This is a genomic window from Mesorhizobium australicum, from assembly GCF_900177325.1.
Classification (GTDB): domain Bacteria; phylum Pseudomonadota; class Alphaproteobacteria; order Rhizobiales; family Rhizobiaceae; genus Mesorhizobium_A; species Mesorhizobium_A australicum_A.
On sequence record NZ_FXBL01000004.1, the window covers coordinates 3058093 to 3284409 of the forward strand.

General features: G+C 64.5%; 215 protein-coding genes, 7 tRNA genes, 2 pseudogenes and 1 riboswitch (2 of these 225 cut by a window edge). Of the genes and pseudogenes, 96 read left to right on the forward strand and 128 right to left on the reverse strand.

All coding sequences use genetic code 11. The features are described from left to right. Together B9Z03_RS17565 and B9Z03_RS17570 are read left to right on the forward strand one after the other, a co-directional pair. Window positions 1-374, forward strand: the final stretch of a protein-coding gene (locus B9Z03_RS17565) for an MFS transporter (protein WP_139832304.1). It extends 1198 nt beyond the left edge of the window; the window shows 374 of its 1572 coding nt (coding positions 1199-1572); its start codon lies off the left edge, out of view; its stop codon occupies window positions 372-374. 16 nt (window positions 375-390) lie between these two features. Continuing rightward, window positions 391-1455: an HlyD family secretion protein gene (locus B9Z03_RS17570; protein ID WP_085465396.1), complete on the forward strand. Its 1065-nt coding sequence runs from the start codon at window positions 391-393 to the stop codon at window positions 1453-1455. A gap of 30 nt (window positions 1456-1485) precedes the next feature. On the opposite strand, the gene B9Z03_RS17575 is transcribed toward B9Z03_RS17570, so the two are convergent. After that, window positions 1486-2175 (reverse strand): alpha/beta hydrolase, encoded by a 690-nt coding sequence (locus tag B9Z03_RS17575; RefSeq protein ID WP_139832305.1) that lies wholly within the window; start codon window positions 2173-2175, stop codon window positions 1486-1488. A gap of 184 nt (window positions 2176-2359) precedes the next feature. On the opposite strand from B9Z03_RS17575, the gene B9Z03_RS17580 reads away from it, so the two are divergent. Further along, entirely contained in the window at window positions 2360-3508 is a 1149-nt protein-coding gene (locus B9Z03_RS17580; RefSeq protein ID WP_085467722.1) for an OpgC family protein, read from the forward strand. 21 nt (window positions 3509-3529) lie between these two features. Here B9Z03_RS17580 and B9Z03_RS17585 read toward each other — a convergent pair whose 3' ends face one another. Beyond that, entirely contained in the window at window positions 3530-3781 is a 252-nt protein-coding gene (locus B9Z03_RS17585; protein WP_176247550.1) for a hypothetical protein, read from the reverse strand. Window positions 3782-4031: 250 nt separating this feature from the next. Here B9Z03_RS17585 and ssb point away from each other — a divergent pair, with 250 nt between their 5' ends. Continuing rightward, window positions 4032-4538, forward strand: coding sequence for a single-stranded DNA-binding protein (gene ssb, locus B9Z03_RS17590; RefSeq protein ID WP_085465399.1), 507 nt, complete (start codon window positions 4032-4034; stop codon window positions 4536-4538). Window positions 4539-4554: 16 nt separating this feature from the next. After that, on the forward strand, window positions 4555-5058 hold the full coding sequence (locus B9Z03_RS17595) for a GyrI-like domain-containing protein (RefSeq protein ID WP_085465400.1): 504 nt from the start codon (window positions 4555-4557) through the stop codon (window positions 5056-5058). A gap of 50 nt (window positions 5059-5108) precedes the next feature. Here the strand turns inward: B9Z03_RS17595 and B9Z03_RS17600 are convergent, their stop codons facing one another. From B9Z03_RS17600 to B9Z03_RS17610, 3 genes are all read right to left on the reverse strand, one after another. Further along, window positions 5109-5330 (reverse strand): hypothetical protein, encoded by a 222-nt coding sequence (locus B9Z03_RS17600; RefSeq protein WP_085465401.1) that lies wholly within the window; start codon window positions 5328-5330, stop codon window positions 5109-5111. 99 nt (window positions 5331-5429) lie between these two features. Beyond that, complete coding sequence (locus B9Z03_RS17605; protein WP_085465402.1) at window positions 5430-6059, reverse strand: MarC family protein; 630 nt, start codon at window positions 6057-6059, stop codon at window positions 5430-5432. 24 nt (window positions 6060-6083) lie between these two features. Continuing rightward, the gene (locus tag B9Z03_RS17610) at window positions 6084-7067 is read right to left on the reverse strand and encodes a CPBP family intramembrane glutamic endopeptidase (RefSeq protein ID WP_085465403.1); all 984 of its coding nucleotides are present in this window, start codon (window positions 7065-7067) and stop codon (window positions 6084-6086) included. 250 nt (window positions 7068-7317) lie between these two features. Between B9Z03_RS17610 and gyrA the strand changes: the two genes are divergently transcribed. Beyond that, complete coding sequence (gene gyrA, locus B9Z03_RS17615) at window positions 7318-10089, forward strand: DNA gyrase subunit A (RefSeq protein WP_085465404.1); 2772 nt, start codon at window positions 7318-7320, stop codon at window positions 10087-10089. Between the two features lie 250 nt (window positions 10090-10339). Here the strand turns inward: gyrA and B9Z03_RS29460 are convergent, their stop codons facing one another. Continuing rightward, window positions 10340-10585, reverse strand: coding sequence for a hypothetical protein (locus B9Z03_RS29460; RefSeq protein WP_139832307.1), 246 nt, complete (start codon window positions 10583-10585; stop codon window positions 10340-10342). Between the two features lie 68 nt (window positions 10586-10653). Between B9Z03_RS29460 and coaD the strand changes: the two genes are divergently transcribed. The 7 genes from coaD to tgt all read left to right on the forward strand — a co-directional run bounded on the left by coaD (window position 10654) and on the right by tgt (window position 15531). After that, window positions 10654-11154, forward strand: coding sequence for a pantetheine-phosphate adenylyltransferase (gene coaD / locus B9Z03_RS17620; protein ID WP_085465405.1), 501 nt, complete (start codon window positions 10654-10656; stop codon window positions 11152-11154). A gap of 18 nt (window positions 11155-11172) precedes the next feature. Beyond that, entirely contained in the window at window positions 11173-11751 is a 579-nt protein-coding gene (locus B9Z03_RS17625; RefSeq protein WP_085465406.1) for a peptidylprolyl isomerase, read from the forward strand. 121 nt (window positions 11752-11872) lie between these two features. Next, the gene (locus B9Z03_RS17630; RefSeq protein WP_085465407.1) at window positions 11873-12349 is read left to right on the forward strand and encodes a peptidylprolyl isomerase; all 477 of its coding nucleotides are present in this window, start codon (window positions 11873-11875) and stop codon (window positions 12347-12349) included. Between the two features lie 2 nt (window positions 12350-12351). Continuing rightward, the gene (locus tag B9Z03_RS17635) at window positions 12352-12741 is read left to right on the forward strand and encodes a hypothetical protein (protein WP_085465408.1); all 390 of its coding nucleotides are present in this window, start codon (window positions 12352-12354) and stop codon (window positions 12739-12741) included. Continuing rightward, window positions 12738-13817 carry a tRNA preQ1(34) S-adenosylmethionine ribosyltransferase-isomerase QueA gene (queA, locus tag B9Z03_RS17640; protein ID WP_085465409.1) on the forward strand — a complete coding sequence of 360 codons (1080 nt, stop codon included), beginning with the start codon at window positions 12738-12740 and terminating at the stop codon, window positions 13815-13817. Before B9Z03_RS17635 ends, queA begins: the two co-directional genes overlap by 4 nt. 2 nt (window positions 13818-13819) lie before the next feature. Continuing rightward, complete coding sequence (locus tag B9Z03_RS17645) at window positions 13820-14395, forward strand: histidine phosphatase family protein (RefSeq protein WP_085465410.1); 576 nt, start codon at window positions 13820-13822, stop codon at window positions 14393-14395. Continuing rightward, window positions 14392-15531, forward strand: coding sequence for a tRNA guanosine(34) transglycosylase Tgt (gene tgt, locus B9Z03_RS17650; RefSeq protein ID WP_085465411.1), 1140 nt, complete (start codon window positions 14392-14394; stop codon window positions 15529-15531). The genes B9Z03_RS17645 and tgt overlap by 4 nt, the downstream gene beginning before the upstream one ends. Here the strand turns inward: tgt and B9Z03_RS17655 are convergent. After that, a complete protein-coding gene (locus B9Z03_RS17655; protein WP_085465412.1) occupies window positions 15521-15934 on the reverse strand; it encodes a DUF4864 domain-containing protein in 414 nt (137 codons plus the stop codon). The genes tgt and B9Z03_RS17655 overlap by 11 nt on opposite strands. A 165-nt stretch (window positions 15935-16099) precedes the next feature. Between B9Z03_RS17655 and B9Z03_RS17660 the strand changes: the two genes are divergently transcribed. The 8 genes from B9Z03_RS17660 to glpK all read left to right on the forward strand — a co-directional run bounded on the left by B9Z03_RS17660 (window position 16100) and on the right by glpK (window position 24379). Beyond that, window positions 16100-16336, forward strand: a complete 237-nt coding sequence (locus tag B9Z03_RS17660; protein ID WP_085465413.1) for an Lrp/AsnC ligand binding domain-containing protein — start codon at window positions 16100-16102, stop codon at window positions 16334-16336. A 171-nt stretch (window positions 16337-16507) separates the two neighbouring features. After that, window positions 16508-17920, forward strand: a complete 1413-nt coding sequence (locus tag B9Z03_RS17665) for a circularly permuted type 2 ATP-grasp protein (protein ID WP_085465414.1) — start codon at window positions 16508-16510, stop codon at window positions 17918-17920. Window positions 17921-17980: 60 nt separating this feature from the next. Beyond that, entirely contained in the window at window positions 17981-18922 is a 942-nt protein-coding gene (locus tag B9Z03_RS17670; RefSeq protein WP_085465415.1) for an alpha-E domain-containing protein, read from the forward strand. 4 nt (window positions 18923-18926) lie between these two features. Continuing rightward, the gene (locus B9Z03_RS17675; protein WP_085465416.1) at window positions 18927-19715 is read left to right on the forward strand and encodes a transglutaminase family protein; all 789 of its coding nucleotides are present in this window, start codon (window positions 18927-18929) and stop codon (window positions 19713-19715) included. A gap of 30 nt (window positions 19716-19745) precedes the next feature. Next, entirely contained in the window at window positions 19746-20480 is a 735-nt protein-coding gene (locus B9Z03_RS17680) for a proteasome-type protease (RefSeq protein WP_085465417.1), read from the forward strand. A gap of 4 nt (window positions 20481-20484) precedes the next feature. Further along, the gene (locus B9Z03_RS17685; protein ID WP_085465418.1) at window positions 20485-21900 is read left to right on the forward strand and encodes a pyridoxal phosphate-dependent decarboxylase family protein; all 1416 of its coding nucleotides are present in this window, start codon (window positions 20485-20487) and stop codon (window positions 21898-21900) included. Between the two features lie 59 nt (window positions 21901-21959). Then, entirely contained in the window at window positions 21960-22724 is a 765-nt protein-coding gene (locus B9Z03_RS17690) for a DeoR/GlpR family DNA-binding transcription regulator (RefSeq protein ID WP_085465419.1), read from the forward strand. 164 nt (window positions 22725-22888) lie between these two features. Continuing rightward, window positions 22889-24379 (forward strand): glycerol kinase GlpK, encoded by a 1491-nt coding sequence (gene glpK, locus B9Z03_RS17695; RefSeq protein ID WP_085467723.1) that lies wholly within the window; start codon window positions 22889-22891, stop codon window positions 24377-24379. 60 nt (window positions 24380-24439) lie between these two features. On the opposite strand, the gene B9Z03_RS17700 is transcribed toward glpK, so the two are convergent. Next, window positions 24440-24976, reverse strand: a complete 537-nt coding sequence (locus B9Z03_RS17700) for a BA14K family protein (protein ID WP_244561773.1) — start codon at window positions 24974-24976, stop codon at window positions 24440-24442. 231 nt (window positions 24977-25207) lie between these two features. Continuing rightward, a complete protein-coding gene (locus B9Z03_RS17705) occupies window positions 25208-25666 on the reverse strand; it encodes a hypothetical protein (RefSeq protein ID WP_139832308.1) in 459 nt (152 codons plus the stop codon). Window positions 25667-25829: 163 nt separating this feature from the next. Between B9Z03_RS17705 and B9Z03_RS17710 the strand changes: the two genes are divergently transcribed. Then, window positions 25830-25905 (forward strand) — tRNA-Lys (locus B9Z03_RS17710). Window positions 25906-26215: 310 nt separating this feature from the next. On the opposite strand, the gene B9Z03_RS17715 is transcribed toward B9Z03_RS17710, so the two are convergent. After that, the gene (locus B9Z03_RS17715; RefSeq protein WP_244561918.1) at window positions 26216-27274 is read right to left on the reverse strand and encodes an acyltransferase family protein; all 1059 of its coding nucleotides are present in this window, start codon (window positions 27272-27274) and stop codon (window positions 26216-26218) included. Window positions 27275-27732: 458 nt separating this feature from the next. Between B9Z03_RS17715 and B9Z03_RS17720 the strand changes: the two are divergent. The 4 genes and pseudogenes from B9Z03_RS17720 (at window position 27733) to B9Z03_RS17735 (ending at window position 31617) form a co-directional block, all read left to right on the forward strand. Then, window positions 27733-28499 (forward strand): annotated as a pseudogene (locus B9Z03_RS17720) (IS5 family transposase). A gap of 180 nt (window positions 28500-28679) precedes the next feature. Beyond that, window positions 28680-29423 (forward strand): class I SAM-dependent methyltransferase, encoded by a 744-nt coding sequence (locus B9Z03_RS17725; RefSeq protein WP_085465422.1) that lies wholly within the window; start codon window positions 28680-28682, stop codon window positions 29421-29423. 8 nt (window positions 29424-29431) lie between these two features. Then, the gene (locus B9Z03_RS17730) at window positions 29432-30553 is read left to right on the forward strand and encodes a glycosyltransferase family 61 protein (RefSeq protein ID WP_085465423.1); all 1122 of its coding nucleotides are present in this window, start codon (window positions 29432-29434) and stop codon (window positions 30551-30553) included. Between the two features lie 317 nt (window positions 30554-30870). Beyond that, entirely contained in the window at window positions 30871-31617 is a 747-nt protein-coding gene (locus B9Z03_RS17735) for a cytochrome c biogenesis CcdA family protein (protein WP_085465424.1), read from the forward strand. Here the strand turns inward: B9Z03_RS17735 and B9Z03_RS17740 are convergent. Together B9Z03_RS17740 and B9Z03_RS17745 are read right to left on the reverse strand one after the other, a co-directional pair. Further along, a complete protein-coding gene (locus tag B9Z03_RS17740; RefSeq protein ID WP_085465425.1) occupies window positions 31572-32531 on the reverse strand; it encodes a DMT family transporter in 960 nt (319 codons plus the stop codon). The genes B9Z03_RS17735 and B9Z03_RS17740 overlap by 46 nt on opposite strands. Before the next feature lie 168 nt (window positions 32532-32699). Beyond that, a complete protein-coding gene (locus B9Z03_RS17745) occupies window positions 32700-33557 on the reverse strand; it encodes a right-handed parallel beta-helix repeat-containing protein (RefSeq protein ID WP_085465426.1) in 858 nt (285 codons plus the stop codon). Between the two features lie 177 nt (window positions 33558-33734). Between B9Z03_RS17745 and glmU the strand changes: the two genes are divergently transcribed. From glmU to B9Z03_RS17760, 3 genes are all read left to right on the forward strand, one after another. Further along, window positions 33735-35093, forward strand: a complete 1359-nt coding sequence (glmU, locus tag B9Z03_RS17750) for a bifunctional UDP-N-acetylglucosamine diphosphorylase/glucosamine-1-phosphate N-acetyltransferase GlmU (RefSeq protein ID WP_085465427.1) — start codon at window positions 33735-33737, stop codon at window positions 35091-35093. Between the two features lie 153 nt (window positions 35094-35246). Continuing rightward, window positions 35247-37070 carry a glutamine--fructose-6-phosphate transaminase (isomerizing) gene (gene glmS / locus B9Z03_RS17755; protein WP_085465428.1) on the forward strand — a complete coding sequence of 608 codons (1824 nt, stop codon included), beginning with the start codon at window positions 35247-35249 and terminating at the stop codon, window positions 37068-37070. A gap of 75 nt (window positions 37071-37145) precedes the next feature. Next, complete coding sequence (locus B9Z03_RS17760; protein WP_085465429.1) at window positions 37146-37811, forward strand: DUF502 domain-containing protein; 666 nt, start codon at window positions 37146-37148, stop codon at window positions 37809-37811. A gap of 181 nt (window positions 37812-37992) precedes the next feature. Here the strand turns inward: B9Z03_RS17760 and recG are convergent, their stop codons facing one another. After that, entirely contained in the window at window positions 37993-40101 is a 2109-nt protein-coding gene (gene recG, locus B9Z03_RS17765) for an ATP-dependent DNA helicase RecG (RefSeq protein ID WP_085465430.1), read from the reverse strand. A gap of 304 nt (window positions 40102-40405) precedes the next feature. On the opposite strand from recG, the gene B9Z03_RS17770 reads away from it, so the two are divergent. After that, window positions 40406-40693, forward strand: a complete 288-nt coding sequence (locus B9Z03_RS17770; RefSeq protein ID WP_085465431.1) for an FAD assembly factor SdhE — start codon at window positions 40406-40408, stop codon at window positions 40691-40693. A 3-nt stretch (window positions 40694-40696) separates the two neighbouring features. Beyond that, on the forward strand, window positions 40697-44188 hold the full coding sequence (gene mfd / locus B9Z03_RS17775; RefSeq protein WP_085465432.1) for a transcription-repair coupling factor: 3492 nt from the start codon (window positions 40697-40699) through the stop codon (window positions 44186-44188). A 37-nt stretch (window positions 44189-44225) separates the two neighbouring features. On the opposite strand, the gene B9Z03_RS17780 is transcribed toward mfd, so the two are convergent. The 3 genes from B9Z03_RS17780 to B9Z03_RS17790 form a co-directional block, all read right to left on the reverse strand. Then, a complete protein-coding gene (locus B9Z03_RS17780; RefSeq protein WP_139832310.1) occupies window positions 44226-45386 on the reverse strand; it encodes a trypsin-like peptidase domain-containing protein in 1161 nt (386 codons plus the stop codon). Between the two features lie 244 nt (window positions 45387-45630). Then, window positions 45631-46308, reverse strand: coding sequence for a DsbA family oxidoreductase (locus B9Z03_RS17785; RefSeq protein ID WP_085465433.1), 678 nt, complete (start codon window positions 46306-46308; stop codon window positions 45631-45633). Between the two features lie 18 nt (window positions 46309-46326). Beyond that, the gene (locus B9Z03_RS17790) at window positions 46327-48120 is read right to left on the reverse strand and encodes an extracellular solute-binding protein (RefSeq protein ID WP_085465434.1); all 1794 of its coding nucleotides are present in this window, start codon (window positions 48118-48120) and stop codon (window positions 46327-46329) included. Between the two features lie 239 nt (window positions 48121-48359). Here B9Z03_RS17790 and B9Z03_RS17795 point away from each other — a divergent pair, with 239 nt between their 5' ends. Next, window positions 48360-48998 carry an invasion associated locus B family protein gene (locus B9Z03_RS17795; protein WP_085465435.1) on the forward strand — a complete coding sequence of 213 codons (639 nt, stop codon included), beginning with the start codon at window positions 48360-48362 and terminating at the stop codon, window positions 48996-48998. A gap of 248 nt (window positions 48999-49246) precedes the next feature. Here B9Z03_RS17795 and hspQ read toward each other — a convergent pair whose 3' ends face one another. Then, a complete protein-coding gene (gene hspQ, locus B9Z03_RS17800; RefSeq protein ID WP_139832311.1) occupies window positions 49247-49579 on the reverse strand; it encodes a heat shock protein HspQ in 333 nt (110 codons plus the stop codon). Between the two features lie 97 nt (window positions 49580-49676). On the opposite strand from hspQ, the gene B9Z03_RS17805 reads away from it, so the two are divergent. Further along, entirely contained in the window at window positions 49677-50642 is a 966-nt protein-coding gene (locus tag B9Z03_RS17805; protein WP_085465436.1) for an AEC family transporter, read from the forward strand. Here B9Z03_RS17805 and B9Z03_RS17810 read toward each other — a convergent pair. Next, complete coding sequence (locus B9Z03_RS17810; RefSeq protein WP_085467727.1) at window positions 50613-51824, reverse strand: UbiH/UbiF family hydroxylase; 1212 nt, start codon at window positions 51822-51824, stop codon at window positions 50613-50615. The genes B9Z03_RS17805 and B9Z03_RS17810 overlap by 30 nt on opposite strands. 270 nt (window positions 51825-52094) lie before the next feature. Here B9Z03_RS17810 and pcsA point away from each other — a divergent pair, with 270 nt between their 5' ends. The 6 genes from pcsA to B9Z03_RS17840 all read left to right on the forward strand — a co-directional run bounded on the left by pcsA (window position 52095) and on the right by B9Z03_RS17840 (window position 58706). Beyond that, the gene (gene pcsA, locus B9Z03_RS17815) at window positions 52095-52820 is read left to right on the forward strand and encodes a phosphatidylcholine synthase (protein ID WP_210191377.1); all 726 of its coding nucleotides are present in this window, start codon (window positions 52095-52097) and stop codon (window positions 52818-52820) included. A 3-nt stretch (window positions 52821-52823) separates the two neighbouring features. Next, window positions 52824-53801 (forward strand): quinone oxidoreductase family protein, encoded by a 978-nt coding sequence (locus tag B9Z03_RS17820; RefSeq protein WP_085465438.1) that lies wholly within the window; start codon window positions 52824-52826, stop codon window positions 53799-53801. 122 nt (window positions 53802-53923) lie between these two features. After that, complete coding sequence (locus B9Z03_RS17825; RefSeq protein WP_085465439.1) at window positions 53924-55489, forward strand: ABC transporter ATP-binding protein; 1566 nt, start codon at window positions 53924-53926, stop codon at window positions 55487-55489. Beyond that, complete coding sequence (locus B9Z03_RS17830; protein ID WP_139832312.1) at window positions 55489-56598, forward strand: ABC transporter permease; 1110 nt, start codon at window positions 55489-55491, stop codon at window positions 56596-56598. Before B9Z03_RS17825 ends, B9Z03_RS17830 begins: the two co-directional genes overlap by 1 nt. Next, entirely contained in the window at window positions 56591-57577 is a 987-nt protein-coding gene (locus B9Z03_RS17835) for an ABC transporter permease (protein WP_085465440.1), read from the forward strand. Before B9Z03_RS17830 ends, B9Z03_RS17835 begins: the two co-directional genes overlap by 8 nt. Before the next feature lie 52 nt (window positions 57578-57629). Then, on the forward strand, window positions 57630-58706 hold the full coding sequence (locus B9Z03_RS17840) for a BMP family ABC transporter substrate-binding protein (RefSeq protein ID WP_085465441.1): 1077 nt from the start codon (window positions 57630-57632) through the stop codon (window positions 58704-58706). Between the two features lie 68 nt (window positions 58707-58774). Here B9Z03_RS17840 and B9Z03_RS17845 read toward each other — a convergent pair whose 3' ends face one another. Continuing rightward, window positions 58775-59887 carry an acyltransferase family protein gene (locus tag B9Z03_RS17845; RefSeq protein ID WP_085465442.1) on the reverse strand — a complete coding sequence of 371 codons (1113 nt, stop codon included), beginning with the start codon at window positions 59885-59887 and terminating at the stop codon, window positions 58775-58777. Between the two features lie 172 nt (window positions 59888-60059). Here B9Z03_RS17845 and B9Z03_RS17850 point away from each other — a divergent pair, with 172 nt between their 5' ends. Genes B9Z03_RS17850 through B9Z03_RS17860 form a run of 3 tightly spaced genes read left to right on the forward strand, consistent with a single transcriptional unit; the run spans window position 60060 to window position 62522 of the window. Continuing rightward, the gene (locus tag B9Z03_RS17850; protein WP_085465443.1) at window positions 60060-60701 is read left to right on the forward strand and encodes a glutathione S-transferase family protein; all 642 of its coding nucleotides are present in this window, start codon (window positions 60060-60062) and stop codon (window positions 60699-60701) included. Window positions 60702-60753: 52 nt separating this feature from the next. Beyond that, window positions 60754-61668, forward strand: a complete 915-nt coding sequence (locus B9Z03_RS17855) for a diacylglycerol/lipid kinase family protein (protein WP_085465444.1) — start codon at window positions 60754-60756, stop codon at window positions 61666-61668. Continuing rightward, window positions 61665-62522 carry an inositol monophosphatase family protein gene (locus B9Z03_RS17860; protein ID WP_085465445.1) on the forward strand — a complete coding sequence of 286 codons (858 nt, stop codon included), beginning with the start codon at window positions 61665-61667 and terminating at the stop codon, window positions 62520-62522. The genes B9Z03_RS17855 and B9Z03_RS17860 overlap by 4 nt, the downstream gene beginning before the upstream one ends. A 2-nt stretch (window positions 62523-62524) precedes the next feature. Here the strand turns inward: B9Z03_RS17860 and rimO are convergent, their stop codons facing one another. The 13 genes from rimO to B9Z03_RS17925 all read right to left on the reverse strand — a co-directional run bounded on the left by rimO (window position 62525) and on the right by B9Z03_RS17925 (window position 72473). Then, window positions 62525-63838, reverse strand: coding sequence for a 30S ribosomal protein S12 methylthiotransferase RimO (rimO, locus tag B9Z03_RS17865; protein WP_085465446.1), 1314 nt, complete (start codon window positions 63836-63838; stop codon window positions 62525-62527). A 76-nt stretch (window positions 63839-63914) separates the two neighbouring features. Further along, window positions 63915-64463: a DUF924 family protein gene (locus B9Z03_RS17870; protein WP_085465447.1), complete on the reverse strand. Its 549-nt coding sequence runs from the start codon at window positions 64461-64463 to the stop codon at window positions 63915-63917. Beyond that, on the reverse strand, window positions 64460-66319 hold the full coding sequence (locus tag B9Z03_RS17875) for a monovalent cation:proton antiporter-2 (CPA2) family protein (protein WP_085465448.1): 1860 nt from the start codon (window positions 66317-66319) through the stop codon (window positions 64460-64462). Before B9Z03_RS17875 ends, B9Z03_RS17870 begins: the two co-directional genes overlap by 4 nt. A gap of 152 nt (window positions 66320-66471) precedes the next feature. Beyond that, window positions 66472-66547: transfer RNA gene (locus B9Z03_RS17880), tRNA-Phe, on the reverse strand. 159 nt (window positions 66548-66706) lie between these two features. After that, window positions 66707-66913: a DNA gyrase inhibitor YacG gene (gene yacG, locus B9Z03_RS17885; RefSeq protein WP_085465449.1), complete on the reverse strand. Its 207-nt coding sequence runs from the start codon at window positions 66911-66913 to the stop codon at window positions 66707-66709. A 43-nt stretch (window positions 66914-66956) separates the two neighbouring features. Continuing rightward, window positions 66957-67589: a Maf-like protein gene (locus B9Z03_RS17890; RefSeq protein ID WP_085465450.1), complete on the reverse strand. Its 633-nt coding sequence runs from the start codon at window positions 67587-67589 to the stop codon at window positions 66957-66959. Between the two features lie 59 nt (window positions 67590-67648). Continuing rightward, a complete protein-coding gene (gene infA, locus B9Z03_RS17895) occupies window positions 67649-67867 on the reverse strand; it encodes a translation initiation factor IF-1 (RefSeq protein WP_085465451.1) in 219 nt (72 codons plus the stop codon). 108 nt (window positions 67868-67975) lie between these two features. Then, window positions 67976-68428 carry an arsenate-mycothiol transferase ArsC gene (locus B9Z03_RS17900; RefSeq protein ID WP_085465452.1) on the reverse strand — a complete coding sequence of 151 codons (453 nt, stop codon included), beginning with the start codon at window positions 68426-68428 and terminating at the stop codon, window positions 67976-67978. Between the two features lie 60 nt (window positions 68429-68488). Continuing rightward, entirely contained in the window at window positions 68489-68971 is a 483-nt protein-coding gene (locus B9Z03_RS17905; protein ID WP_085465453.1) for a UPF0262 family protein, read from the reverse strand. 8 nt (window positions 68972-68979) lie between these two features. After that, window positions 68980-70272 (reverse strand): histidinol dehydrogenase, encoded by a 1293-nt coding sequence (gene hisD, locus B9Z03_RS17910; protein ID WP_085465454.1) that lies wholly within the window; start codon window positions 70270-70272, stop codon window positions 68980-68982. A gap of 6 nt (window positions 70273-70278) precedes the next feature. Continuing rightward, complete coding sequence (locus B9Z03_RS17915; protein WP_085465455.1) at window positions 70279-70713, reverse strand: DUF2948 family protein; 435 nt, start codon at window positions 70711-70713, stop codon at window positions 70279-70281. Between the two features lie 95 nt (window positions 70714-70808). Continuing rightward, window positions 70809-72098, reverse strand: coding sequence for a UDP-N-acetylglucosamine 1-carboxyvinyltransferase (gene murA, locus B9Z03_RS17920; protein ID WP_085465456.1), 1290 nt, complete (start codon window positions 72096-72098; stop codon window positions 70809-70811). 183 nt (window positions 72099-72281) lie between these two features. Beyond that, window positions 72282-72473 (reverse strand): hypothetical protein, encoded by a 192-nt coding sequence (locus B9Z03_RS17925; RefSeq protein ID WP_085467729.1) that lies wholly within the window; start codon window positions 72471-72473, stop codon window positions 72282-72284. Window positions 72474-72604: 131 nt separating this feature from the next. Between B9Z03_RS17925 and B9Z03_RS17930 the strand changes: the two genes are divergently transcribed. Next, window positions 72605-72679: transfer RNA gene (locus B9Z03_RS17930), tRNA-Thr, on the forward strand. Window positions 72680-72797: 118 nt separating this feature from the next. On the opposite strand, the gene B9Z03_RS17935 is transcribed toward B9Z03_RS17930, so the two are convergent. The 5 genes from B9Z03_RS17935 to B9Z03_RS29470 all read right to left on the reverse strand — a co-directional run bounded on the left by B9Z03_RS17935 (window position 72798) and on the right by B9Z03_RS29470 (window position 76036). Further along, on the reverse strand, window positions 72798-74201 hold the full coding sequence (locus B9Z03_RS17935; RefSeq protein ID WP_085465457.1) for a hypothetical protein: 1404 nt from the start codon (window positions 74199-74201) through the stop codon (window positions 72798-72800). Window positions 74202-74420: 219 nt separating this feature from the next. Then, window positions 74421-74510: transfer RNA gene (locus tag B9Z03_RS17940), tRNA-Ser, on the reverse strand. A 264-nt stretch (window positions 74511-74774) separates the two neighbouring features. Next, complete coding sequence (locus B9Z03_RS30660) at window positions 74775-75032, reverse strand: YodC family protein (RefSeq protein WP_085465458.1); 258 nt, start codon at window positions 75030-75032, stop codon at window positions 74775-74777. A 68-nt stretch (window positions 75033-75100) separates the two neighbouring features. Then, entirely contained in the window at window positions 75101-75526 is a 426-nt protein-coding gene (locus B9Z03_RS17950) for a hypothetical protein (protein WP_085465459.1), read from the reverse strand. Between the two features lie 12 nt (window positions 75527-75538). After that, window positions 75539-76036, reverse strand: coding sequence for a hypothetical protein (locus tag B9Z03_RS29470; RefSeq protein WP_139832314.1), 498 nt, complete (start codon window positions 76034-76036; stop codon window positions 75539-75541). Between the two features lie 239 nt (window positions 76037-76275). Between B9Z03_RS29470 and B9Z03_RS17955 the strand changes: the two genes are divergently transcribed. The 7 genes from B9Z03_RS17955 to B9Z03_RS17985 all read left to right on the forward strand — a co-directional run bounded on the left by B9Z03_RS17955 (window position 76276) and on the right by B9Z03_RS17985 (window position 83772). Continuing rightward, the gene (locus tag B9Z03_RS17955) at window positions 76276-77487 is read left to right on the forward strand and encodes a septal ring lytic transglycosylase RlpA family protein (RefSeq protein WP_085465460.1); all 1212 of its coding nucleotides are present in this window, start codon (window positions 76276-76278) and stop codon (window positions 77485-77487) included. A 136-nt stretch (window positions 77488-77623) separates the two neighbouring features. Next, window positions 77624-78754, forward strand: coding sequence for a D-alanyl-D-alanine carboxypeptidase family protein (locus B9Z03_RS17960; RefSeq protein WP_085467730.1), 1131 nt, complete (start codon window positions 77624-77626; stop codon window positions 78752-78754). Window positions 78755-78821: 67 nt separating this feature from the next. Beyond that, entirely contained in the window at window positions 78822-79496 is a 675-nt protein-coding gene (gene tmk / locus B9Z03_RS17965) for a dTMP kinase (RefSeq protein WP_085465461.1), read from the forward strand. Beyond that, entirely contained in the window at window positions 79493-80545 is a 1053-nt protein-coding gene (locus B9Z03_RS17970) for a DNA polymerase III subunit delta' (protein ID WP_085465462.1), read from the forward strand. The genes tmk and B9Z03_RS17970 overlap by 4 nt, the downstream gene beginning before the upstream one ends. Before the next feature lie 73 nt (window positions 80546-80618). Then, window positions 80619-82163: a methionine--tRNA ligase gene (gene metG / locus B9Z03_RS17975; protein WP_085465463.1), complete on the forward strand. Its 1545-nt coding sequence runs from the start codon at window positions 80619-80621 to the stop codon at window positions 82161-82163. A 4-nt stretch (window positions 82164-82167) separates the two neighbouring features. Further along, the gene (locus B9Z03_RS17980; RefSeq protein ID WP_085465464.1) at window positions 82168-82956 is read left to right on the forward strand and encodes a TatD family hydrolase; all 789 of its coding nucleotides are present in this window, start codon (window positions 82168-82170) and stop codon (window positions 82954-82956) included. A gap of 3 nt (window positions 82957-82959) precedes the next feature. Next, the gene (locus tag B9Z03_RS17985; RefSeq protein WP_085465465.1) at window positions 82960-83772 is read left to right on the forward strand and encodes an MBL fold metallo-hydrolase; all 813 of its coding nucleotides are present in this window, start codon (window positions 82960-82962) and stop codon (window positions 83770-83772) included. Window positions 83773-84010: 238 nt separating this feature from the next. Here B9Z03_RS17985 and B9Z03_RS17990 read toward each other — a convergent pair whose 3' ends face one another. Together B9Z03_RS17990 and B9Z03_RS17995 are read right to left on the reverse strand one after the other, a co-directional pair. Continuing rightward, a complete protein-coding gene (locus B9Z03_RS17990; protein WP_085465466.1) occupies window positions 84011-84403 on the reverse strand; it encodes a GFA family protein in 393 nt (130 codons plus the stop codon). A 223-nt stretch (window positions 84404-84626) separates the two neighbouring features. Then, window positions 84627-85364 carry a cation efflux transmembrane domain-containing protein gene (locus tag B9Z03_RS17995; RefSeq protein ID WP_085465467.1) on the reverse strand — a complete coding sequence of 246 codons (738 nt, stop codon included), beginning with the start codon at window positions 85362-85364 and terminating at the stop codon, window positions 84627-84629. A gap of 65 nt (window positions 85365-85429) precedes the next feature. Here B9Z03_RS17995 and B9Z03_RS18000 point away from each other — a divergent pair, with 65 nt between their 5' ends. Further along, window positions 85430-85828, forward strand: coding sequence for a MerR family transcriptional regulator (locus tag B9Z03_RS18000; RefSeq protein ID WP_085465468.1), 399 nt, complete (start codon window positions 85430-85432; stop codon window positions 85826-85828). Between the two features lie 146 nt (window positions 85829-85974). After that, window positions 85975-86721: a sulfite exporter TauE/SafE family protein gene (locus tag B9Z03_RS18005; RefSeq protein ID WP_085465469.1), complete on the forward strand. Its 747-nt coding sequence runs from the start codon at window positions 85975-85977 to the stop codon at window positions 86719-86721. Between the two features lie 14 nt (window positions 86722-86735). Here the strand turns inward: B9Z03_RS18005 and B9Z03_RS18010 are convergent, their stop codons facing one another. The 3 genes from B9Z03_RS18010 to B9Z03_RS18020 all read right to left on the reverse strand — a co-directional run bounded on the left by B9Z03_RS18010 (window position 86736) and on the right by B9Z03_RS18020 (window position 90100). Beyond that, window positions 86736-87827, reverse strand: coding sequence for an FAD-binding oxidoreductase (locus B9Z03_RS18010; RefSeq protein WP_085465470.1), 1092 nt, complete (start codon window positions 87825-87827; stop codon window positions 86736-86738). 16 nt (window positions 87828-87843) lie between these two features. After that, window positions 87844-89091, reverse strand: coding sequence for an aromatic ring-hydroxylating oxygenase subunit alpha (locus B9Z03_RS18015; RefSeq protein WP_085465471.1), 1248 nt, complete (start codon window positions 89089-89091; stop codon window positions 87844-87846). A 114-nt stretch (window positions 89092-89205) separates the two neighbouring features. Further along, a riboswitch (cobalamin riboswitch) is annotated at window positions 89206-89410 on the reverse strand. A gap of 81 nt (window positions 89411-89491) precedes the next feature. Beyond that, on the reverse strand, window positions 89492-90100 hold the full coding sequence (locus B9Z03_RS18020) for a DUF922 domain-containing protein (protein ID WP_176247553.1): 609 nt from the start codon (window positions 90098-90100) through the stop codon (window positions 89492-89494). A 67-nt stretch (window positions 90101-90167) separates the two neighbouring features. Between B9Z03_RS18020 and mazG the strand changes: the two genes are divergently transcribed. Continuing rightward, on the forward strand, window positions 90168-90992 hold the full coding sequence (gene mazG / locus B9Z03_RS18025) for a nucleoside triphosphate pyrophosphohydrolase (protein WP_085465473.1): 825 nt from the start codon (window positions 90168-90170) through the stop codon (window positions 90990-90992). A 16-nt stretch (window positions 90993-91008) separates the two neighbouring features. On the opposite strand, the gene hflX is transcribed toward mazG, so the two are convergent. The 9 genes from hflX to dusB form a co-directional block, all read right to left on the reverse strand. Beyond that, complete coding sequence (gene hflX, locus B9Z03_RS18030) at window positions 91009-92391, reverse strand: GTPase HflX (RefSeq protein ID WP_244561774.1); 1383 nt, start codon at window positions 92389-92391, stop codon at window positions 91009-91011. After that, window positions 92392-92631: an RNA chaperone Hfq gene (gene hfq, locus B9Z03_RS18035; protein ID WP_085465474.1), complete on the reverse strand. Its 240-nt coding sequence runs from the start codon at window positions 92629-92631 to the stop codon at window positions 92392-92394. Between the two features lie 154 nt (window positions 92632-92785). After that, a complete protein-coding gene (locus tag B9Z03_RS18040) occupies window positions 92786-93646 on the reverse strand; it encodes a D-amino-acid transaminase (protein WP_085465475.1) in 861 nt (286 codons plus the stop codon). A gap of 42 nt (window positions 93647-93688) precedes the next feature. Further along, a complete protein-coding gene (gene trkA, locus B9Z03_RS18045) occupies window positions 93689-95065 on the reverse strand; it encodes a Trk system potassium transporter TrkA (protein WP_085465476.1) in 1377 nt (458 codons plus the stop codon). A gap of 3 nt (window positions 95066-95068) precedes the next feature. Beyond that, window positions 95069-96430, reverse strand: coding sequence for a nitrogen assimilation response regulator NtrX (locus tag B9Z03_RS18050; RefSeq protein WP_085465477.1), 1362 nt, complete (start codon window positions 96428-96430; stop codon window positions 95069-95071). Continuing rightward, window positions 96420-98726, reverse strand: a complete 2307-nt coding sequence (locus B9Z03_RS18055; protein ID WP_085465478.1) for a sensor histidine kinase NtrY-like — start codon at window positions 98724-98726, stop codon at window positions 96420-96422. The genes B9Z03_RS18050 and B9Z03_RS18055 overlap by 11 nt, the downstream gene beginning before the upstream one ends. 87 nt (window positions 98727-98813) lie before the next feature. Further along, a complete protein-coding gene (gene ntrC / locus B9Z03_RS18060) occupies window positions 98814-100274 on the reverse strand; it encodes a nitrogen regulation protein NR(I) (RefSeq protein WP_085465479.1) in 1461 nt (486 codons plus the stop codon). Then, window positions 100271-101416, reverse strand: coding sequence for a two-component system sensor histidine kinase NtrB (locus B9Z03_RS18065; protein WP_085465480.1), 1146 nt, complete (start codon window positions 101414-101416; stop codon window positions 100271-100273). The genes ntrC and B9Z03_RS18065 overlap by 4 nt, the downstream gene beginning before the upstream one ends. Beyond that, on the reverse strand, window positions 101413-102429 hold the full coding sequence (gene dusB, locus B9Z03_RS18070; protein ID WP_085465481.1) for a tRNA dihydrouridine synthase DusB: 1017 nt from the start codon (window positions 102427-102429) through the stop codon (window positions 101413-101415). The genes B9Z03_RS18065 and dusB overlap by 4 nt, the downstream gene beginning before the upstream one ends. 176 nt (window positions 102430-102605) lie before the next feature. On the opposite strand from dusB, the gene B9Z03_RS18075 reads away from it, so the two are divergent. Together B9Z03_RS18075 and B9Z03_RS18080 are read left to right on the forward strand one after the other, a co-directional pair. Next, complete coding sequence (locus tag B9Z03_RS18075; RefSeq protein WP_085465482.1) at window positions 102606-103805, forward strand: bifunctional 2-C-methyl-D-erythritol 4-phosphate cytidylyltransferase/2-C-methyl-D-erythritol 2,4-cyclodiphosphate synthase; 1200 nt, start codon at window positions 102606-102608, stop codon at window positions 103803-103805. Continuing rightward, complete coding sequence (locus B9Z03_RS18080; protein ID WP_085465483.1) at window positions 103802-104290, forward strand: CinA family protein; 489 nt, start codon at window positions 103802-103804, stop codon at window positions 104288-104290. Before B9Z03_RS18075 ends, B9Z03_RS18080 begins: the two co-directional genes overlap by 4 nt. Before the next feature lie 2 nt (window positions 104291-104292). Here B9Z03_RS18080 and B9Z03_RS18085 read toward each other — a convergent pair whose 3' ends face one another. The 3 genes from B9Z03_RS18085 to lipA are packed head-to-tail and all read right to left on the reverse strand — an operon-like array spanning window position 104293 to window position 106129. Beyond that, window positions 104293-104625 (reverse strand): hypothetical protein, encoded by a 333-nt coding sequence (locus tag B9Z03_RS18085; RefSeq protein WP_139832316.1) that lies wholly within the window; start codon window positions 104623-104625, stop codon window positions 104293-104295. Between the two features lie 46 nt (window positions 104626-104671). After that, the gene (locus B9Z03_RS18090) at window positions 104672-105154 is read right to left on the reverse strand and encodes a type II toxin-antitoxin system RatA family toxin (RefSeq protein ID WP_085465485.1); all 483 of its coding nucleotides are present in this window, start codon (window positions 105152-105154) and stop codon (window positions 104672-104674) included. Window positions 105155-105166: 12 nt separating this feature from the next. Continuing rightward, entirely contained in the window at window positions 105167-106129 is a 963-nt protein-coding gene (gene lipA, locus B9Z03_RS18095; protein ID WP_085465486.1) for a lipoyl synthase, read from the reverse strand. Between the two features lie 209 nt (window positions 106130-106338). Between lipA and B9Z03_RS18100 the strand changes: the two genes are divergently transcribed. Beyond that, the gene (locus B9Z03_RS18100) at window positions 106339-107307 is read left to right on the forward strand and encodes a right-handed parallel beta-helix repeat-containing protein (protein WP_085465487.1); all 969 of its coding nucleotides are present in this window, start codon (window positions 106339-106341) and stop codon (window positions 107305-107307) included. Window positions 107308-107373: 66 nt separating this feature from the next. Here B9Z03_RS18100 and B9Z03_RS18105 read toward each other — a convergent pair whose 3' ends face one another. The 18 genes from B9Z03_RS18105 to cckA form a co-directional block, all read right to left on the reverse strand. Beyond that, window positions 107374-107625 carry a GlsB/YeaQ/YmgE family stress response membrane protein gene (locus B9Z03_RS18105; protein WP_085465488.1) on the reverse strand — a complete coding sequence of 84 codons (252 nt, stop codon included), beginning with the start codon at window positions 107623-107625 and terminating at the stop codon, window positions 107374-107376. An 88-nt stretch (window positions 107626-107713) separates the two neighbouring features. Next, window positions 107714-107992, reverse strand: coding sequence for a GlsB/YeaQ/YmgE family stress response membrane protein (locus B9Z03_RS18110; RefSeq protein WP_085465489.1), 279 nt, complete (start codon window positions 107990-107992; stop codon window positions 107714-107716). 40 nt (window positions 107993-108032) lie between these two features. Further along, window positions 108033-109475, reverse strand: coding sequence for a dihydrolipoyl dehydrogenase (gene lpdA / locus B9Z03_RS18115; protein ID WP_085465490.1), 1443 nt, complete (start codon window positions 109473-109475; stop codon window positions 108033-108035). Window positions 109476-109484: 9 nt separating this feature from the next. Continuing rightward, window positions 109485-110123: an SGNH/GDSL hydrolase family protein gene (locus tag B9Z03_RS18120; RefSeq protein ID WP_085465491.1), complete on the reverse strand. Its 639-nt coding sequence runs from the start codon at window positions 110121-110123 to the stop codon at window positions 109485-109487. Continuing rightward, window positions 110120-110542 carry a hypothetical protein gene (locus tag B9Z03_RS18125; RefSeq protein WP_176247554.1) on the reverse strand — a complete coding sequence of 141 codons (423 nt, stop codon included), beginning with the start codon at window positions 110540-110542 and terminating at the stop codon, window positions 110120-110122. The genes B9Z03_RS18120 and B9Z03_RS18125 overlap by 4 nt, the downstream gene beginning before the upstream one ends. A gap of 22 nt (window positions 110543-110564) precedes the next feature. Further along, a complete protein-coding gene (locus tag B9Z03_RS18130) occupies window positions 110565-111956 on the reverse strand; it encodes a pyruvate dehydrogenase complex dihydrolipoamide acetyltransferase (protein WP_085465493.1) in 1392 nt (463 codons plus the stop codon). After that, complete coding sequence (locus tag B9Z03_RS18135; RefSeq protein ID WP_085465494.1) at window positions 111957-112571, reverse strand: Uma2 family endonuclease; 615 nt, start codon at window positions 112569-112571, stop codon at window positions 111957-111959. Continuing rightward, complete coding sequence (locus tag B9Z03_RS18140; RefSeq protein WP_139832317.1) at window positions 112564-113001, reverse strand: hypothetical protein; 438 nt, start codon at window positions 112999-113001, stop codon at window positions 112564-112566. Before B9Z03_RS18140 ends, B9Z03_RS18135 begins: the two co-directional genes overlap by 8 nt. Before the next feature lie 10 nt (window positions 113002-113011). Then, window positions 113012-114436 (reverse strand): pyruvate dehydrogenase complex E1 component subunit beta, encoded by a 1425-nt coding sequence (locus tag B9Z03_RS18145; RefSeq protein ID WP_085465496.1) that lies wholly within the window; start codon window positions 114434-114436, stop codon window positions 113012-113014. A gap of 16 nt (window positions 114437-114452) precedes the next feature. After that, window positions 114453-114752, reverse strand: coding sequence for a hypothetical protein (locus tag B9Z03_RS29475; RefSeq protein ID WP_139832318.1), 300 nt, complete (start codon window positions 114750-114752; stop codon window positions 114453-114455). Window positions 114753-114766: 14 nt separating this feature from the next. Next, entirely contained in the window at window positions 114767-115816 is a 1050-nt protein-coding gene (pdhA, locus tag B9Z03_RS18150) for a pyruvate dehydrogenase (acetyl-transferring) E1 component subunit alpha (RefSeq protein ID WP_085465497.1), read from the reverse strand. A gap of 174 nt (window positions 115817-115990) precedes the next feature. Further along, window positions 115991-116317, reverse strand: a complete 327-nt coding sequence (locus tag B9Z03_RS18155) for an FtsB family cell division protein (protein WP_085465498.1) — start codon at window positions 116315-116317, stop codon at window positions 115991-115993. Window positions 116318-116400: 83 nt separating this feature from the next. Further along, on the reverse strand, window positions 116401-117096 hold the full coding sequence (urtE, locus tag B9Z03_RS18160) for an urea ABC transporter ATP-binding subunit UrtE (protein ID WP_085467732.1): 696 nt from the start codon (window positions 117094-117096) through the stop codon (window positions 116401-116403). Window positions 117097-117291: 195 nt separating this feature from the next. Continuing rightward, window positions 117292-118038 (reverse strand): urea ABC transporter ATP-binding protein UrtD, encoded by a 747-nt coding sequence (gene urtD / locus B9Z03_RS18170; protein ID WP_085465500.1) that lies wholly within the window; start codon window positions 118036-118038, stop codon window positions 117292-117294. A gap of 5 nt (window positions 118039-118043) precedes the next feature. Next, the gene (gene urtC / locus B9Z03_RS18175; RefSeq protein WP_432417040.1) at window positions 118044-119261 is read right to left on the reverse strand and encodes an urea ABC transporter permease subunit UrtC; all 1218 of its coding nucleotides are present in this window, start codon (window positions 119259-119261) and stop codon (window positions 118044-118046) included. After that, window positions 119261-120877, reverse strand: coding sequence for an urea ABC transporter permease subunit UrtB (gene urtB, locus B9Z03_RS18180; RefSeq protein ID WP_085465502.1), 1617 nt, complete (start codon window positions 120875-120877; stop codon window positions 119261-119263). Before urtB ends, urtC begins: the two co-directional genes overlap by 1 nt. Window positions 120878-120965: 88 nt before the next feature. Beyond that, window positions 120966-122210: an urea ABC transporter substrate-binding protein gene (gene urtA, locus B9Z03_RS18185; RefSeq protein WP_432417041.1), complete on the reverse strand. Its 1245-nt coding sequence runs from the start codon at window positions 122208-122210 to the stop codon at window positions 120966-120968. A gap of 315 nt (window positions 122211-122525) precedes the next feature. Continuing rightward, window positions 122526-125120, reverse strand: a complete 2595-nt coding sequence (gene cckA / locus B9Z03_RS18190) for a cell cycle histidine kinase CckA (protein ID WP_085465503.1) — start codon at window positions 125118-125120, stop codon at window positions 122526-122528. A gap of 182 nt (window positions 125121-125302) precedes the next feature. On the opposite strand from cckA, the gene B9Z03_RS18195 reads away from it, so the two are divergent. Further along, entirely contained in the window at window positions 125303-126088 is a 786-nt protein-coding gene (locus tag B9Z03_RS18195) for a flagellar biosynthetic protein FliO (RefSeq protein ID WP_139832319.1), read from the forward strand. Window positions 126089-126127: 39 nt separating this feature from the next. On the opposite strand, the gene dksA is transcribed toward B9Z03_RS18195, so the two are convergent. Further along, window positions 126128-126544 carry an RNA polymerase-binding protein DksA gene (gene dksA / locus B9Z03_RS18200; protein WP_085465504.1) on the reverse strand — a complete coding sequence of 139 codons (417 nt, stop codon included), beginning with the start codon at window positions 126542-126544 and terminating at the stop codon, window positions 126128-126130. A gap of 303 nt (window positions 126545-126847) precedes the next feature. Between dksA and B9Z03_RS18205 the strand changes: the two genes are divergently transcribed. The 4 genes from B9Z03_RS18205 (at window position 126848) to B9Z03_RS18220 (ending at window position 130625) form a co-directional block, all read left to right on the forward strand. After that, complete coding sequence (locus B9Z03_RS18205; RefSeq protein ID WP_085465505.1) at window positions 126848-127348, forward strand: SixA phosphatase family protein; 501 nt, start codon at window positions 126848-126850, stop codon at window positions 127346-127348. Window positions 127349-127438: 90 nt separating this feature from the next. Further along, complete coding sequence (locus tag B9Z03_RS18210; RefSeq protein ID WP_085465506.1) at window positions 127439-128893, forward strand: YcjX family GTP-binding protein; 1455 nt, start codon at window positions 127439-127441, stop codon at window positions 128891-128893. Beyond that, window positions 128890-129963: a YcjF family protein gene (locus B9Z03_RS18215; RefSeq protein WP_085465507.1), complete on the forward strand. Its 1074-nt coding sequence runs from the start codon at window positions 128890-128892 to the stop codon at window positions 129961-129963. The genes B9Z03_RS18210 and B9Z03_RS18215 overlap by 4 nt, the downstream gene beginning before the upstream one ends. 116 nt (window positions 129964-130079) lie before the next feature. Next, window positions 130080-130625, forward strand: coding sequence for a hypothetical protein (locus B9Z03_RS18220; RefSeq protein WP_085465508.1), 546 nt, complete (start codon window positions 130080-130082; stop codon window positions 130623-130625). Here B9Z03_RS18220 and folK read toward each other — a convergent pair whose 3' ends face one another. Genes folK through folP form a run of 3 tightly spaced genes read right to left on the reverse strand, consistent with a single transcriptional unit; the run spans window position 130626 to window position 132332 of the window. Then, window positions 130626-131141 carry a 2-amino-4-hydroxy-6-hydroxymethyldihydropteridine diphosphokinase gene (folK, locus tag B9Z03_RS18225; RefSeq protein WP_085465509.1) on the reverse strand — a complete coding sequence of 172 codons (516 nt, stop codon included), beginning with the start codon at window positions 131139-131141 and terminating at the stop codon, window positions 130626-130628. Beyond that, the gene (gene folB / locus B9Z03_RS18230) at window positions 131125-131487 is read right to left on the reverse strand and encodes a dihydroneopterin aldolase (protein WP_085465510.1); all 363 of its coding nucleotides are present in this window, start codon (window positions 131485-131487) and stop codon (window positions 131125-131127) included. The genes folK and folB overlap by 17 nt, the downstream gene beginning before the upstream one ends. Beyond that, window positions 131484-132332: a dihydropteroate synthase gene (gene folP, locus B9Z03_RS18235; protein WP_085465511.1), complete on the reverse strand. Its 849-nt coding sequence runs from the start codon at window positions 132330-132332 to the stop codon at window positions 131484-131486. Before folP ends, folB begins: the two co-directional genes overlap by 4 nt. A 133-nt stretch (window positions 132333-132465) precedes the next feature. Here folP and B9Z03_RS18240 point away from each other — a divergent pair, with 133 nt between their 5' ends. Both B9Z03_RS18240 and B9Z03_RS18245 read left to right on the forward strand, forming a co-directional pair. Next, on the forward strand, window positions 132466-133092 hold the full coding sequence (locus tag B9Z03_RS18240; protein WP_085465512.1) for a DUF922 domain-containing Zn-dependent protease: 627 nt from the start codon (window positions 132466-132468) through the stop codon (window positions 133090-133092). A gap of 157 nt (window positions 133093-133249) precedes the next feature. Further along, window positions 133250-134650: an MATE family efflux transporter gene (locus B9Z03_RS18245; RefSeq protein WP_085465513.1), complete on the forward strand. Its 1401-nt coding sequence runs from the start codon at window positions 133250-133252 to the stop codon at window positions 134648-134650. A 19-nt stretch (window positions 134651-134669) separates the two neighbouring features. Here the strand turns inward: B9Z03_RS18245 and B9Z03_RS18250 are convergent, their stop codons facing one another. Continuing rightward, window positions 134670-134990 carry a 2Fe-2S iron-sulfur cluster-binding protein gene (locus B9Z03_RS18250; RefSeq protein ID WP_085465514.1) on the reverse strand — a complete coding sequence of 107 codons (321 nt, stop codon included), beginning with the start codon at window positions 134988-134990 and terminating at the stop codon, window positions 134670-134672. Between the two features lie 64 nt (window positions 134991-135054). Continuing rightward, window positions 135055-135465: an Hpt domain-containing protein gene (locus tag B9Z03_RS18255; protein ID WP_244561775.1), complete on the reverse strand. Its 411-nt coding sequence runs from the start codon at window positions 135463-135465 to the stop codon at window positions 135055-135057. A 245-nt stretch (window positions 135466-135710) separates the two neighbouring features. Between B9Z03_RS18255 and B9Z03_RS18260 the strand changes: the two genes are divergently transcribed. Further along, window positions 135711-141884, forward strand: coding sequence for an apolipoprotein A-IV repeat region-like domain-containing protein (locus B9Z03_RS18260; RefSeq protein WP_085465515.1), 6174 nt, complete (start codon window positions 135711-135713; stop codon window positions 141882-141884). A 92-nt stretch (window positions 141885-141976) separates the two neighbouring features. Here the strand turns inward: B9Z03_RS18260 and eno are convergent, their stop codons facing one another. The 5 genes from eno to B9Z03_RS18285 form a co-directional block, all read right to left on the reverse strand. Then, the gene (gene eno / locus B9Z03_RS18265) at window positions 141977-143251 is read right to left on the reverse strand and encodes a phosphopyruvate hydratase (protein WP_085465516.1); all 1275 of its coding nucleotides are present in this window, start codon (window positions 143249-143251) and stop codon (window positions 141977-141979) included. Between the two features lie 145 nt (window positions 143252-143396). Further along, on the reverse strand, window positions 143397-143762 hold the full coding sequence (locus B9Z03_RS18270; protein ID WP_085465517.1) for a PRC-barrel domain-containing protein: 366 nt from the start codon (window positions 143760-143762) through the stop codon (window positions 143397-143399). Window positions 143763-143867: 105 nt separating this feature from the next. Next, entirely contained in the window at window positions 143868-144701 is an 834-nt protein-coding gene (gene kdsA / locus B9Z03_RS18275) for a 3-deoxy-8-phosphooctulonate synthase (protein WP_085465518.1), read from the reverse strand. Continuing rightward, window positions 144701-145549, reverse strand: a complete 849-nt coding sequence (locus B9Z03_RS18280) for a VOC family protein (RefSeq protein ID WP_085465519.1) — start codon at window positions 145547-145549, stop codon at window positions 144701-144703. The genes kdsA and B9Z03_RS18280 overlap by 1 nt, the downstream gene beginning before the upstream one ends. Before the next feature lie 50 nt (window positions 145550-145599). Then, the gene (locus tag B9Z03_RS18285; protein WP_085465520.1) at window positions 145600-147402 is read right to left on the reverse strand and encodes an IlvD/Edd family dehydratase; all 1803 of its coding nucleotides are present in this window, start codon (window positions 147400-147402) and stop codon (window positions 145600-145602) included. A 168-nt stretch (window positions 147403-147570) separates the two neighbouring features. Here B9Z03_RS18285 and B9Z03_RS18290 point away from each other — a divergent pair, with 168 nt between their 5' ends. Continuing rightward, window positions 147571-148023 carry an SRPBCC family protein gene (locus B9Z03_RS18290; protein ID WP_085465521.1) on the forward strand — a complete coding sequence of 151 codons (453 nt, stop codon included), beginning with the start codon at window positions 147571-147573 and terminating at the stop codon, window positions 148021-148023. A 30-nt stretch (window positions 148024-148053) separates the two neighbouring features. Here the strand turns inward: B9Z03_RS18290 and B9Z03_RS18295 are convergent, their stop codons facing one another. The 4 genes from B9Z03_RS18295 to tpiA all read right to left on the reverse strand — a co-directional run bounded on the left by B9Z03_RS18295 (window position 148054) and on the right by tpiA (window position 152312). Then, entirely contained in the window at window positions 148054-149682 is a 1629-nt protein-coding gene (locus tag B9Z03_RS18295; protein ID WP_085465522.1) for a CTP synthase, read from the reverse strand. A 135-nt stretch (window positions 149683-149817) separates the two neighbouring features. Further along, entirely contained in the window at window positions 149818-150675 is an 858-nt protein-coding gene (locus B9Z03_RS18300) for a L,D-transpeptidase (RefSeq protein ID WP_139832321.1), read from the reverse strand. Between the two features lie 242 nt (window positions 150676-150917). After that, window positions 150918-151388: a preprotein translocase subunit SecG gene (gene secG / locus B9Z03_RS18305; RefSeq protein WP_085465523.1), complete on the reverse strand. Its 471-nt coding sequence runs from the start codon at window positions 151386-151388 to the stop codon at window positions 150918-150920. Between the two features lie 156 nt (window positions 151389-151544). Beyond that, on the reverse strand, window positions 151545-152312 hold the full coding sequence (gene tpiA, locus B9Z03_RS18310; protein ID WP_085465524.1) for a triose-phosphate isomerase: 768 nt from the start codon (window positions 152310-152312) through the stop codon (window positions 151545-151547). Between the two features lie 140 nt (window positions 152313-152452). Here tpiA and B9Z03_RS18315 point away from each other — a divergent pair, with 140 nt between their 5' ends. The 6 genes from B9Z03_RS18315 (at window position 152453) to lexA (ending at window position 158720) form a co-directional block, all read left to right on the forward strand. After that, window positions 152453-154342: a peptidylprolyl isomerase gene (locus tag B9Z03_RS18315; RefSeq protein WP_085467737.1), complete on the forward strand. Its 1890-nt coding sequence runs from the start codon at window positions 152453-152455 to the stop codon at window positions 154340-154342. Window positions 154343-154352: 10 nt separating this feature from the next. Continuing rightward, window positions 154353-155363: an anthranilate phosphoribosyltransferase gene (gene trpD / locus B9Z03_RS18320; protein WP_085465525.1), complete on the forward strand. Its 1011-nt coding sequence runs from the start codon at window positions 154353-154355 to the stop codon at window positions 155361-155363. Beyond that, the gene (trpC, locus tag B9Z03_RS18325; RefSeq protein WP_085465526.1) at window positions 155360-156172 is read left to right on the forward strand and encodes an indole-3-glycerol phosphate synthase TrpC; all 813 of its coding nucleotides are present in this window, start codon (window positions 155360-155362) and stop codon (window positions 156170-156172) included. The genes trpD and trpC overlap by 4 nt, the downstream gene beginning before the upstream one ends. A 2-nt stretch (window positions 156173-156174) precedes the next feature. After that, a complete protein-coding gene (gene moaC, locus B9Z03_RS18330; RefSeq protein WP_085465527.1) occupies window positions 156175-156669 on the forward strand; it encodes a cyclic pyranopterin monophosphate synthase MoaC in 495 nt (164 codons plus the stop codon). Between the two features lie 4 nt (window positions 156670-156673). After that, window positions 156674-157876 (forward strand): molybdopterin molybdotransferase MoeA, encoded by a 1203-nt coding sequence (locus B9Z03_RS18335; RefSeq protein WP_085465528.1) that lies wholly within the window; start codon window positions 156674-156676, stop codon window positions 157874-157876. A 130-nt stretch (window positions 157877-158006) separates the two neighbouring features. Continuing rightward, window positions 158007-158720 (forward strand): transcriptional repressor LexA, encoded by a 714-nt coding sequence (gene lexA, locus B9Z03_RS18340; RefSeq protein WP_085465529.1) that lies wholly within the window; start codon window positions 158007-158009, stop codon window positions 158718-158720. Between the two features lie 25 nt (window positions 158721-158745). Here lexA and B9Z03_RS18345 read toward each other — a convergent pair. Further along, window positions 158746-161136 (reverse strand): annotated as a pseudogene (locus B9Z03_RS18345) (ComEC/Rec2 family competence protein). A gap of 100 nt (window positions 161137-161236) precedes the next feature. Here B9Z03_RS18345 and gltX point away from each other — a divergent pair. The 3 genes from gltX to gltA all read left to right on the forward strand — a co-directional run bounded on the left by gltX (window position 161237) and on the right by gltA (window position 164801). Next, window positions 161237-162658 carry a glutamate--tRNA ligase gene (gltX, locus tag B9Z03_RS18350; protein WP_085465530.1) on the forward strand — a complete coding sequence of 474 codons (1422 nt, stop codon included), beginning with the start codon at window positions 161237-161239 and terminating at the stop codon, window positions 162656-162658. Window positions 162659-162682: 24 nt separating this feature from the next. Further along, a complete protein-coding gene (locus B9Z03_RS18355) occupies window positions 162683-163312 on the forward strand; it encodes a glutathione S-transferase family protein (protein ID WP_085465531.1) in 630 nt (209 codons plus the stop codon). Window positions 163313-163511: 199 nt separating this feature from the next. Next, window positions 163512-164801: a citrate synthase gene (gene gltA, locus B9Z03_RS18360; RefSeq protein WP_085465532.1), complete on the forward strand. Its 1290-nt coding sequence runs from the start codon at window positions 163512-163514 to the stop codon at window positions 164799-164801. 31 nt (window positions 164802-164832) lie between these two features. Here the strand turns inward: gltA and lpxB are convergent, their stop codons facing one another. The 15 genes from lpxB to B9Z03_RS18435 all read right to left on the reverse strand — a co-directional run bounded on the left by lpxB (window position 164833) and on the right by B9Z03_RS18435 (window position 179983). After that, complete coding sequence (gene lpxB, locus B9Z03_RS18365) at window positions 164833-166008, reverse strand: lipid-A-disaccharide synthase (RefSeq protein WP_085465533.1); 1176 nt, start codon at window positions 166006-166008, stop codon at window positions 164833-164835. Beyond that, window positions 166005-166901, reverse strand: coding sequence for an LpxI family protein (locus B9Z03_RS18370; RefSeq protein ID WP_085465534.1), 897 nt, complete (start codon window positions 166899-166901; stop codon window positions 166005-166007). The genes lpxB and B9Z03_RS18370 overlap by 4 nt, the downstream gene beginning before the upstream one ends. After that, on the reverse strand, window positions 166888-167721 hold the full coding sequence (gene lpxA, locus B9Z03_RS18375) for an acyl-ACP--UDP-N-acetylglucosamine O-acyltransferase (RefSeq protein WP_085465535.1): 834 nt from the start codon (window positions 167719-167721) through the stop codon (window positions 166888-166890). The genes B9Z03_RS18370 and lpxA overlap by 14 nt, the downstream gene beginning before the upstream one ends. A gap of 5 nt (window positions 167722-167726) precedes the next feature. After that, entirely contained in the window at window positions 167727-168203 is a 477-nt protein-coding gene (gene fabZ / locus B9Z03_RS18380) for a 3-hydroxyacyl-ACP dehydratase FabZ (RefSeq protein WP_085465536.1), read from the reverse strand. Beyond that, window positions 168196-169257: a UDP-3-O-(3-hydroxymyristoyl)glucosamine N-acyltransferase gene (gene lpxD, locus B9Z03_RS18385; RefSeq protein ID WP_085465537.1), complete on the reverse strand. Its 1062-nt coding sequence runs from the start codon at window positions 169255-169257 to the stop codon at window positions 168196-168198. Before lpxD ends, fabZ begins: the two co-directional genes overlap by 8 nt. Window positions 169258-169306: 49 nt before the next feature. After that, window positions 169307-171697, reverse strand: a complete 2391-nt coding sequence (gene bamA / locus B9Z03_RS18390) for an outer membrane protein assembly factor BamA (RefSeq protein ID WP_085465538.1) — start codon at window positions 171695-171697, stop codon at window positions 169307-169309. A 196-nt stretch (window positions 171698-171893) separates the two neighbouring features. Then, window positions 171894-173033, reverse strand: coding sequence for an RIP metalloprotease RseP (rseP, locus tag B9Z03_RS18395; protein ID WP_085465539.1), 1140 nt, complete (start codon window positions 173031-173033; stop codon window positions 171894-171896). An 86-nt stretch (window positions 173034-173119) separates the two neighbouring features. Then, the gene (locus B9Z03_RS18400) at window positions 173120-173935 is read right to left on the reverse strand and encodes a phosphatidate cytidylyltransferase (protein WP_085465540.1); all 816 of its coding nucleotides are present in this window, start codon (window positions 173933-173935) and stop codon (window positions 173120-173122) included. Window positions 173936-173963: 28 nt separating this feature from the next. Then, complete coding sequence (locus B9Z03_RS18405; protein WP_244561921.1) at window positions 173964-174653, reverse strand: isoprenyl transferase; 690 nt, start codon at window positions 174651-174653, stop codon at window positions 173964-173966. Window positions 174654-174726: 73 nt separating this feature from the next. After that, the gene (frr, locus tag B9Z03_RS18410) at window positions 174727-175287 is read right to left on the reverse strand and encodes a ribosome recycling factor (protein ID WP_085465541.1); all 561 of its coding nucleotides are present in this window, start codon (window positions 175285-175287) and stop codon (window positions 174727-174729) included. A gap of 42 nt (window positions 175288-175329) precedes the next feature. Next, on the reverse strand, window positions 175330-176052 hold the full coding sequence (pyrH, locus tag B9Z03_RS18415) for a UMP kinase (RefSeq protein ID WP_085465542.1): 723 nt from the start codon (window positions 176050-176052) through the stop codon (window positions 175330-175332). Between the two features lie 108 nt (window positions 176053-176160). After that, complete coding sequence (gene tsf, locus B9Z03_RS18420) at window positions 176161-177081, reverse strand: translation elongation factor Ts (RefSeq protein WP_085465543.1); 921 nt, start codon at window positions 177079-177081, stop codon at window positions 176161-176163. A gap of 99 nt (window positions 177082-177180) precedes the next feature. Further along, complete coding sequence (gene rpsB / locus B9Z03_RS18425) at window positions 177181-177948, reverse strand: 30S ribosomal protein S2 (protein WP_085465544.1); 768 nt, start codon at window positions 177946-177948, stop codon at window positions 177181-177183. A gap of 175 nt (window positions 177949-178123) precedes the next feature. Further along, window positions 178124-179113 carry a threo-3-hydroxy-L-aspartate ammonia-lyase gene (locus tag B9Z03_RS18430; RefSeq protein WP_176247555.1) on the reverse strand — a complete coding sequence of 330 codons (990 nt, stop codon included), beginning with the start codon at window positions 179111-179113 and terminating at the stop codon, window positions 178124-178126. Window positions 179114-179152: 39 nt separating this feature from the next. Further along, the gene (locus B9Z03_RS18435; RefSeq protein WP_085465545.1) at window positions 179153-179983 is read right to left on the reverse strand and encodes a cell envelope integrity EipB family protein; all 831 of its coding nucleotides are present in this window, start codon (window positions 179981-179983) and stop codon (window positions 179153-179155) included. A 148-nt stretch (window positions 179984-180131) separates the two neighbouring features. On the opposite strand from B9Z03_RS18435, the gene B9Z03_RS18440 reads away from it, so the two are divergent. The 5 genes from B9Z03_RS18440 (at window position 180132) to B9Z03_RS18460 (ending at window position 183558) form a co-directional block, all read left to right on the forward strand. Beyond that, window positions 180132-180596 carry a RidA family protein gene (locus B9Z03_RS18440; protein ID WP_085465546.1) on the forward strand — a complete coding sequence of 155 codons (465 nt, stop codon included), beginning with the start codon at window positions 180132-180134 and terminating at the stop codon, window positions 180594-180596. Between the two features lie 10 nt (window positions 180597-180606). Next, complete coding sequence (locus tag B9Z03_RS18445; RefSeq protein WP_085465547.1) at window positions 180607-181329, forward strand: glycerophosphodiester phosphodiesterase; 723 nt, start codon at window positions 180607-180609, stop codon at window positions 181327-181329. A gap of 113 nt (window positions 181330-181442) precedes the next feature. Continuing rightward, window positions 181443-182579: a GNAT family N-acetyltransferase gene (locus tag B9Z03_RS18450; RefSeq protein WP_432417042.1), complete on the forward strand. Its 1137-nt coding sequence runs from the start codon at window positions 181443-181445 to the stop codon at window positions 182577-182579. A gap of 41 nt (window positions 182580-182620) precedes the next feature. Next, entirely contained in the window at window positions 182621-183082 is a 462-nt protein-coding gene (locus tag B9Z03_RS18455; RefSeq protein WP_085465549.1) for a YbaK/EbsC family protein, read from the forward strand. Between the two features lie 44 nt (window positions 183083-183126). Beyond that, entirely contained in the window at window positions 183127-183558 is a 432-nt protein-coding gene (locus B9Z03_RS18460; RefSeq protein ID WP_085465550.1) for an HIT family protein, read from the forward strand. Here B9Z03_RS18460 and B9Z03_RS18465 read toward each other — a convergent pair. The 3 genes from B9Z03_RS18465 to B9Z03_RS18475 are packed head-to-tail and all read right to left on the reverse strand — an operon-like array spanning window position 183555 to window position 185638. Continuing rightward, window positions 183555-184487, reverse strand: a complete 933-nt coding sequence (locus tag B9Z03_RS18465; RefSeq protein ID WP_085465551.1) for a phosphatase PAP2 family protein — start codon at window positions 184485-184487, stop codon at window positions 183555-183557. The genes B9Z03_RS18460 and B9Z03_RS18465 overlap by 4 nt on opposite strands. Before the next feature lie 60 nt (window positions 184488-184547). Further along, a complete protein-coding gene (locus tag B9Z03_RS18470; protein WP_085465552.1) occupies window positions 184548-184898 on the reverse strand; it encodes an AzlD domain-containing protein in 351 nt (116 codons plus the stop codon). Further along, window positions 184895-185638, reverse strand: coding sequence for an AzlC family ABC transporter permease (locus B9Z03_RS18475; RefSeq protein ID WP_085465553.1), 744 nt, complete (start codon window positions 185636-185638; stop codon window positions 184895-184897). Before B9Z03_RS18475 ends, B9Z03_RS18470 begins: the two co-directional genes overlap by 4 nt. A 74-nt stretch (window positions 185639-185712) precedes the next feature. On the opposite strand from B9Z03_RS18475, the gene B9Z03_RS18480 reads away from it, so the two are divergent. Then, window positions 185713-186501, forward strand: a complete 789-nt coding sequence (locus B9Z03_RS18480; RefSeq protein WP_085467740.1) for a class I SAM-dependent methyltransferase — start codon at window positions 185713-185715, stop codon at window positions 186499-186501. A 71-nt stretch (window positions 186502-186572) separates the two neighbouring features. On the opposite strand, the gene clpA is transcribed toward B9Z03_RS18480, so the two are convergent. From clpA to B9Z03_RS18495, 3 genes are all read right to left on the reverse strand, one after another. Then, entirely contained in the window at window positions 186573-189038 is a 2466-nt protein-coding gene (clpA, locus tag B9Z03_RS18485) for an ATP-dependent Clp protease ATP-binding subunit ClpA (RefSeq protein WP_085465554.1), read from the reverse strand. A 56-nt stretch (window positions 189039-189094) separates the two neighbouring features. After that, entirely contained in the window at window positions 189095-189445 is a 351-nt protein-coding gene (gene clpS / locus B9Z03_RS18490; protein ID WP_139832322.1) for an ATP-dependent Clp protease adapter ClpS, read from the reverse strand. Window positions 189446-189789: 344 nt separating this feature from the next. Further along, window positions 189790-190488 carry a L,D-transpeptidase gene (locus B9Z03_RS18495; RefSeq protein ID WP_085465556.1) on the reverse strand — a complete coding sequence of 233 codons (699 nt, stop codon included), beginning with the start codon at window positions 190486-190488 and terminating at the stop codon, window positions 189790-189792. A 185-nt stretch (window positions 190489-190673) separates the two neighbouring features. Here B9Z03_RS18495 and B9Z03_RS18500 point away from each other — a divergent pair, with 185 nt between their 5' ends. Next, window positions 190674-191159: a hypothetical protein gene (locus tag B9Z03_RS18500; RefSeq protein ID WP_085465557.1), complete on the forward strand. Its 486-nt coding sequence runs from the start codon at window positions 190674-190676 to the stop codon at window positions 191157-191159. Here B9Z03_RS18500 and B9Z03_RS18505 read toward each other — a convergent pair. The 4 genes from B9Z03_RS18505 to B9Z03_RS18520 form a co-directional block, all read right to left on the reverse strand. Further along, the gene (locus B9Z03_RS18505) at window positions 191149-192321 is read right to left on the reverse strand and encodes an AI-2E family transporter (RefSeq protein ID WP_244561776.1); all 1173 of its coding nucleotides are present in this window, start codon (window positions 192319-192321) and stop codon (window positions 191149-191151) included. The two genes, B9Z03_RS18500 and B9Z03_RS18505, sit on opposite strands and share 11 nt — an antisense overlap. Window positions 192322-192522: 201 nt before the next feature. Further along, window positions 192523-193239 carry an HXXEE domain-containing protein gene (locus tag B9Z03_RS18510; RefSeq protein ID WP_244561777.1) on the reverse strand — a complete coding sequence of 239 codons (717 nt, stop codon included), beginning with the start codon at window positions 193237-193239 and terminating at the stop codon, window positions 192523-192525. A gap of 98 nt (window positions 193240-193337) precedes the next feature. Continuing rightward, window positions 193338-193411: transfer RNA gene (locus tag B9Z03_RS18515), tRNA-Gly, on the reverse strand. Between the two features lie 23 nt (window positions 193412-193434). Beyond that, window positions 193435-193519, reverse strand: a tRNA-Tyr gene (locus tag B9Z03_RS18520). 180 nt (window positions 193520-193699) lie between these two features. On the opposite strand from B9Z03_RS18520, the gene B9Z03_RS18525 reads away from it, so the two are divergent. Beyond that, entirely contained in the window at window positions 193700-194551 is an 852-nt protein-coding gene (locus B9Z03_RS18525; protein WP_085465559.1) for a TrmH family RNA methyltransferase, read from the forward strand. 7 nt (window positions 194552-194558) lie between these two features. On the opposite strand, the gene B9Z03_RS18530 is transcribed toward B9Z03_RS18525, so the two are convergent. Then, complete coding sequence (locus B9Z03_RS18530) at window positions 194559-197972, reverse strand: YhdP family protein (RefSeq protein ID WP_244561922.1); 3414 nt, start codon at window positions 197970-197972, stop codon at window positions 194559-194561. A gap of 112 nt (window positions 197973-198084) precedes the next feature. Here B9Z03_RS18530 and B9Z03_RS18535 point away from each other — a divergent pair, with 112 nt between their 5' ends. Together B9Z03_RS18535 and B9Z03_RS18540 are read left to right on the forward strand one after the other, a co-directional pair. Beyond that, window positions 198085-198564, forward strand: coding sequence for a peroxiredoxin (locus B9Z03_RS18535; protein ID WP_085467742.1), 480 nt, complete (start codon window positions 198085-198087; stop codon window positions 198562-198564). A 102-nt stretch (window positions 198565-198666) separates the two neighbouring features. Further along, window positions 198667-199908, forward strand: coding sequence for a M23 family metallopeptidase (locus B9Z03_RS18540; protein ID WP_085465561.1), 1242 nt, complete (start codon window positions 198667-198669; stop codon window positions 199906-199908). Between the two features lie 21 nt (window positions 199909-199929). Here B9Z03_RS18540 and prfB read toward each other — a convergent pair. The 3 genes from prfB to B9Z03_RS18555 all read right to left on the reverse strand — a co-directional run bounded on the left by prfB (window position 199930) and on the right by B9Z03_RS18555 (window position 205000). Next, window positions 199930-201061, reverse strand: a protein-coding gene (gene prfB, locus B9Z03_RS18545; protein WP_139832323.1) for a peptide chain release factor 2 whose coding sequence is annotated in 2 segments (ribosomal slippage) — window positions 199930-200994 and window positions 200996-201061 — 1131 coding nt in all. Because the reading frame shifts where the segments join, the coding sequence is not laid out codon by codon here. Between the two features lie 116 nt (window positions 201062-201177). Further along, complete coding sequence (locus B9Z03_RS18550) at window positions 201178-203625, reverse strand: penicillin-binding protein 1A (protein ID WP_085465563.1); 2448 nt, start codon at window positions 203623-203625, stop codon at window positions 201178-201180. Between the two features lie 199 nt (window positions 203626-203824). Beyond that, complete coding sequence (locus B9Z03_RS18555) at window positions 203825-205000, reverse strand: N-acetylmuramoyl-L-alanine amidase (protein ID WP_244561778.1); 1176 nt, start codon at window positions 204998-205000, stop codon at window positions 203825-203827. Between the two features lie 723 nt (window positions 205001-205723). Here B9Z03_RS18555 and B9Z03_RS18560 point away from each other — a divergent pair. Then, a complete protein-coding gene (locus B9Z03_RS18560; protein WP_085465564.1) occupies window positions 205724-208606 on the forward strand; it encodes an Rne/Rng family ribonuclease in 2883 nt (960 codons plus the stop codon). Window positions 208607-208699: 93 nt separating this feature from the next. Here B9Z03_RS18560 and B9Z03_RS18565 read toward each other — a convergent pair whose 3' ends face one another. Together B9Z03_RS18565 and B9Z03_RS18570 are read right to left on the reverse strand one after the other, a co-directional pair. Then, window positions 208700-209650, reverse strand: a complete 951-nt coding sequence (locus tag B9Z03_RS18565; protein ID WP_085465565.1) for a glutaminase — start codon at window positions 209648-209650, stop codon at window positions 208700-208702. Window positions 209651-209655: 5 nt separating this feature from the next. Then, window positions 209656-210804, reverse strand: coding sequence for a pyridoxal phosphate-dependent aminotransferase (locus tag B9Z03_RS18570; protein ID WP_085465566.1), 1149 nt, complete (start codon window positions 210802-210804; stop codon window positions 209656-209658). A 121-nt stretch (window positions 210805-210925) separates the two neighbouring features. Between B9Z03_RS18570 and B9Z03_RS18575 the strand changes: the two genes are divergently transcribed. The 6 genes from B9Z03_RS18575 (at window position 210926) to aat (ending at window position 216218) form a co-directional block, all read left to right on the forward strand. Then, window positions 210926-212332 (forward strand): M48 family metalloprotease, encoded by a 1407-nt coding sequence (locus tag B9Z03_RS18575; RefSeq protein ID WP_085465567.1) that lies wholly within the window; start codon window positions 210926-210928, stop codon window positions 212330-212332. 34 nt (window positions 212333-212366) lie between these two features. After that, window positions 212367-213170 (forward strand): DsbA family protein, encoded by an 804-nt coding sequence (locus tag B9Z03_RS18580; protein WP_085465568.1) that lies wholly within the window; start codon window positions 212367-212369, stop codon window positions 213168-213170. A gap of 127 nt (window positions 213171-213297) precedes the next feature. Next, window positions 213298-213735, forward strand: coding sequence for a type II 3-dehydroquinate dehydratase (gene aroQ / locus B9Z03_RS18585; RefSeq protein WP_085465569.1), 438 nt, complete (start codon window positions 213298-213300; stop codon window positions 213733-213735). 22 nt (window positions 213736-213757) lie between these two features. Further along, the gene (accB, locus tag B9Z03_RS18590; protein ID WP_085465570.1) at window positions 213758-214228 is read left to right on the forward strand and encodes an acetyl-CoA carboxylase biotin carboxyl carrier protein; all 471 of its coding nucleotides are present in this window, start codon (window positions 213758-213760) and stop codon (window positions 214226-214228) included. 19 nt (window positions 214229-214247) lie between these two features. Continuing rightward, on the forward strand, window positions 214248-215594 hold the full coding sequence (gene accC, locus B9Z03_RS18595) for an acetyl-CoA carboxylase biotin carboxylase subunit (RefSeq protein ID WP_085465571.1): 1347 nt from the start codon (window positions 214248-214250) through the stop codon (window positions 215592-215594). A gap of 12 nt (window positions 215595-215606) precedes the next feature. Then, window positions 215607-216218, forward strand: coding sequence for a leucyl/phenylalanyl-tRNA--protein transferase (aat, locus tag B9Z03_RS18600; protein ID WP_085465572.1), 612 nt, complete (start codon window positions 215607-215609; stop codon window positions 216216-216218). A 15-nt stretch (window positions 216219-216233) separates the two neighbouring features. Here the strand turns inward: aat and B9Z03_RS18605 are convergent, their stop codons facing one another. The 4 genes from B9Z03_RS18605 to B9Z03_RS18620 all read right to left on the reverse strand — a co-directional run bounded on the left by B9Z03_RS18605 (window position 216234) and on the right by B9Z03_RS18620 (window position 218502). Continuing rightward, the gene (locus B9Z03_RS18605; protein ID WP_085465573.1) at window positions 216234-216866 is read right to left on the reverse strand and encodes a LysE family translocator; all 633 of its coding nucleotides are present in this window, start codon (window positions 216864-216866) and stop codon (window positions 216234-216236) included. Between the two features lie 71 nt (window positions 216867-216937). Beyond that, window positions 216938-217417: a DUF2155 domain-containing protein gene (locus B9Z03_RS18610; RefSeq protein WP_085465574.1), complete on the reverse strand. Its 480-nt coding sequence runs from the start codon at window positions 217415-217417 to the stop codon at window positions 216938-216940. A gap of 86 nt (window positions 217418-217503) precedes the next feature. After that, on the reverse strand, window positions 217504-217902 hold the full coding sequence (locus B9Z03_RS18615) for an NADH:ubiquinone oxidoreductase subunit NDUFA12 (RefSeq protein ID WP_085465575.1): 399 nt from the start codon (window positions 217900-217902) through the stop codon (window positions 217504-217506). Window positions 217903-218007: 105 nt separating this feature from the next. Beyond that, window positions 218008-218502 carry a GNAT family N-acetyltransferase gene (locus B9Z03_RS18620; protein WP_085465576.1) on the reverse strand — a complete coding sequence of 165 codons (495 nt, stop codon included), beginning with the start codon at window positions 218500-218502 and terminating at the stop codon, window positions 218008-218010. A gap of 104 nt (window positions 218503-218606) precedes the next feature. Here B9Z03_RS18620 and B9Z03_RS18625 point away from each other — a divergent pair, with 104 nt between their 5' ends. From B9Z03_RS18625 to B9Z03_RS18640, 4 genes are all read left to right on the forward strand, one after another. Next, the gene (locus B9Z03_RS18625; RefSeq protein WP_085465577.1) at window positions 218607-219350 is read left to right on the forward strand and encodes a methyltransferase family protein; all 744 of its coding nucleotides are present in this window, start codon (window positions 218607-218609) and stop codon (window positions 219348-219350) included. A 141-nt stretch (window positions 219351-219491) separates the two neighbouring features. Continuing rightward, window positions 219492-220319, forward strand: coding sequence for a type I methionyl aminopeptidase (gene map, locus B9Z03_RS18630; protein ID WP_085465578.1), 828 nt, complete (start codon window positions 219492-219494; stop codon window positions 220317-220319). A gap of 36 nt (window positions 220320-220355) precedes the next feature. Next, complete coding sequence (gene radC, locus B9Z03_RS18635; protein ID WP_085465579.1) at window positions 220356-221120, forward strand: RadC family protein; 765 nt, start codon at window positions 220356-220358, stop codon at window positions 221118-221120. 149 nt (window positions 221121-221269) lie between these two features. Further along, window positions 221270-221992: a methyltransferase domain-containing protein gene (locus tag B9Z03_RS18640; RefSeq protein WP_085465580.1), complete on the forward strand. Its 723-nt coding sequence runs from the start codon at window positions 221270-221272 to the stop codon at window positions 221990-221992. 72 nt (window positions 221993-222064) lie between these two features. On the opposite strand, the gene tig is transcribed toward B9Z03_RS18640, so the two are convergent. From tig to B9Z03_RS18660, 4 genes are all read right to left on the reverse strand, one after another. Then, window positions 222065-223495: a trigger factor gene (gene tig / locus B9Z03_RS18645; RefSeq protein WP_085465581.1), complete on the reverse strand. Its 1431-nt coding sequence runs from the start codon at window positions 223493-223495 to the stop codon at window positions 222065-222067. Window positions 223496-223582: 87 nt separating this feature from the next. Further along, window positions 223583-223667, reverse strand: a tRNA-Leu gene (locus B9Z03_RS18650). A gap of 136 nt (window positions 223668-223803) precedes the next feature. Further along, entirely contained in the window at window positions 223804-224385 is a 582-nt protein-coding gene (locus B9Z03_RS18655) for a GDYXXLXY domain-containing protein (protein WP_085465582.1), read from the reverse strand. After that, window positions 224382-225482, reverse strand: coding sequence for a DUF2157 domain-containing protein (locus tag B9Z03_RS18660; protein WP_085465583.1), 1101 nt, complete (start codon window positions 225480-225482; stop codon window positions 224382-224384). Before B9Z03_RS18660 ends, B9Z03_RS18655 begins: the two co-directional genes overlap by 4 nt. Before the next feature lie 244 nt (window positions 225483-225726). Here B9Z03_RS18660 and B9Z03_RS18665 point away from each other — a divergent pair, with 244 nt between their 5' ends. Beyond that, entirely contained in the window at window positions 225727-225867 is a 141-nt protein-coding gene (locus tag B9Z03_RS18665) for a DUF1127 domain-containing protein (RefSeq protein ID WP_085465584.1), read from the forward strand. Window positions 225868-226037: 170 nt separating this feature from the next. Here B9Z03_RS18665 and B9Z03_RS18670 read toward each other — a convergent pair whose 3' ends face one another. Then, window positions 226038-226317, reverse strand: the 3' portion of a protein-coding gene (locus B9Z03_RS18670) for a hypothetical protein (RefSeq protein WP_244561779.1). The gene runs 329 nt beyond the window's last position; 280 of the gene's 609 nt are visible here — the last part of the coding sequence; its start codon lies off the right edge, out of view; the stop codon is at window positions 226038-226040.

Below are 226317 nucleotides of genomic sequence, written 5' to 3' on the forward strand. Positions count from 1 at the left end.
TTCTGACCACCCAAAGCCTTGGCGGACTGCTCGGTTCGGCGGTGTTCGGCACCTTCATCACGTGGCGGGAGAAACTCCATTCGCACGCGCTGGTGGAGCACCTAGCGCTCACGGACCCGATCGTCGCACAGCGCGTCGCACAGTTGAGCGGCGCCTATGCCCGATCGCTAACCGACAAAGCGTTGCTCAACCAGGAAGGCATCGCACTCCTCGGCCAGCAGGCAACGCGAGAGGCCAATGTCCTGGCCTACAACGATGCCTTCCTTCTCATTGCCGCGCTGGCTGCCTTGGCCTTTGTCTGCCTCCTCATCCATATCGCCTTCGATACAATCAGACGCTGGCAAGTCGCAGCACCCCAAACGGCCTCCAGCTGACAGAGCGTCCACCTCCATGTCAAAATTTCTAAGACCTTCCGCAACCACGCTCGCCGTTCTGCTTGGCATTCTAGGTGTCACGCTCGTGCTATACGCTTGGCGGCTGCCGCCTTTCGTGACGACTGTCGAGACCACCGACAACGCCTATGTGCGCGGGCAGGTCACGGTCATGTCTCCCCAATTGGCCGGCTATGTCTTGGAGGTGCCCGTGCGGGACTATGACCATGTCAAGGCAGGGCAGCTTCTCGTACGCCTCGACGACCGAATCTACCTTCAAAAGCTTGAGCAGGCGCGTGCGACGCTGTCTGGACAGCAAGCCTCGCTTGCGAATTCACAGCAGGCCCAGGCATCTGCCGAGGCCCGCATCCGCGCGAGTGAGGCTGCGCTCGAAGGAGCAAAAGTGGCTCTTGATATAGCGGAAAAAAACTGGGAACGGCTGGAGCCGCTGCTGAACAAGGGCGTGGTGACGGCCAGCGACGCCGATAAGAGCCGTTCTACCGTTGATCAGGCACGTGCAAACCATGCCCAGGCCGAGGCAAGCCTTGATGTCGCCAGACAAGACTTGCAGGCAACCATTGTCAGTCGACGCTCTTTAGAAGCTGCCGTGCAGGGCGCCGAGGCGGCTACGCATCTTGCCGAGATCGATCTGGAGAACACCCGTATCGTTGCGCCTCAGGACGGAACACTGGGTGAGGTGGGAGCGCGGATCGGTCAATATGTAGCCGCCGGCACTCAGCTCGTCGCGCTGGTGCCCGAGCGCAAATGGGTGGTTGCGAATTTCAAGGAGACACAACTCGCCGACATGAAGATCGGCCAGCTTGCCAAGATGACCATCGATGCGCTGCATCATGCAGAACTGACCGGCCATATCGAACAGTTCGCACCCGCCACTGGCTCTGAGTTCAGCGTGCTGAAGGCCGATAACGCCACGGGAAACTTCACCAAGGTCGCGCAACGGTTGCCGCTACGCATCACGATCGACCCGGGTCAGGCCTTGGCCGACCGGCTGGCGCCCGGCATGTCCGTTGTCGTCACCATCGATACGGCGACAAAACCTTCGATCAACATCGCTACTAAATAGGAAGCGGACACGAGCGAGACACCGGCGCAGCTACCCCCTCGTTCCCCTCGCATCCGCCGTGGCCGGCACCCCGCCTTCCACCGAGTCCAGCCAGCCGCGCGCATAGGCGATGTCGCCTTCGCCGCATTCGTGGCCGGAGCTCAGCGTGTCCTGCACGACCACCGCACCGTTGCGCTTCAACAGGTCGCCCAGCATCGCGCCGTAGGAGCCGTAGATCTGGTCGGTGGCGCCGGACAGGATCAGCACGCGCGCGGCGGTGAGGTCGGCCTTGGGGGCGGATTCGAGGACGGACATGGCGCGCATCAGCACCGCCTGGCGGATTGCGCCGGGGTGGAGCAGCATGGTCGCGGCCACCAGGTTGGCGCCGTTCGAATAGCCGAGGAACAGGGTGCGGTCCGGATCGGTGACGCCGTCGCGGCGCAGGCCGTCGAGGAAGCCGGAAAAGGTGTCGGCTTCCAGCGCCACGCTCGACTGGTCAAAGGTGATCGGGCTCAGCTTGCGGTACCAGCGGCGCTCGCCGTTCTGCAGGATACGGCCGCGGGGCGCGACGATCCGCGCTTTCGGATCGAGCATCCGCGCCAGCGGCAGGATCGCCGCCTCATCCGCGCCCGACCCGTGCAACGCCACGATCGTCCGCTCGGCTGGGTCCTGCGGCTCATAGAGCCGGTAGACATAGCTGCGGTCATACCGCAGCGGCGCATCCATCCAGTCGCCTCTCATTGTGCGCTCCGCCCAAATCGATCCGACCCCTCATTGTTATCTCCTTAAACGATAGTTGATCGAACCGACACAGTTTTTCGCCGTTTAGGGATGCCTACAAACCCGACCGGGGTCGTGGGGATTGGAAGAGCCGGGCGGCGCACAGCGCGTCGTCCAGGGCAAAAACTGGCCGGGAATCAGAGACATGCGTGCCGAGCGAGACACTCGAATCGACGTCATCAGGGCAATTGTGCTGCTGATGATCTTCATCAACCACGTTCCCGGGAACGTCTACGAAAAGTTCACGCTCAAGAATCTCGGCTTCTCCGACGCGGCCGAGGTGTTCGTGCTGATCTCGGGACTCGCGATCGGCCTTGTCTACGGGCAGAAGATGACGGGCGGGCAAGGGGTGAGGTCCGCGCTCGCCATCTGGCGCCGGGCGTGGGTGCTGTTCTACACCCATATCATGATGACGGTGGCGACGCTGACCATCTTCTGCGGCGCCGCGGTGTTCGCGCTGCGGCCCGACCTGTTGGAGATGATCAACATCGGTCCGCTGATGGAGGACCCCGCCCGCGTGGTGGTGGGCATAGGCACGCTCGGCCACCAGCTTGGCTACAACAACATCCTGCCGGTCTACATGCTGCTGCTTCTCGCCACGCCGGCGATCGTGTGGCTGCTCAACCGCAGCATGGCCGGGACGCTGGCCGCCTCGGGCGCGCTGTGGCTCGCGGCCGGCATCTTCCAGGTCGCGCCGGCGAACTATCCGCTGCCGGGAGTCTGGTTCCTCAACCCGCTGTCCTGGCAGTTTCTCTACGTCATCGGCATCGCCGGCATGATGCATGTCAGGTCCGGCGGATCTCTGCCGCAGCATCCGCTCTGGACCCGGCTGGCGCTCGCCTATCTCGTCTTCGCGTTCCTGTGGATCCACGGCCCGTTCTGGGGCCATGTGACGTGGCTCGGCCTGCCCGAAGTGCTGGGCGGGTTCAACAAGACCTTCCTGTCGCTCTTCCGCCTGCTCGACGTTTTGGCGCTCGCCTATCTCGTCGCGCGCTGGCCGGCGGTGTCGGGGCTGGCGCGAACGGCGCCCGACCATCCGCTGGCGATCCTCGGCAAGCATTCGCTGCCGGTGTTCGTCACCGGAACGATGTGCGCGATGGTGGCGCAGGTGCTGCGCCATCTGGACCAGCCCGGCCTGGGCTTCGACACGCTGCTGATCGCCACCGGCATCGCCACGCAGCTCGCTGTGGCCTATTTCCTCGAATGGAAGGCGGACATGACGCGGACGGCCGCCGCGAAGGCGCCGAAGGCAAGGGGGGCGGGAGAGGCCAAGGCGCTGCCGGTCGCGGCGTGAGCGGAAGGTGGGGCGCCGGCCTTACCGCCCGTCGCCATGGCTGCCGGAACCGACCTGCACCCAGACATAGCCCGAGACGGTGAGCTCCCACTTGCCGAACTTCTTCGTGCCCAAGGCATCGGCCGGCGGCTCCTCGGGCTCGGGTTCGGGCGCGACGATCGAATAGGTACTGTCGACGCCGGGCAGCGCGGCGTCCTTCTTCGCCTCGTCGGCGACGGCCGGCAGGCTCGCGGCTGCGAGGACAGCGAGTGTGGCGAGGAGGGCGGAGCGCATGCGAAGCATGACGCCAGCATAGCCTTTCGTCCTGCCGAAAGCCACCCGGCCGACGCCAGGACCGGCCGGCGTCGCACGCAGGAATCGCCCGCAATCGGCGCTTGCCACCGGGTCCGGAATATTATAGAACATAACAGGAACAGACAAAGATGTGGACAGCGGGAGGGTTTTCCCACGCCCCGGCGCATCGGCTGTCCTGTTCGGTTATGATACGGCTCGATTTGGTTTCGGATAAGCGCGGAGCGGTGTGATGGCGGGTAGCGTGAACAAGGTGATCCTGGTGGGCAATCTGGGGGCGGACCCGGAGATCCGCCGGCTGAACTCGGGCGACGCCGTCGTCAACCTCCGCATCGCGACGTCGGAGAGCTGGCGCGACAAGAATTCCGGCGAGCGCAAGGAAAAGACCGAGTGGCATCAGGTCGTGATCTTCAACGACCAGCTTGCCAAGGTGGCCGAGCAGTATCTGAAGAAGGGCATGAAGGTCTATATCGAGGGCCAGCTCCAGACCCGCAAATGGGAAAAGGACGGCGTCGAGCGCTACACGACCGAAGTGGTGCTGCAGAAGTTCCGCGGCGAGCTGCAGATGCTCGACTCGCGCGGCGAGGGCGGCGGTGGCGGCCAGGTGTCGTATGACCGCGGCGGCCGCTCCGGCGGCTCCGATTTCGGCCAGTCGGGACCGTCGGACTACGGTTCGCGAGGCGGCGGGGGCGGCGGACGCCCGGCATCGCGCGACCTCGACGACGACATCCCGTTCTAGGCCGCGCTGACGGCGCATGTGCGTCTGGTGCGAGGGTGCGGCCACCGGTCTCGACGGGTTCGCGATCGAGACGCGGGGGCAGGCGCGGCTCGCCGGGCGGTGGTGGCAAGGCACGCATGCCGACGCCGTCGCCGGCGGCCTGAGGGAGGTGCTGGCGGCGTTGCGCGAGCGCATCCTGGAGGAGCCGGCGTTTGCGCCTGGGCCGGTGGTCGTCGTAACGCTGGCCGGGCAGGGGGATGACGTCCGATGCTTCGCCGGCGCGCGGCTGGAAGACGGCGCATCACTGCCGGACGGGCTGGAGGAGTTCCTTGTTCCCGCTTGCGACTACGCCAGCGCCCTGCACCGTGCGACCGAGGGCGAGGTCATCGACCGTTATGCGGCGATGTTGGACTGGATGCGGGCGGAGCGACTTTCCCGCGATTGCTCGCAGATTCAGCACCGTGAGGAATATCCGCTGCATGCCGACTTCGCTCGGCCCGAGGCGGTCAGGTTGATGGTGCCGATCGTCCACAAGTCTTGACTGCCCGGACAGGCATGGCGGCTAGTTTTTGCCGCGCGGCAGGAGAGCAGTCAGGCGCGGCTCGGATGCAACTGCTCAACCACGACATCCAGCGTCACTGTTGCCGGGCTGATTTCGGTCGCAGCCGTATGCAGCACGTGCGTCACACGATACAGGTTCGTCAAAATCACACCTCGTTCGTCCCGCACGTCGTCGGGCGTGAACGCGATCAGTTCTCCGATCCTCGGAACCTCCGCGAAGGTTCGCACCGGCAGCCATTTCCCTTCTGCCAAGTCCTCTTCCCGACCACTGACCTTGATAGTGCAGCTAACCGACATCGCCTCGCCATCCGCTGAGTTGAGCGCAGAAAAATGCCCACGCCATGTCGAACCTCAGGCCGCCATCAGCGCCTTGATGCCGTCGGCGACGAACTGCACGGCGAGCGCGGCGAGGATGACGCCGAGCAGGCGGGTCAGGATCGAACGGCCGGTCTGGCCGAGGAAGCCGTCGATGCGCTCGGCGAGGAAGAAGACGAGCCAGGTCAGCACGATGCCGGCGAGCAGGATCAAAAGCAGCGCGACCTGGCCGTAGAGCGTCGGGAAGGAGCCCGAGAGCAGCACCGTGGCCGAGATCGCGCCAGGCCCGGCGATCAGCGGGATGGCAAGCGGGAAGGCGGCGATGTTGTGGATGTGGTCGCGCGTGATCGCGACGTCGGCGCTCTTCTCCTTGCGGTCGTTGCGGCGCTCGAAGATCATCTCGAAGGCGATGAAGAACAGGAGCAGCCCGCCCGCGACGCGGAAGGCCGGCAGCGTGATGCCGAACATGTTCAGGATGGCGGCGCCCGCCACCGCGAAGACGGCGAGCACGATGAAGCCGATCACCGAGGCGCGCAGCGCCACCTGGCTGCGCTCCGACCGGTTCATGCCGCGCGTCAGCGCCAGGAACAGCGGCGCCAGCCCCGGCGGATCGATCGTCACCAGCACCGTTACGAAGGCGTTGAACAGGCTCTCGATGGTCGGCATGGCGTCCCCCTCCGCGCCGCCATGCTACTCCACGGGCACCGGAGCGCAACCGGCATCCGGCCGCCGGCCGACCCTCAGCGGCGAGCGCTGGTGAAGGAGCAGAAACAGCACGAGCAGGCAGGACAGCACATCCATGCCGATCAGCAACGCGGCCTCGCTCCCGGTCCAGCGCGGATCCGACAGGGCGAGGTAGAGATAGAGCGCGAATTCATTGTCGTCGCCCCGCGGCGAGAAGACGAGGAAGGCGAAGATATTGTTGACGACGTGATACCCCATCGCCGCGCCGAGATTGCCTGTGGCCACGACGAGAACGGTCGCCGCGACCGCGAACAGGAAGACGGAGCCGAAGATCGCCAGCAGCATGTGCGCCTGCACCTCCGGGTCCCAATGCGCGATGGTGAAGATGAGCAGCGGGATCGCCGCCCAGACGAGCGGGCTCGCGAACCGGTTGGCGAGCAGTTGCATCAGATAGCCGCGGAATACCACTTCCTCGGCCGATGCCTGCAGCGCGATCAAACCCGCGACCGGCAGCAGGTAGACCAGCCAGTCGGCAAGCGCCAGCGACGACCGTTCGATCGGCAAGTCCTGCGAATCCGGACCGACGAGCATCGACAGGCCGAAGGCGAGGCAGCCGGCGAGAACCGCCTTCAGGCCATCCCGGACGTCGATCCGCCGGTCCGCGCCGAGGACGCTCGACAGGCGCCGACGGTGCACAATGCGCAGCACGGCCCAGACCACACCCCACAGAACGCCCAGGGTGACGAGCAGGGTCGCCGTCCCGGCGCGGCCGGCAAAGGCGGTCTGGAGGCGATCGGAGATCGATGCATACGAGATTCCGTACCAGGCACTGATGATCGCAGACGCGGCGAACATGACGACGACCGTGGTGACGACCCACAGAGCCACGATCAGCACCATACCGATGACGATGGACGGGACGCCCCATCGGCCCTCCCTCGCGAGGGCGACATATTGCCGGAAAGGCGAGGTGGTTTCGGTCGGCGGCATTCAGGCTCCGGTGCGGTTCGCGCCCTTCAGAAAGCCGAATCGCGGGCGCGAATTCAAGGCGCCGCGTGGCATGGCGACCGGTTGCCGTTGCGAAATGCGGCTCCGGAATTCGCAGCCGCTTCGTCATTCGTGCCTATCTATTTGAAAAGGCGCCATGAATAACCCACAGCGACTGAGCCGCGGGATTTGGAAAACCACCCTTCGTTCTTATATAATGGGGGCAAGATTCTGCCAGAAAGCGTGATCCCCATTGAGTGACCTGACCAAGCCGCCGCAGGGCGACCAGCCTGACGGCATCGAGCCCGTCTCCATCATCGAGGAGATGCAGCGCAGCTATCTCGACTACGCGATGAGCGTCATCGTCTCCAGAGCGCTGCCGGACGTACGCGACGGCATGAAGCCGGTGCATCGCCGTATCATCTACGCCTCGCACGAGAGCGGCTACCACTGGAACCGCAAGCACGTGAAGTCTGCCCGTCCCGTTTCGGACGTGATGGGTAAGTATCACCCGCATGGCGACTCCTCGATCTACGACGCGCTGGTGCGCATGGCGCAGGACTGGTCGCTGCGCGTGCCGCTGATCGACGGGCAGGGCAATTTCGGCTCGATCGACGGCGATCCGCCGGCGGCGATGCGCTACACAGAGGCGCGCCTGACCAAGGTCGCTCACGAGCTGATCGAGGACATCGACAAGGACACGGTCGATTTCCAGGACAACTATGACGGTTCCGATTCCGAGCCGAAGGTGTTGCCGGCGCGGTTTCCCCACCTTCTGGTCAACGGCGCGGGTGGCATCGCGGTCGGCATGGCGACCAACATCCCGCCGCACAACCTCGCCGAGATCTGCAACGGCGCCATTGCGCTGATCGACAATCCGGCGATGGAACTGCCGGATCTGATGGAGATCATCCCGGGCCCGGACTTTCCGACCGGAGGCATCATTCTTGGGCGCTCCGGCATCTATAACGCCTATTCGACCGGCCGCGGCTCGGTGCAGATGCGCGGCAGAGTGCAGATCGAGCAGCGCGCCAACGACCGCGAGGCGATCATCATTGACCAGGTTCCCTACCAGGTGAACAAGGCCTCGATGATCGAGAAGATGGCCGAACTGGTGCGCGAGAAGCGCATCGAGGGCATTTCCGACATCCGCGACGAGAGCGACCGGCAGGGCTACCGCGTGGTGATCGAGCTCAAGCGCGACGCCAACGCTGATGTCATCCTCAACCAGCTCTACCGCTACACGCCCTTGCAGACCTCGTTCGGCGTCAATGCGGTCGCACTGAACGGCGGCAAACCGGAGGTGATGACGCTCATCGACATGCTGAAGGCGTTCAATCAGTTCCGCGAGGAAGTGATCAGCCGCCGAACAAAGTTTCTGCTGCGCAAGGCGCGCGACAGGGCGCATGTCCTCGTCGGTCTCGCCATCGCGGTTGCAAACATCGACGAGGTTATCAAGCTTATCCGCACCGCGCCCGATCCGCAGACTGCGCGCGAACAGTTGATGACCCGCCGCTGGCCGGCGCGGGACGTTGAGTCGCTGATCCTCTTGATCGATGACCCGCGCCACCGCATCAACGAAGACGGCACCTATAACCTTTCCGAGGAGCAGGCACGCGCTATCCTCGAACTGAGGCTCGCGCGCCTGACCGCACTTGGCCGCGACGAGATTGCCGACGAATTGAACGGCATCGGCCTGGAGATCACTGACCTCCTCGACATCCTCTCATCCCGCGCGCGCATCCAGACCATCGTCAAGGACGAGCTGGCCGCCGTGCGCGACGAGTTCGGCACGCCGCGGCGCACCGAGATCGTCGACGGCGGCGCGGACATGGAGGACGAGGACCTCATCCAGCGCGAGGACATGGTGGTCACGGTCACGCATGAGGGCTACATCAAGCGCGTGCCGCTCTCGATCTACCGGGCGCAGGCGCGCGGCGGCAAGGGCCGCTCCGGCATGACGACCAAGGACGAGGATTTCGTCACCCGCCTGTTCGTCGCCAACACGCATACGCCGATCCTGTTCTTCTCCTCGCGCGGCATCGTCTACAAGGAGAAGGTGTGGCGCCTGCCGATCGGTACGCCGCAGTCCAAGGGCAAGTTCCTGCGCAACATGCTGCCGCTGGAAGAGGGCGACCGCATCACCGCGATCCTGCCGCTGCCGGACGAGAGCGAGTGGGACAAGCTCGACGTGATGTTCGCCACCACGCGCGGCACCGTGCGGCGCAACAAGCTCAGCGACTTCGCCGACGTGAAGCGCAACGGCAAGATCGCGATGAAGTTCGACGAAGAAGGCGACGCGATACTTGCGGTCGAAACCTGCACCGAAAACGACGACGTGCTGCTGACCGCCGATTCCGGCCAGTGCATCCGCTTCCCGGTGACTGACGTGCGCGTGTTCAAGGGACGCGATTCGACCGGTGTTCGCGGCATCGCCATGAACGAAGGCGACCGGGCGATCTCGATGACGATCCTGGAACATGTCGAGGCGCAGCCTTGGGAGCGCGCGGCCTATCTCAAGCGCTCCGTCGCCGAGCGCCGGCTTGCCTCCGCCGAGGGCGAAGGCGAGGAGGAGGTGGCGCTGACCAATGAGGAGGTCGGTGAAGGTGGTGAACTGTCCGACGACCGCTACGAGGAACTGAGGCTGCACGAACAGTTCGTGCTGACCATGACCGAATACGGTTACGGCAAGCGCTCGTCGTCCTACGACTTCCGCGTTATCGGCCGCGGCGGCAAGGGCATCCGCGCCACCGACGTGTCGAAGGTGGACGAGATCGGACGTCTTGTAGCCGCCTTCCCGGTCGCGTCATCCGACCAGATCATGCTGGTGTCGGATGGCGGCCAGGTGATCCGGGTGCCGGTCGAAGGCATCCGCTTCGCCAGCCGCGCCACCAAGGGCGTGACGGTGTTCAAGACGGCGGAAGGCGAAAAGGTCGTCTCGGTCGAGCGGATCTCGGATGCCTCGGACGACGAAGGCGAAGGCGAGGCGGAGGCACCCGCGCTGCCTGAAACACCGCCGGAGTGATCCGTCGGCTCTGGGCCGGGCGAGGTCACTGCTTCCAGCAGCCGTCATCCTCGGCCTTGTCCCGCGGATCTGCCGAAGCTCGCAAGTAGCTGATAGTTATTCCGTTTCTGTGCGCCTATGTCGATAGATCCTCGGGCCAAGCCCGAGGATGACGGCGCGAGAAGGTCTCCGATTGTACAGGTAGCCCGTGACTGTGCGATCACCTCCCGGAGGAGATCGTCTCGCGGAGGCGCTCAACTTGTGCCACGGCTCAATTCGTCAGGCCGAACGGGCGGGTGGAGCGGATGTTGCGCTCCTGGTGGGCGCGGCGGCTTTCTTCGTGGATGCCGAAGGCAGTTGCGATCAGCATGGCGATGGTCATTGCGGCGGCAAGCATCAAGATGATCATGGTGTCGTCTCCTTGACGGCAATAACGGCCGAACACCGTTTCGGTTTCATTGTCCTTGCATGCACATTGCCGTGATTGCCTTGAACTCAGCCTGAGCGCGGCGTTCATCCAACATTCACCTTTCTACCAACCTGGTGAATTGCCTTCCTTGAGCGGGATCAATAGAAGCTCTCGCCATGACCGAACGCATCGCCATCTATGCCGGCTCCTTCGACCCGCTCACCAACGGGCACCTCGACGTGCTGAAGGGCGCGCTCACGATTTCGGACAAGATCTTCGTGGCGATCGGCATCCAGGCCTCGAAGACGCCGGTGTTCAGCCTCGAGCAGCGTGTGGCGCTGATCGAGCAGGCCGCGCGCGACGAACTGGGCGAAGACGCCGCCAAGCTGGAGGTGATCTCCTTCCAGGGCCTGCTGATCGACGCTGCGCGCAAGAACGGCGCCAAGATCATGATCCGCGGCCTGCGCGACGGCACCGACCTCGACTACGAGATGCAGATGGCCGGCATGAACGAGACCATGGCGCCGGAGCTGCAGACCGTCTTCCTGCCGGCCAGCCCCTCGGTGCGTACGATTACCGCCACATTGGTCCGCCAGATCGCCTCGATGGGCGGTGACATCCGCCCCTTCGTCCCCGCGGTCGTCGCGAAAGCGCTGGCGGCCAAGTTCGGGTCCTGACCCTTCCGGAGAGTTTTCATGAACAGACGCAGCTTCATGTCGGCCGTCGCCCTCGGCGCCATCCTGCTCGGACAACCGGCGCTCGCGGCCGAGCCCGAGAACACGATGATCATTACGCTGAAGGATGGCGACGTCACGGTCGCACTTCGGCCCGATCTCGCGCCCAAGCACGTCGAGCGGATCAAGGAACTGGTGCGAGAGGGCGCCTACGACAACGTGGCGTTCCACCGTGTCATCGAAGGCTTCATGGCGCAGACCGGCGATGTTCAGTTCGGCGACATGAATGACGGCTTCAACCCCAGCCGCGCCGGCACCGGCGGATCGGACAAGCCGGACCTGCCGGCCGAATTCTCCTCGACGCCCTTCGTGCGCGGCGTGCTCGGCATGGCCCGCGCGCAGGATCCGAACTCGGCTAATTCGCAGTTCTTCATCATGTTCACCGAATACCCGTCGCTGAACGGCCAGTACACGGTGGTCGGCGAGGTGGAGAAGGGCATGGAGCTGGTCGACAAGATCAAGCGCGGCGCGGGCGGCAATGGCGAGGTCTCCGACCCCGACCGCATGATCAAGGTCCGCATCGCGGCCGACAAGAACTGAGTGAGTAGGGAGTAGTGAGTAGCAGGCGGAGGATTGGCCTGAGGCGAGCTTTACTACTCAATACTCACTAATCACTATTCGCTCGACTACCCATTTCCAGAGCATCGAAAGGACCGAACACATGGCTGAGATCAAGGATCCGGAAAACACGATCATCATGGACACGACCAAAGGACCGGTCGTGATCGAACTCTTCCCGGACGTTGCGCCGAAGCACGTCGCCCGGATCAAGGAACTCGCCCGCGAGAAGTTCTATGATGGCGTGGTGTTCCATCGCGTCATCGAGGGCTTCATGGCGCAGGGCGGCGACCCGACCGGCACCGGCATGGGCGGCTCGGACAAGCCCAACCTGCCGGCCGAATTCAGCAACGTGCCGCATGTGCGCGGCACCTGCTCGATGGCGCGCTCGCAGAACCCGAATTCGGCCAACTCGCAGTTCTTCATCTGCTTCGACGACGCCTCCTTCCTCAACCGGCAGTACACGGTGTGGGGACAGGTGATCGAGGGCATGGACAACGTCGACAAGATCAAGCGCGGCGAGCCCGTGCGCGATCCCGACTCGATCAAGACGATGCGCGTCGCCGCGGACATCGCCTGATCATGAAGCGCGCGCTCCTCGCCGCCGCTCTCGCATGCGCCGCCTGGCCTGCCCAGGCGACCGGCGAGCTGTCGTGCGGCGGCGAGGGCGTGGGCATCGACCTGCTGGTCGGCCATATGGACGTGCTGTCGATTGCACGGGCGGTGATTACCATCGGCGGCGAAAGCTGGTCGACGGCGCCCGACATCATGCCGGGCACCCCGATCACGGTAGGCCAAGGTTTTGAGGACGACCGTATGCTCGCGGTCGACTTCACCGACGAGAACGTCAACGAGATCATCGCCCGCCTGCGCGTTGTGAAGGCGGAGGAAGGCGACAGCCGCGTCGCCGGAGGCGTGTTCACCTTCAAGGGCAAGGGCGCTTTCGTCGTGGATTGCTCCGAACTCCAATGAAGGTCGACCTGTTCGATTTCGACCTGCCGGAGGACCGAATCGCGCTCCGCCCGGCGGTGCCGCGCGATTCCGCAAAACTGCTGGTCGTCAGGCCGGGCGAGGCGCTCGCGGACAGGGTCGTGCGCGACCTTCCGGGCCTGCTGCGTCCGGGCGACGCGCTGGTGTTCAACGACACGAAGGTCATTCCGGCCCAGCTGTCCGGCCTGAGGCGGCGCGGGGAGGCGAGCGCGCGCGTCGACGCCACTTTGCATATGCGCGTCGGCCCGGACGCCTGGCGCGCATTTCTCAGGCCTGCCAAGCGGGTCACGGTCGGCGACCGCATCGCCTTCGGCCATACCGAGAACATCTGCCTGATGGGCGCGCTGGACGCGACGGTGGAGGAGAAAGGCGAGGGCGGCGAGGTGCTGCTGCGCTTCGACTTCTCGGGTGCTGCGCTGGACGAGGCCCTGCACACGGTCGGACACATTCCGCTGCCGCCCTATATCGCCTCGAAGCGGCCGGAGGACGAGCGCGATCGGGCCGACTACCAGACCATCTATGCAGATGAGGAAGGGGCCGTCGCGGCGCCCACCGCAGGTCTGCACTTTACGCCGGACCTGTTCGCAGCACTCGACGCGGCGGGCATCGAGCGGCATTTCGTGACCCTGCATGTGGGGGCCGGCACCTTCCTCCCGGTGAAGGCGGACGACACGGCGGATCACAAGATGCATGCCGAGGTTGGGCGCGTCTCGACCGCGACTGCGTCGGCGCTGAACGCGGTGAAGGCGCGGGGAGGGCGTATCGTCTGCGTCGGCACGACCTCGCTGCGGCTGCTGGAGAGTGCGGCCGGCGAGGACGGAAGGCTGTCGGCCTGGACCGGCCCGACCGACATCTTCATCACCCCAGGCTACCACTTCCGCTTCGTCGACGTGCTGATGACGAACTTTCATCTGCCCCGCTCGACCCTGTTCATGCTGGTGTCGGCGTTTTCAGGGCTGGAGACGATGCGGGCGGCGTATGCGCATGCGATCGCGGGCGGGTACCGATTTTACTCATATGGGGATGCGGGGCTGCTGTTTCGAGCGGGGCTTCGCTGACCATGCTCCTGCGCTATCTTACGCATCCGCAGGTGCGGATCGATCCGGACGTTCCGGTTCCGCACTGGGGCCTGAACGAGGTGGGTGCTGCCCGCGTCGCGGCGCTTGCTGCGCGCGGCGTGCTTGGCGGCACAACGACGATCGTCTCCAGCGCCGAGCGTAAGGCGGTCGAGACGGCCGAACCGATCGCGGCATCGCTCGGGATCGGCATGGCGGTGCGCGAGGCGATGCACGAGAATGATCGTTCGGCGACCGGCTTCCTGCCGCCGCCAGAATTCGAAACGGTCGCCGACGCCTTTTTCGCCAATCCTGACGTCAGCATCAGGGGGTGGGAGCGGGCGGCGGACGCGCAGGCGCGGATCATACGCGAGACCGAGGCAGTGCTTGCGGCGCATAAGGACGGCGACGTTCTCCTCGTAGGTCACGGCGGCGTCGGCACGCTGCTGTTCTGCCATCTTGCGGTAATGCCGATCGCCCGCATACGCGACCAGCCGGCGGGCGGCGGTAACGTCTTCTCCTACGATCTCAAGGCGAGGGCGATGGTGCACGGCTGGGTCGCCATGGAGGCGGTTCGATGAGCAGCACGAGCTTCCAATTCACCCTCCACGCCACCGACGGTGCGGCGCGCACCGGCGAGATTTCGATGCCGCGCGGCACGATCGCGACGCCGGCGTTCATGCCGGTCGGCACCGGCGGAACGGTGAAAGCCGTGTACATGGACCAGGTGCGCGGGGCGGGCGCCGACATCATCCTGGGCAACACCTATCACCTCATGCTGCGGCCGGGTGCGGAGCGCGTCGCGCGGCTGGGGGGCTTGCACGAGTTCGCGCGCTGGCCGTGGCCGATCCTCACCGACAGCGGCGGCTTTCAGGTCATGTCGCTGGCGCAGCTCAGGAAGCTGACCGAGGACGGCGTGACCTTCCGCTCGCATATCGACGGCTCGTCCTGGCACATGAGCCCGGAACGGTCGATCGAGATCCAGGGGCTGCTCGATTCCGACATCCAGATGCAGCTCGACGAGTGCGTGGCGCTGCCGGCCAAGAGACAAGAGATCGAGCGGGCGATGGAATTGTCGCTGCGCTGGGCTGACCGCTGCAAGACGGCCTTCGGCGACCAGCCGGGCAAGGCGATGTTCGGCATCGTGCAGGGCGGCGACGACGCGGAACTGCGCATCCGCTCCGCGCAGGCGTTGAAGGCGCTGGAGCTGAAGGGCTATGCGGTCGGCGGGCTGGCGGTCGGCGAACCGCAGGAAGTGATGCTCACCATGCTGGAGGCGACGTGCCCGGAACTGCCGCACGAGAAGCCGCGCTATCTGATGGGCGTCGGCACGCCGGACGACATCGTCAAGTCGGTGGCGCGCGGCATCGACATGTTCGACTGTGTGATGCCGACGCGGGCAGGGCGACACGGGTTAGCCTACACGCGTCGCGGCAAGATCAACCTGCGCAATGCGCGCCATGCCGACGACCCGCGGCCACTGGATGAGGAGAGCAGCTGCCCTGCCGCGCGCGACTACAGCCGCGCCTACCTGCACCACCTGATCAAGTCGGGCGAGGCGCTGGGCGGGATGCTGCTCACCTGGAACAACATCTCCTATTATCAGGACCTGATGCGCGGCCTGCGCGGCGCGATCCGCGAAAGCCGCTTTGTCGACCATGCGGCGGCCGTGACCGAGGGGTGGGCGCGGGGGGACATCGCACCGGTCACGTGCTGAGCGCGTTGGACGCGCGCAGGCTGCATCCGGTGATCTTGTGGGTTCCATCGGCCTGCAGTTCGAGTGTGTAGACGGCTTCATATTCCTTGCCGTCAGGGCCGAGGATCAGCACTTGCTGGATGATAGAGGTCGGGCTCATTTCCTCGACCTTGCCAAAGGAATAGGTCTTCGGCCGCCGCACCGGCGGGTAGCCGTTGGTCACCATGCCCATGAAGGCCTCGACCGTCGGGAAGATACGCTTGATGTTCGGCGCAGCATAGCCGTAGGCGGCAGGCCCGTCGTTGGCGAGGAAGGCTTTCAGCTGGCCGTCGATGGCCGACTGCGCCGAGCGCACTTCGGCTTCGCCCGCGGCGGCAGGCAGGGCGGACAGGAGGCAAAGAACAGCGGCAAGGACGATGCGCATGGCAGGGCTCCCGGTCCCGGCGTTCGATCGTGGCCGGACCTTCTCCAATATACGCCGGAAATCGCGCCGCAGTTTCACAACATATGCGCAGCCATCGCCCGCTCGCCTTGAAACCGCGCATCCTTCCTGCGAGAGTCAGGCCGCGCAACAGGAGAGGCGGTCGGAATGCAGGCGTTGTTCGTGCAGATCAAATGCGATCTCGGCAAGTCCTATGAGGTCGCGGCCGCCATCGCCGACAAGGAGATCTCCTCCGAGATCTACTCCACGGCGGGCCAGTGGGACCTGCTGGTCAAGTTCTATATCGAAGACGGCATCGACATTGGCCACTTCGTCAACGAGCAGGTCCATTCCGTCGCCGGAATCAGGGACACGCTGACGATCATGACCTTTCGCGCCTTCTGAGCGGAAGCGCGTCGCCCGCTTTGCGGTCACCTCCGCGCCCAGCAAACAAGCACCGTGCCATCACGCTGGGCAAAATCCGACTTTGGCCGTGCTTTGTGCATCTGACGCGCGATTGCGCTTGCAATTCCGAAATCGGCCCGATGAAATGAGCGCACAGGGGAGTAAGGCCGATTGGTTGCGTTCGATGAAATGCGTCCCGACGGTTCGGGAGTCAGGAAACCCTATGCGGGATACGAGCAGTGGCTCCTTAAACAGGATCCGGCGCGCCTGACGGAAAAGATGGGCGACGCCGAGCGCGTCTTCCGCAAGACCGGCATCACCTTCGCCGTCTACGGACACGAGGATGCCTCCGAAAAGCTGATCCCGTTCGACATCGTCCCGCGCATCCTGTCCGGCCAGGAGTGGCGCAGACTCACGCAGGGCATCGAGCAGCGGGTCGTGGCGCTGAACGCCTTCCTCGATGACATCTACCACCGGCAGGAAATCCTGAAGGCCGGGCGCATCCCGAAGCACCTGATCGCCGGCAACGAGGCCTTCCTGCCGGAGATGATCGGCGTGCGCCCGCCGGCTGGCGTCTACACCCACATCATCGGCGTCGACATTGTGCGCACCGGCGAGAACGAGTTCTACGTGCTGGAGGACAATGCCCGCACGCCCTCGGGTGTCTCCTACATGCTGGAGAACCGCGAGACGATGATGCAGCTCTTCCCGGAGCTGTTCCAGCACGTCAAGGTGCGCCCGGTCGAGAACTACCCGCAACTCTTGCGCCAGTCGCTCGCCAACGTGAAGCCCGACGGCTGCAAGGGCACGCCGACGATTGCGGTGCTGACGCCCGGCATCTTCAACTCTGCCTATTTCGAGCACGCTTTCCTCGCCGACCAGATGGGCGTGGAGCTGGTTGAAGGTTCGGACCTGCGCGTGGTCGACGGCCATATCGCGATGCGCACGACGCAGGGCTATAAGCCGATCGACGTGCTCTACCGCCGCGTCGACGACGCCTTTCTCGACCCGATGACCTTCCGGCCGGACTCCGCTCTCGGCGTGCCGGGAATCATGGATGTCTACCGCGCCGGCAAGATCACCATCGCCAACGCGCCCGGCACCGGCATCGCCGACGACAAGGCGATCTACTCCTATATGCCGGAGATCATCGAGTTCTACACCGGCCGCAAGGCGATCCTCGGCAACATCCCGACCTGGCGCTGCTCGGAGCCGGACAGTTTGAAATATGTCCAGGAACACATCGCCGAACTGGTGATCAAGGAAGTGCACGGCTCTGGTGGCTACGGCATGCTGGTCGGCCCGACGGCCTCGAAGAAGGAGCGTGAAGCGTTCGCGGCCAAGCTGGCGGCGAAGCCGGGAAACTACATCGCGCAGCCGACTCTCGCGCTGTCGACGTGTCCGATCCTGGTCGAAGGCGGACTTGCGCCGCGGCATGTCGACCTAAGACCCTATGTACTAGTCTCCGACAAGATACAGATCGTGCCCGGAGGACTGACGCGCGTCGCTCTCAAGGAAGGCTCGCTGGTCGTCAACTCGTCACAGGGTGGGGGAACCAAAGACACTTGGGTCCTGGATGACTAGCGCCATGATAGACCGTCGCCCTCCCGACTCGCCATTCGCCACTCTCCATTCGCCGGTCAATTGATGCTCGGACGCAACGCCAACGGCCTCTACTGGATGAACCGCTACATCGAGCGGGCGGAGAACATGGCACGGCTGGTCGATGCCGGGCTTCGGCTTGCGCTGACGAGCACGGCGAGTTCGACCGACGAGTGGACCTCGGTGGTCGTCTCGGCCGGCGTCGAGTTTTCCTTTCTGCAGAAGCACACCGAGTTCACGGCGGACACCGTCGCGGACTTCCTGCTGCGCGATACGTCCAATCCGTCGAGTGTCATGTCGGCGATCGAAACGGCGCGCAACAATGGCCGCATGGTGCGTACGGCGCTGACGCGCGAAACCTGGGAAGCGATCAACGAGGCGTGGATGTCGATGAAGCGGCTGCTCAAGGCGCCGATCGACGAACGCGACCTGCCGCGCATCCTCGACCAGATCAAGCGCGAGACCGCCTTCATCCGCGGTTCGTTCTACGGCACGATGCTGCGCAACGAGATCTTCGACTTCAGCCAGATAGGTACCTTTATCGAGCGCGCCGACAACACGGCGCGCATCCTCGATGTGAAATACTATGTCCTGTTGCCGTCGGTGTCCTGGGTTGGATCTTCGCTTGACAACTACCAGTGGGAGTCGATCCTGCGCTCGGTTGCGGCGCACCGTTCCTATCGCTGGGTCTACGAGGCGGAATACAAGCCGACCAACATCGCCGACTTCCTGATCCTCAACGGGCGCATGCCGCGCTCGCTCGCCTTCTGTTACCGCAACATCGCGGAAAGCCTGAGCTTTCTGGCGACGGAATACGGCAATCGTTTCGGTTGCCACGACACCGTCGAAACCACGCTCGCCAAGTTGAGAGTCGGCTCGATCAAGGACATCTTCGACCGGGGCCTGCACGAGTTCCTGGTCGAGTTCATCGGCGACAACAACCGGCTGGGCAACCAGATCGCCGAGGAATACCGGTTCAACTGATCCCATGCGACTGAAAATCTCCCACCGGACCGAATATGGCTACGACGCGCCGCTGAGCTACGGGCTGCAGCGGCTGCGGCTCACGCCGCAGAGTGGACGCGCACAGACTGTTATCACCTGGGAGATCGCGGTCGACGGGGCGCGCGAGGAACTGCGCTACATCGACGGGTTCGGCAACGAGACGCGGCTCATCTCGATCGAGGGCGAGCCGCGCAGCGTCGCAATCACGGCGACCGGCGAGGTCGAGACCGCTGACACAGCAGGCGTTACCGGCCCGCAGCGCGGCTTCGCGCCGATGTGGCTGTTTGAGGCCGAAACGCCGCTGACCGCCTCGGGCAAGAAGATCGCAGCGCTTGCCAAGGGCTTGGGCGAGGGCGACGGGCTCGAACGGCTGCACCGCCTCAAGGATCTCGTCGCCGACCAGGTGGAATACAAGACTGGCGCAACGACCTCCGCCACGACGGCCGAGGAGGCGCTGAAGCTCGGTGCGGGCGTGTGCCAGGACCATGCGCATGTTTTCATTTCGGCCGCGCGGCTGGGCGGCTTTCCGGCACGTTACGTCAGTGGCTACCTGATGAAGGATGGCGAGCAGGCGGCGAGCCATGCCTGGGCCGAAGCGCATGTGACGGGGCTCGGCTGGGTGGGCTTCGATCCGTCGAACCGCATGTCGCCGGACGAGACCTACGTCACGCTCGCCACCGGGCGCGACTATCGCGACACCGCGCCTGTGTCGGGAATTAGGTTGGGACAGGCGCTGGAAACGCTTGCGGTTCACATTACGGTCGAGCAGTAATCCCCGACCTATCCGCTGCGGATCGATTCCATGACCTATTGCGTCGGCCTGAAGATTGATCGCGGGCTCGTGTTCATGTCTGACACGCGCACGAATGCCGGCGTCGACAACATCTCCACCTTCCGCAAGATGCATGTCTGGTCGGAGCCGGGCGAGCGGGTGATCGTGCTGCTCTCGGCCGGCAACCTCGCTACGACCCAGGCCGTGGTCAGCCTGCTCGACGAGCGCAGCAAGGCGGTAGGCGACCGGGCGCCGACATTGCTCGAAACACCGTCGATGTTCCGGACGGCGCAGATCGTCGGCAACATCGTGCGCGAGGTGATCAGCGGCACCGCGCTGGAAGGGCAGAAGGCCGAAAGCTATTTCAACGCCTCCTTCATCCTCGGCGGCCAGATAAAGGGCAGCGAGCCGCGGCTGTTCATGATCTATCCGGAAGGGAATTTCATCGAGGCCGGCGGCGACACGCCTTTCTTCCAGATCGGCGAGACCAAATACGGCAAGCCGATCATCGTGCGCGCCTACGACCCGGCGATGAGCTTCGAGGAAACGGCGAAGCTCTTGATGGTGTCTTTCGATTCGACGCTGAAGTCGAATCTGTCGGTCGGCCTGCCGCTCGACATGCTGTTCTACGAGAAGGACACGTTGCGCGTCGGCTTCCAGAAGCGGATCACCGGCGACGACCCTTACTACCGCACCGTATCCGACGGCTGGTCGAGCGCGCTGAAGGCCGCGTTCAAGAACCTACCCGACTTTCCGATGGGATGACGCCGTGAAGGACAACGAGTTTCGCGACTGGTCGTCCAAGGCCGCCGAATGGGGCGCGGACTACCGGGCGAGACTTCGCGACCTGCCGGTCCGGGCGCAGACGAAGCCGGGCGACATCGCGGCACAGCTCGAGCCGAGCCCACCGGAGGCAGGCCAGCCGATGGAGGCGATCTTCGCCGACTTCGAGCGAATCGTCGTGCCCGGCATGACGCACTGGCAGCATCCGCGCTTCTTTGCCTATTTCCCGGCCAATGCCGCACCCGCCTCGGTGGTGGCCGAATACCTCGTCACGGCGATGGCCGCGCAATGCATGCTTTGGCAGACCTCGCCGGCGGCGACCGAGATGGAGACGCGCGTGGTCGACTGGCTGCGCCAGGCACTCGGCCTGCCGAATCGATTTACCGGCGTCATCCAGGATTCGGCCTCCTCCGCCACGTTGAACGCCGTGCTGGTGATGCGCGAGCGGGCGCTGGGCTGGAAGGGCAATATCGACGGCCTGCCCGGCCAGCCGAAGCTGCGCATCTATTGCTCCGGCGAGGTGCACACCTCGATCGACCGGGCGATCTGGGTGTCGGGCATCGGCCAGGATAATCTGGTGCGGATCCCGGTGCAGGGCGAAAAGCGCTCGATGGATGTCGGCGCGCTGGATGCAGCGATCCGCAGCGATCGCGATGCCGGCTATCTTCCCGCCGGCATCATCGCTTCGGTCGGAGGCACCAGCGTCGGCGGGACCGACGATGTCGCGGGCGTGGTGGAGGTAGCGCGCCGGCACGGACTTTACGTCCATGTCGACGCGGCCTGGGCGGGCTCCGCGATGATCTGCCCGGAATTCCGGCATCTATGGGCCGGGGTCGACGGAGCCGATTCGGTCGTGTTCAATCCGCACAAATGGCTGGGCGCGCAGTTCGACTGTTCCGTCCAGTTCATCGCCAATCCCGGTGAACTGGTGCGCACGCTTGCCATCCAGCCGGAATTCCTCAAGACACACGGCGCCGACGGCATCATCAACTATTCCGAATGGTCGGTGCCGCTGGGACGCCGCTTCCGAGCACTGAAGCTGTGGTTCCTGCTGCGCGCCTACGGGCTCGAACATCTGCGCGGGATGATCCGCAACCATGTCGCCTGGTCGCGAAAGGTCGCCAGCCGGCTTGCAGCGGAGCCCGGTTTCGAGATCGTGACGCCGCCGATGCTTTCCCTGTTCAGCTTTCGTCACCTGCCGGCAGCCGGCAGCGACTCCGACGCTCACAATTACGAGCTCGTGCGCCGCATCAACGACGACGGGCGCATCTACCTCACGCAGACGCGCGTGGACGGCAAGGTCGCAATCCGCTTCCAGGCCGGTCAGTTCGACATGCGCGAGGAGGACGCGGACACGGCCTTTGAGGTCATTCGCGGGATCGCGGCTGAATTGTCCGGCTGAGGCTTTCCGAGATTTTCGTTTTCCGCTAACCTGGCGCAAAACGAAAACGGGAGGAAACCGTGCTGCTCACCCCGCGCCACTCCGAAATCATCCAGCTCGCCAAGGACAAGGGGAGGGTGCTGGTCGAGGATCTCGCGGCGCATTTCCAGGTCACGCCGCAGACGATCCGCAAGGACCTGAACGACCTCTGCGACCAGCGGCTGCTGACGCGCATCCATGGCGGGGCGCTGTTTCCGTCCGGCATCGAGAACCTGCAATATGAAGCGCGGCGCAAGATCGCCGCCGACGAGAAGGACGCGATCGGCAAGGCCGCGGCCCGGCTGATCCCCGACAATGCCTCACTCTTCGTCAACATCGGAACCACGACCGAGGCGGTGTCGAAGGCACTGCTGGACCACAAGGGCCTGATGGTGATCACCAACAACATCAATGTCGCGAACAGGATGCGGGTCTATCCGTCGATCGAGGTGGTGATCGCCGGCGGCGTGGTGCGCGGCTCCGACGGCGGTATTGTCGGCGAAGCGGCGGTGGACTTCATCCGCCAGTTCAAGGTCGACTACGCCGTCATCGGCGTCTCGGCGATCGACCATGACGGCGCGCTGCTCGACTTCGACTATCGCGAGGTGAAGGTGGCGCAGGCGATCATCGCCAATACGCGCCATGTCATCCTCGTCGCCGACCGAGCCAAGTTCGAACGCACCGCGCCGGTGCGCATCGGCCATCTCAACCAGGTCAACACCTTCATCACAGACCGCTGCGATATCCCTTCGGTTCGGCGGATCCTGGCCGAGGCAGAGGTCGAGCTGATCGAGACATCGGCATGAGTGCCGATTTCGTTTGACATTCGAATGAGGTTCGAAACATTTCCTTTTCGGCGAATAGGTCTCGCCGGAAGATGCACCTTCCACTGGGTGCGATTGCGTTGGGAGGAGAAGATGACGTTATATCCGACGCGGCCAGCGGCTGCGCAGATCACGGCGAGGCCAGCGTGAGCGGCTACGTCCTTGCGATCGACCAGGGCACGACGTCGAGCCGCGCGATCGTCTTCGACGGCGAGATCAACATCGTCGCGGTCGCGCAGAAGGAATTCGCGCAGATCTATCCGGCGTCGGGCTGGGTCGAGCACGATCCGGAGGAGATCTGGTCCACTGTCGTCGCCACCATGCGCGACGCGCTGAAGAAGGCGCAGCTGAAGGCGGTCGACATCTCGGCGATCGGCATCACCAACCAGCGCGAGACCGTGGTCGTCTGGGACAAAGCGACGGGCAAGCCGATCCACAATGCGATCGTCTGGCAGGACCGGCGCACCGCGCCGCTCTGCGCCAAGCTGAAGAAGGCGGGCCATGAACGCCGCATTTCCGCCAAGACCGGGCTGCTGCTCGACCCCTATTTCTCCGGCACCAAGATCGCCTGGATTCTCGACAAGGTGAAGGGCGCGCGGCGGCGCGCCGAAAAGGGCGAGCTTCTGGCCGGTACGATCGACACGTTCCTGATCTGGCGGCTGACCGGCGGCAAGGTCCACGCGACCGACGCGACGAATGCCTCGCGCACGCTGCTCTATAACATCTCGGCCAACGAGTGGGACGACGAGCTGCTGACATTGCTGCGGGTACCGCGCGCGCTGCTCGCAGAGGTCAGGGACTGCGCCGACGACTACGGCCGGACAGAAAAGGCGCTTTTCGGTGACGAAATCCCGATTCTCGGCGTCGCCGGCGACCAGCAGGCGGCGACGATCGGCCAGGCCTGTTTCGAGCCGGGCATGATGAAGTCGACCTACGGTACGGGCTGCTTCGCCATCCTCAACACCGGCCCGCAGATCGTCCGCTCGAAGAACCGGCTGCTGACCACGATCGCCTATCGGCTTAACGGCAAGACCACCTATGCGCTGGAAGGCTCGATCTTCATCGCGGGCGCGGCCGTGCAGTGGCTGCGCGATTCGCTGAAGGTGATCCAGAAGTCCGAACATTCCGGTATCCTTGCTGCCAAGGCGGACGACAGCCAGGAGGTTTATCTTGTCCCGGCCTTCGTTGGGCTGGGCGCGCCGCATTGGGATGCAGAAGCACGCGGCGCGATGTTCGGGCTGACGCGCAATTCCGGTCCTGCCGAGTTCGCCCGCGCCGCGCTCGAATCGGTCGCCTACCAGACATCCGACCTGCTTTCGGCAATGAAGCGCGACTGGAAGGGCGCGGCGGCGAAGACGGTGCTCAGGGTCGACGGCGGCATGGTCGCGTCGGACTGGACCATGCAGCGGCTCGCCGACATCCTCGACGCGCCGGTCGACCGGCCGAAGATACTCGAGACGACGGCGCTCGGGGCCGCGTGGCTGGCGGGATCGCGCGCGGGCGTTTGGCCGAAGGAGAAGGCGTTCGCGAAGCGCTGGGCGCTCGACCGCCGCTTCGAGCCGGCGATGGACGCCACGACCCGCAAGCGCAAGGTCGCCGGCTGGCACGACGCGGTGTCACGCACGCTCAGCCGTTAGCAAAGCAAAACCCCGCGCCTTGTGGCGCGGGGCTTTCAACATGCCGTAAACGCTCAACGATCAGCTGTAGGGCGAATAGCACTGCTGGCGCGGGCCGTGGTATGGCTGGAACGTGTTGTCCCACTCGCGATAGGACCGGTAGCGGTTGTAGCACCACTGAACGTGGGCACTGCCACCGCCGCGATAGTAGCGCGGGGGAGGCGGCGGGGCCGAGTTGATCGCATTGCCGATGATTGCACCCGCAATGAACGCGCCGGCCGGGAACCACCAGCCGTCATGGTAGCGATAACCGTGGCGCTTGTGTCGATAGCCGCGGTGGCCATTGTAATAATATCCGCCATTGTGCCAGCCATGCCGCGGTCCATTACCGCGCCAATGGCGATCACCGCGCTCGCGGCGATTGCCGCCCCAGTAGCGATCGCCGCCCGAGCGACGGCCACCCCATTCGTAGACGGACTGATTCTGCACGTTGATCAAGCCATTGTCGGCAGCAATCCGGGGTGCGGGCAACGGGACCGCGCTGGCCGGCGCGAACGACGTCACCGCTATCGCGGCGGACATGGCCGCTGCACTGAGAATGCTCGCAAGCCTTTTCATAGTAACCTCCTGGGTTCGAACGAGGATGTCCCTTTGCGCGCTCAACGCGCGTCTGTAAGCGTTGGTTCCACTGCAAATATGTCCGCGCCGGGGCAGACGGCGTCCTGGCATAAAAAGAAAGCCGGTCTGACGACCGGCTCTCAGTTGGGACGGGACGGGCCTCGGGGGTGGGGGACAGCCCGTCACGCCCCTACAACGTAATGGAAGGCATAGGGTTCCGCACGTCGCGGATTATTTCTGTCCGGCCTTGCTGTCCTTGGTCGATCCGCGGCTGCGACCCGCCACGACGCCGGCAACGGCGCCAGCGACGCTGCCAGCGATCGACGCCAAGCCGCTCGCCATACTGCTCGCTCCGGCGACCAGGGTACTTGCCGTGCCCTTGCCATTCGGAGCTTTCGCGGCGGCTCCATCGGACTTCCTGGCTGCCTTCGTCGCTGGCTTGGTTGCGACCTTGCCTGTGGATTTGGAGGCAGCCTTCGGCGATTTCGCCGGAGCGACAGGCTTGGCGGCGCTGGATGTCTTCGCCGTCTTGGGCCCGCCGGCGGCCTTGGCCTGCTTCGGCGGCGACTTCTTTCCAGGCGCGGCGGACTTGGCATCTTTCGACCGCTCGGCAATCGCGGCGCCGGCGCCCGTGCTGGCTTCGAGCGGCTTTGTCGCGGACGACTTTTTCGCTGAAATGGTCTTGCTCACGTCGTATCCCTCCGAAAGAGCTGCAATCACGATCAACGAGCGACATAACAAGAAGTTCCTACGGCCTCGGGAACCGCGGAAATGGCCCGGATTCCGGGTTGACCGCGCTGGGCGCCATCCCTATGTTCCGCCGCACTTTCGAGGGGGCGTCGTGCCACCCGACGGGCGCGTAGCTCAGCTGGTAGAGCAACGGACTTTTAATCTGTAGGTCATGGGTTCGAGTCCCATCGCGCTCACCATTTAAGTGCTTGGAATTGCTGCGCTTCTCTTTTCATGGTGTAGATGAGACCGATTGCGGGACTTATGGTCCAGCTGAATTCGGCCAGGCGCAAATTGGGACCGAAGCACGAACCCCTGGACTCTTCTCTGCGCTGAAAGGAAGTCGGAGGCTCACGTCAGGAGCGATGCATATACTGTCGCGACAGCAGTTGGTGAGAATCCGCTCGGGCGGTCGGCGTGGCAGGGGGCAACGCCATGCGATTTAAGAACTACGACAAATCATGCCCGGCGGCGGACGGATCGATTACAAGTATCCGGCATTTTGACCGTTCAAGATGCCTGAGCTTTTGCGATTATCCAGCGCCGGCACGGCATCTCTATAGTCCGCCACAACACCCATGAACTCAAGTAGACAAGAGTCAGGACGACAATTGTTGCCGGTACAGCGCCCATGGCATCAGACCATCTATGCGTGAAGGCGTAGCGGATAATGATCTGGTGAACCATGTAGGTTGAGAAACTGATCTCGCCGAGAAGAACCAGTCCGCGCCATGCAAGCAGTCGCGATACAGGCCCATCGCTCTGAGCAAAGATAAAGATCGCAAAGGCAAAAACCAGGAGACCACCCGATTGGTTGTACCAGACGCCAAGGCTCTGATGAACGTTCGACGTGATGAACCCCTGAACGGTTATGGTGGTGAGACCGTAGAGAAGCATGAGTGCTATCGCTGTGGCCTCTAAAGCCATGGCTGGCCCCTTGATTCGGAGACCGGCGTTAAACAGCCGCCCGGCGAACACCCCGACAGCAAACTCGACAACGCGTACAGCCGGATGCTGCATAATCGCATGGACATACGAAAACTCGAAGAGCGTTGCCTTGGCGATCGGGAAGCTAAAAATGATAAACGCCGCGATCGCGATCAGGACAACTAGCCATGCCCACAATCGCTTTGTTCGAGCGAGAAAAGGAAACAGAAGGTAAAACCAAAGTTCATCCGAAATGCTCCACGACGGTGCATTCCAGGAGAATACCAGGCCACTGATCGGTAGCCATGCATGGAGCAATAGAAGATTCAGCATCGCCGTCATAGCATGCATCGGGCTAAGTAAAAGTTGAGGCTGCAGTATTATGGCAACGAGCAAGAACGTCACGAGATGAATTGGCCACAATCGTGCGAATCTAGCGACGTAGAACGCCTTCACCGAATGGCGCGAGAAGTCTCGATACTGATATGTCAGGATGAACCCTGACAGCACAAAGAAGAAACTCACCCCTAGACCGTAACGGCTGTCTCCGGGGGTGCCTACAATGGTCGGCAAAATATGGCCCGCGACGATAACCGCCGCCGCGAAAAAGCGAAGCGAAGTCAACGGATATAGATGCGGCACCTTATGCAACTGAATACCCCCAAGCAACCACGGTTATATCGCACGACCCAACATCGATTTCAAAAGATAAGCAACGCACCAGTTCACAAGGCGGGAAATCTTGTCCCTCGCCACGCCACCTCTCGATAAATCATAGCAAAACGCAGATGACTGTTTTTTATCATATGTGATGAGGGCTTTGATCTCCGGGTCCTGAATTCGCGCACCAACGCAATGCTTCAAATAGCTGTATTTCTGAAGTGGCGTCTGGCACGTAAGAGGAAGTGCGCGGTTCTTGCAAGATACGCGCGAGAAATTTGCCGCGCGATAAGGATGGAGCCGATCGCCTCCTCGGCGCTGACCGGTCGGCTCATCTCTTATGTTTGCACAAGGGCAACCTCGACCTCTAGAGTCTGTACTCAATAAGGCTTGAGTTGCTGAGCGAAGCTTGATTCAAGGTTATCGAAAGGAGCCTTGAAATGGCGCGCTATGATCTGAGCGAGGCGGAGTGGCGGATTGTGGGGCCGCTGCTTCCGGCGGTAGGCAAAGGGGCTCGCCGTGCAGACGACCGTCGGGTCGTGAATGGCATTTTCTACGTGCTGAGGACAGGTTCGCCCTGGCGAGACCTGCCGGAAAGATACGGCCCATACACGACGGTCTACAACCGCTTCAATCGATGGGCGAAGAAGGGCGTCTGGCTGAGGATGTTTGAAGCCTTGGCCGAGCGATCTCCGCAGTCGCTTCAGTTGATCGACAGCTCGATCGTCCGCGCGCACCAGCATGCCGCGGGCGGAAAAAAGGGGGGCCGGATCACGCCATTGGCCGTTCTCGTGGCGGACTGAGCACCAAGATCCACGCGGTGGTCGATCAGGACGGCCTGCCGGTGCGCTTGCTGATCACGCCCGGCCAAGCTTCAGACAAGACCGCTTTCCCGGACCTCTTGGCAGGTCTTCCGGCCGCTACCGTCGTGGTCGCCGACCGCGGCTACGACAGCCGAGCGATCGTCGAGATGGTCGTCACACGCGGCGGAACGGCGCATATCCCGACACAAAGTCAGGTGAAGCTGAAACGATCGGTCGATCCCCAACTCTACCGGCAGCGGAACCTGATCGAGCGCTACTTCTGCAGTCTCAAACAATTCCGTCGCATCGCAACCCGCTTCGACAAGCTGGCACGCAACTTCCTCGCCGCCGTCGCACTCGCATCAGCGCGGCTGTGGATACGCGCTATTGAGTCCACGCCCTAGTGGGGCGGGCTCAATGTAAGACCCACGGGTACTAGGCTTTCGTGGCGGATGCATAGCGGTCGCGCTCGAATTCGCTGGGAACGCGGATGGCGCCTCTTAACTCGCTGTGTGCCAACTGGATGGATTGCAAATTTGGCCGAATCCATGCCACCCTCAAGTCCTTTATTGGCAGAGGGTGGCATGGCAGGGTACGAGCAAGTAACGGATCATAAAGGCGCACCATACCACGCGGTGCTTCGCTCATTGCATGCGACGCTAAACCCCAGGACCTACCTGGAAATCGGCACTCTGAACGGCGCCACTCTGAAGCTGTCGACCGCGAAATCGATCGCAATCGACCCTAAGTTCCAGGTCGACGGAAACTGTCTCGTTGGCAAGCCCGCTTGTCACTTTTTCCAGATGACGAGCGACCAGTTTTTCCGCGATCACTCACCGTCCGCATTGCTGGGATCAGAAATTGACCTTGCCTTCCTCGATGGGATGCATCTGTTCGAGTATCTGTTGAGAGATTTCATCAACACGGAACGCCATTGCCGCCCGAATTCAATCATTGCCATGCACGATTGCATTCCGACCGATAGCCACGTGGCAAGGCGCAGCGGTGGGGATCAGCGGTATTCCGAAACTTCGCCGCATCCCGAATGGTGGGCTGGCGACGTTTGGAAGGTTCTTCTGGCTCTCAGGGAGTTTAGGCCAGAGCTGACTATCGTCTCGGTCGACGCCCCACCCACCGGCTTAGTGCTGGTATCAAACCTGTCCCCAACTTCCACTGTGCTTTCGGACTCCTACTTTGAAATAGTCCGCAAATATATAGACATGGAAATATCTGACATAGGGCTTGAAAAATATTTCGCCGAAATTAACATGACGCCGACCGCGAAATTGAGCGATCTTTCAGGTATCTCTAAGTATTTCTGGCTGTAAACTCAAATATGAACCTAAGCAGCTCTGATGACTTACAAGGCGGATCAGAAACAAAGATCCTTCCTCCGGAGTCGTACCATATCAGAGACAAGTATTTTGTATTCCCAAACGCATCGAAGAATTTAGTTCCGGTCGGAATACGCGAGTATGATACAGTCTCTTGCCGATTTTCAGCGTTCGAATTCGATCAAGTTACTCTGTGCGGATTTAGGCTGTATTCGTTAGGCGGGAAATGGTTCAACGATCGAAGCCTTGTCGACGCAGCGGGGGCTAACAAGGAGTACGCCTATAAACTTCCTCTCGGTTTCGACGAGAACATCCCGTTCAACCAGCGCGGAGATGTCGATATCGACATGAGTCGAGTTGTTGATATCGACGGCAAAGATTGCGCGCTTCTTTGCTATGACGAGCCGGCGAATTTCGGGGCGTTCCTGTATCGCGGGATACCGAAGCTCTTGCTGCTGGCAAAGGAACGCAAGATCAAAAGCGTTATGACCTACGCCGCGCCGAAGTGGGCGAAAAGCATACTGAACTTCATCGACCCTGAAATCGAAATCGTTCATCATAACCCGCGCCTCGTCTATGCCGTCCATGATGCGCTAATCCCGGCCCTGGCGTCACCGGAGCAGTATCAACGGCCGGAAACGATCGATGCCTTCCGAGAGATGCTGGACAAATCGCCAAAGGATGTTTCGCCCCGCATGGCCGGCGCAGAAAAAATCTACATTTCGCGTCGTTCCATGTCGATCGACAGACCGGGCTTCCGAGTACTGGAAAATGAAACGGAGCTTGTCGAGAAACTGCATCAGCACGGTTTCAAAGAATTCATACCGGAGCACTACCCGTTCCCGGAACAGATGCGTATCGTATCGCAAGCAAAGATCATCGTCTGCGTAGGCGGTTCAAACATCTACATCACTTACTTCGCCTTTATGGCGGAGTTGATCGTGGTGCTTTGCGGGACGAGGGATTTCCTGTTCGGCTTCAGCAACGTGGTCGCCAGCCAAAACGCGAATTTTTCGTTTGTGTTCGGGACGCCGACCGAGCGAGGGTCTTTGCCGAGTCATAACAACTGGATTGTGGACGTGGATACCCTTCTGGACGGGATGCGAACGCTCAACGCTCTGTAGCTATTCCGTAGACCTATTCAGGTCCCTTTCCCCTGGGACTGGTCAGCCGTCGCCACCGTCACCGCGGACAACAGAAATTTCGGACGAAACTCCTGCATGTTGCTCCGGCGCCTTTGCGCAGCGATGTCGTGGACAAAGATACTGGCTGCCGGATCTCCTCTGAGCTTTAGTTAGATACTTCTCGGATCCGATGGAGCACGTGGGCTCAGGAAACCGGTGAGTTCCAGCGTCCCTTCGCCACGCCAAGGTGAATGGCGCGTGACGGGCTGGGTCGCTATATCCGGGCCGTCATTTGCATTCGAAGGCGGGCAGGCGGCGTGGCGATCGATGTTGGATATCTGAGCGCGGTGGGGGCGGGCGCTTTGTCGTTCCTGTCGCCCTGCGTCTTGCCGCTGGTGCCGCCTTACCTGTGCTACATGGCCGGGGTGTCGGTCGAGGAATTCCGCAATCCCGACGGGACGGCCACCGCCACGGCCAACCGGACGGCGCTGCTTTCCGCTTCGCTCGCCTTCGTGCTTGGCTTCTCCACCGTGTTTGTCGCGCTGGGGGCAGGCGCCTCGTCGATCGGACAGTTGCTCAGGGTCTGGCAGCAGCCGCTCGCCATGGCGGCGGGGCTCGCCATCATCCTGATGGGGCTGAATTTCCTCGGCGTCGTGCGCATCCCCTTCCTGTCGCGCGAGGCGCGCTTCCAGGCCGGCGGACAGCCGGCGTCGATGACCGCCGCCTATGTAATGGGGCTCGCCTTCGCCTTCGGCTGGACGCCCTGCATCGGACCGGTGCTCGGGCCGATCCTCACGCTCGCCGGCGGGCGCGACACAGTGACGGACGGTGCGGTTCTGCTCGCGGCCTATTCGGCCGGGCTGGGGATTCCGTTCATCATCGCCGCTCTGTTCTCGGGTGCGTTCATGCGCTTCGCCTCCCGCTTCCGCGCGCATCTCGGCCGGGTGGAGAAGGTGATGGGGGCGCTGCTGGTCGTGGCCGGCGTGCTGTTCCTCACCGGCGGGGTCCAGAAGGCGTCCTACTGGCTGCTGGAGACGTTCCCGGCGCTCGGCACGCTCGGCTGAGCCGTTTTCGTCCGCGACGGGAAGGTCGCGAGGATCACCCCGCCCATCACCAGCGCGATGCCGGCCGCATGGAACGGCTGAAACCTCTCGCCGAAGAAGACCACGGCCATCGTTACCGCGAAAGGCGGCATCAGATACATGAAGATACCAGCAAGCGAAGCGCCCAGCGCGCGTACGCCGTACTGGAAGCCGGAAAACGCCAGCAGCGAGGCGAAGATGACGATGCCAGCGATGGAGATCCAGTCCGAGGGCTGATCCGGCATCGAGCCGCCGAGCGCGAATTCAACGGCAGCGGTCGGTGCGAGCATGAGGGTCGCAACCGCTGCGACAAGGCCGAAGAGGCCAAGATTGGAGACGCCGCGCAGATCTGGAGAGCGGTAGAGGATCGAATAGACCGCCCAGCAGAAGGCGGCGGCGACGAACAGAACGTCGCCCCAGTGGAAATCGAGACGGAGCAAGGCGGTGAGATTGCCCTTGAGCACGATGACGGCGACACCGGCAAAGGCGATCGCGGAGCCGGTCGCCTCGCGCATTCCGATCGCGCGGCCAAAGAAGGCCGCCTCGATCAGAATGATGAAGACGGACGAGCTGGTCATGATGAGCGTGCCGTTGGTCGCGGTGGTGCTGGTGAGCGCCAGGTAGACGCCGGCGCCGCACACAACCATGCCGAGGAAGGAGAGTGTCGCAACCAGCCCCGGTCGCGCCGTCAGCACCGTCCAGAGCATCCGCCGCTCCCGCAGCAGGAAGGGCGCCAGGACCAGCGCCACAAGCGCCCAACGAATAAAGGCGAGGGTGAACGGGGCCACGTCGCCGATCACCGCGCGGCCGAAGATCAGGTTGGTCGAGAACAGAAGCGGCGTCGCCAGCATCACCAGAACCGCAAGCGCGTTTGCGCGGGTCGTCTCGTCAGCCATTCGTGCGCCCGCTCCTGTCGCCTCGCATTGGAGCGGACGCGGCTGGGTGATACAGATGCGTCGAAGCCCGATTAATCTGCAAAGTTGACAACGACGGAGTCAGTCTTAGCAACGAAGAGTTGATCCAATTTCATAAAACTCAAAAATCAACGAATCGCCTGTGGCCGACTACATCACGTCATTGCGAGCGCTGACGGCGCACGAAATTATGCCGGTAGCGAATCCAAGTATGCTGTTGTCTGTACAAATGGCCGTGCCACCTTCGATTCCGATGCCGAACCCGGCACCTGTATTGATCAGCATGTTGTGGCGTATGACGGCGCGCATTTCATTACTCGGGTACCCTGACAAGGGAGGGAAAGCGTAAATCGCCAGCGTGTTGGATGATTCGCCTGTAATGTTGGTAATGGTATTATCACTGATTTCAAGCTGCCTGGCATTTTGAAATGCTATTCCGATCCCAAAGGAATTCGCATATATGCCCGAGACCATATTATCAGTGATGATATTATTCCTATTTGACGATGTACCGGTTGCAGATATACCATATATGTATTGAGAAGACGGCGTCCCTGTGTTGGTCACCCGGTTCCTGCGCAGAATTGTCGTATCAGCTTCGCTGATGGCGATTCCACGAGATAAGCTGCCATCAACCTGCATGTCCTCGATAAGGTTATTGGCTCCCCAGGCGAGGACGATTCCACTATGAAAACCCTTGATCGCCCCATTGCGAACCGAGAGGAAACTGGCGTTGCTGGACAAAATTCCGATCGTGGTTGAGCTGCTTCCGCCACCCAGCCCGCCCAGTTTGAAGCCATTGAAATCGATGGTCACATGGTTGGAGGTGACGGTGATCGCGGCGCCGCTGACGGCGTTTGTCGAAAGGTTGTTTTTCAGGCAATAGACGCCTTGGACGCTGATTGTTGTCGGCACCGCGGTGATCGCAGTGCATGCGGTGGTTTCCGCCTGTGCGCAAGATGTCACGAAGCTCGCGGCCGCGGCAACGATGGTGAAAATTACTCGCATCGGAAATTTCCCCTTGCTGGCACTCCTTACGCTAGGGAAGGGAAATTTCGTGCATTAAGCAAGTAGTCATCGCAGTTCTGCCTGCCCCTACCTGATTGAATACTTCGGTTTGGAGGCGAATGCGGGTGATGATACAGATGCGCCGAATCCCGATCAACACGCACTGCGGATCCTTTCATGAGCGATAGAAGCTGCCTGACGATCATCCTTGCCGCCGGCGAAGGCACGCGCATGAAGAGTGCCATGCCGAAGGTGCTGCACGAGATCGCCGGCCTGCCCATGGTAGCACATGTGGCGAAGGCGGCGATCGCGGCGGGGGGCACGGATGTGGCCATCGTCGTCGGGCGCGGCGGCGAGGCGGTTCGCAAGGCGGTGACGCCGTTTGCGGCGGGGGCGGAGAGTTTCGAGCAGGTGGAGCGGCTCGGCACCGCACATGCGGTGCTCGCTGCCCGCGCGGCGATCGCGCGCGGTTATGACGACGTGCTGGTGATGTTCGGCGACACGCCGCTGATCGCGGCCGCACCGCTCGCGGCCGCGCGGAAACTGGTCGCGGAGGGCAATGCGGTCGCAGTCATCGGCTTTCGCACCGATGTGCCGGCCGGTTACGGTAGGCTGATCGAGAAGGACGGCCGGCTGGTCGCGATCCGTGAAGACAAGGATTGCTCGCCAGAGGAGCGGAAGATCGGCTTCTGCAATGGCGGGCTGATGGCGATCGACGGGCGCGAGGCGCTGGCCCTGCTCGACGCGGTTGGCAACGCCAATGCCAAGGGCGAGTATTATCTGACGGACATCGTCGAGATTGCCAATGCGCGGGGGCTGAAGGTCACCGCCACCGAGGCGGACTACGAGAACCTGCTCGGCATCAACAACCGCGCCGAGCTCGCCGAGGCGGAAGCGATCTGGCAGAAGCGCGCGCGGCGCGAGACGATGCTGTCAGGCGTGACGATGATCGCGCCCGAGACGGTATTCCTGTCGCACGACACCGAGATCGGCGCGGACACGGTTATCGAACCCAACGTCGTCTTCGGACCCGGCGCAAAGATCGCATCGGGGGTCACCGTCCATGCCTTCTCGCATATCGAGGGCGCGACGGTCGCGACCGGCAGCAGTATCGGGCCGTTTGCGCGGCTGCGGCCGGGCGCGGAGTTGCAGGAAAAGGCCAGGGTCGGCAATTTCGTCGAGATCAAGAAGGCCGTGGTGGGGCCGGGCGCCAAGGTGAACCACCTGACCTATATCGGCGACGCCGAGATCGGCGCGGGCGCGAACATCGGCGCCGGCACCATCACCTGCAACTATGACGGCTACAACAAGCACCTGACGCGGATCGGGGCAGGGGCCTTCATCGGCTCGAACTCGGCGCTGGTCGCACCTGTCTCGGTCGGCGACAACGCCTATGTCGCGTCCGGCAGCGTCATCACGGAAAACGTGCCGGACGACGGCCTCGCCTTCGGCCGCGCGCGCCAGGAGACCAAGCCCGGCCGGGCGAAGGCGCTGCGCGAACGTTATGCAGCGATCAAATCCAAGTCCCGCGGGTAAGACTTCCTGAAAACTATCCTGTCATGCTCGGTACCATGGCGGCGTTCGTTCGCTGCAATGGATTGAAACCAAGTTTGACTTCCGGCCGGGCCGCGCGCTGCCTACATGAGCGACGCATTGGCGAGTTCCGGGCGAATCGAGGGGTAGGTCTCAATGTGCGGTATCGTAGGCATCGTCGGCAGCACGCCGGTCGCGCCGCTGATCGTGGAAGCGCTCAAGCGGCTGGAGTATCGCGGCTATGATTCCGCCGGGGTTGCCACCGTCGAGCACGGCAAGCTCGAACGGCGTCGCGCCGAGGGCAAGCTGGTCAACCTCGAACGCCGCCTGAAGTCAGAGCCGCTCGACGGCTTCATCGGCATCGGCCACACCCGCTGGGCGACGCATGGCGTGCCGAACGAGGTCAACGCGCATCCGCATTTCTCCAAGGACGTCGCGATCGTCCACAACGGCATCATCGAGAACTTCGCCGAGCTGAAGGCCGAACTGCAGAAGGACGGTTACGAGTTCACCTCGCAGACCGACACCGAGGTCGTCGCGCATCTGGTGTCGCGCGAGCTCGCGCGGGGCAAGGCTCCGCAGGACGCCGCCTTCGCGGCGCTGAAGCGGCTGGAGGGCGCATTTGCGCTCGCGATCATGTTCCGCGGCGACGAGGACCTGATCGTCGGCGCCCGCAACGGCCCACCGCTGGCGGTCGGGCACGGCGAGGGCGAGATGTATCTCGGCTCCGACGCGATCGCGCTCGCGCCCTTCACCAACTCGATCACCTATCTCGAGGATGGCGACTGGGTGGTGGTGCGCCGCAACGAGATGCAGATCCACGACATGTCGGGCGCGCCGGTAGAGCGCAAACGCACCCAGTCGGTGGGCACATCCTTCCTGGTGGACAAGGGCAATTTCCACCACTTCATGCAGAAGGAGATCCACGAGCAGCCGGAGGTGATCTCCCACACGCTCGCCAACTATCTCGATTTCACCACCGGCACGGCAAAGCCGATCGAGCTGCCGTTCGACTTCGCCAAGATCGACCGGCTGTCGATCTCGGCCTGCGGCACCGCCTATCTCGCCGGGCTGATCGGCAAATACTGGTTCGAGCGGCTGGCGCGGCTGCCGGTCGACATCGACGTGGCCTCGGAGTTCCGCTACCGCGAAATGCCGATCTCCCCAGATAGCGCCGCGCTGTTCATCTCTCAGTCCGGCGAGACCGCCGATACGCTGGCCTCGTTGCGCTACTGCCGCAAGGCAGGCGTGCCGATCACGGCAATCGTCAACGTGCGCGAATCGACCATCGCGCGCGAATCCGATGCGATCTTCCCGACGCTGGCTGGGCCGGAGATCGGCGTCGCCTCGACAAAAGCCTTCACGTGCCAGCTCGCGGTGCTGGCTTCGCTTGCGGTGCGGGCGGCCCGCGCGCGCGGCCATGTCGACGCGAAGCAGGAGCAGGCGCTGGTACGCCAGCTCTCCGAGACGCCGCGCATCGCCAGCCAGGTGCTGAAGCTCGCCGAACAGATTGAGAAGGTGTCGCGCCAGCTCGCCAAGGTGAAGAACGTGCTCTACCTGGGGCGCGACACCAACTATCCGCTGGCAATGGAAGGTGCACTGAAACTCAAGGAAATCAGCTACATCCATGCGGAAGGTTATGCGGCAGGCGAGCTGAAGCATGGCCCGATCGCGCTGATCGACGAGAAGATGCCGGTGATTGTCATCGCGCCGCACGACCGCATCTTCGAAAAGACGGTGTCCAACATGCAGGAGGTCGCGGCGCGCGGCGGCAAGATCATTCTGATCACCGACCAGAAGGGCGCGGCACAGACCAGCCTGCAGACGATGGAGACGATAGTGCTGCCCGACGTGCCGGAGATCATCACGCCGATCGTCTACGCGCTGCCGATCCAGATGCTGGCTTATTACACGGCGGTGTTCATGGGCACCGACGTCGACCAGCCGCGCAACCTGGCCAAGTCGGTCACGGTGGAGTGACCGCGGTCATCGGTTCATTTTCCTGCCGCAGTGCAATATGAAGGAGGCCATGAGCGCCTCCTTCCGGTCCCACCGATGACACGTCTGCGGAATTATTTCCTCGCCGGGCTCATCGTCTGCGCGCCTCTTGCTATCACGGCCTATCTGGTGTGGTCGTTCATCCACTGGGTCGACGGCTGGGTGAAGCCCTACATCCCGTTGCGCTACAATCCAGACAATTACCTGCCGTTTGCAGTGCCTGGCTTCGGCCTGATCGTCGCGCTGCTGATGATCACGCTGGTCGGCTTCCTCGCCGCCAACTTCATTGGCCGCGCCATCGTGCATTCGGGCGAGCGGGTCGTCGGGCGCATTCCGCTGGTGACCAATCTCTATGGCGGGTTGAAGAAGATCTTCTCGACCGTGCTCGCCAACCGGTCGGACCTCTTTCAGCGCGTCGGACTGGTTGAATGGCCGCGACGCGGCCTTTGGTCGATCGTGCTGATCCCGCGCCAGCAGCCGACGGAAATCAACGAAGCGCTTTCGGAAAAGGAGGGCAGGACGATCGCCGTCTTCCGTCCCATCTCGCCCAACATCACCACTGGCTACATCATGTATGTCGCCGAGAAGGACGTGATCCCGCTCAAGATGTCGATCGAGGAGGCGGCGCGGTTTTTAATTTCGGCGGGACTGGTGACGCCGGACGAGGAGGGCGGACCGCTTTCGGCTGAGAAGGCGCTGAAGAAGCCGAGGCCGGAGAAGTAAGCTTCGAACGAGCTGACTATCGGTGACAGCTGGCTTTTCGGTCGGGCGAGCTTATCGTGCAGGGCGTCATCCTCGGGCTTGTCCCGAGGATGTGCTGCCATTGCGTGAACTTCGAACAAAAAGCAAAATTCAAATCGGTAGATCCTCGGGACAAGCCCGAGGATGACGGCGCTGGAGATGTTCACCCGGCCCTGAGCAGCCGCACCGCCTCGTCGCGGCCGAACAGATAGAGCAGCAGCCGGACGGCTTCGCCGCGCTCCGAGACGAGCTCCGGGTCGCGCGACAGCAGCAGGCGCGCGTCGTCGCGGGCGACTTCGAGCAGGTCGGCGTGGAACTCGATGCGGGCCACCTGGAAGCCCGGCGTGCCGGACTGTTTGGTTCCCAGGAGATCGCCTTCGCCGCGCAGCTTCAGGTCCTCCTCGGAGATGAGGAAGCCGTCCTCGGTCTCGCGCATCACCGACAGGCGCTTGTGCGCCGTCTCGCCGAGCGGGGCCTTGTAGAGGAGGACGCAGGTCGAGGGCTTGTCGCCACGCCCGACGCGGCCACGCAGCTGGTGGAGCTGGGCGAGGCCGAAGCGCTCGGCGTGCTCGATGACGATGATCGTGGCGTCTGGCACGTCGACGCCGACCTCGATGACGGTGGTCGCCACGAGCACGCGCGTCTCGCCCGCCTTGAAGGAGCGCATCGCCTCGTCCTTCTCCGCGCCCTTCATGCGGCCGTGCACCAGGCCGACGCGCTCGCCGAACACGGGCTTCAGGGAGGCATAGCGGTCCTCGGCGGAGGTCAGCTTGATTTCGTCGGACTCTTCCACCAGCGGGCATATCCAGTAGATCTTCTGGCCCTCGGCGACCGCCGCCTGCATGCGCCCAACGAGGTCTTCGAGACGGTCGAGTGGCAGCGTCACGGTATTGATCGGCCGCCGCCCGGCGGGCTTTTCCGTCAGGCGCGACACGTCCATGTCGCCGAAGGCGGTGAGCACCAAGGTGCGCGGGATGGGCGTGGCCGTCATCACCAGCATATCGGGCGCGGTGCCCTTGGCGGTGATGGCGAGGCGCTGATGGACGCCGAAACGGTGCTGCTCGTCGACGATTGCCAGACCGAGGTCGTGATATTCGACGCCCTCCTGGAACAGCGCGTGCGTGCCGACGACGATGTGGATCGAGCCGTCCGCCAGCCCTTCCAGCACTTCCGCCCGCTCTCGGCCCTTTTCGCGGCCGGTGAGCACGGCGGCCTTGAGGCCGGCCTTCGCCGCCAGCGGCGCGATGGTCGCATGATGCTGGCGCGCCAGGATCTCGGTCGGTGCCATCAGCGCGGACTGGGCGCCGGCTTCAGCCGCGCGGGCCATGGCAAGCAGCGCCACCACGGTCTTGCCGGAGCCGACATCGCCCTGCAGCAGGCGCAGCATCCGCTCAGGCTTCTCCATGTCGGCATGGATCTCGGCGAGTGCCATCTGCTGCGAAGTGGTCAGCGAGTAGGGCAGGGCGTCGCGGATCGCCTGCTCCAGAGCGCCGTCGCCTTCAAGCGGACGGCCGGAGAGCCGCCGCGTGCGGGCCCTGACCAAGGCAAGCGACACCTGGCCGGCGAGCAGCTCGTCATAGGCGAGACGGCGCCAGGCGGCGTTTTCCGGCGACACATCGATCGGATCGGCGGGGTTGTGGATACGGCCTAGCGCGTCGGCGAAGGCGGGAAACGTGTGCGTTTTCATCACGCTCGCGTCCTGCCACTCCGGCAGGGGGGGCAGCCGCGTCAGCGCCTGAAGGATCGCCTTGCGCAACGTGCGGCCCGACAGGCCGGCCGTCAGCGGATAGACGGGCTCGACCAGCGGCAGGTCTTCGTCCTTGCCGAGCACGGCGATGTGGTCGGGATGCACCATGGTCGGGCGGCCATTGAACCACTCCATCCGGCCGGAGATGACCACCTGCTCGCCGACCGGCAGCTGCTTTTCCAGCCATTCGCGGTGGCCGCGAAAGAAGGTCAGCCCGATTTCGCCGGTGTCGTCATGCGCGAAGACCCGGTAGGGCACCGAGCGGTTGCCGCGCGGCGGCGGCTGGTGGCGGTCGACTCGCACCTCCAGCGTGACGATCGCGCCTTCCGGCGACAGCGCGATGCCCGGCCGGTTGCGCCGGTCGATCACGGAATGCGGCAGGGTGAAGACGAGATCGCCGATTCGTGCCCCGCGCCCGGTCACGTCGGCCGGCACGACATTGTCGATCAGCCTGGCCGTGCGCTCGCCGACGCCGTCGAGCGAGGTGATGGGCGCGAAGAGCGGATCGAGGAGCGAAGGGCGCATCAGCGCACCCCAATACCAGATGTCGGCGGGACGGCGCGCGCCCCTGGCCTGCCGGCCATCTCCCTCTCAAGGGAGGAGATTGGCAGCTTCGGCGACGCGCGTAATCTACCTCCTTGAGGGAGAGATTGGCAGCTTCGGCGACGTGCGTAATCTCCCCCCTTGAGGGGGAGATGGCCGGCAGGCCAGTGGGGGGTATTCGGAAGCGCTGCGTTCACGACCGGACCATAGCCCCGCAAACCTCCAGTGCAAGGCTGACATCTGCGGATCAAGGCGCTATATGCGCCGTCTCTGAAGGAATTTCCCCATGACCGGAACGACCCGCTCCAGCGCCGACCTCGATCCGCGCCGCCGCAAGGCGCTGTTCCGCTCGTGGCATCGCGGCACGCGCGAAATGGACCTCATCCTCGGTGGTTTCGCCGACGACCATATCGGCGAGCTGAGCGATGCCGAAATGGATCTCTACGAGGTGGTGCTCGACCAGCTCGACCCGCTCCTGTTCAAATGGTTCTCCGGCGAGGAGCCGGTCCCCGCCGAGCACGACACGGCCGTCTACCGAAAGATCCTCGACCACCGCCGCCACAGGCAGTTCTGACGCATGAAACTGATCGATTCATTCGGCTTCGACGGCATCGACGCCGCGCAGGCAACCATCGACGGCGTGGCCGAGGGTTTTGAACCTTTTGCCGTTGCACGTATCGCGGCGGAGGCCGGCAAGGACCGCCCGGTGATCTTCGTCGCCCGCGACGGCCAGCGCCTGCCGGGGATCGTCGAGGCGCTTGCCTTCGCCGACCCGAAGCTGCCGGTGCTCGAACTGCCGGCCTGGGATTGCCTGCCCTATGACCGCGTTTCGCCGGGTGCCGATACGGCCGCCCGCCGCCTCGATGCGCTGTCGGGCATGATCGCGCTGAAGGAGAAGCCGCACCGCGCCGTGGTGCTGACCACGGCCAACGCCATCCTGCAGCTGATCCCGCCACCCGAGATCATCGCCGCGCAGGGCTTTTCGGCGCGGCCGGGCAACCAGGTGAACATGAACACGCTGATCGCGCGGCTGGAGGGCTCCGGCTTCGACCGCGTCGGCACGGTGCGCGACGTCGGCGAGTTCGCGGTGCGCGGCGGCATCCTCGACCTCTATGCGCCGGGCACAAACGAGCCGCTGCGGCTCGACTTCTTCGGCGACACGCTGGAGTCGATCCGCGCCTTCGACCCGGCCACCCAGCTCACCACCGGTTCGCGGCCGCAGGTGTCGCTGCAGCCGATGAGCGAAGTGGCGCTGACGCCCGACACGATCAGCCGCTTCCGCCGCGGCTATATCGACACGTTCGGGGCGCCATCGCGGGATGATGCACTCTATGCCGCGGTGAGCGAAGGCCGCCGCTTCGCCGGCATGGAGCACTGGCTGCCGCTGTTCTATGAGCGCCTCGTCACGGTGTTCGACTACCTGCCCGATGCGCCGGTCGTATTCGACGCGCTGGCGCATGAGGCGATCGCGGAACGGCGGACGCAGATCGAGGACCATTACGACGCGCGCCTGCGCACGGCCGAATCGAAAAGCCTCGGCGAGGCCGTGCCCTACAAGCCGATCGCGCCGGACCGGATGTATCTGTCCGCCGACACGCTGGCGAAGGCGGGGGCAGGGCGGCTGTCGGTGGATCTGACCGCGTTCGAGGTGCCGCATGTGCCGGGCCGCAGGCTGGTGCATGCCCGGACCAAGGCAGGCCGCAGTTTCGCGCAGGAGCGGCAGGACCCGTCGCAGAACGTGTTCGACCACGCGGTGAACCACATCGCCTCGCTGCGTGCCTCGGGCCGCAAGGTCATGGTTGCCGGCTGGAGCGAGGGCTCGCTGGACCGACTGACGCAGATCCTCGACGACCACGGCCTCGGCAACATGGAGCGCGTCGCCTCGTTGGCCGGGCTGGAGGCGTTGTCGCGCGACAAGGTCGGCCTTGCCGTCCTGCCGCTGGAGCATGGATTCGAGACCGAAAAGCTGGTCGTCGTCGCCGAACAGGATCTTCTCGGCGACCGGCTGGTGCGCCGGGCGCGGAAGAAGCGCGCCGCCGACTTCATTTCGGAGGCAGGATCGCTGTCGACGGGCGACATCGTCGTCCACCAGGACCACGGCATCGGCCGCTTCATCGGCCTGAAGACGATCGAGGCAGCGGGCGCACCGCACGACTGTCTCGAGATCCATTACGCGGGCGATGGGCGGCTGTTCCTGCCGGTCGAAAACATCGAGCTTCTGTCGCGCTTCGGCTCGGACAATGCCGAGGTGGCGCTCGACCGGCTGGGCGGCGGGGCCTGGCAATCGCGCAAGGCGAAGCTGAAGAAGAAGCTGCTCGAAATGGCCGGGCAGCTCATCCGCATCGCCGCCGAGCGCAAGATGCGCGGTGCGCCGTCGCTGGTGCCGGCCGACGGGCTCTATGGCGAGTTCGCCGCCCGCTTCCCCTATGACGAGACCGATGACCAGCAGAACGCGATCGACGCGGTGCTGGACGACCTGTCGCTCGGCCGGCCGATGGACCGGCTGATCTGCGGCGACGTCGGCTTTGGAAAAACAGAAGTTGCCCTCCGCGCGGCCTTCGTAGCGGCCATGGAGGGCTTCCAGGTCGCGGTCGTGGTGCCCACCACGCTGCTCTCGCGCCAGCACTTCAAGACCTTCTCCGAGCGCTTCAAGGGTCTGCCGGTGCGTGTGCGCCAGGCGTCAAGGCTGGTGACGGCGAAGGAACTCTCGGAGACGAAGAACGGGCTTGCCGACGGCACGGTCGACATCGTCGTCGGAACGCATGCCCTGCTGGGCTCCTCGATCAAGTTCAAGAACCTCGGCCTTTTGATCATCGACGAGGAGCAGCACTTCGGCGTCAAGCACAAGGAGCGGCTGAAGGAGCTGAAGAGCGACGTGCACGTGCTGACGCTGTCGGCAACGCCTATCCCGCGCACGCTGCAACTGGCGCTCACCGGCGTGCGGGAACTCTCGCTTATCGCCACGCCGCCGGTCGACCGCATGGCGGTGCGCACCTTCATCTCGCCCTTCGATCCGCTGGTGATCCGCGAGACGTTGCTGCGCGAGCGCTATCGCGGCGGACAGAGCTTCTACGTCGTGCCGCGCATCAGCGATCTAAAGGAAATCCATGATTTCCTTCGCGAAACCGTTCCTGAACTGAAGGTCGCCACCGCCAACGGGCAGATGCCGGCCGGCGAGCTGGACGACATCATGAACGCCTTCTACGACGGCCAGTACGACGTGCTGCTCTCGACCACGATCGTCGAATCCGGCCTCGACATCCCGTCGGCCAACACGATGATCGTGCATCGCGCCGACATGTTCGGCCTGGCGCAGCTCTACCAGTTGCGCGGGCGGGTAGGGCGCTCCAAGGTCCGCGCCTATGCGTTGTTCACCCTGCCGGCGAACCGGAAGCTCACGGAGACCGCCGACCGGCGTCTGAAGGTACTGCAATCGCTGGATACGCTGGGCGCCGGCTTCCAGCTGGCCAGCCACGATCTCGACATTCGCGGCGCGGGCAACCTGCTGGGCGAGGAACAGTCGGGCCACATCAAGGAGGTCGGCTTCGAGCTCTACCAGCAGATGCTGGAGGAAGCCGTCGCCGAGGTGAAGGGCGAGCCTGAAGCGACAGACGGCACCTGGTCGCCGCAGATCACCATCGGCACCGCGGTAATGATCCCTGAAAGCTACGTCGCCGACCTGCAACTGCGTCTCGGCCTCTATCGTCGCATCGCGGATCTCGACACGCCGGAGGAGATCGACGCTTTCGGCGCCGAACTCATCGACCGCTTCGGGCCGCTGCCAGACGAGGTGCAGCACCTGTTGAAGATCGTCTACATCAAGGCGCTGTGCCGCAAGGCCAATGTCGAAAAGCTGGATGCCGGGCCGAAGGGCGTCGTCGTCCAGTTCCGCGACAAGACCTTCGCCAACCCGGCCGGGCTGGTGAAGATGATCGCGGAGCAGGGCTCGCTGGCGAAGATCCGCGGCGACCAGAGCGTGGTGTTCATCCGCGACTGGCCGACGCCGGCGAAGCGGCTGCAGGGCTCGGCGGTGGTGATCACGCAGCTGGCGCGGCTGGCCGCGGGATGAGTCGACTGGTCATATTGAGGCCGTCTGCCACCGACAATTATTTGATCCCGCTGTCGACGCCATGCTTGAGGCTAACAGGTCCAACGCGATTCTTTAGCCAGCATTCCCGCTTCTTTCGAACGTACGAAAACGCGCGGCAGAGATTATCGATCTCACATTCCAAGTAACAGGTTATGAAGTCGGTCTTCAGTCGCCGATAGTCGCTTCCAGGAATATCTTTTCCTGATCCGATGACGAAGGTCGAGAGCTTCATCTCCGCGCTCAGTTCGTCGACTACCATCGCGTAGGCGTCAGCGTTCTGAACTAAGAGCTTGGCATCATCTTTCAGAAAACAAAATCGTTCGCGCTTGTTGTAAGTGATCGCGCTACATCTACTATCGTCGACACAGGCTTGCTTGCACTGCTGAAGTCCGACGTTCCGAAGCGTTGCGTAGTCGAAGCCAACAACATCGTGTCCGTCCAATGTGCTGAACTTTCGCGAAGCGCGATACGGTTCAGGTAAAGGAACCGTCGTAGAAGTGGTGGACTCGCTACCTTTTTGCCCAGTCCCTCCTCCATAGCAAACGATCTGAAGGATGGCTGGCTGCAACCGTTCGGCTAGATCTGCAGTCGTAAGTTCGACGCTCGCCGTGGAAGCAACTTCAAACTCAATAGATCTGCTTTCGAGGAACGTCTGCAACAAGGTCGCACGGATCGCGAAGTTCACATTCTGGGGCAGCGCGCCACCACCTGCCTCGGGCCTCAGAGTGGCGGTTGTTACTCCGAGCAGCGCACCTTTGCGATCAACAATGGGTCCGCCCGAGTTACCCGGCTGAATGGGCGTCGATATCTGCAAGTAACGGGTATCGTCACCCAATCCCATTAATGAATTCACATTGCCTGTAGTAATCTTTACCGATGAAGAAAGAACAGAAGCGAGCGGATAGCCGAACGCGGCGATGTCCTCGCCCAGACGAGCGCCCGACGGCCTGATGGCAATTACAGTTGTCGATTTAGCGTTGATCCGAATCGCCGCCAGATCGTTGCCAACATCCAGTTTCACTTCGGATATGCGAGAACCATCCCCGGTGGTTATGCGTGAGCAATCTCGGATGACATGGGCATTAGTGACTGCCCAACCGTCAGAATTCACGAAGAAGGCCGTACCCGATCCAACAGGCTCTTCCGCGTGCGTAGCTATGGCCATAAACCAAAGCATAAACAAAGCTGAGCAAAGCCGTAAACACTTCGAACTTCGCAACGTACTCACCTGCCGAACGCATAACACGCACCAGTAAGCGCTACTTTTTGCAGGAATCCAACCTGTGACGAACTAGTGCGAAGGTTGAAGGGACGGTAAGCAGCATACGCTGCTGAGGATCAACTGCCTTCGGTAACCTCCCGTCGTTCGCTGGCATTCATCGTGCTACTGGCACGATGAATTCGTTTCGCGAACCGGCCGCTTATTCCGCCGCGAGCTGCCCGCTCGCCTTCATCTCCGCCACCTGCCGGATCGCGTCCGCCAGCACGGCGGTGTCCTGCGCGCCCATGACGGCGTATTTGCCCTCGAGGAGGAAGCAGGGCACGCCGGTGACGCCCATGCGCTGGGCCTGTTCGATCTCGGCCTGCACGGCGTCCTTGTCGGCGTCGGAGGCGAGCAGTGAGGTCACGAGCGCTTCGTCCATGCCGTTCTCGGCGGCGATGCGCGTGAGCTCGGCCTTGTTGCCGATATAGTCGCCCTTCTCGAAATTGGCCGCGAACAGCGCCTTCACCACACGGTTCTGCACGCCTTCGCCGGCCGAGGCCGCCCAGCGGATGACACGGTGGGCGTCGAGCGTGTTGGCGGCGATCCGGATGTCCTCGAAGTGGAAGTCGATGCCTTCCGCCGCGCCCAGCGGCACGATCCGGTCGTGGATCTGCTTCAGCTTCTCCTCGGAGCCGAACTTGGCGAGCATGTACTGCCTGCGGTCCTTGCCCTCCGGCGGGATGGTCGGGTCGAGCTGGTAGGGCCGCCAGTGCACGTCGACCTCGACGTTCGGCAGCGCGGCCACGGCCTTCTCAAGCCGCTTCTGGCCGATGTAGCACCAGGGGCAGACGACATCCGAAATGACGTCGACGCTGATCGTCTGTTTGTCGCTCATGGCCGTTCCTTTCCGGAATCAGGGTTGCCGCCACCAGGTCGTCAGCTGGTATCCGGTCAGGGGTGTCGTGTCGGGCCGGCCGATATGGTTCCAGCGCGCGACCCATTGCTCTGGCTGATGATAGAGCGGCACCACCCAGGCGCCACTCAACAAAACGCGATCATAGGCGCGCACGGCGTCCTCGAAGGCCGGCCGGTCGCGCGCATTGAGCAACGCGTCGATCATCGCATCGACCGCGGGCTCGCCCACGCCGGCATAGTTCATCGAGCCTTGCGCGTCCTTCGAGGCACTGCCCCAGCGGCCGACCTGCTCGACGCCGGGCGACAGCGACGAGGGATAATAGTTCAGGATCGCGTCGAAATCGCGCGAAATCAGCCGCTGCTGGTACTGCGCATCGTCAACCGAGCGTATGTCGAGCCGGATGCCAAGCAGCGCCAGCGTGCGCTGCCAGGCGAGGGCGACCGGCTCGCCTCCCTTGCTCTTCAGCATGATCTCGAAGGCCACCGGCTCGCCCGATGGCGACACCATCGTGGAGCCCTGGCGCTTGTAGCCTGCCGCGACGAGGATGTCGTAAGCCCTCTTCACGAAGGCCCGGTCGCGGCCGGACCCGTCGGAGACCGGCGGCTTCCAGGTGCCGGCGAGGATGTCGGGATCGACGGCGTCGGGGAAAGGAGCGAGCAGGGCCTTTTCTCCCTCGCTCGCCGGCGTGCCGAAGGAGGACAGCGAGGAGTTGTCGTAGAAACTCTTGGTACGGGTGAAGGAGTTGCCGAACAGGTTGGCGTTCACCCACTCGAAATCGAGCAGGTCTGCCAGAGCGCGCCGGAGCTGTTTGTCCTGGAGAACCGGCCGGCGCGAATTCAGCACGAAGCCGAGCATGCCCGACGGCACGCCGCTCCTGAACGTGTCCTTGATCACCTTGCCTTCGGCCACGGCCGGAAAGCCGTAGTCCTTGGCCCAGCGGCTCGAATCGGCCTCGATATGCACGTCGATCAGGCCCTTCTTGAAAGCCTCGAACATCGCATTGTCATCGCGGAAATAGTTGAGCCGGATCTCGTCGTAATTGTTGAAGCCCCGCCGCGACGGCAGGTCAGTGGCCCAGTAGTCCGGATTGCGCTTGAGCACGAGCAGCTCGCCCGGACGCACGGACGAGATCACATAGGGACCGGAGCCGATCAGCGGCTTGAGCGAGGATCTTGCGAAATTCTCGGCGTCCGTGGCGTGCTTCGGCAGGATCGGCCAGAGCGAGAGGATGAGGGGCAGTTCGCGGTCCGGCGCGACGAAGGTCAGGCGGACACCGTTCGGCGCGACCTTCTCCATCGTCGCGATCTTCTTGACCGTGGTGGCGTAGCGCGGCCAGCCTTTGTCGCGCAGCAGTTCGAGGCTGAAAATCACGTCGTCGGGCGTCACGGGCTGCCCGTCGGAGAATTTCGCCCGTTCGTCGAGCTGGAACTCGACGAAGCTCCGCGCGTCGTCGGTCTCGACGCTCTTCGCCAGGAGCGGATACATCGAGAACGGCTCGTCGGCGGAGCGCTGCATCAGCGAATCGAAGATATTGTAGCCGCGCTGCAGGTCGACGATGCCTGAGGCGCCCTGACCCTGCACGATGAAGGGGTTGAGGCTGTCGAACGTGCCCTGGAGCGCGTAATTGATCACGCCGCCCTTGGGTGCCTCGGGATTCGCATAGGGGAAGTGGTCGAAATCGGCAGGCAGAGCCGGCTGGCCGTGCATTGAGAGGCCGTGCGAGGGCTGCGCGTCCGCGGCTGGCGCCAGCGCGAGCAGTGCCGCCAGGGCGAGAGAAAGTGGTCGCAACATCCGATCAGAGCCTCCTTGGCGCCATCCGACCTTCCGAATCGCAGACCCGGTTTAACATGCGACGGCAGGCCTTAGCCAAGCTGTCGAAAGCACCGCACACCGCGTCTTTCGCGCTGGATTCCGCGGGCCATGCGGTGTAACAGGCCCGCACAAGTCATCCTGTTGCCTCAATTGGGCAACAATGAGCTTCGCAACGCTCCGCCTTGCGGGCACGATGTCGTCTGAGAGGAAACTACTTGATGAGCAGCAAAGCTACTCGCATCTCGGTCATCGCGGCTGGCCTCGTCGGCCTCGCTGCAGCGAGCGTGCCTTCGGCCTACGCGCAGCAGCAGCCCGCGGCAGCCGGCCCCGGCGGCATTCCGCGCGGCTGGTTCAAGGTCTGCGGCAAGGAGCAGGACTTCGACATCTGCAACGTGCAGAACCAGGTTCTCGCCCAGACCGGTCAGATGCTGACCGCCGTGCAGCTCGCCGAGTTCAAGGGCAAGATCAACCGCCGCGCGCTGCAGGTCTCCGTTCCGGTCGGCCGCCTGCTTCCCGCCGGCGTGACAATGCAGATCGACGGCAACAAGCCGACCAAGCTCGAATTCACCACCTGCTTCCAGGACCGCTGCGTCGCCGACGCGCCGCTCACCGACGCGATCGTCGCGGCGATGAAGAAGGGCACGGACCTGACGCTGACCACCTACAACTTCCAGAACCAGCCGAACCCGATCAAGGTATCGCTCTCCGGCTTCACCGGCGCCTATGACGGCGAGCCGCTGCAGCAGAGCGACATGGCCGAGCGCCAGAAGGCCGCCGAGGAATACATCCAGCGCAACCAGGAGAAGCTCGCCGAGCAGCTCAAGGCCGCGCAGGAAAAGGCCAAGGCCGGCAACTGAGCTATCTCAAGCGAAGTCGAATACGCGACGGGGCCTTACGGCCCCGTTTTGCTTTCTGGCCTTCCGATCATTGGCGTCATCCTCGGGCTTGTCCCGGGGATCTACGACCTTGCCAAGCAACTGAGAGCATTACCTGTTTCGGCAATGACCAGCGTCGGTGGATTCTCGGGACAAGCCCGAGAATGACGACCTGAGGCGACGCATCACATCTTCGGGCTGAAACGCCTGAGTGTCCGGTTTTGCCCCGCTCAGTGCCGCGCGGTGCGCTTGCGCTCGTAGCCGCCGCCGGGCAGGGCGTCGAACATCTCGCCCAGCTGCGCATGGCGCACGGGCTCTCCGGTGTCGTCGGGCAGCAGGTTCTGCTCCGAAACGTAGGCTACGTATTCCGTCTCGGCATTCTCGGCCAGCAGATGGTAGAACGGCTGGTCCTTGCGCGGCCTCACCTCAGCCGGGATCGCCTGGTACCATTCCTCGGTGTTGTTGAACTCCGGATCGACGTCGAAGATGACGCCGCGGAACGGAAAGATCCGGTGCCGCACCACCTGGCCGATCTGGAATTTTGCCTGACGGATCTGCGTCATCGTCTACCTCTTTGGTTCTATGTGACGCAGGAACCGCGCCGATTCAATGGCGCTGGCGCTTGACGCCCCATGACGCAGCGCGATAGCGCGGACGCCCATGTATGACGTCTTCGGCCTCGTCCTGCCGTTCTTCGGACTGATCTTCCTCGGCTTCGTGGTGGCGCGGATCACGCGCCAGCCGCTGGAAGCGCTCGGATGGATGAACACGTTCATCATCTATGTGGCATTGCCGGCACTGTTCTTCCAGCTCCTGTCCAAGACGCCGATCGAGCGGCTGACCGAGTGGAGCTATATCTTCGGCGCGGTTGCGTCGACCTACATCGTCTTCACGCTGATGTTCGGCGGTTCGTGGCTGACGGGTCGCAACATCGCCGAATCCACGATCAAGGGCCTCGCCTCCGCCTACGGCAATATCGGCTATATGGGACCGGGCCTGGCGCTGCTCGCCTTCGGCGAGGAGGCGGCGGTGCCGGTGGCGCTGATCTTCTGCTTCGAGAACATCATCCATTTCGCTATCGCGCCGATGATGATGGCGCTGTCTGGCGGCGAGAAGCGGCCGCCGCTGGCGCTGGCCGGCGACGTGATCCGCAAGATCGCGCTGCATCCCTTCATCATCGCCACCGCCGTCGGCGTCGCGGCCGCGGCGCTGCACTATCAGGCGCCGGTGCCGGTCGACCGCCTGTTCGAGACGCTGGCGCGGGCGGCCGCACCCTGCGCTCTGTTCGCAATGGGCGTGACGCTCGCACTGCGCCCGCTGAAGCGCGTGCCGAAGGAGCTCGGATTGATCGCGGCGCTGAAGCTCGTCGTTCACCCGGTGCTCTGCTATGTCGTGCTCTCGGCCGTGGGCGACTTCCAGCCGGTGTGGATCTACACCGCGGTGCTGCTCGCGGCACTTCCCACCGCCACCAACGTCTTCGTCATCGCGCAGCAATACGGCGTGTGGGTCGAGCGCGCCTCGGCCAGCATCCTGCTGACAACGCTGCTGTCGGTTGGCACGGTGACGGGCCTGCTCTACCTGATCAAGACCGGCGTGTTACCGCCGGACCTGTTTCCGCCAGCCTGAAGCGATCCGCGCGAAGCCGCTGCCGGGCTGCATGCCCTCGCGCATGACGAAGCCGCGCAGCGGCGAGACGGCCGCGAGAAGCCCAAGGCCGGCGCTGCGGGCCACCTGGGCGGGCAGGAAGTCTGACAGCAGCGTGACGTTGAGCGAATTGACCGCCGTCTGCCGCGCGATAACGTCGAGCCGCCGCGCCGAGCGGTAGGCGGAAAGCGCCCGTTCGGAGCCCGGATCGTCGCGGTGGTTCACTGCGGTATCGACAAGGTCCGCGACGTCGCGGATGCCGAGGTTCATGCCCTGCGCGCCGATGGGCGGGAACACGTGTGCGGCCTCGCCGACCAGCGCGACGCGGCTCGAAGCCATCGTGGAGGGCAGCAGCGCCGACATCGGGTAGATCTGGCGGCCGGGCTCGACCTCGACCTTGCCGAGGATCGACTCGATACGCTCCTCGATGCGATCGGACAGGCTGCGATCATCGAGCGCGGACAGCTCGGCCGCCGTCTCGGGCGAGACGATCCAGACAAGGCTGGAGCGATTGCCGGGCAGTGGGACCTGGGTGCAGGGGCCGGTCTCGGTATGGAACTCCGTCGAGACATGGCCATGGTCGCGCGAATGGCCGAAGTTGAGCACGAGGGCCGTCTGCGGATAGTCGCGCCTGGCCACCGTGATGCCCGCGGCCTCGCGCGCCGGCGACATCCGCCCGTCGGCCGCCACGGCGAGGGAGGCGGAGATGGTTTCGCCCGAAGGGAGAATGGCGGATGCCCGCTCGTCGCCAAGCCGCCACTCGCTGACGAGCGACCCGACACGGGTGATCCGAAATTCCTTCTCCACCGCCTCCTTGAGCATGCGAAGCAGGACGGTGTTGGGGATGTTGGTGCCGAACATCGCCGCGCCGATCTCGCTGGCGCGGAAGGTCACCGGCGCGCTGCGGATGAGGCGGCGGGTACCGTCGATGATCCGCATCACCTCCAGCGGCGCGGTCTCATCGCGCGAGAAGGGCGGCAGACCGAGCTTTTCGAGATATTCCAACGCCGGCAGCATCAACGCCGTGGTGCGGCGGTCGCCGGCATTGGGCTGCGGGCCGACGAGCGCGACCGACAGGCCCGCCTGCGCCAGGGCGATCGCCGCGATCGACCCGACGGGGCCTGCGCCGGCGACGAGAACATCATGCTCGTTTGATGCGGACATGGCGGTTTCCATTCCTCGCTTTCGATGAAGTCATTGACCAAGTCGGCGCATATTGCCAGCGTTCAAAGTGGCGCAGGGGAGCGGGTGGCCAAATGGCTGTGCAATCGCGCCTTACCGCTTGTGCGGCGGCAAGCCGTGCCTGTATCTTCGCGGCGAAATGGAGGGAGCGGCGGTGAGGCGCGTGGCGGGGTATCGACAGTCGGCAGGGCCAGCGGCGGACCGTCGCGGCAGCGGCCTTATCGCCACCCCCTTTTGCCGGACCTTGCCGCGGTGAAGAAGCCGACCAAAGTCACCTGGCCCCAGGCGAGGGCCTTCTCCGTTCACCTGTTCACGGCGTCGGGCTCGTTCCTGGCCTTCCTGTCGCTGGTCGCGGCGAGCGAGGAGCGCTGGACGGCGATGTTCTGGTGGCTGGGCCTTGCCCTCCTTGTCGACGGCATCGACGGACCGGTCGCCCGCAAGCTGCAGGTGAAGGAAATCCTGCCGACCTGGTCGGGTGAACTGCTGGACAACATCATCGACTACGTCACCTACGTGCTGATCCCCGCCTTCGCGCTCTACCAGCGCGGCTTCATGGGCGAGAACCTGTCCTTCCTGTCGGCCGCGATCATCGTCGTCTCGAGCGCGATCTACTACGCGGACACCGGCATGAAGACGAAGGAGAACTTTTTCAAGGGCTTCCCGGTCGTCTGGAACATGGTGGTGTTCACGCTTTTCGTCATCGAGCCGGGCGAATGGGTGTCCTTTGCCGTGGTCGTGATCGCCGGCATCCTCACTTTCGTGCCGATGAACTTTCTCCATCCGGTACGGGTCGCGCGGCTGCGCTGGCTGAACTTGCCTGTCACGCTTCTATGGTGCGGCTTCGGCGCGGTGGCGCTCGTGCAACAGATGGAAGCATTCGACTGGGTCAAGATCGGCATCGCCGTCACCGGTATCTACCTGTTCGTCATCGGCGGCATCATGCAGCTCTTTCCCACCCTGGGCGCCCGGAGGACCTGAGACATGACCAAGGCAATCCGCATCCATCAACCCGGCGGACCGGAGGTGATGCAGTGGGAAGATATTCCCGAGCCGATCGCGAAACCCAGCGAGGTCGTGATCCGGCAGACCGCCGTGGGCCTGAACTTCATCGACGTCTACTATCGCACCGGGCTTTACCCGGCGCCCGCGGGGCTGCCGCTCGTTCCCGGCAATGAGGCCGCGGGCGTGGTCACCGCGCTGGGCGAAGGCGTGACGGACCTGAAGGTGGGCGACCGTATCGCCTATGCGGGACCCATCGGCGCCTACGCTCAGGACAGAGCGATCGCCGCCGACAGGCTCGTCAAGCTTCCGGACGGCGTGAGCGATCGGCAGGCGGCCGCGATGATGCTGAAGGGCATGACTGCCTCATTCCTGCTGCGCCGCACCTTCAAGGTGAAGCCCGGCGACACGATCCTCTTCCATGCGGCTGCCGGCGGCGTCGGTCTGATCGCCGGCCAGTGGGCGAAGCATCTGGGTGCGACCGTGATCGGCACGGCGGGCTCGGCCGACAAGGTCGAGCTTGCGAAAGCGCACGGCTACGACCACGTCATCAACTACCGCGAGCGCAACTTCGTCGAGGAGGTCCGCGAGATCACCGGCGGCAGGATGTGCGACGTCGTTTACGATTCCGTCGGCGCCGATACCTATATGGGCTCGCTCGACTGCCTGAGGCCGATGGGCATGTTCGTCGCGTTCGGCCAGTCGTCCGGGCCGATACCGCCGTTCAACCTCGGCCTGCTCGCGCAGAAGGGATCGCTCTTTGCGACGCGTCCGACGTTGTTCGTCTACATCGCCAAGCGCGAGGATCTCGAAGAGATCGCGGGCTCCCTGATGGATGTTGTCGCCAGCGGCGTGGTCAAGATCGACGTCAACCAGACCTATGCGCTGTCCGACGCGGCGAAGGCCCATGCCGATCTCGAAGGGCGCCGCACGACTGGAGCCACGGTGCTCCTGCCCTGATCGATTGCCCGATTTCTGCGCAGGAATCGTTGAAGCACTTTCAACGCGCGAAACGCTTTGCGTTTGATGGTGGCCCCGCCTACCATCAGGACGGGAACATAAACGAGCTGGAAAATCAGCGCATGGGGAACGAATTGGCGGGCGGACCGGCATCTGAGCCGGAGCTCCTTCTCGACGTGAGGGGGCTCACGAAAATCTTTGGATCCCTCACCGCCTGCAACAGCGTCGATCTCCAGATCGCGAAGGGCGAGATCCACGCTCTCTTGGGCGAAAACGGCGCCGGCAAGTCGACGCTGGTGAAAATGCTGTTCGGCACCCTGGCGCCCAACTCCGGCGAGATATTCTGGAACGGCAAGTCGGTCAGGATCGGCAGCCCGGCCGAGGCGCGGCGGCTCGGCATCGGCATGGTGTTCCAGCACTTTTCGCTGTTCGAGGCGCTGACGGCGGCGGAGAACATTGCGCTCTCGCTCGACTCCTCGACGCCGATCGGCGCGATTGCGGCCAAGGCGAAGGAACTGTCGCACAGCTACGGCCTTCCGCTCGATCCGGGCTCACTCGTCGGCGACCTGTCGGTGGGAGAGCGCCAGCGCATCGAGATCATCCGCTGCCTGCTGCAGGTGCCGGACCTGATCATCCTCGACGAGCCGACCTCGGTGCTCACGCCGCAGGAAGCCGACAAGCTGTTCGAGACCCTGGAAAGGTTGCGCGGCGAAGGAAAATCGATCCTCTACATCAGCCATCGGCTGGAAGAGGTGCAGCGCATCTGCGACCGCGCGACGGTGCTGCGCCATGGCAAGGTGGTGGCGCACTGCAATCCGCGCCAGGAGACGGCCGGCTCGCTGGCGCGCATGATGGTGGGCGGCGACGTGCACGAGGTGCATCGCGAGCATCCCGACCATGTCGAGGGCGCGCCGCTGATCGAGATCCGCAACCTGTCGCAGGCGCCGAAGGGCCCGTTCTTGATGCCGCTCAGGAACATCAGCCTGACGGTCAGGGCCGGTGAAGTGGTCGGCATCGCCGGCGTTGCCGGCAACGGGCAGGGCGAGTTCTTCGACGCGGTGAGCGGTGAGGCGACACAGGGCGATGCAGCCACCGTGCGCATCCGCAGCATCGATGCTGGCACGCTGGGCATCACCGGCCGCCGGCTGCTCGGCGCTGGCTTCGTGCCGGAAGAGCGGCTTGGCCATGGCGCGGTGCCGGGCATGAAGCTTTCCGACAACATGCTGCTCGCGCGCCACAGGTCCGACGCCAAGGCCTTCCTCGGCGGCGGTCCGCTCGGCTTCATCCGCCGCGACGCGATCGAGGCGACGACCAAGCGGGTGATCGAGGAGATGGACGTGCGCAAGAGCGCGGAGGATCCGGAAGCCTCCGCATTGTCCGGCGGCAACCTGCAGAAGTTCATCATCGGCCGCGAGCTGGACCGCAAGCCGTCCGTGCTCGTCGTCAACCAACCGACGTGGGGCGTCGACGCGGGCGCGGCCGCACGCATCAGGCAGGCGCTGATCGACCTAACGCGGTCGGGCTCGGCCGTCATCGTCATCAGCCAGGACCTCGACGAGCTGTTCGAGATCGCCGACCGCATCGCCGTCATGGCGCATGGCGAGATGTCGCAGACGATCCCGATCCAGGAGGCCACGCGCGAAAAGATCGGCCTCCTGATGGGCGGCGCGGACGCGGGAGCGCACTGATGCGGCTGGAACTCATCAAGCGCCCGCAGCATTCGAAGCTGTTCAGCGCACTGTCGCCCTTCATCGCCTTCCTGCTGACGGTGATTGCCGGCGCGGTCCTGTTCGCGCTGCTGGGAAAGAGCCCGGGTGCCGCGCTCTACGCCTATTTCATCGCGCCGCTGACCGACCTCTGGTCGCTGCATGAGCTCGTCATCAAGGCAGCGCCGCTGATCCTGATCGCGGTCGGCCTGTCGGTCTGCTACCTGTCGAACAACTGGAACATCGGCGCCGAAGGGCAGTTCGTGATGGGGGCGGTGGTGGGCGCCATGCTGCCGATCCTCTATCCCGGCCTGCAGCAGTCGCCGATGGCGCTCCCGGTGATGCTGGTCATGGGCGCACTCGGGGGGGCGGCCTATGCGGCCATTCCCGCCTTCCTCAAGGCCCGCTTCAACACCAACGAGATCCTGACCAGCCTGATGCTGGTCTATGTCGCCCAGCTCTTCCTCGACTGGCTGGTGCGCGGCCCATGGCGCGATCCGGCGGCGATGAACTTTCCGCAGGCGCCGCGCTTCACCGGCTACGCCATCCTGCCGGAACTGCTGCCGGCGTCCGGCCGCGCCAATATCGGCATCCTGTTCGCGCTGATTGCAGCCGTGCTGGTCTGGATCCTCCTGACGCGTACAAAGAAGGGCTTCGAGGTGCGCGTCATCGGCATGAGCCCGCGGGCAGGGCGCTTTGCCGGCTTCTCGACAACCGGCGCGATCTTCTTCTCGTTCCTTCTCTCCGGCGCGTTGGCCGGGCTTGCCGGCATTTCCGAAGTGTCGGGCGCGATCGGACGCCTGCAGCCGTCGATCTCGCCGGGCTACGGCTTTGCGGCGATCATCGTCGCCTTCCTCGGCCGGCTCAATCCGCTCGGCATCATCGCCGCCGGCACTGTGCTGGCGTTGACCTATCTCGGCGGCGAGGTCGCGCAGATCGAGGTCGGCGTCTCCGACAAGGTCGTGCGCGCCTTCCAGGGCCTGCTCCTGTTCTTCGTGCTCGCCTGCGACACGCTCATCCACTACCGCATCCGCCTGACGCGACCCGAGAAGGCGACGGCGCCCGTGACGGAGGCCAAGGCCGATGCTTGAATCGATCCTGCTCACCATCGCGACCGCCTCGACGCCGCTGCTGATCGCCGCCATCGGCGAGCTGGTGGTCGAGCGCTCCGGCGTGCTGAACCTCGGCGTCGAGGGCATGATGCTGATGGGTGCCGTCATCGGCTTCGGCGTGGCGCTGACCACCGGCAATCCCTGGCTCGGCGTGCTGGCGGGCATCGTCGCAGGCGCGGCCTTCTCGATGCTCTTTGCCTTCCTGGCGCTGACCCTCGCCACCAACCAGGTCGCCACTGGCCTGGCGTTGACGCTGCTCGGCGTCGGTGCGTCCGGCATGATCGGCGAGGCCTTCGTCGGACAGCCCGGCGTCAAGCTGACACCAATCCACATTCCCGGCCTCACAGACCTGCCGTTCGGCCGCTTCCTGTTCGGGCAGGACCCGATGTTCTACATCTCGCTCATCCTGGTCGCGGCGGTGTCGTGGTTCCTGTTCCGTACGCGCGCGGGCCTGACGCTCCGCTCGGTCGGCGACAGCCATACCTCGGCGCATGCGCTCGGCATCAAGGTGATCCGCATCCGCTATGCGGCGGTCGCCTTTGGCGGCGCCTGCGCCGGGCTCGCCGGCGCGCAAATGTCGCTGGTCTATACGTCGCAGTGGATCGAGAACATGACGGCCGGCCGCGGCTGGATCGCGCTGGCGCTGGTGGTGTTCGCCTCGTGGCGGCCTTTCCGCGTGCTGCTCGGCGCTTACCTCTTTGGCGCAATCACCATTGCCCAGCTGCATGTGCAGGCGCTCAGCCCCAACGACATCGCCGTCGGCTCCGGCCCGTTCTGGCTGCTGAGCGAAAGCGGTCGCTGGCTGCTGTCGGTGCTGAAGACGGTCCCGGCACAGTTCCTGTCGGCGCTGCCCTATCTGGCGACGGTGGTGGTGCTTGTGCTTATCTCGCGCAACCGGCGCCTGACGCTGATCAACACGCCCGCCTGTCTCGGGCGACCCTTCGTGCCGGACCGCTGAGGTCCGGCTCAACCGAAAGCCCGGAAGGCTTGCAACCATAGAGGAAGACACCATGAGAAAACTCGTCATAGCCCTCGCGGCGTCGGCAGCCGCGATCATCGCATCGGGCAACGCCTTCGCGCAGGAGAAGACCAAGGCCTGCTTCATCTATGTCGGCCCGATCGGCGACTTCGGCTGGTCGTACCAGCATCACCAGGGCGCGCTGGAGATGCAGAAGGCGATCGGCGAGGACAAGGTCGAGATCGCCTATCTCGAAAGCGTGCCGGAAGGCGCGGACGCCGAGCGCGCCATCGAGCGCTTCGCCCGCTCCGGCTGCAAGATCATCTTCACGACCTCATTCGGCTACATGGACGCGACCAACACGGTTGCCGCCAAGTTCCCGGACGTGAAGTTCGAGCACGCGACCGGCTTCAAGCGCGACACGCCGAATGTCTCGACATACAATTCGAAGTTCCACGAGGGCCGCTACGTGCAGGGCGTGATCGCCGCCAAGCTGTCCAAGGCGGGCGTCGCCGGCTACATCGCTTCCTTCCCCATCCCCGAGGTCGTGATGGGCATCAACTCCTTCGTGCTCGGCGCGCAGTCGGTCAATCCGGACTTCAAGGTCAAGGTGGTGTGGGCCAACACGTGGTTCGATCCGGGCAAGGAAGCCGACGCCGCCAAGGCGCTGCTCGACCAGGGCGTCGACATCATCACCCAGCACACCGACTCGACCGCGCCGATGCAGGTAGCGCATGAGCGCGGCGTGAAGGCGTTCGGCCAGGCCTCGGACATGATCAAGTTCGGTCCCGAGACCCAGCTCACCTCGATCGTCGACAACTGGGGTCCTTACTACACCGAGCGGGTCAAGGCGGTGATGGACGGATCCTGGAAGCAGGTGGACGTCTGGGGCGGCATGAAGGAAGGGCACGTCGTGATGGCGCCCTACACCAACATGCCCGACGACGTGAAGAAACTGGCCGAGGAGACCGAGGCCAAGATCAAGGGCGGCTTCAACCCGTTCACCGGCCCGATCAAGAAGCAGGACGGCTCGGAATGGCTGGCCGCCGGCGCAACCGCTCCGGACGGCGAACTGCTCGGCCTGAACTTCTACGTCCAGGGCGTGGACGATCAGCTGCCGAAGCAGTAATCCGGCGAGCATCACGGAACAGGGAAGGGCGCCGTTACGGCGCCCTTTCTTTTTGGGTCCACCCTGTCCTAAGCCGGCTTGGCGTGCGCGATGTTCCTGGTGATCGACGTGATCGACAAAGCGAGCCGGGAGAGCGCCGGTCGGGCAACCCGCATCAGGGCGTGCCGCATCGGCGTTTCAATCCAGCGCCAGATGAACCAGGAGAGACCCAGCATCGCGGCAGCGACGAGTCCGGCTGCCGGCCACTTGCCTGCCAGCGGCGCGAGCGCGTCGATCGCTGTGTAGCCGATGTTCTGGTGCAGCAGATAGAGCGGATAGGTGAGGCCGCCGACCGCGAGCGATAGACGCGTCGCGCTGACCTTGGCGCGCAGCAGGATCGCGGCGACCAACAGGGCGTGCATGGCGAGATTGGCGGCGGCGAGGCCGATCATCGGGACCGATGTGCCATAATGGGCCTGCATCCACGCCTTGCCGATCGCCATCAGACTTGTTGACAGGGTGAGCGAGGCTGCCAGCAGCACCAGCGCCTCGGCGGAGCGCCCACGAGTCTGGATATAGTGGATTAGAATGCCCGAGGCGAAGAGCGGCGCGTATTCGGTGAGGAACAGCAAGCGCATCGCGTGGCTGCCGATCGAGAACTCGTTCACAGCGGAAAGCACCAGCCATACGGCGACGAGTTCGAGGCGAAGCGTCTGGAAGGCACCCGACATCAGCGCGAGCGTCACCCAGCCGTAGAAGATCAGCTCGAGCACGATGGACCAGTAGACGCCGTCGACGAACCCTTCGCCCAGCGCCGGCGCGAACATGAACAGGTTCGCGACATAGTGCCGGACCGTGACGCTGCCCCATTCCGGCTGAACGGCGAGCATCACGGCGAAGGTGATGGTCATGCAGACAAGGAATCCCGGATAGAGACGCACGAAGCGCGCGACGGCAAAGTCGAGCCAGCCGCGTCCCTCGGCCGACCAGGCGATGACATAGCCGCTGATCAGGAAGAACAGATGGACGCCGAGATAGCCATATATCGCGATTTCCGCGGCCTGCGGATAACCCTCCTGAAGAAAGCCGCCCGCGGCCGCGCCACGGAAAAGATAGTGGAACGCCACGACCGCGAGCGCCGCGACGAGGCGGAGCCAGTCCAGAGTGGCGATGCGATCGGCAGGTGACACGTTCCGGGACATACCTTTCCCAGTGCAAATGCCTTGCCAGATGGAGCTGGGTTGTCTGTCCCGCGAGAGGCAAGCCTCCGAGGAGGGAGACCGGCTCGCTGCCTGCTGCTGACAAAAGGCTGTCAGGAACCTTCGGCTAGACTGACGGTTGCGGACTGGAATCGCACAGCAAGAGGAGGCTGCCATGCTGAAATTCTACCACGCCCCATGGTCGCGATCGTCGGGGACGCTCTGGCTGCTGGAGGAACTCGGGGTCGACTATCAGATGGAGATGATCGACATCCGTGCCGAGGGCGGCGTTTCGGAAAGCTATCGGGCCGTTCAACCGAACAAGAAGGTTCCCGCCATCGTGCATCGCGGCATCGTCATCACCGAACGCGCCGCGATCGCTATCTACCTTGCGGACATGTTTCTCGAAGTCGGCCTCGCGCCGGCAGTCGGCGATCCGGCACGCGGGCCGTATCTCACGATGACGGTCTATTGCGATTCGGTGCTCGATCCTGCGATCTCGGCCCATGCTCAGGATTTCCGATATACGAGCAACCAGTTCTCGTTCGGACTGTTCGACGACATGGTGAACTATCTGGAGCGGGTCCTCTCGGAACGCAGATACGCCGCCGGGGACAGTTTCACCGCTGCCGACACGCAACTGGGATCGGCGATCGGCTACACGATGAACATGATGAACGTGCTGCCGCGGCGACCGGTCTTTGAGGACTACATGTCCAGGATCGTGGACCGGCCCGCCTACAAACGGGCGCAGGCGAAGGACATGGAGATGGCCCGGACTGTGCCGTTCTTTGCCAAGGAGTTTGCAAAAGGCTAGCGCAGACTTCCGATGAAGGGGAGCCAAATTGCTGTTCGCCCGTTGATCGGGCATGAAGGCATTGCTGCTGCACAATCCGACCGCGGGTCGTGAAGATCACGACCGGATCGAGCTCATCGCGCGGTTCGAGCAGGCGGGTTACGAGCCGCACTACTGCTCGACCAAATCGGACCGTTTCCCCGAGCTCCTGGACGAACCCTTCGACCTTCTCGCGGTCGCCGGCGGAGATGGTACGGTCAGGAAGGTCGTCACGAGGCTCACCCACCGCGCGACGCCGCTGATCGTCTTGCCACTCGGTACCGCCAACAATGTCGCGCGGTCGCTTGGCATACCTCTGGATGGCTTCGAGCTTCCACGCCCCGACGAGATCGGTGACTGCCTGGAGAGGCTCGATCTGGGTCTCGGCACCTTCGGCAAAATCACAACCGTGCTCGCCGAGGGCATCGGGATGGGCGCTCTCGCCGCCACCATGGATGAGAAGGTCGGCAAGGGCGAGAAGGGCGAGGACAAGATCGTCGCCGCGCGGAAGATCGTGGCGCGCGTCATCTCGAAGGCGAAGCCATTCAAGGCGACGCTACAGATCGACGACCGGACCGTCGAAGGGAAGTTCCTCTTCGTCGAGGCGCTGCTTCACGCATTCTGCGGCCCGGCGCTGCGACTGTGTCCGCTTGCGGATTCCGGCGACGGCCTGCTGGATATCGTCCTGCTCGAGGAGGAGCGGGGCGAGGAAATGGCGGCTTGGGTGACATCGCCGGAGAACTCCGATCCGCCCGTCCGCATCGAGCGCGGGAAGAAGGTGGTCTTTGAATGGTCGGAGAAGCCGCTGCTGCGCATCGATGACGAACGGGCGGAACTTCCGTCATCGGTGAAGTCGGTGGAGATGCGCGTTCACGGAGAGCCCCTCCAGGTGGTCATTCCCCGGAGCGAAGTTTCGGGCGAAGAGGAGAAAAGGCAGGCAGTCGGATGATCGAACTTCCAGATACGAAAGACCTGGCGGAGATCGAGCGCGTGGCGGTGGAACTCGCCAGTCTCGCCGGGGCAGAGATCACCAACGCGCTCGGCGGCATCCTGGCGGTGAAATACAAGGGAGAGACCGAAGCCGAACAAATGTGGCGCGATCCGGTGTCGGAGGTGGACCAGCGCGTGGAGGAGATGATCCGCGCGCGGCTGGCTGACAAGTTTCCCGACCACGGCATCATCGGCGAGGAGTTCGCGCCCGCCGAGGCGACAGGCAGCAGCGACTTCGTCTGGGCGGTGGACCCCGTGGACGGCACAACCAATTTCGTCAACGGCTTTCCCCTCTGCGCCGCCTCCATCGGCGTGCTGTGGAAGGGCGTTCCCGTGGTCGGTGCCGTCTGGTGCGGCACGAGCCAGGCGCTCCGGCCCGGCGTCTATCATGCCTCGGCGGGCGGTCCGCTACGGTTCGGCACGGACGAGATCGTCCCTAAGGCAAACCCCGCGGTCAGGCGAAGGCTGGCCGGCGTGCCGAGGCCAATCCCGGGACGGGGCGGTTGGGAGACGCGAAAGACCGGTTCCGCGGCGCTCGAATGCGCCTTCGTCGCCGCCGGGATCCTGGAAGCCGCCCGCTTCGAGAGCCCGAACATATGGGACGTTGCCGCTGGCCTGGCGCTGCTCGACGCCTCGGACGCGGTCGTGCTGACCGAAAAGGACGGGACGTGGGAGCCGTTCGAGACTTTCGCAGGGCACGGCGCAGCCGACCCGTTCACCGCCATGCGCACGTGGCGGCGGCCGCTCATGATCGGCCGCGTCGAAAGCGCAATGCTGACATCCGGCTTCGAGGTGCTGGCCGCGGCCGAGTAGGCTCAGACCGCCGTGCCGTAGAGGTCGTAGGCGTCGGCGCGGTCGATCTTGACGGTGAGGATGTCGCCGACGCGCATCGGGCGGCGCGACTGGATATGGACGTTGCCGTCGATCTCCGGCGCGTCGTATTTCGTCCGCCCCCTGGCGGCGAGGCCGTTCGCCTCATCGATGATGACGGGGAGCCGCTTGCCAACCTTCTTCTGGAGCTGGGAGGCGGACACTTTCTGCTGGCGCTGCATGAAGCGATGCCAGCGGGCTTCCTTGACCTCCTGCGGCACGGCGGGCAGGTCCATCGCCTCGGAGCGGGCGCCGCCGACCGGCTCGTATTTGAAGCAGCCGGCGCGGTCGATCTTCGCCTCGTCCAGCCAGTCGAGCAGGATCTCGAAATCCTCTTCCGTCTCGCCCGGGAAACCGACGATGAAGGTCGAGCGCACGGCGAGGTCCGGGCAGATGTCGCGCCAGCGGCGGATGCGCTCCAGCGTCTTCTCCTGATGCGCGGGGCGGCGCATGTTCTTCAGGACGTTGGGGGCTGCATGCTGGAAAGGGATGTCGAGATAGGGCAGCACCTTGCCTTCCGCCATCAGCGGAATGACCTCGTCGACATGCGGGTAGGGGTAGACGTAGTGCAGCCGCACCCAGATGCCCATCTCGCCGAGCTCGCGCGACAGGTCGAGGAACTTTGCCCGGACCTCGCGGTCCTTCCAGACGCTGGCCTGGTACTTGATGTCGACGCCGTAGGCGCTGGTGTCCTGCGAGATGACCAGCAGCTCCTTCACGCCGGCGTTCGCGAGCCGCTCGGCCTCGCGCAGCACGTCCGCCGCCGGCCGGGAGACGAGGTCGCCGCGCAGCGCCGGGATGATGCAGAAGGTGCAGCGGTTGTTGCAGCCTTCGGAAATCTTCAGATAGGCGTAGTGGCGCGGCGTGAGCTTGACGCCCTGCGGCGGGATGAGGTCGATATAGGGCTCGTAAGCGGCCGGCACCGCCTCGTGGACGGCCGCCATCACGCTCTCATAGGCCTGCGGTCCGGTGATCGCGAGCACGTTCGGATGCTTCTCGCGGATCAGGTCCGGCGTGGCGCCCATGCAGCCGGTGACGATCACCTTGCCGTTCTCGGACATGGCCTGGCCGATCGCCGCGAGCGACTCGTCGCGGGCTGAATCGAGGAAACCGCAGGTGTTCACGACCACCAGGTCGGCTCCGTCGTGCTTTCGGGCGATCTCGTAGCCCTCGGCGCGCAGGCGCGTGATGATACGCTCGGAATCGACGAGCGCCTTCGGGCAACCGAGACTGACGAAGCTGACGCGCGGGGCGTTCATTGGGCACGACCTGTTGGGCGGAAGTCGCGCCCTATGCCACAGCGCGCCGCAAACGACAACATCCGCAACGCCGCAGCTAGCCCGCGAAGCCGCCTTGATCGAGAAACGCCTGCTCCTGCGGCGTCGTCTCGCGTCCGAGCGAACGGTTGCGATGGGGGAAGCGGCCGAACGCCTTGATGATGTCCAGGTGGATAATGGCGTATTGCAGGGCCTCTCCGCCGAGCGGCGTGAACAGCTCGACCGATCGTTCCTGGTCGGCGAGGTCTTCCGAATGTTCGAAAGGCAGATAGATGAAAGACCGAAGCTCCTCGGCGACGCCCTTGTCATAGCCCATCGACACGGCATGCCTGGCATGATGACGCGCCAGCGGATCGGTCGCGAACATGTGCGCCGTACCGCGGAAGCAGTTGCGCGGGAACTGGTCGAGCAGGATCATCAGGGCAAGCGCGCCGTCCGGCGACGAATTCCAGTGATCGAGCTCGCGCCGGGCAGCGCGCCAGTGCTGGTCCTGATGCGCGGCGCGGAATGCATCGTCGAAGCCATCGTCCTTGCGGAACCACGCATCCGGACCCGCCTCGCGCCAGAAGCCGGTGATGATCGATATATCCTTCTCGTCGCCCGTCATCGGCTCGCTCCCTCAGTTTCAGTCGATCCGCCTCGAAGCACGTCTTCTGCTTCCTTGTTGAGCGCCTTGCCGGCGCGCTTCGGCGTGGCAACCGGCGCGGGCACGGGCTGGTTGCCTTTGAACAGGTTGCTGCCGGAATAGATGTCGCCCGCAAGCTGCATCGCGAAACGTTCCTGATCGCGGCGGCGGACCTCCTCGATCGTCTCGGCCGCGTCCGCATACGGAACGCCGATGAACTGCAACACCTCGGTGGAGAAGGTAAGGGCGGATTCGAGCGTCTCGCGCAGCTGATATTCGACACCCGCATGGACGAGCTTGAGCGCAGCACCCCGGTCGAAAGCGCGCGCAAACACGGGCACCATCGGGAAGTTCGCCTTGAGATGCTCGGCGATCAGCACGGCCGCGTCCGCCTTGTCGACGCAGATCAGCACGGCCTGCGCCTTGTCGGCGCCGGCGGCATGGAGGATGTCGAGCCGGGTGCCGTCGCCGTAATAGACCTTGAAGCCGAAGCGGCCCGCGACCTGGATCATCTCGACGTCGTTGTCGATGATCGACACGTCGGCGCCGCGCAGGATGAGCGGCTGGCTGGCGATCTGGCCGAAACGGCCAAAGCCGATGATCAATATGTTGCCGGAGAGGCCGTCGACAACCTCGATGCCTTCGAGCGACTGCTCCTCCGACGGCAGGAAGCGCGGCAGGAACATGATCATCAGCGGCGTCATCGCCATCGAGATGATGATCGTCGCCGTCAGCGCCGCGTTCATGTCCGCGTCGAAGATGCCGACGCTGGTGGCGGCCGCATAGAGCACAAAGGCGAATTCGCCGCCCTGGGCCATGTAGACGGCGCGCATCAGCGCTTCCCGGTGCGACGACCGGAGGAAGCGGGCGACCGTGTAGATGCCGATCGCCTTGAGCGCCATGTAGCCGACGACGGCGGCTGCGATGAGCTGCCATTCGCGCGTCAGCACGCCGAGGTCGAGCGACATGCCGACACCCATGAAGAATAGGCCGAGCAGGATGCCGCGGAACGGTTCGATGTCGGCCTCGAGCTGATGGCGGAAGGTCGATTCGGAGAGCAGCACGCCGGCGAGGAATGCGCCCATCGCCATAGACAGGCCACCGAGGTCCATCGCGAGCGCCGCGCCGAAGACGACCAGCAGCGCCGCGGCCGTCATCACCTCGCGGGCGTGCGCCGCGGCCAGGAGCTGGAACATCGGGTTGAGCAGGTAGCGCCCGGCGATGACAAGGCCGCCGAGCGCGGCGAGCGCGATCCCGGCGGTCGTCCACAGCGAGCCGCCTTCCTCCTGTCCCGATCCGGGAGCCAGGAACGCCACGATCGCCAGCAGAGGCACGATGGCGAGGTCTTCGAGCAGCAGGATCGAGATCATACGCTGGCCGGCCTGCGTCGCCATCTCGCCCTTTTCCTCCAGGAGTTGCATGACGATCGCGGTGGAGGTCAGCACGAAGCCCATGCCGGCGACAAAGGACTGTATGATGGGAAAGCCGATCGCCATGCCGAAGAGCATCAACAACAGCCCACACACGGCGACCTGCGCCGCCCCGAGCCCGAAGATGTCGCCGCGCAGACCCCAAAGCCGCGACGGCTGCATCTCCAGGCCGATGATGAACAGGAACATCACCACTCCGAGTTCGGCGATATGGAGGATCGCACCGGGATCGTTGAAAAGCTGCAGGCCCCACGGCCCGATCACAAGGCCGGCGGCGAGGTAGCCGAGCACCGAGCCGAGACCGAGCCGCTTGAAGATCGGCACCGCGAGCACGCCGGCGCCGAGAAGCGAGACGACAGAGACGAGCTCGCTCGCCAGCGATGCATGCTCTGCGGCTTCTCCCGCCATCCTCGTTCCCTTCGTTTCAATTCGCGTGTCGGCCACGACTGTGGCGGGGTAAACCGCCCCGGGTCAAGCCGCCCGGAGGGGCAGGGCATTCGTCCAATCCGGCAAGGTCATCGAATGCCGTCCAGACGCTTGCTTCATTTCAGAAGAATAAGTGGTGCCCAGTCGCGGATTCGAACCACGGACACGCGGATTTTCAATCCGCTGCTCTACCAACTGAGCTAACTGGGCACTGGCTTCCGCTCATGAAGGCGAACCGGAGGTCGTCCGGGCGGGGGCGTTGGCGGCCACCGGAAGCGGGCGCGTTATAGCATGGGATTCTGGCCTGTCCAGCGCTTCGCCGCACAAATCCCAAACTCCGGAAGGCGAGCCTCGACCGGTTCGCCAGGCTCATTCGCTCCCGCTGCTGCTGACGTCGTTTTCCTCGTCGTCCTTGCCCGGAATGACGTAGGAGCCGGAAAGCCAGCGATTGAGGTCGACATCCTTGCAGCGGGTGGAACAGAACGGATAGGTCTCGCGCGCCGATGGCTTGCCGCATTCGGGGCAAGGGCGGCGGGCGCGCAGCGGCGTGACATTGCTTGTGGACTGATCGGGCATCGCGACGATCCCTGGGCTTTCGGTCGGTTCCGCGCAAACGCCCTCAGGCAGCGCGGGTTCCCGACAGCCAGTTGAAGTAGACCTTGTAGCCGTCGCCGGCGAGCAGGTTCACGGTCTCGTAGAGCGGCAGGCCGACGACGTTTGTGTAGGAACCCACGAGCTTCACCACGAAAGCGCCCGCGAGCCCCTGGATCGCATAACCGCCCGCCTTGCCGCGCCACTGGCCCGAGGCGAGGTAGCTCTCCAGCTCCTCGCGCGAGAGGCGCTTGAAGCGCACGCGGCTCTCGACCAGCTTCTGGCGCACCTTGCCGGACGGCGTGATCAGGCAGACGCCGGAATAGACGCGGTGCGAGCGGCCCGAGAGCAGGCGCAGGCAGTTGGACGCCTCGTCGACCAGCTCGGCCTTGGGCAGGATGCGCCGGCCGACCGCCACCACCGTGTCGGCGGCGAGGATATAGCCGCCCTCCCACTCGCTGTCCTTCGAGAGCTTTTCCAGCGCCTTGTCGGCCTTCTCGCGCGACAGGCGCTTGGCGAGCGAACGTGGATGCTCGGCGCGCTGAGGCGTCTCGTCGACATCCGCCGGCACGATCCGGTCGGGCTCGATGCCCGCCTGCTGCAGAAGTTCGATGCGGCGCGGCGACCCGGAGGCCAGAACCAGCTTCTGGAAGACGCTCATCGCTGCTGCAGTCCCGTCGAGGTGATGTGCGCGGAAGATCTGCCGCGCGGTGCGGCCGCCTACTTGAAGCGGTAGGTGATGCGACCCTTGGTCAGGTCGTACGGCGTCATCTCGACCAGAACCTTGTCTCCGGTGAGCACGCGGATACGGTTCTTGCGCATCCGCCCCGCCGTATGCGCGATGATCTCGTGCTCGTTCTCGAGCTTGACGCGGAACATGGCATTGGGAAGCAATTCGGTCACAAGACCGGGAAATTCGAGGACTTCTTCCTTCGGCATTCGATACCTTTTTTGCACGGAAAAGAACCGGCGCTACAGATCCAGGATGAGTCTGGGGCCGGAAATCGCGCGGAACCTATATGATCTCGGGCATTTTGTGAACAGCGCTTATGTCGACGCCGCGGGGAGAGCGCGATCCGTGTCAAATCTCTCCCGGATGCGCCGGTCGAGCCGCGCGGCGACATCGCGATAGGCGTCCAGGATCTGCTCGCGCGTTCCGGTCGCCGACGTCGGATCCGGCATCGGCCAGTATTCGACGTCGACCGCCGCCGATCGTGTCAACTCCAGTGCCGCGTGATGCGCTTCCGGCGCCAACGTCACGATCAGGTCGAAATAGGCGTCCTCCAGCTCGTCGAGCTGCTGCGGCAGGCGGTTGCCGAGCGAAAGGCCCCGCTCGGCGAGCACCGCGTCGATGAAGGGATCGCGCTCGCCCGGTCGGATCCCGGCGGAGGCGATGAAGACCGAACGTGGAAGAAATGCGCGCGCGAGCTGCTCGGCGATCGGCGAACGGATCACGTTCTGCCCGCAGAGGAACAGCACGGAGCCGGGCAGACGCGTCATCGAGCCTTCCCAAGGTTTGACCGGTCGGAACGCCTGCCCGGCCGGGAGCGAAGCGAACCCTCACCCACGCCAGTGCAAGACGCAGACAAGGGTGAAGAGCCGGCGGGCGGTGTCGAAATCGACCTCGATCTTGCCTGCGAGCCGGTCCATCAGGGTCTGCGAACCCTCGTTGTGCAACCCGCGCCGGCCCATGTCGATCGCCTCGATCTGCGACGGCGAGGACGAGCGGATGGCGTCGTAGTAGCTTTCGCAGATCAGGTAGTAGTCCTTCACGATGCGCCTGAAGGGCGTCAGCGACAGGATATGCGTGACGACCGCCTCGCCGTTCTCGCGCGTGACGGCAAAGATCAGCCGCGATTCCTGCAGCGAAAGCCGGAGCCTGTAGGGGCCTTCGCCCGCATCCGAAACGGGACGGAAGGAATTCTCCTCGACAAGATCGAAGATCGCGACTGCCCGTTCATGCTCCACGTCGGGCGTCGAGCGGCCGATCGATTCGTCGAGTTCGACGTCGATCAGCCGGGCGTTGCTCTTCTCCCTCCCCATCGCGGCCCTCAGAGATTGAGCCGGATGGCGACGGAGCGGGCATGTGCGCCGAGCCCCTCCGCCTCGGCCAGCGCGATCGCCGCCGGCGCGAGCTGGCGCAACTGGTCGGGCCCCAGCTTCAGGACCGAGGTGCGCTTCATGAAATCGAGAACCGAGAGACCCGACGAGAAGCGGGCGGAGCGGGCCGTGGGAAGGACGTGATTCGACCCGCCGACATAGTCGCCAATGACCTCCGGCGTGTGGCGGCCGATGAAGATTGCGCCGGCATTGCGGACGCGTCCGGCAAATTCGTCGGCACCTTCGATCGCGAGTTCCAGATGCTCAGGCGCGATGCGGTTCGTAAGGGGGAGGGCGGTTTCGAAGTCTTTCACCAGAATGACTGCGCCGAAGTCGCGCCAGCTTGCGGCTGCGGTTTCAGCGCGCGGCAGGCGCTTGAGCTGACGCTGGACGGCGGCCTCCACCGCCCGGCCAAATGCGGCGTCGTTCGTGATCAGGATCGACTGCGCTCCGGTGTCGTGCTCGGCTTGGGCGAGCAGGTCGGCGGCGATCCATTCCGGGTCGTTGGTGGCGTCCGCAAGAACCAGAACTTCGGACGGGCCCGCAATCATATCGATGCCGACGGTGCCGAAGACCTGACGCTTCGCCGCGGCCACATAGGCATTGCCGGGGCCGACGATCTTGACGACGGGGCGGATCGTCTCGGTGCCGTAGGCAAGTGCGGCGATCGCCTGCGCGCCGCCGACGCGGTGGATTTCCGAGACGCCGGCGAGCCGCGCCGCGACCAGCACCAGCGGATTGATCAGCCCGTCCGGCGACGGAACCGTGATCACGACGCGCTCGACGCCGGCGACCTTGGCCGGCAGCGCATTCATCAGCACCGAGGACGGATAGCTCGCCGTGCCGCCCGGCACGTAGAGGCCGGCCGATTCGACCGCCGTCCAGCGCGAGCCGAGCCCGACGCCGATCGCGTCGGTGTAGAGATCGTCCTGCGGGCGCTGCCGCGCATGATGCGCGGCGATGCGGTCGCGCGCCAAGGTCAGCGCCTCGACCGTCTTCGGGTCCGCAGCTTCGAAGGCGGCGCCGATCTCGGCCTCCGTGACGGTCATTCTGCCGCCGGACGGGTCGAAACGGTCGAAACGACGCGTGTATTCGAACAGCGCCGTGTCGCCTTCGACCCTGACCGTCGCGAGAATGTTTCGCACGGCAGCGTCCACGTCCTCGGACACTTCGCGCTTGGTGGTGAGGAATGCCTTGAAACGGTCTTCGAAATCGGCCGCGGCCGCGTCGAGCGTGATTGCCATGGCCGCTCAGTTCCCGTGCTCGGGGCGGGAGGAGGCCGCCCAGGCCGCGCCCAGGTCGGTCAGGCGCGTCTCGACGCATTCGACGTCGAGCGCAATTGAACCGCCGCCGGCGAAGAGCAGTTCGATCGTGCCGGCCGGTGCGTCGTCCTCGACGAAGCCGATCGTCAAAAGCGACAGCACGTCGTCCCGCTTGCGGCGGTCAATGCCAGTGGAGCGCACCGCAAGGACGCGGTCGAAATGGAGGATGCTGCGGCGGCGCTCATTGTGTCTGCGGAAGGTTCCACCGGCCTTTTCCCAGACGAAACGGTTCATCTCGATCAGGAAACGCCTGTCCTTCGGCGACCAGTCCAGCGCACCGATCTGCATCACCGCATCCTGCACATGGGCGGAGATGATTTCCAGGCCGTCCGCGTCGAGGGCGAGGAGTTTGAGCTGTTCCATGCGGATCCGTCGCCTCTGCGGGCGTTGCCAGTCGGTTACGGCCCGTAGTTAGGCGGGTTCGTGATGCGGCGCAACAATTTACCGGAAGATGCGCCTCAGTCGGAGACGCGCTCCACCAGGGCGCCGCAGCCCGACAGTTTCTCCTCAAGCCGCTCGAAGCCGCGATCGAGGTGGTAGATGCGGTTGACCACCGTCTCGCCTTCCGCAGCGAGCCCGGCGATAACCAGCGACACAGACGCGCGCAGGTCGGTCGCCATCACCGGCGCGCCCTTGAGCTTCGAGACGCCGTCGACGACGGCGGTCTGGCCGGCGAGCGTGATGTGCGCGCCGAGCCGGGCAAGCTCCTGCACATGCATGAAGCGGTTCTCGAAGATGGTCTCCGTGATGCGCGAGCGGCCTTTCGACATGGTCATCAGGCCCATGAACTGCGCCTGGAGATCCGTCGGGAAGCCGGGGAAGGGCTCGGTCGTCACGTCGACCGGCTCGATGCCGTGGCCGTTGCGGCGCACGCGGATGCCGTGGTTGAGCGGCGTGATCTCGGCGCCGGTCTGCGCGATCACGTCGAGCGCGGACTGCAGCAGCTCCGGCCGCGCGCCTTCGAGCACCACGTCGCCGCCGGCCATCGCCACCGCCATCGCATAGGTGCCGGTCTCGATGCGGTCGGGGATGATCTTGCAGGTGGCGCCGGACAGCGTGTCGACACCTTCGATCACGATCCGCGACGTGCCAGCACCCGAAATCTTGGCGCCCATCAGCGTGAGGCATTCCGCGAGGTTGACGATCTCGGGCTCTCGCGCGGCGTTCTCCAGCACAGTCTCGCCGCGGGCGAGCGAGGCCGCCATCATCAGCACATGCGTGGCGCCGACCGAGATTTTGGGGAAGACGAAGCGGTTGCCCTTAAGGCCGTGCCTTGCGCGGGTGACGACATAGCCGTTGTCGACGTCGATCTCGGCGCCGAGCGCTGCCAGGCCTTCGAGGAACAGGTCGACCGGGCGCGTGCCGATGGCGCAGCCGCCCGGCAGTGAGACCTTGGCCTCGCCCATGCGAGCGATCAGCGGTCCGATGACCCAGAACGAGGCGCGCATCTTCGACACCAGCTCATAGGGGGCGGTGGTGTCCACGATCTCGCCGGCCGTGAAGTTGACCGTGCGCGAATAGCCTTCCTTCTGGCTGCCGCGGCGGCCGTTTACCGACACGTCGACGCCATGGTTGCCGAGAATCTTGATGAGCTGGTTGACGTCGGCGAGGTCCGGCACGTTTTCGAGCGTCAGCGTCTCGCGCGTCAAGAGCGAGGCGATCATCAGCGGGAGCGCCGCGTTCTTGGCGCCGGAGATCGGGATCACGCCCTCGAGCTTGCGGCCTCCCGTGATCCTGATTCTGTCCATGAAACGGTCTTTCGCAGAAGAGATGGCATTCGACGGGGCATTGCGCCGCGAGAGTCGCCGGAAAGAACCGTCTAGACCAAGCGACGCCCGGCATCAAGGAACGGGCATTCCGGGCGCTCCGCGCGTCCCCTTCGCGGATGGTTTCATTCGCCAGCTCAATGCGGCGAAATTCCGGTTTGCCGCTTATGCTTCGTCGTCCTCGGTGGTGCGAACAGGTGCCTGCGCCAGCGTGATGCCCTCCGCGCGCTCGTCGGCAGCACCCTCGCGACGCGCGCGGGCCTGGCTCTTGCGGCGCATCAGGTTGGCACGCAACTGCTCCGACAGCCGCGCGGCGCGCTCCTGCTTGACATTTGCCGTTTCGTTCTTCGTCGACATCAGCGAACCCGTGCGATCACCCAACCGTTGACCCGCAAAGAAACCCACAGGACTTGTCTTCTGCAATACCATCCCGACCCCGCTTGCGCATCAGGCCTTCGTGTGGCAAAAGCCGCCGCGTTCCTGGAGACGCTGCCGTAGCTCAGTGGTAGAGCACTCCCTTGGTAAGGGAGAGGTCGAGAGTTCAATCCTCTCTGGCAGCACCAGGAAAATCCGGCCCAAATTTCCCTGATCGATGTAACCCCGTCCGGCCGCCTTTCGGGCCTTGCGGCTCATATTGTCTGAGGTCGTCCAAAAGACGCCCAACATCTCCGCCGCCGATGATCAGGCGAGGATCAGCACGCAGACCACGATGGCCAAGGCCACTGCATAGGCGACCTGGACATAGGTCAGGAAGGCGCTTCCCTGGCCGGCAGGCACCATCGAGGAGCGCGTCCGGACATAGAGAAATGCCGCTCCGATTGCCATGATTCCGGCAAGCCCCACCCAATAGCGGGGGTGGGACGTGTGGAAAAACGGTTGAATCGCGACGCAGATGCTTAGCAGCTTGATCGCCAGGCTGGCGATCTGATCCTCGAAGCGACTGCGTACGATCCAGAAATTGGCCACCGTGAGCAAGGCGAGGAACGGCCAGTAGAGCAAGCCGGTCAGCAGCCCGCCGGCCGCTGCCAGCCAGGCAACTGTCGCCTCGCTCAGACCGAGCTTGCTCGAGGGAAGAAAACGTTTCTGTAGGAAATCGGCCGGATCCGAGAAATACCGGATCGCATTCACCTTGACGCGTTGGAGGAAACGGGAAACCGTCAAATCCCGCAGCGCACGCCGCGCCATCATGCGCTGGACTTCCAGTTCGCTGATCCCATGCGCGGCGCCGTAGGCACGCGAGAATTTTGCAGCGCTCACCCAGATATTATTGGAGCCTTCTTTGCGCGGACAGGGGCCCAAGCAGGCGTCAGCCGCGTTGCCAAACGTCAGCGCGAAGGCGAGCACCGGAGTGGAAGTGGAGATCACCGTGCCTCCCAAAACCCGGCTTGCCGTCACGCTCCAGGGGAGCATCGCAAGAACGAAGCAGAACGCGCCGATCACTGCGTATACCAACTGTCGCAGCAGCGTCTCTCGCCGTAACGTCAGGACGAGGAGACACACAAGGAACACGTGAACGGCAAAAGCAACGAGGATGAGGTTCCCGCGCAGATAGAAGGCCAGCACCAGCAGAAACTCGAGATAGATCCAGTCGGCGAATGCGATGCCGCCGCCGGTCCACAGCGTCCTGGTCATGCGAAGCAGGCGAGCGAAGATGATCGCCTGGACCAGTCCCGAAGGCAGGTCGCCCCATACGCTCCCTGCGAACATGTGCCAGGTGACGTCGAGACTGGGGAAGACCAGCAAGGCGACCGCGAAAGGCCGGCCGGCCTGCCGATCGACTTCTCTTAGCGTCCATACCCACAGTAGGAAGATGATGACGCTGGCATACAATCTCACGAATGCCAGGTCCGGAGTCGAATCGAGTAAATAGACGGGCGTCAGGACAATTGAGATTCCGGGCAGAAACCATCCAAAGCCAACCACTTCCACCGCCAGATTGCTGAGGCTCTGCCGACCGAGCAGAGAATCGGCAAAGCTCCTGGCCACCTGCGCATAGATAACTTCGTCGCCAGACAGCGGTACCGTGGCCATGAACAGCGTCCCGACGGCCCACAGCAGAAGGGCGCCGGCGATGATCGCCTTCATCCACCTGCCATAGGGGCCAAGGTCCCCGGGGAGAATCAGGCCATACATGGGTGCTTGAACTCGCTGAACGCGATTTGTTTGCACGCGGCACAAGACAATTACAATACGCGCGCAGTCTCACACATTATTACATGAGGCAACTTGGATGAGAGCCGTATTCGAAGCCCGAAAGTAGACTTTTCAAACTACTTCGGCGTTCAATATATCTGGATGACAGGCTGGCGGAGGGAGTGGGATTCGAACCCACGGTGAGCTTGCACCCACGCCGGTTTTCAAGACCGGTGCCTTAAACCGCTCGGCCATCCCTCCTAACGATGATTTCGTTAGCTTTTCCGGTCCATCAGCTTCCGCCAAAGAGGATTTTCGCTACCGACCGCCTTATCGCCCGCTTTTATGGCGCGTCTGACTGCTACGTCAACCTGTTCGGCAGCGGCTGCCTTCATTCCCGACATGACGTGCAGAGGCCGAGCGCCTCCGACAACCGTATACCCCGGCCGTTCGCTGGCAACCTTTGGCAGCCAACTGCCATCGATTGACGACGTGGATGGATTCTCAAGGGAGATTTTTGCCGGCTTAATCCTGTCTTCCGACCGGCGGAGCTTTATTCGGGACAAACATTTCCAAGGCTTCTATTCTGATGATCTCAGTCTTTACTTCGCCACCTGTCGCCCAAGTGCAATTCACACTGAAATTGTCGATCATCGAAGAGATTGTCATTGCGTGGCCACCGGACTTGAGCCGTACAATATCACCAGATCTGAAGTTTGCCATTTTGATCTCCGCTACGTTGGGAAGTTCATCTTTTGCACCTGTATTGAATCTGCTGCGCATTCAAACGATTGATCGGTTCTGCCTGTCGAGGCGGCCCGCCCGGCTGATGCCGGACGGACGCGTCGAACTCAGCAGTCGATGTAGAGGTGGAACGACCGATCCGCCGCGGTGCCGTTCAGCGCAAAGGTGCGCACGAACACGTTTGAGTTGTTGCCCGTCATCCGCGTTACGTTCGCGATGCCGGTGACGACCTCGGCTGCCACGCCACCAACGGTCGCCACGTAGGCGCACGCGGCGATGTTGCGATAGAAGCCCACGCGATAATAGCCGGCGCTGACGCGGATTGCGCTCGCCTCGCCCTTGCCGCGCGAAACAGAGCCGTTGGCACTGACCACCGCGAACAGTTGCGCGGTGCCGAGATTGGAGCCGCCAGCGCCCGCGGGAGCCACGGGCACCGGCGTGGTGCTGGGCGGCTGCTGTCCCTGGGCCATACTTGCACCGACGAAGGCGCTCAGAACGAGTGACGCAAAGATCGTTTTTGAAATGCTAGCCATATCCATATCTCCTCAGCAGTTCACCCACAGGTGGAACGGCAAGTCAGATCGCAATCCGTCGGTGTTATACGTCTGAATCCACACTCCGTTTACATTACCAGCACGAGACGCGACCGAGGTCAGTCCAGCTGGAGGCGTATTTGCATCGCCGATACCTATTGTCACCGTGTAGACGCACTGGCGAACATTTCGCGCAAATATCACCTCATATCCCCCGGTCTGAGGATTACTCGCAGACACCGCACCTTTGTCTCGTACGATGGTGCCATTGGAATTGATCACGGCGAAAAGTTGAGCGGAGCCGCCATTGGCGACTGCGCCCGCTCCCGCAGGAGCCACTGAGCCGTTGCCAAGGTTTTGCGCTGTCGCGCCTCCTCCGGCGCCGAGGGCCAACGCGGCCGTGATCATCAAAAGTCGTGACATCATCACCTTTTCTCCATGAAGCCCGCCGCGAGTTTCCCCAACGTAACCCTGACAGGCGACGAGTTCGATGACAATGAAGAATTTCACAGACGGGAGGATCGCCGGTCGAGCCGGAATGGCGGTTTCCGCCAGTGTCCCGCCGGCTGAATGCCCGATCGGCGGGCGGACGTCACAAATTCGCCCGCTTCGGGTCACAATCGGTTAAGACGGCGCTAAAGAGTGAGGCGTTAGAAGAAGAATTGGCAAGCTGGCAGCGGAGGTCGGCTTGCGGGATACATCAGACGCCGATCCGGCCGGATCGGGGACATGACGGGGACAGACAGAGCATGACCGACAGGAGAGGCCGGGGGGCGCTCAAATCCGGTGCAATCGTCTCGCTGCTGGCCGCTGCGACGGCCCTTGCAGGCTGCTCCTCGCACGAACCCAAGGTGTCGCTGTCGAAACGGCCGACGACCAAGGAATATTTCCCCGAAGCCGTCTACGGCAAGGCGAGCCCGCGCATGACCAGCCAGCGCAGCAATCTGCCGCGCGGTGGTGGACGCGATCAGTTGGGCAAGCCCTACCAGGTCGCCGGCAAATGGTATTATCCCAAGGAACAGCCCGGCTATTCGAAGAAGGGCAAGGCGTCGTGGTATGGCGACGCGTTCCACGGCCGTCTGACCGCCAACGGCGAAATCTACGACATGACGCACCTCTCGGCTGCGCATCCGACCATGCCGCTGCCGAGCTATGCGCGCGTGACCAACCTGAAGAACGGCAGCTCGGTGATCGTGCGCGTCAACGACCGCGGGCCGTTTGCACATGGCCGTGTCATCGACCTGTCGCGCCGCGCCGCGGAGATGCTGGATTACCAGCACAGCGGCATCGCCGACGTGAAGGTGGACTATGTCGGCCGCGCCCCGCTCGAGGGCCGGGACGACGAATATCTCATCGCCTCCTACAAGCCCGGCAACGCAGCTCCCGATCCGTCGGACGGCATGCCGACCGGCGTGATGATCGCCATGGCCGGCCCGACGCCCACGAGCGGAAATGGCGCATCGCAGGCGGTCGCAGCGGCAGCGGCCTTCCCGGGCCAGCTGACCTCTTCGGGAGCGGTCGCTCCCGCCGACGGCGTATTGGAATTCCCGGAAAACGGCCCGGTCATCATCGACCGGCCGCTGGCGCGGCTTGGCGGGCGCGACGGCTCGAAGCCTGCGGTGCTCGGCTATGCCGAAGAGCGCAGCGGCCGTGTCGCCCAACCGTTCGACGACATGGCGAAAGGCGGGCTGGCACCTGTCGAGCTTCTCTCCTCTTGGTCTGCCGGCCAGCCATCGGACAGCGAATACGTTTCCGTCGGCACGTTCGCCGACCGCGCCGAGGCCGAAAGGCTCGCCGCCGCACTCATGCCACTGGGTATCGCCTCGATCGAGCAGGGCAGGGACGGGTCGCAGACCTGGTATTCAGTCACCGCGCGTCCGAAATCGGCCAAGGCGATCGACGACCTGCTGCGCACCGCCTGGAACGAGGGCGCTTCGGACGCCTTCATCGTCCGCAACTGACCGCCGCGGCGCGCTCGTCACACATTCTTCCTTCTTTCCGGCTTTCTGCCTTCGCGCGACATCTTTAGGATCGGTGTCGGGGACAGGTGGAGGGAACGTGGTTACATACAGCTTTGCGCGCGGCCTTTCGGCGGCCATGGCCGTCGCCATTTCGCTTGGCTTTTCCGCCGGCGCCGCCGTCGCGCAGTTCGAGACGAAAGCCGCGCGCGTCTACATGATCGACGCCGAGACGGGCACGACCCTTTATGCCAAAGATCCGGACGCGGTCTTTCCGCCGGCTTCGCTCGCCAAGCTGATGACGATGGAAGTCGTCTTCGACGCACTCAAATCCGGCCGCTTCAGCCCCGAGACGACATTCCAGGTCAGCGAACATGCCTGGCGCACCGGCGGCGCGCCCTCGAGGACAGCGACGATGTTCGCGGCGGTCAAGTCCTTCGTGCCGCTGGGCGACCTGATCCAGGGCGCGACAGTGATTACCGCCAACGATGCCTGCATCGTTATGGCGGAAGGGATTTCCGGTTCGGAGGCGGGCTTCACCGAACTGATGAACGAGAGGGCGCGGCAGCTCGGGCTGGCGAAGTCCGTCTTCGTCAATCCGACCGGTCTTCCGGCAGACGGCCAGTCGGTCACCGTGCGCGACCTCGTCACGCTCGCGCGCCATATCTGGCAGGCCTATCCGGAGTTCTATCCGCTGTATGCGCAGCCCGAATACAAGTGGAACAAGATCAACCAGCAGAACCGCAACCCGTTGATCAAGCTTGGGATCGGCGCCGACGGGCTCGCCACCGGCTTCGCCGAGGGAGCGGGCTTCGGCATCGTCGCCTCGGCGGCGGGCGACGGCAAGCGGCTCTTCCTCGCCATGAGCGGCATGTCGAGCGACAAGGAGCGTGTGGACGAGTCGCGCAAGCTGATCGAATGGGGCATGCGCGCCTTCCGCAGGATCGACATCTTCGCGGCGGACGAGACAGTGGGCGAGGCAAGGACATATGGCGGCGAGAAGGCGCGCGTCAGGCTTTCCGCGCATGGCCCCGTCTCCATGCTCGTACCGGCCGAGAATCGCGACAAGGTCATCGCGCGCATCGTCTACGAAGGGCCGGTCGAAGCTCCGATCGAAGCAGGCCAGCCGGTCGGCAAGCTTAAAGTGTGGGTCGGCGACATGCTGACCCAGGAGACGCCGCTCTACGCCGCCGAATCGGTGGGCGTCGGCTCGCTGTGGCAGCGCACGCTCGACGCGCTCGAGGAGTTGGCGATCGGCTGGCTGCGCTGATGCCGGTGGACCTTTGGGGCCGGGGCGAATAAACGCTTGGGCTGTTATCCGGCACGACGGTGGATTCTTGGCGCGCGGACTTTTCGTGACATTCGAAGGCGGTGAGGGCGCCGGCAAGTCGACGCAGATCGTGCGGCTGGCCGAGGTGCTGCGCGCCGAGGGGAGGGACGTTCTGGTGACGCGCGAGCCGGGCGGCTCTCCCGGCGCGGAAGCGGTTCGCCACGTGCTGCTGTCAGGTGCGGCCGAGACCTTCGGCCCGGCGATGGAGGCGATCCTGTTCGCCGCAGCGCGCTCCGACCATGTCGAGCAGGTGATCCGACCCGCCGTCGAGAAGGGCATGATCGTGCTCTGCGACCGCTTTCTCGATTCCTCGCGGGTCTATCAGGGCGTGACGGGCAATCTCGACGCCGGCTTCATGCGCGCGCTGGAAGCGGTCGCGATCAACGGGATGATGCCCGACCTGACGGTGATCCTCGACCTCGATCCGGCGCTCGGGCTGGCGCGAGCGGCGGCGCGGCGCGGCAACGAGACGGCCGACCGGTTCGAGAAGGAGACGCTCGACATCCACGAGCGGCGCAGGCGGGGCTTCCTGGACATCGCCGCGCGCGAACCGGAACGCTGCGTCGTGGTCGACGCATCCGCGCCCGCCGATCGTGTGGCCGCCGACATTGAACGCGCAGTCCGCGCGCGCCTGATCGGAAAGGAAGCGGCGCAGGCAAGGCTGCAAGGGCAGGGCGCATGAGCGAGCGCCTCGCGCCTGAACAGGCCGACAGCCTGCCCGACGTGCCGGAACCGGCGGAGAATCCGTATCTGTTCGGCCATGCCGAGCATGCGGCTCATGTCGCCAGCGCGTACCGCACCGGCAAGCTGCATCATGCCCTACTGCTGACCGGACCGAAGGGCATCGGCAAGGCGACCTTTGCCTTCCACATCGCGCATCACCTCCTGTCGCATCCGCGCGGCGAGGATGCGCCTGAGACGTTCGGCCGGCCTGATCCGTCAAGCGCGCTCTCGCGGCAAGTGGCGAGCGGCGCGCATCCGGCGGTGCTGCATCTGACGCGGCCCTATGACGAGCGGGCGAAGAAGTTCAAGAGCGCCATCACCGTCGACGAAGTGCGCCGTGTCGGCCGCTTCCTGTCGCTGCGGGCGCATGACGACAGCTACCGTGTCGTGATCGTCGATCCGGCCGACGAGATGAACCGCAACGCGGCGAACGCGCTGCTAAAAAGCCTGGAGGAGCCGCCGGCCCGCGCCATCTTCCTGCTGGTCTCGCATTCGCCGGGAGGCCTGCTGCCGACCATTCGCTCTCGCTGCCAGGTGCTGCGGCTCGCGCCGCTGTCCGAGGCGGAGATCGGCTCGGTGCTCAATTCGTTCGGCACCGGCCTGCCGGACGCACCGGAGGCGCGCCGCGCGCTGCTCGACCGCGCCGGCGGCAGCGCCAGGCAGGCGATCCTGCTTGCCGAGCACGGCGGCTTCGACATCACCGAGGCGGCCGACCAGTTCGTCGGCAAGGCAAGGCGCGACCCGCTGGACGCCTACAAGCTGGCCGATGTCGTGACAGGCCGCGACCAGACGGTGACCTTCGAGATCCTCAACGACCATCTGCTCGAGAAGGTCGCGCGCGCGGCGGCCGACGCGGCGGCGCAAGGCGAGGGGAGGCGGGCCGCCCGCCTCGCCGAACTGTGGGACGAGGCGAACGCGACGATCCGCGAGACCGACACCTATAATCTCGACAAGCGCCAGCACGTCGTCGGGCTTCTCAACCGCATCGGCGAGGCATTGAGCCGGTAGGGCCTATCCGGGATAGCAATGCGCTGGCCTATGCGCTATCTGACCGCGCAGTGACCGAAGCCCAAGCGTCCCCATGCCAAACGAAAAATTCTATCTGACCACCCCGATCTTCTATCCGAACGGCAAGCCGCATATCGGCCACGCCTATACGGTGATCGCAACCGACGCGCTGGCGCGCTTCCAGCGCCTCGACGGCAAGGACGTGTTCTTCCTGTCGGGCACGGACGAACACGGCTTGAAGATGCAGCAGACGGCCGAAAAGGAAGGCGTGACGCCGCAGGAACTGGCCGACCGCAATTCGGCGATCTTCCGCACCATGGAAGAGACGCTCGGCGCCTCCAACGACGACTTCATCCGCACCACCGAAGAACGCCACAAGCGCGCCTGCCAGGCGATCTGGCAGCGCATGGCCGACAATGGCGACATCTATCTCGACCGCTACAGCGGCTGGTATTCGGTGCGCCAGGAAGCCTATTTCGACGAAAGCGAAACGACCGTCGGCGAGGACGGCGTGCGCCGCGAGCCGCTGGGCTCGCCGGTGGAATGGAACGAGGAAGAGACCTATTTCTTCCGCCTGTCCGCCTACCAGGACAAGTTGCTCGAACTCTACGAGAGCCAGCCCGATTTCGTCGGCCCGTCCGAGCGGCGCAACGAGGTGATGAGCTTCGTCAAGTCGGGCCTGAAGGACCTGTCGGTGTCGCGCTCGACCTTCAAATGGGGCGTGCCGGTGCCCGGCGACGACAAGCATGTGATGTATGTCTGGGTCGACGCGCTGACCAACTACATCACCGCGGCGGGCTTTCCCGACGAGAACAACCCGCGCTGGGGCTTCTGGCCGGCCGACGTGCACATCATCGGCAAGGACATCGTGCGGTTCCACGCCGTCTACTGGCCGGCCTTCCTGATGTCGGCCGGCGTGCCGCTGCCCAAGCGCGTCTATGCACACGGCTTCCTGTTCAACCGCGGCGAGAAGATGTCGAAGTCAGTGGGCAACGTGGTCGATCCGTTCTCGCTGGTCGAGCATTACGGGCTCGACCAGGTGCGCTACTTCTTCTTGCGCGAGGTGCCGTTCGGCCAGGACGGCAGCTACAGCCACGAGGCGATCGTCAACCGCACCAATGCGGACCTGGCGAACGGCATCGGCAACCTTGCCCAGCGCTCGCTGTCGATGATCGCCAAGAACTGCGGCGGCAAGGTTCCCGCACGCGACCTGACGGACGACGACCGCGCCGTACTTGCCGAGGCCGACAAGGCGCTCGTCCAGGCGCGCCGCGCCATGGGCGAACAGGCGATCCACCAGGCACTCGCCGGCGTGATCGCGGTGGTGAGCGAGGCGGACCGCTATTTCGACCGCCAGGCGCCGTGGGCGCTGCGCAAGACCGACCCGGCGCGGATGGAGACCGTGCTGTGGACGACGGCGGAAGCCGTGCGCCGCATCGCGATCATGCTGCAGCCCTTCGTGCCGGGCTCGGCGGCCAAGCTGCTCGACCTGCTGGCCGTGGCCGAAGATAAGCGCGGCTTCGCCAATGCGGGCGACGTCGACGCGCTCGTTCCGGGCACGCCGCTGCCGGCGCCGGCGGGCGTGTTTCCGCGTTACGTCGAGGCTGCGGGCAACTGATCGGATGCTGGTCGACAGCCACTGCCACCTCGATTTTCCGGACTTTGCCTCCGAGCGTGCGGACGTGATCGCCCGCGCCAAGGCCAATGGCGTGGGCGCGATGGTGACGATCTCGACGCGCGTGCGCCGCTTCGACGAGATCCGCGCCATCGCCGAAGCCTATCCCGAGGTCTGGTGCTCCGTCGGCACGCATCCGCACAATGCAGCCGAAGAGGACGGCATCTCGGCCGACGAACTGGTCGCGTTGTCGGCGCATCCGCGCTGCGTGGCGATCGGCGAGGCGGGCCTAGATTATTTCTACGACCATGCGCCGCGCGAGGCGCAGGCGAGGGGGTTCCGCACCCATATCGAGGCCGCGCGGCGCACCGGCCTGCCGCTTGTCATCCATGCACGCGACGCGGATGCCGACGTCGCCGCGATCCTGGAGGACGAGACAGGGAAGGGCGCCTTCCCTTTCCTTCTCCACTGCTTCTCCTCCGGCGCGGACCTTGCCCGCGTCGGCCTGCGCCTCGGCGGCTACATTTCCTTCTCCGGCATCCTGACCTTCCGCCGTTCGGACGAGCTGCGCGCGATCGCCCGCGAGGTGCCGCGCGACCGGCTGCTGGTCGAGACCGACGCGCCCTATCTAGCGCCGATGCCGTATCGCGGCAAGCGCAACGAGCCGGCTTACGTGCGTCACACGGCCGAGGTGCTGGCCGAGACGATCGGCGTTTCAGTGGACGAGATCGAAGACATCACGACAGACAATTTCTACCGGCTCTTCTCCAAAGCCGTCCGGCCGGCGGCGGCTTGAGCAATGGCGGACCGGCTGCGCCTCACCATCCTCGGCTGCGGCTCGTCTCCCGGCGTGCCGCGCATCACAGGCGACTGGGGCCAGTGCGATCCCGACAATCCGAAGAACCGTCGCCGTCGCGCCTCGGCGCTGGTGGAGCGCATTTCGAGCAGCGGCGTTACGCGCGTCGTCATCGACACGGGACCCGACTTCCGTGACCAGATGCTGACTGCCGGGGTCACACGTCTCGACGCCGCGATCTACACCCATCCGCATGCCGACCACATTCACGGCATCGACGACCTGCGCGGCTTCGTTATCGAGCAGCGCCGGCTGATGCAGGTCCATGCCGACGCACCCACCTCGGCGCGCCTGATGGAGGCCTTCGGCTACTGTTTCGTGACGCCGGAAGGCAGCTCCTATCCGCCGATCCTGAAGCATGTGCCGATCGAGCACGGCGTGCCGTTCGAGATCGCAGGCGAGGGCGGTCCGATCGTGTTCGAACCCCTGCCCCAGATCCACGGCGACATCATCTCGCTCGGCTTCCGCATCGGCAACCTGGCCTATTGCGCCGACGTCAGCGGCTTCACCGGCACCACGCCCGACCGGCTGAGAAATCTCGACTGCCTCGTCATCGATGCGCTGCAGTACCGGCCGCATCCGAGCCATCTGTCGCTCGAGCAGGCATTGCAATGGATCGACCGGCTCGACCCGAAGCGCGCCGTGCTGACCCACATGCACACGCCACTCGACTATGAGACCGTGCGACGCACCACGCCGGACCACGTCGAGCCGGCGTTTGATGGAATGACGATAGAGCTCGATTACGGAGCATAGCAGCGCTGCGTCCACGTAAGGCGTCGCTTTTCATATGCTGGGTGTTGCCAAGGACGATGTTCACTGCGGGCTGAGCCATTCAGGCGATTGGCCAAAGCCATTGCCCAGGACGCTAAATCACTGAGCGCGCATAGATTTCCTGGCGTTCGCGTATACGGATAAGTTCCATAATCTATCTTATGCGACCGTCTGATGTGGCGGTGAGCTGCCGTCGCGAACGTCGCGCGGCTTGGGCCGCCTACTCCTCAAACCTGCCCGTGCCATCGCGGTTGCGCTCGTATCGTCTCGCGAGGGGAAACGGCGGCAGCCAGGATTCGCGGCGGATGGTCCAGAGCTCGTAGGTCGGCTTCAACTGGTCCGGCGCGTCGAGCGATCCCACGCTCACCTCGATCTCGTCCCCGGTGCGGGCAAAGACGGACGAGCCGCAGCGCGGGCAGAAATGCCGCCCGGCATAGTCGCGCGTCTCGCCCTCGATCGTCACTGCATCCTGCGGGAAGATCGCGGACGCGTGAAACAGAGACCCGTGATGCTTGCGGCAGTCGAGGCAGTGGCACAGCCCGACGCGGTACGGGCGTCCCGACGCCACGATCCGGACATCGCCGCACAGGCAACCGCCGGTGAATCGGTCCATGCTGTGCCCCCTGTTTCAAGCAAGCGGAATGTAGATTGCATCTCTCGGCCGTCGACGGAAGCTCTCGCACCAGGCGGACGTGTCTGAACAAGCGCAGGTCAGAGCCTCAAAGCGTGTAGGCGATCTATTTTCATCGCCTTGCGCCCTGCCCTGGACGGCTGCATCAATTTGATATAACTCATTGTTTTTAATTGCAAAAATTACATTTTGCAACTTCGCCTCGTCACTCTGCCGGCGCCGGTGCGATATCTGCCCCTGCCCGATATTCCTTCCACGCCTGCCGCAGGATCTGCACCGACGACGTCAGGAAAAGGCCCGCCATGACCGCCGCGACGATCAGGTCCGGCCAAGCGCTCGCGGTGCCCCAGACGCCGAGCGCCGCAGCCATGACGATCGCATTTCCGATGGCGTCGTTGCGCGAGCACAGCCACACCGAACGCACATTCGCATCTCCGTTCCTGTAGGGCATCAGAAGGCCGACGGAAGCTAGGTTGGCGACGAGCGCCAGGAGACCGATGGCGCCCATCAGCTCGGCGCTGGGCAGTCCGAGGATCAGGGTCTGGTAGACCGTGGAGCCAAAGACCCAAAATGCCATCAGGCTGAGCGACAGCCCCTTGAACAAAGCCGCCATCGCCCTTGAGCGCATGGAAGTGCCGATCACAGCGAGACTGAGGCCGTAGGTCACCGTGTCGCCGAGAAAATCGAGCGCGTCGGCTTGCAAAGCCTGCGACCCGGCAAGCTGGCCCGCGACCATTTCGGTCAGGAACATCACGCCGTTGATGCCGATCACAGCCCATAGAACTCGCCGATAGCGCTGGCTCATGCCGTCGAAGACGGGTACACCGCCCGAACAGCAAGCGTCCTCGGCCTCGCAACGGCCTGCGCCGGGCTTCAACGGAAGCACCAGTGCCGGGGGTGCGTCGCAGCCGCCCGCTTTGTCGTTGCAACAGTGATCGGCCATGCCCTGTCTCCTTTTCTAGAGCCACCGTAGTCTCTATAGTCACTAGAGGTTCAAGAGATTTCGGCATGGATTTTTCGATCGGAGAACTGGCGCGACGCAGCAGGGTCAAGGTGCCGACGATCCGCTATTACGAGCAGATCGGGCTTCTGCCGGCTCCCCCGCGCACGCAAGGCCAGCAGCGGCGCTACGACAGCGGCCACACATCCAGGCTCAACTTCATCCGCCACGCGCGCGAACTGGGTTTCGAGATCGACGCGATTCGCGAGCTGCTGGCGATGAGCGCAGAGCCGAGCCAATCCTGCGTCGTGATCGACGATATCGCGCGGCGGCACATCGGCGAGATCGACCGCCGCATCGCACATCTGACGACGCTACGCGTGGAGCTGCAGCGGACGGTCGACGAATGCGGCCGCGGACAGGTGTGCGACTGCCGGGTAATCGAAGCCCTGGCCGAGAATCGCTAGGATTCGTTCCGCTCACGCGATGCGCTGCGCCCGCATTTGCACCACAGCATTGGAAACGCTATTTCGGCACGGGCAGATTGTGCGGAGAAACCAGCTCCTGTTCCGTCCGTCGACCTTCAACAACCACCCTCGCCTGCGATGAATTGATGGACTGGACTACAGCGGTCGTTTTGACGGGTGCCGCCGCCGCGGGCTTCGCGCAGGGCGTGTCGGGCTTCGCCTTCTCGCTGGTGTCGCTGTCGATCTGGGTCTGGGCGATATCGCCGCAGATCGCGGCACCCATGGCCGTTTTCGGCTCGTTGGCCGGCCAGTTGGTGACCCTGCCCTGGGTGTGGCGCGGCTTCGATCTCGCGCTCCTCATGCCGCTCGTCATCGGCGGCCTTATGGGTGTGCCGCTCGGCATCTTCCTGCTGCACTGGCTCGATCCGAACCTGTTCAAGCTGGCGCTGGGCATCTTCCTGCTGATCTACTGCCCGCTCGCCCTGCTGCTGCCGCACGATTTCAAGCTGCGCGCGGGCGGTCGCCTCGCCGACGGCGCGGCCGGCTTCATCGGCGGCGTCATGGGCGGACTGTCTGGCGCATCGGGCCCGATTCCTACGCTCTGGACCACGCTGCGGGGCTTCGCGAAGGAGACGCAGCGCGGCGTGCTGCAGGCGTTCAACATCGCCATGCACGTGGCGACGCTGAGCGGATACGCCCTCTCCGGCACGATCAACCAGGAGACGCTCCGGATGTTTGCCCTGATCGCCCCGGCGCTTGCGGTCCCGGCGATCCTTGGCGTGCAGGTGTTCCGACGCATGCCGACGCCGGCATTCCGCCGCCTGGTCCTTCTGCTTCTGTTCCTTTCCGGTATCGTCCTGTTCTCGGGAAGCGTCGGCGCCTTTCTGGGATAGCCGTATTCGAATCCTCAGGCTTCGATCTGGACCGCGCCCAGCGGCCGCGAGCAGCAGGCCAGGATGTAGCCGTCGGCGATCTCGTCATCGAGAATACCGCCATTGTGCTGCATGTCGACCGGACCGTCGCACTTGACCTTGCAGGTGCCGCACAGACCGAACTCGCAGGCCGCCGCGATCCTGACACCGGCCGACCTCGCCGTCTGCAGAACCGTTTGCCCGGAGAGGCACGACGCGTCGACACCGGAAAGGCTGAAGGTGATCGGCGTTGCCTCCGCAACCGGGTCATCCGCCGGTGAGGAGACGGGAGGCACATCTTCCTTCGCTGGCGCAGCGAAGCTTTCCTGGTGGTAGCGGGCCATGTCGAAGCCGGCATTGTCCAGCATCGCGCGGACGGCCTGCATGAAGGGCTCGGGGCCGCAGCAAAAGACCTCCCTCTCCCGGAAATCCGGAGAGAGCAGCGGCAGGCGCACTGCGTCGATGCGGCCCATATGGCCGAACCAGCTCTCGCGGCTCGACCGCTCCTCGATCAGGAAGCCGAGCGAGAGACCGGGCATGCGAGAGCCGAGAAGCTCGAGTTCCTTTCGGAAGATGATCTCTTCCGGCCGCCGCGCGCACGTGACGAAGGCGACGTCCGTCCAGGGCGCGCAATCGTTCAGCCAGCGCAGCATCGACATCATCGGCGTGACGCCGGAGCCCGCCGATATGAAGAGATACTTGGCCGCGGGATGGCGGTGGAGCGTGAAGTCGCCGGCAGGACCGTATGCCCTGAGCAGCGTGCCCGGCCGGACGGTGTCGAACATCCAGCGCGTGCCCAGGCTCCCCGGCTGCGCCTTGACCGTCACTGCGATCGAGAACGGCCGCGACGGGCTGGACGACAGCGTGTAGGTGCGCATCAGCGGCTCGTCACCGACCGGGAGTTCCAGCGTGATAAACTGCCCGGGCTGATACCGGAACCAGGTCTGGTTGTCCGAGCGGAACGTGAACGTCTTCACCTCCGGCGCCTCGTCCGACACGCCGATGCATTCCAGCGTCTGCAGACGGTCGTTCCAGGGCGCCATCTCGTCGAGATGGCGGTAGAGAGGCGGGGCGGCGAAGGCGTTCATGGTCCCCTCCCCGTGCTCAGGCGACGCTGCGCAGCGCCGGCTTTCCGCTGCCGGAAAGACGCGGTTCGATGAAGGCGCAGTACCACTCGACGAACTGGATCACGCCGCCTTCGTGGTCGAGCGAGTAAGGTCCCGGCTCGTAGGCAGGCGACTTGATGCCGAAGGCGTTCTCCTCGACGATCCGCCGGTCCTGGTCGTTGGTCTCGGTCCAGACATGGGTGAGTTCGGCGAGGTCGTAGTCGATGCCCTCGACCGCGTCCTTGTGGACCAGCCATTTGGTCGTCACAGCCGTCTCCGTGGCGCTGATCGGCAGCACGCGGAACGTCACGGCATGATCGCCGAGGATGTGGTTCCACGTCGTCGGATAGTGATAGAGCAGCAGCGAGCCGATGCGGTCGGTCGAGACGTCGTCGGACAGGTTCTTTCTGACCGCGCGCCGGCCGGTCATCGTGTAGCTGACGGCATCGCGCAGCAGCGGCACGCGCGTGGTGCGGTACTGACCGTCATCGGCGATGGTGAAGCGGCTGGGCAGTCCCGCCGCCTCGCAGCGCTGCCAGTGTGCGACGATCTCGGGATCGCCATCCGCGCCCTGCACGCCAGTGACCGTCGGGGCCTCAGGGAAGGTCTTGCACAGTTCCGGATGGTTGCCGGCGCAGTGATAGCACTCGCGGTTGTTTTCCCAGACGAGCTTCCAGTTGCCCTTCTCGACGATGGTGCTCTCGAACGCAACCTTCGCCTCCGTGAGACGATGCGGTCTGAAGAACGGCTCGACCATGGTGCGAAAGGGCTCGAAATCGGCCGGCTCGTCGGCGAGGCAGATGAAGATGTAGCCGCCGACCGTCTCGCAGGCGACCGGCTTCAGCGAAAACTGCGCCGGATCAAACTCCGGTCCCATCTGGCGGGCGAACAGCAGCCTGCCGTCGAGGTCGTAGGTCCACTGGTGGTAGGGACAGACGAGCCGCGCCGAAGCACCCTTGGCGCCGGCGCAGACACGACTGCCGCGATGGCGGCAGGAGTTGTGGAACGCCCTCACCTGCCCCTGCCGGTCGCGCACGATCACCACAGGATAGTCGCCGACCTGCAGAGTCACGTAATTGCCCGGCTTCGGGATCTCGCAGTCATGCGCCGCAAACAGCCAGTCGCGGTACCAGATGAGTTCCAGATCGGCCTGGAAATAGTCCGGGTCGGTGTAGAACGCCTGCTCCAAACTGTAGCCGTCGCGCCGGTTGCGCAGGCGGCGCAGCATGTCGTTGCGGATATCCATGTCCTGTCCTCGCGGTCCAAGGACTGAACTGGTGGTGATTTCAGGGAAGAGCATCCGCGCACGGCATTTGCCGGGCACGGAGATCCGCCGCTTGACCGCCCACCGCGATCAGTCGAGTTCATCATGTCCAGGGCTGGTTTCCGGGCTCCGGAGCCGTCCTGTCGGACTGTCTCGACACCTTCCCGGGTTCGGCACCCAGTGGTCTCCCGTCGAGACGTTCAGCTCCGCTACCGTTGCGGGGGCAGCGCCGGCCTTTCACCGGCTTCCCAATTCTCCGGCGCGTTCGTCGCGCGCCGGCACCTCGGACAGGATGATCTAAGCACCACTCCTCGATTCCGGGCGGCAGGAAAGCGACATCCACAGGGCAAAAGGCGACAGGCGATAGGGCGCAAAGGCCACGCTATTTCGCCGAGATCAGGGCGCGGTCATATTTGAACTGCTGGCCGCCATCGCCGAACCAGCTCGCGTCGAAGGCCGCCTGCTTGCGCTGGTGCCAGGCCTCGGACGACGTCGACTGCCGCTTTGCCTGCTCCACCATCCCGGCGCATTCCCGGCGCGCATCGCCCTTCAGGCGCAGGATGTCGCGCTCGACGCGCCGGGCATAGTCCAGCGCGATGTCGCGGTGGCGCTTCTCATGCCGCCACAGATGCGCTTCGAAAGCGGTCCACGCCTTGCGCACGGAAGCGCTCCCCTTCCCCGTCCATTTCGGGATCCGGTAGGTGAACGAGACGTGCACGTCGAGGCCGGTCACGACGCACCGGGCTCCCCTGACGCCTGCCTTGATGTCGCGCACGTCAAAGGTCATGCTGGTTGTCGCCACCTTGTGGTCGCGCTGGCCGGTAAGCCTGGGGCCTTTCCTGGCAATCTGAGCGTAAATCTCCTGTCCGGTGCGGCCGCTCACCGGGTAGTGGATGGTCTTCTCGCTATAGGTGACTTTGGCGGCCGAGTCGGACAGGCTCGGCGTCGCCAGAAGGACACCAAGGGCAAATGCTCTCAGGCTGGACTTCACGCGTCGCCGTCTCCCCGCCGACCGGGAGATCCGGGGCGCCGAACCAAGTTATTGCGCGTGTGGACAAATGCAACCGTCGAGAGATATCGCCCGCCTCATCGAGATCATGGCCGCGCTGCGCACGCCGGGCACGGGCTGCGCGTGGGACCTGGAGCAGACCTTTGCAACCATTGCGCCGTATACGGTCGAGGAGGCCTACGAAGTCTCCGACGCGATCGCGCGCAACGACCTCACCGACCTTCGCGATGAGCTCGGCGATCTGCTTCTCCAGGTGGTCTTCCATTCCCGCATCGCACAGGAGGCCGGCGAATTCGAGTTTGGCGACGTCGTCACCGCGATCACGACCAAAATGATCCGCCGCCACCCGCACGTCTTCGGCGATGCTGACGCGCGTGCCGCCGGTTCCGCCAAGGGCCAGTGGGACCGCATCAAGGCCGAGGAGAAAGCGGAGAAGCGTGCGGCGCGCATCGCCCGCGGCGAAAATCCGGAGGACCATGGGACCGGTTTCCTCGACGGGATCCCGGTCGTCCTGCCCTCGCTGACCCGCGCATTGAAGCTGCAGCAGAAGGCGGCGACGGTCGGATTCGACTGGGGCGAGGCGGCGCCCATCCTCGACAAGATCGAGGAGGAAATCGGCGAACTGCGTGCCGCGATGGCCGCCGGACGACAGAGCGAGATCGCCGACGAGTTCGGCGACATCCTCTTCGCGGTCGTCAATCTCGGCCGCCACCTCGGCGTGGATGCCGAGGCCGCGCTCGCCGGAACCAACGAGAAATTCCGCTCGCGCTTCCACTTTGTGGAGAAAGCACTTTCCGACGCAGAATCAAGCCTTAAGGACGCATCTCTTGAAGAGATGGAAGAGCTTTGGCAAAAGGCGAAGAAGACTGCATAACAGGCTGAACTGACGCCTATTTCTGCCCTACCCTGGCATTGAATTCCGCCAGCGCCGCAGGCGTTGCGCGAAGTTCGAGCGTTACCGAGCCGTCATCATTGTCTTTTCGGGACTGGACTGCGGCGTTCCGGTAGAGCCAGTCGATAGAGCCCAGCTGCTCTGGCGGGAGGACAATCGTAGCCAGCGTCAGCGCGCCCGATATCCGCGCCTCGATCAGGTCGAGCAGTTGCGAAATGCCCTCGCCGGTAACAGCGGAGATCGCGATCGGCGGCTCCTTGTCCGGCGCACTACCTTCTTCGAGGAGGCGCTGACGGGTGCCCTCTTCCAGCAGGTCGATCTTGTTCCAGACCTCGATCACACGTCGGCTGTCCGACGCGTCGACGCCGAGGTCGCCGAGAATGCGCTCCACGTCCTCCGCCTGCGCGGCCGTGTCGGGATCGGAGATGTCGCGCAGGTGCAGCACGAGATCGGCCTCCACCACCTCTTCCAGGGTGGCGCGGAAGGCCGCGACGAGATGGGTCGGCAGGTCGGAGATGAAGCCCACCGTGTCGGAGAGGATGACGATCGTGCCGTGCGGCAACCGCACCCGGCGCAGCGTCGGGTCGAGCGTGGCGAACAGCATATCCTCGGCCAGCACCCCTGCCCCGGTCAGCCGGTTGAACAGGGTGGACTTGCCGGCATTGGTGTAGCCGACGATGGCGACGATCGGATACGGCACCTTCTTGCGCTTGGCGCGGTGCAGTTCGCGCGTGCGCTTGACCGTCTCCAGCTCGCGCTTCAGCCGCAGGATCTTCTCCTGCAGGATGCGCCGGTCGGCCTCGATCTGGGTTTCGCCTGGGCCGCCGAGGAAGCCCGCGCCGCCGCGCTGGCGCTCAAGGTGTGTCCAGCTGCGGACCAGCCGGCCCTTCTGGTAGTTCAGATGCGCGAGCTCGACCTGGAGCGCGCCCTCCTTGGTGCGGGCGCGCCGGCCGAAGATCTCGAGGATGATGCCGGTGCGGTCGAGCACCTTGGCCTTCAGTTCCTTTTCTAGGTTGCGCTGCTGCACCGGCGTAAGCGGGTGGTCGACGATCACCAGCTCGGCCTTCTTCTCAGCCACGACGGCCGCGAGGTCTTCGATCTTGCCGCTACCGATCAGGGTTGCCGGTCGCGGGTCGGCGACGGTCACGATCTCAGTGTGGACGGGTTCAAGGTCGATCGCGAGCGCAAGCCCGACTGCCTCGTCGTGCCTGGCCTGTGGAGAGCGCGACAGTCTCGGGCGCGAAATCGAATCACCGCTGTCATCATTGCGCGGATGACGCGTAAGCACCGGCACCACGACCACGGCGCGGCCGGTGCTTTCGGGAACAGCCTCCGCGGGTCCGGCCTTGCGGCCCCGCGGCTTGTCGCCGGCTTCGCTCAATCAGGCGCCTTCTTCGCCGTCGAACATCTGCACCGGCTGGCTCGGCATGATCGTGGAGATCGCGTGCTTGTAGACCAGCTGCGAATGTCCGTCGCGGCGCAGCAGAACGCAGAAATTGTCGAACGATGTCACTACGCCGGTAAGCTTGACGCCGTTGATCAGGAAGATGGTCAGGGGATTTTTGCTCTTGCGAACCGAGTTGAGGAACAGGTCCTGGAGGTTCTGCGATCGTTCCGCCATTTTTCTTATCTTTCACCTTGCCCGCAAGTTCACCGACAGTAGCACCGAACAAGACCGGGATTGTCAAGCGTCGCGGACCTGAATCCGGCGCATGGCAACCCTGCGTTTCGGTGGGGAACTCGACATCGAGCCATGAGGGCTCGCGATGCGGTTATCAGGCCGGAGTCTTTTCCGCAACGTCAAAAAACGCCTGCCGCAGCGATTGGACGACCGAGCCCGGATGGCCATTGGCGATCGGAGACCCGTCGACCTCCACGACCGGCATCGCGATGGTGGTGGCGGAACTGATGAAGGCCTCGCGGGCAGCCTTTGCCTCATCAACGGAAAAGCCACGCTCCTCGATCTTCAATCCGAGCTTCGCGGCGACTTCGAACAGTGTCGTGCGCGTGATGCCGCGCAGGATACCGTGCTCCGCGGGCCTCGTGACCAGGCAACCGTCCTTGGTGATGATCCAGGCATTCGACGACCCGCCTTCCTTGACGTTGCCCTCGGCATCGACGAACCACGCTTCCTGCGCGCCCGCTTCCTTCGCAGCCTGCTTGGCGAGCACGTTGGGCAGCAGCCCGACGGACTTGATGTCGACGCGGTCCCAGCGGCTTTCCGGCAGGGTGATCACCTTGATTCCCGTCTCGGCTCGCCTCGCGGCGAGAGCCGGATCGACTTTCTTCGCGGTCACGACGACGGCCGGGACGGTCTTGTCAGGGAACACGAAGTCACGGCTGGCCACCCCTCGCGTCACCTGCACATAGACTAGGCCGTTAGTGACGCCGTTGCGGGTCACCACCTCGCGCATGACCATGACGAGGGCCGAACGGTGCATCGGCCAGCCGATCCGCAGCTCGCGCAGCGACCGGTCGAGCCGGTCGAGATGGCGCGTCATGTCCATCAGATTTCCGCGCGCGACCTCGCAGACCTCGTAGACCCCGTCTGCGAACTGATAGCCGCGATCCTCGATATGGATAGCGGCATCGCGGTGCGGAACATAGCGGCCGTTGACGTAGGCGATGCGAGGCATTGTTGCTCCTTGGAGGATTTGGAACGGTCGGCAGGCCGGACGTCAGAAGAATTCGAGGCTGACGCGGAACATCTGCTCCACCTGCCGGACCTCGTTCGCCATGGCGAAGATCACGACACGGTCCTTGGGCTTGATCCGCATCGTTCCGTCAGGCTTCAACACCTGCCCGTCGCGGTAGATTGCGCCGATGCGCATGCCCGAGGGCAGGTCCGCGTCGCGCAGCTGCGGGCCGACCAGCGGCGAGGTCTCCAGCGCCTCCGCCTCGATGATCTCAGCCGCCCCCTTCTGGACGCTGTGGACGGCCCGTATGCGGCCCCGCCGCACATGCTGCAGCACACGCGAGATCGTCACGTTGCGCGGGTTGATGTAGGCGTCGACGCCGATGGTCTTGGTCAGGTCGTGGTAGGAAGGGTTGTTGATCAGGGCGAGGTTCGACTTGCAGCCGAGCCGCTTGGCCATGACGCTCGACAGGATGTTGACCTGATCGTTGTTGGTCAGCGCCACCATCAGGTCGGCCGCCTCGATGTCGGCCTCCAGCAGCAGCTTCTGGTCAAGCGCGCTGCCATGCAGCACGACGGTCTTCCGCAACTGGTCCGCGATAGCGATCGCGCGTTCGCGCGTGTTCTCGATCAGCTTGACACGGGTGCGGATCTGCCGCTGTTCCAGCGCTCTGGCGACGTAAAGGCCGATATTGCCGCCGCCGGCGATGACGATCCGCGACGCTTCGGTCTCCTCGTGGCCGAACAGGCCGAGCGTGCGGCGCACCTGGTCCTTGGTTGTCACGACATAGGCGAGGTCGCCCGCGAGCAACTGGTCGCTGGAATGCGGCACGAAGAGCTTGCCGTTGCGGCTGACGCCAACGACGGTCGACGGCAGGTCGGGAAACAGCTCGCTCAGCTGGGCAAGCGGTGTGTTGATGACCGGGCATTCTTCCAGGCACTCGATCGCGACCATGGCCACCTTGCTGTCGGCGAAGCGCACGACATCGGTCGCCCCGGGCAGAGCGATACGGCGCAGCACCATCTCGCCCACTTCAAGCTCGGGCGAGATCACCACGTCGATCGGCAGATGTTCGCGCGAAAACAGGTCCTGGTAATGCGGTCGCAGATAGGACTGCGACCGGATGCGCGCGATCTTGGTCGGCACGTTGAACAGCGAGTGCGCGACCTTGCAGGCGATCATGTTCACTTCGTCGTAGAGCGTGACGGCGATGACCATGTCGGCCTCTACGGCACCGGCGGCCTCCAGCACGTCCGGATGCGCGCCGTGACCGACGATACCGCGCACGTCGAGCGAATCGCGGATCGCGCCGATCAACTCGGGCGAGGTGTCGATGACGGAGACGTCGTTGCGCTCCGCCGCTAGCCGTTCCGCGATGCCGTATCCTACTTGTCCAGCACCGCAGATGATAACGCGCATAGATCAGACTCCGAGCGACTTCAGCTTCCGGTGAAGCGCGGAGCGTTCCATACCAATGAACTCGGCCGTGCGCGAGATGTTGCCGCCAAAGCGGTTGATCTGCGCGATAAGATATTCCTTCTCGAAGAGCTCGCGGGCCTCGCGCAGCGGCAGCGCCATGATGTGCTGGTCTGACTGGTTCGGCGCCCTCGGCATCACGTCGCCGATCTCCGCCGGCAGAAGGTCGGCCGTGATCGGCGCGTCGGCATCGTCGCCACGCGCGAGGATCATCAGGCGCTCGACATTGTTGCGCAGCTGTCGGACGTTTCCGGGCCAGTTATGCGCCTGGAGCACGGCCATCGCATCGTCGCCCATGCGGCGCGGCTTGATGCCGGCCTGGGCGCCTACGATCTCCATGAAATGGTGCACGAGCAGCGGGATGTCCTCACGCCTCTCGGACAAGCCCGGCACCGGAACAGGCACGACGGCGAGACGGTGATAGAGGTCCTCGCGAAAACGCCCGTCGGCGATCATCGCCTCCAGATTGTAGGCGGTCGACGAGATGATGCGCACGTCGACCTTGACACGTTTCGTGCCCCCTACCCGCTCGAACTGCTGGTCGACGAGGACGCGCAGGATCTTGTTCTGCGTCTCGCGCGGCATGTCGGCCACCTCGTCGAGATAGAGAATGCCGCGATGGGCCTCCTCCAGGGCGCCGATCTTGCGCTCGACACCGTTCGCCTCGGTGCCGAACAGCTCGATCTCCATCCGCTCCGGCGTCATCGAGGCGGAGTTGACGGACACGAAAGGCGCGCCCGCGCGCGTCGAATGGGCGTGGATCGCGCGCGCGACCATCTCCTTGCCGGAACCTGAAGGTCCGATGATCATGACGCGGCTGTTGGTGGGCGCCACGCGCTCGATCGTCTGGCGAAGCTGGTTCATCGCCGTCGAGGTGCCGATTAGGTCGAAAGTATCGCCAGTGCGCCGCTTCATCTCCGAGACTTCGCGACGAAGCTTCGACGTCTCCAGCGCGCGTTCGGCGATGAGGATCAGACGGTCCGCCTTGAACGGCTTCTCGATGAAATCATAGGCGCCGCGCCGGATCGCCGACACCGCGGTCTCGATATTGCCGTGGCCCGAGATCATCACCACCGGCAGCTCGGGATGGATCGCCTTGATCTCGTCGAGCAGGGCAAGGCCGTCGAGACGCGAGCCCTGCAGCCAGATGTCGAGGAAGACGAGGCGCGGCATCCGGTCCGAGATCGACGCCAGCGCGCTGTCGGCATCGTGCGCGATGCGCGTCTCATGGCCTTCGTCGCCGAGGATGCCGGCCACGAGCTCGCGGATGTCCTGTTCATCGTCAACGATCAGGATGTCAGACGCCATTTTGCACCTTCTCCGCTTGCTGTTCGCCCTCGGTCCGTTTCACGGATCGGGAGCCGGCCTGCGCCGCGCCGACGCCCGGAAGAATCATCCGGATCAACGCACCGCGGCCGCCGTGGAAATCGGCCGGCGCGTCATGCAGTTCGAGCCGGCCACCATGGTCCTCGACGATCTTCTTGACGATAGCGAGGCCGAGGCCGGTGCCTTTTTCGCGCGTGGTCATATAGGGCTCGAGCAGCCTCTGCCTGTTCTCGCGCGGCAGGCCCTTGCCGTTGTCCATGACGTCGACGGCGATGAAGCCCTTTGCCTGGATCGCCCGTACACGAATGACGCCGGGCTCGCCTTCGGGTCGCTCGCCCGCGTCGATAGCCTCGGCGGCGTTCTTGATCACATTGCCGAGCGCCTGACCCATCAGGCGGCTGTCGAACGTGCCGACGAGCGGCTGATCTGCGAACTGACGCTCGAAGACGATGTCGGACCGGCTCACCTCGACAAGGAAGGACGCTTCGCGCAGCGCCTCGCGCAGATCCATCTGCTGCATCGCCGGCTTCGGCATGCGGGCGAAGGCGGAGAACTCGTCCACCATCCGGCCGATATCGCCGACCTGCCGGATGATCGTGTCCGTGCACTGGTCGAAGATCTCGCGATCCTCGACGATCACCTTGCCGAAGCGCCGACGGATGCGCTCGGCCGAGAGCTGAATCGGCGTCAGCGGGTTCTTGATCTCGTGCGCGATGCGGCGCGCCACGTCCGCCCAGGCGGTCGAGCGCTGCGCCTGGACGAGATCCGTGATGTCGTCGACGGTGACGACGTAGGACTTGGGGCCGTCGCGCTCCTCGCTACCTTCCACAGTGATCTGGACATTGAACGTGCGCTCCGCGCCGGCGCGATAGAACGTCACCTGTTCGCGGTAGACCGGACGCGATGAATCGCGCGCGATCTCGAAGACACGCCCGATCGCCGGCAGCACGGCAGAGATGTTCTTGCCGATCGTGCCCGCGAGCGGCAGCGCCAGCATCGTCTCCGCCGAGCGGTTGACGATCGTCACCAGGCCTTCCGAATCGACGCCGATGACGCCCGCCGTCACACCCGCCAGAACCGCTTCCGAGAAACGCCGCCGCTCGTCGATCTGATCCTTGGCGCCCAGCAGCTCGTTGCGCTGCGACTTGAGCTCGGTCAGCATCGTGTTGAAGGTCTGCGCAAGGTAGCCCACGTCGCCATCGGACGAGCGGACGGGCACCTGCACGTCGAGATTGCCGGTCGCGACCTCGTCGGCCGCGCCAATCAGCTGGCGCACCGGACGCACCAGGCGGTCCGCCACCGCGATACCGGTCCAGATCGCTGACATGACGATGACCAGCGTCAGTCCGAGATAGAGCAATGCGAAGGCGATCTGCGTCGCCGTGCGGTTTTCCTCCAGCCCGCGATAGGCACCCGCATTCGCGCGCACCAGCTGCCTGGCGCGGATGACCTCCTGGTCGACCTCGCGTACGGTGAAGAGATAGGCCTCGGGAATCTGCCTGAGCTTGATGATTGCACCGACGATGTTGCGGATACGCGGCTCGATCAGCACGGGCTGGCCGTCGGCCGCCGTCTGGACCGCCTCGATCGGCGGATCGGGAAACTCGATGTCGCTCTGTGTCGCTGCCTGCATCATGATCGATCCGTCGGACCGGATGAGCGCGGCGTGTTCGAGCGCCCTGCCCTGCGCCTGCTGGGTCAAAAGCGCCTCGAAGCGGAGACGATCGAGATTGTAGAGCGTGCGGTTGTTGTCGAGGTCGTTGGCCATCGACAGCGTCGTGCCCTGCAGGTTGCGCGCATTTTCCCGCACATAGGCATCTGCGATCGACAGCGACGAATTGATGATCGTCTTGGTGCGGATGTCGAACCAGCGGTCCAGGCCGACGTCGAGCGTGATCGAGGCGACGATCGCGACCAGGATTGCGGGCAGCGCCGCCACAAGCGCGAACATGGCGACAATGCGCACATGCAGTCGCGCGGCCGCCTTGCCGATGCGGCGCGCCATCAGGATGCGATGCGCCTCGCGGCCGATCAGCGCCAGGAGGACCAGGATGAAGGCGGCATTGACGGCGATGAGAACGAGCGTCGTCTGACGGGTCGGCTCGATCGACGTGAGGCCCATCAGGATGACGAAGGAGATCGCGGCCGACGCCAGCGAACAGACCACCGTCACGATGCCCGGCCATGCGAGCAGGCGCCGGCCATCGGCCGGTTGCGCGGCGGGGACGGCCACGGGCAGCTCTGCTCCCGATATGGCGGGGTCCACGGCTTGGTTCATGTCAGGTCGAGCAGCATGGTCTGCGTTGCAGCTATGCAACGCATTGTGGCGATTCTGCAACAATTCGATGGCAGACCGCGTTTTCCCTCAGGCCTGTCGCGATGTCCGGTACACGTTGACGCCCAGTTCGCGGATCTTCTTGCGCAACGTGTTGCGGTTGAGCCCCAGAAGCTCGGCCGCCCGGATCTGATTGCCGCGCGTCGCTGTCATCGCGGCAAGCACGAGCGGATATTCGACCTCGGCCAGGATGCGCTGATAGAGTCCCGGCGGCGGAAGATCGTCGCCGAAGCCGGTGAAATACTGCTGCAGGTAATGCTCCACGGCCTGGCTGACAGAGATGTCGTCCGGCAGGCTGGACGAACTGCCAGCCGGCTGCGGCAGTTCGCCGGTGCGCAACTCGTGCTCGATGATCTCGGCCGAGATTTCGTCCTGCGGGTAGAGCGCGGCGAGTCGGCGGATCAGGTTCTCCAGCTCGCGCACGTTGCCCGGCCACGGATAGCGCTTCATCAGCTCGATGCCGGGACTGGAGATACGCTTGGCCGCGAGCCCCTCGTTCTCCGCTTGCTTGAAGAAATGCCGCACGAGGTCGGGAATGTCTTCCGAGCGCTCTTTGAGCGCCGGCAGGCGCAGCGGCACGACGTTCAGGCGATAGAACAGGTCCTCGCGGAAAAGGCCCTGATTGATCAGGGTCCGCAGGTCCTTGTTGGTCGCGGCGACGATGCGCACGTCCGTCTTGATCGGTGTGCGGCCGCCCACGGTCGTGTATTCGCCTTGCTGCAGCACGCGCAGCAGGCGCGTCTGGGCCTCCATCGGCATGTCGCCGATCTCGTCGAGGAAGAGAGTGCCGCCCTCGGCCTGCTCGAAACGGCCGGTCGAGCGGTTCTGTGCGCCGGTGAAGGCGCCCTTCTCGTGTCCGAACAGTTCCGACTCGATCAGGTCGCGCGGGATCGCGGCCATGTTGATCGCCACGAAGGGCCCGTTGCGGCGGCGGCCGAAGTCATGCAGCGCGCGCGCCACCAGCTCCTTGCCTGTGCCCGACTCGCCCGAGATCATCACCGTCAGGTCCGTCTGCATCATGCGGGCGAGCATGCGGTAGATGTCCTGCATCGCTGCCGAGCGTCCGACCAGCGGCATCGATTCCGGCGGCTCCTCGGCGCGCTCGGTCGTCACGGCCTTCTTCGGCTCGGACAACGCACGGTTGACGATGTTAAGCAGCTCGGTGAGGTCGAAGGGCTTCGGCAGGTATTCGTAGGCCCCCTTCTCCGAGGCGCGGATCGCGGTCATGAACGTGTTCTGCGCACTCATGACGATCACCGGCAGGTCCGGCCGCGCCTTCTTGATGCGGGGCAGCATGTCGAACGCGTTCTCGTCCGGCATGACGACGTCTGTGATGACGAGGTCGCCCTCGCCCGCCTGCACCCAGCGCCACAGGGTGGCGGCGTTGGAGGTGACGCGCACGTCGTGGCCGACGCGCGAGAGCGCCTGGTTCAGGACGGTGCGGATTGCCGCATCGTCGTCGGCGATGAGGATGCTGCCGCGTGTCGTCATCCGTCGAGACCTCCGTCCGGGTCATGGCCCGCGGGATAAGTGCTTTCTCTCCAGGCAGGCATCAGGATGCGGAAGGTCGTTCCGGCGCGGGACGATTCGCATTCGATGATGCCGCCGTGCTCGCCTACGATCTTCGCCACCAGGGCGAGACCCAGGCCTGAGCCGTTCTGCTTGGTGGTGATGAACGGATCGAAGAGGATGGGGAGAATGTCTTCCGAAACGCCCGGACCATTGTCCGTTACGCAGAATTCAAGCGGCAGCGAGACGCGATCCGCGCTTCCGGGCACCGAGAGGCGCATGCCGGGCCGGAACGCCGTCGACAGCTTGATCTCGCCCTTCGGGTCAGATCCGATCGCCTCGGCGGCGTTCTTCACCAGATTGAGGAACACCTGCACGAGCTGGTCTCGATTGGCGAAGACCGGCGGCAGGCTGGGATCGTATTCCTCGACGATCTTGATGCGGCTGGCAAAACCGTTCCTGGCGATCGCCTTCACGCGGTCGAGCACGGCGTGGATGTTGACCGCCGAGCGCTCTATCGGCCGCTCGTCGGAGAAGATCTCCATCCGATCGACCAGCGAGACGATGCGGTCGGTCTCCTCGGTGATCAGCCGCGTCAGCGTCCGGTCCTCGTCCGGCACCACCGTTTCGAGAAGCTGGGCGGCGCCGCGGATTCCGGAGAGCGGGTTCTTGATCTCGTGGGCGAGCATGGCCGCGAGACCCGTGACCGAGCGCGCCGCGCCCCGATGGGTCATCTGGCGATCGATCTTTTCCGCCATCGAGCGTTCCTGGAACATGATGACGACCGAACCGGGAATCTCGACCACCGGCGCAACATAGATGTCGACGATCTTGTCGGGGCCGATGCGCGGCGAGGAAATGTCGACGCGATACTCGTTCACCGCCGCCTTGCGCTCGCGCACCTGCTCTACCAGCGTCAGCAGTGGACTGCCGAAGGGCACGAAATGGTCGAGCGTGTTACGCGATAGGATCACCGCGCTTGCCTTGAAGAAATCTTCGGCGTCGGCATTGGCGAACGAAATGCGACTGTCGGGGCCGACCATGATGACCGGGTGGCGGATCGTGTTGAGGACGATCTGGGCCGAATCCAGTTGTGACTTCCGAGACGAGGCGGGCGCGGTCATGCGGCTATCTCCATCCCGCTGGTCGCGGCTTCGGCGAGCGCCAGCCGCAGGCCCTGTTTGACGGCCGCCGGATCGGTTCCAGTCATGATCGTGGCGCGCAGCGCGTCGGGCACCTGGGGCACATGGCGGTCGAGATACCAGCCGAGATGCTTGCGCGCGTGCCGCACGCCCGTCGCGGCACCGTAGTGCGCGAGCATGTCGTCGTAATGCCCCAGAACGTAGTCGCGGAGCTCTTCAGGCGAAGCCGGCGCGGACACACTCCCATTGCCGCCTGCAATCTCTCCGGCCAGCCACGGCGCGCCATAATGGCCGCGGCCAACCATCACCGCATCGGCGCCAGATTGTTCGAGGATCGCGGCGGCATCATGCGCTGAACAGACATCACCATTGGCCACGACGGGGATGGACACCGCCTGCTTGACCGAAGCGATCGCCGACCAGTCCGCACGACCGGTATAGAACTGGCAGCGCGTTCGACCGTGAACGGTGACCATCCGCACGCCCGCCTGTTCCGCGCGTGCCGCGATCTGCGGCGCGTTGATCGTCTGGTCGTCCCAGCCGAGGCGCATCTTCACCGTCACCGGCACGGCGACGGCGGACACCACTGCCTCGATCAGCGCCAGCGCGTGGTCCGGCTCCCGCATCAATGCCGATCCGCAATAGCCGCCGGTCACCTTCTTGGCAGGGCAGCCCATGTTGATGTCGATGATGTCGGCGCCCTCGCCGGCCGCGATTCGCGCGCCCTCGGCCAGCCAGTGGGCGTCGCGGCCCGCCAGCTGCACCATGTGCGGTCCAATGCCGGTCCGGCTGATGCGCCGCGTCGATTCTTCGTTGCGCTTGGCGAGTTCGCCGCTCGCGACCATCTCGGACACGACGAGGCCGGCCCCGTGCGCATAGGCGCGTTCACGGAACGGGCGATCGGTGATACCGGACATCGGGGCGAGGAACACCCGGTTGCGGAGCCTCACGCCACCGATATCGATCGGCTCGGCGAGAGAATTTGGAAGCTGCATGCACAAAAACCGGGCAACTTTTTCGACTGCTTAGTCTCTAGACATATTCGCGGCGCGGCGCAACGGGCAAGTGCTGTGATTTGTGCATGGCAGCCCCGAAGCCCTCAGGGCTCTGGTCAAGCAGGATGGCGTGCCTTATCCGAAAGCCCGGTTCAGAAATGTGGCAACATGTCCATATGACAGAGAATTCCGAAATCGCCGTGGTCATCGTCGCCGCTGGCCGTGGCGAGCGGGCGGGCAGCCCGGAAGCGGGACCCAAGCAATATCGCACGATCGGGGGCGAACCGGTCATCCGCCACACGATTCGCCGCTTCGCCGGCCATCCGTCGATCGGCCGGATCATCGTCGCGATCCATGGCGACGACATCGGACTTTTCGAAGACGCCGCCGCGGAACACCGCGGCCGCGTCAGCGCTGTCATCGGCGGCGCAAGCCGGCAGGAATCGACGCTGCTGGCCCTGCGCAAGCTATCGGCCGATCCGCCCGGACTGGTGCTGATCCATGACGCAGTGAGGCCCTTTGCCGACGGCGAGTTGATCGACCGCGTCGTGCGCGCTGCGTCCGAAGGCCAAGGCGCCCTTCCCGCCCTCGCGGTCACCGATACGCTCAAGAAGGACATGGTGGAGGGCCTGGTCACCGTCGACCGCAACGGCCTGCACGCCGCGCAGACGCCGCAGGGATTTCCCTTTGCCCAGATCCTCGCGGCGCACGAGGCAGCACACCGGTCTGGCCGCACCGACTTCACCGACGACGCCTCCATCGCCGAGTGGGCCGGGCTGCCGGTGCGCCTCGTGCTGGGCTCTCCCGATAATTTCAAATTGACCTATCCGCGGGATCTCGCCATGGCCGACGAAAAGCTCAATCGCGACAGGCTCGCATTTCCCGATGTGCGGACGGGCAACGGCTACGACGTTCACGCCTTCGAACCGGGCGACGCGGTCTTCCTGTGCGGCGTGCGCATTGCGCATGACAGAAGGCTTTCCGGCCATTCGGATGCCGACGTGGGTCTGCACGCGCTCACCGACGCGCTGCTGGCGACCTGCGGCGCGGGTGATATCGGCACCCACTTCCCGCCGTCGGATCCGCAATGGCGAGGTGCTGCCTCGCGGATCTTCGTCGAACATGCGGCCTCGATCGTCCGCGCCAGGGGCGGCCGCATCGCCAATGCGGACATCACGCTGATCTGCGAGGCGCCGCGCGTCGGCCCGCACCGCGCCGCGATGACCGCGGAACTGTCTTCGATGCTCGGCATTTCAGCGGACAGGATCTCGATCAAGGCGACCACCAACGAGCGGCTGGGCTTCATCGGCCGCGAGGAAGGCATCGCGGCGATCGCGACCGCCAGCGTCGTCTATCCAGGGAGCCTGCCAGAATGACCGACCGCGCCGCGCTTGCCCGCACTTTCCTCGAAGCTTGCAAGGACCGCGGCATCCTCGTCGCCACGGCCGAATCCTGCACGGGCGGCGGCATCATCGCGCTGATGACGGATATGCCGGGCTCTTCCAGCATGGTGGACCGCGGCTTCGTCACCTATTCGAACGAGGCGAAGATCGACATGCTGGACGTGCGCAAGGAGACGCTCGATCGGCATGGCGCCGTGTCCGAAGAGACCGCGCGCGAAATGGCCGACGGCGCGCTGGCGCATTCGCGCGCGGGCATCACGCTCGCCGTGACAGGCATCGCCGGGCCAGACGGCGGGTCCGAGGAAAAGCCCGTCGGGCTCGTCTGGTTCGGGGTAGCCTGCAAAGGCAAGCCGACGCGAACGGAGAAGCGGATTTTCCAGAACCTAGGTCGTGACTACATCCGACGCGAGACGGTCCAGACCGCGCTCGAACTCGGGCTGGATGCCTTGGGCAACTAGGCTCAGACGACCAATTCAATCGCGAAGCGGCGCCCCTTCCCGCCGGGTGGCGGCATCATACGCGGCAAACCGCGAAACTTGCGCTCGACCATCTTGCGCAGATTGACGCTCGCATTCGACCTGGAGGCATCGACCTTGCCGATCCGGCCATGGGCGTCGACCGTGAAAACGATGCGCAGCACCTTTACTCCAGCCGTCGTGGCGGCGGCCTTGAGTTCCCGGTCGGCCTTCAAAGAGGACACGCAACGGTGGACCAGGCTCGCATAGTCGTCCAGCGCGCGCGCTGGACTCGCGAGTGCCAGAACGAAACAGAGCGCTGCTGCTGCAATCCGCATGGAACCCCTCTGACATCGCACCAATTTGCAGATGTTGGTGAGGCGGTCAAATCGCGGATGGTCGGCTCACCGCGGCGGCAGGACGGCCATAGATCTCATCGGCACGCTTTTCGAAGGCGCCGGCGAAGGTGCGGAACGCGCGATCGAACACGGCTCCCATCAGGGCGCCGAGCATGCGACTCTTGAACTCATAGTCGATGTCGAAGCCGACATCGCAGCCATCGGCGGGCGCTTGTTTGAACGTCCACAGGTTGCGCAGATATTTGAACGGGCCGTCGATGTATTTGACGTCGATGACGAGCTCGTCAGGCTTGAGAACGACCTGGCTGGTGAAGGTCTCGCGGATCGCCTTGTAGCCGACGCTCATGTCGGCGATCAGCACCGTGACGCCGTCACGCTCCTTGCGCGAGCGGACGCTGAGCGCCTCGCACATCGGCAGGAACAGCGGATACTTCTCCACGTCCGCGACGAGCGCGAACATCTGCTCGGGCGTATACGGAACGCGCCTGACCGTGTCGAACTTCGGCATTCTGTCTCGTCGTCAAGCCCTGCGGGCGAGTTGTGCGTCGCGTGCCGCGCGCAGCCGGGCGAAATCCTCTCCGGCATGATGCGAGGAACGCGTCAGCGGGCTCGCCGCCACGACAAGGAAACCCTTCGAATAAGCGACGGTCTCGTAGGAGCGGAATTCGTCCGGCGTCACGAACGCCTTCACCGGATGGTGCTTCTTCGACGGCTGGAGATACTGTCCGATCGTGATGAAGTCGACGTCCGCCGAGCGCAGGTCGTCCATCAGTTGCAGCACCTCGTTCCGCTCCTCGCCGAGCCCGACCATGATGCCGGACTTGGTGAAGATCGACGGGTCGAGTTCCTTCACCCGCTGCAGCAGCCGCACCGAATGGAAGTAGCGCGCGCCGGGGCGAACCGTCAGATAGTTGGACGGCACGGTCTCGAGGTTGTGGTTGAACACGTCGGGTTTCGCGGCGACGACCACCTCGAGCGCGCCTTCCTTGCGCAGGAAGTCGGGCGTGAGGATCTCGATCGTCGTGCCCGGCGCAGCGCGGCGGATCGCCCTGATCGTCTCGGCAAAGTGCTCCGCGCCGCCGTCGTCCAGGTCGTCACGATCGACGGAGGTGATGACGACATGGGTGAGCCCCATCTGTGCGACCGCGCGGCCGACGCTTTCCGGCTCGGAACGATCGAGCGCGTGGGGCTTGCCCGTCGCCACGTTGCAGAAGGAGCAGGCACGCGTGCAGATCTCGCCCATGATCATGAAGGTGGCGTGCTTCTTGTCCCAGCACTCGCCGATGTTCGGGCAGCCGGCCTCCTCGCACACGGTAACCAGCTTGTTTGACCGCACGATCTCCCGCGTCTCGGCATAGCCGCGCGACGTCGGCGCTTTGACGCGGATCCAGTCCGGCTTGCGCATCACCTCCTGATCGGGGCGATGCGCCTTCTCCGGATGTCGCGGGCGCGGCCTGGCGATAGTGTCGAGAACGGTGACCATCGGATTCCTGCAGACAATTTCTAGCCGCCGGCCACACCGGCGCACATGACATTTAGGCGCAACAGCCAGGAAGCGAAAGGCCGCGAGCACACAGCCGACCGACATCAACCCGCAAAGTTCATACCAAGCCTATTGACGTTACGTCATGAATGCTACAGTCCGAAACCTCAACCAGTTGTCGAAATTCACGTTGCAAAAGGGGACAAGTAATGAAGATTTTTGGATTGGCGGCCGCTGCTATTTCGGCTGCATCGATCATTGGACCCGCACAGGCGGAAAGGACCGACTGCATAAGCATCACATCGCTGCCGCAAACCATTACGGCCGCTGGTGTCTATTGCCTAAAGCAGGATCTTAGTACGGCGATCACCTCTGGGAACGCAATCACTATTAACGCCAACAACGTCACGATCGACTTTAACGATTTCAAACTTGGCGGTCTCGCAGCCGGCCCGGCCACCGGCGCCAATGGCGTATTCGCAACCAACAGGAAAAACATCACTATCCGCAACGCGACGATCCGGGGTTTTCGCAACGGCGTGCTATTTTCCGGAGCAGGTTCGTCCGGCAGCGTCATCGAAGACAATCTCGTCGAGGGTAGCACCTTCACGGGAATAACCGTCGCGGGCTCCGGAATCGTGGTAAGAAGGAACCGCGTGGTCAACACGGACACGACGCCGCCGTCATCTCAAACGACGGCGCCAGCTGCGGTATCCTACACAAACATGGGTCGCCGTAGCGCGACCTCCGTAGGGATATCTAACGGGGTTGCGCCAATGGCCGGAAATGGCGGCGTGTCAAATGCCATCCGCGCCGAGAATATCATCAACAGCCAGATCGTTGACAACGCAGTGTCGACCTCGATTTCGTCAAATAGCGAAGCTGAAGGAATCTTCATCAGGACCGCGCGTCGAGTGGAAATCGCCAGAAACACGATATTTGACGTCGCCGGACAAAATTTCGCGACTGGGATCTACGCCGAGAGTTCAAGACTTCTCTTCATCAAGGACAATATTATTGGCGGCGGAACGTCTGCCACGCAGGGCGCAGGTGGAACTGCGTATGGTATAGAAGTCACGTTCCCAAGTGGCGCGAACATATGCCAGAATAACACGATCACCGACTTCGCCAGCGGATCTGTCACCGGCTGCGGATCGACGACTGGGACTTTCCCCTGATACGTTGGTTCATATAAAGGAAGTACCACGCGTCAGATGACGCGCGGTATCTTCATATTTCGTCAATCAGCGTCTGAACATCCGACCGATCGCAATGAGGATGCATGCTCCAATAAAGCCGGCTACCAGGTAGCCGATCCAGCCCCCGAGGACGATGCCGAACGCGCTCAGCAATGCATTGGCAACAATCGCGCCAACTATGCCGAGAACTATGTTCATCAGCACGCCCATATTGCTCTTCATGACCATTTCGGCGAGCCAGCCGGCGATGCCGCCAATAATGATGGCTGCGATCCAGCCCACACCCGCGTCTTCCATGAGATTCTCCAGTCTTTGCCCGGCGACGACCGCCGCAGCGACAACGCGGGAGCGGGCCGCAGGTTCCGGAGACTGGAATGGCGCTAGCTCAGCGCGCGCCCTGGGCCCTGCCCCATATCCACAGGATGACGATTGCACCCGCGATGGCGACGACGAGGTTTCCGAGGAAGCCGTAGAACGCGATCCCAAGCAGCCCGGCAAGGGTTCCGCCGACGAAAGACCCTGCAATGCCGACGAGAATGTTGGTGAGGATGCCGTGGTCACGGTTCATCGTGCGCTCGGCGACATAGCCTGCGAGAAAGCCGATCACGAGCATGCCGAAGAAGCCGACGCCCGGCATGGCCAGAATTCCATAGGTCGGTTCCATACAACTCTTCCTGGTTCGGTCGACTGGACGGTATCGACGCTCAGATGTTGAGCGCCTGGCCGTAGGCGTCGAGCACGCTCTCCTTCATCGTCTCCGAAAGGGTCGGATGGGGGAAGATCGTGTGCATCAGCTCTTCCTCGGTCGTCTCCAGGTTCATGGCGACGACGAAGCCCTGGATCAGTTCGGTGACCTCGGCGCCGACCATGTGCGCGCCGAGAAGCTGGCCGGTCTTCCTGTCAAAGATCGTCTTGACCAGGCCCTGGTCCTCGCCGAGCGCCACGGCCTTGCCGTTGGCGACGAAGGGGAAGCGGCCGACGCGGATGTCGTGGCCCTTCTCCTTCGCCTTCGCCTCGGTGAGGCCGACGGATGCGACCTGAGGATTGCAGTATGTGCAGCCGGGAACGAGCGAGCGGTCGAGCGGATGGGGATGAAGGCCGGCGATCTTCTCGATGCAGACCACGCCCTCATGCTCCGCCTTGTGCGCCAGCATCGGCGGCCCTGCCACGTCGCCGATCGCGTAAATGCCCGGCACGCTGGTGCGGCAATAGTCGTCGATCTTGACGACGCCGCGCTCGATGGCGATCCCGACAGCCTCCAGGCCGATGTTCTCGACATTCGCCTGCACGCCGACGGCCGAGATCAGCCGATCGGCTGTCAGCTTTTCGACCTTGCCGTCCTTGGTCTCGACATGGGCGGTGACGGAATTCGCGCCCTTCTCGACCTTGGTCACCTTGGCTTCGAGGATGAACTTCATCCCCTGCTTCTCGAAGCGCTTCTGCGCGAATTTCGAGATCTCGGCGTCCTCCACCGGCATGACGTTGGCCATCAGCTCGACCACGGTCACATCGACGCCCATGGTGCGATAGAAGCTCGCAAACTCGATGCCGATCGCGCCCGATCCCATGACGATCAGCGACTTGGGCATCTGCGGCGGCGTCATCGCCTCAAAATAGGTCCAGATCAGCTTGCCATCGGGCTCAATGCCGGGCAGCGCGCGCGGCCGGGCGCCGGTGGCGATGATGATGTGCTTGGCGTTATAGGTACCCTCGCCCTTAGTGTTCTTGGGCGGCGGCACTTGGGGCTCCATAGGCTTCTTCGTCGTCTTCGACACGACGATCTCGCCCGGCTTGGTGATCTTCGCCTCGCCCCAGATCACGTCGACCTTGTTCTTCTTCATCAGAATGCCGACGCCGCCGTTCATCCGCGCCGCGATGCCGCGCGAACGCTCGACGACGGCCTTGAGATCGGCCGAGATCTTGCCTTCGATCGTCAGGCCATAGTCCTTGGCATGTTCGGCATAGTGCATGATCTCGGCCGAGCGCAGCAGCGCCTTGGTCGGGATGCAGCCCCAGTTGGAACAGATGCCGGCCAGGTGCTCGCGTTCGACAATGGCCGTCTTCAGGCCAAGCTGGGCTGAGCGGATCGCCGCGACATAGCCGCCGGGACCGGCGCCGATGATGATCACGTCATAGGATTCAGCCATGTAACTCTCCTAAAGTCCCAGCATCACGCGCACGATCGGCTCCAGGCCGCGACCGATCGCGCGAGTGTTGGCCGCGTCGAGATGCACACCGTCCAACGGCGAGGCCTTGGCCACGGACGCCGCGTCGAAGAAGCCGCAGCCGGTCAGGTCGGCGAGGTCCGAATAGAGGCTCGCCAGCATGGTCGACTGTTCGAGCCCCGGCCCGAACATGGCCGCAAACTCAGGGTCTCCGGTCTCGCACAAGGGCGGCGGCGAGACCAGAAGGATATCCGGCGCATCCTCGCCCATCGGGTATGCATGGCCGCGAATGATATCGATCAGCCGCTGCATGCCCTGCTTCGCCGCGATCGCCCGGCCGGCGATCCACGGCTTCATGTCGTTGGCGCCGAGAAAAAGGATAGCGAGATCGATCGGCGAATGGGTGGTGAGGATCGTCGGCAGCAGCCGCGCGCCATTGCGATCCGCGGAGCCCAAGTGGTCGTCGAAGGCCGTCGTGCGGCCGTTCAAGCCCTCGGCTATGACGGTGACCTGCGGTCCGAGGGCAGCCTGCAACACGTTCGGCCACCGATCTGCGAAGGCATGCCGGCCAGGGCCGTCGGGATCGTATCCCCAGGTGAGCGAATCGCCGTAGCAGAGAACGGTTTTCATACTGGTGCCACCGGGCCGCGCCCGAACATGTGTGCCGGCGGCGCGGGCCGTCCCCTCCAGCGCACGATCGCCCACTGGGCAATGACGGCAAACGCATTCGGCACGGTCAGGCCGGCGATGATCGGCAGGCTGCCGGCGATGGCGCCGTGGTTCGGATCCTCCAGCAGATCGATCACAACGAGGCCAAGCGCGGCGACGCCAATAACGACCAGGAGCAGCAGCACGGCCACATTGGCCGCACTTCTGACGTCGCGGAACACATGGACGGCCAGGAAGACGATGGAGGACAGCAGGAACATCGCCGCGAATGCGACGAAGGCGATGATGAATTCCTGGTCGCCGTCGCCCCAGATGACGATCGCCTGCAACGCGAGGCCTCCGACGAGGAAGCCGGCGAACAGGAGGAGCGCGGCGGTCACGACGAAGCGCATCGGCAGGCCGTTATACGAGCATCGCCATCGGATTCTCGATGTATCGCTTGAACGCGACCGCGAACTCGGCGCCGAGGGCGCCGTCGATGACGCGGTGGTCGAAAGCAAAGGTGGCCGTCATCACCGTGGCAACGGCGATCTGCTTGTCCTTCACCACCGGCTTCTCGATGCCGGCGCCGATCGAGACGATCGAGGCATGCGGCGGATTGATGATGGAGGTGAAGTTGGATACGCCGAACATGCCGAGGTTCGACACGGCGGTGGAGCCGCCCTGGTATTCCTCCGGCTTCAGCTTCTTGTCGCGGGCGCGCTTGGCGAGATCCTTCATCTCGTTGGAGATGACAGACAGCGTCTTCTGATCCGCCTTGCGCACGATCGGCGTGATCAGCCCGTCGGGGACCGCGACCGCGACGCCGACATCGGCGTTTCTGTGCAGCACGCGGGCGGAACTGGTCCAGCTCGCATTCGCCATCGGCACGTCGCGCAAGGCGAGCGCCATCGCCTTGATGATGAAGTCGTTGACCGACAGCTTGAAGGCGGGAACGTCGCCCTTTTCGGTCTTGGTGGTCGGCGCGGACTTGTTGATTTCCTCACGCAGCTTGAGCAGGGCGTCGAGCGTGCAGTCCATCGACAGGAAATAGGCCGGGATCGTCTGGTGCGATTCCGTGAGCCGGCTCGCGATCGTCTTGCGCATGTTGTCATGCGGCTTGAGTTCGTACGAGCCCTCGGCGAAGAATTTCAGCACCGCGTCGTCGGACAGGGGTTTCGCAGCGGGAGCCGCCGCGGCTGGCGCACCGGCCTGTGCGGCAGGGGTCGCCATCTTCGCGCCACCACCGGCGACAGCTGCCTCGACATCCGCCTTGACGACGCGGCCATGCGGGCCGGAACCGGCGATCGCCGAAACGTCCACGCCGGCATCCTTGGCGATGCGACGGGCGAGTGGCGAGGCGAAGGTGCGCTCGCCGGAAGAAGCAGTCGCTGCAGGAGCGCCCTCCGGCTTTGCCGGAGGGGTTTCCGTCTTGGGGCCATCCGCCTTCGGGGCCTCGGTCCTGGAAGGCTCTGGCTTCGCAGCCTCGGTTGTCGCCTTGGCCTGTTCCTTCTTCACCTCGGCCTTGGCCGGCGCGGTATCACTACCTTTCGCCGCGGCTGAGGCGTCTTCCCCCTCGCCGGCGAGGATCGCGATCACCGCGTTGACCTTCACGCCCTCGGTGCCGGCCGGCACGACGAGTTTCGCGACCGTGCCCTCATCGACGGCTTCCACTTCCATCGTCGCCTTGTCGGTCTCGATCTCCGCGATCACGTCGCCAGGCGAAACCTTGTCGCCTTCCTTGACCAGCCACTTGGCAAGATTGCCCTCCTCCATCGTGGGCGAGAGGGCCGGCATGGTGATGTTGATGGGCATCTAGCGGTCTCCGGCGTAATAGGGCGTAGGGTCTTCGTTGAAGCCGAGCGGCGGGTCGAGCGGCCAGAGGTCGGCTAGGGAAAAGGAAATGGCATCGAAGGGCGGGGCTCTGACCTCGTCGGCGGAGTTCCAGGTTCCGACATCGGTCCAGAATCCATTCCTCAACTCAAACGCTTCGAGCAGTTGTAGCCGTGGATCGATCAGCCAAAAATGGCCTACGCCGTGAAGTCCGTAGATCCGCTTCTTCAATGTCCGGTCGCGCTTCTCGGTCGACCCGGACAGGATTTCGCACACCCAGTCCGGCGCAATTTCGAAGAAATTCCGGGCGGGCAGTCCGGGCAGACGTTCGCGCCGCCAGCCTGCGAGATCGGGTACTAGAATATCCCCGCCAAACTTGATTTCCGGTTCGACGGCAAACACCCATCCGCCCGGTCCGCCCCGGCCTTTCTGAAACGGACCCGTCAACTCGTCACCTAGGCTTGCTGCCGTTACTCCATGTCGCGGCGACGGCCTTGGATGGGTCATCAGTTCGCCGTCGATGATCTCCGCGACCAGATGTGGGGGGACCGCTTCCAGGTCGGCGTAGGTCGCAGGCTTTCTAGGAGCGTCAGGCATTGCCAGACCCCAAGTGTCGCACACGGGCAACGTTGCGCCACACATACCAATCGGAGGGCCATCGGCCACCACCGAAATTCACGCATTCAAGTCCAAACGAGCGCCCATCGTCGGCGAAGTTCAGTTGGCACATCATGACGACGTATCCATCCGGCGACTCATCCTGGATACGGCCAGCACCCATCATTTCAAAGGTAGCGATGGCCATTTCCCGAAACAGCCTGCGCGGCAAGGCAACGTCACCAGGCCCGACCTCGTAGTCTGTGTAGAATCCGGCGCCACTTCCCCACCGCTCAACCACCATTGCTGAGAGATAGTTTCGCCTGACGATCTCTCCAAGATGACCGGATCGCGCGCAAATCTGCTCCATCGCAGCCTGCTCGAACGCAAGCTGGTTGGCGGGAAGAGGCTGGCTTGGCGATTGTTTCACCTAACCCTCGCTACCCCTTGTACGTAACCGCCTTCACCGCCTCGATCACCTCGCCGACGTTCGGCAAAGCGAGCTTTTCGAGGTTGGCGGCGTAGGGCATCGGCACGTCCTTGCCGGCAATGGTGATGACGGGCGCGTCAAGATAATCGAATGCGCGCTGCGACACCTGGCTGGCGATGAAGTCGCCGACCGAAGACTGCGGGAAGCCCTCTTCCACCACCACGAGCCGGTTGGTCTTCTTCACCGACGCGATCACCGTGTCGAGGTCCATCGGCCGGATGGTGCGTAGATCGATGATCTCGGCGTCGATGCCGAGCTTGGCGAGTTCCGGCTCGGCCTTGACCAGATAGGTCATGCCTATGCCGAAGGAGACCAGTGTCACGTCCTTGCCTGGCTTGTGGATGCGCGCCTTACCGATCGGGAGCACGAAATCGTCGAGCTTCGGCACGTCGAAGGTCTGGCCGTAGAGGATCTCGTTTTCGAGGAAGATCACCGGGTTCGGATCGCGGATCGCGGCCTTGAGCAGGCCCTTGGCGTCGGCGGCCGTGTAGGGCTGCACCACCTTGAGGCCCGGGATATGGCTGTACCAGGCGGCATAGTCCTGGCTGTGCTGCGCCGCGACGCGGGCGGCGGCACCGTTCGGCCCGCGGAACACGATCGGCGCGCCCATCTGGCCACCGGACATATAGAGCGTCTTGGCGGCGGAATTGACGATCTGGTCGATCGCCTGCATGGCGAAGTTGAAGGTCATGAACTCGACGATCGGCTTCAGGCCAGCCATGGCGGCGCCCACGCCGACGCCGGCGAAGCCGTGCTCGGTGATCGGGGTGTCGACGACGCGTTTGGCCCCGAACTCCTGCAGCAACCCTTGAGTGATCTTGTAGGCGCCCTGGTATTCGGCGACCTCCTCGCCCATGACGAAGACGTCCGGATCGCGGCGCATCTCCTCGGCCATTGCGTCGCGCAGCGCCTCTCGCACGGTGGTCGGGACCATCTCGGTGCCAGCGGGAACATCCGGATCGGCAGCGGCCTCGACCTTCGGCGCGGCGGGAACCTTGGCCGTTTCCTTTTCCACGACAGGCTCCTGCGAAGCCTCGCGGGCCTTGCCGCCCGCATCTTCGGCGGGCGCCGGCTCTGCCTTGGCCTCGGTCTTCTGCGGTGCCTTGGCACTGCCGATGTCGCTCGCACTCTCCCCATCTTGGAGCAGCACAGCGATCGGCGTGTTGACCTTGACGCCCTCGGTGCCCGCCTCGATCAGAATCTTGCCGAGCGTGCCCTCGTCAACCGCCTCGACCTCCATGGTGGCCTTATCGGTCTCAATCTCGGCAATGACATCGCCGGCGGCGACCTTGTCGCCCTCGTTCTTCAGCCATTTGGCGAGATTGCCCTCCTCCATGGTCGGCGAGAGCGCGGGCATCAGGATTTCGATCGGCATCTGTGTCTCCGCGAGTTCAGGCGATACCAAGTTTCCGCGCGAGTGCGGAAAGTACCAAGACGACAATAGAGAGAATCATTGGTGCCGCCACCAATGCGATGAAAGCGATTCCTGCCCATTTCAGTCGAAGTAATTTCGAATGAACTTGCGGACCAAGCTGGCGCTCGATCGCACCGAGGTTCCATAGCCCCAAATTTCGAGACGTGGCGCGCTTTTGTCCGTAGGGCGCACGGGCCAAAATCTCTAGGCTACTCCACGCGACAATCGCCCACGCGGTGAAGGCGGCCAAGCCATATATAGGGATGAGCGCACTCATCAGAGGCGCCGATCTCAGGTTCCGACGTAGATGTCGGTGTAAAGCTCGGAGACGTCCGGCTCCGGATCGGACTGCGCGAAATCGGCCGCATCTGCGACGATGTCGCGAACCTCCTTGTCGATCGCCTTCAGGTCGTCCTCGGAGGCCCACTTCTTGTCGGCGAGCCGCGCCTTGACCTGCTCGATCGGATCGTGCTCGGAGCGCATCTTCTGCACTTCGTCCTTGGAACGGTATTTCGCCGGGTCGGACATCGAATGGCCGCGATAGCGGTAGGTCTGCATCTCGAGGATGATCGGCCCCTTGCCGGAACGGCACCACTCGGTTGCCATGTCGCCCGCTGCTTTGACGGCGCGGACGTCCATGCCGTCGACCTGGATGCCGGGGATGCGGAACGAGATGCCGCGATGCGAGAAATCGGTCTCCGCCGACGAACGCTGTACCGACGTGCCCATGGCGTAGCGGTTGTTCTCGATGACGTAGATTACCGGCAGCTTCCACAGCGAGGCCATGTTGAAGCTCTCGTAGACCTGGCCCTGGTTGGCCGCGCCGTCGCCGAAATAGGTGAGGCAGACATTGCCGTTCTCGCGATAGCGGTTGGCGAAGGCGAGGCCGGTGCCGAGCGACACCTGTGCGCCGACGATGCCGTGGCCGCCGTAGAAGTTCTTCTCCTTCGAGAACATGTGCATCGAGCCGCCCTTGCCTTTGGACAGCCCTCCCCGGCGCCCGGTGAGTTCGGCCATGACGCCGCGCGGCGAAAGTTCCATCGCCAGCATGTGGCCGTGATCGCGATAGGCGGTGATCATCTGGTCGCCCTCGACGAGCGACATCTTGAGGCCGGTGACCACTGCCTCCTGGCCGATATAGAGATGGCAGAAGCCGCCGATGAAGCCCATGCCGTAGAGCTGACCCGCCTTCTCTTCGAAACGGCGGATGAGCAGCATGTCGCGATAGGCGCGCAGTTCCTCGTCCTTGGTGAAATCCGCGGGCTTCGGTGCCTTCGGTTGCGACAATGCGCCGGATTCGGACTTCGACTTAGCAGAGGCTTTGCGGGCGGCTACGGCCATCGACTACTCCCTGGACTGTCTCTTGGCGGACATGACGGAAGCTCGTCTCCGACACCCCCGATTGAAGACAACGTAGCACAGCGCCTTACGTTCGGCCATGCCAAATTGCACACAGCCGACATACACCTAACTACATGATTATACGGGGAAAATTGGAAATAAACTGGAATTCAGTTAATGGCTATTTCGGCCTGATCTGATGATCATGACCTCGTCCTTTGCCGTCAGGTTGAGCGCGCGACGCGCCTGCTCGTCCAGCATGTCCTTCTCGATCGTGCCGTCCTGGAGCAGCAGCACCCTGGCTTCAAGGGCCTGCCGTTCGGTGCGAAGCCCGGCCAGCTTCGCCTCGAGCTCAGCCTTGCGGTCGACGAGCTGATAGCTGGAATAGATGCCGAATTCGCCGTGCCAGGCGTGGAAGCCGAAGTAGGACAGGAACACGGTGGCAAGCGCCGGCACGATCAGCGCACCGCTGCGCCGCTTCTTCCTCTGCTTCGTCCACATGCCGCGAATCCATACTTGCGCCGTCAGAGCAAAGATGGACCCGTCATGCTTAAGGCGCGGTTACCGGCGCTGCGAAACCGCGCTCAGACGGTGAGGAAGCGGCGTATTTCAGGCTTGTCGAGGTCCTCGGCCGGCCCGGTGTGCACGATCACGCCGCGGTCCATGATGTTCACCTCGTCGGCGAGCTCGCGGCAGAAATCGAGATACTGTTCGACCAGCAGGACGGCGATGCCCGCCTGGTCGCGCAGGAAGCGGATGGCGCGACCGATGTCCTTGATGATCGACGGCTGGATGCCTTCCGTCGGCTCGTCGAGCACGAGCAGCTTCGGCCGCGTCACCAGCGCGCGGCCGATCGCGAGCTGCTGCTGCTGGCCGCCCGACAGGTCACCGCCGCGCCGGCCGAGCATGTCCTTCAACACCGGAAACAGGTCGAAAACATAGTCCGGAATGTTGCGGTCGCCCCGCTTGACCGGCGCATAGCCGGTCTCGAGGTTCTCCTTCACCGTCAGCAGCGGAAACACCTCGCGCCCCTGCGGCACGAAAGCGATGCCCGACCGGGCGCGGTCATACGCCGCGCTCCGGTCGAGCGCCTTCCCCTCGAAGGCAATCGTTCCACTCGTCAACCGGTGATGGCCGACGATGGATCTCATCAAACTGGTCTTGCCGACGCCATTGCGGCCGAGCACGCAGGTGATCTTGCCGCCCGCAGCCGTCAGCGATACGCCGCGCAGCGCCTGGGCCGCGCCGTAGTGGAGCGTCGCGTCGCGCACCTCAAGCATGGTGTCGCTCCGCATTGTACCCGAAACGCCCCTGGTCCCCCTCCTCCCCCGAAACGGGGGAGGCTGGCATCGCCAGACGGAGGGGGTTCGGGAAAAGGGTCGGCAGGGATTCCATGCTGCGCGCCAGCGCCCAGAGGAGTTGCGCACCGTCCATCGGCGTCGGCTCGCTAGAAAAGGGAACGCGCCAATACATGCTCATCTCCCCAGATAGACTTCGATGACGCGCTCGTCGGCGCTCACCGCGTCGAGCGAGCCTTCCGAAAGCACGGAGCCCTCATGCAGGCAGGTGACGCGCACGCCGAGCTCGCGGACGAAATGCATGTCGTGCTCGACGACGACGACCGAATGCGTCCTGGAAATCTCCTTCAGCAGGCGCGCGGTTTCTTCGGTTTCCGCATCCGTCATGCCGGCCACCGGCTCGTCGACCAGCAGCAGCTTCGGGTCCTGCGCCAGAAGCATGCCGATCTCCAGCCACTGCTTCTGTCCGTGCGACAGGTTGGCCGCGAGATCGTGGCGGCGCTCGCCAAGCCGCGTCACGGCGAGGATCTCGTCAATGCGCTCGCTCTCTTCGGCCGCGCGGCGATGGAACAGCGCCGGGAAGATCGAGCGCGGCCCTTTCAGCGACAGGACAAGATTGTCCTCCACCGTGTGGCTCTCGAACACAGTCGGCTTCTGGAACTTGCGGCCGATGCCCATCATGGCGATCTCGGCCTCGTCATGCTTGGTCAGGTCGACATCGCCGTCGAAATAGACGTCGCCCGTGTCCGGTCTCGTCTTGCCGGTGATGATGTCCATCATCGTCGTCTTGCCGGCGCCATTGGGGCCAATGATCGCCCGCATTTCGCCCTTGCCGAGCACCAGCGAGAGATTGTTGATGGCGCGGAACCCGTCGAACGAGACCGAGACGCCGTCGAGGTAGAGGATGGTTTCCTTGCGCGACATGGGCCCTACTCCGCCGGCTGGGGTTCGGCGGCGCCGAGCGCGGGGCCGTCCTTGGCTTCCGGACGCGGCGCGGCCCGCACGACGGGCTCCGGCGCGCCGCCGGTCGGCGTGCGTGCCGCGACGCGCTTGTCCTTGCCCGCCTTGCGCCAGTGATCCCACGTGCCAATGATGCCGCGCGGCAGGAACAGCGTGACGAAGATGAACAGGCCGCCGAGCGCGAACAGCCAGTATTCGGGCAGCCAGCCGGTGAAGAAGGTCTTGCCGAGATTGACCAGCACCGCGCCGATGATCGGACCGACGATCGTGCCGCGCCCACCCACAGCGGTCCAGACTACGACCTCGATCGAGTTCGCCGGATCGAATTCGCCGGGATTGATGATGCCGACCTGCGGCACGTAGAGCGCGCCCGCCACGCCGGCCATGACGGCGGAGACGGTGAAGGCGAACAGCTTCACGTTCTCCGGCCGCCAGCCCAGAAAGCGCGTGCGCGGCTCCGCGTCGCGTACGGCGACGAGCAGCTTGCCGTATTTGGACGAGACGATCGCGGCCGTCAGCGCCACGCCGAGCGCCAGTGCGATCGCACTTGCGGCAAACAGCGCCGCACGCGTGCCGCCGGCCTGCACGTTGAAGCCCAGGATATCCTTGAAGTCGGTCAGTCCATTGTTGCCGCCGAATCCCATGTCGTTGCGGAAGAAGGCGAGCAGCAGTGCATAGGTCATCGCCTGCGTGATGATCGAGAGATAGACGCCGGTGACGCGGCTGCGGAAGGCGAACCAGCCGAAGACGAAGGCGAGAAGGCCCGGAACGAGCATCACCATGATCGCGGCGAACCAGAACTGGTCGAAGCCGTACCAGAACCAGGGCAATTCCTTCCAGTTCAGGAACACCATGAAGTCCGGCAGGATCGGATTGCCGTAGACGCCGCGGTCGCCGATCTGGCGCATCAGATACATGCCCATCGCGTAGCCGCCGAGCGCGAAGAAGGCGCCGTGGCCGAGCGAGAGGATGCCGCAATAGCCCCAGACCAGGTCAAGCGCGAGGGCGAGCAGCGCATAGGTTAGGTATTTGCCGACCAGCGCAACAGCATAGGCAGGCACGTGGAAGGCGCTCGTCGGCGGCACGGCGAGGTGCAGGATGGGCACCAGCACCGCGATCGCGAGCAGGACCAGAATGGTGATGACGATGCGGCGCGAGAAGCCGTCGGCGAAGAGGCGGGACAGGATCATGCTTCCACCGCCCTGCCCTTCAGCGCGAACAGGCCGCGCGGGCGCTTCTGGATGAACAGGATGATGAGGACGAGCACGATGATCTTGCCGAGCACCGCGCCCGCATAGGGCTCGAGGAACTTGTTGACGATGCCCAGCGAGAAGGCGCCGACCAGCGTGCCCCAGAGATTGCCGACGCCGCCAAACACCACGACCATGAAACTGTCGATGATGTAGCCTTGGCCGAGGTTCGGCGACACGTTGTCGATCTGGCTCAGCGCGACGCCGGCAATGCCCGCGATGCCGGAGCCGAGCGCGAAGGTAAAGGCATCGACCCAGGGTGTGCGGATGCCCATCGAGGCCGCCATGCGCCTGTTCTGGGTGACGGCCCGCATATGCAGTCCCCACGGCGTCCTGTTCATCACGAAGAGCAGGATGCCAAACACCGCGAGCGTGAACAGGACGATCCAGAGCCGGTTCCAGGTGATGGCCAGCTGGCCGACCTCGAAAGCTCCGGACATCCACGATGGGTTGCCGACCTGCTGGTTCGTTGGCCCGAAAATGGTGCGCACCGCCTGCTGGAGGATCAGCGAGACGCCCCAGGTCGCGAGCAGCGTTTCCAGAGGTCGGCCATAGAGGAAGCGGATGATGCCGCGCTCGATCGCGAGACCCACGGCACCCGAAACGAGGAAGGCGAGCGGCAACGCGATCGCGAGCGACCAGTCGAACAGGCCCGGCGCGCTGGTGCGGATCACCTCCTGCACGACAAAGGTCGTGTAGGCGCCGAGCATCACCATCTCGCCATGCGCCATGTTGATGACGCCCATCACGCCGAAGGTGATGGCGAGGCCGATCGCGGCGAGAAGGAGGACCGAGCCGAGCGAAATGCCGTACCAGATGTTCTGGCCGGCCTGCCACAGGGCAAGCGAATCGTTGATGCGCTGGATGGCGCTATCGACGGCAGTCTTGAGCTCGCCCTGCGCCTTCGAACCGTAGGCCGTCAGCAGGGACAGCGTGTTGCGGTCGCCGCGCTTTCCGAGCAGCTCGACGGCTGCGAGCTTTTCAGCATCAGGACGGTCGGAGACCAGAATCGCGGAGGCGCGGGCGTCTTCCAGTTTCGCCTTGACCGTCGCATCGCTTTCCGACGCGATCGCGGCTTCGATGGCTTCGAGGTTCGCCGCATCCGGATTGAGGAACATCGTCGTCGCGGCCGTCAGGCGCACGGCGGGATCTTCCGCACCGAGCGTAAGCGCTCCGATCGCGTCGCGGATGGCGCGGCGCAGCGAGTTGTTGACCTTGATCTTGGTATAAGCCGCCTTCGGCTCCTCGCCGGCCGCCTCGCCTGTCAGCGGGTCGAGCAGGCTGCCCGCCTGGCCGCTCTCCTTTACGATGAAGACGGCCTGATCGGATTTGCGGAACGCGACATTGCCTTCGCCCAGCGCAATCAGGAGAGGCTCGACCCGCGCTTCGCCGGTGGCGCCCAGTTCGCGGACGATCTGCCCCGTCTCGTTGAAATTCTTCGCCGTCGCGAACTTCGCGATCGTCGCCCGTATCGAGGTGTCGTCGGCCGAGGCGGCAGAGACCATCATGGCCAGCACGCCCAGCACCAGACCGATCGCCCTGAAATATCTCATCAATTCTCGACCGCTCATCTGTGTTGCGGGAGTTTGTTCCGGGCGGGCTTGCCGCCCGGAACGATATTGGGCCGATCCCAATCGGGGATCAGTTCACGCCCTTGCCGCCGCACTTGCCGGTGGCGACGTTGAAGTTTCCGCACGACATCGGCGCGCGCCAGTCGGAGATCAGGTCCTTCGAGTCCGGCAGGTAGTCGGACCACTCGTCGCCGACCACGAGGCCCGAGGTCTGCCACACGGTCGACATCTGGCCGTCGGCCTGGATCTCGCCGATCAGCACCGGCTTGGTGATGTGGTGGTTCGGCATCATCGTCGAGTAGCCGCCGGTCAGGTTCGGCACGGACACGCCGATCAGCGCGTCGATGACCGCGTCCGGATCGGTGGTGCCGGCCTTCTCGACCGCCTTGACCCACATGTTGAAGCCGATCACATGCGCTTCCATCGGGTCGTTGGTGACGCGCTTGTCGTTCTTGATGAAAGCGCGCCAGGAATCGATGAAGGCGGTGTTTTCCGGCGTGTCGACGGACTGGAAGTAGTTCCAGGCAGTCAGGTGGCCGACGAGCGGAGCGGTGTCGAGACCGGCCAGTTCTTCCTCGCCGACCGAGAAGGCCACGACTGGGATGTCCTCGGCCTTGATGCCCTGGTTGCCGAGTTCCTTGTAGAACGGCACGTTGGCGTCACCGTTGATGGTCGACACAACGGCGGTCTTCTTGCCGGCCGAGCCGAACTTCTTGATGTCGGACACGATCGTCTGCCAGTCGGAATGACCGAACGGCGTGTAGTTGATCATGATGTCTTCGGCCTTGACGCCCTTCGCCTGGAGATAGGCTTCGAGGATCTTGTTGGTCGTGCGCGGATAGACGTAGTCGGTGCCGGCCAGAACCCAGCGCTCGACGCCTTCGTCGTTCATCAGGTAGTCGACGGCGGGAATCGCCTGCTGGTTCGGCGCTGCACCCGTGTAGAAGACGTTGCGCTGGCTTTCCTCGCCTTCGTACTGCACCGGATAGAACAGGATGTTGTTCAGTTCCTCGAACACCGGCAGGACCGACTTGCGCGACACTGAGGTCCAGCAGCCGAAGACGGCCGAGACCTTGTTCACGGAGATCAGCTCACGCGCCTTTTCGGCAAAGAGCGGCCAATCGGAAGCGGGGTCGACGACGACGGCTTCGAGCTTCTTGCCCAGCAGGCCGCCCTTCTTGTTCTGTTCGTCGATGAGGAACAGCATCGTGTCCTTCAGCGTCGTCTCGGAAATCGCCATGGTGCCCGACAGCGAGTGCAGGACGCCGACCTTGATCGTCTCCTCCTGGGCAAAGACCGAAGACGTCGCGAGCATGCCCGCGGCGAACGCACCTGCCGTCACCAGAGCTTTGAATGACAAATTGTAACCCCTCATATTGTTGATACCTCCGCGGTTGCCTGTTGCACCGCAGCAATAGAAGCAACGGATATGCCAGATGGCGCAACGTCGGGCTTGCGCGGCTGACGCCGCGGAATATCAGCCTGTTGCACATGCTTGGTCGGCGTCGGCGATGACCGACGGCGACGGCATTAACGATTTGGTGAGAAAGTTTTACGCAGTCGCCGCACGTCCTGCCTCTATTTTAGGCAGGACGTGATGGCTGATTAGCAAATATGCAAAACCGCTGCGCTATTCTGACAGCACGTCCTTCACGACGGTCGCGAGCTGCTTCAGCGAGAAGGGCTTCGGCAGGAAGCCGAACTTGGCGTCCTCCGGCAGGTTGCGCGCGAAGGCGTCCTCGGCATAGCCGGACACGAAGATGAACTTGACGTCGGGATTGCGCTTGCGCAGTTCGCCGAGCAGCGTCGGCCCGTCCATCTCGGGCATGACGACGTCGGATACGACGATGTCGATCTTGCCGTCCAGTTCCTCGTAGATTTCCAGCGCCTCAACGCCCGATGAGGCCTCGTAGACCTCATAGCCACGCGATTTCAGCGCGCGCACGCCGCCCATGCGGACCGCATCCTCGTCCTCGACCAGGAGCACGGTCGCCGAACCGGACAGGTCCTTCGGCGCATCCCCCTTGGCGGCCGACGCGATCGCCTTGGCTTCGGTCGTCGCGATGTCGCCGGCAGACTGCTCGGCGACGACGGCGCCCGGCACGAAGCGCGGGAGGAAAATGCGGAACACTGTGCCCTTGCCCACCTCGGAATCGCAGAAGATGTAGCCGCCTGTCTGTTTGATGATCCCGTAGACCATCGACAGGCCGAGGCCGGTGCCCTTGCCGACTTCCTTCGTGGTGAAGAACGGCTCGAAGATCTTCTTCAGCACGTCCGGCGGGATGCCCGTGCCGCTGTCTTCCACCTCGACCACGACATAGTCGTTGGGCACGAGCTCACGGTAGCTGTAGTCGGCGCATTCGGCGGCGGCGACGTTCTTGCTGCGGATCGTGAGGTCGCCGCCTTCAGGCATCGCATCGCGGGCATTGACGGCCAGATTGACGATCACCTGCTCGAACTGGCCGAGATCCGCCCTCACCTGCCACAGATCGCGGCCGTGATCGATCTTGAGCCGGACGTTGCTGCCCACGAGCCTGGTGAGCAGCATCCGAACGTCGGCAAGGACGTCGGTGAGGTTGAGCACTTCGGGCCGCAGCGTCTGGCGGCGGGAGAAGGCGAGCAGCTGCCGGACCAGCGACGCGGCGCGGTTGGCGTTCTGCTTGATGTTCATGATGTCCGGGAAGGACGGATCCGACGGCCTGTGGTTGGTCAGGAGCAGGTCCGACGCCATGATGATGGCGGTGAGCACGTTGTTGAAGTCGTGGGCGATGCCGCCGGCGAGCTGTCCGACGGCCTGCATCTTCTGGCCCTGCGCCATCTGCGCCTCGAGGGCCTTCTGCTCCGTCGTCTCGACCGCATAGACGATCGCGGCCTCCTCCGCACCGTCGGCGCCGCCGCCGTCGGCCACGGCGCTGACATAGAAGCGCATATGACGCTCCTCGTTATCCGGCAGCACGGTGTCGATCGGAGAAATATCGGCCTGGCGCTGCTTGGCGCGATCGATGGCGGCGGCGAAGGCCTCGCGATCGCGCGGATGGATAACGGTGTCGAGGCGCGTGCGGCGGTCGACGGCCGCCTGATCGACGACGCTGGAGAACAGCATCAGGAACGGGGCATTCGTCCGCAGGATGCGGCCGTTGGCGTCGACACCGGCAATCGCCATCGGGGTCGAGTTGAAGAAGCGCGTGAAGCGCACCTCGGAAGCCCTGAGATCCGCCGACGAATCCTCGCCCTGTGTTCGGTTCAGCACGATCGTGCGCGTCGCCCCCTGCACGCCCTCGCGGCTGGCCGTGACGCGGTGCATGAAGCGTACCGGCAGCGCCTCGCCCTTGGTGGTGGCGAGGTCGAGATCGATGACGGCGTTGCGTGTCGCGCCGGGTTCGGCCTTCACCGCGCGCACCAGCGCCATGCCGTCGCCCGCCACGATCTCCGGAAGCGTGACCGAGCCCGGAACGAAGCCCGCTAGGTCGATCCCCAGCCATTCGGCAAGCGTGGCGTTGATATAGGTGACGCGGCCGGATGCATCGGCCGAGAAGAAGCCGGCGGGCGCATGGTCGAGATGGTCGATCGCCTGCTGCAGATCCTGGAAGAAGCGCTCCTGCTCGGCGCGCTCCTCGGAGATGTCTGACAACTGCCATGCGAACAGCGGCTTGCGCTGCGAGCGCATGTTGAACGTGCGCGCCCGCGCGCGATACCAGCGCGCGCCAGGCTCGGCGCCCGGCCTGATCGCCTGCGACAGCCGGAACTCGCCATCGCCGGCCCGTCCGTCCTTGAGCTGCGCGGCAAGGCCCACCACCGTCGAGCCGGCTTCCGGATTGTCGGACAGCAGCCCCTCGACGGTCTTGATCTCGGCCGGCGAAGCCGCGCCGGTCATCTCGGCATAGGCGCGGTTGGCATAGATGACGCGGCCGCGCGAATCCGTGACGATCAGGCCCTGCCGCATCGAATCGACAAACGCCTTCGATAGTTCGTCATTGGTCGAGCGGGGTGCGAACTGCACGAAGCCGATCGCCGTAAGGAACAGGTAGCCGACGCCGATCATGGCCAGCATGCCGAGCATGCCGATGAGGAAGGGATCGCCGATCCGTTCGCGGAACATCAGGAAGATGACTGCGAGCGGGATCAGCACGAGGATGAAGATGATGAGCCGCGTCACCGCGCCGGGGCGAGAGTTCTCGTCGACGAACGGCGCCGGATAGAAATCGCGGCTTGTCTCTTTGGCCATTCTTCCCCAGCCTTCATGCGCCCGGGCGGCGCGTGCGCGCCCTGCAGGCCGCTTGAATCACATTCTGATTATGCCGGAAAGGCCTCGTTCCGCGCCACGGGGGTTTTTCCCGACGAAACTGGCACCTTGCGACATCGCGCTCAGGGTGCATAGATTGCGGTTCCTGCGGGAGTTATCGGGGCATGGGATTGATCGAGAGCATCCAGAACGCGCTCCCTGAGGGGTATGCCAATGCAATACTGTGGCTGGCGGCGGCGCTCCTCGCGCTGGTCGTGATCCTCGGCCTCATCCGGCTGATTCGCGGCGTTTCGGGCGGAACCTTCGTTGCCGGCGGACGCAACCGCCGCACCCGGCTCGCTGTCATGGATGCCGCGGCGGTCGACAGCCGGCGACGCCTTGTGCTCGTGCGGCGCGACGACGTGGAACATCTCGTGCTGATCGGCGGACCGACCGACGTGGTGATCGAGCGCGACATCCGCGTCATGTCACGCCCGGCGCGACATGCAGAGCACCATGACGAGGCGATATCCGCTCCGGCCCATTCCTCGCCCGAGCTGGAACGCGCCCGCGCGCAGATGCGGCCCGCTCCCCATCCGGTATCGCGGCCAGCGGAAGCCCCGCGTCCCGTCGAACCGGTCCTGCCGCCGCGCCCGGTAGCCCCGGCATCCAACGTCACGCTGCCCCGGCCGACGATTCCAATGCCTGCTCCACCGCCGCCGCCCGGCGCGGCAAAGCCTGCGACGCCCGTGACGACGCCAAGGCCCTACGAACCCTCGAGGCCAGCGTCGTCCGCCGCTCCATCTCGCCTGCCGCCTGCCAAATCGCTGGACGACACGCTGCTCAACGAGCTGTCATTGTCGCTCGAACAGACGGCGTCCGGCTCGAAATCTGCATCTCCGAAGAAGCCGGACACGTCCCTCGACGAGCAGATGAACAAGCTGCTCGGAGAAATCACGAAGAAAGCCTAGGGGTTTTCTCAGCGCAGGCGCTGCGGCGAAATCCGCGCTTCAGTCGTCGCGGTAGACCTTTTCGCGGCGCTCGTGGCGCTCCTGCGCTTCGATCGACAACGTGGCGATCGGACGGGCGTCCAGCCGCTTGAGCGAGATCGGCTCGCCGGTCTCCTCGCAATAACCGTACGTCCCCTCGTCCAACCGCAGCAACGCTGCGTCGATCTTGGCGATCAGCTTGCGCTGCCGGTCCCGCGCGCGCAACTCGATGGCGCGATCGGTTTCGGAAGAAGCCCTGTCGGCAAGGTCCGGATGGTTGGCGTTCTCCTGCTGGAGGACCTCCAGGGTCTCGCGGGCCTCACGGAGGATGTCGCCCTTCCACGCAATCAGCTTGGAGCGGAAGTAGGCCTTCTGACGATCGTTCATGAACGGCTCGTCGTCACTGGGTATGTAGTTCACGTCCGTGATCAAGCTCATCGAGTCACCCCAAAACAGCTACCCGGGCGCCTATATATTCGCGGCACCGGGACCGCACAAGCGGAAAGGCAAGAGCATTCACGCAAAAGTCACGCCAGTTGAAAAATCGCAACGCGAGCACTTCGTCGCAACTCGCCCTGGCTGGCTGCGGACAAGCAACATCTTGTTTCGGCTGGTTCTTTTCTTTCGCCCTCCCGGGACGGCGAAGTGGCCGTCGAGAGTGGATTGCACGAATTCACGCCATTCACTAGACGATGACACAAGCACAGCCAAGGCGACCATCGAAAGCGAGGAGTGCGCAGAATGAGCCGTCTTCTACTGCTGCGCCATGCGCGCGCGGCCTGGGCCGAGCCCGGAATGCGCGATTTCGATCGCCCTCTCGACGTGACCGGCCGCGCCGACGCGGACGCCATGGGGGCCGTGATGGCAAAGGACCGAGTCCTGCCGCAACGCGTCATCTGCTCGTCCGCGAGGCGGGCACGGGAGACGTGGGACGCGGTCGTGCGGCACCTGCCCGTCGCGGACGTGATCGTCACCGACCAGCTCTACATCACAGACGCGACCGGCTACCTCAACTTCATCCGCGACAATGCCGAGGTCGACTCGCTGATGATCGTCGGCCACAATCCGATGATTGAGGACGTCTGCTTCGCCCTTGCGCCCGACGGCAAGGACGATGCGACGGGCGCCCGGTCGAGCGGATTTCCCGCCTGCGGGCTCGCCGTGATCGACTTTCGCGGCAACCTGGCCGATGTCGCGCCGTCCACGGGCTTTCTCGAGGCCTTCTACACGCCAGGCGGATGAACTTGCGGCCCAAGGCCATTCCAATGACCCGCTGCCTTGCCTATATCGGACGGCAGCGCCTCCGGGGCGGGGCATGACGAGGCAGGCGAATTGGCGTCGCATACAACTCTGACCGACGAGGCGCTGATCGCGATCGATACGCTGGCAGGACGCCTGACAGGCTTCGGCAAGCCATCGCTGCGGCTTGGCGTTACCGGATTGTCCCGCGCGGGAAAGACCGTCTTCATCTCCGCCCTGGTGCACAACCTGATTCATGGCGGCCGCCTGCCGCTGTTCGACGCGGCCAAGTCGGGGCGTCTGACCAAGGCCTTTCTCGAACACCAGCCGGACGATGCGGTGCCGCGCTTCCAGTACGAGGATCACGTGGCCGCCCTGCTTTCGGACCGCATATGGCCCGAATCGACCCGCGCGATCTCCGAGCTCAGGCTCACCATCGAGTTCGAATCGGCATCCGGCTGGCGCCGGACCTTCGCGCCGGGCCGCCTGTCGCTCGACATCGTGGACTATCCGGGCGAATGGCTCCTGGACCTGCCGCTCCTCGGCAAGGACTATGAGGAGTTCTCGAAGGATTCGTTCGACCTCGCCGCGCTCGACGTGCGGGCTGATCTTTCGGACGCCTGGTTGCGAGAAGCCGGCGCGGTCGATCCCACAGCCGAGGCGGACGAGATGACGGCGCGGCGTCTGGCCGAGACCTTCACCGCCTATCTGCGCGCCTGCAAGGCGGACCACCGTGCGCTCTCGACGCTTCCTCCCGGTCGTTTCCTGATGCCCGGCGACCTCGAAGGCTCCCCTGCCCTGACCTTCGCCCCCCTGCCCGGCCTCGCCGGCGCGAAACCGCGGCACGGCTCCCTCCATGCCATGATGCAGCGCCGCTACGAGGCGTACAAGACGCATGTCGTGAAGCCGTTCTTCCGCGAGCACATCACCCGGCTCGACCGGCAGATCGTGCTGATCGACGCGATGCAGGCCCTTAACGCAGGTCCGGGAGCGGTCGCCGACCTCGAACGCGCGCTGACCGAGATCCTCGCCTGCTTCCGGCCGGGTTCGACCAATTTCGTCAGCGGCCTCTTCTCGCGCCGAATCGACCGGATCCTGGTGGCGGCGACCAAGGCCGACCAGATCCACCACGAGAGCCACGACAGGCTCCAGGCGATCGTGCGCCGGCTGGCCGAACGAGCGGTGCAGCGCGCCGATCTTACCGGTGCCAAGGTCGACGTGCTGGCAATGGCCGCGATCCGGGCGACACGCGAAGGCACGGTGAAGCAGCGGGGCGAGACGCTGCCGGTGATTATCGGCACGCCGCTCAAGGGCGAGACGATCGGCGGCGAGACATTCGACGGCGAGACCGAGACGGCCATCTTCCCGGGGGACCTGCCTCGAAGGCCGGATTCGATCTTCAAGGATGACGCGGAGAAGACAGCGATCCGCTTCGTCCGCTTCCGTCCGCCAAGGCTCGAGCGGACCGCCGACGGCCTGACTCTGTCGCTCCCGCACATCCGGCTCGACCGGGCCCTGCAGTTCCTGATCGGAGACGCACTGGCATGACAGAGCCGCGCCAGCCGGCATCCTTTCGCCTGACGCCGGAACCCGAGCCGGCGCCGCCTCCCCCGCAACCGGCGCGCAAGCCGCGGGCGATCCGCAAGGAAGAGGTCGCAGTCGTCGTGCCGGCGGAAGTCGACGTCTTCGACAATGACGGGCTCGACGCGCTGGCGCCGCCGGCGCCGCTGAAGCCACGACCGCCGTCGCGGCTGGGCATCCTGTTCTTCGGCGCGCTCGGCACGCTCCTGTCCCTCGCGGTCGGTCTCTGGGCCGAGCGGCTCATCCGCGACCTGTTCTCGCGCAGCGACTGGCTCGGCTGGCTGGGCATGGGGCTCGCCGCGACCGTTCTGGCGACATTTCTGGCGATCCTCGTGCGCGAGCTCTATGCGCTCGCACGCCTCTCCTCCGTCGAGGCACTGCGCGAACGCGCCGGGCTGGCGGTCAGTACTAATGACGCGAGAGCCTCACGAACGGCGGTGGCCGACCTGGTCGTCCTCGTCGGCAAGAAGCCGGAAACCGCGGCCGGCCGCCGGGCCGTGGTCGACCTCAAGGGCGAGGTGATGGACGGCGCCGACTTCGTGCGTTTCGCCGAGGCTGAAATCCTGGCGCCTCTCGACGAAAAGGCCAGGGATCTCATTCTCGATGCGGCGAAGCGCGTGTCGATCGTCACGGCGGTGAGCCCGCGCGCACTCGTGGACCTAGGCTACGTGCTGTGGGAAGCGGGCCGGCTGGTGCGTCGCATGTCCGAACTCTATGGCGGACGGCCGGGAACGCTCGGCTTTTTCAGGCTCACGCGCTCGGTGCTTGCGCATCTCGCCGTCACCGGTTCGATCGCCGCCGGCGACAGCCTGATCCAGCAGCTCCTCGGGCACGGACTGGCCGCCCGCATCTCGGCGAAGCTCGGAGAAGGCGTCGTGAACGGCATGATGACGGTGCGAATCGGCATCGCCGCCATGGAGACGGCGCGCCCCTTCCCATTCGACGCGGTGAAGCGCCCGAGCATGGGCGATTTCGCCTCCGCGCTCGCCATGTTCGCCTCCAGGAAGCGCGAGACGGCAGGCAGCGGGGAGGTTTGACCTTGCTTCCGGCGCCGCGCTCGCGCATTGTGGATAGGCGATGGCGGGTGACGAAGCATTAACCATTCGTGGCCATGCTCCGGTCAGCCCCGCTCCCGAGAATTGCCGGATCTGACATGATGCGCGTGAACCGAACTGCCCTTCTTTCGCTCGCTGCCGCCCTGCCGGCATTCCTGGCTCCAGCAATGGGCCATGCCGCGGATGGCGACGAACAGTTCTTCCGCTCGGTCCAGGGCGTGTGGACCGGTCCCGGCGAGATCGTTGCCGGCAAGTACAAGGGCACAAAGTTCACCTGCCGACTCAACGGAACGACGCCGTCGGGCAAGGTCGGCATGACGCTCGACGGCTCCTGCCGCGTTGGCGTCTTCTCGCAGCGCATGTCCGCGACGGTCGAGCGCAAGGGTCGCGGCTATCGGGGAACCTTCCTCGACGGCGCGGCGGGCGAAGGCCTCGACATCGTGTCGGGCGCGGTCGCCGGCAAGAAGGTCACGTTCTCCATCTCGCGCAACCAGTTGAACGGCGCGATGAGCGCGCGGATCCCGAACAAGGACTCCATGAACGTCAGCGTGTCGGTCCGCGTCGACAGCCGGATGGTCCGCGTGATCGCGATGGACCTGAAGCGGACCAGCGAAGCGCCGGTCGCGACCGTGGCATCCGAGTAGCTACTCCCGCCACCACGATCCGTCCGCCGTCACCTTCTCGATCCCTCTGGTGTCGAGCCCGGTCAGATAGCTCGACACCTTGACGTTCCTGATCGTCAGGTCCGGGGCGACGTCCGAAAGCGGCACCAACACGAAGGCGCGCAGAAACATGCGCGGGTGCGGCACTTCCAGCCCAACCTCCCGGATCGACCGTGTTCCGTAGAGAAGCACGTCGATGTCGATCAGCCTGGGCCCGAATCGCTCGCCTCTGACCCGCTTGAGAAAGACTTCGGTGTCGAGGCACAGGTCGAGCAGCGCCCTCGGCGACCGCTGCGTCCTGACCTGCGCGACCGCGTTGAGGAAACTCGGTTGGTCGACCTTCCCCCACGGCGGTGTGCTGTAGAGCGACGAGACCTTGATAACCTTGGTCATGCGGTCAGCGTCGATCGCGCGCAGGGCCTTCGCCATCGCCGCCCTTGGGTCGCCGATGTTTCCGCCGAGGCCGAGATAGGCGGCCTCTTCACTGTGGCCAGGCAATGGTGACCTCGACGTGATCCAGGACGCCGTTTACGGGCGCGTTCGGCTTTCTGACGGTAATGATGGCTTGGGTGATCGGCGCGAAGCGCTCACACAGCGCTCTGGCAATGTCGGAGGCCAGCGCCTCGATCAGATATCTGCGCCGTCCCGTCACGATCTCCTCGATCACGCGAAACGCAGCGCCGTAGTCGACCGTTCCCTCGACACTGTCCAGTTCGACCGCATCCTGCACCTCGACGGCCAGCTCGGCGTCGACATAGAAGCGTTGTCCCATGCGCTCTTCCTCGTCATGGACCCCATGGCGGGCGAAAAAGGCGCAGTTCTTGAGCCGGATCACATAATTCATGGTGCGGGGAAACCGCTCTGCATCTCCAGGATCGCATCGGCCAGCCTGAGCGCGTCGATGCATGCCGCCACGTTATGAACCCTGAAGATGGAGGCTCCACGTAACCGGAGGATGGCGCAGGAAACGGCCGTCGCCGTGTCGCGCTGGTCGACCGGACGCCCGGTGACATGGCCAAGAAACCGCTTCCGCGACGTTCCCACCAGCATCGGGTAGCCGAGGTGAAGCAGTTCACCGAATCGGGCGATGATCTCCAGGTTTTCGGCCGGATCCTTCGCGAAGCCGAAACCCGGGTCGAGGACAAGCGTCTCGTCCGGGACGCCGTTGGCGCGCGCGATCTCGAGCGTCTGTCGGAAGTAGGCCAGTTGGTCATCGATCGGGTCGGGAAGCTTGTCCCGGTCCCGGCCGTTGTGCATGGCGACCAGGCCGCAGCCGGTTTCGGCAGAGAGCCGTGCGATGCCGGCGTCGTGCTGCAGGCCCCAGATGTCGTTGACGATATGGGCGCCCGCGGTGACGGCGAGCCTGGCGGTTTCCGCGCGATAAGTATCGATCGACACGACGACATCGCGATGATGTGCGAGCGCCTCGACGACCGGTATCACGCGCCGCTGCTCCTCGAGCGCGCTCACCGGCTCCGCATCGGGCCGGGTCGATTCGCCGCCGATGTCGATGATGTCCGCACCGGCCGCGCGAAGGTCCAGCGCCAGCTTGACGGCATCCTCGACCCTCTCGGTCCGGCCACCGTCGGAAAAGCTATCCGGCGTGGCATTCACGATCCCCATCACGACCGATTTCGGTCCGATTGCGATCTGCCGATCGTGCGCCAGTGACCAGGTTGCTTTTTTCATAGTTATCTAACGGTCGTTGGAATCGACGTGTTGCCTACTATCGGGAGCAATGCAACGAGATTCATCACGACTTCGTGAACACGTAGGGGAAGCCGGGATTGCCGTCCGGCGGCGGCTGGCGCATGGTCGCGGCATGATGATCCGCACCGTTCTGGCCGCCGCGCTTTCGCTTCCGATTCTCCTGTCCGCGGCCGTCGCAGAGGCTGCGAGCGTATCGCGGTCATACAGCTACTTCAGCATCGGCGGCGCGACATTGCCCGAACTCCAGGACGAGCTGACGGCGCGCGGCCCCACGGTCAAGAGCACCGGCCGGCGTCATCCGGGAGCGACGGAAATGCAGTTCGTCAACCGGCTCGACTACGACGAAAGCAATGGGAAATGCCGCGTGTCGAAGGCAAGCGTGACGGTGAAGGCGAAGATCACCCTCCCGCACTGGAAGCGACCAGCGGGCGCGGCCGAGGATACTCGCCTCATCTGGGGCGCTCTCGCCGGCGACATCAAGCGACATGAAGAAAGCCATGTCAGCATTGCCCGCTCCCACGCCCGCCAGATGGAGGTCGCGCTGCTGGCGCTGCCGCCGCAGAAGAGCTGCGCGATCGCGGCCGACAAGGCGCAGGAGACGATCCAGCGGCTCCTTGCGCGGCACGACGCCGAGCAGGAGCGGTTCGACCGCATTGAGCGGATCAACTTTTCGGACAGGATGGATCGCCTGATCCGCTACCGCATCGAGCAGATCGAATCGGGACGGATGAAGAACTGACGCTTTCCCCGGGCGTCGCGTGGCCCAGTCCATCGTCCTTGCAATCGCACGCGCAATGTCGCACATGGCGTTGGATTGTCGACGTGCCGTGGCTGAATAGTCCGTCGTGAGCGGTTTTCCCTCATGGCCGCGCGTCGAGCAGACTGGATCGATCGTCATGTCCACCCTTGTGCTGGAAGGCCGCGCGGCCCGCGCGGCGTGGATGGAAGAGATTCGCGCGACGCTGTGGCTCGCGTGGCCGATGGTGCTTACCAACGTCGCGCAGACGGCGATGACGGCGACGGACATCATGATGATGGGACGCCTTGGCGCCAACACGGTCGCGGCCGGTGCGCTGGGCGCGAACCTTTACTTCGCGCCGCTGATGTTCGGCCTCGGCCTCATGCTGGCGACGTCGCCGATGATCGCGAGCGAACTCGGCCGCCGCCGCCATTCGGTCAGAGACATCCGCCGCACGGTCCGTCAGGGACTGTGGTCGGCGTTCGCCGTATCTGTTCCGATGTGGGCGATCCTCTGGAATGCCGAAGGCATATTGCTGGCCATGGGGCAGCAGCCGGACCTCTCGGCCGCGGCGGGCGAATACATGCGCACGCTCATGTGGGGCATACTGCCCTTCTACGGCTACGTCGTTCTGCGCTCGTTCATCTCGGCACTGGAGCGGCCCGGCTGGGCGCTGGCGATTGTCTTCGCGGCGGTCGGCTTCAACGTGCTTGCCAACTGGTGCCTGATGTTCGGTCATCTCGGCTTCCCGGCCATGGGCCTCGCCGGTTCCGGTCTCGCCACGACGTTGTCCAATCTCCTGATGTTCCTCGGCCTCGCCGGCGTCGTCTCCTACGACCGCACATTCGGCCGCTACCGGTTGTTCGGCCGCTTCTGGCGGGCGGATTGGCCGCGTTTCCGCGCGCTGTGGCGGCTGGGCCTGCCGATCGCGGCCATGGTCGCGTTCGAGGTCACCATCTTCAACGTCTCGGCATTCTTGATGGGCCTCATCAACGCTCCCTCGCTCGCCGCTCACGCGATTGCGCTGCAGATCGCCTCGATCAGCTTCATGGTGCCGCTCGGCCTCGGACAGGCGGTGACGGTGCGCGTCGGCCGAGCCTATGGTGCAGGCGATGCCGGAGGCGTCACCCGGGCCGGATGGACCGCCTATTCCCTTTCGCTCGCTTTCATGTCGGTGATGGCACTGACGATGTTCACCTTCCCGCGTGAACTTATCGGCTTGTTCCTCGATGTGAACGACCCGGCCAACACGGCCGTGATTGCGATCGGGGTGTCGTTTCTCGCCTACGCGGCGCTTTTCCAGATCGTGGACGGGGCGCAGGCGGTGGGCAGCGGCATGTTGCGCGGCCTGCACGACACCACCGTGCCGATGATCTTCGCCGGGATCGGCTATTGGGGGATTGGCCTGCCGCTTGGAGCCCTCCTCGCCTTCCGCTACGGCTTCGGCGGCGTCGGCATCTGGATCGGCCTGTCGACTGGCTTGGCGGCGGTGGCGCTGCTTTTGCTGATGCGCTGGCTTATGCGGATGCCGCCGCCTGCGCGGCGGGTAGCGGCGTAGAAGCGGGCCGCAACCTCACTCAGGCCTGCCGCTCCGGAATCCTCACGACCAGGCCGTCGAGCGCGTCGCGCACCTTGATCTGGCAGGACAGGCGGGAGTTCGGCTGGACGTCGTAGGCGAAGTCGAGCATGTCCTCTTCCATCGCCTCCGGCTCGCCGACCTCGTCGGTCCAGGCCTCGTCGACATAGACATGGCACGTCGCGCAGGCGCAGGCGCCGCCGCATTCGGCCTCGATGCCCGGGATGGCATTGCGGATCGCGTTCTCCATCACCGTGGAGCCGTTCTCCGCCTCCACGTCGAAACGCGTGCCGTCGAAGGCGATGTATGTCAGCTTTGTCATGGAGACATTCCGGAACTGTGTTCCCCGGAGATAATCACTCCGGAGGCCATGTCAACCGCGCGAATCAGCGGCTGATCGACGCGATGAAGTCCCTGACCTCGTCGATGCTCGTGGCCAGGCGCAGCAGCAGCGGCTTGTCGTGCGGGTTCCGTTCGATCTCCGTCGCGATCGCCGCGACGCCGAAGGCGCCGATGCCGGCTGCCGAGCCGCGAAGGCCGTGAGCGAGAAACGTCCGCTCGGCCGCGGTGGCCGTCGCGATTCGATCCCTCACCGTCGTCGCCTGCTGGACAAAAAGCGCCAGCACCTCGCGCTCCAGTTCCCTGTCGCCGAGCGTCTGGCGGGCGAGGTGGACGAGGTCGACGGGGCGCCCGCGCGACGGCGGCGATGTTTCCCCGCCCGGATTGGAAAAAGCCACTGTCTGCAGACTCGTTTGCGGCATCGGCTCGGTTCCGGTGTCCATTGTCGATACAGACATTATCCATGCTCCGACCAACAAGCCGTTAACGACGTCCTAGACGATTCGAGCCCGCGACGCGGCGGATTCCGCTTACGAGCCGCGCTGTTAACCGTATCTTTAAAGTTTTACACATGGGCTGGAATGCAGGTTTCAATTGCCGGGCCGTGCCATTACGATACGGGTCTGGGTATTTTCGCGTTGCGCGCGGGCTGCTGGGAGCCGGAAACGGTTGGGTCGCGCACTTAGTAGAGGGTTGTAGCTGCATGGCGCGTAAACCGAACAACACGTCTCCCATCGACCGCGACGTGGAAAAGGAACTCGAGAAGGCGCTCGATTTCGACCTCGGCGAAACCAAGGACATCGACTTCTCGTCATCGATGGAAGAACTCGAGGCGCAGATATCGCAGGCGGCCGACGAACTCGTCAAGGAGAGCCGCGCCGGCGTGCCCGCCTCCAAGACGCGCGACGCGCCCGCCCCAGAGGTTTCCGCCAGCACCACCGTCAAGAATGGCAATGCGAAGGCGCCCAAGGCGCCCGCCCCTGCGAATTCAGGCGCCGAGTCGAGGAAGGGCGAGCCGCTTCGCCCGGTCGAGGCCCCCGCGGCCACTGCCGCGCCCGTCTCGTTCCAGCCGGCCAACGACGACCGCCAGCGCGACTACGCATCATTGCAGCAGACTTTCGCGCGCGCCCCCTCGCGCACCCTTTCCGCATCCATGTGGCTTCTGAGCCTCGTATGGGTCGCCGGCGGCCTCGGTCTCGGCCATCTCCTCTATGCGCCGCAGATCTGGCAGATCCGCTCCGTCGACCAGCTCGTGGCGATGCCGCAGGTGATCGCGCTCGCGGTGGCGATCGTGGTGCCCTTGCTCCTCTTCTGGGCCTTCGCGGCGATGATGCGCCGCGCGCAGGAGATGCGCCTCGCCGCCCAGTCGATCGCCGAGGCGGCGTTCCGCCTCTCCGAGCCGGAAAGCTTGGCACAGGACCGCGTCCTCAAGGTCGGCCAGGCCGTACGCCGCGAAGTGCAGGCCATGGGCGAAGGAATCGAACGCACGCTCGCGCGCGCGGTCGAGCTCGAGACGCTCGTCCACACGGAAGTGAACGAGCTCGAACGCGCCTACGCCGAAAACGAGATGCGCATCCGCTCGCTGGTCGACGGCCTCGGCAGCGAGCGCGAAGCGGTGATCACCCATGCCGAGCGCGTGCGCGCCTCGATCTCCGGTGCGCATGAATTGCTGAAGGAGCAGCTCACTTCGTCGAGCACGATCATCCACGACAGTGTCGCGGACGCATCGACCAGGCTCACCTCGATGATCACCAGTTCCGGCGATTCGCTCGTTGGCCGCATCAACGACAGCGGCCGCGCCATCTACACGGCGATCGACGACCGCATGGATACGATCTCCGACCGTATCGTCACGTCGGGCGAGGCCTTCGCGAGCCTGCTGGACACGCGCATCGCCACGCTCAACGATCGCACCGACGAAGCGTCGCGTGCCCTGTCCGACATGCTCGACAGCCGCACGTCCAACATCGTCTCCCTGCTCGGGGGCACGTCGAGCGCGCTGGCGGAAGAATTCGATTCGCGCCTTGCCGATATCGAGCGCACGCTGTCCGAGCGCGGCCAGGCGCTGATCAGCGAGTTCGAGACGCGTGTTCAGGCGCTCGATCAGGGCACCGCCACGCTCAGCGCGGCGCTCGAGGCCCGTGCGCGCCAGATCAACGAGACACTGGTCGATCGCGCACGCGAAATCGCCGGCGCCTTCAACGTCGGCAAGGAAGGCATGGCCGGCGTCATCGAGGAGACCAAGTCGCGGATCGGCTCGGATCTCGCCGAACTCGTCATGTCGACATCGACCATGCTCGAAGGCCGGGCGAACGAGTTCACCCAGCGCATCGAGAGCGGCCGTCAGCTCATCTCGACGGCGCTGGAAGCGGACCTTGCCCAGCTCACCGACGCGCGCGCAGCGCTGGACGAGACCGTCGGCTCGCATGCGATGAAGCTCGCGGAAGGCCGCAACTACCTGTCCAGCATCCTGCAGGAAGATCTCGCACGCGTCGCCGAATCGCGCGCCGAGCTCGAGCAGCGCCTGGAAAACCATGCCCAGGCCGTTGCGCAGGGTCGAAACGCGCTCACCTCTGCGCTCGACGACGACATGCGTCGCCTGGCCGAAGCGCGCGCCGAGATCGACGCCCGCATCGCGGAACACACCGCCACCCTCAACGAAGGACGCTCCTTCCTGTCGCGGGTGCTCGACGAGGACCTGCAGAAGCTCGAGCAGATCCGCGGCGAGATCGATCGGCGCGTCGAGGCGCATTCGAGCCTGCTGTCGGATGGCCGCACCGCGCTCACCGGCGCTCTGGACGAAGACCTCGCCAAGCTGGCGCGGGCCCGTGCGGCGATCGACGCCTCCGTTGAGCGTCACGTCGAGAAGCTGGCCGAAGGCCGCGATATCATGACCCGCGCCCTTGAGGCGGACCTCGACAAGCTCACCGATACGCGCGCCGAGATCGACAATGCGATCCAGCTCGGGATCGCGCGTCTCGCGGATGGTCATGGTGAGGTCGGCCTGGCGCTGTCGCAGGAGATCGCGAAGATCGAAGACGCCTTCCGCAGCCAGATCGGCGTGGTCGAGGGCCGCACGCAGGCCATCGAGGCGGCATTGGCCAACGGCGTCGAGAACGTGCGCACGGTGCTCGAACGCAGCGCCGGCGCCGTCGCAGGCGCACTGCGCGACCGCGTGCTGGAGATCACCGCGGCGCTCTCCGAGGATGCGGGACGCGCCCTTGAGGACGCGGACCAGAAGATCGCCGAGCGCATCGATCTCGCCAACGCAGCCTTCTCGGCGCGCGCCGCCGAGATCGCCCAGGCTTTCGACAATGTCGATGGCCGCATCGTCGGTCGCATCGACCAGGTGTCCGATGTCATCTCGCGCCGTACGGACGACTTCGCACGCACCATCGACCATGTCGACGGCAAGCTGGCGGAGCGCATCGACCTCGCATCAGGCGTTATCCTCAACCGCACCGACGACCTGGCCCGCACCATCGACCAGGCTGATGGCAGGATGGCCGCGCATGTCGAGCAGGTGGCGAGTGTCATGTCTGCCCGCGCAGGCGACCTCTCTCGTGCCTTCGAGGACGTCGACAGCAGGTTTGCAACCCATGTGGAACAGGCTGCCGGCATCATCGCAGCCCGCGCAGACGACCTCACCCGTGCGTTCGAAGATGTCGACAGCAGGTTTGCCGGCCATGTTGAACAGGCCGCCGGCATCATCTCGGCGCGTGCCGATGACCTCTCGCGTGCATTCGAGGGCGTCGACGGCAAGCTGACGGAGCGCATCGACCTCGTGTCGGGCATCATCGCCAGCCGCACCGACGATCTGGCGCGCACCATCGAGCAGGCCGACGAGAAGATGGCTGCCCGCGTCGACCAGGCATCCGGCATCATTTCGGCACGCGCCGGCGACCTCGCCCGCGCCTTCGAAGATGTCGACGGCAAGCTGGTCGAGCGCATCGATCTCGCCTCAGGCGTGATCTCGGCCCGGGCGGAAGAGCTGACCCGCGCCGTCGAGCAGGCGGACGAAAAGCTGAGCGAGCGCATCCAGGACGTCACCGGTGCGGTCGCCACCCGCGTCGGCGATCTGTCCCGTGCCGTGGCGAAGGTCGACGAAAGGCTGTCCGAGCGCATCGAGCAGACCTCCTCGGTCATCAGCGCACGATCGGAAGAGCTGGCTCGCGCCATCGACCATGCCGACGGCAAGTTCAGCGAACGTGTTGAAATAGCGTCGGGTGTCATTTCTGCCCGCGCGGACGACATCGTCCGTGCGGTCGAGCAGATTGACGGTCGCCTCGCCGAGCGGATCGACCAGGTCGCCGGTACGGCCGATGCACGGGCGGAGGATCTCTCCAAGACGATCCAGCAGATCGACGGCAAGATCGCCGAACGCATCGTGCTCGCGTCCGACCTCATCGACGCCCGGGCGCGCGACCTGTCCAGCGCCATCGAACAGGTGGACAGCAGGCTGGCGCAGCGAGTCGACGTCGTGGCCGACAAGGTGTCCGGCCGCGCCCAGGAACTGGTGCACGTGTTTGAAGACGTGGATTCGAAGCTGGGCGAGCGCATCGAACATGCCTCGGGCGTGCTCAACGCCCGCGCCGAGGACGTGGTCCGCACCTTCGCGGACGTCGATCGCACCATCGCCGAACGTGTGAATGTCGCAGCCGATACGCTCGGCGACAAGGTCATCCAGCTCGGCCGCGCCTTCGACGGCGTCGACCAGAAGTTCGCCGAGCGCATCGACCTCGCCGCCTCGGCCATGTCGGCACGCGCGGATGACCTGTCCCGCGCCTTCGACAATGTCGACCAGAAGATCGCCGACCGGATCGACCATGCCGACAGCGCCCTCTCCGCCCGCGCGCAGGACTTCGCCGGCGTGTTCGAGACCGCCGACCGCAAGCTGTCGATGCGCATCGAAGAGGGTTCCGCCGCGCTGTCGCACCACGCCGACGGCATCGTGCGTGCCTTCGACGACGTCGACCGCAGGCTGGTCGAACGCGCCGAGCAGACGGCCGAGGAGCTGCACGCTCGCGCCCGCGCCATCGACGACACGCTGTCCAACGTCGAGCAGCGGCTCGGCGACAGCGCCAGCTCGATCGCCGCACAGATGGGCGACCAGATCAGCTCGGTCGAGCGTCGTCTCGCCGAAGGGGCGGAACTGGTGGGCCAGAAGCTGGTCGAGCAGGTCTCGGTGTCCGAGGCCCAGCTCGTCTCGCGCGCCAACGTGATCGCCGAGACTTTCGCGGCCGTGAACAAGCATATCGGCCAGCGCACCAACGAGGCCGCGTCCACCTTCGACGCCCACACGCGCGAACTGGGCGACATGCTCGCCAGCCGCACGTCGGAGATCAGCCGGGTGCTTGAAGAGCAGGCAAAGCCGCTCGTCGACAAGTTCTCCGAAAGCGGCGGCGAACTGCAGCGCAGCCTGGAGGAGGCGACGCATGCCGCCACCGAACGGCTCAAGCAGGAGAACGCCGCCCTGGTCAACGCGCTCGCCAGCCGCACGGCGGAAACGCTCGCGGCGGTCGACAAGGCACGCAACAGCCTTGGCGAAGGCGTCGCCGACCTGATCGAGCGTCTCTCCTCGTCAAACGCACAGCTCGGTCACCTGATCAACGTGGCGACCAACAACCTCTCCGAACTCGAGGAGCGCCTCTCCGGCACGACGCATACGTTTGCGACGTCGGCGGAGAAGGCCGCGCAGACCTTCTCGAGCTCGGCGCGCCTCATCGACGTCAACGCCTCGAAGCTGACGGAGCTGTCCTCCAGCACGCTGAAGGACATCGCCGCGATCGCGCACCGTTTCGACGACCACAGCCGCGTGCTTTCCTCGGCGTCGGACCTGCTCGGCTCGGCGCAGTCGAACCTCGCCTCGACGCTCGACGATCGCCAGGCTGCGCTCGAGACGCTGGCCGTCGGCCTCGTCAAGAAGTCCGAGGATATCGAGCGGATGATGCGCTCGGTCGAGGGCATCGTCGAACGCGTGTTCGAGAAGGCCGAGGGCCGGACCCGCGAGACCACCGAGCAGATGCGCGCTGCCGTGTCGGAGGTGGTGGAGTCGGCGACGCAGCGTTTCGCCGACGCGACGCAGGAAATCCGCCGCTCCGCGAGCATCATCCGCACCGAACTGGAGGAGACGCGCGGCGAACTGCGCAAGGGCGTGCTCGACCTCCCGGAGGAGACGAAGGAGACGACCACCGCCATGCGGCGCGCCGTCGCCGAGCAGATCAATGCGCTCAAGGAACTGTCGGACATCGTCGCCCGCTCGGGCCGCAGCTTCGACAGCAGCAAGCCGGGCTCCCTGCCCCGCTCCGCACCACCCGCAGCCCGTCTCGACGCGCCTGCGCCTCAAGCGCCGAAGCGTCCGCAACCGGCCGCGGCACAGCCCGCGCCCGCGGCGCCGCGCGCGGCGGCTCCACGCCAGGCGGAAGCCCCTGAGGGCGGCTGGGTGACGAACCTGCTGCGCAGGGCGTCCGAAGAGGAGGAGGCCGAACCTGCCCAGCCTGCGCGCACCGAGGCACCGCAGCGCTCGCCGCTCCACGTGGTCGAATCGCTCAACTCGCTGTCGGTGGACATCGCGCGTGCGATCGACCACGAGGCTTCGATCGAGCTGTGGGACCGTTACCGCCGCGGCGAACGCAACGTGTTCACCCGCCGCCTCTACACGCTGAAGGGCCAGCAGACCTTCGACGAGATCCGTCGCAAATACCAGGCGGAGCCGGAGTTCCGCACCGCGGTCGACCGCTATTGCGACGACTTCGAGCGTCTGATCGCCGACGTGACGCGCACCGACCGCGACTCGATGATGGCGCAGACCTACCTGTCGTCCGACACCGGCAAGGTCTACACGATGCTGGCACATGCGAGCGGTCGCCTGAAATAGGCGCCGCAAGCACCTGAACAGGCAACGAAAAAGGGCGGCGCCGAAGCGCCGCCCTTTTGCATTTCCGCCTCGCGCCCGTCCGGCGCGAGACCTCAGCCGCGCAGAATGCCCTTGCCGGCGTAGCGGGCCTGTTTGCCGAGCATTTCCTCGATGCGTATCAGCTGGTTGTATTTCGCGAGCCGGTCGGAGCGCGCGAGCGACCCGGTCTTGATCTGCCCGCAATTGGTGGCAACCGCGAGGTCGGCGATGGTCGAGTCCTCGGTCTCGCCCGAACGGTGCGACATCACGGCGGTGTAATGCGCCTTGTGCGCGGTCTCGACGGCGTCGAGCGTCTCGGTCAGCGAGCCGATCTGGTTGACCTTGACCAGGATCGAATTGGCGACGCCCATGCGGATGCCATCGCGCAGGCGGGCGGAATTGGTGACGAACAGGTCATCACCGACGAGCTGGCACTTCGCGCCGACCAGATCGGTCAGGATCTTCCAGCCTTCCCAGTCGTCCTCCGCCATGCCGTCCTCGATCGAGATGATCGGATAGTCGGCGACCAGCTTGGCGAGATATTTCGCCTGCGCCTTGGGATCGCGCGTCTTCTTCTCGCCTTCGTAGACGTAGTCGCCGTCCTTGAAGAACTCGGTCGAGGCGCAGTCGAGGGCGAGCGCGATCTCCTCGCCCGGCTTGAAGCCGGCCGCTTCGATCGAAGCCATGACGAAATCGAGCCCGGCCTGCGCGCTCTTCAGGTTCGGCGCGAAGCCGCCCTCGTCGCCGACATTGGTGTTGTGACCGGCATCCTTCAGCCGCTTCTTCAGCGTGTGGAACACTTCCGAGCCCCAGCGCACGGCCTCCTTCAGCGACGGCGCGCCGATCGGCATGATCATGAATTCCTGGAAGTCGATCGGATTGTCGGCATGCGCGCCGCCGTTGATGATATTCATCATCGGCACCGGCAGGACACGGGCGGACGTGCCGCCGACATAGCGGTAGAGCGGCAATCCGGCCGCATCCGCGGCGGCCTTCGCCACTGCGAGCGACACGCCCAGGATCGCGTTGGCGCCGAGCCGGCTTTTGTTCGGCGTGCCGTCCAGCTCGATCATCGTCTGGTCGATATGGATCTGATCCTCGGCCTCCAGGCCGCCGATCGTCTCGAAGATTTCGCCGTTCACGGCCTCGACGGCGCGGGTCACGCCCTTGCCGAGGTAGCGCGCGCCGCCGTCGCGAAGCTCGACTGCCTCGTGCGCGCCGGTGGAGGCGCCCGACGGCACCGCCGCGCGGCCGAAGGAGCCGTCTTCGAGGGTAACATCCACTTCGACCGTCGGGTTGCCCCGGCTGTCGAGAATTTCACGGCCGACAATGTCGATGATGGCGGTCATGGATCGGTCCTTTGCAAGGCTGCGGGAGAAGTCGCCACGCTCTTAGCGAATGCGCGAAGCCAAGAAAATCCCGGGACGAAAAGAAAAGGCTCCGCGCGAGGCGGAGCCGAACCGATGCGTCGGCGCTGAGCGCCCTCGCCGTCCGTCAGTACCAGTATGGCGGGACCTTATAGTAGTCGTAGGACGCGTCTCGCGCGGCCTTGCCGTCATCGCCGGTCAGTTCGTTGATCGAATAGGCCGGCGCTGCCTTCAGTTGGTCCTGCGAGAATGGCACGACGTAGCCGCCGCGGCTCTTCTCATAGTCGAGGACCGACCATGGAATGGCGTGAAACTTCTCGCCGATGCCCAGAAAGCCGCCGAAGCCAATGACGGCGAACATGATGCCGTTCGATGTCTTTTCCAGCATTACGTCCTCGATGACGCCGATCTTCTCACCAGACGTGCTATAGACGTCGGTGCCGATCACTCTCGAGGCTGGAATCGCTGCGGTATGCCCGGTGTGCGTTGTCATGGCGTGCTCCCTTCAAGAATTGCTGCCTGAAAGGAAACCGGTATCGCTGCCGGCAGTTGCCGAGGCGTGGCCTCACGTTTCATTGCATTCTGTAACGATCTGCGATCAATGGCCGTGCTTCGCCACGCGGTCAAAGGTCATCAGCCGCTCGATCAAGCCGCGCATGTCGTCGAGCCGGACCATGTTGGGGCCGTCCGAAGGGGCGTTGTCCGGATCCTGGTGGGTCTCGATGAATACGCCGGCGACGCCGACGGCCACCGCGGCCCGCGCCAGCGTCTCGACGAAGCGGCGCTCGCCGCCGGTCGAGCCGCCCTGCCCGCCTGGCTGTTGCACCGAATGGGTCGCGTCGAAGATCACCGGCGTTCCCATCTCCGCCATGATCGGCAAGGCGCGCATGTCCGAGACCAGGGTGTTGTAGCCGAAGGAGACGCCGCGCTCCGTGACGAGCACGTCCGGATTGCCGGAACCGGTGATTTTGTCGACCACGTTCTTCATGTCCCAGGGCGCGAGGAACTGGCCCTTCTTGACGTTGACCACCTTGCCGGTCTTCGCCGCGGCGACAAGCAGGTCGGTCTGGCGGCAGAGGAAGGCCGGGATCTGGAGCACGTCGACGACCCCGGCAACGATCCTGCATTGCTCTTCGGTATGCACGTCCGTCAGGACAGGCACGTCGAGTTCGCTGCGGAGCGCCTCGAACACCGGCAGCGCGCCGTCCAGCCCGACGCCACGCTTGCCGGCAATAGACGTCCGATTGGCCTTGTCGTAGCTCGTTTTGTAGACGAAACCGATGCCGAGTTCGGCGGTCAGCTCCTTCAGCGCGCCGGCCATGTCGAAGGCATGCTGGCGCGATTCGAGCTGGCAGGGTCCGGCGATCAGAGTAAGCGGACTGCTATTGGAAAAAATCGCCCGACCGACGGCGACGGTGGCGTTCGGCTGCATCAGTTCGGTCTCCTGAAAATGAAGGTCGCGCCCTGTCCGACGGCTGGCGGAACGACAAGCCCGGCTGGCGTTGCGAGATAGTCGATCCCGCCCGCCTCGAACAGATGCGACACGGCGTCCAGATCCCTGACATTGAACGCGATCGCCGCAAGCGTTGCGCCACTCTCGGCGACACCGGACGGATCGCCCGGGCCGACCACCCGCATGGCGACGTTGGCGAACTCGACGGCATGCGTCGTATCGTGACGGCTTCGGCCGACGGCGCGCTCGATCAGCCGGATGAAGGAGCCCGCATGCTCGCCCGCGACGATCTCGCAGATGCCGGTGACGCCATTGGCATGCCGCTCCAGCGAACCGCGGTCGATAGCCGGGGCATCGATGCGCTGACAGGTGAACAGAAACGCGTCGGCGGTCTCGATATCCGCGGCGAAGGCGAGCTTGAACGTTGCGGTGCCAACCTTGCCATGCGCATCGGCGGACGACCTGGAAAAGGTGAGCATATCGCCGCCCGAAATGTCCAACCTCGCAAAGGACGCATGATCGCGGTCCGCGTCGTCGCTGGCCAGCACGATCGCCGAAAACCCTTCCTCGCCGCGCATGGCGCGGAAGACATGGTCGCGGGCGACAAAAACATTTCCGTGCGCGATCGCGGTGGCGGCTGCCTCGCCATCGGCGAGGGCCAACGCCTCCAGGAAGGTGCCACCGGGAAAATAGACGCAGGCATTGACCGTGCCGAAGGGATGGACACCGGTCGGCGCAACCGTGAACCCCAGCCGCGTCAGCCGGTCTCGCGCAGCGGCCACGCTGGCAGTGGGCAGAACGAGGTGGTCGAGCGCGCGCTGTGTCATCGCGGCACCATGTGGCGCATTATCGGCCCGATTGGAAGCCCGGGCGGGCCTCAGTGATTGTCGCGCAGGACGCCGCTGGTGTGTGCGACGTCGCGATATTTCACGGCGGGTTTCAGCACCATGCCCTCGGAGAGCTGGTCCACCATGGAGCGCTGGATCTCCTGCCACGGCGTCTGGTGCTTCGGATAGTGATAGCCGCCATTGTTCTGCAATTCGGCGCGCCGCCGCGTGATCTCGTCGTCGGTGACGAGAATGTCGGCCGTGCCCTTGCGCAGGTCCACCCGCACGCGGTCGCCGGTGCGAAGCAATGCCAGCCCGCCGCCCACTGCGGCCTCCGGCGAGGCGTTGAGGATCGACGGGCTCCCGGAGGTACCGGATTGCCGCCCGTCGCCGATGCAGGGCAGCGAATGGATGCCCTTCTTGATGAGATAGGCGGGCGGCTGCATGTTCACGACCTCGGCCGCGCCCGGATAGCCGACCGGACCCGCGCCGCGCATGAACAGGATCGTGTTCTCGGTCAGGCCGAGTGCGGGATCATCGATGCGGGCGTGATACTCCTCCGGCCCGTCGAAGACCTGCGCCGTGCCTTCGAACGCATCCGGATCGCGCGGATTGGACAGGTAGCGGTCGCGGAACTCCTGCGAGATCACGCTGGTCTTCATGATCGCGCTGTCGAACAGATTGCCTTTGAGGTTGATGAAGCCGGCATCCTGCTTCAGCGGCGAGGAAACCGGACGAATGACCTTCTCGTCCATGTTCTCGGCATTGGCGCAGTTCTGCCCCATCGTCCTGCCGTTCACCGTCATCGCGTCCGGGTTCGGCAGCAGACCGGCCTTCATCAGTTCGGCGACCACGGCGGGCACCCCGCCGGCATGATGATAGTCCTCGCCGAGATATTCGCCAGCCGGCTGCAGGTTGACCAGCAGCGGAATCTTATGCCCGATCGCCTGCCAGTCGTCATTGTCGAGCTTGACGCCGAGATGCCGTGCGATCGCGTTGAGATGGATCGGCGCGTTGGTCGAACCGCCGATGGCCGAATTGACCACGATGGCGTTCTCAAACGCCTGCCGGGTCATGATGTCGGACGGCTTCAAGTCCTCATGCACCATGCCGACGATGCGCTTGCCGGTCTCGTAGGAGATCTGGCCGCGCTCGCGATAGGGCGCCGGGATCGCCGCCGAACCGGGCAGTTGCATGCCGAGCGCCTCGGCGAGGCTGTTCATCGTCGTCGCCGTGCCCATCGTGTTGCAATAGCCGACGGAGGGCGCAGACGAGGCGACGATCTCCATGAACTGGTCGTAGTCGATCTCGCCGGCGGCAAGCCGCTCGCGCGACTTCCACACGACCGTGCCGGACCCGGTGCGCTCGCCCTTGTGCCAGCCGTTCAGCATCGGGCCAACCGACAGCGCGATTGCCGGGATGTTGACCGTGGCGGCGGCCATCAGCAGCGCCGGCGTGGTCTTGTCGCAGCCGATCGTCAGCACGACGCCGTCGAGCGGATAGCCGTAGAGCACCTCGACCAGCGACAGATAGGCGAGGTTGCGGTCGAGCGAGGCGGTCGGACGCTTGCCGGTCTCCTGGATCGGATGGCAGGGAAACTCGAACGGCACGCCGCCCGCCGCCTCGATCCCGGCGCGCACGCGCTTGGCGAGCTCGATATGGTGGCGGTTGCAGGGCGAAAGGTCCGAGCCGGTCTGCGCAATGCCGATCAGCGGTTTGCCTGACTGCAGCTCCTCGCGGGTCAGGCCGAAATTGAGGTAGCGCTCGAGATAGAGCGCCGTCATGCCCGGATTGTCGGGATTGTCGAACCACTCCCGCGACCGCAGGCGCCTGGTTCCGTTTCCGACCGACATGAATTCCTCCGCACTCTTCCATACCAGGGATATGGCATCGGCCATTCGTCGGCAAGCTTCCCGCAAGGGTGAGGCAGGCCGGACTTTGGTGCGATAGACATCCTTGGTCCGCTCCGATAGTCCGGATCGAGGCACCCGCTCGAAACGAGGCACCCAGGGAGGAACGTCATGGCCGTCGACATGCAAGGAGAGGAGCGCATCGAGGCTCCGATCGCCAAGGTATGGGAAGCACTCAACGATCCGGAAGTGCTGAAAGCCTGCATTCCGGGCTGCGAGTCTCTGGAGAAGAAATCCGACACGGAACTCGCCGCCACGGTTGCGCTCAAGATCGGGCCGATCAAGGCGCGTTTTGCCGGCGAAGTGGAGTTGCAGAACCTGAAGCCGCCCCACTCCTACACGATCTTCGGCGAGGGCAAGGGCGGCATCGCCGGCTTCGCCAAGGGTGGCGCGGACGTGGTGCTGAAAGAGGAAGGGCCTAACGCCACGCTGCTCACCTACACCGCGAAGGCGGATGTCGGCGGCAAGATCGCACAGCTCGGCAGCCGGCTGATCCAGTCGACGTCGAAGAAACTTGCCGGCCAGTTCTTCTCGGAGTTCAACAAGAAGGTGAGCGCCGGCTGACAACGGCCGACGCTTGATATCGAATCCGGCCTAGACGAGCCGGCTCTGTTCCACCGCCGCGCCGATGAAGCTCGAGAAGAGCGGGTGCGGTTCGAAGGGCTTCGATTTCAGCTCGGGGTGATACTGCACGCCAATGAACCAGGGATGGTCGGGATATTCGACCGTCTCCGGCAGCACGCCGTCCGGCGACATGCCGGCGAAGACCAGGCCGCAATCCTCGAGCCTCTCCTTGTAGTCGATGTTGACCTCGTAGCGGTGGCGGTGACGTTCCGAGATGTCGGTGTCGCCATAGATATCGGCGATACGGGATCCCGACGCGAGCTTCGCATCATAAGCGCCGAGCCGCATCGTGCCGCCGAGGTCGCCGGCTGCCTGGCGCTTCTCCAGCATATTGCCCTTGAGCCATTCCGTCATCAGGCCGACCACAGGCTCCTTCGACGGGCCAAACTCGGTCGACGAGGCGCCCTCGATGCCGGCGAGCGACCTGGCGGCCTCGATGCAGGCCATCTGCATGCCGAAGCAGATGCCGAAATAGGGAACCTTGCGCTCGCGGGCGAACTTGGCCGCGAGGATCTTACCTTCCGAGCCGCGCTCGCCGAAGCCGCCGGGCACCAGGATGCCATGCACCTTCTCCAGCCAGGGCGCGGGGTCTTCCTTCTCGAATATCTCGCTCTCGATCCAGTCCAGCTTGACGCGCACCTTGTTGGCCATGCCGCCATGCGACAGCGCCTCAATTAGCGACTTGTACGCGTCCTTCAGGCCGGTATACTTCCCGACAATCGCGATCGTGACTTCGCCTTCCGGATTATGGATGAGGCGGGACACCTCCTGCCAGCGCTCCATGCGCGGCTTGGGCGCCGGGTCGATGCCAAAGGCCGCCAAAACCTCCGAATCCAGCCCTTCCTTGTGATAGGCGATCGGCACATCGTAGATATGCGCCACGTCGAGCGCCTGGATAACGGCGCTTTCGCGCACATTGCAGAACAGCGAGAGCTTGCGCCGCTCCTCCTTCGGGATCGGACGGTCGGCGCGGACCAGCAGGATATCCGGCGCGATGCCGATCGAGCGCAGTTCCTTGACCGAATGCTGCGTGGGTTTGGTCTTGAGTTCTCCGGCGGCCGGGATGTAGGGCATCAGCGTCAGGTGTATGTAGACTGCCCCTCCCCGCGGCAGCTCGTTGCCGAGCTGACGGATCGCCTCCAGGAACGGCATCGCCTCGATGTCGCCGACCGTGCCCCCGATCTCGCACAGGACAAAATCGTAGTCGTCATTGCCTTCGCGGACGAAATTCTTGATCTCGTCCGTGACATGCGGGATCACCTGCACCGTCGCGCCGAGATAGTCGCCGCGCCGCTCCTTCTCGATGATGTTCTTGTAGATGCGGCCGGTGGTGATGTTGTCCTGCTTGTTCGCGGAACGGCCGGTGAAGCGCTCGTAATGGCCGAGATCGAGATCGGTCTCTGCACCGTCGTCGGTCACGAAGACCTCGCCGTGCTGATAGGGCGACATCGTGCCCGGGTCGACATTGAGATAGGGATCGAGCTTGCGGATACGGCAGCGATAGCCGCGCGCCTGTAGCAACGCGCCGAGTGCGGCCGCTGCAATGCCTTTTCCAAGCGAGGAAACCACGCCGCCAGTGATGAATACGTATCGCGCCATGGGATTCATCGCATAGCGCCGCGAACCTGATTCCGCCAGCCGAAAATCGATTCGACCGCGTTTTCCCCCGGCATAGCCGCCATGCAAAAAGGCCGGGCAAGCCCGGCCTTTGAAAATCGCAATGAATGCAATTGCTTAGAGGACGACCATGTCCGCGCCGACCCGGACCCGCGTGTAGAGGTCCATGACGTGCTCGTTGACCATCCGGAAGCAGCCGTTCGACGAGTCGGTTCCGATCGTCCACGGCTGGTTGGTGCCATGGATGCGGATGTGGGTGTCCTTTTTGCCCTGGTAGAGATACATCGCGCGGGCGCCGAGCGGATTGTCCGGGCCGCCGGGCATGCCGTCCTTATAGCGTCCATATTTGGCCGGATCGCGCTTCTGCATCTCCTGGGTCGGGATCCAGCGCGGCCATTCCTGCTTGTCCTGGATCTTGCCGGTGCCCTTGAACTTGAGGCCGTCCTTGCCGACCGCGATAGCATAGCGGCGCGCCTTGCCGCCGGATTCGATCAGATAGAGGAACTTTTCGGACGTGTTCACCACGATCGTGCCACGGGAATAGCTGCTCGGGAAATCGACCACCTGCGGCACGAAGTCCGCCTTGACCCTGAATTTCTTTCCCTTCTCGTCACGGCTGCGCAGTTCCGCGTCGCGGCGCTGGGTTTCGGGCAGCATCTGCTGCGGCGCGCCGAACAGGGTGCTGAAGAGACCGCGCTCCTGATTGTAGCTGCGCAGTTCGACCGGCGTCGCCGCGGCCGCGACCTCGACGGGCTTTTCCTTCCTGGCACCCTTCTTCACATCGACCTTGGCGGACTTCTGGTCCGTCTTCGCAGACTTCGTCGGTTTCTTTTCGGCCTTCTTCTCGGGCTGCGTCGCGGAGGCCGTATTCTTGACCGTCATCGAGAACGGCACTGCGCCCGACTCTGCGAATGCCGGCGCACCGATGCACACGGATGAAACCATCCCCGCCAGAACGATGGTCCTGATCTTCATTTTCACAAACCCCAATCCAATGCTCTTTGGCCGCCCAACAGCCGGGAGGCCGGCCCCTCCTGTGGAGGCCGGCACAACCTATGAGTTCTTATAGTTTCGAATCGGTGACGCGCTCAAGCAGCCGAGGACGCCTCGACACTTCACATTGGCGTCAATTCGGAGCCACACCGGCAAATGAACGGAACTTGTTGCGCTGCGGCAACAATTCGCTGGCCGGGCGGCGATAAGCCGCCCGTCGGGGGCTACTGGCCGGAGGGGACGCTTGGCGTGGCCGGCGTCGCGGGCGCGAGCGGGGTCAGCGGCGCGATCGGAACCGCACCCTGACCCTCTGCCGGAGCGCCAGCCGCGGGCGCCTGCTGTTCGCCGGAAGGCGCGGCGGGCGTCGTCGACGGAGCACCTTGCCCGCCGAGTTGGTCGAGGATGCCGCTACCCGACGGCGCCTGCTGCTGGCCGGTCGAGGACGGCACGCGGTCGAGGATGTCGATCGGGCGCTCGCCATAGCGGGCCATGATGGACAGGAGCAGCGAGGTCGCGAAGAAGATCGCCGCCAGGATCGCCGTCGCGCGGGTGAGCGCATTGGCCGCGCCCCGCGCGGTCATGAAGCCCGAACCGCCGCCGATGCCGAGACCGCCACCCTCCGAGCGCTGGAGCAGCACCACGCCGACGAGCGCGAGCACGACCATGAGGTGGATGACGATAATGACGGTTTCCATGCGGGTATCCGGGCAATCTTGGCTGGATCTACGCGCAGTCCGGCGCGTGGCCGCGGGTCAATACACGGCTTTGCCTGCAAATCCAACCCCTGCGGCAATCTCGGCACCGGATATGGGAACTTGAGCGGCCATTTTGCAATGGCCGCGCCTCAATGCTCAGCCTATGGTCAGGTAAGCTTCCGCAATAGCAAGAAAATCGGCCGCCTTCAGGCTCGCGCCGCCGACCAGCGCTCCGTTGACGTTGTCGATCGCGAGAAGTTCGCGCGCATTCGACGGCTTGACCGATCCGCCATAGAGGATCCGCATTGTCGCGGCCCGTTGGCCGATCAGGGCCGAAAGCTCCGACCGGATGTGGGCGTGCGCCTCAGCGACATCCTCGACGGTCGGCGTCAGTCCGGTTCCGATCGCCCATACGGGCTCGTAGGCGATGACGGTGTTCGCGGCTGTGGCCGAAGCGGGAACCGATCCCGATATCTGGCGCGACAGGACGGCGAGCGTCTGGCCGCTCTCCCTCTCCAATCTGGTCTCGCCGATGCAGATGATCGCCGTCAGGCCTGCGCGCCATGCGGCCTCGGCCTTGGCACGCACGACCGCGTCGGTCTCGCCATGATCCGTCCGGCGTTCCGAATGACCGACGATGACGAAGCTCGCGCCGGCATCCTTCAGCATCTCGGCCGAGACATCGCCGGTATGCGCGCCGCTGGCATTGGCATGGCAGTCCTGTCCGCCTGCCTTCACCGGCGACGATTTGAGCACGTCCGCCGCGCGCGTCAGAAGCGTGGCAGGCACGCAGATCAGCGCCTCGGTCTCCGCATCGAGCCCCTGCATGAAACCGTTCGCGATCGCATGCAGCTCCGGCATCGAAGCCGACGTGCCGTGCATCTTCCAATTGCCGGCGACGAGCGAACGGATACCGTGGGTCATGCGCTGTCCTCCTGTACTGCTGCGCAGCGGTCAGTATCAAAATGCGGCCATAAAGCAATCGACAGTCGCCCGGAAGGGCGCTATTGCCGGTCCGGCAGCGCAAGAAGATGCCGTTCGCGGCGGAAATTCCGGGAGTTTCGATGCTTGACTCGTTGAGAAAGGCCGCAGGCACGTGGGTCGCCAAGCTCCTGCTGCTGCTGCTCGTGGTGAGCTTCGCGATCTGGGGAATATCCGGTCAGCTGCTGACGGGAACCGGGTCGAGCAGTGTCGTCACAGCCGGCGGGACCAAGGTCTCCGTGCTCGACTACCGCTTGGCCTATGACCGTCAGGTGCAGATGATCTCGCAGCAGCTCGGACAGCGCATCACGCGCGAGCAGGCCACAATGTTCGGCATCGACCAGCAGGTTCTTACCCAGTTGACCGCGGGCGCCGTGCTGGACGAACAGGCTCGGCTGATCGGGCTCGGAGTCTCGCGCGACAAGATCGCCCAGCTCACGGCGGAGGATCCAGCCTTCCGCGGCGCGGGCGGCCAGTTCGACCGGCGGCAGTTCGAATTCGTGCTGAACCAGGTCGGCATGCGGCCGGAGGACTATTTCCGCAATCGCGAACAGGTGGCGGTCCGCCAGCAGATCGTCGAGGCGGTTTCCGACGGCCTGAAGGCTCCCGATACGTTCCTGCGCGCGGTGTCGCTCTATCAGGGCGAAAACCGGACGATCGAATATATCACCTTGCAGAAATCGATCATCGGCACCGTCGCCGCTCCGGCCGACGACGTGCTGGCGAAGTGGTTCGAGGACAACAAGACGCGCTACGCGGCGCCCGAATATCGCAAGATCGCCTACGTCAAGCTCGAGCCCGAGGATATCGCCGACGCGGCGGCGATCAGCGACGAGGACGTGGCGAAGGACTATGAGGCCAACAAGAAGCGCTACACGACGCCCGAGACGCGCACGATCGAACAGCTGGTCTTTTCCGACAAGGCTGCCGCGGACGCGGCCGCCGAGAGCATCCGCGGCGGTTCGTCCTTCGATTCCGTCGTGACGGCGCAGGGCAAGACGATGGCCGACATCCAGCTGGGCACGTTCGAGAAGGACAAGGTGGCCGACGCGGCAGTGGCCGACGCCGCCTTCAAGCTGTCGCTCAACGAGGTAAGCCCGGTCGTCGAAGGCGCGTTCGGCCCGGTGCTCCTGCGCGTCACCGACATCAAGCCGGAAGTGGTCAAGCCGCTTTCGGAGGTCGGCGAGCAGATCCGCAAGGACCTGGCGCTCGTCGAGGCCAACACCCAGCTGCTCAACGTGCATGACAGCTACGAAGATGCCCGCGCCAGCGGTCAGACGATGGAAGAGGCGGCCGCGGCGGCAAAGCTCAAAGTTGTCACCATTGACGCGGTCGACCGCAACGCACAGGACCCGGCCGGCACCGTGATCTCGACCATCCCCGCTTCACGCGAGCTGCTGCAGGGTGCTTTCGAGACGCAACCGAACGTCGAGAACCCGCCGCTGTCTCTCGGTTCCAGCGGGTTCGTCTTCTACGAGGTCAAGGAGGTCACCCCTGCCCGCGACCGCACGCTGGACGAGGTCAAAGACAAGGTCGTTGCCGACTGGATCGCAGAAGAGAGCGATCGGCTGTTCTCGACCAAGGCGGCGGAACTGGAAAAACGCGTCAAGGACGAGAACTCGCTCGACGCGGTCGCGACCGAACTCGGCCTTGAAAAGCAGGTGAAGCGCGGTCTGCGGCGCGGTGCGGAGGACGTCGACCTCGGCCCCGACGGCGCCGCCGCTGTCTTCGCCGTTGCGCAGAACGGTGCGGGCGTCACGACACCGGCAGACGGCAACACGAAGATACTCTTCCGTGTGACGGAAGTTTTCGAGCCAGCCGGCGCGGGCGCGGAGGCCGTGTCGGCCGAGAACCGGCAGGCCTATGCGTCGGGCATGGCCGACGACCTGCTCGACCAGCTCGTCGCCCGGCTCCAGGGCGAGTTCGCCGTCGCGACTAACCCCACCGCCATCCAGCAGGCGTTGAGTTTCTGACAGGACGACCATGGCCGACTTCAAGCCCTTCATCGCCAAGGTCGCCGCCGGAAAGGCGCTCACCTTCGAGGAGGCGCGCGAGGCGTTCGACATCGTGATGTCGGGTGAAGCGACGCCGTCGCAGATCGGCGGCTTCCTGATGGCCCTGCGCGTGCGCGGCGAGACCGTACCTGAGGTGATGGGCGCGGTCGCCACGATGCGCGACAAGATGCTGCGCGTCGCGGCCCCCGGCAACGCAATCGACATCGTCGGCACGGGCGGAGACGGGACTCACAGCCTCAACATCTCGACCGGGTCAGCCTTCGTCATCGCCGGCTGCGGCGTGCCAGTCGCCAAGCACGGCAACCGCAACCTCTCCTCGCAGTCGGGCGCCGCAGACGTGCTGATGGCGCTCGGGATCAGGATCGATCTCTCGCCCGAGGCGATCTCGCGCTGCATCGCGGAGGCCGGCATCGGTTTCATGTTCGCGCCAGCCCACCATCCGGCGATGAAATATGTCGGCCCTTCGCGCGTCGAACTCGGCACGCGCACGATCTTCAACCTGCTCGGACCACTCTCCAATCCCGGCGGCGTGACGCGGCAGCTGGTCGGCGTCTTTGCGCCGGAATGGGTGGGACCGGTCGCGGAAGCCTTGAAGGAACTCGGCTCCGAGAAGATCTGGGTCGTCCATGGTGACGGCTATGACGAGATCACCACGACCGGCGAGACGCATGTCGCGGAACTCTCCGATGGCGTGCTTTCCGAGTTCACGATCACGCCGGCGCAGTACGGCTTGGCCTGGCACACGCAGGCCGAGCTCAAGGGCGGCGACGCCGCCTTCAACGCCAAGGCGCTGCGGGATATGCTGGCCGGCGCGCCCGGCGCCTATCGGGACACGGTGCTGATGAACGCTGGCGCGGGGCTTGTCGTTGCCAGTGTGGCGGCCGACATGAAGGAAGGCATCGCGCTGGCCATCCGCTCCATTGATGACGGCAAGGCGCTGGCGCGACTGGAGAAACTGGTACAGGTGTCGAACGCATGACCGATATCCTGCGCAAGATCGAGGCCTATAAGCGCGACGAGATCGCGGCCGCCAAGGCGCGCACGCCGCTCGCGGAGCTCAAGGCGCGGATCGCCGACGGCGAACCACCGCGCGGTTTCCTCAAGGCTCTGCGGGCAAAGCGCGCGGCCGGCGCGTTTGCCCTCATCGCCGAAATCAAGAAGGCGAGCCCGTCGAAAGGTCTGATCCGGACCGATTTCGACCCGCCGGCGCTCGCCGCCGCGTATGAGGCCGGCGGTGCCGCTTGCCTCTCCGTCCTCACCGATGCCCCGTCCTTCCAGGGCGCGCCGGAATTCCTGACCGAAGCGCGCCGAGCCTGCGCCCTGCCCGCACTGCGCAAGGACTTCATGTTCGACGCCTACCAGGTGTTCGAGGCGCGCGCCTGGGGCGCGGACGCGATCCTGCTGATCATGGCGAGCCTCTCCGACGACGACGCGAAGTCGCTCGAGGCCTGCGCGTTCGATCTTGGCATGGACGTTCTCATCGAGGTGCACGACGAGGCGGAGATGGAGCGTGCGCTGAAACTCGCCTCGCCGATGATCGGCGTCAATAACCGCAACCTGCGCACCTTCGAAGTCTCGCTCGACGTGTCGGAGCGGCTGGCGCGCATGGTGCCGGCCGACCGGCTGCTCGTCGGCGAGAGCGGCATCTTCACCCATGCCGACTGCATGCGGCTGGCGCGCCACGGCATCGGCACCTTCCTGGTGGGTGAGAGCCTGATGCGCCAGGCCGATGTCGCGGCCGCTACTCGGCTGCTTCTCAACGGCGCAGCCGCAGCGGCGGCCGAGTGACGATGGGCTCCTCCTCGCCGGGCCTCACCCATATCGCCGCCGACGGGCAGGCCGACATGGTGGATGTCGGGTCAAAGGCCGAGACGCAGCGCGTTGCGGTCGCCGAGGGCGCGGTGGTGATGAGGCGCGAAACGCTCGACATGATCGTCGCCGGCAATGCGAAGAAGGGTGACGTCATCGGCGTCGCCCGTATCGCCGGCATCATGGCCGCCAAGAAGACGCACGAACTGATCCCGCTCTGCCACCCACTGCTCCTCGACAAGGTCGGCGTGGAGATCGAGCCCGACGCAACCCTTCCGGGACTGCGCGTCACGGCGACCGCGCGCGTTACCGGAAGGACCGGCGTCGAAATGGAGGCGCTGACAGCCGCGTCCGTCGCCTGCCTCACCATCTACGACATGGCCAAGGCCGTGGACCGCGAGATGGAACTGACGGGCATTCGCCTGGTCGAGAAGACCGGCGGCAAGTCTGGCGACTACCGCCGGACGGACGGCTGATCCGATGGCCCTGATGCCGGTGAAGGACGCCCTGGCGCGCCTCCTGGACGGGGCCGTTCCGCTCGCATCCGAAACCGTTGCAATCGGTCGGGCCGCATGGCGCGTGCTCGCCACAGACATCGCGGCGCTACGCACCCAACCGCCCTTCGACGCCTCCGCGATGGACGGCTATGCGGTCCGCGCCGCGGACGTGGCAGCCACACCGGTCACGTTGCACGTGATCGGCGAGGCGCCGGCCGGCAAGGGTTTTACGAGCAAGGTCGGTCCCGGCGAGGCGGTCCGCATCTTCACCGGCGCGCCAGTTCCCGCCGGTGCCGACGCCGTGCTGATCCAGGAGAATACCCGTCTCTCCCCGGGAGGCGTCGAAGCACTGGAACCCGTTGCAGCCTTCCGCAACATCCGCAGGCAAGGTCTCGATTTCCGCGAAGGCGAGTCTCTGCTCGGAGCGGGCCGTGTGCTCGATCCCGCCGCCGTCTCGCTGGCCGCCGCCGCCAACCACGCGACGCTGCCGGTTATCCGCAAGCCGCTGGTCGCCATTCTCGCCACGGGCGACGAACTGCTGCCGCCGGGCAGCGAGACCGGGCCGGACCAGATCATCTCCTCGAATGCCTATGGCGTGGCCGCCGTGATCGAAAAGATGGGCGGTGTGCCGCTCGATCTCGGCATCGTGCCCGACGACCGCCCTGCGATTGCCGCGGCGATCGATAGCGCACGCGAGGCCGGCGCAGACGTCATCGTCACGCTCGGCGGCGCCTCGGTCGGCGACCACGATCTCGTGCGCGAGGTGCTGACCTCGTCCGGCATGACGCTCGACTTCTGGAAGATCGCGATGCGGCCCGGCAAGCCGTTGATGTTCGGACGGCTGGGCGACGTGCGCGTGCTCGGCCTTCCCGGCAATCCGGTGGCTTCCCTGGTCTGCTCGCACCTCTTCGTCGCGCCGCTCGTCGCGCGACTGGGTGGACGACCCTATGCGCTGGACATCCGGGACGCGGTTCTGGGTGTCGACATGGCCGAGAACGACCAGCGGGAAGACTATGTCCGCGCGCGCGTCGAGACTCGCGACGGAGTACTGGTCGCCGCCCCCTTCCCCGTGCAGGATTCTTCCATGCTGCGGATTCTAGCCGACGCCAACGCGCTGATCGTCCGTCCGCCCTTCGCTCCCGCAGCACCTGCGGGCTCTCCCTGCCGCGTGGTTCTGCTGCGCTGAGCGGCCGGCTCGGCAAATAGCCTGAACGAACGGTAAACAAATTCACTAAAATTTAAGCGGTTGCAGAACACATATCGAACAGATAGTGTTTGTTCTGGTTTTGTTTGTCTGGCGATTCTTGGAGGGCGAGATGCTGACGCGCAAGCAACACGAGTTGCTGATGTTCATCCACGAACGGATGAAGGAGTCCGGCATTCCCCCTTCCTTCGACGAGATGAAGGAGGCGCTGGACCTTGCCTCCAAGTCGGGCATCCACCGCCTGATCACGGCGCTGGAAGAACGCGGCTTCATCCGCCGCCTGCCCAACCGGGCGCGCGCGCTGGAGGTCGTCCGCCTGCCGGAATCGATGTCTCCCGCCCTCTCCGGCCCGCGAAAATTCTCCCCGAGCGTCATTCAGGGCAGCCTGGGCCAGAAGCCGGCCGAGCCGCCCCGCGCGCCCGTCGCCAGCAACGACGCAGGCAGTGCGATCTCGATCCCCGTCATGGGCCGCATTGCCGCGGGCGTGCCGATAGACGCGATCCAGCACCAGACCCACGCGATCATGGTGCCGCCGGAAATGCTCTCGGGCGGCGAGCACTACGCGCTTGAGGTCAAAGGCGATTCGATGATCGAGGCCGGCATCTTCGACGGCGACACGGTCATCATCCGCAACACGAACGCGGCTACGCCCGGCGACATCGTCGTGGCCCTGGTCGACGAGGAAGAGGCCACGCTCAAGCGCTTCCGCCGCAAGGGCGCCTCGATCGCCCTCGAAGCCGCCAATCCGGCCTACGAGACGCGGATCTTCGGCCCGGACCGGATCAAGGTGCAGGGCCGTCTCGTCGGCCTCATCCGCAAATACTGAGCGTCGCGAAAAGCCGACGCGTGGTTCAGGAAGCCGGCTTCGTGCCGGCTTTTTTGTTTGGAGGCTCGTAAGGAGCCATGCCTCTGGCCGCGCGTGAGAAGCGGCGGTGGTCATGCCACGGACGCGCGCCGGGCAGTGCGTGGGTGACGGAAGCGTTTCCGAAGCCGTCGAAGCGAACCTCGGCACTGCCCTCGAGCGCAAGCCGTCGCGCTGTGATGACCTGCGCCTTGCCATGTGGACAGGGATTGGCGGCGGTTGGATCGGCGATGACGATCACGCTCGCCACGTCGCAGATGCGCTCCGCGTCGGGCATTGTCGACACATGCGCAATCACCGCGCCGGACCCATGTCCGATCAGGCAGAGGCCGGCTGTGCACGTGAAGCGTGCCGGCGAAATCTCCTCGGGCCGCGGGATCTCGCTGTCCTTTGCCGGCTTCACGACAGCGCTTGCCATCGTCGCCCTCGACCAGTCTTCGACCGTAAATGCATTCGGCCGATCGCGGTTGACTGCCAGCGTCCCATCGCCGGTCCTGACACCGACAAGCCGCGCATCATCGGATACATAGGCCTGCGGCAACTCTCGGAAAGTGAGGCTCGCCAGGCCGGCGACGGCAAGCGGGACGGCAAGCAGCCTAGCGGTGGCCGTGGTGGCCAGCGTGAGGGGTACCAGCGCGAGCGCGAGCAGGATGACGGCTGCGGCGGGGATGGCACCGATCGCATCGACCGGCGTGCGCTCGGCGAGCCAGCGGGCGATGGACAGCGCCAGCGACAGCCCCTGCCCCATGATCCCGAAGGCCAGCCCGTCGAGCCCGAAGGGCATCAGCACCATTCCGGCCACCGCCGCCGGCATCACGACGACCGAAAACACTGGCATCGCCGCGAGGTTTGCGACGAGGCCGAGCGGCGAGACGCGCTGGAAATGCCAGGCGCCGAAGATGCCGGTCGCGATGCCGGCGATCAGCGATGTGGCGGCCAATCCGACGACATATAGGGTGACGGTCCGCGCCACCCGTGTGAGCGAGCCGCGCTGCGCCGGATTCGTCACCGGCCGGAGCGCCCGCCGCTCCGCCCACCAGGCTTAGGCGGAGACGAGCGCGGCGGTCGCCGCGAACGACATCTGGAAGCTCGGTCCGACGACCTCGTGCGGCGAAAGCACGACGATGATCAGCGCCGCGATCGCGAGGTTGCGCATCGTCAGCGCGGCGCGATCGAACAGGAGCGCGACCAGCATCACCGCGATCATCAGGAAGCTGCGTTCGGCGGCGACCTGCGAGCCTGAGATGAGAAGATAGGCGGCAAGCGCCACCAGCGCGCCGATGGCCGCGTATTTGCGCACCGGATGGCGCGAGGCAAAGCCGGGAAAGGCCGCGAAGCCGAGCCGCAACGAGCCGATCACCACCCCCGCGACCAGCGCCATATGCAGACCGGAGATCGAAAGCACGTGCGCCAACCCGGTGATGCGCAGCGTCTCGTTGACATCCTCCGGTATCCCGCCGCGCACGCCCGCGACGAGCGCAGCGGCGATCTCCCCTTCGGGTCCGGTGATGTGGCTGCGAATGCGCCCGGCAAGGTCTATCCGGTGCGCCTCGATCCAGGCCTGAAACCGCGCTCCGAGCGGCGCGGTGGCCGTCTCCCCAACGACCTCCGGTCCCTTGAGAAAGAAGCCGGTGGCGCCGATGCCGTCGAGATAGCTCTCGAAGGCGAAGTCGTAGGAGCCCGGTCGCAGAGGTCCAAGCGGTGCCGCGAGTCGCGCCAGTCCTGTCACCACGGCGCCGGGCTCAAGACCTTTAGGCACAGAACGCGCGGTCAGCCGCACGCGGTCTGGCTGGTAGCGGAGCTTCGGTCGCTCTGTCGCCATCACCGTCAGGGTGAGCCGCACGCGACCGTTCTCGCGGGCTTCGATCGTCTCGACCCGGCCCGTCAGCCGCGTCGTGATCTCCCCGCCGATGACCTTGGTGTCCGCCCGCCACGTCTCCACCTTGCCGAGAAGGGCACCGCCCAGCAGGAGCAGAGCCGCGAGGGCAAGATATTTCGCCGGCGCGACCTCGCGGGCCATCCAGGTGACGGCCGCGAAGAGAAAGAACAACGAGGCGAGCGGCATCCAGCCCGGCTCGACATAGAGCGCGAAATAGATGGCCGCCCCCGCGCAGAGCAGCACGGGCACCAGGAGGAAGGCCCCACCCCTGTCGACTTCGAGCTGGACGGCCGACGCAGCCTGGGCTTGAGCATGGACGAGACGGTCCCGGACACGTTTTGCCGCCGGTGCGCGACGCGAGACCATCGGCAGGCGGTCGGGAGACAGCGCGGCAGGCGGTTGCGTTGGATCCTTTATAGCGGGCGGCAGGTCCACCCGCGCGACGGCGAGCGCGAACAGGCCGCGCTCGTCCTGCCTCTGACCGCTCCCCTCGCCGTCCATGCGACAGCCACCCGACGATCTTGCGTCCCCGACACTTCATGCTACATGAACCGCACCGAAACGCCACCCGCGCGGCTCGCGCGGCCACCCGGAACACTTCATGTCCAGTCCTGTCGTCACGCGCTTTGCGCCCTCGCCCACGGGCTACCTCCACATTGGCGGCGCCCGCACCGCGCTCTTCAACTGGCTCTATGCCCAACACACCGGCGGCAGGATGCTGCTGCGCATCGAGGACACCGACCGCGAACGCTCCACCGATGCGGCGACAGCCGCGATCCTCGACGGGCTGAGTTGGCTCGGCCTCACCTGGGACGGCGAGCCGATCTCGCAGTTCGAGCGTGCCCCGCGCCATCGTGAGGTCGCGGAACAGCTCGTCGCCATGGGCAAGGCCTACTATGCCTACGAGACGCCGGCGGAGCTGGACGCGATGCGTGAGAAGGCGAAGGCCGAGGGTCGTCCGCCACGCTACGACGGCGCGTGGCGCGATCGCGATCCGTCCGACGCGCCTGCCGGCGTGAAGGGCGCGATCCGCATCAAAGCGCCGCGCGAGGGCGAGACCGTCGTGCACGACCGCGTCCAGGGCGAGGTGCGCTTCCCCAACAAGGATCTCGACGATTTCATCATCCTGCGTTCGGATGGCAATCCGACCTACATGCACGCTGTCGTCGTCGACGATCACGACATGGGCGTTACGCACATTATCCGAGGCGACGACCATCTGACCAATGCCGCCCGCCAGACCGTCATCTACCAGGCGATGGGCTGGGACGTGCCGTCGATGTCACACATCCCGCTCATCCACGGTGCCGACGGTGCAAAGCTCTCCAAGCGCCACGGCGCGCTGGGTGTCGAAGCCTACCGCGCCATGGGCTACCTGCCGAAGGCTCTCCTCAACTATCTTGCCCGCCTCGGCTGGAGCCATGGCGACGACGAGGTGATGTCGATCGAAGATATGATCTCGTGGTTCGAGATCGAGGACGTCAACAAGGGTGCTGCCCGCTTCGACTTCGCCAAGCTTGAGGCCCTCAACGGCGTCTGGATGCGCCGCACCGACGACCGCGAACTGACCGACGCGCTGGTGGCCACGCTGCCCTTCCTGCCCGGCGGCGAGGAGATGCTGGCCAAGCTGACTGATGCCAGACGCGCCCAGCTGCTGGCCGCCATGCCGGGCCTGAAGGAACGCGCGAAGACGCTCGTGGAGCTCGCCGACAGCGCCGGCTATCTGTTCGCGCAGCGACCGCTTCCGCTCGATGAGAAGGCGGCCGGCATTCTCGATGCCGACGCACGTGCGGTCCTGTCGAAGGCGGCGGATGCCCTCGCCTCGGTGCGCGACTGGACCGCGCAGGACACCGAAGCCGCAGTGCGCGATGTTGCAGAAGCCGGCGGGCTGAAGCTCGGCAAGGTCGCCCAGCCCTTGCGCGCCGCGCTTACAGGCAGGAGCACGTCGCCCGGCGTGTTCGATGTCCTCGCCGTGCTCGGCCGCGAGGAATCGCTTGCGCGCATCCGCGACCAGGCGGGATGATCCGGGAAAAGGAGCCAGAGGACGATGTTCAAGCTCTATGGCAGGCCGGGCTCAGGTTCAGGAGCAGTCGAGGCGATCCTGCGGCTCGCCGACATCGAGTGCGAGGTTGTCGACCTGCCGCGCTGGCCTGAGGGCGAACCTCCGGCGGAACTGCTCGCCATCAACCCCCTCGCCCAGGTGCCCGTTCTGATTCTGCCAGACGGAAGCGCCATGACCGAATCGGCCGCCATGTGCGTGCATCTCGCCGATTTGCACCCGTCCGCCGGCCTGTCACCGGCCATCGGCGAGCCCTCGCGCGCGGCCTTCCTGCGCTGGATGTTCTATCTCTCCTCCAACATCTACATGAGCGAGCTTCGCTACTTCTACCCGCACCGCTACACCGCCGACGCGTTCGGCGCCGACGCGGTCAAGCAGGCCTCGCTCGATCGCAAGAGCTTCGAGTGGTCTGTCTTCTCCGAGGCGCTCGGCAACAGGCCCTTCGCCTTGGGAGACAGGCTGTCGGCCGTCGACATCTACGCCGCGATGCTGATCAGCTGGATCGAGGATCTCGACGAGTTCTGCGCCCGTTTCCCTGCCTTGCGCGGCCTCTATCATCGCGTCGCGGGCGTCCCCGAGATCGCCGCGGTCTGGGCGCGCCATGGCATGCCGACATAGGTTAATGAATTCTCAGATGGTGTCCGAAAATTCACTGGACCGCCCGTGTTTTGCATTGCAGCATCAGGCGAACGGTCAACTTGGCACCATGTCGTAAATGCGATAGCACAAGCCCGGCATAAACACCGGGCGGGTTCATCTCTTCGCGCCGCACCATCCATCCTCGCGGCGCGTTTCTGGGGCATCGAAGGGAGTTGCAATGACGAATAAGACGGCGAAACTCGAATTTGGCGGCAAGTCCTTCGATATGAAAGTGCGAAGCGGCTCCGTGGGACCGGACGTGATCGACATCGCGCCGCTGTTCAAGGAAACGGGTGCCTTCACCTACGATCCTGGCTTCACCTCCACCGCCTCCTGCGAGTCGGCCATCACTTACATCGATGGCGACGAGGGGATCCTGCTGCACCGCGGCTATCCGATCGACCAGCTGGCCGAGCACGGCGATTTTCTGGAGACCTGCTACCTGCTGCTCTACGGCGAACTGCCGACCAAGGGCCAGAAGGAAGACTTCGACAACCGCGTCACGCGCCACACCATGGTGCACGAGCAGATGGTCAACTTCTTCCGCGGCTTCCGCCGCGACGCGCATCCGATGGCGGTGATGTGCGGCGTGGTCGGCGCACTCTCGGCCTTCTATCACGACTCGACCGACATCTCCGATCCGCACCAGCGCATGATCGCCTCAATCCGCCTGATCGCGAAGATGCCGACCATCGCGGCAATGGCCTACAAATATCATATCGGCCAGCCCTTCGTGTATCCGAGGAACGATCTCTCCTATGCCGCCAACTTCCTGCGCATGTGTTTTGCAGTGCCGGCCGAGGAATACGAGGTCAATCCGGTGCTGGCGCGCGCTATGGAACGCATCTTCATCCTCCATGCCGACCACGAGCAGAACGCGTCGACCTCGACCGTGCGCCTTGCCGGCTCGTCGGGCGCCAATCCCTTCGCCTGCATCGCCGCCGGCATCGCCTGCCTGTGGGGACCCGCTCATGGCGGCGCCAACGAGGCCGCGCTGAACATGCTGTCGGAGATCGGCACCGTCGATCGCATCCCGGAGTTCATCGCCCGCGCCAAGGACAAGAACGATCCGTTCCGCCTGATGGGCTTCGGCCACCGCGTCTACAAGAACTACGATCCGCGCGCCAAGATCATGCAGCGTACCACGCATGAGGTGCTCGGCGAGCTCGGCATCAAGGACGATCCGCTGCTCGACGTCGCGATGGAACTGGAGAAGATCGCGCTCACGGACGATTACTTCATCGAAAAGAAGCTCTATCCGAACATCGACTTCTATTCCGGCATCACGCTGAAGGCGCTCGGCTTCCCCACCACCATGTTCACCGTGCTGTTCGCGGTCGCCCGCACCGTCGGCTGGATTGCACAGTGGAAGGAAATGATCGAGGATCCGCTGCAGAAGATCGGCCGTCCGCGCCAGCTCTACACCGGCGCGACCGAACGCGACTACGTGCCGATCGCCAAGCGCTGATCGGAATAAAGGCAGGAATCGAAACGGGCGCTCAGGCGCCCGTTTTTCGTTTGATGTGGGACATCACCACATCCGCGGCGATCACACCAGGGGGCCGGTCGGTAGCGAGGCGTCGACGGACCTCGGCAAAGCCGTCGCGCTGCCAGGCGCGCATCTCCGTGTCGGCGAACAGGCATTCGAGCGAGCGCGCGATGTGCTCCGGCCGGACGTACTGGTTGTAATATTCGGGCGCGACCGGCCGGTCCGCGATGAGGTTCGGCAGCAGGGCGGACCATGACGTGATCAGGCCCTCGAACTGGCGAGAGAGCCAGTCGAACCTGTAGCAGGAGACGAGCGGGACACCGGCAAGCGCGAGTTCCAGCGACACAGTGCCGGACGAGATCAGCGCCGCATCCGCCTCGCCAAAGGCCCGCCACTTTTCGTCTGCCCCGAGAATGATCTCCGGCGCCTGCGCCCATCCTGCCACGCCGGCGGTGACACGGTCGCGCAGGCGCGGCAACGTCGGCAGGACGATGCGCAGCCGGTTGCCGCGCGCGCGCAGGATGTCGATCGTCTCGCCGAACGGCTTGAGAAGATGGCCAATCTCCGACCCGCGCGAGCCAGGAAGGACCACCAACGTCTTTTCGCGCCCAGGCACGAGATCGCGTGCGATGGCCTGCGCAGCCGCGGCCGACTTTACCCCGGCATCGGCCGTCAGCCGATGCCCGACGAAGGTTCCCTCCGGCCCGCCCAGCTTGTCGAGCACATCCGGCTCGAACGGCAGGACGCACAGGATGTGGTCGACATGAGGCTTCATCGCCGGCGCTCGGCCGGGCCGCCAGGCCCAGACGCTCGGGCAGACATAGTGGACGATGGGAATGGACGGGTCGGCAGCGCGCACCTTCTTGGCGACGCGCAACGAGAAATCCGGACTGTCGATGGTGACGAGGCAGTCCGGCTTCGCCGTTACGATCTCCCGCGCGGTCTGTCCGATCCGGCGGATCAGGCGCGGCAGGTCGCGCACCACGGCCGCCACGCCCATCAGGGCGATTTCGGACGAATTGAACAGCGACGAAAGGCCCTGCGCTTCGAGATGCCGCCCGCCGATCCCGGTGAGGACGATGTCGCGGCCCGATGCGGCACGCAGCGCGGCAACCAAGTCGGCGCCGAGCAGGTCGCCGGACTCCTCTCCCGCCACCACGGCGAGGCGCAATGGCCGATCGCTCATGTTGCCCAGTCCCGTTCGACGAGGCCGACGACAAACAGGCCTAACTCGTCGGCGCGCGCCGTGACCGCTCCCATATCGAGCACAATCGAACGATCGGCCTCGACACCTATACCCGCGAGTCCGGCCGCATGGGCGAGCTCGACCGTCCCAACGCCTATTGTCGGGAGATCAACACGCAGCTCCTGCGTCGGCTTGGCGCATTTTACCAAAGCACCGCCTGCGCGCCCCTCGATGCGGCCGTTCGATCGCAACTCCACGGTGCGCCGCAGCAGCCCGTCGGTTCCCTCGATCCCCTCGAGCGCCACGGCCCTCCCCCCGATCGCGATTGCAGCCTGCCCTATGTCCAACGCGCCGATCGCCCGGGCGGCGATGGCCGCCGCCTTCAGGTCGTCGCGGTCCCGCGCGCTGGGCACCCTCAGGGTCAGCACGCCGGGCGGTGCAAGCAGGTCGGGCAGGATCTGGTGTGCTCCGACGACAGTGATGCCCAACCCCTCATAATACCGGACGATCGCGCGCAGCAGATTGTCGTCCCCGCGCGCAAGCGAAGCCAGGATGCGTGGCGCCATGTGGAGAATGCCGAGGCTCGGCCTTACCGAGCGCAGGCGCGGTCGACGGCTCACGCCCCCCGCCATCACGAGATGCGTCACCCCTTCGCGCCGAAATCTCGCCGCCAGGTCACCGATCCGCTCGAGCGGCATGATCCAGTGATCCTGGTCGGTCAGCACCGGCGAAGAGGCGTCGGCTTCGCCCTCGATTAGCACGACGAAGGGGCGATGACCGGATGCGACCAGCGCACCGACGAGTTCGATTGGAAGCTTGCCGGCACCGGCCCCGACAGCGATCCGCTCGCCCGGACGAAGCTGGAACGCCGATGTCGGGTCAGACCTCGCCATCGTCGTCGGACTGATCTTCCCCGCCCCGCCACGGAGTCGCATAGGAGCGTCGGCCGGAGGAACGCATGAAGGCGAGCACGTCCAGAACAGCGGGAGAATCGGCAAAGCGCTGTTCCGCGGCTGTCATGTTCTCGTCCATGGTGCGCGAACGATCAAAGATTGCCTTGAAAGCGTTTCGCAACACGTGGATCTCGGAGCGAGGCATTCCCGACCGCTTCATGCCGATCAGGTTCAGGCCGCGTAGCGCGCCGTTCGGCCCGCGCAGCATTCCGTAAGGGATGACGTCCTCGAACACTGCCGTCATGCCGCCGATGAAGGCGTGATGACCGATGCGCGTGTTCTGGTGCGCCGCCGAAAGACCACCGAAGTTGACGAAATCACCGACGACGACATGCCCCCCGAGCGTTGCAAGGTTCGCCATGGTGACGTTGTTACCCACGGTGCAATCATGTGCAATGTGCGTGTAGGCGAGAAAATAGCCGTTATCTCCAACGACGGTCTCGGCCTTGCTCGTGTCGCTGCCAAGATGCATCGTCACGCCTTCGCGGATCAGGCAGTTGCGCCCGACGACCAGCGTGGTGCGTCCACCCTTATGCTTGTTGTTCTGGGGTGCAGCACCCAGCACTGCCTGCGGGAAAACCTTGCAGCCCTCGCCGAGGCTTGTCGCGCCGAGAATCGAGACATGGCTGACCAGTTCCACGCGATCGCCGAGGATGGCATCTGCGCTCACATGGCAGAATGGCCCGATCCGGACGCCGGCTCCGAGCTGCGCGCCCGGCTCTACGACCGCAAGCGGATGAATGATCGTTTCGCCTGCCACTCTGCTCACGCTCCGGTGCTGCCTGCCGGCGTCGTCATCGCGGATATGATCGCCTCAGCGACCTTGGCTCCGTCAACAACCGCCTCGCACTTGAACTTCCAGATGTTCGCCCGCTGCCGTTCCTTGACGACCTTGATCTCCAGCCGGTCGCCCGGCACCACCGGCTTGCGGAACTTCGCCTCGTCAATTGTCAGGAAATAGACGAAGGACGGCTTCTCCGAGCCGATCGAATGCAGGCAGATCGCACCCGCCGTCTGGGCCATCGCCTCGATGATCAGCACGCCCGGCATCACGGGTTTCTCGGGGAAATGCCCCTGGAAGTGCGGCTCGTTCATCGTGACGTTCTTGATGCCAGTCGCAGAGTTGTCGCCATCGATATCGACGATCCTGTCGACGAGGAGGAACGGATAGCGATGAGGCAGCAGCTTGAGCAGCCGATCAATATCCAGTGTTTCCAGTTGCTTCGCGCCCGATTCAGCCATTGCCGTTCTTTCTCCTGGACCTTTCCTGCGCCATGCCGCGCAGGAGCGACACCTCGCGGAGCCAGCTCTTCATTGGCTGGGCGGGCGCCCCTCCCCATCTTTCGCCTGCGGGAACGTCATGCATCAGCCCGCTGCCCGCCGCAAGTTGCGCGCCGCTGCCGACCGTCAGATGATCGCCGATGCCGACGCGGCCGCCCAGCATCACATAGTCGCCGATGACGACCGAACCGGAAATCCCGACCTGCGCGGCGATGGCGCATGAGCGCCCGATGCGTACGTTGTGGCCGATCTGGACCAGATTGTCGATCTTGGTGCCGTCACCGATGATCGTGTCGCCGAGCGCGCCCCTGTCGATAGTCGTGTTCGCGCCGATCTCGACATTGTCCTGAATGATGACGCGGCCGATCTGCGGCACCTTTTCCAGCCCGGCACGGCCGGATACGAATCCGAAGCCATCCGCGCCAATCCGCGCTCCGGCATGAATGATCACCCGATCGCCGATCAGCGCCGCCTGGATGCTGGCCCCTGGACCGACGAAGGTGTTGCGGCCGACCTGACAAGACGGACCGATGACCGCAGTGGGCGCGATCACCGCGCCGGCGCCGATCATGGCCCCCGGTCCGACGACCGCACCGGCCTCTATGGTCGCCCCAGACTCGACCTGCGCATCGCTTGCTACATGGGCTGAGGGAGATATGCCGGCGACAGCCGAAAACCACGGCCCCGGCTTCGTCGCGTCAGGGAAAAGATGGCGCGCAATCAGCGCGAAAGCCTGCTGCGGACGTGGCGTCACCAGAACCGCGATGCCTGCCGGGACGGAGGGGGCAAGGTCCGCCGTGCAGAGAACCGCGTCAGCGCGAAGCTTAGGTAGAAGCCCGGCGCCCCTGCGCCCCTCGAGGAATACGAGATCTCCAGGGCCTCCCTGATCGGCAGAGGCTATCCCGGTTATTTCCACCCCTGCGGACTCTGGATTTCCGAGAGACGCGCCGCACAGCTCTGCGACCTGCGCCGCATCGATCCGGCGGACGGGCGAGAAAAACACCGGATCGCTCATGAATGCCCCAGACTTCCGGGCCAGACGCCCGGAAGGGTACTGCCAACTCTTAGAACTTGGCCGACATGCCAAAATTGAGGTTCTGGACGATGTCGGTGTCCTCCTTCAGAACCGGGATCGCGTAGTCGATCCGGATCGGACCGAACGGCGACGCCCAGATCAGGCCGGCACCTACCGACGCGCGCCAGCGCATGTCGAAGGAAGCCTGGTTGGCTCCGGGAACAACTCCGGAGACACCGCCATCGACGCCGAAGAGCGTGGCCGCGTCGGCAAACACCGCACCCTTCACGCCCATGCTGGGAGGAAGCACAGGCATCGGGAACTGCGCCTCTGCAGTGGCATGGAAATAGGTCGTGCCACCAAGATGATCGAAGTCGTCCTCGTCCGTCGACCCGTTCGTATCGGCGGGACCGATGCCATTATAGGCAAAGCCGCGGATCATGCGGTCGGACCCCTTGAACTGGTCGAACACACGCAACCCATTATCATCAAACGGCTGGATATGTCCGGCGCCGAGTGTCACCAGGCCGACGATGTCCTGCTGTTCCGACAGCGTATGATAGTAATTGCCACGTGCCGTGATCTTAGCCCACTTGGCGTCACCACCAAGGCCCGCAACCTCACCCGTCAGCGTGGCATAAATGCCAGAATGCGGGTTCTTCATGTCATCGATGGAATTGTACTGCAGCGTTGCGCTCACGGACGACTTGACCCAAGGGCTCGCCTCGATACCCGCGATGATCGCCGGCGACAGGTCACACGACGTCGTGGTGCCACTATCAGGCTCGCAATCATCGGTATAGCCATACTCTTCCGACGTCAGATTGTACGCCAGCTGAGTGGTCAGGTTCTGCGTGATCGGAAGTCCGAAGCGGATCGTCGCACCGGTCGTCTCGGATTCGTAGTTCGTATACTTCTGTGTTTGACGATACACATCGAACCCGGCCGCGATGCGCCTGCCGAGGAAATAGGGTTCGGTGAACGACAGCGAGTAGTTGCGCGTATCCTTGCCGCCGCCGGCCGAGATGCGGATGAACTGGCCGCGGCCGAGGAAGTTGCGCTCGCTGACCGAGCCCTCGACCGAGAAGCCAGCATTCTCGCCCGTGGTGTAGCCGCCGCCGATCGAGAATTCGCCGGTCGACTTTTCCACCAGATCCACCACGAGGATAACCTGGTCCGGCTCGGAGCCCGGCGCGGTCGCGATGTTCACGGTCTCAAAGTAATCAAGCCGCTCCAGGCGGCGCTTGGCGCGCTGGATCAGGACCTGATTGAACGCGTCGCCTTCGGAAATGTCGAACTCGCGACGGATCACGTAGTCGCGCGTGCGCTCGTTGCCGCGGATCTCGATACGCTCGACATAAGTGCGCGGGCCCTGGTCGATCGTATAAACGACCGAGATCGTGCGCGTCTCGAAATTGCGGTCACCGCGCGGCGTCACCTGGGCGAAGGCGTAACCTGAACCGGCCACCTGCTCGGTCAGACCGATGATCGTGTCCTCGACCTTCTTGGCACTGTAGACATCGCCCGAGTGCGTTCTGATTTCCGAATTCAGCGACTTGGAATCGATGCCCTCGATCGAGGTCTCAACCGACACGTCGCCGAAGGTATAGCGCTCACCCTCGTCCACGGTGAAGTTGACGGTATATTCGTTCGTCGCCTCGTCAAGCTCCGCCGAGGAGGACACGACCTGGAAATCCGCATAGCCGCGATCGTAATAGAAGCGGCGCAGCGCCTCTTCGTCGGCGCGCAGGCGGTTCTCGTCGTAGATGTCGTCACGGAACAGGAACGACAGCATGTTCGAGCGCTTCGTCGAGATCACGTCGCCGAGACGACGATCGCCGAAGGCGTTGTTGCCGACGAAGTTGACCGACTTGATCTTGGTGCGACCGCCCTCGTTGACCGTGAAGACGACGTTTACGCGGTTCTCTCCCAGGTCCATGACCTGCGTCTGAACCTCGGCATCGTCGCGGCCGATGGCGCTGTACGCAGCCTTGATCGCCTCGACGTCGGCTTCCATCTGCGCCTGCGAGAACGGACCACGCGGCTTGAGCTGGACGACTCGCGCCAAGTCGGCATCCTTGCGCTTCTTGTTACCCTGGAAGAGCACCTGATTGACAACCGGATACTCCTGCACCTCGACGATGAGGGTGCCGCCCGACTGGTTGATCCGCACGTCGGAGAAGAGGCCGGTCGCGAAAAGACGCTTCACCGACTCGTCGATATCGGCTGCGGAGAAGGTCCGGCCCGGCTGAATGCTGATATTGCCCCGAATCGTGTCGGCATCGACACGGCTGTTGCCACGCACAGACACGCTGCTAACGACAGCCGCTTCCGCGACCGAAACCGCAGCGACCTGCACGACAAGAGACGCCGAGAATACCATTCCAGCGGCAAGGGCTGCCGCGGATGCCGCGCCCATCAGTCTTTTAGTTGCCTTCATAGGGCTGTCTTACCTTGTTCTCGTAGTCCCCACGGCGAGAAACCGGACGTGACGGTCATTCCGCCATACCGTAATAGCCGGATTTTCCTTACACGCAAGGCTTCTGGTTAATTTGCGTTTACGAAGCCGTTGAGCGTGACTTTCTCGTCACGCCAAACGCCTGTCATGGTTAATAAGTGTCGAATTTTCATTGGGTTCAGCATCCGAAGAGGTCGTTCCATACCACGAAGGCCATGAACATGAGCACGGCGAGAAGACCGATTCTGTAGACCGCTTCCATCGCTCTTTCAGGCACGGGTCGGCGAGTTATCGCTTCGATTCCGTAGAAGACCAGATGGCCTCCGTCGAGCGGCGGAATCGGCAGCAGGTTGAGGAAGCCGATGCCGACGGACAACAGCGCCACCAGGTTGACCAGCCACAGGAATCCGAGCTGCGCGGCCTGCCCCGACATCTTGGCGATCTTGATCGGCCCGCCGAGCTGGCACTTGTCCTCGCGGCCGAACGCAAAGCGCTTGAGAAACTGTCCCGTCCGGCTGATGATCGACCCGGTCTCCAAAACGGCCTGGCCGACCGCCTCGAGCGGGCCATAGTGTTCAACCCTGCCCTGCCCGACCTCCTGGTTCGTCGCCACGCCGATGACGCCCACCTTGATCGTATTCCCGAGGGCGTCCTTCTGCTCGGTCAGTCGCGGCGTCGCAGTGAGCGTGATTTCCTTTCCATCGCGCAGCATCACGAAGGCGAGCTCATCGTCCGTCCGGGCAGATACGTAGCGCTGGACGTCCGCGAAGCTCTCCACCCGGTTTCCATCGACCGAGACGAATCGGTCGCCCGGCTTGAAGCCTCCCTGCTCCGCGGCACTGCCGGCCACCACCTCGGCGACCACCGGCTGGATGACCGGCCGTCCGTAAGTGCCGAAAAGAACGGCGAAAACTGCGATTGTCAGCAGGAAGTTGAAGAGCGGGCCGGCAAAGACGGTCAAGGCCCGCTTCCAGACCGGCTGGGTGTGGAACGCCACTTTGCGCTCCTCCTCGGTCAGCGCCTCGATCTCCGCCGAATCGGGCGTCGAGGTGGCGTTCATGTCGCCGGTGAACTTGACGTAGCCGCCGAGCGGGATGGCCGACAGCTTCCAGCGCGTGCCGTGACGATCGTTGAAGCCAACGAGTTCCGGACCGAAGCCGATCGAGAACGCCTTCACGCCGATGCCGCACCAGCGCCCGACCAGATAGTGCCCCATCTCGTGCACGAAGACCACGACGGTGAGCACGAACAGGAACGGCACGATCGTGCCGAGGATCACCCCATCCACACCGACGATCGAATTGACGATATCACCCAACAGGAATGCCTCGAACTCTGCGGCCGGCCGCGGTGGCAGGAAGTTGCGGTTGCAAACCAGGCGATTCCGTGACGGCCGAAGGCCGGTCAGACGGGAAACAGCCCGTGCGACGGAAAAGCCGGACCGGCCAGCAACCAGCCTGCGAGATACAGCGCCACCGCCGCCGCGACAAGACCATCCACCCGGTCCATTACGCCGCCGTGACCGGGAATGAGGTGGCTTGAATCTTTTGCGCCGAATCTCCGCTTGAAGCCGGATTCGAACAGGTCCCCCGCCTGCGAGACGGCGGACAGCGGCAGCGCAAGCAGCCCCATCAAGAGCGGTGACGGGTGTCCGGCGAACCATGCGACGGCGAATCCGGCGACAAGTGCCGCGACTGCCCCGCCCACTGCCCCGCTCCAGGTCTTGCCCGGAGAGATCGACGGCGCGAGCTTCGGTCCGCCCACCGCGCGGCCAACGAAATAGGCGAAAATATCGGTGCCCCACACGACGGCGAACAGATAGAGGATCGAGAGCAGTCCTGGGAGATCTCCACCACGCAGGAAGGCGAGCGCCACAGCCGGCGACACCGCATAAGCCATACCGGTCGCCGCCAGGCTGCCCAACTCGCGGACCCGGCCGATTGCCAATACCAGGATCGCGGGAACGACCGCGAGAAGCAGCATCGGATAGCCTGAAAGGCCGGCAAGGAGCGCAGCCAGCGCAATCGCCACGAGAATCCATGCCGCGAGCCAGACCGTCCGGTCTCGCTTCAGATCGGAAACGGTCGTCCACTCGTAGAACACCAGCGCTCCGATCGCCGCCCCAAGCGCACGAAACGGCGCGGCGCCGAGCCATGTCAGGCCGAGAACGACCGCAGCGAGAACGACGGCCGAGATGATCCTGAGCTGAAGGTTGCTCATCGCGCGGCCACCGCTTCGACCCGCACCCTCACGAGGCGACACCCGCTTCGCGAACTCCGCCGAAGCGGCGCTCGCGCGCCGCGAAGGTCTGGATCGCTTCGACAAGATGCGTCTTGTTGAAATCCGGCCAATAGCAGGACAGGAAGACCAGTTCCGAATAGGCCGCCTGCCAGAGCAGGAAGTTCGACAGCCTGATCTCGCCGCCGGTACGGATAATCAGATCCGGATCGGGAATCTCCGCCGTGTCGAGGAATGTGCAGAAGGTCTCCGGCGTGATGTCGCCCGGCGCGAGTCTCCCGGCTACGGCTGCCTCGGCGATCTTGGTGGCCGCGCGTGCCACCTCGTCGCGCGAGCCGTAGTTGAAGGCGATGACGAGACGCAGGCCGGTATTGTCGTGAGTGAGTTGCTCGGCCTCGTCCAGCAGCCCGCTGATATCCCGCTGCAGGCTCTGCCGTTCGCCGATGATCTGCACCTTCACGCCGTTCTGGTGCAGCTCCGCGAGGTCGCGGCGGATGAAAAGCTTCAGCAGCCCCATCAGGTCTGTCACTTCCGATTTCGGGCGCGACCAGTTCTCGGACGAGAACGCATAGACGGTGACCCACCGGATACCGAGATCGGCAGCGTTCTGCACCATCTGCCGGAGCGCTTCGACGCCCGCGCGGTGGCCGGCGGCGCGCGGTAGCCCCCGCTCCTGCGCCCAGCGGCCGTTGCCGTCCATGATGATCGCGATGTGCTCAGGCTTCAGTTTCAATCGAGCACTCCCGTCAACGGCATTCGCGCCGACTTGCTCGTCAGACCTGCATGATCTCGGCTTCCTTCTCCGTGAGAAGGCTGTCGATGGTCGAAATCGTGTCGTCGGTCATCTTCTGGACCCGATCGGAACTGACACGCATCTCGTCCTGGCTGATGGCGCTGTCCTTCTCGGCCTTCTTCAGGCTGTCGATGCCGTCGCGCCGGACATGGCGGGCCGCGACGCGCGCCGCCTCGCCGTACTGATGGGCGATCTTCACCAACTCCTTGCGCCGCTGCTCGTTGAGTTCTGGCAGGGGGATGCGAAGCGTCGTGCCATCCATGATGGGATTGAAGCCGAGATTGGCCTCCCGGATAGCGCGGTCGACCGCGCCTACCAGAGACCGGTCCCACACGCTGACGCTGATCATGCGCGGCTCCGGCACGCTGACGGAGGCCACCTGGTTGATGGGCGTCGGCGCGCCATAGGCCTGCACGACGATCGGATCGAGCAGGTTGGCCGAGGCGCGGCCGGTCCTGAGCGACGCCAGATCATGCTTGAACGAGCTGATCGCACCATCCATGCGGCGCTGGATATCCTTGAAATCCACTCCGTCAGCCATGTGTTTCTCCCGGTCTGTTGGTGGTTGCGCCTGAGCTAGACGTCAGGCGTCCGCGACGATCGTGCAGTGGCCTTCACCACGCAGAATAGCGCCGAACCCACCTTTTTCGTGAATCGAGTAGACGATTATCGGAATGTTGTTCTCGCGCGCAAGCGCAATCGCCGCCGTGTCCATGACTTGCAGGCCCTGGGTCAGCACTTCGCGATGCGTGATGCGGTCGTAGCGTACCGCGTTCGGGTCCTTCTTCGGATCCGCCGAGTAGATCCCGTCGACCTGCGTGCCCTTGAAGAGTGCGTCCGCGCCGATCTCCGCGGCGCGCAGCGCTGCGGCGGAATCGGTCGTGAAGAACGGGTTGCCTGTGCCGCCAGCGAAGATCACGACCTTGCCTGCATTCATGTAGGCAGTGGCCTGGCGCTGCGAGAAGCTCTCGCACAGTTCCGGCATCGCGATCGCCGACAGGACGACGGTGTCCACGCCGAGCTTGACCAGCGAGGTGCGCATGGCGAGCGAATTGATCACGGTGGCCAGCATGCCCATGTGGTCGCCGGTGACGCGGTCGCCGCCCTTGGAGGCCACGGCGAGGCCGCGGAAGATGTTGCCGCCGCCGATGACGAGGCCGACCTCCACCCCCATTTCGCGGGCTTCGGCGATGTCGGAGGCGATGCGGTCGGCGACGGAAACGTCGATGCCGAAATGCTGGTCGCCCATCAGCGCCTCGCCCGATGCCTTGAGGAGAACGCGGCGATAGAGAGGCTTTGCCGGCATCGATTGCTTTCTCTTGAAGGACAGGCGCTTCGGAAACGGTGCTGCGATACACGAAGGGCGCCGCGATGTCACGCGGCGCCCTCGCTTATCCCTGTCGGGATGAAGGTCTTACTTCTTGACCGTCGCGGCGACTTCGGCTGCGAAATCGGTCTCTTCCTTCTCGATGCCCTCGCCGACCGCGTAGCGCACGAAGCCGGTGATCTTCGCGGCAGCGCCGATCTCCTTCTCCGCTTCCTTGAGCGCCTTCTCGACGGTCAGGTCCGGGTTCATGACGAAGGCCTGCTTCAAAAGCACGACTTCCTCGTAGAACTTGCGAAGGCGGCCCTCGACCATCTTCTCGATGATGTTCTCTGGCTTGCCCGACGCGCGGGCCTGCTCGGAGAAGATCGCCTTCTCGCGCTCGATCGCGGCCGGGTCCAGCGCGTCGATGTCGAGCGACAGCGGGCTGGTCGCCGCGACATGCATCGCCACCTGGCGGCCGAACGCCTTGGCGGCCTCGGCATTGCCCTCAGTCTCGATCGCGACGAGCACGCCGATCTTGCCCAGGCCGTCGGCGACCGCATTGTGGATGTAGGTCGCGACCGCGCCCTTAGACACCGCGAGCTTGGTCGAGCGGCGGAAGCTCAGATTCTCGCCGATCGTGCCGACCGCGTCCTTGATCGTGTCCGTGACCGACTTGTCCGAGCCCGGATAGGTGGCGGCAGCGACCTTGTCGGTCTCGCCAAAGGCGAGCGCCACCTTGGCAACGTTGCGCACGATGTCCTGGAACTGGTCGTTGCGGGCGACGAAGTCCGTCTCCGAGTTCACCTCGGCCACGGAGGCCTCGTGGAACCCGCCGTCGACGCCCACCAGGCCCTCGGCTGCGGTGCGGCTCGCCTTCTTGTCGGCCTTGGCGATACCCTTCTTGCGCAGCCAGTCGATCGCCGCTTCCATGTCGCCATTGGTCTCGGTCAGCGCCGCCTTGCAGTCCATCATGCCTGCGCCGGTCAGCTCGCGCAGTTCTTTGACCTGTGCCGCCGTAATGCTCATTTCAGCCTCTTCATCTCAAAAAACGATGGCGCGCGATTGGCATCGTGCGCCTGGAAAGGATGGGCGCGGCCGAAGCCGCGCCCATTATCTGGGTTCGGCTCAGGCCGGCGCGGTTTCGTCCAGGGCCGGCTCCACCGGAGCCTCGGCCGAGGCGCCGACGTCGACGCCCATGGCGCCCTGCTGCCGTGCGATACCGTCGATCGCGGCGCGCGCGATCAGGTCGCAATAGAGCGAGATTGCGCGCTGCGCATCGTCATTGCCGGGGATCGGGTAGTCGACCTTGTCCGGATCGCAGTTCGAATCGATGATCGCGACGACCGGGATGCCGAGACGCTTGGCTTCCTGTATGGCGATCGCTTCCTTGTTGGTGTCGATCACGAACATCAGGTCCGGCGTCGAACCCATGTCCTTGATGCCGCCGAGCGCCTTGGTGAGCTTCTCGCGCTCGCGGTCGAGGTTCAGGCGCTCCTTCTTGGTGAAGCCCTGGGCCTCGCCGGCCAGCAGCTCGTCGAGCTTGCGCAGGCGCTGGATCGAGTTCGAAATCGTCTTCCAGTTGGTGAGCATGCCGCCCAGCCAGCGCGAATTGACGTAGTACTGCGCGGAGCGCTGCGCGGCGTCGGCGACGATGTCCGAAGCCTGGCGCTTGGTGCCAACGAAGAGCACGCGGCCGCCGGCGGCAACGGTGTCGGAGACGACCTTGAGCGCCTGGTGCAGCAGCGGAACGGTCTGCGACAGGTCGATGATGTGGATGTTGTTACGGGCGCCAAAGATATAGGGCGCCATCTTGGGGTTCCAGCGGTGGGTCTGGTGTCCAAAGTGAACACCTGCGTCCAGCAGCTGGCGCATGCTGAAGTCGGGCAGTGCCATGTCTTATCCTTTTCCGGTTTGCCTCCACGGACGCTCGACGCTCGGATTTCTCGTTGCGCCACCGGAGGCGTCAGCCGGATTTCTCCCGGAAGACCACCCAAGTCCGTGTGTGGAATGGCCGCGCATATAGAGGCGTTGCGGCCGAAACGCAAGCGCAACCGCGTCGCGCGATGCCTCAGCATGCTGCGAAATGGCCTGCAAGCGCGCCGAGATCGATATTGCCGCCGCTGAGCACGATGCCGACCCGTTTGCCGGCGCAATCGATCTTGCCCGAAAATACAGCGGCCGCAGCGAGACAGCCGGTCGGCTCCACCACCATCTTCATCCGCTCGGCGAAGAAACGCATCGCCGAGACGAGCGCCTCGTCCGGAACCGTCTCCACCGCCTCGACCTTCTCGCGGATGATCGGGAAGGTGCGCAAGCCGAGCGCGGTCGTCAGCGCGCCATCAGCGATGGAGCGAGGCACGGCAATCTCGACAATCTCACCCTTCTCGAACGACTGTTGCCCGTCATTGCCTGCCTCCGGCTCGACGCCGAAGACGCGGCAGCCGGGCGACAGCGCCTTCGCGGCAAGCGCGCTGCCGGCGAGCAGCCCGCCACCACCGAGCGGTGTCACGACGATGTCGAGGTTGCCGACCTCCTCGATGAGTTCCAGCACCGCCGTCCCCTGCCCGGCGATCACCTCGGCGTGGTCGAACGGCGGAATGATCGCCGCGCCGGTCTCGGAGGCGAGCCGTTGCGTAACCTCGCGCCGGTCCTCCTTGTAGCGGTCGTAGAAGACCACCTCCGCGCCGTAGCCCCGCGTACCGGCGACTTTCACCGTCGGCGCGTCGCTCGGCATGATGATTGTGGCGCCGACGCCCAGCAGCTTCGCCGCATAGGCCACCGCCTGGGCGTGGTTGCCGGAGGAAAAGGCGAGCACGCCGCGCGAACGCGCAGCCGGGTCGAGCGCGGCGATCGCATTGTAGGCGCCGCGGAACTTGAAGGCGCCGCCGCGCTGCAGGCTCTCGGCCTTGAAGAACAGCGAGGCGCCGGTCAGTCGATCGGCCGTCCGCGAGGTCAGCACCGGCGTCCTGTGCGCATGGCCCGCGATGCGGGCTTGAGCCGCCCGCACGTCCTCGAAGGTCGGAATGCGCAGCGCTTCGGCTACCGAATGTGCGGTCACGATCAGCTCCCGATCCCGGTGAATATCGCCTGCGAGCACCTATTCGGGCTTCTTGCAGGTGTCCTTGCTGTCCAGCAGGTCGAGCCCGACCAGCTTGGCCTTGATGGAGAACTCGCCGTAGCTCATCGTCAGGTCGCGCGTGAAACCGTTGTCGTAGAGCTTGAAGCTGATCGCGTAGTCCGGCACTTCTTCGCCGTCGTCCTTGGAGAGGTCGAAATAGGCGATCGAAACCGGCCAGTATGGCTCCGACTGGAGGCTTTTGAGCGCCGGCAGTTCCGGATCGTTGGCGGCCGGCGTCGTCTTCTTGCCGATCACCACCGTCGTGGTCATCACCTTGTTGGCTTCGTCCGATCCGTCGAAGATCGAGGTTTCGTAGAAATTCTCGCCCGCCTTCGCCTTCTCGATCAGCTCGATCATGTGCTGGGTGGGAAAATGCGTCGCCGGCAGATCAACCGTTTCGGACTGGGGTTTCTGGAGCTTGACCGCCAGCCCCTTGCCGTCAATGGAAGCCGAGCCCTTCGTCTCCTTGTCCAGCCCGTCGTCGACGAAGAACTTCGTCACGAAGTCGAACGACTTGCCCTCGCCGTCCTCGTAGGTGGTCATCTGGTAATCGTTCATGCGCTGCGTCTCTTCCACGTTCATCTGGGAGACAAAGCGGTAATTGGTCGAATATCCCTCGCAACGGGATCCAGTGAACTCGTAGACGATGCGACCGGCCACGCCGGTGACGCCGGATTTTTCAGACGCCTCGCCGAGATCGAGGTCGTAGACCGCGCGGTGCGCAAGCAGCGCCCCTGCCGCGCTGGCGAATTCGACCGGAAAGACAGTTGCGAAAAGGATGGCGGGAAGGACAAGGCGCGAAGCGCGCATCTAACGTTCTCCGGTGACCGCATCCGCACGGATGCGGCCGGTTAAGTTGACTCGTCGGCATTCTCCACTCTAGTCGTGGCCGAAGCGAGGCGGACCGCGCGGGCCCTTCGCGAACAATGGCACGAGTCTGATTAACGGGGAACGAAAATTGGCCGACACGATCGAAGCCCGCCTCGCCGCCGAAGGCGTAACCTTGCCGGCCGCCGCCGCGCCGGCCGCGAACTACGTGCCGTTCATGCAGAGCGGCAACCTGCTCTTCACCGCCGGGCAACTGCCGCTCGCCGACGGCAAGCTGGTGGCAACGGGCCTGCTCGGTCGCGACCTCGATACGGCGACGGGTCGGGAAGCCGCCCGCGCCTGCGCGCTCAACATCCTCGCCCAGGTGAAGGCCGCGGCCGGCGATCTCGAAAAGATCGCGCGCATCGTCAAGATCACGGTGTTCGTCGCCTCGACGGCAGACTTCACCGAGCAGCATCTCGTTGCCAACGGCGCTTCGGATTTCCTTGCAACGGTGCTGGGCGAGCGCGGCAAGCACGCCCGTTCGGCGGTCGGCACGGCCTCGCTGCCGCTCAACGCGCCGGTCGAGATCGAAGCGATCGTGGAACTCGCCTGAGGCTCGATCAATGTCCGATATCTCCTGGTTGACTGAACGCCCGATCGCGCATCGCGGCTATCACGACATGAACAAGACGCGCTGGGAGAACACACTCTCGGCCTTCGACGCCGCTGCGAGGAACGGCTTTGCCATCGAATGCGACGTCGAGCTCTCCGCCGACGGCGTGCCGGTGATCTTCCATGACCACGACCTGCAGCGGCTCGCCGGCCAGGGCGGGCTGGTCTGGCAGAAGACGGCGGCCGAGATGGGCGCGCTCAGGATCGGCGGCACCGCCGACCACGCGCCGACGCTGCGTGAGATGCTGAACCTGGTTGCGGGGCGCGTTCCGCTGGTCATCGAGCTCAAGGGCATTCCCGGTCACGACGAGGGACTTGTGCAGGCGGTCGCGAAGGAATTGCGTGCCTATGACGGCAAGGCCGCGATCATGTCCTTCGACCACTGGCTGATCCGCCAGTTCCCGGTTCACGCGGCGGGCATTCCGGCCGGCCTCACCGCCTGGGGCGACAAGCCGCACGAGATCGAGGCGCATTTCTCGATGCTCGCCAACGGACTGTCCTTCACCTCCTATCACTACGGCCACCTGCCCAACCGCTTCGTCACCTTCATGCGCGAGACGCTCGGCCTGCCGGCAATCACCTGGACCGTACGCGACGCCGACGCCGTCAAGACCACCTTCTCCCACGCCGACCAGATGACCTTCGAAGGTTTCGATCCCGACGCCGTCGCCTGACGCAGCGTATCTTGCCCCGCAGCGCCGCCGGTCCCACATTGGGGGCCATGGACTCAGCGGCAGGCGGCGGCAATTCAGGATCGAGCGATGTCACGCTGAAAGTCGTGACCGGCATGGACGACTTCTCGAAAGAGGAGTGGTCAGGCCTGTCCGGCGCGTCGCGCGGCGATTGCACAACGTCGTACAACCCCTTCATCTCGCACGACTTCCTGTCCGCGCTGGAAGACGCGGGAACTGTCTCGCGCCAGACCGGCTGGCAGCCGCAGCACCTGCGGCTCGAAACCTCCGGAGGCACGCTGATTGGCGCCGTGTCGTGCTATCTGAAGTCGCACAGCCAGGGCGAATACGTCTTCGACCATGGCTGGGCCGACGCTTTCGAGCGCGCCGGCGGGCGCTACTATCCGAAGCTCCAGGTCTCCGTTCCGTTCACCCCTGCGACCGGACCGCGCCTGCTTGTCGCGCGCGGCGCATCGGAGCCGACAGTGCGGGCAGCACTTGCCGGCGGCCTGAAGACCTTGACGGACCGGCTCGGCGTCTCCTCTGCCCACGTCACCTTCGCGATCGACGAAGATATCGAGCTGCTGGAGGAAGCAGGCTTCCTGCCGCGCACCGACCAGCAGTTCCATTTCCGCAACGAGGGCTATGGCGACTACGCCGACTTCCTCGATACGCTGGCCTCGCGCAAGCGCAAGGCGCTGCGCAAGGAGCGCGCCGCCGCGGTGCAGGACGGCATCACCATCGACCGGCTCACCGGCAAGGATCTGACCGAGGCCGCCTGGGACGACTTCTTCCGCTTCTACATGGACACCGGCAGTCGCAAATGGGGCCGGCCCTACCTCAACCGCAAGTTCTTCTCGCTGGTCGGCGAGCGCATGGCCGACGACGTGCTCTTGGTCATGGCAAAGCGCAACGGCCGCTATGTTGCTGGCGCGATCAATTTCATCGGCGGCGACCGACTGTTCGGCCGCAACTGGGGTTGCATCGAGGATCATCCGTTTCTGCATTTCGAGGTCTGCTACCATCAGGCGATCGACTTCGCGATCGAGCGCGGACTGAAGGTTGTCGAGGCAGGCGCACAGGGCGAGCACAAGCTGGCGCGCGGCTACATGCCCGTGATCACCCGGTCGGCGCATTATATCGCTCATCCGGGCCTGCGCCGGGCAGTCGCCGAATATCTGGAGCGGGAACGGCAGGAGGTCGCGCAGATCGGCGAATATCTCGAGGAACACGGCCCGTTCCGCAAGGGCTGAGCCGCCTTGCAAAGCCTGCGGGGCCGGCCTAACAGTCGGATATGTCTCTCGAATCCGTCCGCGCCTTCTTCCAGGCGAACGCACCCGACATCGATGTCATCGTCACGGAAGCAAGTTCCGCGACCGTGACGCTCGCCGCACAGGCGCACGGGGTCGAGCCGGCGCAGATCGCCAAGACGATCTGCCTGCGCGTTGGCGACGAAACGCTGCTTCTGGTCACCAGCGGCACCGCGCGTCTAAGCAATCGCAAGTTCAAGGACCGCTTCGGCGGCAAGCCGCGCATGCTCGACGCCGAACAGGTGCTGGAGCTGACGAGCCATCCGGTCGGCGGCGTCTGTCCTTTCGGCGTCGCAAGCCCCCTGCCCGTCTATTGCGACGTCTCTCTCAGGAGCTTCGAGAAGGTCGTGCCGGCGGCCGGCGCCACCAATGCAGCCGTGCGCATCACGCCCGAGCGCATGGCGGCGCTCACCTCGGCCGAATGGGTTGACGTCTGCGGCGAATAGCTGACAAGACAGCACGGATTTTGCTCAACGGGTTGATGAACGAAATGGCTGTCGCCTACGATCCTTCGAACGTCTTCGGAAAAATCCTGCGCGGCGAGCTTCCCGCCCACAAGCTCTATGAGGATGCCGACACGTTCGCCTTCATGGACATCATGCCGCGCGGTGACGGCCATTGCCTGGTGATCCCGAAGGCGCCGTCGCGCAACATCCTCGACGTCTCGGAAGAGAGCCTCGCCGCCGTCGCGCGCACCACGCAGAAGCTCGCCAGGGCCGTCGTGAAGGCCTTCTCGGCCGACGGCGTCACGGTGCAGCAGTTCAACGAGACCGCGGGCGGACAGGTTGTGTTCCACCTCCACGTCCACGTCATCCCCCGCTTCGAGGGCGTCGCCCTCAAGCCGCATACCGGCCAGATGGAAAAGCCCGAAGTGCTGACCGCCAATGCGGACAAAATCCGCGCGGCCCTGAGCGAAATCTAGACCGGCGTCGGGATAGGCTGCGCGGCCTCCGCGACACGGGTCTGCGCGTCGTAGATCCAGAGGCCGAGCGCCCACGAACCGGCCGCGATGGCGGCTCCTGCCAGAACGTCCATCAGATTGTGCCCGCCATGCGCCAGAATGCCCGGCAAAAGCAGCAGGCTTAGAGGCACAAGCAGGAACCGGGCGATCCGGTAGGGCCACAGCGCGAACAGCGACATCAGCGCCATCACCGTGTGAAACGATGGAAAGCCGACCAGGCCCGTCACGCCCATCGCCGAAAGGTCCGTCACTCCGTCCCGGAACAACCGGTTTAGCTCCGCGCCATAGGCCGAGCTGACCACGGGCCGCACGATGCGTTCGACCTCCGGGTCGAGCGTCCAGTAGGCCGCCGCACCGCCCGAAGGCAGCATGGCCCAGCAGAAGATCGTCGCGAGCGACGCGATCACCGTGCCGAGAGCCGCCGCGTGCAGCCGCCGCCGGTCCAGCATGAAGCCGAGCGCGATGAAGGCCGCGAGCAATTGGATGAAGGTCAGCGTGTAGAGCTTCCGGACGACCTCGTTGAAATCCGGATGCTTTGCGAACCAGGCGATGAAAGCCGGCCAGGAATAGCCGAGGAGCGCGTCCATCCGAACCAACGCCGCGTCGACAGGCGCCGTAGGGCGCGGCAGAAGCACGATGTTGAAGAACGCGCCGAAGGCCGAATAGGCGACGAACAGGCCAAGCACATGGGTCGCCAGCGCGATCCGCTCGCTGTCGCGCACCTGGCGGTAGATCTGGCCGATGCCGATCATCAGCGCCGCGAAGCCGACGGAAAACGTAAAGAATCCGGGACCGAAGGCGATGTCTTTCCACCAGGCGAGAAAAAAGCTCGCGACGCCGAGCGCCGCCGTCACCAGAAGGATCGTTCGTTCAGCCGGATGGAATACCAAGATCTGCGTCCTCGCGCCCGCAAGCACAGTAGCCGCATGCGGTTAAATCCCGGTAAGCCGCTAGAGGCCGAACAGGATTCCGGCGATCAGCACCGCCTCGGCCACCACGATGCCAGCGAGCATGTTGTGACGCGCCGCCAGGAAGGCGGTAAAGCCGGCAGCGACAGCCCCGACCCGCAGCGCCGTGGGTGTGTCGGCCAGCGCGCCGCCGGGAAAGACGATCAGATTGGCGATGACGGCGGCCACGAGCGCGGTCGCGATCGTGCGCACCAGTACCATGGCGTCGGAATCCTCCGAGATCCGACCGCCGATGAACACGCCGAGATAGCGCCAGAAATCGGTCGCCAGCCATCCCGCGAGCAGGATGAACAGGTATGGCCACCACCAGGCTTCGCTGCCGAAATAGGTCATGCCTGACGTCGCCTCGCCCAGAGATGATAACCGAAGGCGGCGAGCCCGCCGGTTAGTCCGGCGGCCAGCAGATCGAATCCCGGCACCAGAACATGCGCCACCGGCCCAAGGGCAAGGCCGAGGATCATTGCCACATAACCTGCGCGTTCGCGCGCCGAACCCCACATCGAGGTCAGGAAGTAGATCGGCGTCAGCAAAAGCAATGCCGCGGACGCGATCGGCGGCAGCTGGCCCGCGATCAGGTAGACGACGCCGACCACGACCATGTTGAGCAGGACGAGTGTCGCGCCGAGGCCGCCATACCAGGCGGTGCGCGCGTCGCGCGGCACGTTGCGCAACTTCGCCATCGCCAGCACCCAGGAGGTGACTGCGACGAAATGGGACAGAGCGTAGAGAACCCATTTGCGCGTGCCCGCCGCGCGAATCTCCGGCACCAGGGCGACCACCATCGGCGTCAGCCGCACCGAGGACAGGGCCACCGCGAAGGCGGCGGCCGGCAGTGAGTTCCCCGCCATGATCGCGCCAACGAGCACCACCTTGGCCGGCAGCGCCCAGATCACGGCGACCATGAACACCGCCTCGTAGATGGATAGCCCGGCTTCGCGCGCGAGCCCCGCGAAGCCGACGAAGGCGGAGCAGAGGATCAGTCCCGGCAGCGAAAAAGATGTTCGCACGCCGCGCCAGAACCAGGCGGTGCGATCGACCCGCTCCCCCGGCGGGATATCTCCGTGATCGTCCATGATGTCGCCTCTAACACATGCATGAAAGCCGCGCGACGGTGGCTGTCGCAGACGAATCCCGAACGGAGAAGATCATGCATACGGAAGAAGTTGGCCGGCTCTGGGAAGCCAATGCGCGGGCGTGGACGATGCAGGTTCGTGCCGGCTACGACGTCTATCGCGACACGCTCAACACGCCCGCCTTTCTCGACATGCTGCCGCCCGTCCGCGGTCTCCACGGCCTTGACATCGGCTGTGGCGAAGGTGCCAACACGCGGCAGGTCGCGCGTCTCGGCGCCCGCATGACGGCGGTCGACATCGCGCCCACCTTCGTCGCGCATGCCTTGGAGGAAGAGGCACGTGCCCCGCTCGGCATCGACTACCGGGCCGCCGACGCACTTGCCCTGCCCTTCCCCGACGGCAGCTTCGACTTCGCCACTGCGTTCATGTCGATGATGGACGTGGCGCAGCCGGGACAGGCCGTCGCCGAGGCGGCGCGGGTGCTACGTCCGGGCGGGTTCTTCCAGTTCTCCATCCTGCATCCCTGCTTCGTCCCGCCGTCGCGCAAGAACATCCGCGACGAGACGGGGCAGCCCGTGGCGGTTCAGGTCGCGCGCTATTTCGACGGCATCGATGGCGAGATCGAGAGCTGGTATTTCTCGGCCGCCACCGAGGAGGAGCGAAAGGCGTTCGGCCCGTTCCGCATCCCGCGCTTCCATCGCACGCTCGGCCAGTGGGTGGACATGATCGTGGCCGCCGGGCTCATCCTGGAGAAGCTCGGCGAGCCCATGGCCAACGAGGAACTCGCAGCTGCCGAGCCACATGTCGCCGACACGCGGGTGGCGCCGATCTTCCTGCACATGCGCACGCGCAAGCTGGCATAGGCATCCGGCAACTCCCTGAAGCAAAAGGGCCGCCCGAAGGCGGCCCTTTTTCTTTCCACTCGTGCGCAGGCTCACTTGCGCGGGAGCTGCGGCACCATGCTGCGCTTCGGCGGGTCCTGAGGCTTCGCCGCCGCCTTGGCCTTAGGCGCCGCGGCCTTTGCGGCAGGCTTGGCCTTGGCCTTTTTGGCAGCAGCCTTCTTCGGCGCCGGCTCTTCCTTCTTCGGCTTGACCGGAACCTCGTCGGCGACCGCCTCGAGCTTCAGCTTCGAATCGAGGCCGCTGCCGTCAACGGTGATCCGCACCGTGCCGCCCTTCCTGAGCTTGCCGAACAGCACCTCGTCGGCGAGCGGCTTCTTGATGTGCTCCTGGATCACGCGTCCGAGCGGACGCGCACCCATGCGCTCGTCATAGCCCTTGTCGGCGAGCCAGGCGATCGCCTCCGGCGCGAGGTCGAAGGTGACGCCGCGGTCGGCGAGCTGGGCCTCAAGCTGCATGACGAACTTCTGCACCACCTGGTGGATCACCGGCACCGGCAGCGAGCCGAACGGGATGATCGCGTCGAGACGGTTGCGGAATTCCGGCGTGAACAGCTTGTTGATCGCCTCCACGTCGTCGCCCTCACGCTTGGTCGAGCCGAAGCCGATCGCCGCGCGCTGCGCATCCGACGCGCCCGCATTGGTGGTCATGATCAGGATCACGTTGCGGAAGTCGATCTTCTTGCCGTTGTGGTCGGTCAGCTTGCCGTGGTCCATCACCTGCAGCAGGATGTTGAACAGATCCGGATGCGCCTTCTCGATCTCGTCGAGGAGAAGGACGCAATGCGGATGCTGGTCGACGCCGTCGGTGAGCAGACCGCCCTGATCGAAGCCGACATAGCCGGGAGGCGCGCCGATCAGGCGGCTGACCGTGTGGCGCTCCATATATTCCGACATGTCGAAGCGCAGCAGTTCGACGCCGAGCGAGGCGGCCAGTTGCTTCGCCACCTCGGTCTTGCCGACGCCCGTCGGGCCCGAGAACAGGTAGGAGCCGATCGGCTTCTCCGGTTCGCGCAGGCCGGCCCGCGCCAGCTTGATCGACGAGGCAAGCGCGGTGATCGCCGTCTCCTGCCCGTAGACCACGCGCTTCAGCTCTTCCTCGAGATTGGCCAGCACCTTCTCGTCGTCGGCCGAAACCGTCTTCGGCGGGATGCGCGCCATCGTCGCGATCGTGTGCTCGATCTCCTTGATGGTGATCGTCTTCTTGCGCTTGCCTTCCGGCAGAAGCATCTGCGAGGCGCCGGTCTCGTCGATCACGTCGATCGCCTTGTCCGGCAGCTTGCGGTCGGAAATATAGCGCGCCGAGAGTTCCACCGCGGCCTTGATGGCCTCGCTGGTGTATTTCACCTTGTGGAAGTCCTCGTAATACGGCTTCAGCCCCTTCATGATCTCGATCGCGTCCTCGAGCGACGGCTCGTTGACGTCGATCTTCTGGAAGCGGCGGACCAGCGCCCTGTCCTTCTCGAAGAATTGGCGGAACTCCTTATAGGTGGTCGAGCCGATGCAGCGGATCGAGCCTGAGGAGAGCGCCGGCTTGAGCAGGTTCGACGCGTCCATCGCGCCGCCCGACGTTGCGCCGGCGCCGATCACGGTGTGGATTTCGTCGATGAACAGGATCGCGCCCGGATATTCTTCGAGCTCCTTGACGACCTGTTTCAGCCGCTCTTCGAAGTCGCCGCGATAGCGCGTACCCGCGAGCAGCGTGCCCATGTCGAGCGCGAAGATCGTGGCGTTGAGCAACACACCCGGCACGTCGCCCTCGACGATACGCTTCGCCAGGCCTTCGGCGATCGCCGTCTTGCCCACGCCCGGATCGCCCACATAGAGCGGGTTGTTCTTCGAACGGCGGCAAAGAATCTGGATCGTGCGGTTGATCTCGTTCATCCGGCCGATCAGCGGATCGATCTTGCCGACCTTTGCCTTCTGGTTGAGGTTGACGCAGTAGGCGCTCAGCGCGTCCTGCTGCTTCTTGCCCTTGCCGTTCTCGTCTTGCTGCTCGCCGTTGCGCTCGTTCGCCTGGTCCTCCTCGGCGCCGCGCGGCGTGCGCGATTCCGAGGCGCCGGGCCGCTTGGCGATGCCGTGCGAGATGTAGTTGACCGCGTCGTAGCGGGTCATCTGCTGTTCCTGCAGGAAATAGGCGGCATGGCTCTCGCGCTCGGCGAAGATCGCGACGAGCACGTTGGCGCCGGAGACCTCCTCACGGCCGGAGGACTGGACATGGATCACCGCGCGCTGGATGACGCGCTGGAAGCCCGCAGTCGGCTTGGAGTCCTCGTCATAGCCGGTGATCAGGTTGTCGAGCTCCTTGTCGACATAGCCGACCACGGTCTTGCGGAGTTCATCCAGGTCGACATTGCACGCCCGCATCACGGCGGCCGCGTCGGTGTCATCGATCAACGCCAGGAGCAGGTGCTCCAGCGTCGCATATTCGTGATGGCGCTCGTTGGCGAAAGTCAGCGCCTGATGAAGCGCCCGCTCGAGGCTTTGTGAGAAAGCCGGCATTCAGTACCTCGCTCTTTCTCCGTCCTGGCGCGGTGGGAGGTCCGCGCTGACGGACTTCATTTCTTCTCCATCACGCACTGCAAAGGATGCTGATGCTGACGGGCAAAATCCATGACTTGCGTCACTTTGGTCTCGGCGACCTCGAATGTATAGACCCCACACTCGCCGACTCCGTGATTGTGAACATGGAGCATGATGCGGGTGGCGGCCTCCCGGTCCTTCTGGAAGAACCGTTCGAGGATATGCACGACGAACTCCATCGGGGTGTAGTCGTCGTTCAGAATGAGCACGCGGTAGAGGCTGGGCTTCTTCGTCTTCGGCTTGGTGCGCGTGATGACGGCAGTCCCTCGTCCTGGGTTGCCCTTGTCGCCTTCACCTGCCTGCATGCGCCGTTTCTGCAACCGCATTGGCGCCCCGCCTGTCGTCACCTGTGCCCACCTAACCCTTCGCGCCCGGACTCGAACACGAATGTAGGTGTTCGGATGGTGATTTTAAGACGTTCCGACGCGCTGACAATATGCCCGGTCGGTCAGGTCGGGGGAAAGTAGGGGATCGCGATAGATGTAGCCGCGCTGGCTTCCTGGCACACGCGGTCGGCAGCAGGTCGAAGCGGAAAAGGACCCGGCGCCGGGCAAGGATGGGAGGATCAGTTCATCCCAGCGGCCATTTCACTAAACCGCTACAATAGTCGGCCGAGCCGGATCGGCGGCATTCGACCAGAATCCAGCGCAGCGAAGCGGCCTGACGGACGTCAGGCCACCACGACGGTCGATTTCGGCGGGACGCGGTTGTAGAGGTCGATGACGTCCTGGTTGATCATGCGGATGCAGCCTGACGACATGTTCTGGCCGATCGACCACCATTCCGGCGAACCGTGGATGCGATAGCCGGTGTCGTTGCCGTCCTTGAACAGGTAGAGCGCACGTGCGCCGAGCGGATTGTCCGGGCCGCCGGGCTGACCGCTACGCCACTTCTCAAGCTCGGGCTTGCGCGCGATCATCTCCGACGGCGGCGTCCAGACAGGCCACTGCTTCTTGTACTGCACCACCGCCCTGCCCGACCATTCGAAGCCGGCCTTGCCGATGCCGACGCCGTAGCGCAGCGCATCGCCGCCCTCCTGGACGACATAGAGGTGATGCTCGGCCAGCTTCACCACGATGGTGCCCGGCGCCTCGCCGGTCGGGTCCGGGACGATCTGGCGCTGGAACTCCCGCGGCACCTTGGCATAGGGAATCGCCGGCAGCGAAAAAGGCCCTTCCTGGACCGAAGCGTACATCAGGTCAGGATCGGTGATGCCCTTGTCGACGCTGATCTTCGGACGGATGGAGCCGGTGGTCGTCGTGTCGAGCCCGAGGTCCGGCATTTCCAGGCTGGTCGAACATCCGCCCAGCGCGACGCCGCCCATCGCAAGAACGAACCCCCTGCGCGTCAACTCAACCCGATCACCCATGACACACCCACTCCAAACAATGGGCGATTCTTATCTCGATCATGGTTCACAAATGGATAACGGCCCCAGCATCGGCCGCAGTCGCAAGGTCCGGTGGTCATGCCTGTCGTCCGGGCGGTTGATCGCACGGCGCGGCGATGGTTCACACTCCAGCCAACGCACCTCGATTCGACCGCAGGATGGCCATGGGAAAGACACTGACGAGCTTCGCGCTGATAGCGCTTCTGACGGCGATCCTGATGGCCTTGTCGCTCTATCTTGCACAGAAGGCCTATCCGTTCGGTCCGATCGGCGTCGGCCGCCTCGAATCGCTCGCGAATTCAGCCAGCTTCATCCCCTTGGCTGCACTCTACTTTTTCTCAGCGGCGCTGCTGATGATCCTGCCGCTCCGCGCGGCGAGCTTCGTGCTGCTGAATGCAACGGACCGACTGTTCTTCACCGTGGTCGCGCTGTTTGCCACCATCGTCGGTTGTCTGCTGGCGCGCACTGCGTTCGGCATGCCGCGTGCGCTGTGGCAGCTGTGGGACTGGCAGTTCATCTTCGTTCCGGCGATCGTGGTGAGCCACCTCCTTCTCGACGAGGTGCGGCGCAACGTGCTCCTGCGCGGGCTTGGCCTCGTGATCTTCGTCGCCGCGACGCTCGCCTGCCTGTTCTGGTCGTTCAGGTTCTGACCTGCGCGGGCCGCTCCTCCAAGTCGGGCGCCGGGGTGACGTCCAGCGCCGGCCGCGCGGCGGCGGCGGTCACCTCCAGCTCGTGGATCCATTCGCGCCAGATCGCGACCAGCAGGGCCATGAGCACCGGGCCGACGAAGAGGCCGAGGAAACCCATCGTTTTCACACCGCCGACCAGACCAAAGATCGTGGGCAGGAACGGCAGCTTGATCGGTCCGCCGACCAGCTTTGGCCGGATCGTCTTGTCGACGACGAACAGTTCTATCGTGCCCCAGGCGAACAGCGCGATGCCGGCGAAAGGCGATCCGCTCGCCGCGAGATAGATCGAGACCAGCGTCATCGACAGCGGCGCGCCGCCGGGTATGAGCGCCATGACGCCGGTGATGACGCCGAGCGTCACGGGAGACGGCACTCCGGCGATGTAGTAGGCGACGCCGAGCACGATGCCTTCGCCGAAGGCGATGATGGTCATGCCGGTCACGGTGGAGCTGATGGTGGCGGGCACCACGCGCGAGATGCGGTCCCAGCGCCCTGGCAGCACGCGTTCGCCGATAAGGTCGACCTGACCCAGGAAGCGCGTACCGTCGCGATAGACGAAAAACAGCGCAATCAGCATGAACAGAAGGGTCAGGAAGAGCGAGAAGGCGCTGCCGCCGGCTGCGACGACGGTCAGGTAGATGTTGCGGATATTCGATCCGCTGACGAGTTGCACGACCTCGCCGAAACCGCCTGGATGACCGAAATAGTGCATCCACTGCTCGGCAAGAAATTCACCGACCCAGGGCAGCGTCGCGATCCAGTCCGGCGTCACCGCGCCCGTCCTGTTCGCCGCGACCACCCAGGATACCCATTCCTGCGTCTCGGCCACCGCATAGCGCGCCACCAGCGCGATCGGCGCGATGAGGAAGGCCAGGATCAGCAGCAGCGCAAGCGTCGCCGCGACCGACCGGTTCTCGCCGGAAAACCGTAGCAGCCGCCGATAGAGCGGCCAGGTCGCGAAGGCGATGACGAGTGCGGCGAGCACCGGCACAACGAAGCCGTGGAAGAAGTAGGCGCCGGCGAGCACGATGAGCACCAGCAGCCAGCGGGCCGCCGTCAGCGGCGGCACAACGGCGGGCCGCGCGGTTCGCATCGGTCCGAACAAGGGGATCTGGTTCTGCATACGCTCTCCCGGCAGCGGCGGCATAGTTGGCACGGTCATCGCCTGCAGCCCGCAAGATTCCAGCAGTAGCGCCGGATTTTTGCATCATCATGTCGGCTGGAACCGCTCGGTTCAACTCCTTACCACCGAAAGGCAAAGCCAAAGATGAAGCGGCTCATCCGCGGACAGATGGCGGAATAGGATTCGGTCGCCGACGAAAATTTATGGAGATCGACCGGCAGGTCGCAGCGACCGGCGTGCCATGACGATTCCCGAGACGAGGATCAGGAATGCTGGATTGATGATTTGAACGGCAAGCAAGGTGTACATGCCGAGCTTGCCGTCCAGATAGGCTCTGAGCGACAGGAACAGCACCGCGTGCACGATCACGCCGCCCAAGAGCATCGCCGCGATCGCGGGGACGCCAAGTCCAGGGCGCCGTAACGCGACCCACATCGCCCACAGCGAGAGCGGCAGGAAAAGCAGGACCGAGGTGAGCAGGCCGGGATTGTAGCCACCGCCCGTGATCGCGGGAGCGATGTGCACGATCGCATTGGCGGCCAGAACGCCGAAATAGCCGAAAGCGATTGCGGGCCACCGCCGCCCCAGAAGGGCGCAGACCGGACCGGCGATCCATACCACCGGAATATTCACCGCCGTGATGAAGGATTCGGGAATGCGGCATTCGGCGACGTCGGCGAAACCGAAGGTGGCGCACAGCGCGCCACGAAACGCGTAATGCACACCCTGCGCGTCGATGCCATGCTCTTCGAACTGATGCAGCATGTAGGCGGCGGTGGCCGCCCATGTCAGCCAGACGATGTCCCTCGTTCGCGGGACGGACCGGTCACCGCGAAGATCGCCCCGGATCAGGCCGAACAGCAGGATCAGCGTCAGGCCGAGCCCGATCCACGGCCAGAGATGCGAGAATGGTACCATCGCAAGACGATAGATGGTGGCTTACTGATGTCAATTATCCGGCGTCCCTGGCTCAGATAATGGATGCGAAAGCAAGGCTAGACGATTGGAAATCAATCTGGAGCGGGTACCGGGAATCGAACCCGGGTATTCAGCTTGGAAGGCTGCTGCTCTACCATTGAGCTACACCCGCAACGTCGACGACACCTCGTGCAGTGGTGGAGGGGGTTGGATTCGAACCAACGTAGGCTGAGCCAACGGATTTACAGTCCGTCCCCTTTAACCACTCGGGCACCCCTCCTGAACTGCGACGGGGTCGAGCGACGAGCGAACTTCGCTACCGCCTGTGCGGCCCGAAATCAGCGAGGGGCCTTATGGCGGCAAGGCCCCGCACTGTCAACACGCCCGCGTTGGAAAAGGGCAACGAAATGACGCCTCCGCCCGCATAGGCAAGTTCGGGTCCGCAGGCTATAAGCCGCGCATGAGCAAGCCCGAAAAGCCGCGCACGGCGAAAGACACGCATTACGCCAAGCTGCGCCGTGCCCACCGCGACGAAAAGGCCGGCGGCCCGCGACCCTTCAGGCCACGCCAGCCGGTCAAGCCGGGCGATCCGCCGTCTGACGGGCTGGTGCGGCTCTACGGCCTGCACACGGTGCGCGCAGCGATCGACAATCCCCGCCGCAAGATTGCCAGGATGCTCGCCACGCGCAACGCGCTCGAGCGGATGGACATCGCCGACCCGACGTCCCTGCCCTTCCCTGTCGAGATCGTCGAGCCGCGCGACATCGACAGAATCACCGGCAGCGATGCGGTGCACCAAGGCGCGCTGGTCGAGGCGCAGCCGCTGGAGCCCAAGGCACTGGCGGAACTTGCCGACACACCGCTGGTGGTCGTGCTCGACCAGGTGACGGATCCGCACAATGTCGGCGCGGTGATCCGCTCAGCGGTCGCATTCGGCGCCGGCGCGCTGATCGTCACGGCCCGCCACAGCCCGCAGGAGTCAGGGGTGCTGGCAAAGGCCGCCTCCGGGGCCCTCGAGCATCTGGACCTCATCGAGGTGCGGAACCTGGCCGAAGCGCTGAACGAGCTTCACGAGGCCGGCTTCCGCACGATCGGACTTGATTCGGAAGGCCCTTCGACCTTCGAGGACACGCTCTCGGGCGACCGGATCGCGTTGGTGCTCGGCGCCGAAGGCAAGGGCCTGCGCCAGAAGACGCGCGAGACGGTGACCGCGCTGGCGCGGCTCGACATGCCCGGCCCCATCCACTCGCTCAACGTCTCCAATGCCGCCGCGGTATCGCTTTACGCCGCTGGGAGGCATCTCAGGCGCTAGAGCCGCGTCAGTTGAACTCGAAGATCGAGCGGAAGATGCCCGGCGCGATCACCGAGATCGGATTGACCTGCACTTGGGGCGACTTGGTGCTGCCGGCCACCTTGTAGGTGATGCCGATCAGGCCGCGGTCGCGGCCATTGCCGAGAATCTGGCCGAGCAGCGGGATCTCCCCGAACAACCTGTTGAGGCCATAGGCGGGCATGAACGTCCCGGTGATCGACATGTTGCCCTTGGCATCGTAGAGCGCGCCCTGGAATGTCGAACCGATCGTCGGCCCGCGCAGCACGCCATTGTCGATGTTCAGATATCCCTTGCCCTTCTCGATCTGTGCGAAGCCGCGCTCGAAGCCGACGCGGGACGTGTCGATCTGTCCTTTGACCGCTTCGTTGAGGGTCCGCGAATCTGCTGTCGGCCGGCTCGCGACGATCGAGCGGAGCCGCGGTTCGTCGACCAGCGTGAAGTTGCGAGCGTCGATCTGGCCACGCAGTGCAGAATCTCCCTGCGCACCGAGCGCCATGGTGATCTTTCCGCCCTCCATATAGGGGTAGATGTCGAGGAACCTCAGCACCGCGCCCGCATTTCCGGATTCCACCTTGACCGAGCGCTGTCCGGACTCGGTGCGGTCAGACGCGGTGAACGAGTCTCCCGTGCCTGTCGTCCCGGACGCATCCAAAGAGAGAATCCGCGAACCCGAGCCGCGATACGCGACCTTGACGTTGGTCATGGCCTCGTTCTGGAAGCCCGCCACATAGGCGACGTCGGCGTCGAGCGTCACCTGGACGGAATCCTTACCCCCTCCGCCGCCTCCGCTTCCGGCAGCCTCCAGGCTCTGCTTGATCAGCGAACGGGCGTCGAAGACGTTGCCCCGTATCGTCACTGCATAGCCGTTGCCGTCGCGCTTGATGTCGACCGAGATATCGTCGTTGCGGTTCAGCTTCACCTGCTGGAAACGCGCGCGCGACAGACCCGACGAGGTGACCGTTGCCGACCCCGCGAGCGAAAAGGACTGGCCCGACAGCTCGATGTCGGAAATCCGCGTCTCCCCGCCGACGGTGTCGTAGCCGAAGGAGAGCTTGGCAGGGATGCCGGGGCCCTTCGACCATCCCGCCCATGGAACGCTGACGCGCGCGTCGGCCAGATCCGCAACGATCCGTCGCGCGGCCCCCTCGCCCGACATTTTCACGTTCACCGGACCGTCCAGAAGCGATTCCAGGCCGGGGGCAACCGCGTTGCGCGTCTTGGCGTCCATGACGAGCGTGATGTCGCGCTTACGCGCCTCGCCGCTGCCGCCGAGCGGTTCGGAAATGTCGAGCGTTGCGGTCATCCCGTTCAGTTTCGCATTTGCCTTGATCTCCGCCACGGTCGGCACGACCTCGATCGTCCCGGATGCGTCGCTGACATTCTGGCCCTCGAAAGGCTTCGCGATCGAAAGTCCGGTATAGGACAGCTTCACCGCCCAACCGAGATTGGACATGTCGGTTTCGGCCTGGAGCGGTATGCGCGCCTCGACATTGCCGCTGACCTGGCCGGAGAGGTCTTCCGGCGCGATCGGAAGGTGGCGCATGGCATCGATCGGTTTGTAGCTCGCAAGCTCAGCCACCGCGTCGGCCGAGCCGGCAATATCGATGTCAAGCTGCCCGATGACCGGAGGCAGTTCGGCACGCCGGATGACGAAAGTGCCGTTGCTCGCGGCAACAGTCCGCCCCGTCGACAGGAAGACGGTTCCGGACGAGAGCCGCACGTCGACATCGGTGCCCTGGAAGCTGATTGATCCGACCCCGTCGCGGACCGGCGGGATCTGGCCGGTCACGTCGAAGCGGGTGCCCGACACCTCGAAATAGCCGGATATCTCGTCCCGCGACAGCGGCGTGCCGTTGCCGAGGCGGCCGGGCGCGACCGACATCGAGAGGCGTGAATTCTTGACCGTGCCGCCGAACAGCTTCTCGTTCGCCCATCTGTGCGCGCCATAAGCGGCGAACCAGGGCCATATCTGCTTGATGTTGCTGACCGTCATTTCGGGCACGGACAGCGCGAGGTCGATTCCCGGCGAGCGCCCTTCGACAAAGGAGATGATCGCGGTTCCCATGACCTGGCCGCTCGACGTGCGCACACCGATGTCGCGAGCGGTCAGCCGCCGGGTCGTGGGGTCGAATGTGCCAGCAATCCGCGCCAGAATCGGCAGGTCGGGTTCGCTCGATCCTTCGGGCGCGAGAAGGGAGCCGTCGCTGACCAGTTCGTAGCGATAATGGGCGGCCTCACCTTCAAGTGCTGGCGCCGGCCCGACGGCGCCGTGCGCCTTGAAACGCGAACGTCCGGCCAGCAACTCCGCGCGCTCGATCTCGATCTTCTGCGCATCCGGCTGGAAGGACGCGGCGATGCTGGCCGAGCCGCGGATGGAATCGCCGCTCGCGAACACGATATCCGCATCGTCGAGCGTCGCATCGACCCGCAACTGTCCCCTGTCCCCCTCCGCCTCGCTGCCCGCAATATCGATGCGCGCAGCGCCGCCGACGCGCATGATCGCAGTCTTGGGATCTCCCTTCAGACTTTCGGGGTCCCGCTCGAATTCCGTCCGGTCGAAGGCAAGCGACGTTGTGAACGCGACCGGCCTCAGGCCTTTCCCGTCGCGATCCGCGGTTCCTTCGAGCCGGAACGATCGACCGGCCCAGCTCGCCACCGCATCGAAGGCAATCGCGCCCGACAAGCCGCGCTCGATCTTGGCTTGTTCAAGGTGGAGTGTCCCGCCAGGCATGCCTGCGGGCAGCAGGATCTCGACATTGGTGAAATCCAGCCTGCGCGTCGCCCCCGCGTCGAAGGCTTCGAACGTGCGATGAACGGCTGAAAAAGCCGCCTTCATGACCAGCCCCGGATCGATCAGCCCGTCGGGGCCGGTCAGAGATGCCAGCGTCGCGTTGGGCCCCTCGCCTGGAGGAAGGGCGGAAAGGCTGATACGCGCGTCCTCTATGCCGGCGCTTCCAAGCCTGACCTGTCCGGTCAGCAGCGGCAGGAAACGGAGGCCGAAACGCAGCGATCCTGCCTCGACAAGGTTCGCTCCGCCGCTGCCGCGGCTGATCCGGACGTCGTCGACCTGGAATGCGATGAAGCGGGACGCGTCGACCGACAGGTGCGGATCGCCCATCGCCGCGTCGACGTCGAACCCGGCCATTCGTGTCAGGGCCGCTTCGGCCTCGATCCGGATCCTCTCCCCGCCGATGCCGGGGATGCCGAAAAGGAAGACGGCCGCGGGCACGGCGAGCGCAACGAGCAGGATCGCGGCGAAGCCCCAGGCGAGGATGGGCACAATCCTGAAGCCCATCTTCGGCTCGGGAACGAGACGCTCCTGCGCGGACGCCGACGGCAGTTCGCTCAACCGGGCGATCTCGTGGCGGCGAAACCGTATCTTCTCGTGCTTCGGGGTCACCTGCTCCAACGAGTCATCCGGTCGGCTTCGAGACTGTCACGGACATGGACGAATCCTCTACGATCATTATATGCGCGAAACCCGGCCGATAATCATCAACAAGGGCGCAGTTATGGCTGATCTGACCGAAGGCGGCATCCCCCCGGACTTCGAGCTTCCGAAGGCGGGAGGCGGCACGGGATCCCTCGCGGAACACGCCGGCAGGCCGCTTGTCCTTTACTTCTTCTGCAAGGACGGTGGCGATGCCTGCGTCAACGAGGCGAAGGACTTCTCACGGCTCAAGCGCGAATTCGACGGCATCGGCGTGGATGTGGTCGGCATTTCGCCGGATGGCGCAAAGTCCAAGGAACGCTTTCGCGCCAAGCACGACGTCACGGTCGACCTGCTTTCCGACGAGACCCGGCAGACGGCCGAGGACTATGGTGTGTGGAAAGAAAAGAGCATGTACGGGCGGACCTACATGGGCGTCGAGCGCACGACGTTCCTGATCGATCCGGAGGGCAGGATCGCAAGGATCTGGCCAAAGGTCCGCGTCGCCGGCCATGCGGAGGAAGTTCTCGACGCGGCCAGGGCATTGGGCAGGGCCGAATAGCGCTGGCTGCCGAAAATCCAGGCAAATCCGCCCATTGGGAAAACTTTGTTAACCCTAACAATGTGTAATCGCGCTCATCTCCAGGCGAGAAGAGTGAACCCGGTGAGCCAGTCCCGTCAGTCTGCAATATTCGGCAAGCGCAAGGAGCCGCACACCGTCATCATCGCCAGAGGCGATCAGATCCGCCACTTCACCGTCCGCCCGTGGATCGCCGCTGTGGCGGGATCCGCGCTCGCGGCGGTAGCGGTCGGATATCTCCTGGCGACATCCTATCTCGTCCTGCGCGACGACCTGATCGGTGCGACCGTTGCGCGGCAGGCGCGCATGCAGCAGGCCTACGAGGACCGCATATCCTCCCTGCGCGCCCAGGTCGACCGCATCACCAGCCGTCAGCTTCTGGACCAGCAGATGATGGAGGAGAAGGTCGGCGAACTGATTTCCCGCCAGCAGGAATTGGCTGCGCGCCAGGCCAAGATCGGACCGCTGCTCGACAGCGCGGCAGACCTGAAGACCTCTTCCGACGAGACCATTCCGACGCCCGCACCGCGGCCGGACGTCCGTGCCGGCCTCGATGCAACGACCCATTCCACGCTGGCAGGCTTCCTGCCCGACCTGCGCGCCGGAAGCGCGAATCTTTCGGCCGCCGACAATGCCGATCGCCTGTTCGTCTCCATCAACCAGTCGCTGCGCTCCATCGAGGCCGATCAGATGGATCGCCTGAAATCGATGACCGAAAAGGCCTACCGGACGGCCGACGCCATCTCCAACGCGCTGGAGGGCGCCGGCCTTTCGATTGCCAAGGGCTACGGCACGAGTTCAGTCGGCGGTCCGCTTGTCCCGCTCGACCAGAGCATGCAGTTCGACGCGGTGGTCGACGAACTTGACGAGGCCCTCACGGCGCTGGACACCGTCAAGGAGAAGGCGCGCCAGCTGCCGATATCGAATCCGGCGCCCGGCAAGCAGGTGTCCAGCACCTTTGGTGTCCGCAAGGATCCCCTTCTAGGAACCCCTGCCCTGCACGCCGGAATGGACTTTCGCGCGACGACGGGCTCGAGCGTGCGCGCCTCGGGAGCCGGCACCGTGGTCACCGCCGGCTGGAATGGGGGCTACGGGCGGATGGTTGAGATAGACCATGGCAAGGGCCTTACGACCCGCTACGCCCATATGAGCAAGATACTCGTCGCCGTCGGCGACAAGATCGAGGCCGGAGACATCGTGGGGCGGGTCGGCAGCACAGGCCGTTCCACCGGCCCGCATCTGCACTATGAGGTCCGCCGCGACGGCAAGCCACTCAATCCTCTGACATTCATCAAGGCCGGCAAGGCGATCGCCGGCCTGATTTGACGTTCTCCGACGGAGACGGAACTACTCGATATCAGCGACGGTCTCGCCGGGGCTGCCCGAGATCTTCTGAGCCAGCGAGGCTTCCATGAACTCGTCGATATCGCCGTCGAGCACATCCGAGGGACTGGTGCTTTCCGCACCAGTCCGCAGATCCTTCACGAGCTGGTAGGGCTGCAGGACATACGAACGGATCTGGTGCCCCCAACCAATATCCGACTTGGAAGCTTCGGACGCATTGGCCACAGCCTCGCGCTTCTTCAACTCTTCCTCGTAAAGGCGGGAGCGCAGCATCTCCCAGGCCTTAGCCTTGTTCTTGTGCTGCGAACGCTCGGCCTGGCAGGCGACCGCGATGCCGGTTGCGATATGCGTGATGCGCACTGCCGAATCGGTCGTGTTGACGTGCTGACCGCCGGAGCCCGACGCGCGATAGGTGTCGATCCGGACATCCGCTTCGGTCACCTGGATATCGATCGAATCGTCGATCACCGGATAGACCCAGACGCTGGCGAACGAGGTGTGCCGCCGTGCGTTCGAATCGTAGGGGCTGATGCGGACAAGGCGATGGACGCCCGATTCCGTCTTCAGCCAGCCATAGGCGTTATGCCCCTTGATGAGCACGGTCGCAGACTTGATGCCGGCCTCTTCGCCGTCATGATCCTCAAGGAACTCGACCTTGAAACCGCGCCGCTCCGCCCAGCGCGTATACATGCGCAGCAGCATCGACGCCCAGTCCTGGCTTTCGGTGCCGCCGGCGCCGGCGTGAATCTCGAGATAGGTGTCGTTGGCGTCGGCCTCGCCGGACAGCATCGTTTCGATCTGGCGCGCGCGTACCTCGCCAGACATCGCCTGGATCGACGCTTCCGCCTCCTCGATTACGGCCTCGTCGCCCTCTTCCTCGCCCATCTTGATCAGCTCGATATTGTCCTCGAGCTTGCTGGTGAGTTCGCGGACGGCACGGATGCCGTCATCCAGCCCCTGGCGCTCGCGCATCAGGGCCTGGGCTTCCGCCGGATTGTTCCAGAGTTCGCCGTCCTCGGCGCGGTTGTTCAGGTAATCGAGCCTCTTGACTGCCTGATCCCAGTCAAAGATGCCTCCTCAGCAGGCTTATGGCCTGCCTGATTTCGTCGACTCGTTTCTCGGTTTCTGCGCGCATGCGCTGGTCTTTTCCTGCAAGGGGCCAGAGGGGAAATTGAATCGGCGCGGACCATAGGGATGGTCCGCGCCGGTGTAAAGGGAAGTCGCCGTGCGAAGATGCGCGGCTCGAACCTGTCAGTAGAGACCGCCGCCGCCGGTCTGGATCGCGCGGTTCGCCGATGGCGAAATCTCCTCCGCGGAGCCCGCCGCCATGTCGGAGCCGATCACCCAATAGGTATCGGCCGGGCCAGTGCCGGGCTTGAAGGCTTCGATAATAGCGCCGGGATCGCCCTTGCCGGCGCGCATGCCGGTCTTGCGGTTGACCGCGATGAGCTTCATGCCCTCCGGCACACGGAAGTCGACCGGACGCTTGTCCTTGAGAACGACCTGCATGAACTCCTTGAAGATCGGCGCAGCGAGCCCGCCGCCCGTGGAACCCTTGCCCATCGGAACGGGATTGTCGTAGCCCATGAACACACCCACCACGAGGTCCGGCGTGAAGCCGACGAACCAGGCATCCTTTTCGTCGTTGGTCGTTCCCGTCTTGCCGGCGATCGGATGGCCGAGGTCGGACAGGATCACGGCCGTGCCGCGCTTGACGACGCCTTCCATCATGGAGGTGATCTGGTAGGCGGTCATCGGATCGAGCACCTGCTCTGAATTGTCGACGATTTCCGGCTCCGGCTGATCCTGCCAGCTCGTCGCGACGCAGCCCTCGCAGGAACGCGTATCGTGCTTGAAGACCGACTTGCCGTAGCGGTCCTGGATGCGGTCGATCAGCGACGGTTTCACTTCCTTGCCGCCATTGGCGATGATCGCATAGGCCGTGACCATGCGCATGACCGTCGTCTCGCCCGCGCCCAGCGCCATCGGCAGATAGGGCGCCAGACTGTCGTAGATGCCGAACCGCTCCGCATATTCGACGACGAGCTTCATGCCCATGTCATTGGCAAGGCGGACTGTCATCAGGTTTCTGGAGCGCTCGATGCCGGCTCGCAGCGTCGAAGGCCCGGCGGACTCGCCGCCATAGTTCTTCGGCTCCCAGACCTGGTCGCCCTGGCGGATCGTGATCGGCGCGTCGAGCACGACGGAGGCCGGCGTGTAGCCGTTGTCCAGCGCCGCCGCATAGACGAACGGCTTGAACGAGGAGCCGGGCTGGCGCATCGCCTGCGTCGCACGGTTGAATTCGGACGATGCAAAGGAGAATCCGCCGGCCATGGCGAGCACGCGACCTGTATGCGGGTCCATGGCGACGAGCGCGCCTTCAACCGCCGGCCGCTGCCGCAGGATCCAGTTGCCCTTCGCCTGATCCTTCTCGACATAGACGACGTCGCCCGGCACCAGGACATCCGCGGGCGACTTCGCCTTCACGCGCTGGCCGCTCACGACATGACGCATCGCCCAGCCCATGTCCTCGACGGACAGGCTGATCTCCTCGCGCTCCTTCGACAGGTCACCCGACACTTCGCGGCCCGGCTGCAGTCCCAGCCGGAGGCCCGACGAATCGGACTCCAACACTACCGCCAGCCGCCATTCCGGCACGTCGTAGAGCGCCTTGATCTCGCCCAGCGGCACGCCCCAGTCGGCGCCGAGCTCGATCTTCTTCTCCGGACCGCGATAGCCGCGCAGCGTATCAAACTTGATCAGGCCGTTGTGCAGCGCCTGGCGCGCCTCGACCTGCATCTTCGGGTCGATGGTCGCACGCACCGACAGGCCGCCCTCGTAGAGCGCGGTCTCGCCGTAGCGGGCGATGATCTCGCGGCGTACTTCCTCGGTGAAATACTCGCCGGCGAAGAGATAGGTGCCGTTGCGGCGCGGCTTGACGTCCAGGCCGGTGGCCTTCGCCTTCTCGCCCTCTTCCTTCGACACGTAGCCGTTCTCGACCATCTGGTCGATCACCCAGTTGCGGCGCTCGATGGCGCGGTCCGTGTGGCGGAACGGGTGGTAGTTGGACGGCCCCTTCGGCAAGGCCGCGAGATAGGCCGATTCAGCGACGGTCAGTTCGTTCACCGACTTGTCGAAGTAGGTGAGCGCAGCGCCCGCGATGCCGTAGGCGTTCAGGCCGAAGAAGATCTCGTTGAGATAGAGTTCGAAGATGCGGTCCTTCGAATAGGCCTGCTCGATGCGGAACGAGAGGATCATCTCTCTGATCTTACGGTCGTAGCTCTGCGTCGAATCGAGCAGGAAGTTTTTGGCGACCTGCTGCGTGATGGTCGACGCGCCGACCGGACGGCGGCCGGAGCCGGCGTTCTTGATGTTGGTAACGACCGCGCGGAACAGGCCGGTCACGTCGACGCCAGGATGCTGATAGAAATTCTTGTCCTCGGCCGAGAGAAAGGCCGCCTTGACCCGATCTGGAACCGCCTGGATCGGCAGATAGAGCCGCCGCTCCCGCGCGAACTCCGCCATCAGGGCGCCGTCGGACGCGTGTACGCGGGTGGTGACCGGCGGCTCGTAGTTGGCCAGCACCTCGTAGTCGGGAAGGTCCTTCGTCACCTGCGACAGGTACACTGCAACGCCACCGGCGACGAGCAGCGCCAGAGCAACGCCGATGCCGAAGAAATATCCGATCAGGCGAATCATGCTCGCTCCAGTTTCGATCCGGTCTTACGCAAGTCCGGCGACATCGTTCCCGCAGGCGCCCGGCCCGCCTGCACCACGCCATGTCGCCTCCATGTGCGCGCCATGTGTGGAAATTGCGGCAAGGTCCAGCCCGCAATGCAGGAACAACGACTTATTGGCACCGCTGTGCCGTTCCTGCAACGCGGAACGAACCGTCGCGTCATCCTCCGGCTCCTGCCCGGTCGCCCGCGAAAGCACCGATCGCGCCGCAGATGCTGCCGATCGCCTTCTTGCGCCACTCCGGATCCTTGAGCCGCATCTCGTCTCCGGCGTCGGAAAGATAGCCGAGTTCGACAAGCACCGATGGGACGTCGGGGGCGCGCAGGACCCGGAAACCGGCCGAGCGATGCGGGTTCTTGATCATCTCGATCTGCGTCGACAGTTCCCCAACCAGCGTGCGCGCAAATCTGAGCGAGAACGAATGGGTCTCGCGCCGCACCAGATCGGTCAGGATGTCCGCTACGTCGCGGTTCTCATCCGAGACCGCTATCCCTGCTACCTGATCGGCTAGGTTTTCGCGTTCCGCAAGCGCGCGCGCATCCTCGTCGGAGGCCCGGTCGGACACGGTGTAGACCGTCGCGCCGTTCACCCCCTGCGCGCGGATCGTATCCGCGTGGATAGAGATGAACAGGTCGGCCGCCGCCTGCCGTGCGATCCGCACACGCTCGTCGAGACGCAGGAACTCGTCCTTCTCGCGGGTCATGACGATGCTGTAGCGGCCTTCCTGCTCGAGTTTCTGCTTCAGTTCCATCGCGAAGGCGAGCGTGATGTCCTTCTCGACGGTGCCCGTCAGGCCCGCGGCCCCGCCGTCGATGCCGCCATGGCCGGCGTCGAGCGCGATGGTGAAGCGCTTCGGAGCGGCTGTCTCTTCCGGCTTTCCCAAGGGGTCGCTTTTCGGCACCTCGGTGGATCCGGTCTTGTCGGCCTGGAGAAGCAGGGCCTGCTCGAATTCCTGCTCGCTCGCGGCCACAAGGTCCACGACGAGCCTGTATCCTTCCGAGGTCTCGTTCTTGAGCACGTCGAACGCTTCGACCTTGAACGGCCCCTTCCCGCCGACAATCATACGGGAGCGGCCGGCATCGAGATGGCCGTACCTTACCTCCCGCACCAGACCGCGCGGCTTCACCGAATCCGGCTCGATCACGAAGGCCGCCTCCGGCAGGTCGATCACGAGACGATGCGGCGATCGCAGAAGGAACCACCGCACGAGCGGCTCACGGTCGAAATGCACCAGCAGCCGGACGCGCGTGGCGTCACCCGCCATTGTGAACTGCGTCGCCCGCAGGAGATCGCCGGCCTTTTCCTCGGCGGAAGCTGAGACGCAGGAGAAGGACACGCACGCGAGAATCGTAAGAACGCACGCCAGCAAGCGTCCGAAACCCTTCGATAGCCACGAAAGACGGCCTTGCAGACTGGACAAACGCGCTTCCCCTGTTTTCGGCCGGGCGGCCTGCCTACATGACTGTTGCGTCCAAACGTTCGTTAATGATTGGTAGCGGCATTTGGTTAACCAAGCATTGCCGGAGGCCTTTGCGGGAAACCGTCGCGGGCATCGCTTTGCCGGCGTGGAAATCAGGGTTGCCATCGCACCTGCCAGACCATAAAAGCAACCATGGGTCACTTCAATGCCCGGAGCCGCGCGGCGGCGTTGCCAGCATTCCCTCACCATGCAGGCCACGAAGATCGCGACCGATGCTCCGACAGCGGCAGAAGAGACTTCCTTGAATTTCTTCAAGGTGTTTCGGGATATTCGGAACCCTTTGCGTGAGGAAAGCGGCCGAAGCCTCGGTTTCGCGCCGGCTCTGTATGAGCAAAAATGAGCTGGTCCGGCATGCCCGGGCCTTGGTTGAAACGGAGCTGCCGGGCCAGGCAATGTTTGCAGGCGCCATCACGAAACTCTCAGGACCTTCCCGCGCCACTTTGGCCGCGGACGTCGGAGTTTCGGCGCCGATAGGCCCGAACGCGGACTTCCCATTGTCCGGCACGACCCCAGACCGCCCCTCGCAGCGCCTGCTGCGGCGTTTGGCGCGGCTCCCGGCTGCCGGGGAGATAAACATACATGCCCAACAACAAAATGCTGATAGACGCCTCCCACCCGGAGGAAACGCGGGTCGTTGTCACCCGCGGTAATCGTATCGAAGAATTCGATTTCGAATCGAGAGACAAGAAGCAGCTTCGCGGCAACATCTATCTTGCCCGCGTCACGCGGGTGGAGCCGTCGCTTCAGGCGGCCTTCGTCGAATATGGCGGCAACCGTCACGGGTTCCTCGCCTTCAGCGAAATCCATCCCGACTACTACCAGATTCCCCTGGCCGACCGGCAGGCGCTGCTGAAGGCGGATGCCGAGGATGCGGAAGCCGACGAGGCCGAGGAGGAGGACAAGAAGTCCCGCCGTCGGCGCGGCGGCAAGAACCGCGGCCGCAACAGCGACCAGAGCCGGCGCGATTCGGCGACCTCTGCCAAGTCGTCCGACGACGAAGCCGAGGCCGAGGCGACGGAGGCGACCGAGTCGGAAGATGCCTCGCCCACGGCTTTCGCCGAGACTGAAACGGCGGACGACACGGCAGTCTTTTCCGAAGAGCACTCCGCCGACGAACCCGCTGCTTCGTCAGATGAGCCGGAAGACGGCAAGACGATGCTCGCCGAGATCGAATCCGACGTGGTTTCCGAAAGCGTCGAGGAAGCCGCCCGCAACAACGAGGGCGAATCGGGCGGCGGCGATATCGAGGAAGTGTCCAGCTCCGGCGGTGGCGAGGACGACGTAGAGTCGGTCGGCGCCGAAGACGCGCTCGAGGAACTGCCGAGCCGTGCACCGCGCCGGCCCAACCGGCGCCAGTACAAGATCCAGGAAGTCATCAAGCGCCGGCAGATCCTGCTGGTGCAGGTCGTCAAGGAGGAGCGCGGCAACAAGGGTGCGGCGCTGACCACCTATCTGTCGCTGGCTGGTCGTTACTCGGTGCTGATGCCGAACACGGCACGCGGCGGCGGCATCTCCCGCAAGATCACCTCCGCGGTCGACCGCAAGCGCCTCAAGGACTTGGTCGAGGATCTGGAAGTGCCGCAGGGCATGGGCGTCATCCTGCGCACGGCCGGCGCCAACCGCACCAAGGCCGAGATCAAGCGCGACTACGAATATCTGATGCGCATGTGGGAGACCGTCCGCACGCTGACGCTGCAGTCGACCGCCCCTGCCCTCGTCTACGAAGAAGGCTCGCTGATCAAGCGCTCGGTGCGCGACCTCTACAACAAGGACATCGAGGAGATCCTGGTTGCCGGTGACGACGGCTACCGCGAGGCCAAGGATTTCATGCGGATGCTGATGCCGAGCCATGCCAAGGTGGTTCAGCCCTATCGCGATCCGATCCCGATCTTTGCCCGCAACGGCATCGAGGCGCAGCTCGACCGGATGCTGCAGCCGCAGGTGACGCTGAAGTCGGGCGGCTACATTATCATCAACCAGACTGAGGCACTCGTCTCGATCGACGTCAACTCGGGACGCTCTACCAAGGAGCACTCGATCGAGGAGACGGCGCTCCACACCAACCTGGAAGCCGCCGAGGAAGTCGCGCGCCAGCTCAGGCTGCGCGACCTTGCGGGCCTGATCGTCATCGACTTCATCGACATGGAGGAGAACCGCAACAACCGTGCGGTGGAGAAGCGGCTCAAGGATCATCTGAAGAACGACCGTGCGCGCATCCAGGTCGGCCGGATCTCGCATTTCGGCCTGCTGGAGATGTCGCGCCAGCGTATCCGCGCCAGCGTGCTCGAATCGACCATGAAGCCCTGCCCGCATTGCGGCGGCACCGGTCACATCCGGTCGGATTCGTCGGTCGCGCTGCATGTCGTGCGCGCCATCGAGGAGTTCCTCATCAAGGACGCGCGCAATCACATTACGGTGCGCACGCCGGCCGCGACCGCGCTCTACGTGCTCAACCACAAGCGCCGCAACCTGACCGAGCTCGAGGAGCGTTTCGGCCTGACGATCTCGATCGAGGCGGACGAGACGCTTGGCAACCAGCTCTACGCGATCACCCGCGGCGCGCCGGTTGAGCGCCCCGTGGTCACAACCATCACGGAACTGCCGATCACCGGTCCGGTCGAAGAAGAAGACGTCGACGTCGACATTGAGGAGATCGAGGACGAGGAAGTCGCCAGCGAGGAGACGGAGGAACGCCGTCCGCAGCAGTCGCATGGCGAACGCCATGAGGGCGATGGTGAGGATGGCGGGCGCCGCAAGCGCCGTCGCCGTCGTCGTCGTCGCGGCGGCCGCGATCGTGACGGCGCCGAGCAGGGCTCGCATCCGGCCGAACAGTCGGCATCGGATGACGCAGTGTCGGACGACGCTACTGTCGAGGAGGTCGAAGACGAAGGCGGCGAGGAGACCGAAGCTCCCGAGAGCGAGGCCGTAGCAGCTGACGACAGTTCGAGGAAGCGGCGGCGCGGCAAGCGCGGCGGACGCCGCAACCGCCGCGACGAATCCGACACCGCCAGCGAAGACGCCGCAACCGAGACCACGACCGAGTTCGCCGAGGAAGAAGGCTTTGTCGCGGCTCCTCCTGTGGAGGAAGCGCAGCCCGAGGCGACCGCTCCGGCGGCCGAGGCCGAACCGGAAGTGGTGGAGGCTGTCGAGGCGCCAGTGAAGAAACCGCGCCGCGCACCGCGCAAGACGAAGGCTGCCTTGGCCGCGGAGGCTGCAGCCGCGGCGGAGGCCGAGGTTGCGGCCGCCGCTCCGGCAGTCGCCGAGCCGGAAGCAATCGTCGTCAGCGAGCCGACGGCGGCTCCGGCGGCGGAGGAGCAGCCGGCTCGTCCGTCCCGGCGGCGTCCAGGCGCAACCGACATTGACGCGCCGGTCGTGCCGAAGGTGAGCTCGAACGTCACGGAAGACGGCACCGAAGAGAAACCCAAGCGCGCCGGCTGGTGGCAGCGGAAGAGCTTCTTCTGATCGCAGATCCTGTTTGAAAGCCCGCGCGGTCATCCGGCCGCGCGGGCTTTTCTTTGCGCGTCTCGGAGCAATAGGCAGTCTAAGCCGCGTGAACTATGCCGGTGGTGAAACCTTCGGCGCGAAGATCGACCAGTTCATCGCCTTGGCGAGCTTTTCGAGCGCAATCGATCCGAGTTTCGAATTGCCGTTCTCGTTGAGGCCGGGCGACCAGACGGCAATCGAGGCGACGCCCGGCACGACGCACAGGATTCCGCCGCCGACGCCACTCTTGCCCGGAACGCCGACGCGGAAGGCGAAATCGCCGGAACCGTCGTAGTGACCACAGGTCAGCATCAGCGCGCTGATGCGGCGCGCACGCTCGGAAGAAACCACGGAGTGGCCCGTCTCCGCATGGCGGCCGTCATGCGCGAGGAACCGACCGGCAAGCGCAAGCTGGCGGCAGGACATCGCAATCGCGCAGTGATGGTAATAGACCCCCAACGCCATTTCCGGCGCATGCGTAATGTTGCCGAACGAGCGCATGTAGTTGGCGAGCGCCACGTTTCGGAACCCGGTCGCCTGTTCCGACGCCGCCACCTGATGGTCGATGTAGACTGTATCGTCGTCGGCGAGGAACTGGATGAAGCGCAGAATCTCGCCAATCGCCTCGCGGGGCTGATGGCCGGACAAAAGCACGTCCGTGACGACGATCGCCCCGGCGTTGATGAAGGGATTGCGCGGGATACCACGCTCGTGTTCGAGCTGGATGATCGAGTTGAACGGATTTCCGGACGGCTCCCGTCCGACGCGTCTCCACAGTGTGTCGCCGACCTTGCCGAGTGCGAGCGTGAGGGTGAAGACCTTCGACACACTCTGGATCGAGAACGGGATTTCCGCATCGCCACGCGCGATCAGCCGGCCGTCATTCAAGGCAACAGCAATGCCGAACCGACCCACGTCGACCTTAGCCAGCTGTGGGATATAGGTCGCGACATCGCCGCGGTCCGGGCGCGCGGCCATTTCGGCGGCGATCTCAGTCAGAACGGTTTCGATGTCGGCGGCCATCCGTCTCACCTCAGCCAGTCGGCCAGTCGCTGCATCGCAGTCTCGATCTCCCGCACGCTGCCGGCATAGGAAAACCGCATGAAGCGGTTGCCGTTGGCAACGTCGAAATCGTGACCCGGCGTCGCGGCCACATGCGCCTCCGCGATCATGCGGCGCGCAAACTCCATGCTGTCATTGGTATGGGCGGAGACGTCGCAATAGGCATAGAATGCCCCGTCCATCGGCGCGGCGATGCGGAAGCCGAGTTCCGGCAGCCGCCGGAGCAGCATCACGCGGCTCTGCCGATAAGAGTCCTTGATCGCCTCGAGTTCGGCCGTCGCGCCGAACGCTTCGCAAGCTGCCACCTGCGACAGTTCCGGCGCGGAGATGTAGAGGCTCTGCTGCAGGCGCTCGATAGGCCGCACCAGCTCCTCCGGCACAACCATCCAGCCGATCCGCCAGCCGGTCATGCAATAGTATTTCGAGAAAGAGTTGATGACGACCGCATCCTCGCCAAAGACGAGCGCGGTGACGTCGGGCGCTGCATAGGCGAGCCGATGGTAGATCTCGTCGGAGATCGCCGCGATGCCGAGCGCACGCGTCCTTTCCAGTATCCGGCCAAGCTCGGCCTCCGGAATCACCGCTCCGGTCGGATTGGCGGGACTGGCGAAGAGCACGCCGGCCAGCGGCGCGGCCCGGTGCGCCTGTTCCAGCAGTTCGGCGGTCAGATAGCCCTCCTCGCCGAGCTCGATCTCGACCGCCTCCAGTCCGAGCGCCGCAAGGATGTTGCGGTAAGCCGGATAGCCCGGCGAGGTGATCGCGACGCGGTCGCCGACGTCGAACATCGCGAGAAAGGCAAGATTGAACGCCGCCGAAGACCCCGTCGTCACCACGACCCGCGCCGGCGCGACCTCGACCCCGTAGTGCTCGGCGTAATGCGCGGCGATCGCCCGCCTCAGCACCGCAATGCCGAGCGCGTCCGTATAGCCGATCTGTCCCCGGATCAGTGCGGCGCTCGCGGCCTCGCGCACGGCGGCCGGCGCGCTCCCCGACGGCTGACCGACCGCCATCGAGATCACATCGACGCCCTGCTGGCGGAGCCGGTTCGCCTCGGCCAGAACGTCCATCGCGTGGAACGGCTCGATGCGGCTGCGTCGTGAGGTGCTGATAACCATGAATGCTCCGGTCTGCGAGGCGCGCCGCACATTTGCCGGAATGGTGTGGGGATCACAAGTTCAGGAATGCCGCGTTTCGCCTTTTAATCGTCTGCTTGCTCGTCTAGGTGTAGCCCCCGACATGACCGCATTCACAGACACCAGCAGCTTGACGCGACGCCTCGCGCACGGCGCGCTCGCCGTTGCGGTCGCCGCCCAGTCCTTCTGGTTCGCCCCGCCCGCGAAGGCGCAGCAGCGCGGCGTGCCGATTGTGCGTGACGCGGAGATCGAGGCGCTCGTGCGCGATTACGTCCGCCCGATCCTCAAGGTGGCGGGCCTTACGAAGGCCGGGGTCGACGTCATTCTGGTCAACGACGACAGCTTCAACGCATTCGTCGCCGGACGGCGTATGTTCATCAATACGGGCGCACTGCTGACGGCGGAGACGCCGAACGAGATCATCGGCGTCATCGCGCACGAAGCAGGACATCTGGCCGACGGCCATCAGGAGCGGCTCCGCGATCAACTGGCGCGCGCCCAGACCATGGCGGTGGTCGCCTCACTGCTCGGCATCGGTGCGACGGTGGCTGGTGCCGCGGCCAATTCGGGCGACATGGCGCGCGCCGGCACCGGCATCGCCATGGGCGGCGCGGAGGTGGCGCGGCGCACCCTGCTCGGCTACCAGCGTACCGAGGAAGCCGCGGCCGACATCGCGGCCCTGCGTTATCTCGACGCCACCGGCCAGTCCGCGAAGGGGATGCTGACCACGTTCGGCCGCTTCCAGAGCGCGCTGGCGCTGAGCGGTGCGCGCATCGATCCCTATCAGGTCAGCCATCCGATGCCGCGCGACCGCATTGCCAACCTGACCGAGCGCGCACAGAAGAGCCAGCATTTCGGCGCGATGGACCCCCCGGCCCTGCAACTGCGCCACGACATGATGCGCGCCAAGATCGCCGCCTTCACCGGCGGCCAGGGCGCTACGTCGCGCATGTTCCGCAAGGATGCACGCGGCATCCCTGCCCTCTATGGCGATGCCATCACCACCTATCTCTACGGCAATCCCCGCGCAGCGCTGAGCAAGATCGACGCCCTGATCAAGCAGCAGCCGCAGAACGCCTATTACCACGAGATGCGCGGCGACATCCTGATGAAAGCAACCCGCGCCTCAGAGGCGGCGGAGGCCTATGCCCGCGCGGTCAAGCTCGATCCGTCGCGCTCCGGGCTGATCAATGTCAGCTACGGCCAGGCATTGCTCGCGGTGGGCACGCCGGATGCCGTGAAGCGGGCCGTCACCGAGATCAACAAGGGCATAGAGCGCGATCGGGAAAACCCCTCGGCCTATCGCCCCCTCGCCCAGGCCTACGGCCAGTTGGGCGATATCGGGCTTGCGGAACTCGCGAGCGCTGAAGGCGAATATTATTCCGGCAAGTACCTCGACGCGAAGATCTTCGCGGCGCGGGCGCAGACCAAGCTGAAGCAGGGCTCTCCCGCCTGGCTGCGCGCCCAGGACATCATCAACTACCGCGAAGCGGGAAAAAAGCGGAAGTGACCCGACAGGGTCGGAAAGAGGACAGGTTCGCACGATGAGCAAGACGCTCGCACTCGGTCTCGCAGGTGTCGCGGTCTCCGCGGCCATGCTCGGCTTTGGTTTCTATGCAGGCAAGCAGCAGCCGGCGATCGCCGCGGCGACGCCTCCCGCTGTCGCGGCGCCCATCCAGGGACGAGCGCAGATCGAGCAGGTCGTGCGCGATTATCTGCTGGCCAATCCCGAACTGATGGTCGAGGTGCAGGCCGCCCTCGAATCTAGGCAGGAGGAGAAGCAGCGTGTCGCCCAGCAGTCAACGATCGCGTCCGACAAGGACCTGATCTTCAACGGCAAGTATGATGGCTGGGGCGGCAATCCGCAGGGCAACGTCACGCTGGTTGAGTTTTTCGACTACAATTGCGGCTTCTGCAAGCGCGCCTTCCCCGATATGCAGGCCCTCGTGAAGGACGACCCGCAGGTCCGCGTCGTCTACAAGGAGTTCCCGATCCTCGGACCAGACTCTCAGAAGGCTCACGTCGTATCGATGGCGTTCCGCGCGCTGATGCCGCAGAAGTGGACGGAGTTCCATCATGCGCTGATGGGCATGTCGCGCGCTACAGAGGAAAGCGCGCTCCGAATCGCTCTTTCGCTCGGCGCCGATGAGGCTGCCTTGCGCAAGGAGATGGAGAACCCGCAGATCGGCGCAGCCTTCGAGGAGACATACAACCTCGCCACCAAGCTGGCGATCACTGGCACACCCTCCTATGTCGTCGGCAAGGAGGTCGTGTTCGGCGCGCTCGGCAAGGCCGTGCTGGAGGAAAAGGTCGCGCTCGCGCGCGGCTGCGGTGAGGAAACCTGCTGAAAACCCCACTATCGGCGCCCGCGTTTGTGGACATCCCGACAAGACACTTGCGCTTGGCGGCGCACACTTTAAGCCGGACCGGTAGACGGCGGTCGCTAGCGGCCGCCGTTCCTGGATGGAATACTGAATGACGAAACTGGTCTACGTGCTCAACGGCCCGAACCTGAACATGCTGGGGGTACGCGAACCCGGCATCTACGGCGGCAAGACCCTTGCGCAGATCGGCGAGGATTGTGCGGTCGAGGCTGCCCGTCTCGGCCTCGGCGTCGAGTTCCGTCAGTCGAACCACGAGGGCGCACTGGTCGACTGGATCCAGGAGGCAGGCGCCAAGGCGAAGGGATTGGTTATCAATCCCGGCGCCTATGGCCACACCTCCATCGCACTCCACGATGCGATCCGCTCCGTCCAGCCTCTGCCTGTCGCAGAGGTCCACCTTTCCAACATCCACGCCCGCGAGGAATTCCGTCACAAGACCATGATCGCGCCCGTCGCGACCGGAATGATCTGCGGCTTCGGCCCGCTCGGCTACCTTCTGGCGCTTCAGGCGCTTGCCGCGCGGATCTGACCAAACGACAAGGAAACGCCATATGTCGACCAAGAAGACCGGTATCGACCAGCAGCTGATCCGCGACCTGGCAAGCATACTGGACGATACGAACCTGTCCGAAATCGAGGTCGAGCAGGGCGACCTGCGCATCCGCGTGTCGCGCCAGATCAACGTGCAGGCCTACGCCCCGGCGGCCCAGTTCGCAGCGCCCCCCATGGCCGCGCCTGCCACTGCCGCGCCGGCTGCGTCCGCTCCGGCAGCTGCCGTCGACACGTCGAAGAACGCCGTCCCCTCGCCGATGGTCGGCACTGCCTATGCAGCCCCCTCGCCCGACTCCAAGCCCTTCATCGAGGTCGGCCAGCAGGTGCGCGAAGGCCAGACGCTGCTGATCATCGAGGCGATGAAGACGATGAACCAGATCCCCTCGCCGCGCTCCGGCACGGTGACGGCCATCCTGTTCAAGGACGCACAGCCTGTCGAATACGGTGAACCCCTCGTCGTGATCGAGTAGGGAGGGGAAGGCTTACGCCATGTTCCAGAAGATACTCATCGCCAATCGCGGCGAGATCGCGCTGAGGGTTCTGCGCGCCTGCAAGGAACTCGGCATCCAAACGGTGGTCGTGCATTCGACCGCGGATGCTGACGCCATGCACGTACGGCTTGCGGACGAGAGCGTCTGCATCGGCCCGCCGCCGTCGCGCGAAAGCTATCTCAACATTCACCAGATCGTTGCCGCCTGCGAGATCACCGGCGCCGACGCGGTCCATCCCGGCTACGGCTTCCTGTCCGAGAACGCCCGCTTCTCCGACATCCTGAAGGCGCACGGCATCACCTTCATTGGGCCCTCTGGCGATCACATCCGCATCATGGGCGACAAGATCGAGGCCAAGCGGACTGCAAAGCGTCTCGGCATTCCCGTCGTTCCGGGTTCCGACGGTGCCGTTTCCGATGAACGCGAGGCGAAGCGCATCGCCGCCGAGATCGGTTACCCTGTGATCATCAAGGCGTCGGCCGGCGGTGGCGGTCGTGGCATGAAGGTCGCGCGCAGTGAGGCCGACCTGGAAGTAGCCTTGCAGACCGCGCGCTCGGAAGCGGGCGCCGCCTTCGGCGACGATGCGGTCTACATCGAAAAATATCTGGAGAAGCCGCGCCACATCGAGATCCAGGTGTTTGGCGACGGCATGGGCAAGGGCATCCATCTCGGCGAGCGCGACTGCTCGCTGCAGCGCCGCCACCAGAAGGTCTGGGAGGAGGCGAACTCCCCTGCCCTGAACGCCGACCAGCGCGCCCGCATCGGCGCTGTCTGCGCCAACGCAATTGCCGACCTCGGCTATTCTGGTGCCGGCACGATCGAGTTCCTCTACGAGGACGGCGAGTTCTACTTCATCGAGATGAACACCCGCCTCCAGGTGGAGCATCCCGTCACCGAAGCCATCACCGGCATCGACCTGGTGCATGAGCAGATCCGTGTCGCCTCCGGCGCCGGCCTTTCGGTCACGCAGGACGAGGTCCGCTTCTCGGGTCACGCGATCGAGTGCCGCATCAATGCGGAGGATCCGCGCACCTTCACGCCGTCGCCGGGCACGATCACGCATTTCCACACGCCGGGCGGCCTCGGCATCCGTGTCGATTCGGGCGTCTATTCCGGCTACAAGATCCCGCCCTACTACGACAGCCTGATCGGCAAGCTCATCGTTCACGGCCGTAACCGGGTCGAGTGCATGATGCGGCTGCGCCGGGCCCTGGATGAGTTTGTCGTCGACGGCATCAAGACCACCCTGCCGCTCTTCCGCGACCTGGTCGGCAATCCCGATATCGCCAATGGCGATTACGACATCCACTGGCTCGAAAAACATCTCGCCAGCCAGGAAAGCTGACGCGGCGAGGCCATGTCGCGCCCCTATGCGCCCGGAGAGAGAATCCCGACCGACCTTCTCCTGAAGGCCTACGCGTCGGGCGTCTTCCCGATGGCCGACAGCGCCGATGATCCGGAGGTCTTCTGGGTCCGGCCCGAGATGCGCGGCGTCATCCCGCTCGACGCCTTCCACGTCCCCAAGAGCCTTGCCAAGATCATCCGCCAGGCGCGTTTCGAAATCGCCTATGACCGCGACTTCGCGGCCGTGATCCAGGGTTGCGCCGAGGAGCGCGACGTCCGCCGCTCGACCTGGATCAACGGCCCGATCCGCGAAGCCTATGGCCGCCTGTTCGAGATCGGCCACTGCCACACCGTCGAGGCGTGGCGCGAAGGCCGGCTCGTCGGCGGGCTCTACGGCGTCTCGCTTGGCCGCGCCTTCTTCGGCGAGAGCATGTTCTCGCGCGAGACCGGCGCGTCCAAGGTCTGTCTCGTCCACCTTGTCGAACGCCTGCGCGCCCGCGGCTTCGTGCTGCTCGACACGCAGTTCACGACTGATCACCTGAAGCGCTTCGGCGCGATCGACGTACCGCGCCGCAAATATGAGCGGCTGCTGGAAGATGCGTTGTCAGGCGAAGCACGCTTCTGAGGACTTCTCCAGGCGTCAGGCGCGCTGGAAGGCGACGTGGATTCCCAGTCCGACCAGCACTGCCCCGCCCGCACGCTGCATCAGCCTCACCACGCGGGTGGACCACTGGAGACGGCCGAGCAGCGATCCGGCAAGAAGGACGCAGACGATGTCGGCCAGCGAGAACATCAGGTTCACGACCGTTCCGAGCAGCAGGAATTGTAGCCAGACTGGGAAGTTCGCACTGGAATCGATGAACTGCGGCAGGAAGGCCATGAAAAAGATCGCGGTCTTCGGATTGAGCACTTCCACGGTGACGCTTTCAGCGAAGGCACGCCGGCCGGACTTGCGCGGCACCCGCGGCAAGCCGGTCCCGTCCATGCCTCGCGAGCGGAACAGGGCAATCCCAAGCCATACGAGATAGGCGGCGCCAATAAGCTTCACGGCGAGATAGAGCACAGGCACGGCGTGAAACAGCACCGACAGGCCGGCCGCCGCCGCAAGGACATGGAAATAGCAGCCGACATGGATGCCGAGGCTGGCCATCAGGCCCGCGACGCGGCCGCCGGCAAGCGTCTGCGCGGTTGCATACAGTATGGCCGGACCAGGCATGAACGCGAAGACCGCCGCCGTGGCGAAGAACGCGGCGAGAACATCGTAACTTGGCATCTGAGGCTCCCGGCTTGATGCCTCGTCCCTTAGACCAGATCGAGACGTCGAGCCAGCTACCGATGAAGCTGTCAGTTCGTCTTCGCAGCCTCGGGCGCCGGAACCTCGGACTTCTGCTTGCAGGATTTCAGCCACACGTCATAGACGGGATGCTCGACGGCGTTGAGGCCCGGGCTTTCGGCCAGCATATAGCCGGTGAAGATCCGGCGGATCTTGCGGTCGAGCGTGATCTCGTCGACCTCGACGAAACTGTCGGTCTTCGGCTCTTCGGTGTCCGGACGCGAATAGCACACCCGCGGCGTCACTTGCAGAGCGCCGAACTGCACCGTCTCGTTGATGTAGACATCGAAGGTTATGATCCGGCCGGTGATCTTGTCGACGCCGGTGAACTCGGCGACCGGATTGGAGATGCGGGTCGGGCCCTTCGGCGTCTCGACGGTTTGCTCCTCCGGCGCGCCCTCGGCGGGCGCCTCGCCTTCCTGAGCGTGGGCAAGCACGGCGAGGATCGAAAACGCGCCAGCGAGAAGCGATGCTTTCAGGAAAGGAGGCATATATGTCTCACCCTGTCGGCCGAATCCCAGCGATGGCCGCGCGACGTATTCCGGTAGCCGCGAAATATGGCGACAAAAGGCGATGCTCAGTTGCCCGGCGTCCAGGCGTCATAGTCGCCCGTCACGCGCGGACGTTCCTGATGGCCGAGGATCGAGCCCTTCGGGCGATACGCCGCCGGTGTGCCGGTCAGGTTGGGCTGATGCGGCTTCTGCCACTCGCGCGGCTTGTAGTCTTCCTTCGACGGGAGGATGTCGGTGCGATGGTGGATCCAGCCATGCCAGCCCGGAGGAATGTCGGTCGCCTCCGCGTAGCCGCTGAAGATCACCCAGCGACGCTGGCGGCCTTCGGAATCGATACCGCCGGTGTAGTAGATGTTGCCATTCTCGTCGCGGCCAACCTCGGTGCCGCGCCGCCAGGTATGGAAGCGGGTTCCGAGTGTTTGGCCGTTCCACCAGGTGAAGAACTGGGTGAGAAATTTGAGCATGCCGGCCCCGGGATCGAGCGAATATCGAACGCTTCAAGCTTTGCTGCTTATGGCCCCGCGGCGCGTGCAAGGCAAGGGGCGGTCGATGCGCAAACTGCCGCGCCGCTAGTCTGACGCCTCGGAGCGGAGCGAAAGAGTGAAGCCGGCATGGCTCTGGGCAAAGCCGAGTCTGCGGTAGAAGCGATGGGCATCGGTACGCGACGCGTTGGACGTAAGCTTCACCTTCGAAGCGCCGAGCGCGCCTGCCCGCTCGATCGCGAAGCGCAGCATCGCCGCACCGATGCCGCGCCCGCGCACGTCCGCTCTCGTCTGCACCGCCGCTACGGTCAGGTGTGTCGCGCCGCGGCCCGACAGGGAGCGGCCGAGGATGGTCTGGAACGTTCCGACCACCTCGCCGTCCAGTTCCGCTACAAAGATCGTATTGGTCGGGTTTTCTGCGATCCAGTCGAAGGCTACGAGATACTCCCGCACGGCCGAGGGATCGGCGGTGTCGCCGTGTCCGCCGAGCGCATCGTCTGCGAAAAGGGCGACGAGTGCCGGCACGTCTTCGCGAAGGGCCACCCGGATCAGCAGCCCCGCCAGATCGCTCGTGACGGTCAAATGCTCTCCTCCCAAGGTCTCACAGAGGGCATGATCGTCAGTCACAATCGCGCCCGATTCGATCCCTAGCAAATTTCCATGCTACACAGCTGATCGGGGAAGGCATGATACCGGATATCATTGCGACACAGGGCAATTGGCTGTTCCGCTGGCGCAGCTACATCCTCCTCGCCTTCATTCCCCTCGGGGCGTGGGCCATCAGCACGCAGGAGCCGATCGAAGCGAACTACGGCGAGATGGCGGATCGCGCGTGGGAACTCTCCTGCATTGCGCTTGCCTTCCTCGGGTTGGCAGTGCGGGTCCTCACCATCGGTCACACGCCGAGCGGCACCTCCGGCCGGAACACCAGGGAGCAGATCGCCGAGACACTGAACACCACCGGCATGTATTCAATCACGCGCAATCCCCTGTATCTCGGCAATGCTATTACCTATGTAGCGATCGCGCTGTTTACGCAGAGCCTTGCCTTCACTCTGATCATGGCGCTGTTCCTTGTGATCTATCTCGAACGTATTATCGCGACGGAGGAGAAGTTCCTCGCGGCGAAGTTCGGTACCGAATATCGTGCCTGGACGGATCGCGTGCCCGTCTTCTTCCCGAAGTTCTCACTGTGGACGGCGCCGAATCTGCCATTCTCCTTCCGCAACGTGCTGCGTCGGGAATATTCGGGCTTCTTCGCCATCATTGTCGCGGTCGTCGCCATAAACTACGCGCATGAGGCTTTTGGCGAAGGCGAGATTCGCATCGGCATCAGCTGGGCAGCATTCCTGTTTGTCGGGACGGCGGTCTATCTAGCCCTGCGTTCGCTCAAGAAGCACACCGACATTCTCAAAGTCGAGGGCCGGTAGCCGAACCATCGGCACGATCTCTATCGTCCTGAGCAAACAGCACCGTCCGAGCCGGCTGATCGGCTCGTCGTTGCCGCCGGGGTTGAAGAAGCCGGCCATCGATGCGACATGTGGGCCAATCTCCAAACTCCGGACATTCCCATGGTCACCTATCTCGAGGCAGCTTCGGCGCCGCTCAAGAACACCGGTCAGATCAGGCTCTACGACGAGGCCGCGTTCGAAGGCATGCGCAAGGCGTGCCGCCTGACGGCCTCCTGTCTCGACGAGCTCGTCGGCATCGTCGCTCCCGGCGTCCCCACCGACAGGATCGATCGCTTCGTCTTCGAATACGGCATGGACCACGGCGCGATCCCCGCCACGCTCAACTATCGCGGCTACACGAAATCGTCCTGCACCTCGATCAACCATGTCGTCTGCCACGGCATCCCCGATGCGAAGCCGCTGCGCGAGGGTGATATCGTCAACATCGACGTGACGTTCATCCTCGACGGCTGGCACGGCGACTCCTCGCGCATATATCCGGTCGGCCGCATCAAGCGCGCGGCGGAGCGGCTTCTCGAGGTGACGCATGAATGCATGATGCTCGGCATAGCCGCGATCCGGCCGGGCTTGCGCACCGGTGTCATCGGCGCTGCGATCCAGAACTACGCCGAGGCGGAGCGCTGCTCGGTCGTGCGCGACTTCTGCGGCCATGGCGTCGGCCTGCTCTTCCACGACGCGCCGAACATCCTGCACTACGGCACCCCCAGCGAGGGCGTCGAGATGCGTCCGGGCATGATCTTCACCGTCGAGCCGATGATCAATCTCGGCCGCCCGCATGTGAAGGTCCTGTCGGACGGCTGGACCGCCGTCACCCGCGACCGTTCGCTCTCCGCGCAGTACGAGCACACGATCGGCGTCACCGAGACCGGCTGCGAAATCTTCACGCTCTCGCCCGCGGGGCTCGACCGGCCCGGCCTTCCGGCTTAGTCTTCCGCCTCGGGCGCTGTCCGGGGTGGGAGACGAATGCAGCCTGACGAGATCGACGAACGCGGTTTGTTTGCCGAAGGGCCACCGGCGAACCTCGACAAGGCCGCGCGCAAGGTGCCGCAACTCGAAAAGCCGCACTTTCATGGCCACCGCGACCGGTTGCGGGAGCGGATGCGCGCGTCCGGCCCCGCCGCGCTGGCCGACTATGAGATTCTGGAACTCCTGCTCTTCCGCTTCGTGCCTCGCGCCGACACCAAGCCGCGAGCCAAGGCGCTGCTGGACCGCTTCGGCACGCTCGCCGAGGTGCTGGGCGCTCCCACGCATCTCCTGGCCGAGGTCAAGGGCATCGGCCCGTCGGTGGCGTTCGACCTGAAGCTGGTCGCGGCCGCTGCCGAACGCATGCTGCAGAGCCAGATCCGTGGCCGTCAGGTTCTGTCGTCGTGGACGCAGGTCATCGACTATTGTCGCGCCGCCATGGCCTTCGAGCCGCGCGAGCAATTCCGTGTCCTGTTCCTCGACAAGAAGAACGCGCTGATCGCGGACGAGGTGCAGCAGGTAGGAACCGTCGACCACACTCCGGTCTACCCCCGCGAGGTGGTCCGCCGGGCGCTCGAACTGTCGGCCACTGCCATCATCCTCGTCCACAACCACCCTTCCGGCGACCCCACGCCGTCAAAAGCGGACATCGACATGACGCGTCTCATCGCCGAGACCGCCAAGCCGCTGGGCATCGCGGTGCACGACCATCTCATCGTCGGCAAGAACGGCCATGCCTCGATGAAAGGCCTGCGATTGTTTTGAAGGCGGTATCGTCAGCCGAAGCGAGACGGCCAACAGATAAAATTCGATTCAAATTTTCTCTATTAACCATTTGGGCCAAAAGTTAACACCGATGGTTAATAAAAGGTTAATACACACTCGAGAATGTCCATACATTTGGAGTTGTGTGTATGCGAACGAATGAACTGGTGGCCGGTCCTGGCGAGGATATTCTTATTCCGGTCAAAGCGGACCCGTATCAGAACAGGACAAGTCTCGAATTCGGCTTTCGCGCCCGCCGCTTCCAGGAAGTGCAGCGCCTGATTGAACGGATCCTGGCCGAAAGGGGGCGTGCCGAAATCCTCGATCTCGGCGGCACGGAAAAATACTGGCTGATCGGAGAGGACTTCATCCAGGCCAACCGGCACCGTCTGCACTTCACCGTCGTCAACAATGAAGAGCAGTCGGTCGAGAAGCCGGATCTCTTTGATTTCCAGTTCGGCAGTGCGACGGATCCTAATCTCTTTCGCGGTCGACGGTTCGACCTCGTGCACTCCAATTCCGTCATCGAGCACGTCGGGATCTGGCGCGACATGGAGATGTTCGCTGCCAACGCGCGCCGCCTGGCGCCGCGCTACTACATTCAGACGCCAAACTACTGGTTCGCCTACGAGCCGCATTTCCGCTTCCCCGGCTTCCAGTACTTGCCGGAACGCGTGCGGGTGGAGATGATCATGCGCTACTCGCTCGGCTTCTTCCGCAAGATCGCCGATCGCCGCGAGGCCGAGGAGATCATCTATCACCACCGACTCCTCTCTACGCGACAGATGCGAACCCTTTTCCCCGACGCGGCGGTCAGCCACGAGAAGCTCTTCGGGCTCAACAAGTCGATCATCGCAATTCGCGACCGCTGAGCGACAAGCTTAAAAAACAAAAAGGCCATCCTCACGGATGGCCTTTTTCTTTTGCACAACTTGAAAGCCGAATTATTCGGCGTCGTCTTCCTTGGCGGCCTTCTTCTTGGCAGGCGCCTTCTTCTTCGGCGCAGCCTTCTTGGCCTCGGCCTTCTCGCCGCCCTCGTCCTCGTCGTCGGCCAGCAGCTCTTCCTTCGAGACCTTCACGTCAGTGACGTCCACCTGGGTCAGGAGATGGTCGACGACCTTTTCCTCGAACAGCGGGGCGCGGAGATTGGCGAGCGCCGACGGGTTGTTGCGGTAGAAGTCGTAGACCTCCTGCTCCTGGCCCGGATAGCGGCGCACGAACTCGAACAGAGCGCGCTGCATCTCGTCGTCGGTGATCTGGATGCCGGCCTTCTCGCCCATTTCGGCGAGAACCAGGCCGAGGCGCACCCGGCGCTCGGCGAGCTTCTGGTATTCGGCCCGCGCCTCTTCCTCGGTCGTATCCTCATCGGCGAAGGTCTTGCCGGCCTGCTGGAGGTCGTTCGTTACCTGCTGCCAGATATTGTTGAACTCGGCCTCGACCAGCTTCGAGGGAGCCTCGAACTGGTATTCGGCATCCAGCGCGTCGAGCAGTTCGCGCTTCACCTTCTGGCGGGTCAGCGCGCCATACTGGCTCTCGAGCTGGCTGCGGACGATCTCGGTCAGCTTCTCGGCCGATTCCAGGCCAAGCGTTTTGGCGACCTCGTCATTGATCTCGAGCTTGCCGGGCTTGGCGACTTCCTTGACGGTGATGTCGAAGGTCGCTTCCTTGCCGGCCAGATGCGCTGCCTGGTAGTTCTCCGGGAAGGTGACCGTGATGGTCTTCTCGTCGCCAGCCTTGAAGCCGACGATCTGCTCCTCGAAGCCGGGGATGAACTGCTTGGACCCGAGGGTGAGCTGCTGGTCGGTGCCGGCGCCGCCGTCGAACGGCACGCCGTCGAGCTTGCCGACGAAGTCGATCGTAACGCGGTCGCCCTCTTCCGCCTTGCCCTTCTTCGGCTCGTAGGTGCGGGCGGATTCGGCCACGCGCTCCATCTGCGCCTGGACTTCATCCTCCGGCAGGTCGAGCACCTGGCGGGTCACCTTGATACCGGTGACATCCTTCAGCTCGATGGCCGGGATCACCTCATAAGCGACGGTGAATTCGAAATCCTTCTGGCCGGCGAGGATGGCTTCCGCCTCCTTCTCGTCCTCGGTCATCTGGACTTCCGGCTGCATCGCAGCCTTCTCGCCGCGCTCGGCGAGGATGTCGCGGGTCGAGTTGTTCAGGATCTCGTTGACGACCTCGGCCATGAACGACTTGCCGTACACCTTGCGAAGGTGCGCCAGCGGAACCTTGCCGGGACGAAAGCCGTTGATGCGGGCTTTGCCCTGCGCGTCGCCGAGGCGGGAGACGAGGCGGCTCTCCATGTCGCCCTTCGGCACGACGACCTTGATCTCGCGCTTGAGGCCCTCGTTCAGCGTTTCCGTGATCTGCATACTCGTTCCTTTGGTCCTCTCGAAATCCCTGTGCTCGAACGGCACACGGCCATTTCGACTGACGGAAATCCTGCCCTGAATGGCTGTTGGTGCGGGTGAAGGGACTTGAACCCCCACGACTTGCGTCACAGGAACCTAAATCCTGCGTGTCTACCAGTTCCACCACACCCGCTCAGAAAGCCCGTCCGGCTCCCCGAAGCGTGCGCTCTATATCACCTCGATTGTGGCGTTCAAAGGAAATTTGCCGGGAAAAATGCCTTTTCGAGGGCGGTTTTCCCCATTCTATCCACAGGGCGAGGGCGTTGTGGTCAGTAGAGCGGTTCCTCGAAAAGCACCGTGTCGCCGTCGAGGAAACGCTTGATCTGTGCCGAGCCGTCGGCGGCGACGGCGGCCACGACCGCAAAGGGGCGCACGCGCATGTCGACCTCGATCGGCTTGCCCTCGCCTTCCGGCAGGTAGAAGCGCTCCAGGCCGTAGTCCACCGACGCGCTTCCACTCGCCGCCGGCGTCCCCGACGCCATACCGGAGACCACCACCTCGCCTGCCTCCACAGCGGGCAGAAGTGCCTTGTCGAAGGCCGCCGACTTCACGCCGAAGTAGCCGTCGTCCTGCTTGCGCAGGAGAAGCCAGACAGGCTTGGCCTCGTAATCGCCATCACCTGTCGGCGGCGGCGTGAACAGCGAGGCCGGAACGGTCGAGATGTCGTAGCCCAGGCGCACATAATCACCACGCAAAAGGTCGCGCGGATCGACGGGCTGGACTTTGAGCAGCACCTCCTGGCCGTTGCGCAGCACGGCGGCGCGCCCGGCGATGTTCCAGGACAGGAAACCAATCTGCAGCACCGAGATCAGCAGCGCGCCAACGAGGACGAGGCGGGAGGATTTCATCATGCGGCTCCCTGGATGGCGGCGCTCGCGGCGATGCGGCGCTCGATACGGATGATGACGAAGGCGAGCACGCCGAGGCCGATGGCCGCGAGCAGGAAGAAGCCGGCGGTCCCCAGCATCGTGCCGACGGTCGCGATGTAGACGAAGGAAATCTCGACGGCAAAGCCGAGATAGGCGAGCCAGCGAACCTTGCGACCGGCCTTGCCGCCGATCACGAGGGCCCCGGCGATCGCCGCGAAAGTCAGCGCGGCAAGCCAGGCGAAATGTGCTTCGTCGACGAACACCACCTGCAGGGTGAACATGCCGACGAGGAAGCCGATGAGCGCCTCAGCCGCGAGCCCCTCGCCCAGGCCGCTCAACCTGTCGACGATATCACCGCCACGCACCGCCACGACGAAGGCAAGCGCCGAGACAAGTGCCATCGCAGCCGGGATTACCAGCAGCTCCGTATCGAAATAGAGCATGAAGAAGTGCGCGATGAGCGAGAGCACGATGAGATGGCGCGCCGGCAGGCTGCGGGTCCACACGGCAACGGCCCAGAGCACGGCGAGAAGCAGCGGATACCACGCGTTGACCTCGAGGTCGAAACTGAAGACCGGCCAAGAGGCCCAGGCCGCGGAAAGGCAGACCGCCGCCGCCGCGAGCACTGGCGAGCGCAGCAGAGCAGCTGCCAGCGCCGTGCCGACGCACCAGACGAGGATCGCCTGCGTCTCGTCGCCGCTGAGGTGATACATCTGCCCGATCAGTGCGATCCCGCCGCCGAAGGCGGCCGCGGAAATCAGCCAGAGCGCCTCGGCGAGTGCTGCGTGGTCGCGCAGCTTGAGGAACGCACCGCCAAGATAGCCGCCGGCGATAACCGCGAAGATCGCCCCGACACGGCCGAGGCGTGGAATCTCCTCCCAGTTCGCCGCAATCAGGATGAGGATGGCCGCAGACATCAGCAGCGCCGCCATGACGGCGAGTACCTGGCCAAAGCCGATGCCTTTGCCGTGATTGGCTGCGACGTCGTCGCGAAGCTGCTGGCCCAGCGCAGCGGAGACAAGTCCCCTCGCTTCCCATCGGGCAATATCCTGCCCCACCTTGTCGACATATCCGGCCATGGTTCTCCCCGTCGTCCGCCCGAACTGACCGTCCGCAGGTATCGGCGCAATGTCGCCCGGCCGCACGATCGCAACCGCCCCATTGCGGCCGTTTCGCGACCGGCAGTTAACCGCCGTTAATGGTGCATTGCACAATTCGCATTGCTGCCATGCAACATTTGCCCTTTGAACGGGAGCCGAACGCACTTATCTCTGGTTCGTAACAAAGATAGACGAATACGAAAAAGAAGAAACGAGCACTGAAATGAACATCATCCGCAACTACCGCAACTGGCGTCGTTACCGCGAAACCGTGTCCGAGCTGAACCGCCTGTCGAACCGCGAACTCACCGATCTCGGCATTTCCCGCAGCGACATCCCCTTCGTCGCGCGCAAGTCGATCTGACGAATATAGAAATCTCGCCAGGGTCTACCTCCTCCCAGACCCTGTGAGATACGGCCGGAGTTTACCTCCTCCCAAACGACGGCCACCGAGACACCCGCCGGACCTCCTCCCCCGGCGGGTGTTTTCGTTTCTGGAGGAATCTCCCCGAATTTCCTGCGCAAACGAGCCGTCTATCGCTCGCCCATCACGCCCCGCGACTTCCACTGGTCGAGAGGCATGATGTCCGGCCTGCCGCCCATTGGTTCATACCAGCTGTCCACCGCCCATCTCGTCCCGCCCTGTTCGGTAAGCACCGCGGTGGAATGAGGATAGCGGCCATCCACGAACATGCCCCGCGAGACGTTGGATTCGACACGGTGGTGCCGGATCAGGCCCCGGCCCTGGAGATAGAGCATCAGGGTGCGCGTGTTGGTCGATTCGTCGATGCAATCCATCTGGCCCATGCGGCCC

Coding starts and splice junctions, on each gene's coding strand:
- eno (WP_085465516.1), bottom strand. CDS start 143,251: ATGACCGCCATCATCGACATTGTCGGCCGTGAAATTCTCGACAGCCGG.
- B9Z03_RS18505 (WP_244561776.1), bottom strand. CDS start 192,321: ATGCAGAACCAGATCCCCTTGTTCGGACCGATGCGAACCGCGCGGCCC.
- bamA (WP_085465538.1), bottom strand. CDS start 171,697: ATGAAGGCAACTAAAAGACTGATGGGCGCGGCATCCGCGGCAGCCCTT.
- rimO (WP_085465446.1), bottom strand. CDS start 63,838: ATGAACGCCCCGCGCGTCAGCTTCGTCAGTCTCGGTTGCCCGAAGGCG.
- B9Z03_RS18655 (WP_085465582.1), bottom strand. CDS start 224,385: ATGATGAAATCCTCCCGCCTCGTCCTCGTTGGCGCGCTGCTGATCTCG.
- B9Z03_RS18100 (WP_085465487.1), top strand. CDS start 106,339: ATGAAGATTTTTGGATTGGCGGCCGCTGCTATTTCGGCTGCATCGATC.
- B9Z03_RS17795 (WP_085465435.1), top strand. CDS start 48,360: ATGAGCAGCAAAGCTACTCGCATCTCGGTCATCGCGGCTGGCCTCGTC.
- B9Z03_RS18570 (WP_085465566.1), bottom strand. CDS start 210,804: ATGGTTATCAGCACCTCACGACGCAGCCGCATCGAGCCGTTCCACGCG.
- B9Z03_RS18080 (WP_085465483.1), top strand. CDS start 103,802: ATGACCGACCGCGCCGCGCTTGCCCGCACTTTCCTCGAAGCTTGCAAG.
- fabZ (WP_085465536.1), bottom strand. CDS start 168,203: ATGGCTGAATCGGGCGCGAAGCAACTGGAAACACTGGATATTGATCGG.
- B9Z03_RS18550 (WP_085465563.1), bottom strand. CDS start 203,625: ATGATTCGCCTGATCGGATATTTCTTCGGCATCGGCGTTGCTCTGGCG.
- B9Z03_RS17995 (WP_085465467.1), bottom strand. CDS start 85,364: ATGGCCGATCACTGTTGCAACGACAAAGCGGGCGGCTGCGACGCACCC.
- lexA (WP_085465529.1), top strand. CDS start 158,007: ATGCTGACGCGCAAGCAACACGAGTTGCTGATGTTCATCCACGAACGG.
- B9Z03_RS18215 (WP_085465507.1), top strand. CDS start 128,890: ATGACAGAGCCGCGCCAGCCGGCATCCTTTCGCCTGACGCCGGAACCC.
- lpxB (WP_085465533.1), bottom strand. CDS start 166,008: ATGAGCGATCGGCCATTGCGCCTCGCCGTGGTGGCGGGAGAGGAGTCC.
- map (WP_085465578.1), top strand. CDS start 219,492: ATGGTCACCTATCTCGAGGCAGCTTCGGCGCCGCTCAAGAACACCGGT.
- tpiA (WP_085465524.1), bottom strand. CDS start 152,312: ATGACCCACGGTATCCGTTCGCTCGTCGCCGGCAATTGGAAGATGCAC.
- coaD (WP_085465405.1), top strand. CDS start 10,654: ATGACCGAACGCATCGCCATCTATGCCGGCTCCTTCGACCCGCTCACC.
- B9Z03_RS17870 (WP_085465447.1), bottom strand. CDS start 64,463: ATGACGGGCGACGAGAAGGATATATCGATCATCACCGGCTTCTGGCGC.
- B9Z03_RS17875 (WP_085465448.1), bottom strand. CDS start 66,319: ATGGCGGGAGAAGCCGCAGAGCATGCATCGCTGGCGAGCGAGCTCGTC.
- trpC (WP_085465526.1), top strand. CDS start 155,360: ATGACCGATATCCTGCGCAAGATCGAGGCCTATAAGCGCGACGAGATC.
- B9Z03_RS17760 (WP_085465429.1), top strand. CDS start 37,146: ATGACACGTCTGCGGAATTATTTCCTCGCCGGGCTCATCGTCTGCGCG.
- B9Z03_RS17950 (WP_085465459.1), bottom strand. CDS start 75,526: ATGGCTAGCATTTCAAAAACGATCTTTGCGTCACTCGTTCTGAGCGCC.
- urtA (WP_432417041.1), bottom strand. CDS start 122,210: ATGCTCGCGACGTCTTCGGTCTTTGCCCAGGAGGAGACGATCAAGGTC.
- B9Z03_RS18195 (WP_139832319.1), top strand. CDS start 125,303: ATGGGATTGATCGAGAGCATCCAGAACGCGCTCCCTGAGGGGTATGCC.
- trpD (WP_085465525.1), top strand. CDS start 154,353: ATGGCCGACTTCAAGCCCTTCATCGCCAAGGTCGCCGCCGGAAAGGCG.
- murA (WP_085465456.1), bottom strand. CDS start 72,098: ATGGACAGAATCAGGATCACGGGAGGCCGCAAGCTCGAGGGCGTGATC.
- dksA (WP_085465504.1), bottom strand. CDS start 126,544: ATGAGCTTGATCACGGACGTGAACTACATACCCAGTGACGACGAGCCG.
- B9Z03_RS18455 (WP_085465549.1), top strand. CDS start 182,621: ATGTCTCTCGAATCCGTCCGCGCCTTCTTCCAGGCGAACGCACCCGAC.
- B9Z03_RS17575 (WP_139832305.1), bottom strand. CDS start 2,175: ATGAGAGGCGACTGGATGGATGCGCCGCTGCGGTATGACCGCAGCTAT.
- accB (WP_085465570.1), top strand. CDS start 213,758: ATGTCGACCAAGAAGACCGGTATCGACCAGCAGCTGATCCGCGACCTG.
- B9Z03_RS18155 (WP_085465498.1), bottom strand. CDS start 116,317: ATGTGGACGAAGCAGAGGAAGAAGCGGCGCAGCGGTGCGCTGATCGTG.
- B9Z03_RS17925 (WP_085467729.1), bottom strand. CDS start 72,473: ATGTCGACGAAGAACGAAACGGCAAATGTCAAGCAGGAGCGCGCCGCG.
- gltA (WP_085465532.1), top strand. CDS start 163,512: ATGACGAATAAGACGGCGAAACTCGAATTTGGCGGCAAGTCCTTCGAT.
- B9Z03_RS17850 (WP_085465443.1), top strand. CDS start 60,060: ATGCTGAAATTCTACCACGCCCCATGGTCGCGATCGTCGGGGACGCTC.
- accC (WP_085465571.1), top strand. CDS start 214,248: ATGTTCCAGAAGATACTCATCGCCAATCGCGGCGAGATCGCGCTGAGG.
- B9Z03_RS17610 (WP_085465403.1), bottom strand. CDS start 7,067: ATGCCGCCGACCGAAACCACCTCGCCTTTCCGGCAATATGTCGCCCTC.
- B9Z03_RS18145 (WP_085465496.1), bottom strand. CDS start 114,436: ATGCCGATCGAAATCCTGATGCCCGCGCTCTCGCCGACCATGGAGGAG.
- B9Z03_RS18105 (WP_085465488.1), bottom strand. CDS start 107,625: ATGGAAGACGCGGGTGTGGGCTGGATCGCAGCCATCATTATTGGCGGC.
- secG (WP_085465523.1), bottom strand. CDS start 151,388: ATGGAAACCGTCATTATCGTCATCCACCTCATGGTCGTGCTCGCGCTC.
- B9Z03_RS18040 (WP_085465475.1), bottom strand. CDS start 93,646: ATGCCTCGCATCGCCTACGTCAACGGCCGCTATGTTCCGCACCGCGAT.
- B9Z03_RS17980 (WP_085465464.1), top strand. CDS start 82,168: ATGCTGGTCGACAGCCACTGCCACCTCGATTTTCCGGACTTTGCCTCC.
- B9Z03_RS18075 (WP_085465482.1), top strand. CDS start 102,606: ATGACAGAGAATTCCGAAATCGCCGTGGTCATCGTCGCCGCTGGCCGT.
- B9Z03_RS18475 (WP_085465553.1), bottom strand. CDS start 185,638: ATGGACGATCACGGAGATATCCCGCCGGGGGAGCGGGTCGATCGCACC.
- B9Z03_RS17890 (WP_085465450.1), bottom strand. CDS start 67,589: ATGAGCGTCTTCCAGAAGCTGGTTCTGGCCTCCGGGTCGCCGCGCCGC.
- ssb (WP_085465399.1), top strand. CDS start 4,032: ATGGCGGGTAGCGTGAACAAGGTGATCCTGGTGGGCAATCTGGGGGCG.
- B9Z03_RS17970 (WP_085465462.1), top strand. CDS start 79,493: ATGAGCGAGCGCCTCGCGCCTGAACAGGCCGACAGCCTGCCCGACGTG.
- mfd (WP_085465432.1), top strand. CDS start 40,697: ATGAAACTGATCGATTCATTCGGCTTCGACGGCATCGACGCCGCGCAG.
- recG (WP_085465430.1), bottom strand. CDS start 40,101: ATGCGCCCTTCGCTCCTCGATCCGCTCTTCGCGCCCATCACCTCGCTC.
- B9Z03_RS18005 (WP_085465469.1), top strand. CDS start 85,975: ATGGACTGGACTACAGCGGTCGTTTTGACGGGTGCCGCCGCCGCGGGC.
- B9Z03_RS18610 (WP_085465574.1), bottom strand. CDS start 217,417: ATGCCTCCTTTCCTGAAAGCATCGCTTCTCGCTGGCGCGTTTTCGATC.
- B9Z03_RS18565 (WP_085465565.1), bottom strand. CDS start 209,650: ATGGCCGCCGACATCGAAACCGTTCTGACTGAGATCGCCGCCGAAATG.
- B9Z03_RS18270 (WP_085465517.1), bottom strand. CDS start 143,762: ATGACAACGCACACCGGGCATACCGCAGCGATTCCAGCCTCGAGAGTG.
- B9Z03_RS17830 (WP_139832312.1), top strand. CDS start 55,489: ATGCGGCTGGAACTCATCAAGCGCCCGCAGCATTCGAAGCTGTTCAGC.
- gltX (WP_085465530.1), top strand. CDS start 161,237: ATGTCCAGTCCTGTCGTCACGCGCTTTGCGCCCTCGCCCACGGGCTAC.
- B9Z03_RS18090 (WP_085465485.1), bottom strand. CDS start 105,154: ATGCCGAAGTTCGACACGGTCAGGCGCGTTCCGTATACGCCCGAGCAG.
- B9Z03_RS18255 (WP_244561775.1), bottom strand. CDS start 135,465: ATGTCTGTATCGACAATGGACACCGGAACCGAGCCGATGCCGCAAACG.
- B9Z03_RS18625 (WP_085465577.1), top strand. CDS start 218,607: ATGATACCGGATATCATTGCGACACAGGGCAATTGGCTGTTCCGCTGG.
- B9Z03_RS18295 (WP_085465522.1), bottom strand. CDS start 149,682: ATGGCGCGATACGTATTCATCACTGGCGGCGTGGTTTCCTCGCTTGGA.
- B9Z03_RS18605 (WP_085465573.1), bottom strand. CDS start 216,866: ATGCCAAGTTACGATGTTCTCGCCGCGTTCTTCGCCACGGCGGCGGTC.
- B9Z03_RS17580 (WP_085467722.1), top strand. CDS start 2,360: ATGCGTGCCGAGCGAGACACTCGAATCGACGTCATCAGGGCAATTGTG.
- B9Z03_RS17960 (WP_085467730.1), top strand. CDS start 77,624: ATGGCCGTCGCCATTTCGCTTGGCTTTTCCGCCGGCGCCGCCGTCGCG.
- B9Z03_RS18000 (WP_085465468.1), top strand. CDS start 85,430: ATGGATTTTTCGATCGGAGAACTGGCGCGACGCAGCAGGGTCAAGGTG.
- B9Z03_RS17660 (WP_085465413.1), top strand. CDS start 16,100: ATGCAGGCGTTGTTCGTGCAGATCAAATGCGATCTCGGCAAGTCCTAT.
- B9Z03_RS18525 (WP_085465559.1), top strand. CDS start 193,700: ATGAGCAAGCCCGAAAAGCCGCGCACGGCGAAAGACACGCATTACGCC.
- urtD (WP_085465500.1), bottom strand. CDS start 118,038: ATGTCGCGCAAGGAAACCATCCTCTACCTCGACGGCGTCTCGGTCTCG.
- trkA (WP_085465476.1), bottom strand. CDS start 95,065: ATGCGCGTTATCATCTGCGGTGCTGGACAAGTAGGATACGGCATCGCG.
- B9Z03_RS17840 (WP_085465441.1), top strand. CDS start 57,630: ATGAGAAAACTCGTCATAGCCCTCGCGGCGTCGGCAGCCGCGATCATC.
- B9Z03_RS18280 (WP_085465519.1), bottom strand. CDS start 145,549: ATGACACAGCGCGCGCTCGACCACCTCGTTCTGCCCACTGCCAGCGTG.
- B9Z03_RS18120 (WP_085465491.1), bottom strand. CDS start 110,123: ATGAAAACCGTTCTCTGCTACGGCGATTCGCTCACCTGGGGATACGAT.
- B9Z03_RS18575 (WP_085465567.1), top strand. CDS start 210,926: ATGACCGCATTCACAGACACCAGCAGCTTGACGCGACGCCTCGCGCAC.
- B9Z03_RS18260 (WP_085465515.1), top strand. CDS start 135,711: ATGGCGCGTAAACCGAACAACACGTCTCCCATCGACCGCGACGTGGAA.
- B9Z03_RS17905 (WP_085465453.1), bottom strand. CDS start 68,971: ATGGGGAGGGAGAAGAGCAACGCCCGGCTGATCGACGTCGAACTCGAC.
- folP (WP_085465511.1), bottom strand. CDS start 132,332: ATGAAAAAAGCAACCTGGTCACTGGCGCACGATCGGCAGATCGCAATC.
- folB (WP_085465510.1), bottom strand. CDS start 131,487: ATGAATTATGTGATCCGGCTCAAGAACTGCGCCTTTTTCGCCCGCCAT.
- kdsA (WP_085465518.1), bottom strand. CDS start 144,701: ATGCAGCCGAACGCCACCGTCGCCGTCGGTCGGGCGATTTTTTCCAAT.
- B9Z03_RS18370 (WP_085465534.1), bottom strand. CDS start 166,901: ATGGCGAGGTCTGACCCGACATCGGCGTTCCAGCTTCGTCCGGGCGAG.
- B9Z03_RS18405 (WP_244561921.1), bottom strand. CDS start 174,653: ATGGACGGCAACGGCCGCTGGGCGCAGGAGCGGGGGCTACCGCGCGCC.
- B9Z03_RS17585 (WP_176247550.1), bottom strand. CDS start 3,781: ATGCGCTCCGCCCTCCTCGCCACACTCGCTGTCCTCGCAGCCGCGAGC.
- lpdA (WP_085465490.1), bottom strand. CDS start 109,475: ATGGCTGAATCCTATGACGTGATCATCATCGGCGCCGGTCCCGGCGGC.
- frr (WP_085465541.1), bottom strand. CDS start 175,287: ATGGCTGACGGAGTGGATTTCAAGGATATCCAGCGCCGCATGGATGGT.
- rpsB (WP_085465544.1), bottom strand. CDS start 177,948: ATGGCACTGCCCGACTTCAGCATGCGCCAGCTGCTGGACGCAGGTGTT.
- B9Z03_RS17730 (WP_085465423.1), top strand. CDS start 29,432: ATGAACCTAAGCAGCTCTGATGACTTACAAGGCGGATCAGAAACAAAG.
- B9Z03_RS17785 (WP_085465433.1), bottom strand. CDS start 46,308: ATGAGCGACAAACAGACGATCAGCGTCGACGTCATTTCGGATGTCGTC.
- B9Z03_RS17835 (WP_085465440.1), top strand. CDS start 56,591: ATGCTTGAATCGATCCTGCTCACCATCGCGACCGCCTCGACGCCGCTG.
- B9Z03_RS18445 (WP_085465547.1), top strand. CDS start 180,607: ATGTCCGATATCTCCTGGTTGACTGAACGCCCGATCGCGCATCGCGGC.
- clpA (WP_085465554.1), bottom strand. CDS start 189,038: ATGCCGGCTTTCTCACAAAGCCTCGAGCGGGCGCTTCATCAGGCGCTG.
- B9Z03_RS17805 (WP_085465436.1), top strand. CDS start 49,677: ATGTATGACGTCTTCGGCCTCGTCCTGCCGTTCTTCGGACTGATCTTC.
- B9Z03_RS17675 (WP_085465416.1), top strand. CDS start 18,927: ATGCGACTGAAAATCTCCCACCGGACCGAATATGGCTACGACGCGCCG.
- hisD (WP_085465454.1), bottom strand. CDS start 70,272: ATGGCAATCACGCTCGACGCGGCCGCGGCCGATTTCGAAGACCGTTTC.
- B9Z03_RS17770 (WP_085465431.1), top strand. CDS start 40,406: ATGACCGGAACGACCCGCTCCAGCGCCGACCTCGATCCGCGCCGCCGC.
- B9Z03_RS17780 (WP_139832310.1), bottom strand. CDS start 45,386: ATGCTTTGGTTTATGGCCATAGCTACGCACGCGGAAGAGCCTGTTGGA.
- B9Z03_RS18240 (WP_085465512.1), top strand. CDS start 132,466: ATGATGATCCGCACCGTTCTGGCCGCCGCGCTTTCGCTTCCGATTCTC.
- B9Z03_RS18085 (WP_139832316.1), bottom strand. CDS start 104,625: ATGCGGATTGCAGCAGCAGCGCTCTGTTTCGTTCTGGCACTCGCGAGT.
- B9Z03_RS18130 (WP_085465493.1), bottom strand. CDS start 111,956: ATGCCCATCAACATCACCATGCCGGCCCTCTCGCCCACGATGGAGGAG.
- B9Z03_RS17825 (WP_085465439.1), top strand. CDS start 53,924: ATGGGGAACGAATTGGCGGGCGGACCGGCATCTGAGCCGGAGCTCCTT.
- B9Z03_RS17655 (WP_085465412.1), bottom strand. CDS start 15,934: ATGCGCATCGTCCTTGCCGCTGTTCTTTGCCTCCTGTCCGCCCTGCCT.
- B9Z03_RS17820 (WP_085465438.1), top strand. CDS start 52,824: ATGACCAAGGCAATCCGCATCCATCAACCCGGCGGACCGGAGGTGATG.
- B9Z03_RS18460 (WP_085465550.1), top strand. CDS start 183,127: ATGGCTGTCGCCTACGATCCTTCGAACGTCTTCGGAAAAATCCTGCGC.
- B9Z03_RS17955 (WP_085465460.1), top strand. CDS start 76,276: ATGACCGACAGGAGAGGCCGGGGGGCGCTCAAATCCGGTGCAATCGTC.
- moaC (WP_085465527.1), top strand. CDS start 156,175: ATGGGCTCCTCCTCGCCGGGCCTCACCCATATCGCCGCCGACGGGCAG.
- B9Z03_RS18315 (WP_085467737.1), top strand. CDS start 152,453: ATGCTTGACTCGTTGAGAAAGGCCGCAGGCACGTGGGTCGCCAAGCTC.
- hspQ (WP_139832311.1), bottom strand. CDS start 49,579: ATGACGCAGATCCGTCAGGCAAAATTCCAGATCGGCCAGGTGGTGCGG.
- B9Z03_RS18010 (WP_085465470.1), bottom strand. CDS start 87,827: ATGAACGCCTTCGCCGCCCCGCCTCTCTACCGCCATCTCGACGAGATG.
- tgt (WP_085465411.1), top strand. CDS start 14,392: ATGAGCAGCACGAGCTTCCAATTCACCCTCCACGCCACCGACGGTGCG.
- B9Z03_RS18110 (WP_085465489.1), bottom strand. CDS start 107,992: ATGGAACCGACCTATGGAATTCTGGCCATGCCGGGCGTCGGCTTCTTC.
- B9Z03_RS17790 (WP_085465434.1), bottom strand. CDS start 48,120: ATGTTGCGACCACTTTCTCTCGCCCTGGCGGCACTGCTCGCGCTGGCG.
- lipA (WP_085465486.1), bottom strand. CDS start 106,129: ATGGTCACCGTTCTCGACACTATCGCCAGGCCGCGCCCGCGACATCCG.
- B9Z03_RS18480 (WP_085467740.1), top strand. CDS start 185,713: ATGCATACGGAAGAAGTTGGCCGGCTCTGGGAAGCCAATGCGCGGGCG.
- B9Z03_RS18660 (WP_085465583.1), bottom strand. CDS start 225,482: ATGGCCGGATATGTCGACAAGGTGGGGCAGGATATTGCCCGATGGGAA.
- B9Z03_RS17915 (WP_085465455.1), bottom strand. CDS start 70,713: ATGGAACAGCTCAAACTCCTCGCCCTCGACGCGGACGGCCTGGAAATC.
- B9Z03_RS18535 (WP_085467742.1), top strand. CDS start 198,085: ATGGCTGATCTGACCGAAGGCGGCATCCCCCCGGACTTCGAGCTTCCG.
- B9Z03_RS17990 (WP_085465466.1), bottom strand. CDS start 84,403: ATGGACCGATTCACCGGCGGTTGCCTGTGCGGCGATGTCCGGATCGTG.
- clpS (WP_139832322.1), bottom strand. CDS start 189,445: ATGCGGTTGCAGAAACGGCGCATGCAGGCAGGTGAAGGCGACAAGGGC.
- B9Z03_RS18065 (WP_085465480.1), bottom strand. CDS start 101,416: ATGACCGCGCCCGCCTCGTCTCGGAAGTCACAACTGGATTCGGCCCAG.
- B9Z03_RS29460 (WP_139832307.1), bottom strand. CDS start 10,585: ATGAACGCCGCGCTCAGGCTGAGTTCAAGGCAATCACGGCAATGTGCA.
- B9Z03_RS18355 (WP_085465531.1), top strand. CDS start 162,683: ATGTTCAAGCTCTATGGCAGGCCGGGCTCAGGTTCAGGAGCAGTCGAG.
- B9Z03_RS18245 (WP_085465513.1), top strand. CDS start 133,250: ATGTCCACCCTTGTGCTGGAAGGCCGCGCGGCCCGCGCGGCGTGGATG.
- B9Z03_RS18205 (WP_085465505.1), top strand. CDS start 126,848: ATGAGCCGTCTTCTACTGCTGCGCCATGCGCGCGCGGCCTGGGCCGAG.
- B9Z03_RS17740 (WP_085465425.1), bottom strand. CDS start 32,531: ATGGCTGACGAGACGACCCGCGCAAACGCGCTTGCGGTTCTGGTGATG.
- B9Z03_RS17845 (WP_085465442.1), bottom strand. CDS start 59,887: ATGTCCCGGAACGTGTCACCTGCCGATCGCATCGCCACTCTGGACTGG.
- urtB (WP_085465502.1), bottom strand. CDS start 120,877: ATGAGATATTTCAGGGCGATCGGTCTGGTGCTGGGCGTGCTGGCCATG.
- B9Z03_RS18580 (WP_085465568.1), top strand. CDS start 212,367: ATGAGCAAGACGCTCGCACTCGGTCTCGCAGGTGTCGCGGTCTCCGCG.
- B9Z03_RS17935 (WP_085465457.1), bottom strand. CDS start 74,201: ATGAAGGCGATCATCGCCGGCGCCCTTCTGCTGTGGGCCGTCGGGACG.
- B9Z03_RS29475 (WP_139832318.1), bottom strand. CDS start 114,752: ATGAGTGCGCTCATCCCTATATATGGCTTGGCCGCCTTCACCGCGTGG.
- tsf (WP_085465543.1), bottom strand. CDS start 177,081: ATGAGCATTACGGCGGCACAGGTCAAAGAACTGCGCGAGCTGACCGGC.
- B9Z03_RS18050 (WP_085465477.1), bottom strand. CDS start 96,430: ATGGCGTCTGACATCCTGATCGTTGACGATGAACAGGACATCCGCGAG.
- yacG (WP_085465449.1), bottom strand. CDS start 66,913: ATGCCCGATCAGTCCACAAGCAATGTCACGCCGCTGCGCGCCCGCCGC.
- B9Z03_RS18615 (WP_085465575.1), bottom strand. CDS start 217,902: ATGCTCAAATTTCTCACCCAGTTCTTCACCTGGTGGAACGGCCAAACA.
- B9Z03_RS18400 (WP_085465540.1), bottom strand. CDS start 173,935: ATGAGCAACCTTCAGCTCAGGATCATCTCGGCCGTCGTTCTCGCTGCG.
- infA (WP_085465451.1), bottom strand. CDS start 67,867: ATGCCGAAGGAAGAAGTCCTCGAATTTCCCGGTCTTGTGACCGAATTG.
- B9Z03_RS17810 (WP_085467727.1), bottom strand. CDS start 51,824: ATGTCCGCATCAAACGAGCATGATGTTCTCGTCGCCGGCGCAGGCCCC.
- B9Z03_RS17595 (WP_085465400.1), top strand. CDS start 4,555: ATGTGCGTCTGGTGCGAGGGTGCGGCCACCGGTCTCGACGGGTTCGCG.
- aroQ (WP_085465569.1), top strand. CDS start 213,298: ATGACGAAACTGGTCTACGTGCTCAACGGCCCGAACCTGAACATGCTG.
- B9Z03_RS18510 (WP_244561777.1), bottom strand. CDS start 193,239: ATGGTACCATTCTCGCATCTCTGGCCGTGGATCGGGCTCGGCCTGACG.
- B9Z03_RS18450 (WP_432417042.1), top strand. CDS start 181,443: ATGGACGACTTCTCGAAAGAGGAGTGGTCAGGCCTGTCCGGCGCGTCG.
- cckA (WP_085465503.1), bottom strand. CDS start 125,120: ATGGCCAAAGAGACAAGCCGCGATTTCTATCCGGCGCCGTTCGTCGAC.
- mazG (WP_085465473.1), top strand. CDS start 90,168: ATGCAACCGTCGAGAGATATCGCCCGCCTCATCGAGATCATGGCCGCG.
- B9Z03_RS18015 (WP_085465471.1), bottom strand. CDS start 89,091: ATGGATATCCGCAACGACATGCTGCGCCGCCTGCGCAACCGGCGCGAC.
- B9Z03_RS18135 (WP_085465494.1), bottom strand. CDS start 112,571: ATGCCTGACGCTCCTAGAAAGCCTGCGACCTACGCCGACCTGGAAGCG.
- B9Z03_RS17630 (WP_085465407.1), top strand. CDS start 11,873: ATGGCTGAGATCAAGGATCCGGAAAACACGATCATCATGGACACGACC.
- B9Z03_RS17725 (WP_085465422.1), top strand. CDS start 28,680: ATGGCAGGGTACGAGCAAGTAACGGATCATAAAGGCGCACCATACCAC.
- B9Z03_RS17855 (WP_085465444.1), top strand. CDS start 60,754: ATGAAGGCATTGCTGCTGCACAATCCGACCGCGGGTCGTGAAGATCAC.
- B9Z03_RS18495 (WP_085465556.1), bottom strand. CDS start 190,488: ATGGGTGATCGGGTTGAGTTGACGCGCAGGGGGTTCGTTCTTGCGATG.
- dusB (WP_085465481.1), bottom strand. CDS start 102,429: ATGCAGCTTCCAAATTCTCTCGCCGAGCCGATCGATATCGGTGGCGTG.
- B9Z03_RS18055 (WP_085465478.1), bottom strand. CDS start 98,726: ATGAACCAAGCCGTGGACCCCGCCATATCGGGAGCAGAGCTGCCCGTG.
- B9Z03_RS18285 (WP_085465520.1), bottom strand. CDS start 147,402: ATGTCGGTCGGAAACGGAACCAGGCGCCTGCGGTCGCGGGAGTGGTTC.
- B9Z03_RS17570 (WP_085465396.1), top strand. CDS start 391: ATGTCAAAATTTCTAAGACCTTCCGCAACCACGCTCGCCGTTCTGCTT.
- radC (WP_085465579.1), top strand. CDS start 220,356: ATGCAGCCTGACGAGATCGACGAACGCGGTTTGTTTGCCGAAGGGCCA.
- B9Z03_RS17645 (WP_085465410.1), top strand. CDS start 13,820: ATGCTCCTGCGCTATCTTACGCATCCGCAGGTGCGGATCGATCCGGAC.
- B9Z03_RS18300 (WP_139832321.1), bottom strand. CDS start 150,675: ATGAAGATCAGGACCATCGTTCTGGCGGGGATGGTTTCATCCGTGTGC.
- B9Z03_RS18220 (WP_085465508.1), top strand. CDS start 130,080: ATGATGCGCGTGAACCGAACTGCCCTTCTTTCGCTCGCTGCCGCCCTG.
- glmU (WP_085465427.1), top strand. CDS start 33,735: ATGAGCGATAGAAGCTGCCTGACGATCATCCTTGCCGCCGGCGAAGGC.
- B9Z03_RS17900 (WP_085465452.1), bottom strand. CDS start 68,428: ATGACGCGTCTGCCCGGCTCCGTGCTGTTCCTCTGCGGGCAGAACGTG.
- hfq (WP_085465474.1), bottom strand. CDS start 92,631: ATGGCGGAACGATCGCAGAACCTCCAGGACCTGTTCCTCAACTCGGTT.
- ntrC (WP_085465479.1), bottom strand. CDS start 100,274: ATGACGACACGCGGCAGCATCCTCATCGCCGACGACGATGCGGCAATC.
- B9Z03_RS17985 (WP_085465465.1), top strand. CDS start 82,960: ATGGCGGACCGGCTGCGCCTCACCATCCTCGGCTGCGGCTCGTCTCCC.
- pdhA (WP_085465497.1), bottom strand. CDS start 115,816: ATGGCCGTAGCCGCCCGCAAAGCCTCTGCTAAGTCGAAGTCCGAATCC.
- B9Z03_RS17745 (WP_085465426.1), bottom strand. CDS start 33,557: ATGCGAGTAATTTTCACCATCGTTGCCGCGGCCGCGAGCTTCGTGACA.
- B9Z03_RS18290 (WP_085465521.1), top strand. CDS start 147,571: ATGGCCGTCGACATGCAAGGAGAGGAGCGCATCGAGGCTCCGATCGCC.
- B9Z03_RS17625 (WP_085465406.1), top strand. CDS start 11,173: ATGAACAGACGCAGCTTCATGTCGGCCGTCGCCCTCGGCGCCATCCTG.
- lpxD (WP_085465537.1), bottom strand. CDS start 169,257: ATGAGCGATCCGGTGTTTTTCTCGCCCGTCCGCCGGATCGATGCGGCG.
- B9Z03_RS17680 (WP_085465417.1), top strand. CDS start 19,746: ATGACCTATTGCGTCGGCCTGAAGATTGATCGCGGGCTCGTGTTCATG.
- B9Z03_RS17700 (WP_244561773.1), bottom strand. CDS start 24,976: ATGAAAAGGCTTGCGAGCATTCTCAGTGCAGCGGCCATGTCCGCCGCG.
- B9Z03_RS17860 (WP_085465445.1), top strand. CDS start 61,665: ATGATCGAACTTCCAGATACGAAAGACCTGGCGGAGATCGAGCGCGTG.
- urtE (WP_085467732.1), bottom strand. CDS start 117,096: ATGCTTGAGGTGCGCGACGCGACGCTCCACTACGGCGCGGCCCAGGCG.
- B9Z03_RS18665 (WP_085465584.1), top strand. CDS start 225,727: ATGAACATCATCCGCAACTACCGCAACTGGCGTCGTTACCGCGAAACC.
- B9Z03_RS18335 (WP_085465528.1), top strand. CDS start 156,674: ATGGCCCTGATGCCGGTGAAGGACGCCCTGGCGCGCCTCCTGGACGGG.
- B9Z03_RS18250 (WP_085465514.1), bottom strand. CDS start 134,990: ATGACAAAGCTGACATACATCGCCTTCGACGGCACGCGTTTCGACGTG.
- glmS (WP_085465428.1), top strand. CDS start 35,247: ATGTGCGGTATCGTAGGCATCGTCGGCAGCACGCCGGTCGCGCCGCTG.
- B9Z03_RS30660 (WP_085465458.1), bottom strand. CDS start 75,032: ATGCGCAGCAGATTCAATACAGGTGCAAAAGATGAACTTCCCAACGTA.
- B9Z03_RS18640 (WP_085465580.1), top strand. CDS start 221,270: ATGCGAACGAATGAACTGGTGGCCGGTCCTGGCGAGGATATTCTTATT.
- B9Z03_RS18435 (WP_085465545.1), bottom strand. CDS start 179,983: ATGCGCGCTTCGCGCCTTGTCCTTCCCGCCATCCTTTTCGCAACTGTC.
- B9Z03_RS17605 (WP_085465402.1), bottom strand. CDS start 6,059: ATGCCGACCATCGAGAGCCTGTTCAACGCCTTCGTAACGGTGCTGGTG.
- metG (WP_085465463.1), top strand. CDS start 80,619: ATGCCAAACGAAAAATTCTATCTGACCACCCCGATCTTCTATCCGAAC.
- B9Z03_RS18470 (WP_085465552.1), bottom strand. CDS start 184,898: ATGACCTATTTCGGCAGCGAAGCCTGGTGGTGGCCATACCTGTTCATC.
- B9Z03_RS18500 (WP_085465557.1), top strand. CDS start 190,674: ATGGGAAAGACACTGACGAGCTTCGCGCTGATAGCGCTTCTGACGGCG.
- B9Z03_RS18560 (WP_085465564.1), top strand. CDS start 205,724: ATGCCCAACAACAAAATGCTGATAGACGCCTCCCACCCGGAGGAAACG.
- tig (WP_085465581.1), bottom strand. CDS start 223,495: ATGCAGATCACGGAAACGCTGAACGAGGGCCTCAAGCGCGAGATCAAG.
- B9Z03_RS17635 (WP_085465408.1), top strand. CDS start 12,352: ATGAAGCGCGCGCTCCTCGCCGCCGCTCTCGCATGCGCCGCCTGGCCT.
- aat (WP_085465572.1), top strand. CDS start 215,607: ATGTCGCGCCCCTATGCGCCCGGAGAGAGAATCCCGACCGACCTTCTC.
- pyrH (WP_085465542.1), bottom strand. CDS start 176,052: ATGCCGGCAAAGCCTCTCTATCGCCGCGTTCTCCTCAAGGCATCGGGC.
- queA (WP_085465409.1), top strand. CDS start 12,738: ATGAAGGTCGACCTGTTCGATTTCGACCTGCCGGAGGACCGAATCGCG.